The organism is Flavobacterium noncentrifugens, from assembly GCF_900100375.1.
Taxonomy (GTDB): domain Bacteria; phylum Bacteroidota; class Bacteroidia; order Flavobacteriales; family Flavobacteriaceae; genus Flavobacterium; species Flavobacterium noncentrifugens.
On sequence record NZ_FNEZ01000003.1, the window covers coordinates 1 to 181,789 of the forward strand.

At 41.6% G+C, this 181,789-nt stretch carries 162 protein-coding genes and 2 pseudogenes; 102 read left to right on the forward strand and 62 right to left on the reverse strand.

Annotated features, from left to right (window positions below):
• The 28 genes and pseudogenes from BLS32_RS09555 to BLS32_RS18860 all read left to right on the forward strand — a co-directional run.
• A partial coding sequence (locus BLS32_RS09555; RefSeq protein WP_217639561.1) for a hypothetical protein occupies positions 1 to 609 on the forward strand: 609 nt, incomplete at its 5' end.
• 246 nt (positions 610 to 855) lie between these two features.
• A complete protein-coding gene (locus tag BLS32_RS09560; protein ID WP_091394777.1) occupies positions 856 to 1,041 on the forward strand; it encodes a YodC family protein in 186 nt (61 codons plus the stop codon).
• 220 nt (positions 1,042 to 1,261) lie between these two features.
• Positions 1,262 to 2,014: a DUF2971 domain-containing protein gene (locus BLS32_RS09565; protein WP_091394780.1), complete on the forward strand. Its 753-nt coding sequence runs from the start codon at positions 1,262 to 1,264 to the stop codon at positions 2,012 to 2,014.
• A gap of 156 nt (positions 2,015 to 2,170) precedes the next feature.
• Positions 2,171 to 3,091 (forward strand): hypothetical protein, encoded by a 921-nt coding sequence (locus BLS32_RS09570; RefSeq protein ID WP_091394783.1) that lies wholly within the window; start codon positions 2,171 to 2,173, stop codon positions 3,089 to 3,091.
• 205 nt (positions 3,092 to 3,296) lie between these two features.
• Positions 3,297 to 4,262 (forward strand): Fic family protein, encoded by a 966-nt coding sequence (locus tag BLS32_RS09575; RefSeq protein WP_091394786.1) that lies wholly within the window; start codon positions 3,297 to 3,299, stop codon positions 4,260 to 4,262.
• A 213-nt stretch (positions 4,263 to 4,475) separates the two neighbouring features.
• Entirely contained in the window at positions 4,476 to 4,745 is a 270-nt protein-coding gene (locus BLS32_RS09580) for a DUF6364 family protein (RefSeq protein WP_091394789.1), read from the forward strand.
• Positions 4,726 to 5,136 carry a type II toxin-antitoxin system VapC family toxin gene (locus BLS32_RS09585; protein ID WP_091394792.1) on the forward strand — a complete coding sequence of 137 codons (411 nt, stop codon included), beginning with the start codon at positions 4,726 to 4,728 and terminating at the stop codon, positions 5,134 to 5,136. The genes BLS32_RS09580 and BLS32_RS09585 overlap by 20 nt, the downstream gene beginning before the upstream one ends.
• Before the next feature lie 779 nt (positions 5,137 to 5,915).
• A complete protein-coding gene (locus BLS32_RS09595) occupies positions 5,916 to 6,818 on the forward strand; it encodes a RasGAP domain-containing protein (RefSeq protein WP_091394798.1) in 903 nt (300 codons plus the stop codon).
• Between the two features lie 178 nt (positions 6,819 to 6,996).
• Positions 6,997 to 7,620 carry a hypothetical protein gene (locus BLS32_RS09600; RefSeq protein WP_091394801.1) on the forward strand — a complete coding sequence of 208 codons (624 nt, stop codon included), beginning with the start codon at positions 6,997 to 6,999 and terminating at the stop codon, positions 7,618 to 7,620.
• A gap of 159 nt (positions 7,621 to 7,779) precedes the next feature.
• A complete protein-coding gene (locus BLS32_RS09605; protein ID WP_091394803.1) occupies positions 7,780 to 8,403 on the forward strand; it encodes a hypothetical protein in 624 nt (207 codons plus the stop codon).
• A gap of 161 nt (positions 8,404 to 8,564) precedes the next feature.
• Positions 8,565 to 9,758, forward strand: a complete 1,194-nt coding sequence (locus BLS32_RS09610) for an HNH endonuclease (RefSeq protein WP_091394806.1) — start codon at positions 8,565 to 8,567, stop codon at positions 9,756 to 9,758.
• A gap of 171 nt (positions 9,759 to 9,929) precedes the next feature.
• Complete coding sequence (locus tag BLS32_RS09615) at positions 9,930 to 10,433, forward strand: hypothetical protein (RefSeq protein WP_139171729.1); 504 nt, start codon at positions 9,930 to 9,932, stop codon at positions 10,431 to 10,433.
• A 164-nt stretch (positions 10,434 to 10,597) separates the two neighbouring features.
• Positions 10,598 to 11,353, forward strand: a complete 756-nt coding sequence (locus BLS32_RS09620; protein WP_091394813.1) for a hypothetical protein — start codon at positions 10,598 to 10,600, stop codon at positions 11,351 to 11,353.
• Positions 11,354 to 11,515: 162 nt separating this feature from the next.
• On the forward strand, positions 11,516 to 12,478 hold the full coding sequence (locus BLS32_RS09625) for a hypothetical protein (RefSeq protein ID WP_139171730.1): 963 nt from the start codon (positions 11,516 to 11,518) through the stop codon (positions 12,476 to 12,478).
• A gap of 147 nt (positions 12,479 to 12,625) precedes the next feature.
• Positions 12,626 to 13,207, forward strand: a complete 582-nt coding sequence (locus BLS32_RS09630) for a hypothetical protein (RefSeq protein ID WP_091394819.1) — start codon at positions 12,626 to 12,628, stop codon at positions 13,205 to 13,207.
• A 166-nt stretch (positions 13,208 to 13,373) separates the two neighbouring features.
• Positions 13,374 to 14,054, forward strand: coding sequence for a hypothetical protein (locus BLS32_RS09635; RefSeq protein ID WP_091394824.1), 681 nt, complete (start codon positions 13,374 to 13,376; stop codon positions 14,052 to 14,054).
• A gap of 162 nt (positions 14,055 to 14,216) precedes the next feature.
• On the forward strand, positions 14,217 to 14,546 hold the full coding sequence (locus BLS32_RS09640; RefSeq protein ID WP_091394826.1) for a hypothetical protein: 330 nt from the start codon (positions 14,217 to 14,219) through the stop codon (positions 14,544 to 14,546).
• Positions 14,543 to 14,749: a hypothetical protein gene (locus BLS32_RS18290; RefSeq protein WP_139171731.1), complete on the forward strand. Its 207-nt coding sequence runs from the start codon at positions 14,543 to 14,545 to the stop codon at positions 14,747 to 14,749. Before BLS32_RS09640 ends, BLS32_RS18290 begins: the two co-directional genes overlap by 4 nt.
• A 66-nt stretch (positions 14,750 to 14,815) precedes the next feature.
• The gene (locus BLS32_RS09650) at positions 14,816 to 15,382 is read left to right on the forward strand and encodes a hypothetical protein (protein WP_139171732.1); all 567 of its coding nucleotides are present in this window, start codon (positions 14,816 to 14,818) and stop codon (positions 15,380 to 15,382) included.
• Between the two features lie 216 nt (positions 15,383 to 15,598).
• Entirely contained in the window at positions 15,599 to 15,838 is a 240-nt protein-coding gene (locus BLS32_RS09655; protein WP_245699390.1) for a hypothetical protein, read from the forward strand.
• Entirely contained in the window at positions 15,822 to 16,127 is a 306-nt protein-coding gene (locus tag BLS32_RS09660; RefSeq protein WP_091394833.1) for a type II toxin-antitoxin system RelE/ParE family toxin, read from the forward strand. The genes BLS32_RS09655 and BLS32_RS09660 overlap by 17 nt, the downstream gene beginning before the upstream one ends.
• Positions 16,128 to 16,344: 217 nt before the next feature.
• The gene (locus BLS32_RS09665; RefSeq protein WP_091394836.1) at positions 16,345 to 16,587 is read left to right on the forward strand and encodes a type II toxin-antitoxin system ParD family antitoxin; all 243 of its coding nucleotides are present in this window, start codon (positions 16,345 to 16,347) and stop codon (positions 16,585 to 16,587) included.
• An 88-nt stretch (positions 16,588 to 16,675) separates the two neighbouring features.
• Positions 16,676 to 16,873 (forward strand): annotated as a pseudogene (locus BLS32_RS18685) (type II toxin-antitoxin system RelE/ParE family toxin); the annotation flags it as partial.
• Positions 16,874 to 17,086: 213 nt separating this feature from the next.
• A pseudogene (locus BLS32_RS09680) lies at positions 17,087 to 18,109 on the forward strand (IS30 family transposase).
• 264 nt (positions 18,110 to 18,373) lie between these two features.
• Complete coding sequence (locus tag BLS32_RS09685) at positions 18,374 to 18,733, forward strand: heavy-metal-associated domain-containing protein (RefSeq protein WP_091394844.1); 360 nt, start codon at positions 18,374 to 18,376, stop codon at positions 18,731 to 18,733.
• A 53-nt stretch (positions 18,734 to 18,786) separates the two neighbouring features.
• On the forward strand, positions 18,787 to 19,902 hold the full coding sequence (locus BLS32_RS09690) for an acyltransferase family protein (protein ID WP_091394847.1): 1,116 nt from the start codon (positions 18,787 to 18,789) through the stop codon (positions 19,900 to 19,902).
• Positions 19,903 to 19,940: 38 nt separating this feature from the next.
• Complete coding sequence (locus BLS32_RS09695) at positions 19,941 to 20,258, forward strand: hypothetical protein (protein WP_091394850.1); 318 nt, start codon at positions 19,941 to 19,943, stop codon at positions 20,256 to 20,258.
• Entirely contained in the window at positions 20,233 to 20,466 is a 234-nt protein-coding gene (locus tag BLS32_RS18860) for a methyltransferase family protein (protein ID WP_091394853.1), read from the forward strand. Before BLS32_RS09695 ends, BLS32_RS18860 begins: the two co-directional genes overlap by 26 nt.
• Positions 20,467 to 20,580: 114 nt before the next feature.
• Here the strand turns inward: BLS32_RS18860 and BLS32_RS09705 are convergent, their stop codons facing one another.
• From BLS32_RS09705 to BLS32_RS09720, 4 genes are all read right to left on the reverse strand, one after another.
• On the reverse strand, positions 20,581 to 20,799 hold the full coding sequence (locus tag BLS32_RS09705; RefSeq protein WP_139171735.1) for a hypothetical protein: 219 nt from the start codon (positions 20,797 to 20,799) through the stop codon (positions 20,581 to 20,583).
• A gap of 148 nt (positions 20,800 to 20,947) precedes the next feature.
• Positions 20,948 to 22,033, reverse strand: coding sequence for a hypothetical protein (locus BLS32_RS09710; protein ID WP_091394860.1), 1,086 nt, complete (start codon positions 22,031 to 22,033; stop codon positions 20,948 to 20,950).
• Entirely contained in the window at positions 22,030 to 23,160 is a 1,131-nt protein-coding gene (locus tag BLS32_RS09715; protein ID WP_091394863.1) for a hypothetical protein, read from the reverse strand. Before BLS32_RS09715 ends, BLS32_RS09710 begins: the two co-directional genes overlap by 4 nt.
• Positions 23,160 to 23,501 (reverse strand): PadR family transcriptional regulator, encoded by a 342-nt coding sequence (locus BLS32_RS09720; RefSeq protein WP_307725636.1) that lies wholly within the window; start codon positions 23,499 to 23,501, stop codon positions 23,160 to 23,162. The genes BLS32_RS09715 and BLS32_RS09720 overlap by 1 nt, the downstream gene beginning before the upstream one ends.
• A 310-nt stretch (positions 23,502 to 23,811) precedes the next feature.
• Between BLS32_RS09720 and BLS32_RS09725 the strand changes: the two genes are divergently transcribed.
• Entirely contained in the window at positions 23,812 to 25,215 is a 1,404-nt protein-coding gene (locus BLS32_RS09725; protein WP_245699393.1) for an alpha-amylase family glycosyl hydrolase, read from the forward strand.
• 29 nt (positions 25,216 to 25,244) lie between these two features.
• Here the strand turns inward: BLS32_RS09725 and BLS32_RS09730 are convergent, their stop codons facing one another.
• Positions 25,245 to 26,369, reverse strand: coding sequence for a cysteine desulfurase family protein (locus BLS32_RS09730; RefSeq protein WP_091394866.1), 1,125 nt, complete (start codon positions 26,367 to 26,369; stop codon positions 25,245 to 25,247).
• A gap of 93 nt (positions 26,370 to 26,462) precedes the next feature.
• Between BLS32_RS09730 and BLS32_RS09735 the strand changes: the two genes are divergently transcribed.
• Entirely contained in the window at positions 26,463 to 27,416 is a 954-nt protein-coding gene (locus BLS32_RS09735; protein WP_091394867.1) for a hypothetical protein, read from the forward strand.
• Positions 27,417 to 27,424: 8 nt separating this feature from the next.
• Here BLS32_RS09735 and BLS32_RS09740 read toward each other — a convergent pair whose 3' ends face one another.
• Positions 27,425 to 27,976 carry a Smr/MutS family protein gene (locus BLS32_RS09740; protein WP_091396053.1) on the reverse strand — a complete coding sequence of 184 codons (552 nt, stop codon included), beginning with the start codon at positions 27,974 to 27,976 and terminating at the stop codon, positions 27,425 to 27,427.
• The gene (locus BLS32_RS09745; RefSeq protein WP_091396057.1) at positions 27,966 to 28,151 is read right to left on the reverse strand and encodes a hypothetical protein; all 186 of its coding nucleotides are present in this window, start codon (positions 28,149 to 28,151) and stop codon (positions 27,966 to 27,968) included. Before BLS32_RS09745 ends, BLS32_RS09740 begins: the two co-directional genes overlap by 11 nt.
• A 94-nt stretch (positions 28,152 to 28,245) precedes the next feature.
• Between BLS32_RS09745 and BLS32_RS09750 the strand changes: the two genes are divergently transcribed.
• Both BLS32_RS09750 and BLS32_RS09755 read left to right on the forward strand, forming a co-directional pair.
• The gene (locus BLS32_RS09750) at positions 28,246 to 28,530 is read left to right on the forward strand and encodes a DUF2752 domain-containing protein (protein ID WP_091396060.1); all 285 of its coding nucleotides are present in this window, start codon (positions 28,246 to 28,248) and stop codon (positions 28,528 to 28,530) included.
• Positions 28,531 to 28,539: 9 nt separating this feature from the next.
• Complete coding sequence (locus tag BLS32_RS09755) at positions 28,540 to 28,878, forward strand: CCC motif membrane protein (protein ID WP_091394870.1); 339 nt, start codon at positions 28,540 to 28,542, stop codon at positions 28,876 to 28,878.
• A 35-nt stretch (positions 28,879 to 28,913) separates the two neighbouring features.
• On the opposite strand, the gene BLS32_RS09760 is transcribed toward BLS32_RS09755, so the two are convergent.
• The 4 genes from BLS32_RS09760 to BLS32_RS09775 form a co-directional block, all read right to left on the reverse strand.
• The gene (locus BLS32_RS09760; protein ID WP_091394873.1) at positions 28,914 to 29,390 is read right to left on the reverse strand and encodes a hypothetical protein; all 477 of its coding nucleotides are present in this window, start codon (positions 29,388 to 29,390) and stop codon (positions 28,914 to 28,916) included.
• A gap of 87 nt (positions 29,391 to 29,477) precedes the next feature.
• Positions 29,478 to 30,722 carry an ornithine--oxo-acid transaminase gene (gene rocD / locus BLS32_RS09765; protein WP_091394875.1) on the reverse strand — a complete coding sequence of 415 codons (1,245 nt, stop codon included), beginning with the start codon at positions 30,720 to 30,722 and terminating at the stop codon, positions 29,478 to 29,480.
• A gap of 188 nt (positions 30,723 to 30,910) precedes the next feature.
• The gene (locus tag BLS32_RS09770) at positions 30,911 to 31,321 is read right to left on the reverse strand and encodes an OsmC family protein (RefSeq protein WP_091394877.1); all 411 of its coding nucleotides are present in this window, start codon (positions 31,319 to 31,321) and stop codon (positions 30,911 to 30,913) included.
• Between the two features lie 92 nt (positions 31,322 to 31,413).
• A complete protein-coding gene (locus tag BLS32_RS09775) occupies positions 31,414 to 32,202 on the reverse strand; it encodes a hypothetical protein (RefSeq protein WP_091394881.1) in 789 nt (262 codons plus the stop codon).
• A gap of 74 nt (positions 32,203 to 32,276) precedes the next feature.
• Between BLS32_RS09775 and BLS32_RS09780 the strand changes: the two genes are divergently transcribed.
• The 4 genes from BLS32_RS09780 (at position 32,277) to BLS32_RS09795 (ending at position 35,737) form a co-directional block, all read left to right on the forward strand.
• On the forward strand, positions 32,277 to 32,966 hold the full coding sequence (locus BLS32_RS09780; protein WP_091394884.1) for an outer membrane beta-barrel protein: 690 nt from the start codon (positions 32,277 to 32,279) through the stop codon (positions 32,964 to 32,966).
• An 86-nt stretch (positions 32,967 to 33,052) separates the two neighbouring features.
• On the forward strand, positions 33,053 to 34,465 hold the full coding sequence (gene rlmD / locus BLS32_RS09785) for a 23S rRNA (uracil(1939)-C(5))-methyltransferase RlmD (RefSeq protein WP_091394887.1): 1,413 nt from the start codon (positions 33,053 to 33,055) through the stop codon (positions 34,463 to 34,465).
• 8 nt (positions 34,466 to 34,473) lie between these two features.
• A complete protein-coding gene (locus BLS32_RS09790) occupies positions 34,474 to 35,028 on the forward strand; it encodes a DUF6452 family protein (RefSeq protein ID WP_091394889.1) in 555 nt (184 codons plus the stop codon).
• Entirely contained in the window at positions 35,000 to 35,737 is a 738-nt protein-coding gene (locus BLS32_RS09795) for a DUF6048 family protein (RefSeq protein ID WP_091396063.1), read from the forward strand. The genes BLS32_RS09790 and BLS32_RS09795 overlap by 29 nt, the downstream gene beginning before the upstream one ends.
• 6 nt (positions 35,738 to 35,743) lie before the next feature.
• Here the strand turns inward: BLS32_RS09795 and BLS32_RS09800 are convergent, their stop codons facing one another.
• Together BLS32_RS09800 and BLS32_RS09805 are read right to left on the reverse strand one after the other, a co-directional pair.
• Positions 35,744 to 35,977 carry a hypothetical protein gene (locus BLS32_RS09800; protein WP_091394892.1) on the reverse strand — a complete coding sequence of 78 codons (234 nt, stop codon included), beginning with the start codon at positions 35,975 to 35,977 and terminating at the stop codon, positions 35,744 to 35,746.
• Between the two features lies 1 nt (position 35,978).
• Positions 35,979 to 37,148, reverse strand: coding sequence for a THUMP domain-containing class I SAM-dependent RNA methyltransferase (locus BLS32_RS09805; protein ID WP_091394895.1), 1,170 nt, complete (start codon positions 37,146 to 37,148; stop codon positions 35,979 to 35,981).
• Positions 37,149 to 37,206: 58 nt separating this feature from the next.
• On the opposite strand from BLS32_RS09805, the gene BLS32_RS09810 reads away from it, so the two are divergent.
• The 5 genes from BLS32_RS09810 (at position 37,207) to BLS32_RS09830 (ending at position 40,620) form a co-directional block, all read left to right on the forward strand.
• Entirely contained in the window at positions 37,207 to 37,938 is a 732-nt protein-coding gene (locus BLS32_RS09810; RefSeq protein WP_091394897.1) for a class I SAM-dependent methyltransferase, read from the forward strand.
• 1 nt (position 37,939) lies between these two features.
• Positions 37,940 to 38,632, forward strand: a complete 693-nt coding sequence (locus BLS32_RS09815; RefSeq protein WP_091394900.1) for a ZIP family metal transporter — start codon at positions 37,940 to 37,942, stop codon at positions 38,630 to 38,632.
• Positions 38,633 to 38,756: 124 nt separating this feature from the next.
• Positions 38,757 to 39,695: a ring-cleaving dioxygenase gene (locus BLS32_RS09820; RefSeq protein WP_091394903.1), complete on the forward strand. Its 939-nt coding sequence runs from the start codon at positions 38,757 to 38,759 to the stop codon at positions 39,693 to 39,695.
• A 2-nt stretch (positions 39,696 to 39,697) separates the two neighbouring features.
• Positions 39,698 to 39,991, forward strand: coding sequence for a GNAT family N-acetyltransferase (locus tag BLS32_RS09825; RefSeq protein WP_091394906.1), 294 nt, complete (start codon positions 39,698 to 39,700; stop codon positions 39,989 to 39,991).
• Positions 39,992 to 40,011: 20 nt separating this feature from the next.
• Entirely contained in the window at positions 40,012 to 40,620 is a 609-nt protein-coding gene (locus tag BLS32_RS09830; protein ID WP_091394909.1) for an alpha/beta hydrolase, read from the forward strand.
• An 11-nt stretch (positions 40,621 to 40,631) separates the two neighbouring features.
• Here BLS32_RS09830 and BLS32_RS09835 read toward each other — a convergent pair whose 3' ends face one another.
• The 3 genes from BLS32_RS09835 to BLS32_RS09845 all read right to left on the reverse strand — a co-directional run bounded on the left by BLS32_RS09835 (position 40,632) and on the right by BLS32_RS09845 (position 43,584).
• Entirely contained in the window at positions 40,632 to 41,033 is a 402-nt protein-coding gene (locus BLS32_RS09835) for a response regulator (RefSeq protein WP_091394912.1), read from the reverse strand.
• Positions 41,034 to 41,149: 116 nt separating this feature from the next.
• Positions 41,150 to 42,124, reverse strand: a complete 975-nt coding sequence (locus tag BLS32_RS09840; RefSeq protein ID WP_091396065.1) for a polysaccharide deacetylase family protein — start codon at positions 42,122 to 42,124, stop codon at positions 41,150 to 41,152.
• Positions 42,125 to 42,171: 47 nt separating this feature from the next.
• Positions 42,172 to 43,584 (reverse strand): DUF2252 domain-containing protein, encoded by a 1,413-nt coding sequence (locus BLS32_RS09845; protein ID WP_091394915.1) that lies wholly within the window; start codon positions 43,582 to 43,584, stop codon positions 42,172 to 42,174.
• Positions 43,585 to 43,746: 162 nt separating this feature from the next.
• On the opposite strand from BLS32_RS09845, the gene BLS32_RS09850 reads away from it, so the two are divergent.
• Positions 43,747 to 44,166, forward strand: coding sequence for a response regulator (locus BLS32_RS09850; protein WP_091394918.1), 420 nt, complete (start codon positions 43,747 to 43,749; stop codon positions 44,164 to 44,166).
• Between the two features lie 2 nt (positions 44,167 to 44,168).
• Positions 44,169 to 44,339 carry a hypothetical protein gene (locus tag BLS32_RS18460; RefSeq protein ID WP_170227593.1) on the forward strand — a complete coding sequence of 57 codons (171 nt, stop codon included), beginning with the start codon at positions 44,169 to 44,171 and terminating at the stop codon, positions 44,337 to 44,339.
• On the opposite strand, the gene BLS32_RS09855 is transcribed toward BLS32_RS18460, so the two are convergent.
• Positions 44,340 to 44,996, reverse strand: coding sequence for a DUF6766 family protein (locus BLS32_RS09855; protein WP_091394921.1), 657 nt, complete (start codon positions 44,994 to 44,996; stop codon positions 44,340 to 44,342).
• A gap of 35 nt (positions 44,997 to 45,031) precedes the next feature.
• Positions 45,032 to 45,421 carry a hypothetical protein gene (locus BLS32_RS09860; protein WP_170227594.1) on the reverse strand — a complete coding sequence of 130 codons (390 nt, stop codon included), beginning with the start codon at positions 45,419 to 45,421 and terminating at the stop codon, positions 45,032 to 45,034.
• A gap of 280 nt (positions 45,422 to 45,701) precedes the next feature.
• Between BLS32_RS09860 and BLS32_RS09865 the strand changes: the two genes are divergently transcribed.
• The 3 genes from BLS32_RS09865 (at position 45,702) to BLS32_RS09875 (ending at position 55,932) form a co-directional block, all read left to right on the forward strand.
• Positions 45,702 to 53,378 carry an Ig-like domain-containing protein gene (locus BLS32_RS09865; RefSeq protein ID WP_139171737.1) on the forward strand — a complete coding sequence of 2,559 codons (7,677 nt, stop codon included), beginning with the start codon at positions 45,702 to 45,704 and terminating at the stop codon, positions 53,376 to 53,378.
• 97 nt (positions 53,379 to 53,475) lie between these two features.
• On the forward strand, positions 53,476 to 55,050 hold the full coding sequence (locus BLS32_RS09870) for a T9SS type A sorting domain-containing protein (RefSeq protein WP_091394928.1): 1,575 nt from the start codon (positions 53,476 to 53,478) through the stop codon (positions 55,048 to 55,050).
• 345 nt (positions 55,051 to 55,395) lie between these two features.
• Positions 55,396 to 55,932: an outer membrane beta-barrel protein gene (locus BLS32_RS09875; RefSeq protein ID WP_255314674.1), complete on the forward strand. Its 537-nt coding sequence runs from the start codon at positions 55,396 to 55,398 to the stop codon at positions 55,930 to 55,932.
• Between the two features lie 48 nt (positions 55,933 to 55,980).
• Here BLS32_RS09875 and BLS32_RS09880 read toward each other — a convergent pair whose 3' ends face one another.
• On the reverse strand, positions 55,981 to 56,277 hold the full coding sequence (locus tag BLS32_RS09880) for a hypothetical protein (protein WP_091394933.1): 297 nt from the start codon (positions 56,275 to 56,277) through the stop codon (positions 55,981 to 55,983).
• Positions 56,278 to 56,411: 134 nt separating this feature from the next.
• Here BLS32_RS09880 and BLS32_RS09885 point away from each other — a divergent pair, with 134 nt between their 5' ends.
• The 4 genes from BLS32_RS09885 to BLS32_RS09900 all read left to right on the forward strand — a co-directional run bounded on the left by BLS32_RS09885 (position 56,412) and on the right by BLS32_RS09900 (position 61,658).
• A complete protein-coding gene (locus BLS32_RS09885; RefSeq protein ID WP_091394936.1) occupies positions 56,412 to 57,350 on the forward strand; it encodes a helix-turn-helix domain-containing protein in 939 nt (312 codons plus the stop codon).
• Positions 57,351 to 57,451: 101 nt separating this feature from the next.
• Positions 57,452 to 58,216 carry an SDR family NAD(P)-dependent oxidoreductase gene (locus BLS32_RS09890; RefSeq protein WP_091394939.1) on the forward strand — a complete coding sequence of 255 codons (765 nt, stop codon included), beginning with the start codon at positions 57,452 to 57,454 and terminating at the stop codon, positions 58,214 to 58,216.
• 154 nt (positions 58,217 to 58,370) lie between these two features.
• Positions 58,371 to 61,193, forward strand: coding sequence for a PAS domain-containing sensor histidine kinase (locus tag BLS32_RS09895; RefSeq protein ID WP_091394942.1), 2,823 nt, complete (start codon positions 58,371 to 58,373; stop codon positions 61,191 to 61,193).
• 66 nt (positions 61,194 to 61,259) lie between these two features.
• Positions 61,260 to 61,658 carry a response regulator gene (locus BLS32_RS09900; protein WP_091394945.1) on the forward strand — a complete coding sequence of 133 codons (399 nt, stop codon included), beginning with the start codon at positions 61,260 to 61,262 and terminating at the stop codon, positions 61,656 to 61,658.
• A gap of 5 nt (positions 61,659 to 61,663) precedes the next feature.
• Here BLS32_RS09900 and BLS32_RS09905 read toward each other — a convergent pair whose 3' ends face one another.
• Both BLS32_RS09905 and BLS32_RS09910 read right to left on the reverse strand, forming a co-directional pair.
• On the reverse strand, positions 61,664 to 62,110 hold the full coding sequence (locus tag BLS32_RS09905; RefSeq protein WP_091394948.1) for a hypothetical protein: 447 nt from the start codon (positions 62,108 to 62,110) through the stop codon (positions 61,664 to 61,666).
• Between the two features lie 170 nt (positions 62,111 to 62,280).
• The gene (locus BLS32_RS09910) at positions 62,281 to 63,102 is read right to left on the reverse strand and encodes an alpha/beta fold hydrolase (RefSeq protein ID WP_091394950.1); all 822 of its coding nucleotides are present in this window, start codon (positions 63,100 to 63,102) and stop codon (positions 62,281 to 62,283) included.
• Between the two features lie 218 nt (positions 63,103 to 63,320).
• Between BLS32_RS09910 and BLS32_RS09915 the strand changes: the two genes are divergently transcribed.
• Both BLS32_RS09915 and BLS32_RS09920 read left to right on the forward strand, forming a co-directional pair.
• Positions 63,321 to 64,544, forward strand: a complete 1,224-nt coding sequence (locus tag BLS32_RS09915; protein WP_091394953.1) for a multidrug effflux MFS transporter — start codon at positions 63,321 to 63,323, stop codon at positions 64,542 to 64,544.
• An 89-nt stretch (positions 64,545 to 64,633) separates the two neighbouring features.
• On the forward strand, positions 64,634 to 66,886 hold the full coding sequence (locus BLS32_RS09920; RefSeq protein WP_170227595.1) for a patatin-like phospholipase family protein: 2,253 nt from the start codon (positions 64,634 to 64,636) through the stop codon (positions 66,884 to 66,886).
• A gap of 29 nt (positions 66,887 to 66,915) precedes the next feature.
• On the opposite strand, the gene BLS32_RS09925 is transcribed toward BLS32_RS09920, so the two are convergent.
• The 7 genes from BLS32_RS09925 to BLS32_RS18465 form a co-directional block, all read right to left on the reverse strand.
• Positions 66,916 to 67,359 (reverse strand): adenylyltransferase/cytidyltransferase family protein, encoded by a 444-nt coding sequence (locus tag BLS32_RS09925; RefSeq protein WP_091394958.1) that lies wholly within the window; start codon positions 67,357 to 67,359, stop codon positions 66,916 to 66,918.
• 4 nt (positions 67,360 to 67,363) lie between these two features.
• Positions 67,364 to 68,521, reverse strand: coding sequence for a hypothetical protein (locus BLS32_RS09930; RefSeq protein WP_091394961.1), 1,158 nt, complete (start codon positions 68,519 to 68,521; stop codon positions 67,364 to 67,366).
• Complete coding sequence (gene glf / locus BLS32_RS09935) at positions 68,521 to 69,654, reverse strand: UDP-galactopyranose mutase (protein WP_091394964.1); 1,134 nt, start codon at positions 69,652 to 69,654, stop codon at positions 68,521 to 68,523. The genes BLS32_RS09930 and glf overlap by 1 nt, the downstream gene beginning before the upstream one ends.
• On the reverse strand, positions 69,651 to 70,781 hold the full coding sequence (locus BLS32_RS09940) for a glycosyltransferase (protein ID WP_091394967.1): 1,131 nt from the start codon (positions 70,779 to 70,781) through the stop codon (positions 69,651 to 69,653). The genes glf and BLS32_RS09940 overlap by 4 nt, the downstream gene beginning before the upstream one ends.
• A 183-nt stretch (positions 70,782 to 70,964) precedes the next feature.
• A complete protein-coding gene (locus BLS32_RS09945; protein WP_091394970.1) occupies positions 70,965 to 71,546 on the reverse strand; it encodes a YciE/YciF ferroxidase family protein in 582 nt (193 codons plus the stop codon).
• A gap of 17 nt (positions 71,547 to 71,563) precedes the next feature.
• A complete protein-coding gene (locus BLS32_RS09950) occupies positions 71,564 to 73,717 on the reverse strand; it encodes a catalase (RefSeq protein ID WP_091394972.1) in 2,154 nt (717 codons plus the stop codon).
• 133 nt (positions 73,718 to 73,850) lie between these two features.
• Positions 73,851 to 74,009, reverse strand: a complete 159-nt coding sequence (locus BLS32_RS18465) for a hypothetical protein (protein WP_170227596.1) — start codon at positions 74,007 to 74,009, stop codon at positions 73,851 to 73,853.
• Positions 74,010 to 74,351: 342 nt separating this feature from the next.
• On the opposite strand from BLS32_RS18465, the gene BLS32_RS09955 reads away from it, so the two are divergent.
• The 9 genes from BLS32_RS09955 to BLS32_RS10000 all read left to right on the forward strand — a co-directional run bounded on the left by BLS32_RS09955 (position 74,352) and on the right by BLS32_RS10000 (position 85,184).
• A complete protein-coding gene (locus BLS32_RS09955) occupies positions 74,352 to 76,562 on the forward strand; it encodes a hypothetical protein (protein ID WP_091394974.1) in 2,211 nt (736 codons plus the stop codon).
• 5 nt (positions 76,563 to 76,567) lie between these two features.
• Positions 76,568 to 77,014, forward strand: coding sequence for a response regulator (locus BLS32_RS09960; RefSeq protein WP_170227597.1), 447 nt, complete (start codon positions 76,568 to 76,570; stop codon positions 77,012 to 77,014).
• A 116-nt stretch (positions 77,015 to 77,130) separates the two neighbouring features.
• A complete protein-coding gene (locus BLS32_RS09965) occupies positions 77,131 to 78,300 on the forward strand; it encodes a zinc-dependent alcohol dehydrogenase (RefSeq protein WP_091394977.1) in 1,170 nt (389 codons plus the stop codon).
• A gap of 334 nt (positions 78,301 to 78,634) precedes the next feature.
• Positions 78,635 to 79,468 (forward strand): lysophospholipid acyltransferase family protein, encoded by an 834-nt coding sequence (locus tag BLS32_RS09975; protein WP_139171738.1) that lies wholly within the window; start codon positions 78,635 to 78,637, stop codon positions 79,466 to 79,468.
• A 58-nt stretch (positions 79,469 to 79,526) separates the two neighbouring features.
• A complete protein-coding gene (locus tag BLS32_RS09980) occupies positions 79,527 to 80,120 on the forward strand; it encodes a hypothetical protein (protein WP_091394982.1) in 594 nt (197 codons plus the stop codon).
• A 343-nt stretch (positions 80,121 to 80,463) separates the two neighbouring features.
• The gene (locus BLS32_RS09985; protein WP_091396068.1) at positions 80,464 to 81,219 is read left to right on the forward strand and encodes an SDR family NAD(P)-dependent oxidoreductase; all 756 of its coding nucleotides are present in this window, start codon (positions 80,464 to 80,466) and stop codon (positions 81,217 to 81,219) included.
• Between the two features lie 411 nt (positions 81,220 to 81,630).
• Positions 81,631 to 83,181: an SDR family NAD(P)-dependent oxidoreductase gene (locus BLS32_RS09990; RefSeq protein WP_091396071.1), complete on the forward strand. Its 1,551-nt coding sequence runs from the start codon at positions 81,631 to 81,633 to the stop codon at positions 83,179 to 83,181.
• Between the two features lie 242 nt (positions 83,182 to 83,423).
• Positions 83,424 to 84,461, forward strand: a complete 1,038-nt coding sequence (locus BLS32_RS09995) for an aldo/keto reductase (RefSeq protein WP_091394984.1) — start codon at positions 83,424 to 83,426, stop codon at positions 84,459 to 84,461.
• A gap of 117 nt (positions 84,462 to 84,578) precedes the next feature.
• On the forward strand, positions 84,579 to 85,184 hold the full coding sequence (locus BLS32_RS10000) for a DNA-3-methyladenine glycosylase (RefSeq protein ID WP_091396073.1): 606 nt from the start codon (positions 84,579 to 84,581) through the stop codon (positions 85,182 to 85,184).
• A 76-nt stretch (positions 85,185 to 85,260) separates the two neighbouring features.
• On the opposite strand, the gene msrA is transcribed toward BLS32_RS10000, so the two are convergent.
• Positions 85,261 to 85,755 (reverse strand): peptide-methionine (S)-S-oxide reductase MsrA, encoded by a 495-nt coding sequence (msrA, locus tag BLS32_RS10005; protein WP_091396076.1) that lies wholly within the window; start codon positions 85,753 to 85,755, stop codon positions 85,261 to 85,263.
• A 182-nt stretch (positions 85,756 to 85,937) separates the two neighbouring features.
• Complete coding sequence (locus BLS32_RS10010) at positions 85,938 to 87,572, reverse strand: NADP-dependent glyceraldehyde-3-phosphate dehydrogenase (protein ID WP_091394986.1); 1,635 nt, start codon at positions 87,570 to 87,572, stop codon at positions 85,938 to 85,940.
• A 365-nt stretch (positions 87,573 to 87,937) separates the two neighbouring features.
• Here BLS32_RS10010 and hemN point away from each other — a divergent pair, with 365 nt between their 5' ends.
• Positions 87,938 to 89,299 carry an oxygen-independent coproporphyrinogen III oxidase gene (gene hemN / locus BLS32_RS10015; RefSeq protein WP_091394989.1) on the forward strand — a complete coding sequence of 454 codons (1,362 nt, stop codon included), beginning with the start codon at positions 87,938 to 87,940 and terminating at the stop codon, positions 89,297 to 89,299.
• Between the two features lie 55 nt (positions 89,300 to 89,354).
• Here the strand turns inward: hemN and BLS32_RS10020 are convergent, their stop codons facing one another.
• The 8 genes from BLS32_RS10020 to BLS32_RS10055 all read right to left on the reverse strand — a co-directional run bounded on the left by BLS32_RS10020 (position 89,355) and on the right by BLS32_RS10055 (position 97,924).
• A complete protein-coding gene (locus tag BLS32_RS10020; RefSeq protein WP_091394991.1) occupies positions 89,355 to 90,056 on the reverse strand; it encodes a sulfite exporter TauE/SafE family protein in 702 nt (233 codons plus the stop codon).
• Positions 90,056 to 90,505 carry a FixH family protein gene (locus tag BLS32_RS10025; protein WP_091394993.1) on the reverse strand — a complete coding sequence of 150 codons (450 nt, stop codon included), beginning with the start codon at positions 90,503 to 90,505 and terminating at the stop codon, positions 90,056 to 90,058. Before BLS32_RS10025 ends, BLS32_RS10020 begins: the two co-directional genes overlap by 1 nt.
• A gap of 63 nt (positions 90,506 to 90,568) precedes the next feature.
• On the reverse strand, positions 90,569 to 91,984 hold the full coding sequence (gene ccoG / locus BLS32_RS10030; RefSeq protein ID WP_091394995.1) for a cytochrome c oxidase accessory protein CcoG: 1,416 nt from the start codon (positions 91,982 to 91,984) through the stop codon (positions 90,569 to 90,571).
• Positions 91,985 to 91,991: 7 nt separating this feature from the next.
• Complete coding sequence (locus tag BLS32_RS10035; RefSeq protein WP_091394998.1) at positions 91,992 to 92,894, reverse strand: cbb3-type cytochrome c oxidase N-terminal domain-containing protein; 903 nt, start codon at positions 92,892 to 92,894, stop codon at positions 91,992 to 91,994.
• Between the two features lie 23 nt (positions 92,895 to 92,917).
• Positions 92,918 to 93,088: a CcoQ/FixQ family Cbb3-type cytochrome c oxidase assembly chaperone gene (locus BLS32_RS10040; protein WP_091395000.1), complete on the reverse strand. Its 171-nt coding sequence runs from the start codon at positions 93,086 to 93,088 to the stop codon at positions 92,918 to 92,920.
• 4 nt (positions 93,089 to 93,092) lie between these two features.
• On the reverse strand, positions 93,093 to 95,282 hold the full coding sequence (ccoN, locus tag BLS32_RS10045) for a cytochrome-c oxidase, cbb3-type subunit I (RefSeq protein WP_091395002.1): 2,190 nt from the start codon (positions 95,280 to 95,282) through the stop codon (positions 93,093 to 93,095).
• 3 nt (positions 95,283 to 95,285) lie between these two features.
• Positions 95,286 to 95,474: a cbb3-type cytochrome oxidase assembly protein CcoS gene (gene ccoS, locus BLS32_RS10050; protein ID WP_091395004.1), complete on the reverse strand. Its 189-nt coding sequence runs from the start codon at positions 95,472 to 95,474 to the stop codon at positions 95,286 to 95,288.
• Between the two features lie 56 nt (positions 95,475 to 95,530).
• Positions 95,531 to 97,924, reverse strand: coding sequence for a heavy metal translocating P-type ATPase (locus BLS32_RS10055; RefSeq protein ID WP_091395006.1), 2,394 nt, complete (start codon positions 97,922 to 97,924; stop codon positions 95,531 to 95,533).
• A gap of 108 nt (positions 97,925 to 98,032) precedes the next feature.
• Here BLS32_RS10055 and BLS32_RS10060 point away from each other — a divergent pair, with 108 nt between their 5' ends.
• Positions 98,033 to 98,716 (forward strand): Crp/Fnr family transcriptional regulator, encoded by a 684-nt coding sequence (locus BLS32_RS10060; RefSeq protein WP_091395008.1) that lies wholly within the window; start codon positions 98,033 to 98,035, stop codon positions 98,714 to 98,716.
• Here the strand turns inward: BLS32_RS10060 and BLS32_RS10065 are convergent.
• Positions 98,713 to 100,500, reverse strand: coding sequence for a hypothetical protein (locus BLS32_RS10065; RefSeq protein WP_091395010.1), 1,788 nt, complete (start codon positions 100,498 to 100,500; stop codon positions 98,713 to 98,715). The two genes, BLS32_RS10060 and BLS32_RS10065, sit on opposite strands and share 4 nt — an antisense overlap.
• Positions 100,501 to 100,607: 107 nt before the next feature.
• Complete coding sequence (locus tag BLS32_RS10070) at positions 100,608 to 100,922, reverse strand: hypothetical protein (RefSeq protein WP_091395012.1); 315 nt, start codon at positions 100,920 to 100,922, stop codon at positions 100,608 to 100,610.
• A gap of 328 nt (positions 100,923 to 101,250) precedes the next feature.
• Here BLS32_RS10070 and BLS32_RS10075 point away from each other — a divergent pair, with 328 nt between their 5' ends.
• From BLS32_RS10075 to BLS32_RS10105, 7 genes are all read left to right on the forward strand, one after another.
• A complete protein-coding gene (locus BLS32_RS10075) occupies positions 101,251 to 102,018 on the forward strand; it encodes a LytTR family DNA-binding domain-containing protein (protein WP_091395014.1) in 768 nt (255 codons plus the stop codon).
• A gap of 142 nt (positions 102,019 to 102,160) precedes the next feature.
• A complete protein-coding gene (locus BLS32_RS10080; RefSeq protein WP_170227598.1) occupies positions 102,161 to 103,510 on the forward strand; it encodes a S41 family peptidase in 1,350 nt (449 codons plus the stop codon).
• Between the two features lie 244 nt (positions 103,511 to 103,754).
• Entirely contained in the window at positions 103,755 to 104,753 is a 999-nt protein-coding gene (locus tag BLS32_RS10085) for a hypothetical protein (RefSeq protein ID WP_091395018.1), read from the forward strand.
• A 1-nt stretch (position 104,754) separates the two neighbouring features.
• Positions 104,755 to 105,237, forward strand: coding sequence for a hypothetical protein (locus BLS32_RS10090; RefSeq protein ID WP_091395020.1), 483 nt, complete (start codon positions 104,755 to 104,757; stop codon positions 105,235 to 105,237).
• A gap of 58 nt (positions 105,238 to 105,295) precedes the next feature.
• Entirely contained in the window at positions 105,296 to 106,870 is a 1,575-nt protein-coding gene (locus BLS32_RS10095; protein ID WP_217639562.1) for a sensor histidine kinase, read from the forward strand.
• A gap of 80 nt (positions 106,871 to 106,950) precedes the next feature.
• A complete protein-coding gene (locus BLS32_RS10100) occupies positions 106,951 to 107,328 on the forward strand; it encodes a response regulator (RefSeq protein WP_091395022.1) in 378 nt (125 codons plus the stop codon).
• Positions 107,328 to 108,371, forward strand: a complete 1,044-nt coding sequence (locus BLS32_RS10105; RefSeq protein ID WP_174799824.1) for an adenylate/guanylate cyclase domain-containing protein — start codon at positions 107,328 to 107,330, stop codon at positions 108,369 to 108,371. Before BLS32_RS10100 ends, BLS32_RS10105 begins: the two co-directional genes overlap by 1 nt.
• A 3-nt stretch (positions 108,372 to 108,374) precedes the next feature.
• Here BLS32_RS10105 and BLS32_RS10110 read toward each other — a convergent pair whose 3' ends face one another.
• Entirely contained in the window at positions 108,375 to 109,244 is an 870-nt protein-coding gene (locus BLS32_RS10110) for a YitT family protein (RefSeq protein WP_091395025.1), read from the reverse strand.
• 1 nt (position 109,245) lies between these two features.
• On the reverse strand, positions 109,246 to 109,827 hold the full coding sequence (locus BLS32_RS10115) for an HD domain-containing protein (RefSeq protein WP_091395028.1): 582 nt from the start codon (positions 109,825 to 109,827) through the stop codon (positions 109,246 to 109,248).
• A gap of 150 nt (positions 109,828 to 109,977) precedes the next feature.
• On the opposite strand from BLS32_RS10115, the gene BLS32_RS18625 reads away from it, so the two are divergent.
• Positions 109,978 to 110,118, forward strand: coding sequence for a hypothetical protein (locus BLS32_RS18625; protein WP_170227599.1), 141 nt, complete (start codon positions 109,978 to 109,980; stop codon positions 110,116 to 110,118).
• 177 nt (positions 110,119 to 110,295) lie between these two features.
• Here the strand turns inward: BLS32_RS18625 and BLS32_RS10120 are convergent, their stop codons facing one another.
• The 3 genes from BLS32_RS10120 to BLS32_RS10130 form a co-directional block, all read right to left on the reverse strand.
• Positions 110,296 to 110,859 carry a nuclear transport factor 2 family protein gene (locus BLS32_RS10120; protein ID WP_091395030.1) on the reverse strand — a complete coding sequence of 188 codons (564 nt, stop codon included), beginning with the start codon at positions 110,857 to 110,859 and terminating at the stop codon, positions 110,296 to 110,298.
• Between the two features lie 163 nt (positions 110,860 to 111,022).
• Entirely contained in the window at positions 111,023 to 111,649 is a 627-nt protein-coding gene (locus BLS32_RS10125; protein ID WP_170227600.1) for a DUF1579 family protein, read from the reverse strand.
• A gap of 272 nt (positions 111,650 to 111,921) precedes the next feature.
• Entirely contained in the window at positions 111,922 to 112,944 is a 1,023-nt protein-coding gene (locus BLS32_RS10130; RefSeq protein WP_091395036.1) for an LLM class flavin-dependent oxidoreductase, read from the reverse strand.
• 243 nt (positions 112,945 to 113,187) lie between these two features.
• On the opposite strand from BLS32_RS10130, the gene BLS32_RS10140 reads away from it, so the two are divergent.
• Entirely contained in the window at positions 113,188 to 114,852 is a 1,665-nt protein-coding gene (locus BLS32_RS10140; RefSeq protein ID WP_091395041.1) for a tetratricopeptide repeat protein, read from the forward strand.
• Between the two features lie 112 nt (positions 114,853 to 114,964).
• On the forward strand, positions 114,965 to 117,322 hold the full coding sequence (locus BLS32_RS10145; RefSeq protein ID WP_170227601.1) for a T9SS type A sorting domain-containing protein: 2,358 nt from the start codon (positions 114,965 to 114,967) through the stop codon (positions 117,320 to 117,322).
• A gap of 1 nt (position 117,323) precedes the next feature.
• Here the strand turns inward: BLS32_RS10145 and BLS32_RS10150 are convergent, their stop codons facing one another.
• The 3 genes from BLS32_RS10150 to BLS32_RS10160 all read right to left on the reverse strand — a co-directional run bounded on the left by BLS32_RS10150 (position 117,324) and on the right by BLS32_RS10160 (position 119,037).
• On the reverse strand, positions 117,324 to 117,518 hold the full coding sequence (locus BLS32_RS10150) for a hypothetical protein (RefSeq protein WP_091395045.1): 195 nt from the start codon (positions 117,516 to 117,518) through the stop codon (positions 117,324 to 117,326).
• A 123-nt stretch (positions 117,519 to 117,641) separates the two neighbouring features.
• The gene (locus tag BLS32_RS10155) at positions 117,642 to 117,941 is read right to left on the reverse strand and encodes a hypothetical protein (RefSeq protein ID WP_091395048.1); all 300 of its coding nucleotides are present in this window, start codon (positions 117,939 to 117,941) and stop codon (positions 117,642 to 117,644) included.
• A 343-nt stretch (positions 117,942 to 118,284) separates the two neighbouring features.
• Positions 118,285 to 119,037 carry an alpha/beta fold hydrolase gene (locus BLS32_RS10160; RefSeq protein WP_217639563.1) on the reverse strand — a complete coding sequence of 251 codons (753 nt, stop codon included), beginning with the start codon at positions 119,035 to 119,037 and terminating at the stop codon, positions 118,285 to 118,287.
• Here BLS32_RS10160 and BLS32_RS18295 point away from each other — a divergent pair.
• Complete coding sequence (locus BLS32_RS18295) at positions 119,024 to 119,317, forward strand: hypothetical protein (protein ID WP_139171739.1); 294 nt, start codon at positions 119,024 to 119,026, stop codon at positions 119,315 to 119,317. The two genes, BLS32_RS10160 and BLS32_RS18295, sit on opposite strands and share 14 nt — an antisense overlap.
• Positions 119,318 to 119,898: 581 nt before the next feature.
• Positions 119,899 to 122,256 (forward strand): PAS domain S-box protein, encoded by a 2,358-nt coding sequence (locus tag BLS32_RS10165; RefSeq protein WP_091395053.1) that lies wholly within the window; start codon positions 119,899 to 119,901, stop codon positions 122,254 to 122,256.
• Between the two features lie 393 nt (positions 122,257 to 122,649).
• Here the strand turns inward: BLS32_RS10165 and BLS32_RS10170 are convergent, their stop codons facing one another.
• The 5 genes from BLS32_RS10170 to BLS32_RS10195 form a co-directional block, all read right to left on the reverse strand.
• Complete coding sequence (locus tag BLS32_RS10170) at positions 122,650 to 122,874, reverse strand: hypothetical protein (protein ID WP_139171740.1); 225 nt, start codon at positions 122,872 to 122,874, stop codon at positions 122,650 to 122,652.
• Between the two features lie 21 nt (positions 122,875 to 122,895).
• The gene (locus tag BLS32_RS10175; protein ID WP_091395058.1) at positions 122,896 to 130,107 is read right to left on the reverse strand and encodes a hypothetical protein; all 7,212 of its coding nucleotides are present in this window, start codon (positions 130,105 to 130,107) and stop codon (positions 122,896 to 122,898) included.
• 1,085 nt (positions 130,108 to 131,192) lie between these two features.
• The gene (locus BLS32_RS10185) at positions 131,193 to 133,709 is read right to left on the reverse strand and encodes a S9 family peptidase (RefSeq protein WP_170227602.1); all 2,517 of its coding nucleotides are present in this window, start codon (positions 133,707 to 133,709) and stop codon (positions 131,193 to 131,195) included.
• A gap of 91 nt (positions 133,710 to 133,800) precedes the next feature.
• Entirely contained in the window at positions 133,801 to 135,177 is a 1,377-nt protein-coding gene (locus tag BLS32_RS10190; RefSeq protein WP_245699395.1) for a RagB/SusD family nutrient uptake outer membrane protein, read from the reverse strand.
• An 11-nt stretch (positions 135,178 to 135,188) separates the two neighbouring features.
• Entirely contained in the window at positions 135,189 to 138,203 is a 3,015-nt protein-coding gene (locus BLS32_RS10195) for a SusC/RagA family TonB-linked outer membrane protein (protein WP_091395067.1), read from the reverse strand.
• Positions 138,204 to 139,255: 1,052 nt separating this feature from the next.
• Here BLS32_RS10195 and BLS32_RS10200 point away from each other — a divergent pair.
• The 15 genes from BLS32_RS10200 to BLS32_RS10270 all read left to right on the forward strand — a co-directional run bounded on the left by BLS32_RS10200 (position 139,256) and on the right by BLS32_RS10270 (position 150,510).
• Positions 139,256 to 139,474: a helix-turn-helix transcriptional regulator gene (locus BLS32_RS10200; protein WP_245699397.1), complete on the forward strand. Its 219-nt coding sequence runs from the start codon at positions 139,256 to 139,258 to the stop codon at positions 139,472 to 139,474.
• Between the two features lie 90 nt (positions 139,475 to 139,564).
• Complete coding sequence (locus BLS32_RS10205) at positions 139,565 to 140,332, forward strand: HNH endonuclease (protein WP_091395070.1); 768 nt, start codon at positions 139,565 to 139,567, stop codon at positions 140,330 to 140,332.
• Between the two features lie 173 nt (positions 140,333 to 140,505).
• Complete coding sequence (locus BLS32_RS10210; protein ID WP_091395073.1) at positions 140,506 to 141,324, forward strand: DUF6602 domain-containing protein; 819 nt, start codon at positions 140,506 to 140,508, stop codon at positions 141,322 to 141,324.
• A 208-nt stretch (positions 141,325 to 141,532) separates the two neighbouring features.
• Positions 141,533 to 141,841 (forward strand): hypothetical protein, encoded by a 309-nt coding sequence (locus BLS32_RS10215; RefSeq protein ID WP_091395076.1) that lies wholly within the window; start codon positions 141,533 to 141,535, stop codon positions 141,839 to 141,841.
• Between the two features lie 155 nt (positions 141,842 to 141,996).
• Positions 141,997 to 142,437 (forward strand): hypothetical protein, encoded by a 441-nt coding sequence (locus tag BLS32_RS10220; RefSeq protein WP_139171741.1) that lies wholly within the window; start codon positions 141,997 to 141,999, stop codon positions 142,435 to 142,437.
• 1 nt (position 142,438) lies between these two features.
• Positions 142,439 to 142,762, forward strand: coding sequence for a hypothetical protein (locus BLS32_RS10225; RefSeq protein ID WP_091395081.1), 324 nt, complete (start codon positions 142,439 to 142,441; stop codon positions 142,760 to 142,762).
• A 298-nt stretch (positions 142,763 to 143,060) separates the two neighbouring features.
• Positions 143,061 to 143,615: a hypothetical protein gene (locus tag BLS32_RS10230; protein ID WP_217639564.1), complete on the forward strand. Its 555-nt coding sequence runs from the start codon at positions 143,061 to 143,063 to the stop codon at positions 143,613 to 143,615.
• A gap of 197 nt (positions 143,616 to 143,812) precedes the next feature.
• Positions 143,813 to 144,238, forward strand: a complete 426-nt coding sequence (locus BLS32_RS10235; RefSeq protein WP_091395084.1) for an RDD family protein — start codon at positions 143,813 to 143,815, stop codon at positions 144,236 to 144,238.
• Positions 144,239 to 144,439: 201 nt separating this feature from the next.
• The gene (locus tag BLS32_RS10240) at positions 144,440 to 144,736 is read left to right on the forward strand and encodes a hypothetical protein (RefSeq protein ID WP_091395087.1); all 297 of its coding nucleotides are present in this window, start codon (positions 144,440 to 144,442) and stop codon (positions 144,734 to 144,736) included.
• Positions 144,737 to 144,939: 203 nt separating this feature from the next.
• Positions 144,940 to 146,205, forward strand: a complete 1,266-nt coding sequence (locus BLS32_RS10245; protein ID WP_139171742.1) for a DUF6161 domain-containing protein — start codon at positions 144,940 to 144,942, stop codon at positions 146,203 to 146,205.
• Between the two features lie 282 nt (positions 146,206 to 146,487).
• Positions 146,488 to 147,345 carry a hypothetical protein gene (locus tag BLS32_RS10250; protein WP_091395092.1) on the forward strand — a complete coding sequence of 286 codons (858 nt, stop codon included), beginning with the start codon at positions 146,488 to 146,490 and terminating at the stop codon, positions 147,343 to 147,345.
• Positions 147,346 to 147,486: 141 nt separating this feature from the next.
• Positions 147,487 to 148,266 (forward strand): hypothetical protein, encoded by a 780-nt coding sequence (locus BLS32_RS10255; RefSeq protein ID WP_091395095.1) that lies wholly within the window; start codon positions 147,487 to 147,489, stop codon positions 148,264 to 148,266.
• A 283-nt stretch (positions 148,267 to 148,549) separates the two neighbouring features.
• The gene (locus tag BLS32_RS10260) at positions 148,550 to 149,560 is read left to right on the forward strand and encodes a hypothetical protein (protein ID WP_091395098.1); all 1,011 of its coding nucleotides are present in this window, start codon (positions 148,550 to 148,552) and stop codon (positions 149,558 to 149,560) included.
• Between the two features lie 4 nt (positions 149,561 to 149,564).
• The gene (locus BLS32_RS10265) at positions 149,565 to 149,924 is read left to right on the forward strand and encodes a DUF4325 domain-containing protein (protein ID WP_091395101.1); all 360 of its coding nucleotides are present in this window, start codon (positions 149,565 to 149,567) and stop codon (positions 149,922 to 149,924) included.
• A complete protein-coding gene (locus BLS32_RS10270) occupies positions 149,893 to 150,510 on the forward strand; it encodes a hypothetical protein (protein ID WP_139171743.1) in 618 nt (205 codons plus the stop codon). Before BLS32_RS10265 ends, BLS32_RS10270 begins: the two co-directional genes overlap by 32 nt.
• Positions 150,511 to 150,962: 452 nt before the next feature.
• Here BLS32_RS10270 and BLS32_RS10275 read toward each other — a convergent pair whose 3' ends face one another.
• From BLS32_RS10275 to BLS32_RS10285, 3 genes are all read right to left on the reverse strand, one after another.
• Positions 150,963 to 152,231 carry a hypothetical protein gene (locus tag BLS32_RS10275; RefSeq protein WP_091395105.1) on the reverse strand — a complete coding sequence of 423 codons (1,269 nt, stop codon included), beginning with the start codon at positions 152,229 to 152,231 and terminating at the stop codon, positions 150,963 to 150,965.
• 71 nt (positions 152,232 to 152,302) lie between these two features.
• The gene (locus BLS32_RS10280) at positions 152,303 to 154,414 is read right to left on the reverse strand and encodes a DUF262 domain-containing protein (protein WP_091395107.1); all 2,112 of its coding nucleotides are present in this window, start codon (positions 154,412 to 154,414) and stop codon (positions 152,303 to 152,305) included.
• Between the two features lie 70 nt (positions 154,415 to 154,484).
• Positions 154,485 to 155,057, reverse strand: a complete 573-nt coding sequence (locus BLS32_RS10285) for a hypothetical protein (RefSeq protein WP_091395109.1) — start codon at positions 155,055 to 155,057, stop codon at positions 154,485 to 154,487.
• Between the two features lie 378 nt (positions 155,058 to 155,435).
• On the opposite strand from BLS32_RS10285, the gene BLS32_RS10295 reads away from it, so the two are divergent.
• A complete protein-coding gene (locus BLS32_RS10295; RefSeq protein ID WP_139171744.1) occupies positions 155,436 to 155,777 on the forward strand; it encodes a DUF5763 domain-containing protein in 342 nt (113 codons plus the stop codon).
• A 15-nt stretch (positions 155,778 to 155,792) separates the two neighbouring features.
• On the opposite strand, the gene BLS32_RS10300 is transcribed toward BLS32_RS10295, so the two are convergent.
• The 3 genes from BLS32_RS10300 to BLS32_RS10315 all read right to left on the reverse strand — a co-directional run bounded on the left by BLS32_RS10300 (position 155,793) and on the right by BLS32_RS10315 (position 164,753).
• Positions 155,793 to 156,830 carry a PorP/SprF family type IX secretion system membrane protein gene (locus tag BLS32_RS10300; protein ID WP_091395117.1) on the reverse strand — a complete coding sequence of 346 codons (1,038 nt, stop codon included), beginning with the start codon at positions 156,828 to 156,830 and terminating at the stop codon, positions 155,793 to 155,795.
• A gap of 10 nt (positions 156,831 to 156,840) precedes the next feature.
• The gene (locus tag BLS32_RS10305) at positions 156,841 to 164,268 is read right to left on the reverse strand and encodes a PKD domain-containing protein (protein ID WP_139171745.1); all 7,428 of its coding nucleotides are present in this window, start codon (positions 164,266 to 164,268) and stop codon (positions 156,841 to 156,843) included.
• Between the two features lie 158 nt (positions 164,269 to 164,426).
• A complete protein-coding gene (locus tag BLS32_RS10315; protein WP_139171746.1) occupies positions 164,427 to 164,753 on the reverse strand; it encodes a hypothetical protein in 327 nt (108 codons plus the stop codon).
• Positions 164,754 to 166,016: 1,263 nt separating this feature from the next.
• Here BLS32_RS10315 and BLS32_RS10320 point away from each other — a divergent pair.
• Both BLS32_RS10320 and BLS32_RS18470 read left to right on the forward strand, forming a co-directional pair.
• A complete protein-coding gene (locus tag BLS32_RS10320) occupies positions 166,017 to 171,116 on the forward strand; it encodes a T9SS type A sorting domain-containing protein (protein ID WP_091395130.1) in 5,100 nt (1,699 codons plus the stop codon).
• A 61-nt stretch (positions 171,117 to 171,177) separates the two neighbouring features.
• Positions 171,178 to 171,351: a hypothetical protein gene (locus BLS32_RS18470; RefSeq protein WP_170227630.1), complete on the forward strand. Its 174-nt coding sequence runs from the start codon at positions 171,178 to 171,180 to the stop codon at positions 171,349 to 171,351.
• 31 nt (positions 171,352 to 171,382) lie between these two features.
• Here BLS32_RS18470 and BLS32_RS10325 read toward each other — a convergent pair whose 3' ends face one another.
• The gene (locus BLS32_RS10325) at positions 171,383 to 171,754 is read right to left on the reverse strand and encodes a winged helix-turn-helix transcriptional regulator (RefSeq protein WP_091395133.1); all 372 of its coding nucleotides are present in this window, start codon (positions 171,752 to 171,754) and stop codon (positions 171,383 to 171,385) included.
• A 108-nt stretch (positions 171,755 to 171,862) separates the two neighbouring features.
• Here BLS32_RS10325 and BLS32_RS10330 point away from each other — a divergent pair, with 108 nt between their 5' ends.
• The 8 genes from BLS32_RS10330 (at position 171,863) to BLS32_RS10365 (ending at position 178,960) form a co-directional block, all read left to right on the forward strand.
• Complete coding sequence (locus tag BLS32_RS10330; protein ID WP_091395135.1) at positions 171,863 to 172,615, forward strand: SDR family NAD(P)-dependent oxidoreductase; 753 nt, start codon at positions 171,863 to 171,865, stop codon at positions 172,613 to 172,615.
• Positions 172,616 to 172,681: 66 nt separating this feature from the next.
• Complete coding sequence (locus BLS32_RS10335; RefSeq protein WP_091395138.1) at positions 172,682 to 173,440, forward strand: SDR family NAD(P)-dependent oxidoreductase; 759 nt, start codon at positions 172,682 to 172,684, stop codon at positions 173,438 to 173,440.
• A gap of 462 nt (positions 173,441 to 173,902) precedes the next feature.
• On the forward strand, positions 173,903 to 174,757 hold the full coding sequence (locus tag BLS32_RS10340) for a hypothetical protein (protein WP_091395141.1): 855 nt from the start codon (positions 173,903 to 173,905) through the stop codon (positions 174,755 to 174,757).
• 162 nt (positions 174,758 to 174,919) lie between these two features.
• A complete protein-coding gene (locus tag BLS32_RS10345) occupies positions 174,920 to 175,129 on the forward strand; it encodes a hypothetical protein (protein WP_091395143.1) in 210 nt (69 codons plus the stop codon).
• A gap of 138 nt (positions 175,130 to 175,267) precedes the next feature.
• Positions 175,268 to 175,693: a hypothetical protein gene (locus tag BLS32_RS10350; protein ID WP_139171747.1), complete on the forward strand. Its 426-nt coding sequence runs from the start codon at positions 175,268 to 175,270 to the stop codon at positions 175,691 to 175,693.
• A 173-nt stretch (positions 175,694 to 175,866) separates the two neighbouring features.
• A complete protein-coding gene (locus tag BLS32_RS10355; protein ID WP_091396087.1) occupies positions 175,867 to 176,418 on the forward strand; it encodes a dihydrofolate reductase family protein in 552 nt (183 codons plus the stop codon).
• Between the two features lie 198 nt (positions 176,419 to 176,616).
• Positions 176,617 to 177,750: a helix-turn-helix domain-containing protein gene (locus BLS32_RS10360; protein WP_170227631.1), complete on the forward strand. Its 1,134-nt coding sequence runs from the start codon at positions 176,617 to 176,619 to the stop codon at positions 177,748 to 177,750.
• A 151-nt stretch (positions 177,751 to 177,901) separates the two neighbouring features.
• A complete protein-coding gene (locus BLS32_RS10365) occupies positions 177,902 to 178,960 on the forward strand; it encodes a serine hydrolase domain-containing protein (protein ID WP_091395152.1) in 1,059 nt (352 codons plus the stop codon).
• A gap of 53 nt (positions 178,961 to 179,013) precedes the next feature.
• On the opposite strand, the gene BLS32_RS10370 is transcribed toward BLS32_RS10365, so the two are convergent.
• On the reverse strand, positions 179,014 to 179,376 hold the full coding sequence (locus tag BLS32_RS10370; RefSeq protein WP_091395155.1) for a winged helix-turn-helix transcriptional regulator: 363 nt from the start codon (positions 179,374 to 179,376) through the stop codon (positions 179,014 to 179,016).
• Between the two features lie 109 nt (positions 179,377 to 179,485).
• Here BLS32_RS10370 and BLS32_RS10375 point away from each other — a divergent pair, with 109 nt between their 5' ends.
• Complete coding sequence (locus tag BLS32_RS10375) at positions 179,486 to 180,097, forward strand: FMN-dependent NADH-azoreductase (RefSeq protein ID WP_091395158.1); 612 nt, start codon at positions 179,486 to 179,488, stop codon at positions 180,095 to 180,097.
• A gap of 78 nt (positions 180,098 to 180,175) precedes the next feature.
• Here BLS32_RS10375 and BLS32_RS10380 read toward each other — a convergent pair.
• A partial coding sequence (locus BLS32_RS10380) for a T9SS type A sorting domain-containing protein (RefSeq protein ID WP_175453161.1) occupies positions 180,176 to 181,789 on the reverse strand: 1,614 nt, incomplete at its 5' end.

The window sequence follows — 181,789 nt, forward strand, 5'->3', positions numbered from 1 at the left end:
AACTCAGTCCGCTTGAACCGCAACTTCTCAAATGCGAGAAACGTTAACTGCAATTTTACCGAACCAAAATCGTTCATAACAAAAATAGAAAACCCAGGCATGAAAAAAATTCATTTATTATTTGCGCTATTTCTTCTCTGCTCAAATACGTATTCGCAAACAGATTTAAATATTCCTAGAAAATTTCCAACCGAAAATGGAACGTTTACTTTTCCGCTTGGCTCAAAGATCTTAATTGAAATCAAAGAAACAAGCAAAGGGAAATATGACTATCGAGTTTTAAGTGTTGAACCTATAAAAGAATATTATTCACTAGAGAAAGAGGAAAATTTATTTTCTGATGATCCCAAACAAAATACTATTGAATTGTTTATGGGAGCTTATTATAATGAAGGAAAAGATGATAAAGATTGGAAAACTGTTTTAGTTTTAAGAAATAATACCAAAGAGGCTTTAAATTACAAGGCGGATATTAAATATTACTATTCTGATAAGTTTGAAAATACGAGTATTGCTGGCACTTTCCCGAAAGTAAAATCGACTGAGATTTGGGCAAATAAAATTGATTATATCACACTTTACGGATTTGAAAATTTAAAAACAAATTAAAAAACTGCAGTTAACCGCCGCTAACCGCAATTGCTGATCTTAGGAAGCCAGAACTTTCATTTCCACGAAGAAACATTATCTTAGCAGAGAGAACTCGGTTCGCTTTCATCAGCAACTTCGGTTAGCGGCCAAGCGTTAGCTGAAAGCCATACGACGATGCGGAAAACCGATTAATACATATTTCAGCTAATCATACTTATTTTCAATACATTTGTAATACTATATTAATAATTAATAATTTCACTTATGAGTAATTTTAAAGTTGGCGACGTCGTACGTCTAAAATCTGGCGGTCCAAAAATGACAATCAGTAAAGTTTACAACGAAATGGTTGAAGCAACGTGGTTTTTAAATGATATTCCAAAAGTATACGACTTTTATGTTAACACGTTAGAAATTGACGATGAAGATGACGATGTAATTATCGATTAATTTCTATAATTTTTTAAAGTTGATTCCTGTGGCATAATTTCTTTAATAATTTGGCCATCAGCTAACAGCCGGTAAGCTAATTACGCTGGTTTTCGGTAAGTTGAATGTTTGTTTTTCACGAAGAATGTTTTATCTTGGCAGAGAAAACTCAGTCCGCTGGCATCGCGAATTCGCTTACCGGCGACACGTTGTGCGCAACTCTAAAAAACCGTAACTAAACATGATTTTATATAAGTATTATCCACCAACAATTAATTCATTCAAAAGTATTGTGAATGCAGGTTTGTGGTGTGATCAATATTTAAATATGAATGATCCTTTTGATTCTCTTGCAATAGCAAAAAGAAATTTCTCTGTAGAGGAGATTCAAGAATTTAGAACTCAGGCGAAAAAAAGCGATGACCCTGAATGGAACAAAATGGCAGAATTAAGCGATGAATTAATTTCAGAATATATAAATGGAACTAGAAGTGAAATTTTAAGTGAATCATATTTTTTTGCTTCGTTAAGCGAAAGAAAGGATAACATTTTACTTTGGTCACATTACGGACAATCTCATACAGGATTTGTTTTAGAAATTGAGTTAGATGAAAATGATCACCATCTTCAAAAAGTATCATACGAAAACTCACTTCCCTCTTTTGATACGAGTTGGTTTTTTAAATTCCTTGATGAGGAAAGTGACGATAAAAAAAATTCTCCAATGGTAGCTTATTTATTAAAAGATTTTGCAATTAAATCTAAACATTGGCAATATGAAGAGGAATGGCGTGTTTGCATAAAAAATAAAGGGTATTTTAGATACGATCCATCAAAAATTAAAGGTGTGTATTTTGGAATGAATAGCGATCCTGAGGTTGAGAAAATAGTAATTTTTCTAGGCTCAGTTCTCACTAAAGATGTTCCCGTCTATAAAATGCAATTAGATCCAGAACCGCTTGGATTAATTGCAGTTGATTATGTGGGTAATTGATCTAAGAGCTGCGCACAACACCGCATTTACTCACGCGCTGGTTTTCGGTAAGTTGAACGTTGCATTTTCACGAAGAAAGTTTATCTTCGGCAGAGAGAACTCAGTTCGCTTTTACGCGCATGCGCAAATGCAGGAAACGTTGGCAGCAATTTTATTATGAATCCGGTAAACTACAAAAATTTAGAAGAAACTGAACTTTCAATTAGCCGATTGAAGAAAGTCGTTTGGCCTGATATCAATAGTGCAATTGATCACAATAAATTCATTAAAGATGTAGAACAAATACTATTTAATGAATTTGATTATATTCCGCTATCAGTGAGGATAAATGACCGATTCGATCTTCCCCTATTTAGAGCGCGAGAGCTCAAAAGTTTTACCGACATTAATCTTTTTCACGAACATAGCTTGCCTCCAATACATTTGTCAGTCACTCAAAGATGCAATTTTGCTGGACATCCTGTCTTTTATTGTTCAATGAATCCATTGACTGCAGTTTTCGAAGTAGTACGGAATAACGATTATACTTCAAAGAAATATTGTATTTCAAAATGGGCAATTTCGGAAGGTTCTGAAATTGCAAACCAATCATTTTTGCAAGTTCCCTTACACAAAGAAAATTATCTTCAAAATCTGCGAAATGATGAGAAAGAAAAAGTTAGAAAAATATTTGGCCGCGAGCTGGAAGAATCTAAAGTGAATGGCATAATAAAATATTGGGAGTTTTTGCAGGAAATGTTTGTATCCGACAATTATACATTATCAGCAACGTTAGCTCACAAATCATTGTTCGGGAAAAACAATCCAATAAATCCTGATATAATAATCTATCCAAGTTTACAGAGTAATTCGGTCACAGCAAATTTTGCGATTCATCCGAATTTTGTTAATCAGCGACTAATCTTAAAAAGACTATACGTAGTTGAAATTGTTGGTTACAATAAAACTTCCATGCGTTGTGATGTAAATGTGACAAAATTTGGAAAAATAGAACGAAATAAAATTATTTGGGAAGATCCAATAACAGAAGGTTACTTAGAAGCATACGCACAGGACTTCAAACATATGGTTGAATAAATTAAAACTGCTGCCAACAGCGGCTAAGCGAGATTGCTGGTTTTCGGTAACCGGAAATTTTATTTTCACGAAGAATGTTTTATCTTGGCAGAGAAAACTCAGTCCGCTTGAATCGCAACCTCGCTTAAGCCGCGAAACGTTATGAGCTATAGCGTTGCACATTCAAATACAATTCATATCTTTGGTAGCATCAAATGATAGCATCATGAAACCGCCGTACGATATTACGCAAACGATCTTAAAGCTTATAACTTCTATTTCTGAGAAGATTGGAGAGGTTAATGCCAATTACTTAAATAAGCAATCTCCCACTCTACGCAAGCAAAACAAAATTAAGACAATTCATTCATCGCTTCAAATTGAGGGAAACACACTTTCGCAAGAACAAATTACTGCTTTAATTGAAAACAAAAGAGTTATTGGTCCAGAAAAAGATATTACAGAAGTTCTCAATGCAATTAAAGTATATGAAAACTTAGAAAGCTTTAAAGCGACTGATGAAAAATCATTTCTAACAGCGCATCAAATAATGATGAAAGGATTAATTGCTAAGCCAGGAAAATATCGAACTGAAAGTGTTGGAATTGTGAAAGGTTTGGAAGTTGCACATGTTGCGCCTCCTTTTGGTAATGTTCCCTTTTTGATGAAAGATCTATTTACATATCTTAAAAAATCTGACGAAATAGTTCTTATCAAAAGCTGCGTGTTTCATTACGAAACGGAATTTATACATCCATTTCTTGATGGGAATGGAAGGATTGGGCGATTATGGCAAACAATTATTCTAATGGAGAAATATCCGGTATTTGAATTCTTGCCTTTTGAAACTTTAATCAACAAAACACAGAATGAATATTATGAATCTTTATCATTAAGTGACAAATCTGGAAATTCAACAGTATTTATAGAATATATGTTGCAAGTAATTAATCAATCACTTGGGGAACTTTTAAATTTTAATAATCGTACACTTCGAGAAATCGACAGAATTGAATACTTTTTGAAAATTTCATCGAATCAATTTACTAGAAAAGATTATATGAATGTATTTAAAGATATATCAACGACAACGGCGTCTAGAGATTTGAAAAAAGCAACAGATTTGAAACTGATAACAATGCAAGGAAAAGATAATAGAACATTTTATACTATAAATAGCTACAGCTCATAACCGCCTGTAACCTCAATCGCGGAGTTTTTGGTAAAATGAAGTTTAGCTTTCACGAAGAAATTATATCTTAGCAGAGAAAACTCAGTTCGCTTGGATCCGCGACTGCGGTTACAGGCCAAACGTTAGTGGCAAGCTTTAAGCGACACGTGTAAAAAATAAAACACAAACACGTGCTGATTTAGAATTAATTCTTACCTTTGATAAAAAGAAATCATGAATACTAAATTGACATTAACAATAGAGCAAGATGTCATCCAAAAGGCAAAAGATTATGCGAGAAATAAAAATCGTAGCCTTTCTGACATCATTGAGAATTATTTAAAATCATTGACTAAAGAAGAAACAAAAGAAAAGAAGAAAAGTCTTTCGCCAATCGTAAAATCGTTAAAAGGATCATTTAAAATGCCTGCTAATTTCGATTATAAAGAAGAGCTTAGAAAAGGTCTAGAAGAAAAATATTTGTATGGAAAAAGTTCTCATTGACACAGACGTTATTCTTGATTTCTTTTTTGATCGTCAACCTTTTGCCGAGCACGCAACAGAAATATTTTTGATGTGTGAAAATCAGCAAATACAAGGCTTTACAACTCCAGTAATTATCAGTAATACTTATTATCTTTTAAGGAAAACTGCTAAACATGAAATTATAATCGAGAAGTTAAAACAACTTTTAAATATAATTGGGATTTTAGAGATGAATAATGAAGTAGTAATAGAAGCATTGAACTCAAAATTTAAGGATTTTGAAGATGCACTACAAAATTTCGCTGCTGTTAATCATGGAGAAATAAAAATTATTATTACTAGGAATGTAAGAGATTTTCAGAAAAGTGGATTAGCTGTTTCAACTCCGGAAATGTATCTAAGAAAATAAGCCAGCCACTAACAGCGGCTAAGCGAGATTGCTGGTTTTTGGTAACCGGAAATTTTATTTTCACGAAGAAAGTTTTATCTTGGCAGAGAAAACTCAGTCCGCTGGCATCGCAACCTCGCTTAAGCCGCGAAACGTTATGCGAATTAGAACTGCAGATTCAGAAAACTAACGCAACACAACTAACTGCGAACTATAAAAACCTCAAATGAATAGATTTCAAAACATCGGCTTTTTTATTTCCTTTATTTATATATGTTACGTTTATTGGTTTAATTACAAAGAAGAAAATTTCCATAATCGAAAGCGTTTAATAATAAATTTTGTAATATGTTTTTGTTGGGCATCGTTTGGAATGCTTATGGACAACACTCCGAAAAATAGTTCATTTTTAATGCCAATATTTCAAATTATACTTATACTTGTAATTGATTGGGTTTTTCGAAAAACTATAAAACGAAATTTCTATCCATGCAGCGGATACGGAATGTTACCTAAAAACTCAACAATATTTGATGCATTGATTACCTTGTTGATTTTATTAATAAATATATTTTTGCCAGTAATCTTATTAAATTTGATTGTTAATAGTAGAGCGTTTGATAATTAATTCGCATAACCGCCGCTTCAAGAACTTGCTGGTTTTTTGGTAATCGAATGCTTTGTTTTCACGAAGAATGTTTTATCTTGGCAGACAGAACTCAACTCGCTGGAATCGCAAATTCGTGAAGCGGCAAAACGTTAGGTGAAATTATTTGAAACTGCATAGAAATCTTGTCACAATGGAATTCATGACTGAAAATGGAGAAGAATATATTCTAATATCCGAACAAAGTCACTTGGACGAAATAATTAATCGAATTTATGAGCAAAAGCCATTTGCTAATCAATTCAAGTTTTCTAAAAGAGATTTTTTTATTGCCCTGCTTGAGTTATTAAAAGTCAATCATGCAGACTTCGAAAAAAAATATTTCTATTACGATTCATTAAGAAAAATCCATATTTCAGAAAGTGAATTTGGTTACGTTTGGATAAGTACTTATGGGTTAATTGCAAAAAATAAAGCGACTAAAAATCGTGCTGTCAATTCTTGTCTAAATCAGTATGAAGTAATATCACTACTTTTTAAACGAGCTATTGAAGTTATTGAAGATGAGCGAGTTTATAATATTGATTCCTATAGTTCAGGCCTTCTTAGCAAATTATCACCTGCAATATTTCATAACTTAACATTTTATATTGAAGTATTTTGCAAAGCTTACCTTTCATTAACTGGCACGCAAATTTCACACACGCACAGTCTATCTTTAATTTATCAGAAGACTGTTGAAACAATGGTCAGCAAGAAGCATAATGATTCGCTTTTCCAAATATTAGTATTAGATCCACTTTATAAATTTGTTGATCACCTGGGTAAAATTCCAGGAAACTTTAAAGAACAGTATATTAAATATGATGACAATCCATTGGATGATACAATCATTTTATTTGAACCAGAAGGTCTATCTGAAATGATAGTAATACTTGAACTATCTGTAGATTTTATAAATGATTATTTTTATATCGGTAACAAAACACATTACTTGAAAACAAATGTCTTTCAAAGAATGTTAGAAAAAGCAGATACAGAAGAAAAGAAGAAAAAAATCCGTGAAATGTATCCTCATTTAGACAATGGTGCGTAAATTATAACTTCACCTAACCGCCTGTAAGCTAATTGCACTTGTTTTGAGTTGCCGGAAAGTTGTTGTTTCACGAAGAATGTTTATATTTAGCAGAGAAAACTCAGCTCGCTTGCATCGCGAATTCGCTTACAAGCAAAACGTTGTGCGCTAGTTTTGGCCGAATCCATAAGACAACATAATGAAATTAATAAATCAGGTTTTAGAATTCTTAGGCTTAGCTACAATAGTTAGCTTCAGTACATTTGCGTTAATAAAATATTTTTCAAAACAAATTTTCGAAAACTATTTACAAAAAAGACTAGAATCACACAAGAGTGAATTAGAAAAACTAAATATATCACATCAAATTCAATTCTCTTCACTTCATGCGCAAAGAGCACAAATCATAAAAAATCTATATGACTATTTATATGATTATAAAACATCAGTTTTAAGTTTCTTTGATGAGGAATTAGATTCAAATAATCCAGAAGAAAATCTGAAATTTAAATTGCAACAATGGACAAATGCAGTATTAAACTTTAATAATGCTTACCATAAAAATAAAATTTTCTTTTCTTTTTCCGATTCAAATCTAATTAATGAAATACACAATGAAATGAGTAAGATTAACTATCACACGCAAAATTTTCTGATGTCTTACAAATACGTTCAAGAACAAATTAATGCAATTAATAATCAAACGCCAGAATACATAAAACTACAGGATGAAAGTGACGTTCTAATTGATAAGATTTTTGAACTAGAAGTGATATTAGAGAATCAATTTAGACTTTTGTTGGGTGTAGAATTAAAGAATTAAACCAGCGCACAACAGCCGGTAAGCTAATTACGCTGGTTTTCAGTAAAAATGAACATTGTTTTTCACGAAGAATGTTTTATCTTGGCAGAGAAAACTCAGTCCGCTGGCACCGCGAATTCGCTTACCGGCGACACGTTATAAGCAAGCACAAAACACGATATGAAAGCAGAAGCAATTAAGTTCATTTCAGAAATAGTTAAACCTTGGGAAACGCTAAATAGACAATTGTCAGCAGCATTTTCTATGAATCCAGCAATAAATGATTTTATAACTACTGCAAACTCGCTAACAGTTTCAATCAAACATTTACCGGAATCAATTTTAAAATTAAAACCAGAAGATTTATCGAAAGAATCTCGGCCATATGAAATTATTTCAGATTTAGCTGATTCACTAAAGCATGGTGAATTACGAAAACCAGAAAGGGAATGCAAACTTTCAGTAGCGTCAATGTTTGAACGAAATTCAGAAGCTGAAGTTCGTTTTTTGAGGAATCGCATTTCTATTGATCATAATAATTATGGTAAAATTGATTTTATGGAATGCGCTATGGAAAGTGCAGTATTTGTTGCTCAAAAACTAGATATTAGAACAAATTGGAATCCACAAATATTTAATAATACGGGAGAATTTTCAAATGAAATTAAAGTTCATGCTACACGACAACATCAAGTAGCTTGGACGGGAATGTCATTTGAGATTGTTCAACTAAATTCGGATGGAAAATATGAAAATGTCGATTTAAATGGAGAAGTGAAATTTACATTAACATCAGAATTCTAAGTGCCTGCTTATAACCGCCGCTAGCCTCCATTGCGGAGATTTTCGTCACCGGAAATCTCTATTTCACGAAGAAACATTATCTTCGGCAGAGAGAACTCAGTCCGCTTTGATCCGCAACGGCGGCTAGCGGCCAAACGTTAGGTGCAATATTATGACAACTCATGAGTAGAAAAGATACAGAATTCGACGAAAAGATTAAAATAATCATTGCCCAAAGATCTGGCTATAAATGTAACTTCCCTGGTTGTGGAAAAACCTTAATTGGACCTGGACAAACAAGTCTAGATTACATTAGCATCGGTGAAGTCGCTCACATTTATTCCGCAGCAAAAAATGGCCCTAGGTCAGATGGAGGATTGTCAATCGAAGATCTCAAACGGTCTGAAAATGGAATGCTTCTTTGTCGACCACACCATAAAATTGTTGATCGAAAATCAAAAAATTCGAAATATACTTCCGACATGCTTTCGAGGATGAAAAGCAAACATGAATTCTCAATTTCAGCGGAATTGGGCGAATATAACTATCCAATTAATTGGGTGAGTAGTATTAAAGTGATACAATCGTCAATATTTAAAAATACGTTGACGTTGGACCTTGGGAAAGTCACATTTGTTTATGGTGAAAACGGTGTTGGAAAAACTGTATTAGTGAATCTATTAAAATCTATATTCAGTCAAAAAATCATATCTTCTTGGAAACAAAATAGCATAAAATTTAACGTTGAATCTACCCTTGACAATCCAGTTCTATCGAAAATTGATGTCGAAATTGAGCACGGAAAAATGACATATCAAATTGGAAAATCCAAATTTCCATTTGTACCGTACGATTTTAATGTAATATATTTATATGGTAAACTTAAGCCTTTAAGAGACGATATTGAAACCATTGCACACTGTTTAGATATTTCTCGAGACTATTTAATCCAAATAATTTCGACAATCGGATTAAATTTTGCATTGCGAACGAAACACATTGAAATACGTCATGTTCGAAAAAAACCATATGTCGTTGATCGAATATATGTTGATATTGGAAATGGTTGGGTACAATCCTTTGGAAGTTGCTCATCAACCGAGCAGGCATCTGTTGTGCTGGATATTGTTTTTAGTCTCGCATCTGAAATGTCAAAATTTAAATCGGTATTAATGTTAATCGATTGGTTGCCTCTGCTTTGGTTCGATGATTCAAACATTCAAAAATATATTGACTTTCTACAAAGTCCAGAATGTCATTTTCAAACTGTTTTCGTTGCTCCCAATGCAAAACCGAAAGTAAAATGGACTGGTTGGACTCATGCTCATTTACTAAGAACGGAAAGTGGAGTGACAATTAAACAAACAAAAGAATAAATACTGCACCTAACCGCCGCTTCAAGAACTTGCTGGTTTTTTGGTAATCGAATGTTTTGTTTTCACGAAGAATGTTTATATTCGGCAGACGGAACTCAGCTCGCTTGAATCGCAAATTCGTGAAGCGGCAAAACGTTAGGCGAAACCGTCCGTAAGAACCTATAACAACAAATGAAACAAATAAATTTTAATAGATATCAATTCTTTGGAAAACTAATTATACAAATTGTTTTAGTTTGTCTTTTAATTTTATGCTTATATTGTTTCGTATTTCCAAGAACAAAAGACAACTTTTTTGCTTTATTATGTTTTGCCATTTTTATTGTACTGATGAATTTTTTTATTTTTGTTCAATTATATTACTTACCAATTGGTGTGATAATTGACCAGGAAACAAGTTCATTAGAAGTAAAATACTTATTTAGAAAGTCTTTTATAAAAAATTCAGATATTGACTCTTTTGCGCAAACTTCGATTTACACAAAATCAAGTCAATATGATGGAATATTAATAACTTTAAAGAGCAAAATGAAAGTGCTTTTTAGTGATTTTAATTTGAATGATTATAAAGCGATCGCTGATTATCTCAAAATGAATGAAATAAAAAATTCTGGAGAAGAAAAATTTAGATTTGTTTCATATTACCGGCAAAAAATATTGAATGGCATCGCCTAACCACCGGTAACCGCAATTGCTGATTTTAAGGTTACAGAACATTTTTCTTCACGAAGAAACATTATCTTGGCGGAGAAATCTCGGTCCGCTTTCATCAGCAACTGTCGGTTACCGGCCAAACGTTAGGTGCAATTTTTCACGAAACGAACAAATCATAATAAGTAATGGAACAAAATAAGGCTAAATTAGAAATTGATCTCAATAAATCAACTCGTGCATTTATAAATTTCACTGTAGAAATTGATCAATTTGAAATGTTACTTTCTTATATGCGCATTGGAAATAGTTTTATATCTGAAAATATCTCTGAAGCAAAAGAAAGATTGATTAAGCTATATGATAATTCCAGTGAGGAAACAGATTTTTTAAAAATTGATCCAGAGCGTTTTTTGACAATGAATTATTATGAAAGTCACTTAAGTCGAATGATGTATATTCGAGCAATCGATAATTTTATAACTTATTTTAAAGATGTTCTTGCAGAAATTGTTATCAAAAAGCCTCAAATACTAAAGTCAAAAGATCAAGAACGACTTGATTTTATATTAGAACATGATACAATGGAAAATTTATTAAAATCCATATCCGAGAAAAAAATTACAGAGCTTTTCTATAGTGGATTTACTGATATACAAAAATATTTCTATGACCGCCTTGGAATCAAAATGTTTGAAGATGAAATAAGGACAGCCGAAATAAATTTGCTAATTAAACAACGAAATTTGGCAGTTCATAATCGTGGCAAAATATCCAAAGAGTTTATTACTGAATTTCCAAATGAAGATTTTATTGAAGGATTGTTCTTATCTTTTAAATTTGATTACGTTTCAAAAATTAATGATGTTCTGTATAATATTATTAATAATTTGGATGCAAAACTCTCTATAAAATTCAATCTAGATCAAGTGAGTTATCAATAAAACTGCACCTAACCGCCGTTTCAAGAATTTGCTGGTTTTTGGTAAGTTGAAAGTTCAGTTTTCACGAAGAAAATCTTATCTTGGCAGAGAGAACTCTGTCCGCTTGAATCGCAAATTCGTGAAGCGGCAGAACGTTGGCTGCAATTTCAGAAAACCTCAAACATGAAACAACACTTTCTTCTTTTGTTAGTATTAGCTTTCCTTTCTTGTGAGAAGAAAAGGTCAATCAATATATCATCTGAAAATCTCAAAAAAGAGTTCCATGTTAAAATAGATACATTCAAGATTTCTCCAAAAGGAGATTTACGAGAAGTAGCGTTATTTAGAAATAATTTCTATACAATATTTGAATCTCAAAGGAAAAATACTTCTCAGTCATTTATAAAAATGATGGCCTTTAATCAGAAAGGGAAATTTATTGAAGATGTTTTTGTTCCAAGCGAGATTCAAGATATGCCACATTATCAAATTAATATTGAAAACGATAGCTTATACGTTAAGGAATCACAATTTGAAGAAAATAATTTTGTGCTTGGTGAATATGTTGCTGACTTATTGAAAGTTAAGAAGAAGAATTTTAGAATTTACCAAGATTCGATATATAATATTTACAAGGATTGCAACGGCGAATTTGGTGGCACAATCTATTTCGAAACCAGAAAATCAAGTAAAGTTTATGAAACTTATTCAAGTTGTCCAACTGTTGTCAATAAAATTGGAGAAACATACTTTATAACTAATGCTGAGGATTTTGGCAATATTTTAGAAATATCAAATCCATCAGAATTAGATCCTTCAAAATTAGATTTCGAGAGACGACAAGGAAGTAAATTCTCAAATGGATATAAAATATTATTGGAAACCAATTATGAAACCCGCATTTTTACATCGTTCGTTTCAAATAACAAACTATTAACTATTTATTGCGATAAAAAATCTACTTACATTGGCGAAATTGTAAATGGAAAACTGAAACCCTTGTATGATTTTGGATTTAGATTTTACGCGAATTTTCAACAACAGATTCAAAACAAACAAATTTTGAGTTGCTATTTAATTAAAAGTAAAAGCTATGCAATAATGATTATAAAAGAAAACGAAATTAAATTCCATGTAATCAAATGAAACTGCAGCCAACAGCCGCTTCAAGAACTTGCTGGTTTTTTGGTAATTGAATGTTCATCTTCACGAAGAAAGTTTTATCTTGGCAGACAGAACTCAGCTCGCTGGAATCGCAAATTCGTGAAGCGGCAAAACGTTAGGCGAAAATTTATGAAAACGATCGCAATTACGACATTATTCTTCCTTTTATTCACCTTTGGAAACGAGGACGATACACTTTGCGATATAATCGAAAAACTGAAACTTACTGAAAAACTAACTTACCATGTTGATATAAAAGATGGGTTTGACTCTTCTGGGATTATCAAAATGAACGAAAAACTCAATCTGGAACTTTTTGGGGAATCAGAAGAAAATAATCTAGGATTTGTAGTCAGCAAAATTAAGATTTCGAAAAAACGATGTGGCGTTATAACTTATATCGAAACTAAGGAAGGAGAATATCTTGTTAGATCGTATTATTTGCACATCCTTGAGAAATGTAAATCCATACAAAGATATAAAATTATGACTTCAGATAGCGACGTTATAATTTATGAAATTTCCAGTAATTTTAGTCCTGACTTTAAAAATATCACAATAAAAACAGAAAAGTCGAACGAAATAAATACCAATCCTAAATTAAGAGATACAATTTTTATTAATGAAGTCAAGATTGATTTGGAATCAAACAATTTAGATACAATTTCGAAAAAAAGTTCTTTCGTATTTTTAAATCCACCGCCAAAATAAAATCTTCGCCTAACAGCGGCTAAGCGAGATTGCTGGTTTTCGGTAACCGGAAATTTTGTTTTCACGAAGAAAGTTTTATCTTGGCAGAGAAAACTCTGTCCGCTTGATCGCAACCTCGCTTAAGCCGCGAAACGTTAGGCAACATATCTGAAAAAATCGTCATAAAATGAAAACCTTAAGTTTGTATTTTTTATTCTTTTCATTAACTGCAATTTGCCAAACCGTCGAAATGCAGCGGAATGAGAATATAATCGATGAAAAATATGTATCGGATTCAAAAATTCAAACTCAATTCATAATTCTCAATTTAAATACTCAAAAAGATTTCAGTGTTTTTGCAGAGAGTACAAGCGATTCGATTTTCTCAATATTTGTATCAAATAATTTAAAGGATTCGATTTCACTTTCAAAACAGGATTGGCATTTATATATAATTCAAGAAGCAAAAAATAAGGAAGGCGATTGGAAACCAATTGAGTATTGGAAAAATTCGTGGTGTGGTAACAGTTATTTGTCACAGACGCTAAAATCGAATGAAATAATAAAGACTGAGTCGAAAGCGTATAAGGGAATTTTCAAAACCGAAATTCGCTTTAAACTTTTACTAAATTCAAAAAATTATTATTCAAATGCAATTAAAGGCGAAATTGATCCAAATCAATTTGATTTTAATGATTCCATTAAAGATAAATCTGGATATGATAATTATTCGAAAAGAGCTGGAAACAAAACAGCCGAAAAAATGATTTTTTTGGAATCATCTGGAATGAGGGAATATACAGAAAAAAATAAAAAATATGTAGCGTGGCTTACTAAAAAGGCCAAAAAGAGAAATAAAGCCAAATGATACGTTGCCTAACAGCGGCTAAGTGAGATTGCTGGTTTTCGGTAACCGGAAATTTTGTTTTCACGGAGAAAGTTTTATCTTGGCAGAGAAAACTCAGTCCGCTTGAATCGCAACCTCGCTTAAGCCGCGAAACGTTATAACGCATTCAGAAACAAACCTCAAATGACCGACAACGATTGGAATGATTTTATAAATTCTGTTTTATTAGAAAGTAAACAGTTCGAGAAAATTTCATCTGAAATTCTTGGAAAAACATACGTTGAAAAGTTCAGTTTAAATAAAAATCCGCAAACAGAAATTGAAGTTGGTTATTACATCGCAGAAAACCTATTAATTTACTTTAATATCTTTAATCCAAACGTTCCAGGATACAATAAATATTGTGAATTTTATAAATATGATTTTGACGAAAAGGAAAGTTATGGAAATCCGGGATTGGAATTTACTGAAATTAATAGAACTGGAATTTTATCAATGCTTAAAATGGTTTGAAAGGTAGAGAAATTCAATTCCTTAAACATAACAAGATTGTAAAATCAGAAGTTTATTTATCAGAAAGTCAGCCTAATTTTCACTATTCATATTATTTTACAAAAAGAAGTTTGATTGAAAGGTTATTTGGAAAAAGTATTGACAAACAAAAAGGAATAGAAAAAGTTGAAATTAGTTTGAGTGAAACTTTTGGCGGAACATAAGAACGTGTTATAACAGCGGCTAAGCGAGATTGCTGGTTTTCGGTAACCGGAAATTTTGTTTTCACGATGAAAGTTTTATCTTGGCAGAGAAAACTCAGTTCGCTTGAATCGCGACCTCGCTTAAGCCGCGAAACGTTAGTGGCCATTTGTAACCGCCGTAGAAACAACATCATAAAAAACACTATGCCTTTTAAAATTATAACATTATTCATTTTCATATCCATTTCAGCTTTCTCACAAAAACTTCCTGAAAATCTTAGTCTACGAGACGATGCAATAACTATTAGCTATTTCAATTATTTAGATCAAAATAACTTGATTGCGAAAGAAGTATTTGTTGGCAAGAAGACGAAATTCAAATTACCGTTACATAACAATTTTGAAAGAGTGGACATTTCTAAGAATAAAGATGAGATAAAAGCTATTCAAGACTATCTTACCACAACTTTAATAGACGATATTTTAAAATGTTGTTACAAGAAAAAATGTCCAGACGTAATACATGGATATTTCATAATGGTAAAAAAAGGACGAGAATTTAAATATGCAACTATCGACTATGATTTTATTTCGTTAGATCTTTGCGGCAGTGAAAAACTCAACAAAATAATTGAAAATTTTAACCATCTCTGAAATCAAACGGCCACTAACCGCCTTTAACCGCAATTGCTGATTTTCGGTTTACAGAACGTTCAATTTCACGAAGAAAGTTTTATCTTGGCGGAGAAATCTCATCCCACTTACATCAGCAACTGCGGTTACAGGCCTAACGTTGTGCGAAAGTTTAATGAATCGCATAAAACGACATATCGAATATATTTGTACTTTTGAATTATAAATCTTTGTGTTATGAATATTGAATTGAACATACAAAATAAAAAGTTGGAATTAATCCAATGGCTTTCGACAATCGAAGATTCAACGATTATCGAAAAGATTATGGATTTAAGAAGACGTGAAAATAAAGATTGGTGGAATTCTATTTCTGAAAATGAAAAAAATTCTGTTGAGCAAGGTTTGAAAGACGCAGAATCTGGAAAGCTAAATTCATATTCAAACGCAAAAAAGCTATATGAAAAATGGCTATAAAATTCTTTGGACAGACAATGCGCTAAAAGAATTAGAAAATACAATTGAATATCTTGAAGAAAATTGGACCGACAGAGAATTACGAAATCTAGCTTTAAAGCTGGAAGAAACTTTAGCATATATTTCTCAAAATCCAAACCTTTTTCAGCCTTCTGATGTTAAGAAAGAAATACGTAGAGTTGTGATTTTGACTCACAATACTCTTTATTACAGAATTAATAATGATCAAATTGAAATTCTTTCTTTTTTCTCAAATCGCCAAAGTCCAAAGAAAAGAAAATTAAAGTAAAAAACCTTCGCACAACCGCCGTTTCAAGAATTTGCTGGTTTTCGGTAGGTTGAACTTCTATTTTCACGAAGAAAGTTTTATCTTGGCAGAGAAAACTCAGCCCGCTGGCATCGCAAACTCGTGAAGCGGCCTAACGTTATGAGCCATTTCTGTTAAAATCCGCATAAATTGACAAACATATACCAGAGTTTGGTATATTTGAAAAAATTATTTTACCATGTCAAAAAACACATCAATTTTACTTGGAGATCATTTTAATAAATTCATTAGCCATGAAGTTGAATCTGGTCGTTACAGTTCGGCAAGTGATGTTGTCAGGTCTGCCTTGAGATTATTAGAGATTGAAGAAAACAAAATAAAATGGCTCAGAAATGAACTTGAAATCGGAGAGAAAAGTGGATTTGTAGAAAACTACGATCCAAAAAAACATCTTCAAGAAATCAGGAAAAAATATTTATGAAATATAAAATAACGGAATCCGCTTATAGTGACTTGGATGATATTTGGCTTTATACTTTTGAGAAATGGTCTGAAATCAAGCTGACAAATATTTTGAATCCATAATTCAAGAAATTGAATTGATGAGCGAAAATCCAGAGAAAGCTAAGGAAATGTCAAAAGTCAAATCCAATTACTTTTATTTTCGAGCTTTATTTCACTATGTGTTTTTTAAATATGGAGATGACAAGATTGAAATCATAAGAATACTGCACAAAATGATGGATTTTTCGCAACATCTAGAATAGAAACGGCTCATAACCGCCTGTAACCGCAATCGCGGAGTTTTCAGTAAATTGAAAGTTCATTTTCACAAAGAAATTATATCTTAGCAGAGAATACTCAGCTCGCTTTGATCCGCGACTGCGGTTAGCTGCCAAACGTTACGCGAAAATTCAGAAAACAAACAGACAATTCAATAACTTAATGCAACAAATCAGAATCATTAAATTTGTTGTAATATGGAAAGATCACGTGCACGTTTTCGCTATGATGAAAGGGTAATAATTCAGACACTCTTGACTGAAAATAGATCCATTACATACATCGCAGATATTCTTAATAGACATCGCTCCTCTGTGTTCAGAGAAGTGAAAAAATGGATCGTAAAGCCAACAGATAAATACAATGCTGACCTAGCACAATTCATTGCTTAGGACAATTATTTAAACAAAAGAAACTTAGACAAGATCAATTCTAATCAACGCTTAAAAGACTTTGTTTACTATCAGCTGGAGAATAAACTTTCTCCCGAACAAATTGCAGGAAGACTCAATGAACTCTTTCCAAATGATAAAATTATGTCCATTTCACATGAAGCTATCTATCAACACATTTACAAAAAACGACAATCAAAGCTAGGGAAACATCTAATCTCACTTCTTCCCTATTCACATTCAAAAAGACGTCAGAAAAGGAAGGATTGTAAACATAAAAGCAGAATAAAAGATGCCTTAAGCATTGAACTTAGACCTGAACACGTAGAACTTAGAAAAGAAATCGGACATTGGGAAAGTGACCTTATTATAGGTTTAGGACAGAAAAGCGCAATAGCAACAGTCGTCGAACGAAAAAAAAGATTTGTATACATAATACCGGTAATAAGCAGGCATTCACATATCGTAACTAACGCAATAGCATATACAATGAAAGCACTAGAACCAGAGTTTCGGCGATCCATGACTCATGACAATGGGCTGGAGATGGCAAACCATAAATGGCTAACCGACAAAACAGGAATGGATATCTATTTTGCACATCCCTATTCATCTTGGGAACGTGGAACCAATGAAAATACGAATGGTCTTATTAGACGATTCTTTCCAAAAAGAACAGACTTTTCAAAAGTTACCGCAGAACAGCTTAAACAAGCTCAAGACAGCTTAAACAACAGGCCAAGAAAAGTCCTGAAATACAAAACGCCAAATGAAATGATGGAATTGGAAATGGCAAACTTAAAATATCAATCTTTTAAACTAAATTAGTAACTTAATTTTGGCCTTTGTTGCATTAAGGTCTTGAATCCACCATGCATAAAGAACTTTCAGATCTATCTCTTAAAGCTCATAAGTACTATGCTAAAAAAAATGAAATTGAAATAATTGACAAACGCCTAAACCAATTGGTGACAAAATTGAAATAAACAAAAAGCAACGAACGCCTAACCGCCATATTAACGGCATGTTTAACTGGGATATTGGGGAATGGTTAAACAAAAAATATATATTTGTAAAAAAAATCAAAGTCTAATGCAATTTTTAAAAACAATAACACTTTTGCTGGTCACGCTTATGTCTGCACAGCTTTCATTTTCCCAACAGCTAAAGAAAAACGAGAAAGCTGTTATCAAAACTCATATCTATTGTGATCACTGCAAGGAATGCGAGACTTGCGGGAAAAATTTCCAGTCTGGCCTACTGAAATTGAAAGGTGTAAAAATGTATGAGCTTGATCAGAATTATATGACGATCACTGTTTACTATAATGCTCAAAAAACAAATCTAACAACCATCAAAACCCGAATTACCGAATTGGGCTATGATGCTGATGAAATGAAAGCAGATTTCAGTTCCTATGAAAAACTTGACAACTGTTGTAAAAAAATTTAAGCTGTACAGCGACAAGGATGCTTTCCGAAATTTAATTAAACGCATAAGGAACTTTGAAAAAAATCTACTTTCCAAATCTGAACGGCTTACGATTTATTGCGGCGCTTTTAGTGATCATACATCATATTGAGCAAATAAAATCACTCTTAAATATTCAAAATATATGGAATTCGAGTCCATTCGTTGGCGTTATCGGCAAACTCGGAGTCGTATTGTTTTTTGTACTGAGCGGATTTTTAATCACCTACCTTCTTCTGGCAGAGGAAAAAAGCTTAAAGACCATAAATGTCAGGAATTTTTACTTCAGACGGATGCTCCGCATTTGGCCGCTTTATTTCCTGATCGTGGCGCTGGCTTTTTTCGTTTTACCAAATATTCCTTTATTTACGCTTCCCGGCTTTGGCAAAGAAGTCGTTTATAACAATTTATTCCTTAAATTATTTTTATACGTAATTTTTTTTCCAAACCTTGTGACAACGCTCGCCGGTATCGTACCTTATGTTTCTCATGCCTGGTCAATCGGCCCGGAAGAGCAGTTTTATCTCGTATGGCCGTTCATTCTAAGGCGCATCAGGAAATACCGAATCTATCTGATGTTGTTTATCATTTTCTTTTACCTGCTGATCAAAACGTTAATCCTGGAATTTTCACATCAGATAATAGGAGGCACACTTTTAAAAGCATTTTGGCTGGGCTTTAACATTGATTGCATGGCAATTGGCGGATTGTTTGCCGTACTTTTATTTCAAAAACACCGGCTTTTAAATTTTTTCATAAACAAATACCTGTTCTATTTTAGCTGCATTTTTATAATTGTGATGCTTGCTAACGGAGTCGAAATTCCCCACATCCACTATGAATTTTACGCCCTGTTTTTTGGCATTATCATCTTAAATTTTGCAGCAAATGATCAGATAAAAATCTCGTTTGAAAATCGGGTTTTCAACTATCTGGGAAATATATCATACGGATTGTACATGTACCACCCAATTGCTATTACCCTGGCAATCGTAACTGTAAAACACTTTGGTTCAAGCCTATGGATGATCTATCCGTTGACGGTTCTTTTGACAATATTGATTGCCGGATTATCGTATAAATATTACGAAACTTACTTTTTAAAGTTCAAAAATAAATTTACAGATATCGCAAGCGGTTCGAAAGTATAAATGCGAAACTTTGATTTCATGAACTCAAAATCAAATCCATGAGCCTCATCCCACTTACAATTTACACCTTCTGGTTTGCTTCAGAAATCCTGATCAACCGCTTGATGCGCTCAAAAATGCAAGACCAGTCGGGAAAAGATAAAAATTCCCTCGCTTTGATTTGGGCGACAATCATCATCGGGATGACTTTGTCCATCACCATTGCAATACGTTATCCGTTCTCAATTTCAACAAGTGTTTACGCCATCTATTTGGGCTTGTTTTTAATTTTGGCCGGAGTTATTTTCAGGGCAGTGATCGTAAAATCCTTAGGCGCATTTTTTACCGCCGATGTCACGATCAGGGGAAAACCATAAACTCAAAACGGATGGATTTTACAAATTTCTAAGGCATCCATCCTATTTTGCTTCCTTAGTTTCTTTTGTCGGATTCGGTATTTCACTCAACAACTGGATTGCTCTGGCCATCATAACTACAGCTATTTTCACCGCATTTGCATACCGCATTCAGGTCGAAGAAAAAGTGCTGGGTCGAATATTTCGGGCGACAATATGCCAATTATAAAAAATCCACCAAGCGAATTATTCCGTTTATTTATTAATAAAAAAGCGGAACTGCAACCAAGTCACAATTCCGCAAAATGTAATGATTCCCGAAAAATTTCCAATTGGAAACAGCTTAGTTATTCGAAGTATTTTTTCCTTCTAAATCTTTAGGAACACTTGTCGGAAGCGTATCTCCAGGCCTTTCAATACTGCTCGAATCAATTTCGGCAGCAGTTGGCCCATCCTGTTTCACGCCATCGGTTTCCTGGGTCGCATTCGGGTTTTTACACGATGCCATAACGAAAATTCCGAAAAGCAAAACGATCATTCTAGTGGAAAATATTGATTTCATAAGATTTTATTTTAGGATTAATAAGCATTTACAAATCTCAACAATAATCTGATTTTTAAGATTATACCACTTTCATTAAAAATTGCAATATTTGGCTGTAGCCAATGTGCCGCTCCTAAAAATATGTTCCTATACAATCGGATTTGAATTATTCAGATTTTGCTTCCGCCTGTTTTTGAACCAATACAGCAACCAAAGTATCGCGTCCCATAATACCCGAAAGCGTCAAGTTTCGTTGTTTGTCTTTAGCCGAAAGTGTTGCCCACAGCGTGTCGTGAAAACCTTTCGGATAACGCCAGATGACTTTCATCGATCGGTTTTGTTTGTTGTAACTGAAATGCCCTACACGCCATCTTTTCAAACTGTTGCGCTCAAAAACCACATCGTGGTTGTCATCAAAATACACTTTGGTCAGCATGCTGTCGCTACAGGATTTCAGGTCGATCTCACGATGGTTGATGTTTAATTTTGATACTTCATACCTTCCCGAGATTTCAGGGTGGCGGTTTGGATAATCATACAAAATAAAACAGATCACCATCGGAATGGCTACAGTCGAAAATCGCAACAATGCCAATCCAAATCGTACAAAACCCGAAACCTTTGCCTGCCGATTCCTGCTGAAAAAGAACTCGAAAATGTTTTTCCACTCCATGAAAAACAAATAAAGCAAAGCCAGGCCGATAACAATCGCCTGAATCAGCGCACCGGTTTCAACATCATAAAAAATATCGATCAGGATAATATTGGCCACAACCGGAAACAACACAAAAGCGCCCAGCAACCTGGTTCTCCTGAAAAGCAATAACAGGCTTCCGCAGATTTGCATCACAGCAATGATCAACCCGAATGCATACGAATGCGAAAAATACACAATCGTGAGCTGTTCGCCGCTCAGGCTGCTTGCCACTTTATCTGTCAAGCCTTCAGGTGCGTAAAATTGAAGGTGAAAAATCTTTCGGCTGGCAAACATGCACAAGTCGATTGCAACAAAATAACACAAACTTGCTTTCCAGAAATCGAGGATTTTCAAAGTATTCCATTTGCCTTTTTTTTCTGCAATCTGCCAAACCGGAATAAAAATAAGCGCCGCAAACAACACCGAAAAACTTACTTCAGAAACCACCGAATCATACGCTTTCAACAGCAGCCTGAAAGTTTCATGGATTCCAAATAAGCCGTTAAGTCCGGCAATGGCACAAACCGCTATTTTGCGGAAAAATCCAACATTCATCGTGACGCAATTGGCTTCTGCTGGTTCTGAAGCACGATCATCTGGATCTGCACAAAATCATTGAGTGCATCTGTCACCTTTTTTTCAGGGGCTTTAAGAATTGTTCTTGCAAGTGAAATTGGCTGCTGCCCGGATTTTATACCTTTATTATACACTTCGATATTGTCACACAATTCCGCTATTTCCTTTTCCATTTCAGTAGAAGAACTAAAATGCATTGCTGCAGAGGAATCGCCCAAAAGCTGGCCTTTACTTTCAAAATCAGCACTTATTTCATTGCTTCCGGTTTCTTTAAAAACCAAAAATCTTTTAATAGATTCGCAAAGGCTGAAAATATTTTTCTCCGTCGCATTTTGAAGCGGACTGCCCTGATTTCGCTCCGATTTCAAGATCATTTCATTCCTGAAAAAGTTCCCGCTGTTCATCGCATATTGTTCCCGCGTACCTGCCGGAGAGCGCACCAAAGTCAGCACCAATCCACAACCCGCAATGATCAAAATCGAAGAAACGATCGTGTTGGTCTTCGTTTCAGGATTTCGGATGCCCGTAAATAGATACACCGGCAAAAACACAAAAATCATGATCCCAATGGCAATCAGGCTCATCACATTGGCAAACGGCCAGTGCATGATCTTAAATAAAATCCAAAGGCAAATCAGGCTTGCAGCCAAGGCGCCAATGGCAACAACGGCTTTCTCCCGATTGCTTTTCTGCTCCTTGATCTTCAAGGTAAACACCAGTGGAAGAAACACAAAGCTCAAAATAAAAATCCCCAATACCAGGCAAACTGCCGCTCCGGGCCAATGTCCAAATTTCAATATCAATCCAACGGTAAGTAGAAAAGACGACACAGCGCCACTTCCAAGCATGACTTTTTTCATTGCATAATAGTTTTTATGGGTTAATAAATTGATGGCCTCCACTTCTATTTCCCTGAGTTCGCTTTTGTAAAACCGCGAAACAGTTTGCTGGTAAAAGTGCTCGAAGTCGCCATCTTCGTCGAGATCCTGTTCAATGATGCAACAAATATGATCCAACAGGTTCTGCTGCAGGCTAACCATCCCGATGCCACGTGCACTAATGTCACCAAGAATAAAATCTATTTGTTTGTCATTTAAGCAATACATTATAACGGCTGTGGTTTAATGTCGAGTAAAAATTTCATCGTGTTCATAAAGTCGGCGAGCTCGCTGATCTTTTCGTCAATTCGCGTTTTCCCATCCGGGCTCAGCGTGTAATATTTCCGGATGCGTTTGCCAATGTATTCGGTTTCTGTTGTCACCAAACCTTCGGCTTCAAGCGCGTGCAAAGTAGGATACAACGCACCTTCGGTAATCTGTATTCGGTCAGATGTCAGCACTTTAACGCGCTGCGTGATTTCGTAGCCATACATGCGCTTGTTGTTTTCGAGCTGTTTGAGCACAATGGTTTTTAAAGTTCCTTTTATGAGTTCAGATGAATAAATCATAATTCGCTTATTTGAAATGAATAACGCAAATATACATAAGAATATTATGCATTAATGAGCTTTGTATCAATTTTATTTACTATTTACAATATTTGATCTATGGCAGCGTCGTCGTAAATCTTAAATATTATAGCGAACGGCCGGGCTATCCGCTTTATCTTTATGGCAGCCGCTCGTACCTCTCAGCGGCAATAAAGGATGCCGCTTCCATCCCCGTCGCGCCTTCAATAAAAAGGATGATTTTTTTCAAAACTGCGATACAATCCCGATTGAAAAAATCCTTATCTTTAAAATCCTAAAAATCAATGCTATGACTTTATCCCATAAAATGGTTCTCGCTGCATCGTTCCTAACCCTGATTTCGTGCACCAAAAACGAAACAAAAACCACAGTTACCATTACCGGCGACGCGCGTTACCAACCCAAAGAATATGTCGAGCTCAAGCATCCCGACTGGAGCAAAAACGCCACAATCTATGAAGTCAACGTACGGCAATTCACGCCTGAAGGTACATTCAAAGCTTTCGAAGCGCACCTTCCACGCATCAAAGCCATGGGAATCGACATCATCTGGCTCATGCCGATCCATCCGATTGGAGTCGAAAAAAGAAAAGGCACGCTTGGCAGCGAATATTCGGTCAAGGATTATTATGGCGTGAATCCGGAATTCGGAACCAAAGAAGATTTTAAACATTTGGTCGACAAGATCCATTCGATGGGCATGCACGTCATTATTGACTGGGTCGCAAACCATTCTGCCTGGGACAATCCACTTGCTAAAGAACACCCGGATTGGTATTCGAAAACGCCTGAAGGAAATTTCCAGCCTACGCCGTGGTATGACTGGGACGACGTCATCGACTTCGATTATGAAAAACCCGAACTTCGAAAATACATGACGCAAGCACTCGTGTATTGGGTAAAAGATTTCAACATCGACGGCTACCGTTGCGATACTGCGGGATTTTTACCAACGGATTTCTGGGACAATGCCCGCGCCGAAATGGATGCCGTAAAACCGGTTTTCATGCTGGCCGAATGGGAATCGCGCGATTTGCACCAAAAAGCTTTTGACATGACCTATTCCTGGACGCTCTGGAACAATATGGCTGCCGTAACCCGCGACAAGAAAAGCATCGCCGGACTAGTGGAATATATGGCACATGACGTAAGTACTTTTCCGCGCAACGGTTACCGGATGACTTTCACAGACAATCACGATATGAATTCATGGAACGGCAACCAAATTGCAAATTTTGGCGACGGCCTTGAAGCGTCAATGGTATTGTGCGGAACGATTAACGGAATGCCTTTGGTTTATGGCGGGCAGGAAGCCGGGCTCGACCATTCCCTTAAATTCTTCGACAAAGACCTGATCGACTGGAGTAAAATGCCCTATGAAAGTTTATTCAAGAAATTATTTGAGCTCAAGCACAACAATCACGCGTTGTGGAATGGAAATCAAGGTGGCGTGATGATCCGGATTTTTAATGACAAACCTGAACAGGTACTTTCATTTTCGCGCAGTATGGAAGGCGATCAAGTGATTCCAGTAATCAATTACAGTGCGAAACCTGTCACTGTCAAACTGGATTCAAAATACCAGAAAGGCAAGTATCAAGAATTGTTTACCGGTAAAGAATATGAATTAAAAGGCGACGATGTTTTGAGCTTGGAACCTTGGAAATACCTGGTTTTAGTAAAACAGAAATAAATGAAAATCCGCTTGAACAGCGGATTTTTTTATATCGTTTTTAGCGCTTCAATCAAATAATCGATATCGGCTGTAGTGTTGTAATGGCTGAAAGAGATCCGCAACGATGGTTTTTTGATATCCGATTCATCTAAAATTTCTGCAAGCACATGCGATGGTTTAATGCTTCCCGATTGGCAGGCGCTGCCGCGAGATACTGCGATTCCCTTCATGTCAAGGTGAAATAGGATCATCGAAGTTTTTGCTTCATCAAACGGCAACAGAATATTTGCAATGTTGTAAAATCCGTCCTTTACACCATTGATCTTAAAGCCTGGAAAATTTGCTTCAAGTTGGACAAACAGGTAACTCTTTAATGAAAGGATATATGCTTTTTCACTTTCAAGGTTTTGACAGGACAGTTCCAATGCTTTTGCCATGCCTGAAATGTTGTGGATGGATTCGGTTCCGGCACGCAAACCTTTCTCCTGCTCGCCTCCAAACAGCATCGGATTAATCATTAAACCTTTCCTTACGAATAAAAAACCTATTCCTTTGGGTCCGTGAAATTTATGTGCGCTGGCATTAATGAAATCTATCGGCAATTCCTGCAAGTCAAAAGGTATTTTTCCGATGGACTGAACGGTATCGGAATGGAAAAAAGCATGATGCTGTTTGCAAATGCGCCCAATCAGATTAAGGTCTAAAACATTTCCAGTTTCGTTGTTTACATGTATTAAAGATACTAGTGTCGGAATATTATCGGATAGCAATTCGACCAAATGATTGACATCAATATTTCCATCCGGCTTAATATTTACAAAATCAACACGAATATTGTTATTTTTTTCTAAATATTCAACTACATGTAAAACAGCGTGATGCTCAATCCTACTTGAAATGATCCTTTCAATTTTTAAATCTTTGATCGCGTTTTGCAAAACCCAGTTGTTCGCTTCTGTTCCACCCGAAGTGAATATGATTTCCTGGGCTTTTGCATTCAGGTTTTTCGCAATGGTTTTTCTTGCAAGTTCGAGGATGCTTTTGGAATGCCTTCCAAAACTATGTGTTGATGACGGGTTTCCGAAATCCTCCGACATCACTTTCACCATTTCCTGTACAACCTCCGGACGTATTGCCGTTGTAGCCGCATTATCGAGATATACTTTTTTCATCGCCGCAAAGTTATGAATTTCGTATGTTAATCGGATACAAATTGATTGCCCGTTCTCAATTAAAATCCTATTTTTGTTACAAATTTTGTGATCATGAAAAAGTTGTTTGGGATATTTATCTTGGTTTTTTTATTGAATGGCTGTGATGACGGCGATGTGCTGGTTGAAAACATCAATTTCGACAACGTTTCAGCTGCAAAATGCGGAGATAAAGGGATTATTTATAAAATAAAAGACACTGAGGTGATCCAAATCATCCTCAGTCCAACCGTATATGATGCCAATTTCGTGAACGAACCTGGAGAAAAAACAATTGCAATTACTTCAGGCGATATGGTTCGTTACCGTTTTTACAACGGAACAGTGACCAGCGCCAGTGTTTGCGGTGATTTACAGCCAGCAACCCCAACAATTGACAGCGAATGGATTGCCACATCCGGAACAATAGTCATTACGACCTCGATCATTTATACAGAACCCGATGCCACAACCGGCGCTTATCAAGTAGCGCGCTACAACCATTATATCCAGCTTAAAAACATCACCTGGAATAAGCCGGAAGGCCAGCAAGTACAGGATTTTGTATTCGGCGATTATTCAACATTGCCAAACACATTAGGCCTGAGTTTCAATACAAACCTGCTTCAGATCTGCCCATCAAACACCACACTTTACAATGTAACCGATTCCGGAAACGCAGGATTGCAGGTAACAGGATTAGATCCCGCGTTATTGACTACAGACAGCGCAAACCTTGATGTTCCAAAAACAGGAACGATCGGGGCTACAACGAATAAGCTGACTTATAAATTGTTTGCAACGCCTTTGACTGAAGATGCTTATGAGAGTTATTTCTGTTCCGGGTCAGATACGCCTGCGGTTACCGAAGAATGGACCGCTGTAAGCGGCACGATTGAAGTCACCTCTACTTCTGCGGGAGTTGGAATATTCAGACATACCGTAAGGCTTAAAAACGCCACTTTTAAACGAGGCGAAAATACTTTTTATTACGGCAATGACATTTTATATGGAACGTTTGTAAGATAAGCAATTGCTTATTTTTGCGATTGCCGAATGTAAACTTCTGTAGCGCCAAGTCCGTATTTTTGATAATTGGCATCCTGAAAAGCGATTTGATCGAATCTTCCAAGCATGAAATCGAGTTCTGATTTGAGCACGCCTTCTCCTACGCCATGAATAAAAACAATCTTCGGAATACGGTTTTTGATCGCAAATTCAACATGCCTTTTTGCAGTTTCAGATTGTAAGGTCAGAATGTCATAATTGCTCATTCCCCTGAAATTTTTAACGAGTTTTTCAATGTGCAAATCGAATTCAGGAACTGGAATTTCATTCTTCGAACGCTTTTCTTTTACAAAACTTCTAGGTTTCGGAATCTCTTTTTGCTGTTTGATTTCGTTTAAATTATGACTTCCCCTAAAATTATCTAAATCACTGGAATTGTTTATTTTAATCAATTCATTGACTAAATAAGTCATCACGAAACCTTCGTCCGATTCGATAATAATTTCATTGTTTTTTACTTCGAGTACGATTCCGTTTACGGCTTCATCAAGCGCAGAAACGCGGTCACCTTTACTGAACATTATCTTCGTCATGATCCTGGTTTTTACTTGGAGTTTTCGAACTGTACCACATCACGCCCAACAGGAATAAGAGAATTCCCGCGACGGTAATGTAAATATCTGGCTGTGGTTTGCTTTGCTCGTAAAAAGCCATTCCGGCCGCTAGAAACATGATGGGCAATATTATTTTTCGCATAATTATTTTATCTGCAGCAAACTTAAAATAATAAAGCCCGGCAGCAAAATGATTGGTATTTTTTCGTAAAATTGTATGGAAATAAACCTTGATTTTGGAAATAGAAAAATACATGGTTCCGTGCCTCAGTAAAAAAATCTTCGGACTCGATTGTCCCGGCTGCGGCATGCAGCGAAGTTTGCTTTTGATTGCAAAAGGGGAATTTTCTGCTGCCTATCACCTGTATCCGGCAATTTATACTTCGATCCTTTTTGCGGTTTTTCTGGGCTTTCATCTGTTTGACAAAACCAGGAACTATAGTAAAATCGTTATTTTCCTTGCCATCACCAACGGCATTGTCATGATGGTTTCATATATTTATAAATTAACCAACTTTTAAACTATACTAATGGAAAAACAAAAATTACCCAATGCCAGTGCAGTCCTTATCCTTGGGATTTTATCAATCGTAACCTGCTGCTGCTACGGCGTAGTCGGGCTCATTTTTGGAATTGTAGCCCTGGTGCTTTACAAGAAAGACATGGCACTTTACAAACAGGAGCCTGAAAGATATACGGATTACAACAATCTTAACATCGGCCGCATTTGCGCCATTATCGGGATCGTGCTAAGTGGTGTTTACATTCTGATCAATATTTTTCTGTTTGCCACTTTAGGAACAGAAGGAATCAAGGACATGCAGGAAAACCTGATGGAGAAAATTAAATACGAACAGGAAAATAATTAAATAAAAAATCCGCTTTTTAGGCGGATTTTTTATTTTTAATGGCTTCCGCCAAATGCGACCGCGGCAACGACAACGCCAACCAAAATCAGCAAATAAACCACCATCAGTACAATCGCCATGATCCCGATGAACTTGTGGTGCGATTTCAAATAGCCTAAAGATGCCGTAAGCAAATTTTCATCCCTGACCAAAAGCGCTGTTTTGATTCCAGTCGAATATTTGTAAAGATAATATACCGGAAATGCATATAAAACCGCCAGTAATATGTAAACTCCCGAAAGAATTCCCGGCATGGCACTAAACATCGACAGTTCAGAATTTCCCAATCCGGAATTGGGATTTGCCATTCCCATAATGGATGATATAAAGACGGCTGCGAGCAGCATTAGCCCAATTCCTATGAATCCGAGGATTGATAAAAAAAACGACCATTTCGCACTCTGGCGCAAATAATCAATAGCAATTTCGTTGAGCCGCATGGCTGAATCCTGATGAGAAAACTGGTCTTCCATAATTGTAGTTTTTAGGTTGAACCCAAATATATAAATTCCAATTCGATTGGATCAAAAAAAAAGGCTCCGTTTCCGGAACCTCTTAACTTATTTTTCAAATTGCTTCAACGTCTTGATGATGATCGAAACACAAGCCAAAAGCTGTTCTTCATTCATCACCAATGGCGGTGCAAACCTGATGATATTTCCGTGGGTTGGCTTTGCGAGCAATCCGTTGTCGCGAAGTGCCATACAAATATCCCAGGCTGTCGAACTGTCTTCAGTATCATTGATTACAATCGCATTCAGCAGCCCTTTTCCCCTCACAAGTGTCGCGATGGTTGAATGCTGGATGTATTCTCCAATTTTTTTTCTGAAAATACTACCCAAATAAGCGGCATTTTCCGACAATTTTTCGTCTTTCACGACCTGAAGTGCCGCAACTGCAACTGCTGCTGCCAACGGGTTTCCTCCAAAGGTTGATCCGTGTTGTCCGGGCTTGATCACATTCATGATCGAATCATTTGCCAAAACCGCTGAAACAGGATAAACACCTCCGGAAATTGCCTTTCCAAGGATTAAAATATCTGGTTGCACATTTTCGTGGTTTACAGCCAATAGTTTTCCGGTTCTTGCGATTCCGGTTTGTACTTCGTCAGCAATGAACAATACATTGTGCTTTTCGCATAATGCTTTGGCTTGCGCCAGATAACCTTCTGAAGGCACATAAACCCCGGCTTCACCCTGAATCGGTTCAACCAAAAAAGCAGCTATATTATTTGAGGATTCAAGTGCGTTTTGAAGCGCCGCGAGATTGTCATATTCGATCATAATAAATCCTTCAGTGTAAGGACCGAAATTTTTTCTTGCATTTTCATCATTCGAAAAAGAAATGATGGTTGTCGTCCTTCCGTGGAAATTCCCTTCACAAACAATGATTTGCGCTTGTTGTTCGGCGATGCCTTTGACTTCATAAGCCCATTTCCTGGCCAGTTTCAAAGCAGTTTCAACGGCTTCTGCTCCGGTATTCATTGGCAAAACTTTGTCAAATCCGAAGTAATTCGTCAAAAATTCTTCGTATGGCCCTAATTTGTCATTGTAAAAAGCACGCGAAGTCAGCGTTAATATCTGCGCCTGGCTCACGAGCGCATCAATGATCTTAGGATGGCAATGTCCCTGATTTACCGCCGAATAAGCCGACAGGAAATCGTAATATTTCTTTCCTTCCACATCCCAAACAAAAACGCCTTCGCCTTTGCTTAAAACGACCGGAAGCGGATGGTAATTGTGTGCACCAAACTTGTTTTCCAAAGCGATAATCTCTTCGGAACTGATTTTTTCTAAAATTGACATTCTCACTATTTTTTAGATAAATATTTTTTATTCCTGCTTGCGGAGAGAAATCATCCATATTTTTTCAAAAATAGGGATTATTCTTTAATATGATCAAAATTTCAAAGGTTTAACGCCTCAAGATATCAACAATAAAAATCCCCATTATTGACAACGCAAAATGGGGAATATTGATAGGATCTTATTGCTTATGCTAATGTTGCTTCAGATGTAATGGCTGTATTGAGCAACTTTGAAATCGGGCAGTTCTTTTCGGCTTTGGTAACCAATTCCTGAAAGCTTTCATTTTCAAGACCGGGAATTTTTGCAGTCACCGTCAAATGAGATCCAACTATGCTTCCGTTTTGAAAATCGATGTCACATTTGGTTTCAATCGATTCGATTGTATGCCCTGCTTCGCCGATAAAAGCCGAAAGCTGCATCGTAAAACAACCGGCATGTGCTGCTGCAACAAGCTCTTCTGGATTTGTTCCTACGCCATCTTCAAAACGGGTTTTAAATGAATATTGGGCATTGTCCAATACTTTACTTTGGGTCGTGATTTTTCCGGCGCCTTCTTTAATCGAGCCGTTCCAGACTGCAGTTGCATTTCTTTTCATGGTGGATTGTATTTTTATGTTCTCTCAAATTTAACCTATTAAATGCAAAGAAAGTTTGACAGGTTTTATTTTAACGAAAATTTAAACCTATATTATTGTTCGTTCGAACGGCTGAATCTTCCATTAACCGTAAACCTTCCGATGGGCGTGTCACAAAAAATGAATGTGATTTTGCCATTTTCGTTTTTGACATAAAATTTTGTTCCCGGTACGGCCGAAGCGCTGGTCTGCTCCCAGCCATAATCATTAAATATCAGTCTTGCTTTTCCCTGCGAACGGTTTTCCATTCTGAATTCTTCATTCGTCACGGTATATTCGCCTGATAACGGAAACCGGCCGTTGATTTCATTGAACAGGATATTGATCGTGGTTCTTGATCCATAAGAATGCGACTGAAAACTTACATTCGCATCGGAATCGAAAAAATTATCTTCAGAAAAATCAACGCTCGTTACCGTTTGGTCATTCCAATTCTGGATGCGTAAATAATTATCCTGTGGCGGATTGCATGGCGCTTCAGCACTGGTCGTAAATTCGTATGTTTCTCCATACCCTGCACCCGCGCTGCTGATTCCGTAGGCACGCGTGTAATAAGTAGTTCCTGGTATAAATCCAATGTAAGTATCAAAAAATTTCCCCAACCTTGCTCCTGCTGCCGATTTATTGTCATTGATCGTAGGTTGTGGATTTGTACTCCAGACCACGCCATATTCAATAACATCTTTCCCACCTTCGCCAATAACTTCCCCGCCCAATGAAGCCGAGGATGACAATACATTTTCAGGTTCATAAGTAACCATCATCGGAGCCACATAATCGATGCGCTCAATGCTACAGCCACTTAACATCATTACAACAAGCAAAAGGCAGGCGTTTTTCATCTTGGGATATTTTTTTCAAAAGTAAGTAAATACATCTTATATTTGTTAAAAAAATCATAAAGACGAACACTCTGATGTCAAAAATTATTTCAAGCTTTTTCTTAATTACTTTCCTTAGTTTGTATTCTATTGCAGCAAACAGCCAAAAAAGCGTTGTTCGTTTTGGCGTAACGCTCGGCGCGACAAATTACATCACTGATACGAATTTACTGTTTTCAAAATCACAACCCGGATTTGAAACCGGAATTGTAGCTTCCCAAATTTACAACGACCATTTCGAACTGATGATCGGCATCAATTATGACCGCCATTACATGAAATTTGTTGGAAGGGAAACACCCGAAGCACCACCAGAAGACCTGAAATTCATGCTCGAAAACCTTAATATTCCCATTACGCTGAATTACAACTTCTGGGTGGTCAGCGATGATTTGCAGTTCGGGGTCAATACCGGGCCATCACTGAGTTTTTTCCACAATTACAAATTGCTTGACGAAAATAAAAGCGGCTATTACCTCGATCCGCTTTACGCCGATCCCGACGATTTGGCTTTCGATACCCAAAACAGCAAGGTTTCTTTTAATGTATTTTACAGCGTCGGGCTAAGCGCCGAATATAAGAAACTGATGCTGATGGCGCGGTATTACACCAGCCTTACCGACCCATACCGACAGGCATCAATCTATTCTACCGTTTCAGAAATTAAAGGAAGAGACTCATATTATACCCTGGCGCTTACCTATTTTTTCGATTTCCGAAATTAATGCTGACGATTTAAGTTCCCGCAAAATTTTTAAAAATATTTGCCAATTTAAATTCATAAAACTATCCAATCCCTTATTTTTGCCCCATGGCAAAGAAAAATACCGACAAACTTAGTTTTGAATATATAAAAGTCCTCGATGCAGGCGCAAAAGGCGTTTCAGTTGCGAAAGCTCCTGACGGAAAAGTAATTTTTATCCCCAATGTCGTTCCCGGAGATGTCGTGGATGTGCAGACTTTTAAAAAGCGCAAAGCATATTACGAAGGAAAAGCGACGCATTTCCATGAATTTTCAGAACACCGCATTGATGCGGTTTGCGAATATTTCGGAACCTGCGGTGGCTGCAAATGGCAGAACATGAAGTACAGCCAGCAGTTGTTTTACAAACAAAATGAGGTCAAAAATCATTTACAGCGCATCGGGAAAGTCGAACTTCCGGAATTCGAGCCCATTTTAGGTTCGGAAAAACAATTTTTCTACAGGAATAAAATGGAATTCTCGTTCTCGAATGCCCGTTGGCTCACCGAAGCCGAAATTGGCAGCGTGGGCGAACTCGACAATAAAAACGCACTTGGTTTCCACATCCCGAAAATGTGGGACAAAATCCTCGACATCCATAAATGTTACCTTCAGGAAGATCCGTCAAACGATATCAGAAATGCGGTGCGCCATTTTGCAAATGCAAACAACCTTACTTTTTTCAATCCGAGGCATCACGAAGGTTTGTTGCGGACTTTAATGATTAGAACCGCTTCAACTGGTGAAACCATGGTTTTGATCCAGTTTTTCGAAGACAATAAAGAAGCCCGCGAATTGCTGCTGAATTTCCTTGCGGATAAATTCCCGAACATTACGTCGCTTCAATATGTGATTAATGGCAAGCCGAACGATACGATTTACGATCAAGATGTCAAGCTTTTTAAAGGCCGCGATTACATCCTTGAGGAAATGGAAGGCCTACATTTTAGCATCAACGCCAAATCATTTTACCAGACCAATTCGGAACAGGCTTACGAATTGTATAAGATTACACGTGACTTTGCCGGATTGACCGGAAACGAACTCGTATACGATTTGTATACCGGAACGGGAACGATCGCACAATTCGTATCCAAACAAGCAAAAAAAGTCATCGGTGTCGAATCGGTGCCTGAAGCGATTTTAGATGCAAAAGCCAATGCCGAGAGAAACGGGATCACGAACTGCGAATTTTACGTAGGCGACATGAAAGTCGTCTTCAATGAAAATTTCATCGCACAACACGGCCATCCGGATGTCATCATTACAGATCCGCCACGCGACGGCATGCACAAAGATGTCATCGACCAGATCTTGAACATCGCCCCGGAAAAAATCGTTTATGTGAGCTGCAATTCGGCTACACAGGCGCGCGACCTGGCTTTGATGGACGCCGTTTACAAAGTAACACGCGTGCGTCCGGTGGATATGTTTCCGCAAACGCACCATGTTGAAAATGTTGTACTTTTGGAAAAAAGATAATCTGCCAAATGAAAAAAATTGCAGCAATACTGGCCATGGTTTTATTGGTAAACGGATTTTCGGCCTGTGAAAAGGACGATATCTGTGCCGATACGACGCCCACTACACCAAGGCTGATCATCGAATTTTACCTCAAAGGCTCGGCAGCAACGCTGAAACCGGTGACGAATTTAAAAGTTGTTGGCGACGGCATGGAAAACGGCATTGTTTTCAATCCAACAGCAACAGGAGAAGCCCAATATCTTACCAATGACAGTAAAGTTGCCATTCCGCTTGACCTTTCAAAAGATACGGTCGCTTACGATTTTACGCTAAATGCCAACGATACCATAACCAACAGAACAGACCGCCTGGTTTTTAATTACACCCGAAACCAATTTTATGTGTCACGCGCCTGCGGTTATAAAATGCTGTTTACGCTGAACAACCTTCCTGGGCTTCCATCGGCATACATCTTAAACAATACGCAACCTGCAGTAGCCGGAAACTGGATTTCAAGGGTATCGGTTCAAACTTATAACATCAATAATGAAGATGAAACGCACATTAAAATTTACTTTTAGCATTTGCCTGCTGCTTGCTGCGTTTCTTGTGAATGCCCAGGGCGAACAGAAGAAAGACAGCGTTGCACCTCCAAAAATCAGCAGGTACGGACTGCGTGTGGGCATCGATCTTTTTAAACTGTCAAGATCTTTTTACGAAAAAGATTATAAAGGACTGGAAATCGTCGGGGATTACCGTTTGACGAAAAGTTATTACCTCGCAGGTGAAATCGGAAATGAAAATAAAACTGTTAAAGACGATCATCTCGATTTTACGACTAAAGGCACTTATTTTAAAGCCGGTTTTAATTACAATACGTATGAAAACTGGCTCGATATGGAAAATGTAATTTACGTTGGGTTGCGTTACGGTGTAAGTACGTTTAGCCAGACTTTAAACAGCTATCAGATTTACAATGCGAATCCTTATTTTGCAGAGCCGCCGGCGATTCAAAGTGCTGAAAAATTCAGCGGATTGTCTGCGCAATGGGTTGAATTCGTAGCAGGTGTTAATGCTAAAGTCTTCAATAACATTTATGTTGGATTCAGCTTCAGGATCAATAAACTGGTAGCCAATAAAAAACCATCTGGATTTGACAACCTTTACATTCCGGGCTTTAATCGCACTTACGATGGTGACTTCGGCGTTGGGTTCAATTATACGGTATCATATTTTATTCCGTTGTACAAAACAAAATCGGCTGTAGCCAACAACAAAGTTAAAAAATAAACGCAGTTATTTGATTTCGCGGATTCCTTTTAGAAATAGCCATTTCATAAACATTTTATCGCCGTCCTTTGTACGTATCACCTGAAATTTCGGCGAAATCAACGTGCCTACTACAAACGCTGTAAACGGAACCCAGAGTCCGGTTAAATTCGTGTATTTCCCAATCAGGAAGCGAAATAAGATGAATAATGCGGCAAAACACATCAGTTGAAACAGGAATGCTTTTGTTCTTAAACTCATTTTAATCTTCGATTGGATTCATAAATTTTGCGCGCTTGCTGCCTTCATACATTTCGTATTTGACCAACCTCGCTTCTAAACTTCCGTTAAATAATTTAATTTTTCTTGATGGCTTTAAGCCGACAAACTTCAAAGCTTCGAGATTTGCGGTAATAAACCACGCATTTGTTCCCGGATAGCTTTTCTTTAAAGTGTCGCCGATAGTGGCATAAAAGCGCTCCATCTGAATGTCGATCCTTTCGCCATAAGGCGGATTAAAAGCCATGTGCAGCGGGCCTTTGGTTTCTTTTTCGGTATCAAAAAAATCGCGTTCTTCTATTTTGATGTATTCGTCGAGATTGGCATTTTTGATGTTGTCTTTCGCTTTTTGAACGGCCGAAGGCGCTTTGTCATATCCGGTAATGGTGTAATGAAATTCGCGGACTTTCTTCAAAAGCGAATCGGTCACCACATCAAATAACTGGTTGTCCCAGTCGCTCCATTTTTCAAATGCGAATTCTTTTCTGTTGATGTTTGCAGGAATGTTGCAGGCGATCATTGCGGCTTCGGCCAATAAGGTTCCGCTTCCGCACATCGGATCCAGGAAATCGCCTTGTCCGTCCCAGCCTGAAAGCAACAACATTCCGGCACCCAAAACTTCATTGATCGGAGCGATATTTGTCGCCGTACGATAACCCCTGTGGTGCAATGAAGCGCCAGAAGTATCTAACGCCACCGAACACTGGTCTTTGTCAATATGGATGTTGATGCGTACATCCGGATGGTCTTTATCCACGCTTGGCCGCTGCCCTGTCCTGGTACGAAACTGGTCGACAATGGCATCTTTGGTTTTTTGCGACACAAATTCGGTATGGTTGAATTTATCGGAATGCACCGTCGAATCGATCACAAAAGTCATATTCGAATTCATGTAATTCGCCCAATTGATGCCAGAAATCCCTTTATATAGGCTTTCTTCATTGGTTACCCGGAAATGATAGATCGGTTTCAGGATCTTCAAAGCGGTGCGCAGCGCGATGTTTGCTTTGTACATAAATCCTTTATCACCAATAAAACTGACCATTCTGATGCCCGGCGTTACGTCCTGAGCACCAAGTTGCAGCAATTCTTTTTCCAATATTTCTTCAAAACCAAAAAAGGTTTTGGCAATCATTCTAAAATTATTTTCCATTGTAAAATCAGGTATTCCGTGCAAAAATACACTAAATTTGCAGTCCTAATTACTGAATATGCAAAAAGAAGTCAATAACTGGTTTGCCTCTTGGTTTGACACGCCGTATTACCACATTTTATACAAGGATCGGAATTACCGTGAAGCCCAGCTTTTTATGGACAACCTGACACATTACCTGAACCTTCCCGAAAAAGCAAAAGTCCTTGATCTTGCCTGTGGAAAAGGCCGCCATTCGATTTACCTGAACCAGTTGGGCTATGATGTTTTAGGCGTCGACCTGTCTGAAAACAGCATTGAAGAAGCAAAAAAGAATACCAACGACCACCTGCATTTCAAGGTACACGACATGCGTGTGCCGTTCGATGAAAAATATGACGCGATTTTTAATCTTTTCACAAGTTTTGGATATTTCGAAAATGAAAGCGACAATCTAAAGACGCTCGTTGCTATTAAGGAAAGCCTTTCGGATTACGGATTTGCAGTAATTGATTTTATGAATGTACCGCACGTCATTGCAAACCTGGTTCCTGAAGAAACAAAAACGGTTGAAGGAATCGATTTCCAGATCAAACGTTTCCACATCGACGGTTATATTTACAAGGAAATTGATTTTGTAGATAAAGGCGAAAAGTTTCATTTTACCGAAAAAGTTAAAGCGCTGACTTTACAAGATTTTCAGCAATTGATGGAAGAAGCCGGAATTTACCTGCTGGATACTTTCGGGGATTACAAACTCAAGAAATTCCACAAAACGGAAAGCGAACGCCTGATCATGATTTTCAAATAATATGAATTACCTGTTGCCTTTATTATCGGTGCTTTTGGGTTACGGAATTGCTTTGGTGATCAAACCCGAGAAGAAAAAAAACCTCAAATTATTGCTGGCGTTCAGCGGTGCGTTCTTATTGTCTTTAACCGTGATGCATTTGCTTCCGGAAGTTTATGAAGCAGCGCATCACAACGAAAAAAACGGGCATACTGCCAATGTTGGCATCTTCATTATGGTTGGGATTTTATTCCAGATCATACTCGAATTTTTCTCTAAAGGCGCAGAACACGGGCATGTACACGGGCATGAAGAAATGCACCAAATGCCATGGTTGTTGTTCATCAGTCTTTGCATCCACGCGTTGCTTGAAGGTTTTCCGGTGAGCCACCACCACGATCTTGCGATTGGGATTGCGATCCATCATTTGCCGATCGCGATTATCCTGACTTCATTTTTTGTAAATGCCAAACTCAACAAAACCGTGATTTTTATCTTTATGGTTTCGTTTGCTTTTATGACGCCAATCGGGACTATGATTGCACAGTACTTACCGGCATTGAATATGTATTACACTGAAATTACAGCGGTAGTCATCGGAATTTTATTCCACATTTCATCGACGATCATCTTTGAAACCAGCGAAGGCCACAAATTCAACATTGCAAAAGTTTCGATGATCATACTTGGAATCATACTTGCTTGCTTCGTATAACTTTCAATAAAATCCTAATTATTCCGTGCTAAAAACGGATTAGATTTCACTTCTTGTTCCAGTTCAATGCACATGCTTTCCGTCTGTCATAAATTTGTACCATAAACCAATTACAATTTTAATCATGGAAAATCAAATATTAGGCATTCATCACATCACGGCCATTGCCGGAAATGCACAACGCAATTTCAACTTTTATTCAAAAATATTAGGACTGCGATTTATTAAAAAAACAGTCAACTTCGACGATCCCGGAACCTATCATTTTTATTTTGGTGATGAAATCGGAAGCGCCGGAACAATCCTAACATTTTTTCCTTGGGGCGACAGCATCCAGCAAGGCCGGAAAGGTTCGGGAATGGCTACTGAGATCGGGTATTCTGTACCAAAAGGAAGCCTGGATTTCTGGGTCAACCGATTTGAAAAATACAATGTCATTTACAACAAGCCGTCTGAAAAGTTCGGGGAAAAATACCTGACATTCCTTGATCCGGACGGACTCAAACTGGAGCTTATCGAATCCAAAACCGAAGACCACAGAAAAGCCTGGCAAACAGATGAAGTCACTGCCGACGTTGCCACCAAAGGTTTTCACAACATTACATTGACACTCAAAAATATCAAACCAACCGCAGCGGTTTTAACCGAAATTTTCGGATACAAACTCATCGAAAAAGAAGTCAACCGTTACCGTTATGCCACCGATGCCGTTGAAGGCGCAGCGATTGTTGATCTGGTTGAACTCGAAGATGAAAAACACGGCCATGTTGCAAATGGATCCGTACACCACGTTGCTTTCAGGGTAAAAAATGATGCCATGCTGATGCACTTCCGTGAAAAAATCGAAGCGTTCGGATTGAGCATTACCCCGCAAATCGACAGGCAGTATTTCCATTCGCTGTATTTCCGCGAACCAGGCGGCGTGTTGTTTGAAATCGCTACCGACAATCCCGGATTTACAATTGACGAAGCACTAGAAGATTTAGGTAAAGGCTTAAAACTGCCTGCGCAATACGAATCAAGGCGTACAGAAATCGAAAAAATCTTACCTCAAATCAACTAATTATGGCCACTGTAAAATTAGAACTGAACGAGAAAAACCATGGCGGTTTCAACCTTTATGAAAACGATCTCAAAATTGGGGAAATGGTCATCAGCATTTCAAATAACGAGCTAACTGTTTATCACACTGAAGTGGATGAAGCGTATGCCGGACAACGCCTGGCGAAAGTTTTGCTCGATGAAATGGTGAGTTACGTTCGGGCAAATGCACTCAAAGTGATTCCGCTTTGCCCTTACGTATTTGCCCAATTTAAAAGGCATCCGGACGAATTTACCGATATCTGGAAGAAAAACTGATTGCAAAAATCAAATAAATTATGGAAACAAAAATCATAAATTCAGGAAAATCAAATGCCTCAAAAGCTTTGATCCTTTTGCATGGGCGTGGCAGCAACGCATCGGATATTTTATCGCTGGCACATCATCTGAACGTGAAGGATTTTGCGCTTTATGCTCCCGAAGCGCTTAACGGAAGCTGGTATCCACAATCATTTCTGGCAAAACCCGAAGAAAATGAACCATGGCTTTCGGCTTCATTGAAACTGGTTTCCAAAACCGTAGCGCAAATTGTAAAAGACGGCATCTCCAAGGAAAACATTTATTTCGCCGGATTTTCGCAAGGCGCGTGTCTGGTTGCAGAATATACATCACGCCATGCAACGAAATACGGTGGCATAGCCATCTTTACAGGCGGATTGATCGGAAACCGCATTTACGAAGAAAATTATTCCGGGAATTTTGAAGGCACTCCGATTTTCATTGGCAGCAGCAATCCTGATTTTCACGTTCCGGTAGAACGCGTGTATGCCACGACAAATATCCTGAAAAACTTAGGCGCAACCGTTACTGAAAAAATCTATGACAACGTTGGACATACGATTATTGCTGATGAAATAGAACGTGCGAATGATCTTATATTTAATTGAACTTTAAAAATTTAGCTTAAATTCTGGTTCATTTTCTCAACGATCCGATCGGTAAGTATGCTGTAATCAATAATATTCACAGGTTTCAGGAAGAAATACACCGCGCCGAGTGCCATGGCTTTGTCACGTTCGAGATCACTGCCCTGCCCGGTTAAAATGACGACCGGAATGTGGTTCGTTCGTGGGTTGTTTTTCATCTGTTCGATGACATCGTTTCCGGAAAGCAGTGGCATCCGCATATCGGTCACCACAATATTCGGAAGCTTTTCTGAGGCATTCAGATAATCCAGGAATTCGGTTCCGCCTGAAAAAGATACAATTTCGATGTTGTCATAATTTTCGGTGAAAGCCGCATTAAAAATCTCCTGGTCATCGGGATCGTCATCTACAATGGCAATGAGGTATTTTTTCATTTGAGTTGCATTTGCGTAAAAGTAGCCTGCTTTAAAATGATACGGGTTACAGCATTTTCGATGACATTTACATAATCTTCAGGATTGCTTCAAATGATCTGGCGCATTTAAACATATCATTTGTCCCTAAATTCATCCGAAACCGTTTCGCGCAAATCATACAAAAGCCATTGTTTATTTAACACTTCGCTTTTTTCTGTTTGCAGCAACTTAATAAAATCCTTAACTCCTAAAGGCTCATTCCCATTTCCATGGATTAGGACAATAGTTCCGTTGTGTGCGGCCTGGCCTTTAGCGAGCCAGGCGTCGCTGCCAATAGGAATCAGTCCGAAACCTGTCACTTTTTCTATCAAATCATGATCTGAAATCAATCCTGGAAAGCGGAAAAAAGCAGAGAAAAGCAATCCTTTTTGAAGCAGTGCCATTTCGGTTCCGAGGATTTCAAAATTAAGGTCGGTTCCAGGTTCCAATAAAAAGTTTTCCCGAAGCGGGATTTTCGGATCGAAATGATGGTTGTACGTATGATTGACCCACGTAATTGCGATTTCGCCTGAATCATTCAGCTTCTGAAGCCATTGCAAATCTTCCGGATGGGTAAGCATAAAACTTCCCGTGATCGACAATGCGATCGGTACTGGCTGTTCAATCTTTTTAAATTCTGAAATCAGCGACGTAAAAACCACACGGTCGAGCGGCTTGTGCGACGGACATAAATCGATCGTAAGGGTAATGCCTTTTTCTTTCGGGTAACCATTTACAATTCCGGCATCCTGCAACGAAAACGACTGTTTTTGGGCCGTTTGTATCGCTTTTACGTAAGGCGAATTGGAATAAACAACCAAAATTTTTGGCCAATCTGCAACTGTGAGTCTGATTTCGGATACAGGAATATTAATTGTCTCCAATGAATTCACATCAACGCCGATATAAAAAACTTTTCCCGATTGTTCGTATTTTCGGATGGCCGCAATTTTTTTATTCGCATAACTGCCAAACCCAAAATACACTTTATAATTGCTGATGCCTTTTTCGAGTGCACTTGCATTCGATAAAGTCGAAAGAAAAAATACCAATAAAACCAGTTGTCGCATCGTTTTTTTCTGCAATTTAAACAAATCCTGAATTTTCCGAATTTAAATCAGGACGGAAATGAACTTCCGGATGACGGCTTGGCGCTGATCGTACCATCTTCAACCGCTTTAAAAAGCAAATTGTAATCGCTTTCATTTTGCTGCCTGTAGGCCAATGCAAATTTCGCAATCGCTTTTGCGAAAGTGTCGCTCTTTCCAATGTATCCGCTGATCGTGGCCGCTTCGCCTGTTCTCGCGTGGGCTTGTGCGAGCGCCCAGCCACAGGATTCGGCATAAGCCATGAAATTATTGCGATCCATTGCATCGAGGTCGGGTGTAATCTTGGCGTCTCGCATCTGGCGGATGTAGTAATCGCGGCCGGTATCGCCGGTAGTCCAACCCAGAAAAATATCTGATGCCGACTGCATGATTTTTTGTCCTTCGACCACACGTTGTCCCTGGTTTTGAAATTCGCAGGCATTCGTATAAGGCTCAAGTACGCTCGGATGCGCTTCCTTAAATTGTAAAAACAACGGATCGCCGGAATCTGACATCAGTAAAATAATGCCGCACCATTTGCCCACGCTTCCCACGCCCACGACTTTCATTGCAATGTCGATGATTTTGTATTGGTTAAGTAAAATCTGGCGGTCATGGCTCAGCGTGTTCAGGTAATTTTCATAGGCCTGTTCAACCTGCGCAAAAAATGTGGCCTGGTGTTCTTCTTTCACATGAAACAGCAATGGCGGCGCATCGATGATTTTTATTTTACCGCCTATTTCATGGGTCAGTTTTTCAAATTCGCGTTCGTGTGGTGTATTTTCGATCGCTTTTTCAAGTCGTTTGCGGTTGAATTTTTTCATGATCGCACCACCACTTTCAGCATTGATTAGGGCACTGAAACTAATATCGGCATACCAAACCTGCAAAGCCGACATTCCGGCATATTTTCGCATGTGCTTTTTATAACTTCTAACTGCAGCAAGCGCAGCATTTTTAGAGTCTTTCCGGGAAAATCCCTTAGAACAACCGGCGATAACAAAACTCGCAGCAAGCCTTTTGACATCCCATTCCCAGGGCGCAATCGTGGTTTCATCAAAATCATTGATGTCGAAAATGATTTTGCGTTCCGGAGTCGCAAACCCACCAAAATTCATCAGGTGGCAATCGCCGCAAATCTGCAAATGCAGGCCCGTTGCGTTGCAACGCGAAAGATCGGCAGCCATGACAGCAGCGGCACCACGGTAATAACCAAAAGGCGATTCGAGCATTCTTTCATAATAAATGGGCAGCAGCAACCCGATGCGGTTTTTGGTTTGTTCCTGATGAATGTCTAAAGTATCGGGGCGGTCGTCTGTACATAATATGGCGTGTGATTTTCTCGGACACCGCTTTCTGAGACGTTTTCCAGATTTGAATTTTTCTTTCTTTGCCGCTTTGAGTTCCGGGACACTGGTTTTTGGGTCGTTTTCCGTTTCCATGATTGTTTATTTGTAGGATAAATTTAGCTCGGAAACTGTTACATGATTTTCAACATTGCAGCTTATTGTTATGAAATTGTACAACTGTAACGATTACAAGTGTAACAATGACCGCTAAAAATTGTAGGATATTTGCTATATACCAAACTCTTAAACTGCACTATGGAACATTCCAAACCACTAAAAATTTTCGTTGCAGATGACGATCCTGACGACCGGGAATTCCTGAGATTTTTATTCCGAAAAAATGAGCATTTCGAGCTTATGGGCTGTTTTTCATCTTCGGCAGAAGTCATGGATGAAATTGTTGAAAAAGCCAACATTCCAGACATTTTGCTTTTGGATATGTACATGCCGATGATGACCGGAACCGAAGTTTTAGCCGAATTGATAGCACAAAATACCGCGCCAAAACTGTTCACCTTTATCATTTCAGGTACGATCAATGAAGCTGAAAAGGAAAAATTCAGCAATAACCCGAATGTGAAATTCCTGCTGAAACCCACAACACTTGAGGAAATTAATGACTTGCCAGGAATCATACTTGAAAATTTAAATCACAGAAACAATACAAAAGTGTAATTATGTTTAGCATCGGACAAAAAGTACAAAGGCAGTTCAGCAGCCAAATTATGGAAGTGGTGGGTTTCGAGCCCGACCTTATTGAAAACGTGCTGACGCAATGGGAAGATGAAGAAGGCAATATTGTCACTGCAAAATTCATGGAAACCGAACTGGAAATTGCAGAATCCTGATTATTCCCCGGTTTCACTATGCGGCGCATCGACAGGTTTTGATTGCGACGAGCCTTTTTCGCGAAGGTAAATCGACAGCACGATAATCGCAAAAACAGAGAGGAATTCGCTTTGCCAGTTTTGAAACGATTCAAACCAAAATCGCGAACTGCTTAAATATTCGACGTGACTGATGGTTTTTTCGCCTTTTAATTTATTGTGGATGTTTTCATCGGCCAGGCTTCCGCAGAAATGCAGCACAAACGACAACAGGAATAAAACCAACAGCGAAAGTGTGAGTGAGTGTTTGTAGACCGCAAGAAAAATCCCACCTTTTTTAACTGGCCAAGGTGCATCTTTTTTATTCGGATCGGGTTCACGGTCAACTTCTTCGGGATGGTCGCAACTTTTAGATTCGGACGAGCCTTTCTGGCGCAGGAAAATCGTCAGCCATACGAAAAGCCCCATTTGAAGGAATTCGCTTTCCCAGTTTTCGAAAGTCGATTCTACGAAATGCCCGCTGGTGAAATATTCGCTTAGCGAAACTTCAGTTCCGCCTTCTTCTTTCAGCGCTTTGTTGTATTCTTTAAGTCCGAAAAAAACCTGGCCTGCAATCGCGATCACAAACAGGATTATGAATACAATCGAAAGGCTGTTGTGCTTGATAAATTTTTTCATGATGGCTGCGTTTTATTGGCTGAAGCCAAGTGAAATCAATCGTTTAGTTTGTAATGGATTTTTATAATGATGAATTCTTCAGATTGACCGTATTCGATATTGAAAAAATCGGCAAACTCATTGTGGCCGATCGAAAGCTCGTTCTCAGGATTGATCTTAAATACGATTACCGTGATTCCCTGGGCATGAATGCCTGTAAATTGTTCCAGATCCAATTCTTCTGCATATTCAATGCCGATGCTGTTAAGATGACGGACATAAGCATTGTAATCTGACTGGTTTTTCTGTATCGACAATTCTCCCGTTTCCGGATCTTTTCCAAACCATAAAAATGGTTCATTCGCGGCCACTCCGTTTTCAAACAATGCCGTGCCTATTTCTTCTTTCGTAAGTATCATGTTTTTTTTAATAAAGGTAATTTTCATGGGAATAGTTGTTTTATAGTTTTTCATTCGATTCTTGTAAGTTTAAATACTCAATTCCTACACTAATAAAAATAATTGTAAGTAATTTCTTGTGTTTGAAGAAGATAGACTACAAAATTTAAAAAAAGTTAAATTTTATAATATCTTGATTATCAAAATATTATATGATTAAGCAAACTATATTATATGTAGGAAAAAAGAAATTAAAATTTCTAAAATTTGCACTTAATCGGATTTATTATACATTTGGTCGATGATTTTAACCAAAAAATCCAATTCGATGAAATCTATTCAAAAATGCAAACAAATTCTGATCGCCATTTTTTTACTACAATTGTTATTGACTGTAAAGAGCCATGCGCAATGTCCGACTGCTCCGGGTGACCAAATTACCGCAGGCAATGACACCTGGATTGGGTATGTTTATGCAAATACTGATGGTGCAAATCCGCCTTCAAACTGCTTTACGACCACTTATCGCGGTTATGTCACAGAATCTACACAATTTGACCATAATTTTGGATCGGGTGCCGTAAGTGGAAGCAATCTTTGCGGTTCCTATTCCGATCAATTCGCGATCAGATACAAAATGAAACACCACTTCGCAGCGGGTTATTACAGCTTCCAGGTTGGCGGCGACGGCGGTTACAGGCTGAGCTTCGACGGCGGAAATACGTTCCTGATCTCAAACTGGACCGATCATCCTTACACTACAAATGCTGCGACTTACCAATTGAATGGCGATGTAGAACTTGTCCTTGAATATTTTGAAAATACCGCAAACGCACGTGTTTCCGTGAGCTTTACGCCTTGCCCGGATCCGTCAACGGCACCAACGCAAATCATCGCCAGCGACGAAATCTGTACCGGAAGTTCGCTTGTTTTACAGGCAGCCGGAGGTTTTGCCGCAACTGGTGTTACGTATCAATGGGGAACCGGAAATACAATTGGACTCAATATTATATCAGCCGGAAATTCGGCCAACACCTTGACCGTCAATCCACCTGCCGATACCACGTATTGGGTGCGACGCATCGATAATGGAAGTTGCGGCGTGAATGCAACAGGCGGCGTTGTAAAAACAATTACGGTTTCACAACCTTCAACCGCGCCGACTTCGTTTACCGGATCGACCAGCATTTGTTACGGCACCCCGGCGCAATTGACAGCAGTAGGTTATGTAGGTTCTATCCAATGGCAAAAATCTTCAGACAATAGCAATTTTACAAACATCACAGGTGCAACCGGACCAGCATTGACTACAGAAAACCTGTTTGCCCAAATGTATTACCGCGTAAAAGTGACAAACAACAGTTGTGCAACGGCCACTTCGGCAACAGTTACGATTCAGGTAAAGCCTTTAAGCAGCGCTGGAACGGTGAGCGGATCTGCGGGAATTTGTGCGGGCACCAACAGTACAAACCTCAGCGTGACGACATCGGTGGGTTCCTTGCAATGGCAAAAAAGTTCAGATAATAGCACTTTTATAGATATTTCGGGAGCGACATCAAACACTTATACCGCTGTCAATTTAAATGCGACTACATACTTCAGGATCAAAGCATCCAGCAGTCCGTGTGAAGCTTCTTTTAGTAATGCTGTGAGCATAGTCGTAAACCCGACGCCGGTCGCAGGAAGCATTTCAGGCGCAGGAAATATTTGTGCTGGAGCCAACAGCATTATGTTATCGGCAAACGGCCAAACAGGCAGCATCCAATGGCAATCGTCAACTGACAATGCCGCATTTACCAACATTACAAATGCAACCTCAGCAACTTATACCGCCAACAACCTGACGCAAACCAGGTATTTTCGCGTGATGGTTTCAAGTGGAAACTGTACGGCAGTTTATAGTGCGTCAGCAACGGTAACGGTTACACCACAGCCGGTTGCAGGAACGCTCAATAGCGGATCAACAGTTTGCTCGGGAACAAACAGCACTGCTTTGGCAATTACGGGTTACACCGGAACTTTGCAATGGCAATCTTCTTCAGATAACAGTATTTTTTTAAATATTTTAGGAGCAACCTCAGCCAATTATACCGCAACAAACCTAACTGCAACGACTTATTACCGTGTGGTGGTTTCCAGTGGAAATTGCGCGCCGGTTTATACTGCAAGCAACAGTGTGATCGTAAGCAATGCCACGGTTGCAGGAACGGCTTCGGGCGCAGCAACGCTTTGTTCGCAGACGAATTCAACAACACTTACCTTAAGCGGGTACAACGGAAACATACAGTGGCAATTGTCAACTGACAACGTTACTTTCACCAATATCACAAATGCGACTTCGGCAAGCTATACCGCTACAAATATTGCAGCTACGACGTATTATAAAGCGCTGGTTTCAAACGGAAGCTGTCCGGCTGTTGCAGGAAATACAGTCATTTTAACTTTTTCAGCGCCAGTTGGCGGAACGATTTCTGGCGCGGGAACGGTTTGCTCGGGAAACAATTCAACCGTGCTTACGCTAAACGGATATTCCGGATCGATCCAATGGCAATCGTCTGCGGATAATACAACATTCACGGATATTGCATCGGCAACAGCCACGACTTATACGATTACAAATCTTACCTCAGCGACCTATTACCGAGTAAAAACCACAAACGGAACCTGCGGATCAGCATTTTCCCCATCGGTTTTAATGGCGGTAAATGCCACTACACAATCGGGAACGGTTGCCATTACAGGCGTTACGGGAACAAGCATTACCGTTCCGGCGAGTTACAATAGCAATGTACTGACCGTTTCAGGATACAACGGAACGACTTTCCAATGGCAAAACTCTGCTGACAATGTGACTTATACGAACATTTCAGGCGCGACTGCAACGAGTTATACGGTAACGAATATTGTTGCAAAGACATATTACAGGGTTGCTGTCGGTTCAGGAAGTTGTGTGGCTTATAGTGCGCCGATCACCTTTTCAATCTGTACGCCTGCCGGAGATCCTACCGTTTATGGAACAGGAACCACATGGCGGGTTTATTTTTATACGCAACATAATGGCACAGCTACGGTGGTACCTACAAATGCATTCACTACACATTACCAAGGATTTACAACAAGTGGATTTGTTTTTGACAATTACCTGTATGCGTCTAATTTGGGAGCCAACGTGTGTTCGGCATATTATTCTGCTTTTAAAGGCGCTTACCGTTACCGGCTGACAAAAAACTTTACGGCAGGTAGTTATAGTTTTATAGTGGGAAGCAACGGCGGATACCGTTTGAGCCTTGATGGCGGAGCAACCTGGATCATCAACAAATGGGATACTGCAACCGCTTACAATACGACTGATTCAGATGACATTACCCTGGCAGCGGGGAATTATAATATGGTCATTGAGTTTTTCAATATCAATACGCAAAATCCGCGGCACTTTTTCAATTATTGTAACGCTGCTACGGCCACTGTTACAGCGCCAACAGCCATACTTGGAAATACCAGCATGTGTGCAGGAACAAATACAACCATTTGGACAACCGGAGGAACCGGAAGCATTTACCAGTGGGGAACCGGAACTGTTGCAGGCTTAAACATCATCGCCGGCTCGACAGGAAATGCCGTTGTAGTAGGACCAACTTCTGATACAACATATTGGGTTCGCCGCTACAACTCTGCGTGCGATTCTTATACCGCCGCTTTGTATAGAACGGTTACGATCACACCGCTGACCGGCGCAACTCCGGCTGGTAATACAAACGATTATGGCAACAACTCATGGATTGGATATGTCTATGCTTCGACCAGTAGTGCAGGTACTCCGGCTGCGGCTTTTGTGAGTCCGTACAAATATGTGGGTTATATTACAACACCTTCGGATGCTTTTTCAATGTCTTCAAGCGGATACAATACGCCACTTACCGGACCAAACATTTGTTCAAGCTTTGTAACAAGATTTACTGTCAGATACAAAATGCAAAAAACTTTTGCCCCAGGTTATTATACCTTTAATATTTCTGCAGATGACGGAATGCGATTTAGTGTCGATGGCGGAGCAACATGGGCCATTACAAGATGGAGTTATCCTGCAGGATATACCGGTGATAGTTATTCTGTTTATTTGGATGGTACAAAAAGCCTCGTGATCGAATACCGACAGGATACCGGAAATTACCTGATCGCTTTCAGTTATACATCTTGTACCAATTTCTCTACAGCGCCTGCCAGCATCACAGGACAAACAGCAATTTGCAGCGGAAGCAGCACAACACTTACTGCTGCAGGTGGTAACAGTTCGCCAGGAAGCACATACCAATGGGGAATCGGGACAGTTGCCGGAGTGAACCCACTACCCAATACTACTGAATCGATTATCGTGACGCCATCGGTAAACACCACCTATTGGGTACGAAGAAAAAGTGCCGGGAATTGTATGGAAACCGTCGGTACTACAACAGATTATGCCTATACGCCAATAGTAACAGCTACTGTAACCTTATCTGCGCTATCGGTTGCCGGAAGCATTTCGGGTGGAAACAATACGGTTTGCGCCGGAACCAACAGCACCACTTTAACATTAAGTGGAAATACAGGAACTATACAATGGCAATCGTCTTCGGATAATACCAACTGGAACAACATCACATCCGCGACAAGCGCCACGTATACTGCGACAAACCTTAATGCGACTATTTATTTTAGGGCAATGGTAACCAATGGTGCGTGTAGTGGCGTCATTACCAATGTGATGAATGTTACCGTAATTGCTGCTTCTGTGGCCGGAACGGTAAGTGGCACAGCGACCGTTTGTTCCGGACAAAACAGCACATTACTATCTGTAAACGGTTACATTGGAACGATCCAATGGCAATCATCTGCAAATAACAGTACGTTTAACGACATCAGCGGCGCTACAGCAAGCACCTTTAATGCGACCAACCTTACCGCAACCACTTACTATCGCGTACGGGTCAGCAACGGAAATTGTACGCAGGCTTTGAGTACATCGGTGGCGATTACGGTGAACCAATTGTCGGTTGCCGGAACAATTTCGGGCAGCACCGTGGTGTGTTCGGGAACCAATAACACCACGATCACTTTAAGCGGCTATTCAGGAATTTTGCAATGGCAATCTTCTGCAGACAACAATACTTTTGTGAATATTACAGGTGCAAATGCGGCGACTTATACGGCTGCGAATTTAGCTGCAACAACTTATTTCCGCGCTTCTGCAACAAACGGAAGCTGTCCTGCGGTCCTTTCGGCGTCAGCCAGCATTACCGTAAATCCGTCTCCAAATCCGGGAACGATTTCAGGCGCAGGCGCAGTGTGCCGCGGAACGAACAGCACAACGCTTTCCATTAGCGGAAGCACCGGTTCGATCCAATGGCTGTCTTCTTCTAACAACAGCACATTTAACGACATTAGCGGCGCAACATCTGCAACTTATACCGCAACAAACCTTTTGGCGACCACTTATTATAAAATCCGTGTGACCAATGGCCCGTGTTCTACAATTTCTGCTTCAAGTAGTGCGATCACGGTAGATCCGATAGCGGTAGCCGGTGCTATTTCGGGCGCAGCTACCGTGTGTTCTGGAGTAAATTCGACCGTACTGACCTTGAGCGGACACACAGGAACTATCCAATGGAAATGGTCTACAGACAACAATACTTTTACGAATATTTCTGGTGCGACTTTGGCAACTTATACGGCAACAAACCTGGCGGTGACGACTTATTACAAAGCTTTTATCAGCAGTGGCGCGTGTACTTCGGTAAGCACGGCAGCGGTGATGGTTTTCGTAAGACCTGCGAGTGTGGCCGGAACGGCTTCGGGGAATGCGACGCTTTGCGTGGGCGTAAACCAGGCGACTTTAAGCCTGAGCGGCTACACCGGAAACATTCAGTGGCAGCAATCTTCAAATGGTACTGCTTTTACAGATATTTCAGGAGCAACATCTGATAATTACGCGACTTCGAATCTAAGTGCCACACGTTATTTCAGGGCTTCGGTGGCTACGACCGAATGTTCTTCTGCGGTAAGCAATGTGATAATTGTAACGGTTTTGCCTTATGCACAGGCTGGAAGCATCAAGATTTCGGGGACGACTTTGCCATCGACAAGCGTATGTTCGGGAACCAATTCGATTTTGTTAACGGCTATCGGAAGTGCCGGAGTGGTGCAATGGCAATCTTCTGCTGACAACCTCACTTTCTCTGATATTTCAGGCGCACAAGGATTAACTTACCAAGCTACAGGACTGACACAGACACTTTATTACCGTACGAAAGTATCGAGCGGTTCCTGTGGACAGACGCAATATTCAGAATCAGTATTGATCAACGTGCCAACGGCCGTGACTTACAATGGTTCGTGGAGCGGAACGCCAAATACTACAACGACAATTGTAGTTGGAAACAACCTTGCCTTAAATGCGCCGATCAATGTGTGTTCCTGCCAGGTTACCGGAACTGCAACAATGACGATTCCGGCCGGCATCACCATGACTGTACAGAAAAATGTGGTCGTAGCACCAACTGCGCAACTGATTATAGAGAACAATGCGAGTTTGCTTCAGGTAGATGACAGTGCGATCAACAGCGGTAATGTGATCGTTAAAAGAAATTCTGCCGCCATGAAAGGATTTGATTTTACCTATTGGTCTTCGCCTGTAAAAGACATGACGCTTTACAATCTGTCTCCAAATACCCGATTTGACAAATATTACTATTTTAGCCCTGCCCTTAACAGCTGGCAGACTGTAATGAATGGAAACGGTGCGATGGAAGCCGGAAAAGGATACATCATCCGCGCACCGGCAGACTGGTCGAATACCAACGCAACCAATGGTGTTTATGCAGGTACATTCACAGGTGTTCCAAACAATGGAATCATAGAAACCGATATTGTAAAAGGCACAGGAACATTCAACCTGATTGGAAATCCGTATCCGTCGGCTATTGATGTAGATGCTTTTATTACCGATGCCGCGAATACGAATATCGTTGAAGGAACGGTTTATTTATGGACACATAACACAGCGATTACAAGCGCCGGGCCGCAATCAAACCTCTATGTTTATGCAGCCGATGATTATGCGAAATACAACCTGACGGGCGGAATCAAAACGATGGCATCTGCAGTTTCTGGCGGTGGCACGCCAACTGGAAAAATTGCGGCTGGACAGGCCTTTTTCATTGAGGCAAATTCGGCTTTAGCCAATGGAAGTTACACCGCAACTTTCAAGAATTCGATGCGCCTGGCCAACAGCAACAACCAGTTTTTCAAAAATACGGGTACCAATCCGATAGATCCAACTGGAAATATAAAAAGTAGGGTTTGGCTGAGCATTTCAAACAATCAGGGTGCTTTTGGTGAAACGCTTGTAGGATTTATTCCCGGTGCAACCAATGGAAAAGACCCCAAATATGACGGCCTCACAATGGCTGCCGGAAACAGCGTGACACTCTACTCTATTCTCGACGATTCAAAACTGGCGATCCAGGGCCGCGCACTTCCTTTTGACAACCAACAAATAATTCCATTGGGTTATAGTGCAAATATGGCAGGAACTTTCTCGATTGCATTGGAACAGCTCGACGGACTTTTCTCTAACAATGACGCTGTCGTTTACCTTGTCGACAGAGCAGACAACAGCTACCACAATTTAAAAACAGGAAGTTATGCATTCTCTTCGGTTACAGGGATTTTTGATGCGCGCTTCGAGTTGCGTTTTGTAGATCCTGAAATTTTAGGAACCGCTGATGCGGATGTTTCAAATGCCTACATCATCGCAAAAGACCAACAAATTGAAGTGGGCACGGCAGGAACTTCCATACAGTCGGTTGCAGTTTTTGACATTAGTGGAAAACAGATTTTCACAGCACAGCGTTTAGATGTTAAACTGTTCAAAACAGTAAGGCTTGATGTTGCCACGCAAGTGCTGATCGTAAGAGTTCGATTGAAAAATGGAAATCAAGTGGTTCAGAAAGTGTTGATTAAATAATTTAGCCTAAGTAATTTTCCATTTAATTTAACATTTTTTTAGTAAGTTTGCAACGGTTAAAAACTGCATGTAGGTGGTATCATAAACAAACTTCAAAATGAAAAATAAAATATCCACGGGGCTTCTTATTGCTATGCTTTCGATCGCCGCTTCGGCATTTGCACAGCCGGGCACAATTGACACGACTTATGGCATCAACGGAAAAGTATCCAATAATCTTGGCGGCAATGCCGGTGCAAACGATTCTGTGTTGCAACCAGACGGCAAATTAGTTACTGTTGGGCAAACCTATTCGATTGCTCCAGGCTCCTCATTCTTGATTGCACGTTACCTTACAGATGGTAATCTTGATGCTTCTTTTGGTACAAACGGATCAGTAAGTGTTTTAGGAGGCGATCATTGCATGGCAGAAAGTGTAGCGTTACAGGCCGACGGTAAAATTGTGGTCGTAGGGACTGCTTTACCTGCTCAAAACAGTAACCTTAGCAGCAACATGATGATTGTCAGATACAATACTGATGGGACTTTAGACAATACGTTTGATGGAGACGGCATCAAAATCATTGAACTGGATTATTCCCAGAGCCTAAACGCTGTATTGATTCAGGAAGATGGAAAAATTATTGCAGGCGGCCTATTTACGATACTAAGCAACCCAAATATGGACACTCCGGGACTTATCAGGTTTAATTCTGACGGAAGTCTCGACACGACTTTTGGAGTCGATGGCTACGTGTACACCGCAGGAATTTACAGAGGCGAAATCACCGATATGCAATTTACTGACAACGGAGCTATCATTGCTGTTGGGCGTACTTTCATTATCAGCAAGTACCTAATCATAAAATATGACAGCAACGGGCAGTTGATCAATTCTTTTGGCTCAGACGGCACCGGATTTGTCGAAGTTGCCCTAAACCAAATTGCCGATTTGTTCAATTGTGCCATAGGAACTGATGGCTCCATTTATGCCAGCGGCGGTACTTTTAATGGAACAAAATACAATGCTTTCATGGTTAAATACCATTCTGACGGAACAATTGACCCTACTTTTGCAAACAACGGAACACTGATAAAAGATTTTGGTAATGTAAACGGTGTGCCTATTACAAGCTTTGCATACGGAATTGCCTTTGATAAAAACAACCAGCTCATTTTGGCTTTAACTTATGGAAAGCCTACGGATTATGATTTTGGTCTTCAAAGTTACTCTAAAGAGGGCATTCTGAACACTTCATTTGGAACAAACGGACTATTTTCAACAACCTTTGGAAGCGGTCATGAATACGTGAGGACCATGGTGATCCAGGAAGACAATAAAATCATCCTTGCCGGTGATAAAGGCGAACAGGTTTTAGTAAGGGTCAATAATGATCCCCTGTTATCGACAAATGAGGCTGTAGCCAATGACAATAAAATGTATGTAAGCCCAAATCCGATTACTGAAAATTCGGCTTTATTTTTTGAGCTTCAAAAACAATCAGTAATAACTGTCGATTTGTTTGATGCAAAAGGGTTAATGATTCGCAAATTACTCAGCAATCAAAACTTTCCGAAGGGGCAAAATATCGAAAAGAACACCGTACTGCAATTCAACCTTCAACAAGGCATTTACTTTTTGAAAATTTATGTGGACAACAAATATTTAAAAACACTAAAAATTGTGAAATAACATTCTTAGCAGTTCAATAAAATCCACAACGAAAAATCTAAAAAATAAAAGCCGGGAATCTCCTGGCTTTTATTTTATCCAATTTCAAATTTACGCTTCATTTACCCAAACCTACCATTGCCTTAGTTTCATTTCAAATCCTCCGGCATCATTTCTACATTGGCTTAAATTTAAAAAAACAAGCTCATGAAAAAAATGATCACAATCGCAGCCCTGATGGCATTCACATTGGCAACTGCACAGTAATCAAAAGAAAATCCTGTTTATGGATTTACAAAAAGCACTATTTTTATCGAAGGCCAGCTATCATTTTCCAGTGGCAAAACGACTGCTGAAGAAGAAGGAATAGACCGTGGCGAACAAAAATTAAGCAGCATTACTTTTAGCCCGAAAGCCGGTTATTTTTTTACAGATAAACTGGCAGCGGGAATCGGGTTTTCGATCCTCAGTGGCAAACAAACCACGACACGCTTTTCTAATGTTGTGGGCGAACCTGACGATGTTCAGGAAATGAAAGGAAATGGCTTTGCTGCCAATATTTTTGCCCGGTATTATTTCCTGAAACTCGGCAAGCGCTTCGATGCGTATACCGAACTCGGCGCCGGTTTCGGATCCATAAAAGAGAAAGAAACAAAAGACAATGAAACAGAATCTACGACTGTAAAAGGCGTTAGCACAGCCTTAGACTTGGGCATCAATTATTTTGTAACGTCCAAAATCGCGATCTCGTTTACGCTTGCCAACGTTTTAGAATACAGCAACATGAAAATCGAAAACGATCAGGATCATTCAAAGGCAACAATTTCAGGCTTTAGCGGCGATTTAAATGTATTTAAAAACTTTTTTGATACGCCAACTTTCGGATTGCAATATAAATTTTAAGCAGGTTGCATTTGGATATCCGAAATGAAACCTGCTTAAAATGCTTTTTTATTTGCAAAGGCTGATTTCTTTTCCACTGTCTGAATCAGAGAATTTTAGCAATAATTTGCCATCAACATACACTTCGTAACCGGCTTTTACCGGCACTTTTGTTTTGTCGTTGGCATTGTATTTTGATACCGATGAAGAACCATCTGCACGAACCGTGACTTCAACGGTTTTAGAGCAATTATTTTTGAGGTACACGTCAAAATAACCGCCGTCAATGCTGTGAAATGCTGGGGCAGCCTGTAAAGTTGAAAACGCGAATAATAAGAAAATGCCGAGTTGTTGGATTTTTTTCATTGGATGTAAATTGTTTTAATAGCTATTTAATGCTTTTCTTCTGAAAGCTTAGCTCACGAATATATGGATTTTTAGTTTGTCCGACGAAAAACAAATAAAACAATCGTATATTTGAATTTTACAAACTTCGCCTCATGAAAGACTTTGCCAGCACAACGCTCGATAAATTTTACCAGGAAGCGGCCGCATTTACCGGAAAAGACATCAGCACGATTTTGCCGCCCGGCATCAACAAAGAGATCGGGCATTTCAATGTATTCGATATTGCCGAAACCATCGCAGCGGTCAAACGCAAAGCTACGATGCCGTACAACCGCCGCGAGTATTACAAAATCAGCCTGATTCGTGGGAAAAACAGGACTGAATATGCCGATAAGGTTATCGATATTGAAAAGAATGCTTTGCTGTTTGCCACGCCAAAAGTGCCTTACCATTGGGTTCCGCAGGATTTAAACCAGTCGGGGAGTTTTTGCATTTTTACAGATGAATTCCTGATCCGGAATAAAAGCGGATTGGTACTCGACGAACTTCCAATATTTCGCTCCGGCGGCTATCCCGTATTCCAGATTACCGATGAAGAAGCCGATGAAATTGCAGTGATTTTCCAGAAAATGCAAAAGGAAATCAGTTCTGATTATGCTTATAAATACGACCTGTTGCGCAATTATGTAATCGAACTCATTCACCACGGCCAGAAGCTACAGCCGGTAACGACTTTATATTCGGGCAACAACGCTTCTTCACGCGTTGCTTCCTTGTTCATCGAATTGCTCGAACGCCAGTTCCCGATTGAATCACGCCACCAGAAACTCAGCCTGCGCACGGCTCGCGATTATGCAGAAAGGCTTGCGATACACGTCAATCATTTAAACAAAGTACTTAAAGAACATACCGGCCACACGACAACCGAAATTATCAACAACCGTGTGTTGCAGGAATCAAAAATCCTGTTGCGGCAAACCGACTGGAACATTTCTGAAATCGCCTATTCTTTAGGTTTTGAGGAAGTCGCGCATTTTTCAAACTTCTTTAAAAAACAGGCTACCGTTGCGCCTTTGGCTTTTCGTTCGTAATGTGATTTGAATTTTACAAAAAACGGATTGATGCTTGCAAACAACCGCACTGACTTTATGCCGACCTTTGCCTTATCAAATAATTAAATTCAAAATCAACGATGGAAGCAAAAACTAAAATTGCACTGGTTACCGGCGGAAGCCGCGGACTGGGCAAAAATATGGCAATCAGCATTGCAAAAAAAGGAATCGATGTGATCCTGACTTACAACAGCAATAAACAGGAAGCTGAAAATACCGTGGCTGAAATCCAGGCATTGGGCCAAAAAGCAATCGCATACCAACTCGACACTTCGAACATCAAATCTTTCGATGCCTTTTTCAAAGAAGCATCTGCTCATCTCGAAGAAAATACCGGAAGCCCAAAATTCGATTTCCTCATCAACAACGCAGGTACGGCTTTGTATGCGCCATTCGCAGAAACCACAGAAGAGCAGTTCGACGGCGTGATGAACATCCATTACAAAGGGGTATTTTTCTTCACCCAAAAAGCATTGCCTTACCTGAATGACGGCGGACGCATCGTTAACATTTCTTCGGGACTGGCGCGTTTTTCTTACCTGGGTTCGTCTGCTTACGGATCAATGAAAGGTGCTGTCGAAGTGCTCACAAGATACCTCGCCAAAGAATTGGGAAGCCGCGGCATTGCTGCCAATGTCGTCGCGCCGGGTGCCATCGAAACCGATTTTGGCGGCGGACATGTACGTGACGACAAAGAAGTCAACGACCAGATCGCAAGTTTCACGGCACTCGGACGTGTTGGTTTGCCTGGTGACATCGGCGGTGTCGTTGCCTTTTTATGTACCGATGAGGCCAAATGGATCAACGGCCAGCGCATTGAAGTTTCAGGCGGAATGAGCCTTTAATCTTTCCATCCAAAAATGAAGCCCTTTCTTTCGGAAGGGTTTTTTATTGTCATTATATCATACAAGAATTAATAGAAATTCGAATAAGCTCGTTTGCGAACTTTCATTAACTTAGTGCTGCAAAAAAGCAATTATAAAACAGAAACCTAACCTCTTGAAATCCGATAACGACAATAAAGATTATTTTTTTCTTCAGAACAATAGTGAATGCACCAAACTCATACGCAATTTTAACTGGGAAACTACGCCACTTGGAAGCCCGGAAAAATGGCCTGTAAGCTTGCGCAGTACATTGGCCATGATGCTGTCTTCGCAATTTCCGATGTTTGTCTGGTGGGGCGAAGAACTGATACAATTTTACAATGATGCGTACCGCCAAAGCCTTGGCGACAACGGAAAACATCCTTTAGCCATCGGGCAGCGCGGTGAAGATTGCTGGCCTGAAATATGGGATTTTGTGTATCCAAAGATCCGGAAAGTACTTGATGAAGGTGAAAGTTTCTGGTATGATGATTTGCTGCTGCCTATTTTCCGCAATGGCAAGCTTGAAGATGTATACTGGACGTTTAGTTACAGTCCGCTTTACGGCGACGACGGAGCCATCAGTGGTGTAATGGTCATCTGCAATGAAACCACTGAAAAAATCAGCGACAAACGCCGGCTCGGAGATGACAAGAACGAACTTGAATTCGCGGTTGAAGCGGCTGAACTCGGCACTTGGGATTTAAATCCGGAAACCGGTGCGTTTACCGCCAATGCACGTTTAAAAGAATGGTTCGGCTTAAAGCCTGAAGAAACCATTCCGCTTCCGCTTGCCACAAGTGTCATTGCAGAAAAAGATCGCGAACGGGTCAATTCGGCTATTTCCAAAGCATTACAATCCCAATCCGGCGGACATTACGACATCGAATACAAAATCATACATCCCATTACTGGAAACGAACGCATCGTAAAGGCCAAAGGAAAAGCCTTGTTCAATGACGAAGGAATTGCAAAACGTTTCAACGGAACGCTACAGGACATCAGTGAAGAACGTAAAAACCAGGAATTATTCCGATCGATTATCGAACAGGCACCGGTTGCGACAAGTTTGTTTGCAGGAAAAGACATGGTCATTGAGGTTGCGAACGATATCATGCTGGGGTATTGGGGTGTGGATGTTTCAGCGATCGGAAAACCATTGGCAGAAGCCATTCCCGAATTGATCGGGCAGCCGTTTTTACAGATATTGGATGATGTCTATACGACAGGAATTACTTATACCGATAAAGCGGCGCCAGTCAGATTGGTATTGAATGAATCCCCATCCACTTATTATTTTGATTTTACATACAAAGCGTTAAAGGATGCGCGCGGAAAAATTTACGGCGTCATGAACATGTCTGTAGATGTGACTGAACAAGTGCTGCTGCAAAAACACGCCGAAGAAATCCAAAGGCAGGTTTTGGAATCGTTCGAACAATCACCTGTTGGCATTGCAACGATGGATTCGGACAACCTGGTTTACCGCACGGCAAATCCTTTTTACGGCCAACTGGTGGGGCGATCGCCTGAAGCACTCATCGGCAAGCCTATGTTTGAAGCGATACCCGAAATTAACGGGCAGGGTTTTGACATTCTGATCAACGATGTCATTGCAACCGGAATTCCATTTATAGCAAAAGAAGTCGTGGTTTCGATCAGAAGAAACGAACAATCTGAAAAAATATACGTTGACCTTACCTATCAGCCCCGGCGCAACGCCTCGGGAAAAATCACAGGCATCCTGATCGTTGCGATTGATGTGACACAGCAGGTTTTGAGCAGGCATGTCATTGAAGACGCACAACTGGCGCTGAAATCGACTGTTGACCTCGCCAAACTCGCCACTTGGAACCTTGATTTGCCTTCGGGGATTTTTAGTTATTCAGACCGTTTCCGGAACTGGCTCGGACTTCCCAATGAAATTTCTTCTATAGAAGCTTTTTACCAAATCCTTTCCAAAAAAGACAGTGAAAACCTTAAGCATGCCATTGCCTCCATATTAAATCCGGAATCCGAAAGCCTGAGTGTTTTTGAATATGAAATTACAAACCAAACGACCGGGCAAAAACGCATCGTATCTGCAAATGCACAAATATTTTATGATGCCGACGGCGAGCCCGAACACATCAGCGGAACAGCGCAAAATGTAACCAAAGAACGCAAACTCCAGGAAGAATTGAAATTCCTGGTCAAAGAACGCACACTCGAACTGGAATCTGTCAACCACAACCTGGAGCTTAGCAACCACGAACTCCAGCAATTCGCGTATGTCGCTTCGCATGATCTGCAGGAGCCGGTACGCAAAATCAGTGTGTTTATCGAAATGCTTGAAGCTACTTTAAATTCGGTTGATCCAAAAGCAAAAAATTACATTGACAAAATTAAATCCTCCTCGGGGCGCATGAGCAACCTGATCCGTGATGTATTGAGCCTTTCGCAATTGTCTAATGTGATTCCGGTTTTTGAGCGTGTCGATCTCGGGCAAATTACAAATGAAACACTGACAGAACTTGAACTTGTCATTGAACAAAAAGGCGCGACTGTAAACGTTTCCGGACTTGTACCAATTGATGCCATTCCGTTGCAGATGTCACAATTGTTTGGAAATTTAATTTCGAATGCGCTAAAATATTCGCGAACGGGAATTGCCCCTGAGATTTCGATAACTGGTAAAATCCTGTCGGCAAAAGAAATCAAATTTTCGCCCGGAAATCATTCCAACTGGCTTCAGGTCGAATTTAAGGACAACGGAATCGGGTTTGACCAGCAGTATGCCGAGAAGATTTTCAATATTTTCCAAAGGCTGCATGCGAAGCAGGACTTTGCAGGAACCGGGATTGGTCTTGCCATTTGCAGGAAAATCGTACAAAACCACAATGGTTTCATCAATGCCCAATCGGTTGAAAATGAAGGCGCGGTTTTTACGGTCACGCTTCCGATGCACCAGTTGTAAGCAATTTGAAAATGGCATTTGATTTTTATTGGAAATCGGTATATTTGCGTTACCAAACAATAGCTTGTGAAAACCATATTTCTAATCGATGATGATGCCGATGACCGGGAAATTTTCCAGGAAGCCCTGTCTGTCATTGAATCGGACACTTCGATCAACTTTCAGGAAGCTGAAAATGGTGCAGATGCTTTTGTCAAACTTAATGATCCCGATACACAAAAACCCGACGTGATCTTCGTCGACCTCAACATGCCAAAAATGGACGGAAAGGAATTTCTGATGGAAATCAAGAAACAACCTTCTTTTAAAGATATTCCTGTCATTATTTACAGCACTTCTGCAAATAAATCGGATATTGATTTTACGTTGCAGCACCATGCAGAAAAGTTCATGACAAAACCCCATTCCATATTCGATTTAAAAAAAGAATTGGAAAGTACCCTAAGGCAACTCCTCGGAATTTAATCCGGTTATTTGCCAGTTCTGTTTGCAGCTTCGAGAATGCAGGCTGTAACCAAAGCGCCAAAAAGATAATAACCCACAGTCATAGCGCTCACCTTATCATTTTTAGCGACAGGTTTGGGATTCAGTCCCATCGGTTTGGGCAAAGCGATCGCTCCGGTTCCTGCCGTGAGTCCGAGTGCAATTGCCTTTGGCCAGATGCGTTTTGGATTTCCCGCACCGATCATACTATAATACAACGCATTGCTAATCAAATCTGCTCCAAGCGTAGGCAAATACAATTTCTCTTTTTTAATGTGGCTGCCGCCCGCATATTCAATGCCTTTTTGCAGCGCTTCTTCTCCTAAAATGTCGATCCGTGGCGTGTCATTACGGAATTTTTTCATGGTTTCATGAAGTATGTTCAGTGCAACGGCGCCGCCAAGCCCGGCAAGCATGTTTTTTAAAGTGCCCATCTTTTTATTTTTTATGGATTACAGAATCCTTTCTTATAAATTTAAGGCATTCAGAACTATTTTAGTTTCAATAAAGGCGTTCAGAATTGTATGTTTAAAACATTTATTGGGTAAATCAAAAAAAAAGCTGTAACCTTGAAGTTACAGCTTTCGTTATGCGTGATTTGTATTTAAGATTTTATAAATTCCAATAAATCTTTATTGATCGTTGCCGCTTCGGTTGTTGGCATGCCGTGCGGAAATCCCGGATACGAAATCAGTTTTCCGTTTTTCAGCAGCTTAACCGCTTTTGCGCCCGTAAGCGGAAATGGAACAATCTGGTCGTCTTCACCGTGCAACACAAGAACCGGAATATCAACGCTTTTCAGGTCTTCTGTAAAATCGGTTTCAGAAAATGCTTTGATACAGTCATAATGCGCTTTTACGCCGCCCATCATGCCCTGGCGCCACCAATTGTCGCGCACGCCTTGTGATATTTTTGCGCCCTCGCGGTTGTATCCGTAAAAAGGCATCGTGAAATCCTGGAAATACTGAGGCCTGTTGAATGCCGTGCCTTCGCGGATCTCATCAAAAACCGACATCGGAATGCCATCGGGATTGCTTTCAGATTGCGCCATTGTCGGGGTTACGGCACTAATTAATACGGCTTTTGCGACGCGGCCTTTTACGTACTTCGCCACATAACGGATCACTTCACCTCCACCAGTCGAATGCCCGATATGGATCGCGTCTTTAAGGTCGAGTGCTTCTACGAGTTCAGCTACATCAGCAGCATACGTATCCATGTCGTTTCCGTTTGCGGTTTGCGTAGACCTGCCATGTCCCCTTCGGTCGTGTGCGATGACACGAAACCCGTGGTTTAGGAAGAACATCATCTGCCCATCCCAGTCATCGCCCGAAAGTGGCCACCCGTGATGGAAAACCAATGGCTGTCCTGTTCCCCAGTCTTTGTAATAAATTTCGGTACCATCTTTTACTGTAATCTTTCCCATTTTATAAAAGTTATGTTGTTGATAAGGACTTAAAGATAGTTATTTTTTAAATCGGAACGACGCGATAAAAGTTACGATGCTGTTATGATTTGTACTGAAACATCTTAAATCCTGCACCTCAATCCTTTCTGATATCTGCAAAAACCCGAACCTAAAAACATGCAATTAAATGCCCGCAAACCAAATGCAAGGGCTACTTTTGCAAAAAAAATAAAACCATGGGTACCTATAAAAAACACAACCTGATCCTGATTCTTGGCGCCCTGACAGCACTTGGCCCATTTTCGATCGACATGTACCTTCCGGGTTTTACGGCGATTGCCGCAGATCTTGGAACAACTGTAAATAAAGTATCACTGTCTTTGTCGAGTTATTTTATCGGGATTTCTGCCGGGCAATTGTTATATGGCCCGCTGCTGGATCGTTTTGGCAGAAAGCGACCACTGTATATTGGATTGGCTGTTTACATTTTAGCCTCACTGGGATGTGCTTTGACCAATGATATTGATGTATTGATCGGTTTGCGTTTCATACAGGCCGTTGGAAGTTGTGCCGCAGCGGTTGCTTCGATGACCATGGTGCGCGACCTTTTTCCGGTTGAAGACAGTCCGAAAATCTTCTCGCTGCTGATGCTTGTCGTTGGGCTTTCGCCGATGCTTGCGCCAACAATCGGCAGCTATGTCATTGCCGGATTGGGCTGGCATGTCGTTTTCCTTATCCTGATGTGTATGGGAATTGCGGTGCTGCTCGCGTCGCGCTTCGGGTTGCCGCATACGAGAAAGCCCGATCCTTCAATTTCATTAAGCCCAAAACCGATCTTATCTAATTTTGCTTTGGTGCTGAGAAACCCACAATTTTATACCTATGCATTTTCAGGTGCGATCGCATTTTCGGGATTGTTTACGTATGTTGCCGGTTCGCCATTGCTGTTCATGGACATCTTTCATGTTTCTGAAAAAACATACGGATGGATCTTTGCATTCATGTCGGTGAGTTTCATTGGCTCGAGCCAACTCAACTCTGTGCTGCTCAAAAAATACACCAGCCAGCAGCTCGTTTTCATTTCGCTGTCGCTCCAATGCTTGATCAGTCTGGTTTTCCTTTTGGCCGCGATGAACGGATGGCTCAATTTATACGGAACCATTGCGATGCTGTTCCTGTATCTTGGCTGCCTTGGCTTGTCAAACCCGAATACTGCAGGTTTATCGCTTGCCCCATTTTCTGAAAATGCCGGGAGCGCATCTGCCCTATTGGGCGCGTTGCAACTCGGGCTTGGTGCTTTGGCATCGGTGGCCGTTGGTATTTTTGTAAAAGAAACCATGGTGCCGATGGTTGTGATCATGGCTTGCAGCACCGCATTGGCTTTGATCGTTCTGCTTTTCGGAAGAGGAAAAATAAAATTACCCGCAGCAGCAGAAAGCAGCACAGGTTTCATGCATTAATTCGCAAGGAATTTTCAGATTATCATTCCACGCTAACGCAACGCAATGCTAAAATGTTTAACTTTAGAATCCGGCAAAGAATCACGAATATGATAGCACTATTGCGTAAAACAGCCTTTATCCTGCTTCTGGCCTTCGGAATCCAATCGGCATTGGCGCAGTTAGAACGCCCGAAAATCGGCCTCACGCTCAGTGGCGGTGGCGCAAAAGGCATTGCACATGTTGGGTTGCTGAAAGCGATCGATTCGGCCGGGATCAGGATTGATTACGTTACCGGAACAAGCATGGGTGCCATTGTGGGCGGACTTTATGCGGTAGGTTACAGCGGCGATGACATCCTGCAAATCGCAAAGAAGCTTGACTGGGCGTCTTTACTTTCAAATGACCCGCAGCTGGCTACCATTAACTTAAAGGAAAAAGAAGATTCCGGACATTACATTGAGCTGCCTTTAATCAAGGGCAAACTGGCTTTCAAGCGCGGTTTTATTGAATCCAATGAACTGTGGCTGCAGCTTGCCGAATTGTATTATCCCTTTTATAAAGTCACAGATTTCAGCCAGTTTGAAAAAGGATTCCAATGCATTGCCACCGATGTCGTCAATGGGCAAATGGTCGTTTTAAAAAAAGGGAACATTGCAAATGCCGTACGCGCCAGCATGGCGATCCCATCGGTATTTACGCCCGTTGAGATTGACGGAAAAGTACTTGTTGATGGCGGGATCGTGCGGAATTTCCCGGTTTCGAATGTTCGTGACATGGGCGCGTCGATTGTCATCGGAAGTGACGTTTCCGGAAAATTGGATCCGGTCGAAAAGCTGCAATCGCCTTTGGACGTGATGAGCAGGCTTCCATTTTTTAATGCGGTTGCTGATCTTGAACAACAAAAAAAAGGGGTCGACTTTTATACGGATTATCCGCTTACGGAATACGGCTCGGCAAGTTTTTCATCGGCAGCACAAATTATGAAAATCGGCCTTGAAAAAGGAAAGCAGCTTTATCCTGCGCTCAAAAGATTGAAAGATTCGCTTGACAATATTTACGGAAAACAGCCCATGCTTCCAGTTGCCACAACAACAGATTCCATTTTTATTTCCGATTACGACGTGCGCGGATTGCCTGCTGAAGAAGCGGTTTCTTTTACACAGCTCATCGGCTTTTCGCCAAAATCCTATTATACGGCAAAAGAATTGGGTTCCGGAATCCGGGAAGCCTTTTCAACACGCGCCTACACGAAGATCAATTATTCACTTTTGCCTTTGCAAGATGGAAGTGCCAAAATTGTATTTGCCGTCGATAAAGCGCCGACGACATTTACGCGGTTTGGCATTCATTACAACACGACAACCGGCATTGCGCTTAAAACAGGATTTGTCAAGAAGGGTTTTTTAACCCCATTTTCAACGGCTTCATTCGATTTTTCAATCGGGGAAAACCCAAGAGCCAAAGCCGGATTTTCAAATTATCTGACCAGAAACAGAAAATTCCTTGCACAGCTGGAAGCCACGATTGAAACCATCGATATCAACACTTACAATCCTGAATTTTCAAGAACCGGGCTTTACAACCAGGGCAGCCAGAACACCGATTTGCAAATCCTGTGGCAGCCTAAAAACAACTGGGCAATTGGCATTGGAACGGGGCTGACTTATGTCGCATACGAACCTAAAATCGTGTCGCAGATTGAGGCCAATGGAAACCTGCACTACTTCATTTCTTATTTCACGCTGAACCACAACACGTTAAATACCCAGATTTATCCGTTTCGCGGCCGTCAGTTTTTCATGAAGGCTGGCGTTATTTACGGACAAAAACTCGATTTTACGATTTATCAGGATGGCAATGTTTTGGCAACCGACAAGGCTTTATTCTTCAATTCTAATCCTTATACCCAATTAAAAATTTCCTTTGACCAATACTTTCCTGTCGGCAAAAATGCGTTTTTCATCCAATTGCAATCGGGCATGAATTTCAATTACAAGCAGGCGGTCATGAATGATTTCGTTATCGGCGGCTTAACGGATGTCATCAGGAACCAGGTGACTTTTTCGGGCCTTCCGGAAGCTTCGATCTTTACTGCGAGCGCAGCCAGCCTAAAGTTGGGTTATCAGCAGGCCATCATCAACAATTTATTCCTGATCGCAAAAGTAAACGGTTTGTATTATGATTTTGTTGAAAGCAGCTTCCGGTTCAATACGGGCGAAAAACACGGCATTGGCTACTCGCTAACTGCCGGTTACCGCACCTTTTTAGGGCCAATTGAGGCGAGTTTAATGTATAGTGACTTCAATAAAAAAGTGCTTCCGTATTTTAACCTGGGTTATATTTTAAGCCTCGATAAATAATAAACGCGGGTATCAGTTGATCATTTGTATTATAATACCTTCATCATCGCTTCCCTTTCATATACTTCTTTACGCAAGCCGCTGCTCGAAAAACGGTGGTTTCTTTCATTATACAACAGTTTGATCTTTTTACTTTCGCAATAGGAACGCCCGGTAAAATCTTTTTCCTGGTATTCGATGCCGATGATGCGCATGTCAATGTGGTAGGCGCGCAAAATGTCCTCAAGATCCTGTTCTGTCGTATACGGAATAATTTCATCGACAAATTTACAGGCTTTAAGCTGGATGTAACGCTCAACCACCGATTGTGTGGGCTTGTTTTTCTCAGGGCGGTCGATCGTCGGATCGGTTTGCAGGCCGACAATCAGGTAATCGCAGGCCGATTTTGCTTCTTCAAGCATTTTGACATGTCCGGCATGAAGCAGGTCGAATGCGCTAAAGGTAATGCCGACAGTGGGTTTTATGGTTTTCATAATCTTAAATCAATTGTTTGAAATTCTCGATGATAAAATCGAAAAATCCGGGTTTCTTTTTGTCAAATAAAGTCTGTGCCTGAACGATGGCGTCAATATATTCCGGATGTGGGATCCGGTTTCCGTGTTCGTCTAAATCCCAGATGCCGCAGTTGCTGTAACTTGTCAGGTCATCCCAATCCGGGCGGTCTGTAACCGGATAAATGCAAACGCCTTGCAAGTCGACACCGTTTGCTTTTGCAATCACGCATTCTTGCGAAATCTCGTCGAGCCATTCGACACGTCCAATTCCGAAATGCCCGGTTTCAGACAGGAAAATTGGTCTTTGGTAACGTTCATACGCCACAGCGAGCAAATCTGAAAGCGGCATCCGTTTTTTATCGATTTCCGGCCACGGCAGCGATTCGGATGCAAAATCCCATTGGCAATTCCAATAATAATTGAATCCCAACAAGTCTAAAAAGGCTTCGCTTCCGCCAAGTTCCGGGCACATCCGCCCCGCAATAATATCCATTGCCTGGAATTGATGGTCATTGTGTTGCGCCACTTCATGCAAATCTTCATGCAAACCCTGATGGATTTTGACCAATGGTTCGACAAGCACAATTGTACAATTTGGATCTGTCGCTTTCAACGCTTTAATTCCTAAAATCGCCGCTTTGCACAGATGGTATTTGATGTCCCAGCCGCTGTTTACCGCAAAAGGAACCGTACCGCGCACATCGCCAGAATGCCATGAAAGAAAGCTGATCTCATTGATCGGCACAACAAATAAGGGCTGCGAAGTCGTTTGTTTGTAAAAAATCACAAAGGCTTCACACAGTTTTACAAACCGGTCGCAAAACAACGGATGCGTTGGGTAAATGCCGTCGGGATAGCCGAAATGGATCAGGTCCCAGATTTGCTGGATTCCAAAAGTTTCAGCCGCTTTCATTCTGTTGTATACTTCCGAAAAATCAAATTCGCCAGCTGTTTTTTCGACATCACTCCAGCAAATGCCTTCCCGCACGGTTTTGATCCCGATAGCCGAAAGTGCTTGATAATCTTCAAACGCTCGAATGTCGTGTTGCGTTTCTTTCAGCAGGTTGATGCGCTCGCCCGATCGGTTGATGTGGTCGGCGCATTCGTAGCCGCCAATGAAAAAAGTGTTAAAAGTTGCCATTATGCGGAAGTTAAAGCAGCGGCAGATTGTTCCAATGAAGCAAACAATTCCAATGCATTTTTAAACGCCTGGTCCATATTGAAATATTTGTAATTTGCAAGCCGACCGACGAAATAGACATCGGTAAGCTTGTCCGCTTCGGCTTTGTACAGCGCGTAAATTTCCTGGTTTCTCGGATTTGGCACCGGATAATACGGCTCGCCTTCATCAATCGTAAACTCTTTTACAACAGTGGTTTTATCTGATTTCTGGTTTCCGAAATGCTTGTATTCGATAATGCGCGTAAAATCGACTTCCGTTCCCGGATAATTGACAACCGAGTTTTCCTGGAAAAATTCTGTTTCATGCGTTTCACTGACGAAATTAATCGAACGGTATTCAAGCTTCTCGATCAGGCTGTGCTTAAACTCAAAATAGCGGTCGACCGGGCCGGTGTAAAACAATTTTTCGTAGCTGCATAATTCATCTTTCACATCAAAAAAATCAGTGTTAAGCATTATTTCAATATTTGGGTTTGACAGGATTTTTTCAAACAATTGCGTGTAGCCACCTTTTGGCAATGCCTGATGCTTATCTGAAAAATAACGGTCGTCGTAATTTTGGCGCACAGGAATCCGCTCCAAAACCGAAGCATCCAATTCTGCCGGAAATTTATCCCATTGTTTTTTGGTGTAATGCTTGAACATTTTTTCATAGAGTTCAATCCCAACACGATTTAGCACGGCTTCTTCCCCATTTGCCGGTTTTTCAAAATTGATGCGGTTGTTTTCGAGCCACGCGCCCATTTCAGATTCGGTCGCGATCTGCTCATCAAAAAGCGTATTTACGGTGGTAATGTTCACCGGAATAGGAACGGTTTTTCCATCAACACGTGCAATAACCTTGTGCTCCCAATCATACCAATCTGAAAAAGCGTTTACATATTCCCATACTTCTTCGTCGTTTGTATGAAACAAATGCGCGCCGTATTTGGATACAAGAATGCCGTTTTCATCCATATAATCAAAGCAGTTTCCTGCAATGTGGTTTCGTTTTTCGATGATCAGGACTTTTTTGCCAATCGAGGCATATCGCTCTGCCAGTACGGCTCCGGAAATGCCTGCCCCTATTATTAAAATGTCGTATTGCTTCATTTGGCGTTGGTTTTAATGATTGATTTCATACGGCTAGCGGTCGCGTCCCAGGATGTTTTGTCTAAGATGTCACGGTATTGGCTTTGCAGCGTCAGGCCATAATTTTTTTCGAGCAATGATTCAATTTCGGTGGCGAATTCGGTGGCGGTTGAAATCAATTTTACGCAATGGCTGTAGTCGCTCACGACATCTGTAATTTTGGTCGAAATAATCGGTTTGCCGGCCGCCATGTATTCCAAAGTTTTCGTCGGGCTGATGTATTTGGTCGCATCGTTTAAGGCAAATGGCATCATTGCAATGTCAAATCCGCGAAGGTAATTTGGCAATTCCGCATAGTTTTTCATCCCGAGGTAATGGATGTTTTCGGCTCTTGGCAAATCGCGTTCTTCTACTTTTGCAAACGGCCCGATCATGACAAAGTTGACTTTTGGAAGCAAACTTGCCGTTTCGCGGATCAGGTCGTAATCAATACGTTCATCAATGACGCCGAAATAACCCACGATCGGAGCGTCAATTCTGCGCATGTCATTCGGAACTTCTTCTTCTAAAAGACTTTGCGAGAAATGGTCTTCATCGACAGAACTCGGGAAACAATAAACATTCGAATGCATTTGCTTTTTGGATTCGTATAATGATTTTCCGCCAGTAAATACAATATCTGCATTCGAAAGCAGGAATTTTTCCTGGTCGATCAGATGCTGCGGCGCACCTTTGAACAGCGACAATTCGTCCATGCAATCGTAAACGATAACGTCAAAGTTGATACTTTGCAACAGCGGACTAAAAGCTGCTGAATAAAACCAGCCGGTTGCCACATTTTTGTTTTTGACATATTGCGGAATGATCGTACCAATTGCTTCGATCGAATCGACCATTGGTTGCAATATGTGCAGGTTTTTACTGATGATTGTTAAGTTTGCCGAATCGCCATTTTCATTTTTAGCAACTGGTTCCTCGATTAGTAAAATTTTGAGGTCTTTCGACATCCTGCTGATCAGGTGCTGCGGGCGTTGGTAAACAAAATCCCAGCGCAGGTGGCAAAAAACGATCATGTCATAATATTGCGCCCCTGAATTTTGAGTAGTATTTTCTATAGTGTGGTTGTAGGCAGTTTTTAAATTTTCCATTTTGTGTGTTTATTTTTTGAAATAAGAATCTCGCACCCGGGATTTCCGGGCGTTTAGGTTTGGATATTTTGAATGGTAAGATTGGCTTTGCCGAATATTAAATTCCGATGAAAGCCAAACAGAAAGGCAAAAAAACCTGCCCATCCTGAGATAAAGCAGGTCTAACAAGAAACAAAATAACCTTTATCCTTCTATTGCTTCAGCTGCTGGGTTGATTTTAGCCGAAGCGACGTCGCTTAACAACATGTCAGCTTCCTTTTCTTCTGCTAAGGTTTTCATCAGCAATTGTCCGGCTTCGCTTTCACCAAGTGTTTTCGCAAAGGCGCATAAAGTGCCGTAAGTGGCGATCTCATAATGCTCAATTTTTTGGGAAGCGGCGATGATTCCTGCATCGCGTACTGCGCCCGGAACGGTTTCCTCTAGGATGCTGTCGCCTTCTTTTAGCAAACCTGCCATGGCTTCGCATTTTTTGCCTTCGGATTTTTCACCTAGCAGTTCGAAAACCATCTGAAGCCTTAAAACCTGGTTTTGGGTGACCATCAAATGATCTTTAATTGCTGACGAAAGTGCGGCTGATGTGGCATTTTCTGCCATTTTTGGCAAAGCGCCAACCAAAGCATTTTCTGCCCAATAAATATCTTTTAAAGAATCGATAAAAAAGCTTCGAAGATCATTGGCTGCATCAGATGCCGGTACAACGAAGTTTTTGGCCGCATTCGGAGCGCTGTCTTTTTGTCCTTTTGACGGACTGTCTGTATTTTTCATAATCGTTGTTTTGTATGTTATAGTTGTGGTTCGCGTTCCCAGAAACGGTGTTGGGCCATTGCTGCAATAAAGTCGGTTGTAAATTGTGCATTTCCTGATTTTTGTCCGAGGACAAGGCCACCATCATCAGGATTTGTAGCTTTGTTTGCAAAATTGCTGCCCGAAAGCAGGTCGATTCCTTCCCCTTCAGCGCCGATGACTTTGCAATGTTTGTAGGCATCGTTGATCCAATCCATCACATCTGGATCTTCCGATAAGGCGTTTAATCCAAGCCCGCCCGGAATGTACAACGCATCAAAAAGCACCGAATGTCCGGTCAGGAAAGTAAAATCTACAGGGATTTGCCCGTTTGCATCTGTAGTCACAAAACCATTATACGGCGCGACAATACACGCTTTTGCATTTTCTTTCAGTAAAGCGAGTTTCATGTTCATTACCGATGTTTCAGAAACGCCGTCTGCACAGATAATGGCTACTTTTCGCGACTCGATCGTTGGCGTCACCGTTGGATTTTTGAGCATGCTTAAGGCGTCAGATGACGATACTTCTGAAAGAACTGACTTTGGTTCGTGCTTGTCTTTATCCGCATCAGGTGAAACACCGTGATTGATTGGTTTTTCAAGTATTTCAGGAATGGAAAGCCTTAATCCTTCGGCTACTTTTTCGGCAAGCGTCGCATCAACTTGTGATAAAAGTCCGAGCATTCGTACGCGGATCGCAATGGTTTCTACTTTCCCCAGTTCGAAACGCAAGGCTTTGATGATGTGGTTTTTCTCGACATCCGTCTGGCTGTTGAAAAACATTGTGGCCTGCCCGAAATGGTCTGAAAAGCTTTCGCTTCTTTCGCGGATTTTCACCGCATCGATGCGTTCGTTAAAGCTTGCAAAGCCACCTTCAGCAATTTTTGCCTGATACGGACAACCGCCACCAAGCGAATTCGGGTGGTAACTTACGCGGCCTTTGTTAATTTCCTGACGCATGTGACCGTCGCGCTGGTTGTTGTGCGTTGGTGAAATCGATCGGTTGATTGGGATTTCGTGAAAGTTTGGGCTGCCAAGTCGCGACAATTGGGTATCGGTATAAGAGAATAATCTTCCCTGCAACAACGGATCGTTGCTGAAATCGATTCCCGGCACAACATGTCCGGGATGAAACGCCACCTGCTCTGTTTCTGCAAAGAAATTATCTGGATTTCTATTGAGTACCATTTTTCCGATGATCGTTACCGGAACCAATTCTTCCGGAATCAGTTTTGTCGGATCTAAAATATCAAAATCGTATTTGTGTTCATCGGCTTCAGGAATGACTTGTACGCCCATTTCCCATTCGGGAAAATTTCCGCAGTCAATCGCTTCCCACAAATCTTCCCGGTGAAAATCGGGATTTTTTCCTGAAAGCTTTTGGGCTTCGTCCCACGCCAAAGCATGTGTTCCCAATTTCGGTTTCCAATGGATCTTGACAAAATGCGATTCGTTCTGTTCGTTTATAAAACGAAACGTATGCACGCCAAATCCTTCGATCATCCGGTAACTTCTCGGAATTGCACGATCAGACATCGTCCACATGATCATGTGCATCGATTCGGGCATCAGCGAAATGAAATCCCAAAAAGTATCGTGTGCCGAAGCGGCTTGCGGAATCTCATTGTGCGGCTCTGGTTTTACGGCATGAATCAAATCAGGGAATTTCGTAGCGTCCTGGATAAAGAAAACCGGAATGTTGTTTCCCACGAAATCGTAAATGCCTGCTTCGGTATAAAATTTTACTGAAAATCCGCGAACATCACGCGCCAGATCAGTAGAGCCACGCGAACCTGCAACGGTTGAAAACCGCGTAAAAACGGGCGTGCGCTGTCCCACTTCCTGTAAAAAACCAGCTTTGGTAAATTGCGGGATCGGGTTGGTGACTTCAAAATAACCGTGAGCCGCCGAACCTCTTGCATGCACAATCCTTTCCGGAATGCGTTCGTGGTCGAAGTGTGTGATCTTTTCGCGCAGGATGAAATCTTCAAGTAATGACGGGCCTCTTTCGCCTGCTTTTAGCGAATTGTTGTCGTCATTAATTTTGACGCCCTGATTGGTCGTCAGGAATTTATTTGTGCCATCTGATTTGTTTGGGATCAGGTCGGCCTGTTTGTCTTCCTGGCGGTTTGGTGGAGTATTTTGTTTCATGGTTTTATTGGAATTTATTTAGGTCAAAGTTATTTTAGACGTTCATCGGGAAATTACATCATTGCTTTTTTTTCTTGCACTATTATGCATCGCCTCAAATGCAAAAGGCTGATTTTCTTTGTTTTGAGAAAAATCAATTGCGCGTCAGTCTAGATTCCATATAATTCTGAATCTTTAAAAAACTCCTGCTTCCAATTTTTTCAATGACACTTCTGAGCTGTCCGATCGTAATGTTCCAATAAGCTGCCCAAAATTCTAAATGCGAATCGTCTTGTGGTTCATGATTTTTCATAGCATTCCTATTTTTAAGTTGATAGAACAAATTTCTTTTTAAGTTGATAGAACAAATTTCATCACGATACCTACCTAAAAATTACATCATTAGCAAATAATCTTATACGAAAAACACACTATAAAGTCGGTTTTTATAATCTTATAAATCTTAATTAAAATCGTATAAAAAATTTTCAGGAAAATGACAAAAATTTGTCTTGTCAAAAGTGATTCATTTTGCTTTGGCCGTTCTGATCATTCCCGTTTTAAGAATACCGGTTACGCATTCCATTAATCAGAATTTTTTGGATTTAGATAATGCTTTTACGATTGAATTAACTATTAACTTAAAATTTTTGCCATGAATACCATTACGCCCTGGACGGCGACCGTTCCTGCTGATTTGGCCGACAGCGAAGTACTCTTAGAAAAAACAGTTTCGGGCTTCGTTTATACTTTATACAATACCGGTGATTCGATCTGGATTGTCGGGCGGTTTCCTTCCGGTGGAAAAATGGCATTTCGCGCTGCGTTCGGGTTGAATAGTTTTTTTGAAATCGGTAATTTAACTGACCATGGAAACCTCATTTTGCTTCAGCTTTCAACAAAAATCGGAGTCTATGAAGTGCGGTTGGAATTCCCTGATTTGGAGAAAACCGTTTTTCATTACACCACTACTTTTCATCCTAATTTTCCTGTCCTGATTCCGTTTTGGCCACGCGACATCGTACCATTAGCGCAAAGCGGACATGTAGAAAATACTTCGGGAAAAATACATTTCAGCCAGGTTGGCACACGGTCGGGATTGTTATTTGCAAGTTTCACCAAACCGAAAACAGGATCTTTTTTGTACTTTCAGAATTTAACAAGCCTATCTCCGTATTGCGATGCGACCAAAACTTCATTGGGCGAAACCGTTGGCGGACAATGGCCTGAAATTGGTTTTCAGCTTCCGATGGCCAATGAAATTCCATTACCGGCTGAAAAATTCGTGGTTTCTGATGCTTATGTTTTGCTTAACGATGAAATTTACAGTGACGACACCAAAATTGCTGCAAAATTCATCGATGCCCTTGCGGATATTTATCAGATCATTCCAAAACCCGAAACCAAATATGCTGATTGGCCCGACATTTCCAAAAAAGCAGTTTCAGATTTAACGAACAGCAAAGGCTGCTGGAGCTATGCCGATGGAAATTCTTACCTCAACGCCTACTTGTGCGACTATGACACGCCACCCGAAATCATGGTGCAGCTCGCGGTATTGTATGCTGTAAAAGAATATTCGGGATGGACTTCAGAAAAAATGCCAGTACTCAAAACAATTAAAGATGGCCTCGAATCTTTTTACGACGCTGATTTGCAAATGCTTTCGAGATGGCTGCCTTCAAAGCGCGGCGATCTCGATGAATCGGAAGAACAAAAAAGCCCGATGACGATGGATTCCTGGTATTTGCACCATCCGCTGATCAATTTATCCAAACTTGCGCTGGAAGGTGACAAAGATGCAGAAACTCTGCTGATGAAATCATTGGATTATGCGATAAAAATCGCCCATCAATTCGATTACCAATGGCCGGTATTCTACAAAATGGATACCTTTGAAATTCTTAAAGCCGAAACCGAACCTGGCAAAGGCGGCGAAAAAGATGTGGCCGGCGGCTATGCATTATTGATGCTCAATGTCTGGAAGCTCTCCAATGAAAAAAAATACCTGACCGAAGCCATCAAAGCAGCGAAAAAATTACGCGAAAACGGTCTGGATATTTTTTACCAGGCAAATATCACGGCGTTCTCTGCGCTGGCGCTGCTGCGGTTGTATAACAAAACTAATGAGTCCGATTATCTTGAAACGAGTTACCTGTGCCTTGCCGGAATCCTGAAAAATGTGCAATTGTGGGAATGCGGTTATGGAAACGCCAAAAATTTCAATAACTTCTTCGGGGTATTTCCTTTGAACAATGCGCCTTACAAAGCGGCCTATGAAGAAATGGAAGTTTATGCGACACTCAACGATTACATCTGCGAAGCGGCAGCAATGAACGCACCCATATTGCAATCGTTATATGTCTTATTGCCTGAATTTGTAAAATACAGCGTCAACAGGCTGACTTCTTACTATCCGCCGTTGCTGCCATCCGATATTTTATCCGATGAAGTCAAAACTGGCGAAATCGACCCAAAGCTATGGATTCCGCTTGAAGATTTGTATGACGGATGGGAAAAAAATGGGCAGGTTGGCCAGGAAGTATACGGTGCCGGCGTTGGTTTTGGCGTTGTTCCAAGACAGTACCACAAGATCAAAGGAGAGCGCTTTGTGGTGTATTGCGATTATCCGATCTGCAATTTTAAAAGCAACAATTACAAAACGGCCATGTTTAAAACGCTTGGCGATCCTAATTTAAACTGTAGGCTGCTGATCCTGTCGGAAACCAGACTGAAGCAGGCTGATTTTACAATTTCTGTCACATCCGGAAAAAATGAGCAAGTCATTCAGGCTGATGCTTCTAGTGCGAAAATTATGGAGTTCTACATTCCCGGAGGAACCGGGATCAAAATCAAATGGAAATAACTGCTATGAAAACCACTACCACGAAACCCAAAATTTTTATAGCTGACGACGATCCAGATGAGATGTTCCTGTTTAGAAGCGCCTTGTCCCATTGCAACATTGCGCACGAGCTGACCTGGTTTAAAAACGGCAAATTGCTGTTCGACTTCCTTCAAACCGATAATTGTGTATATCCGGATATTATTTTCCTTGACCTGAACATGCCTGTAATGTCTGGGCTTGAATGCCTGCATGCGATAAGATCATTAGAAAAGCTTCGTGGTTTAACGATTGTCATTTACTCTACATCTGCACATCCGTCAGACATTAAAAATACTTTTGAGGCTGGAGCCAATTGCTATCTGATCAAGCCTGCCAGTTATGTACAGCTTCAAAAAATACTGTGCGATATTTTCATCGAAGGGATTTTATTGAAACCATCCCCTTATGACATCCATCACTACGTACTTTAATTTTAAAAATCCAGAGCAGTTGATTGTACAAGCCTGGTTTTTAATAATGTAAAATGTTGTTGATTGTCCAACCTAATTTTAATCCACATCACTAATCATTTTAAAACAACACCAATATGAAAGCAGCAGTAATACATGCCCCAGGCAAAATCACCTATGATGAGGTTGATGACCCAACGATCAAAGCCCAGGACGACATCATCCTGAAAGTCACTTCTACCGCAATTTGCGGTTCTGACCTCCACATCTTTTCCGGCGGGATTCCGCAGCCACGGCCAATGGTTCTAGGTCATGAATTTATGGGGATTGTTGAAGAAGTCGGCAAAGGCGTCACCAGGCTCAAACGCGGCGATCGTGTCATCGTTCCATTCCCGATCGCCTGTGGCGGCTGTTTCTTCTGCAACCACGATTTGCCGGGACATTGCGAAAACAGCAATCCGGAACATTATGGCCCTGAAGGCGGCGTACTGACCGAAAAAGGCGGTGCATTATTTGGCTACACGGATCTTTACGGAGGCTATGATGGCGGGCAATCGCAATATGTGCGCGTGCCTTATGCGAATTACGGTCCAAGAGTAGTTCCAGACAATCTTACAGACGAACAGGTTTTGTTCCTGACCGACATCTTCCCTACCGGCTACACCGGAATTGATTGGGGCGAAGTCAAAGGCGGCGAAAGCGTGGCAATCTTTGGTTCAGGCCCAGTTGGTTTGATGGCAGCAAAAAGTGCCTGGCTTCGCGGTGCCGGACGTGTTTTCGTAATCGATACGCTGCAATATCGGCTTGACCGTGCAAAAGCCACTACCAATTGTGAAACCATTTTATGGGATGACGATGCAAAAGATGTGGTCGCACAGATCCGTGCCTTGACCGGAGGACGCGGTGCCGATGTTTGCGTTGATGCCGTTGGGTTTGAACCGGACAGAAGTTTATTGGATCGGGCGAAAGCCGTCATCAACTTTGAAAAAGGTTCTGTAAAAGTCATGGAAGCCTGTATGAGCGCGGTAAGGCGTGGCGGAATTGTTTCGGTATTGGGTGTTTATCCTTACCTGTATGACAATTTCCCTGTAGGGCAGTTTTTTGATAAAGGGATTATATTAAAAGGCGGACAGGCGCCGGCGCACAAGCATATCGACAAATTACTGGAATATGTCGTTCAGGGAAAAGTGAAATTGGATGATATTATTTCACATCGTTTGCCGTTGTCTCAGATTGCGCATGCCTACGACATTTTCAAAAACAAGAAGGAAGATTGTGTCAAAGTAGTTCTGGATCCCTGGAGTTGATATTTTAAATTATATATCTAAAAAGGCAAAAATCCTCTTTTTTACATATCGTAATGAAGGGGATTTTTTTATGATGCAATGCATTATTAATTTGTTGTCATGCCGCAACTTCACTGCATTAATCCTCAGTGCCATTCTATTTTCTATTGTCTTGAATTTGTGCTATTTATACACAATATTAAATTTATAATTCTTAACATTGCTGATTCCTCAATGTTCAATACTATTTTACAAAGAAGTAAGAGAATGATTCGGATTAAAAAATATCTTCGGTACAATTGTACTACATTTGACCGGCTTGTGCAGATCCGTACCAGTTGATAAAACAGCATTCATGACATTGATCTCCAAAGAAAATTTTTCAAAAATTTCCGGGCTTTCCAAATTTCCCGTTCCCGGCTTGACTTCCTGCCTCATGGAACTTCTTAAAATCAACAGTTTAAATTCGGTTGTAAAAGAAGCAGGCGACATTGAAGGTGCAGCTTTCGCAAGCCATATCCTCGAAAGCATAGGCGTAAAAGTGGTCGTTGACGCATCTGATTTACAAAATATTCCAACCAACGGTGCATTCATTGCATTGGCCAATCATCCTTATGGCGGTATCGAATCTCTTGCATTGTTGCAGACTCTTGCCAAAGTACGGCCTGAAACGCTTTACATGGGAAACTTTTTATTGAAGAAAATTCCCAACCTAGCAAAATGTATCATTGGTGTAAATCCGTTTGAAAATGTTCAGAATTCATCGAGCATCAGCGGATTGAAGCTGACCTTCAAAACCTTGAAAGACGGCATTCCCGTTGCCATTTTTCCTGCAGGTGAAGTATCATCTTATGACTTTAAAACCCATTCGATCACCGACCGGGAATGGCATCCGATCGTTGGAAAAATCATCTCCAAAGCAGGCGTTCCCATTTTGCCCATTTATTTTCACGGCAACAACGGAAGGTTCTTTAGTTTGCTGAAATCGATCCATCCGATGCTGCAGACTTCGAAACTAATTTCTGAGCTGTTTAACAAACAAGGGCATGTCTTAAAAATTACCATTGGAAAACCGATAATACTGAGTGAAGCCAACGGTGATCTCAATCCTTCGTTGCTGGCTGATCTGCGAAAAAAACTTTATGCTTTAGAAAATGAATCCAACGTAAATCCTGTATCAACGCAATAAATTTGGCTATTCATGTGTTTTAATTATGATACAACCCGTATCAATTAAAATTTTGAATATGAAAAAGAGCTTGTTTTTAATAATTGCGATTGGTGTTTTCCAATGCGGATTCGCCCAGGACGAACTGAACAATAAATTTAAAGCCATTCCGCCGAAAGACCTCAAAGTGAAAGAGGTTATTCCGCCGAAAGAAACACCAAAACCTGAACCGCCCATTGTCCCAGCGCAACCGGATCTTTTAAAATTGGCTGAAGCCGGGCTTTTTAAAAACTCCAATCTGTACAAAAAAGAAGCGAATACCGAAGGCATTTTTTACAGGCGAAACCAATACCTGGGCGGATTTAAAACACAATCTTTTACTGCAACCGTGCGTTATCGCGATGCCGCTTTTGTTGATGGCGATAAGATCAAAGTGTACCTGAATGACCAGGTTATCGAACCCGAAGTAGTTATGGACGGGGAATTTAAAGGCTTCAAAATAAATCTGATCAATGGCATCAATAAAATTGATTTTGAAGCACTCAACGAAGGTTTTGCATCTCCGAATACTGCTGAATTCCAGGTTTATGATGACAAAGGAACCGTAATTGAATCCAGCCAATGGAATGTGGGTACAGGGTATAAAGCAGCCATTATATTGCTTAAAGAATAAATATCAGTCTTTTTTTGACTTCAAAAAATACAGCCTGTCACACCACAAACTATAATGATTGACTAGTCGTCATTTTTGTCTGCATTGTATTTTGTGATATAATCTTTGGCTCGCAAGCCTGTAAAGCGCATGAAAATATTGCTGAAGGCAGTCGAGCTTTCGTAGCCTACATGCGAAGAAACTAAAATTAACGTTCATATTTTTGCCCGCTAACAGTTCCATCGATCTAATGAACCTGATAGCCTGCAGATATTCGACAAAACTGATTCCTCGGAAAAAAAGGCATCAAAAAATCAATTCGTTTTGAATGAAAATCCAGCCTCCGAAATTTAAAATCAACAACATGAAAACATTAGAAAGTAAAGTAGCCCTTGTAACGGGCAGTGGTTCAGGAATTGGAAAAAGCATTGCGATTTTATTTGCAGAGAACGGTGCGAAAATCGTAGTGACCGATGTCAATGAAGCAAACGGCAATGCGGTCGTAAAAGAAATTACCGACCAAGGCGGCGAGGCTGTTTTTATCAAATCCGACAGTTCAAAACCAGAGGACAATGAAGCTGCCGTAAACAAAGCCATAGAAGCGTTCGGCAAATTGGATATAGCGGTCAACAATGCGGGGATTGGCGGTGCCAGTGTTCCTGTGGGTGAATATCCAATAGATTCCTGGAACAAGGTAATCGCAGTAAACCTGAACGGCGTATTCTATGGCTTGCATTACCAGATTCCTGCTATAGAAAAAACCTCCGGAGGCAAAGGTTCGATTATAAATATGGCATCAATTCTGGGTCAGGTAGGTTTTGCGAACAGTTCTGCTTATGTGGCCGCCAAACATGGCGTAGTAGGCCTTACAAAAAATGCTGCGGTAGAATATGCAACCAGAGGCGTCCGGGTGAATGCAGTTGGCCCGGCGTTTATCCGCACCCCTTTGTTAGCGTCTATGAATAAAGATGATTATGATGCATTGGCCGCCAAACATCCTATGAAACGTCTTGGCGAAGCAGAAGAAGTAGCCGAATTGTGCCTGTGGCTGGCAAGTGATAAAGCTTCGTTTGTAACCGGAAGTTATTATGCCGTCGACGGTGGTTATCTGTCTGTTTAACGCATTTGGCCTTAATGCATTTGACAAATGAGCCTCAGCAAATGGTTTAATGCAAATGATAAAACGAAGTTAATATACTGAAATCCAGACATTAAGTTCGTTTTTTTTTAAAATCAATCGCATCCGCTATCACGCTTACAAACATTTCCTTGTTGAATTTGCAAATGAGAAGGATTATCGAAATTGTATTGGCGTTGGCCATCGGAAAAAATAATCGGTTGGCCCAATGCATCACAATTTGAACAGCATCGCACCAGATTTATCTCCATCCAATCATGTAGTTATTTGGCTTGTATCTAAAAGAATCCGGGCAAAAGCATTCTTTAAAACAGCTAAAATGAATTGTCACAGAAATTTTAAAAACTATCTTTGCCGCCTGAAAGATTTCCCAGAACAATATCTATTTTTATGATGATGAAGGATGAAACCACAACTGCAAATTCGATAACCGCGGAAGAAATAGACAAATGCATCGCCTTATTGACGCAATTGAATACTGACACCGACCAGATTTTTGATATCCCGAAAGACCAGCGAACAGCCCTGATCAAAGCAGCCGGACAATTTTCAAGGCCCGGCCATGACGAGCTTTCCCGAAGGAAAAAAGACGGAAAATCGGCACTTAAACGCAAAATGGAAAAGAAGGACAAAACCGCCCGCAGGGAAACTGGAATCCGATCTGCACGCGAAGCCAGCATTTTTATTGCTCCAAAATTACTGGCTTTCAACGATTTGGCACACAAAGAACAACTGGAACTGAAAACGCCCAGAAATTGTTATGTCTGCAAAACACCGTTTACCAAAATGCATCATTTTTACGATACAATGTGCAGTGATTGCGGCGATTTTAATTATACCAAACGTTTCCAGACTGCAGATGTCAACGGCCAAATCGCAGTAGTTACAGGATCGCGATTAAAAATTGGTTATCATATTACACTGATGCTTTTGCGCGGTGGCGCAACGGTGATTGCCACAACCCGCTTTCCGGTTGACTCGGCATTGCGGTTTGCAAAGGAAGATGATTTTGCCGATTGGGGCGATCGGCTGAAGATTCACGGACTCGATTTAAGGCACATTCCAAGTGTGGAAATTTTCTGTAATTTCATCGAACAAAAATATGGCCGCCTCGATATCCTGATCAATAATGCTGCGCAAACCGTGCGACGCCCAGCCGGATTTTATTCCCATCTGATGGAAAACGAAACTTTGATGGTTTCGGATTTGCCAATGAAAGTTCAGGGTTTACTGTCCGGCCATACCGATTGCCTGACAGAACTCAAAGTACTCACCATCGGCGCTTCCTCAAACCAGAATATGCCGGTGACCTGGCATGGCCCGGAACCTGGAATCGGATTGCGCGCTTCTGCCCAACTGTCGCAGATTCCATACTCATTCGATAATACACTCGTGGCAAATGAAGTTTTTCCCGAAGGACAGCTTGACGCCGATCTGCAACAAGTCGATTTGCGGAAGACCAACAGCTGGAGACTCAAACTCGGACAGATCGAAACTACGGAAATGATCGAAGTGCAGTTGGTGAATTCGGTAGCACCGTTCGTATTGTGCAACCGCCTCGCCGAAGTCATGAAAAAAGATGCGACTGGAAAAAAGCACATTATCAATGTTTCTGCTATGGAAGGAAAATTCTATTATGGTTATAAAGACGACAGGCATCCGCATACGAATATGGCGAAAGCAGCCCTGAACATGCTGACACACACCGCCGCAGGTTCTTTGGCGAAAGACGGCATATTTATGAACGCTGTCGATACGGGCTGGGTTACTGATGAAGATCCGGCAGAACTGGCGAAAAGGAAACAGGAAGAAGAAGATTTCCAGCCGCCCTTAGACATTGTTGATGGCGCTGCAAGGGTAATGGATCCGTTGTTCGACGGCATCAATACCGGCAAGCATTGGTGCGGGAAATTTTTAAAAGATTACCAGCCGATTTCGTGGTAATAAATTTATCGAATGTTTTCTGAAATTCATAAAGTGCAAATAGTGCTTCGCTAATATCTGTCCAGACAAATAGCAGAAATCTACATGAATTTACATCATTTATACAACTATATTCCTGGGTTGTTTACGAACTTTGTATGATAACAATGAGGCTTGCAGTGTGTCAAAAGGCATTTATTTTCTTTTGTTGCAGCACGTTTATTGCGTTTAGATCGATACAAAAATCAATAAAATAAATAAAAATGGAATATAGATTTTTAGGGGCATCGGGACTTAAAGTACCGGTACTGAGTTTTGGAACGGCAACCTTTGGCGGAGGCAATGAATTTTTTAAAGCCTGGGCAAGCACACAGGCAGTTGAGGCCACAAGGCTTATCGATATTTGCCTTGAGGCCGGGGTAAACATGTTTGATACGGCCGATATTTACTCTGATGGCAAATCGGAAGAAGTACTTGGGCAGGCCATTGCAGGAAGACAAAGAGACCAGCTTATCCTTTCGACCAAAGCGACTTTCACATTTGGCGATGGTCCTAACAATCAAGGCTCTTCGCGTACCCATTTGTTAAAGCAAATTGAAGGGAGTTTAAAAAGGCTTGGCACGGATTATATTGACATTTACCACATGCACGGCTTTGACGGAAACACCCCCGTAGAGGAAACACTTCGAACGCTTGACGACCTGGTTCAGAGTGGTAAAGTGCGTTATATCGCCGCATCTAATTTTTCAGGCTGGCAACTTATGAAATCACAGGCGCTTTCGGAAAAGTATGGCTGGAACCGGTATGTGGGCCACCAGGTATATTATTCACTGGCCAATCGCGAATACGAATGGGAATTGATGCCTTTAGGACTTGACCAAAAAGTAGGTGCCATTATTTGGTCGCCACTTTCATCGGGAAGGCTTGGCGGCAAATACGGACGAAACAAACCCATTCCGCAAGAAGGACGTGTCGCGCAAGGCGGCAGCCCTGTTCCTGAAATGGCCGTAAACGAAGAAGTTTTTTACAACACCGTAGATGTGTTAGAAGAAATAGCCGGTGAAACTGCTAAAAGTGTCGCGCAGGTAGCGCTCAACTGGCTCTTGCAGCGTCCAACGGTATCGAGCATTATTGTAGGTGCACGTAATGAAGAACAGCTCAGGCAAAATCTGGGTGCTGTGGGTTGGAACCTTACTTCAGAGCAGGTACAAAGGCTTGATCAGGCGAGTACCGTTCCAACAATTTATCCTTATTGGCACCAATGGCAAAACAAGTCCCTCAACCCTACTCCGGTTTTCTGATAAATTGGCATAAAAAAAATTATTTTGGGGCAATTGTTTTAAAAATCCGATGAAATGATTTTGTGGCATTTCCTTAGTAGTTTTGGCAGAAATGAATCATTAACAATAACAAACGACGTGAAATTATCCTTTTCCTATTACCTCAATGAAGATGTCATTTTTCTGGCCCACGACCTTTTGGGAAAAGTGCTTTTTACTGAAATTGATGGCAACATAACTGCGGGCATTATCGTAGAAACCGAGGCATATTTTGGCGTACAGGACAAAGCTTCTCATGCCTATGGCGGCCGACGCTCAGACAGAACCGATACTTTATACCACCAGGGCGGCATTGCCTACGTGTATTTGTGTTACGGCATTCACCACCTTTTCAACGTGGTAACTGGTATTAAAGATGCGCCTCATGCCGTACTTATAAGGGCTATTGAACCGTTGATCGGTAAAGAAATAATAGAAGTCAGGAGAAATATGCCTGTCGCCAAAGCGGCGGTTTCATCCGGTCCGGGTTCTGCTGCCAAAGCTCTAGGGATCGATCGATCGTTTAATAAAAAAGACCTCACAGGCGAAGAAGTCTGGATTGAAGATCATGGCATCCGGTATGCCGCTGATGCAATTGCTGCCACACCACGTGTTGGAGTCGCCTATGCCCAGGAAGATGCGCTTTTGCCCTGGCGTTTTTTTGTCAAAGGCAATAAATATGTGAGCAAACCGAATAAGGTTTAAGAGCGTGATGGCCATTAAAAATTAGCGCGCCGTGTAATAATAAAGGCGCGCTAAGAAAAATTTATTTCAACAAAAATTATAAAAAAGTACCAAACCGTTCAAAATGGCAGGTATAGCCATTCGGGTTTTTTACAAGATAATCCTGGTGGTAGGTTTCTGCCGGCCAGAATTTCGTAAAAGGCTCAAAGGTTGTGACTACAGTTCCCGGCCATCTTTTGGAGGCATTTACAATTTCGATCACTTCTTTAGCCTCGGCTATTTCGGTTTCATCCTGGAAGAAAATAGCCGAACGGTAGCTTGAACCCCGGTCATTTCCCTGCTTGTCAACAGTCGTTGGGTCATGCACCCTGAAAAAGTAATCGAGGAGTTCTTTATATGATATGATCTCAGGATTATAACTGATTTCCAGTCCTTCGGCATGGCCGGGATGGTTTTGATACGTCGGGTTTTCATTTTCTCCGCCTAAATAACCTACTTCGGTATCGGTAATTCCGGGAAGCACCCTAAAAAGGTCTTCCATACCCCAAAAACAACCGCCTGCTATGTATGCTTTTTTTATTTGATCTGACATTTTCATTTGATTTAATTATGCTGGCGAATCCCGCTGCAAATTTTCCAGCATAAAATTACGAAATGAAGACTGACGATGCTAAAAAAATCCTGCATCTTAACATAGAATTCTGATGTTTCAGATATTGCAATTGAGCTGCTTGATTTATAGCTGATGTACTTCCTTAATTTTAGAAAATTCTTTTAAAAGATGTAATCCGTACTCAGGAAATTCGAATCATGATCCCTAACAATGGTGTTCAGCAACTGCTTGTTGGCATCAGTTGCTTTTGTAGCGACAAGCGACCTGATCGAGAACGACCGTAGCGCATCCGATACCGATAAAGTTCCTTCGGCACTGTCTTTTCTTCCTGTAAAAGGAAATACATCTGGCCCGCGCTGCGACTGGCAATTGATATTGACGCGGCTCACCAGGTTCACAAAAGGATCGATCAGGCTTGACACTTCCCTTGCATCATTGCTAAAAATGCTCACCTGCATGCCGTGCGGTGCGTTGATCTGGTAGTCTATCGGCTCTTCTATGGATTCAAATGGCACTATGGGTATGATTGGGCCAAACTGCTCTTCATGATACAGTCTCATCTGGTCGTTTACCGGAAAAACAACTGCCGGAAAGACAAAAGAGTTGTTGGTATAACCGCCATTTTCATTGATGATCTTCGCTCCGTTGGCAACAGCATCATCAAGACAGGCTTTCAGGTATGCAGGTTTATCAAACTCCGGCAACGGCGTAATTTTTACCTCTTTGTCCCACGGAAGTCCGGGCTTTAAAGCAGCAACGGCATCACTTAGTTTTTTAACGAAATTTTCGGCTATGCCTTTTTGTACAAAAATAAGTTTTAAAGCCGTGCAGCGCTGTCCGTTAAAGGAAAGCGCGCCAAGCAGGCATTCGTTGACTGCGACATCAATATCGGCATTGTTGGTTACGATAGCCGCATTCTTTGCATCGAGGCTTAAAATCGAGCGCAGCCTGTTGACTTTTGGATGCAGTTTTTTAAGGCCATTGGCCACTTTGCTCGAACCGATAAACGCCAGTACGCTGACTTTTCCACTTTCCATCAATGGTGTCACGATCTCAGATCCTTTTCCGTAAAGCGTATTCACGGTTCCAGCCGGAAAGGCTTCTTTAAACGCTTGCAGCAACGGATAATGTGCCAGGACACCGTATTTGGGCAGCTTGAATAAAATGGTGTTGCCCATGATCAGCGCGGGAATCAAAGTGGTAAAAATTTCATTTAAAGGATAATTGAACGGTCCCATGCTAAGTACGACCCCAAGCGGCGAACGCCTGATTTGTGCCAAAACACCTTCGGCCTCTTCAAACCGCGACGATTGCCTGTCGAGGTCTTTAAGGGCGTCGATCGTGTCATTAATATATTCTACGGTACGGTCAAATTCTTTGGCCGCATCCGGGTTGCTCTTTCCTATTTCCCACATCAGGAGCTTGATCACCAATTCGCGCTGCCCGATCATCAGGTACACGAATTTCTGCATGCATTTAATGCGCCCGTCGACACTCATTGTAGGCCATTCGCCCTGCCCTTCATCATATGCTGCAACTGCCGCATCAAGTGCTTCCATTGCTTCTTTTGGTGAGGTATGCGGAATGGTTCCAAGCAATTTGCGCTGAAGCCCATTGGCACCCGGAATACAAACCGGCGAGAACACCTCACTGACAGCACCATTCCATGGCACGAGTTTTCCATTGAGCAGGTATTCGCGTTGGTGAATTTCTTCCAGTTTATATTGGTCGGGGATTTGGCTTTCGGCTACAAAAAGATTGTCAATCGTGGTTTGTGAGGCATTTAAATTTTCCATAAGTCAGGTCGCGTTATTGGTTTACCCAAATATAAAACCTATTGCTTAAAAAATAGGGATCCATTTATAAAAACAGTAAAAATGTTTTAGCTGCTGCCATTTCACAAAAAAACTTGTATATTTTTTTTTTCAGAGTTAAAATTCACAAAAAAAATGTGTGAAAATTTCTTTTACGATTAAAATTCACACAAGAATTTTTGGATCTTTTCTGGGTTCCTTCTTCCACTAAAAGAATTGGATATTTGAAATTTTTTTATTGGCAAACTTCCTACAGTTGTTTATAGTCTAGGAATAACCAAACATGATATTTATCATTTTACATGTTTAGTCACAATGGTATTTTTGATGCTTAAAATCATGTGATTATGAATACTTCTATCATTGCCAAATACAACGTTCCCGGCCCCAGGTATACCAGTTATCCTACGGTTCCTTATTGGGACGACCATACTTTTGATGCTGATGCCTGGCTCGCGTCACTCCGGAACTCATTTGAAGAAAGCAGCACCGGCGGAATCAGCCTCTACATTCATCTGCCTTTTTGCGAAAGCATGTGCACATTTTGCGGCTGCAACAAACGCATTACAAAAAATCATGCTGTTGAAAGTCCGTACATCCAGGCTGTTTTAAAAGAATGGCAATTGTATTGCAGGCTGTTGAAAAAACGCCCATTAATTAGGGAATTGCATATCGGTGGCGGAACACCCACCTTTTTTTCATCCAAAAACCTTGAAGATTTAATTAACGGAATCTTTTCTTGTGCCAATAAAACGCCAGACTGCGACATGAGTTTTGAAGGCCATCCGAACAATACCACCCGCGAACATTTGCAAAAATTATACGATCTCGGTTTTCGCCGCGTGAGTTTTGGCGTACAGGATTATTCCGAAAAAGTGCAAAAAGCGATCAATCGCGTACAGCCTTTGCAGAATGTCGCAAAAGTGACTTTGTGGGCGCGGGAAATCGGATATGAATCGGTTGGGCACGACCTGATTTTCGGCTTGCCGTTCCAGAAAATTGAGGATGTTGTCGATACGATCGAAAAAACAAAATCACTCCAACCCGACCGGCTGGCTTTTTACAGTTACGCACACGTCCCATGGATCAAAGGAAACGGCCAGCGCGGATTTAAAGACGACGACCTCCCTACAGCCGATGAAAAACGGACTTTATATGAAATCGGGAAGCAATTGCTGCAAAAAAACGGTTACCATGAAATTGGCATGGACCATTTTGCATTGGCTTCAGACCGTTTGTACAACGCTTTTCAAACCGGAAATTTACACCGCAATTTCATGGGTTACAATGCATCCAAAACCCAGCTGATGATTGGCCTAGGCGTTTCTGCCATTGGTGACAGCTGGTACGGATTTGCGCAAAATGTCAAAGATCTGGATGATTATTACCAAATTATCGAATGGGGACAATTGCCTGTTTTTAAAGGGCATATCCTGACAAATGAAGATCTCATTATCCGAAAACACATCCTGAATTTAATGTGCCGGTTCGAAACTTCGTGGAAAAATGAAGCCCTGTTTGTTGAAGAAATTCCCGCAATTTTATCCGCTTTAAGCGAAATGGAACAGGATGGTTTGCTTTTGATTTCAGAAAAATCGATCGTCATTACCGAAGCTGGGAAACCATTTTTGCGCAACATCTGCATGGCATTCGACCTGCGTTTGAAACGAAAAATCCCGCAAACGCAATTGTTTTCGATGACTATTTAAAATTTACCTTTAATTTTTTTTACAATTAAGTTATTAAGGTTTGAATTGGACAACATCATTTGCAATTCGGTGCGGCCATTACAAACAAACTCGTTTCTGAAGGCGACACATACGGAATGCCAAGTCCCAATCCACGAAGAATAAACAAAATCCCGATGCAGGCAACTGTATACGGGATTATTTTGTGAATTTTATTCCGAAAAGGCATCGACAGCACCGAATGAAAATAAACCACGGCCGACATTAAAGGAATGGTTCCAAGTCCGAAAGCAACCATATATAATGTGCCGGAAAAAGGATTCTGCATCGCAACCGCACCGAATAACGCCGCATAAACCATTCCGCAAGGCAAAAATCCATTCAGCAATCCGATCAGGAAAATCGAAGAAAGATTCTTGTTTTTGAGTCGTTTTCCAAGTGCCGAACGAACCACTGCAATGGTTTTAAAAACCGGTTTTGAAAAATTGTATTTTGAAAAGCTTTTCTCCGGAACCAAAACGACCGCAAGTATCGCAATGCCCATAAAAATTGATAGCCGCTGCTGGATTCCGGCGAGATAAAACCCTTTTCCGATGCAGCCAAAAAGCAAGCCAATCGAAGCATAAGTCAAAATCCGCCCGGAATGATACGTAAAAATCTGTAACGCTTTTTTAACCGGATTGTTTCGTTCTAACGGCAGCATCATTGCAATCGGGCCGCACATGCCGATGCAATGCAAACTGCTCAACAATCCCAGTATGAATGCGGCATACAGCATTATTGGATGTAAATGGTTTTCTTAATGATATAGTCTTTTTCGTCATATTTCCATGACAAAGTAATGTCCCAAAGGCCGCCAGCAAAATCACTTTTAGGTATGAGCAGTGTGGATTTTGCCATTATGAGCGGTTTCTCAAAATCCATTTTTTTGGCTGACGGCCGATACAGGGACACTTTTCCTGTTATTTTTTGAGGCTCAAGGGTTTCGGGAAAATGAATTTCGATGCCTTCAACCGTATTTTCAATTGTGGGTTCTTCAGTCAAATCGGCCGCATTCTGGATCTTCAGCATTTCATCCCCGAATTTCGCATCGTGCTTGTAATATTCTTCGACAACCAATTCATTGTCGTATTTCGAATTGCTTTGCACTTTGAAGACAAACGTAAGTATGAATGCCATGAACAATGCAAATGCTATGATGATTGATGTTCCCCAATTGAGTTTCATGTTGTTATTTTTTAGTCGAATGTCAAAAGTCTAAAGTCGAACGGTGACAATCTTTGATAAATCTTATTCGAAAGTGCGCGGCCCAAGGAAATTTGTCTTGGCTTTTCCCAACAATATTTTGCCGTTGTAGACGCCGATTTCGAGTTTGGTTTTGTCGCTTTCCAGCAGATATTGATTGATTTCGATGAACAATGTGCCCTGCGAAATTTGTTGTTTGCCGAGGCTAAAATGGATGTTTCCTACTTTTTTAATTTGGCCGATATGTGAAATCAATTCAAAATGAACATCATTGTAATCCGATGCCGTTTTATTGACAATTTTGTACGTATAAACGTTGCTGATATTTTTGTCTTTGTGTTCGAATAATTGCCCGGGCAGTCGCAAAACCGAAACTTCAACATCATTGCGAAGCAACAGCAAACCTGCAAAAATCCCGATTAAAATTCCCAAAACAGCAGTGTAGCCTTTCATGCGGGAAGTAAACCGGAACTTTCCTTGCTTCTCAATTTCATCTTCAGTCGCATAACGGATCAGGCCTTTCGGCAAGTTGACGCTTTCCATGATCGCGTTGCATTCATCAATACAAGCAGTGCAATTTGTGCATTCGAGCTGCGTGCCGTTTCTAATGTCAATGCCCATCGGACACACGTTGACGCATTGTTTACAATCGATGCAATCGCCTTTTCCTGTTTGTTCGCGGTCTTCTTTTTTGCTGAATTTGGCGCGTCCGGCTACTTTTTCACCACGCACAAAATCATACGCCACATTGATCGATTTGTTGTCGAGCAAAACGCCCTGCAACCTGCCATACGGACACGCGATAATGCATACCTGCTCTCGAAACCAGACAAATACAAAATAAAATACGCCCGTAAAAATCAGCAGTGAAATGAAATTTCCGGATTGTGCCAACGGGCCTTGTTCGACCATCTGAAACAAAGCATCGCTTCCTATTACATAAGCCAGGAATACATTCGCTATCAAAAACGAAATGACAAAGAACAACGCCCATTTTAAAAGCCGTTTCCGGATTTTTTCGCCATCCCATTTTTGTTTGCTCAAGCGTTGCTGCGCGCCTCGGTCGCCGTCGATCCAGAATTCAATGCGACGGAAAACCATTTCGAGAAAGATCGTCTGCGGACAAATCCATCCGCAAAAAATCCGCCCGAAAACAACCGTAAATAAAATCACGAATACGACTCCGATGATCATCGACAACACAAAAAGATAAAAATCCTGCGGCCAAAACGGAAACCCGAAAATATTAAACCGGCGTTCCATCACATTAAACAGCATAAATTGGTTGCCATTGATTTTGATGAACGGATTCGCAACCAATACCGCCAGCAAAAAATAACTGACGTATTTTCGGTAGTCGTAAAATTTGCCTTTGGGCTTTTTCGGAAAAATGAATTTGCGTTTTCCACTTTCGTCCAAAGTGCCAATGGTATCGCGGAACGTTTCTTCTGGTTCAGACATTTTTTTGCTATTTGGCAATTGGTTTTGCACCAGCCGGATCTACCCAGATTTCGCCATCGGGTGCTTTCGGGTCTTTCGGATGGCTGCCCTGCAAGGACAAAACATAACTTGCTACATGTTGGATTTCAGTTGGTTTCAGCGTTCCGCCCCAGGCCACCATTCCTTTTCCGTCGCGGCCACCATTGGTCACTGTATGAAATACATTTTTGATGCCGCCGCCTAAAATCCAATGGTCGTCGGTTAGGTTTGGGCCAATTTGTCCTCCGGCATCGGCACGGTGACAGGCAATACAATTGGTTTGGAAAATCGTTTTTCCGATGGCAAGATCGGCGGCTTCGGTCAGTAAGGTGACTTTGTTTTCATCCATTAAATCGGGTGCGGTTTTTTTGTATGCTTCTACATCGATTTTTGCCTGCGCCATTTCTTTAGAAAATTCCATTTCCTGGTTGTCGCCGCCCATGATTTCAAAACGGATCAGGTAAATCGCAGCAAAAGCAATACAACCGTAAAATAAATACACCCACCACGGCGGCAAATTGTTGTCGAGTTCTCTGATGCCATCATAATCGTGGCTTAGTAACAACGACGCTTCATTTTCGATCGGTTCAGATTTGGTTAATTTATGGATCAGATTTTTATACCATTGTTGGTTTTTCAAAGAGAAATCAGTCACTTCATCAAGCTGTTTTTTCTGTTCGTCGTTCATCATCTGGTACGTAATATTGTCTACCGCAGCCGAAACGATTTCAATCGCAACCAGCATGAAAAGGAAGACAAACAAGAACACACTCACCATTGGATATTTCAGGAACGCAGGCCGGTCACCCGAATCGATAAAATATTCCATCGCGGCAAAAACGGTAAAGAAAATCACTGGAATGCGCACATAAACCGGAACTATTTTTTTCATAATATTGTTGTTAGGGTTAATGTTTATTGGTCTTTTAACGGAATGTTGCTAAGCTCGTTAATGGTATCTTTCTTATACGAAAAGACCCAAAGGCCAAGCCCGACGAAGAATAAAAAGAAGATCAGCAACGACAGTATCGGATAAATTTGCACGCCGGCAATGGTTTCGAGATTGTGTTTGATGGGTTCGAACATGGCTTTATTTTTTAGAGTGGTCTTTGACTTTAATATCGGTTCCGAGGCGTTGGATGTAGGCAATCAGTGCGACGATTTCACGCTCGTTCATCGGTACGAATTTTTCCCCTTTGGCTTCCGCCGATTTTTTGCTGTTTTCATAACTTTTGACAAAATCGGGATCGGCATGGAGGTTGTTCTCGATGGTTTTAGCCTGTTTGCGCAGGTTATTTTTCGCCTCGGCAATGTCTTTTTCCGTATATGGAACACCGAGTTTCTGCATCACGCGCATTTTATTTTCAAGGTTTGAAATGTCCATCGGTTTATTCGCAAACAGCCATTTGTAACCCGGCATGATCGATCCGGCAGAAATACTTTGCGGATCCCAGAAATGGTTGAAATGCCAGTTGTCATTGTATTTTTGCCCTACACGAAGCAAATCTGGGCCGGTTCTTTTTGATCCCCATAAAAACGGATGGTCGTAAACGAATTCTCCTGCTTTCGATTGCGGCCCGTAACGTTCGACTTCGCTCCTGAACGGGCGCACCATTTGAGAATGACAGCCTACGCAACCTTCCCGGATGTACAAATCACGGCCTTCAAGTTCCAGCGGAGAATACGGTTTCACACTTGCAATCGTCGGGATGTTCGATTTGACCATGATCGTTGGAACAATCTGGATGATGCCGCCAATTAAAATCGCAACAGTTGCCAAAATGGTCAGTTGAATTGGTTTTCTTTCGAGCCACGGATGGAATTTTTCGCCTTTGATTCTGCTTTTGCTGATCTTTTGCAATTCGGGCGCTTCTGCGAGTTCATCAGCAATTGCAGCATTTGCACGTACGGTTTTGATGACGTTATAAACCAGAATAAACATTCCGATGATGTACATCGTTCCGCCAATCATCCGCATCCAATACATTGGGATAATCTGTTGAACGGTTTCGAGGAAATTCCCGTAAGTCAGCGTGCCGTCAGGGTTGAACTGTTTCCACATCGAAGCCTGAACAAATCCGGCGACATACATCGGAAGCGTGTAAATAATAATTCCCAAAGTCCCGATCCAGAAATGCAGGTTTGCGAGTTTTGTCGAATACAATTGGCCTTTCGTCATGCGCGGAATCAGCCAGTAAATCATCCCAAAAGCCATGAAACCGTTCCAGCCAAGTGCGCCAACATGCACGTGTGCAATAATCCAATCGGTAAAGTGTGCAATGGCATTGACGTTTTTAAGCGACAGCATCGGACCTTCAAAAGTAGCCATTCCGTAAGCCGTAATTGCCACAACGAAAAATTTCAAAACCGGATCAACGCGCACTTTATCCCAAACACCACGGAGCGTTAACAATCCGTTGATCATTCCGCCCCAAGATGGCGCGATCAGCATAATTGAAAATACGACGCCTAAATTTTGCGCCCACGTTGGCAAAGCCGAATACAGCAAATGGTGCGGTCCTGCCCAGATGTAAATAAAAATCAGCGACCAGAAGTGAATAATAGACAAACGGTAAGAATACACCGGACGGTTTGCGGCTTTGGGAACAAAATAATACATCAATCCCAGAAATGGCGTCGTTAAGAAAAAAGCCACCGCATTGTGTCCGTACCACCATTGCACCAGCGCATCCTGGACTCCGGCATAAACCGAATAACTTTTCATTGCCGACACCGGCAATTCGATGCTGTTGAAAATATGCAATACGGCAACGGTCACAAAAGTCGCGAGGTAAAACCAGATTGCAACGTACAAATGGCGTTCGCGGCGGCGCAAAATCGTTCCGATCATATTGATTCCGAAAACCACCCAAATCAGGGCAATCGCAATGTCGATCGGCCATTCGAGTTCGGCGTATTCTTTTGACGAAGTGTAACCCATTGGCAACGAAATTGCGGCAGCAACAATGATCAACTGCCAGCCCCAAAAGTGCAGGTTGCTAAGGAAATCACTGAACATTCTGGCTTTAAGCAAACGCTGCAGCGAATAATAAATCCCGGCAAACATCGAGTTTCCTACAAATGCAAAAATGACCGCATTGGTATGCAACGGGCGCAACCGACCAAAACTCAGCCACGGAATGCCGTCGGTGATGTTCGGGAACAAGAACATGATAGCCAGCAAGAGCCCAACCGTCATTCCGACGACGCCGAAAACGATGGTTGCGTAAAGGAATTTCTTTACGATTTTGTTGTCATAATAAAACTGCTGCATTTCCATAAATTAAATCTGTTTTTGTTTGGTTTCTACTGGGTTTTCGGGTTTGGTGCGGAGCTCGTCGTCAAACAGCATCCGCACCGACGGCGTGTAATCATCATCGTATTGCCCGCTGCGCACCGCCCGGATGAAAGCGATGAAAAAGCCGATGGCGACACAGATGCTGATCGAGATCAAAAGATAAATGACACTCATGGTTTTATTTCTTTAACAAAGTTAGGGGTGCGGTTTTTCATAAAATATGATATTTATCATGCTTCAGATTTTGTTTGAATTTTTAGCTTTCTTGCATAAAAATTGCTCATGATCGTTACGAAACTTACAATCGAAACCGTGCTTAAAGGCATGATGATCGCGGCAACCAAAGGCTGTAAATTTCCGCTCAGGGCAAATGACAATCCGACGACATTATACAGCAATGACAATCCGAAACTCATTTTAATGACCAGCATCGCATTTTTCGAAAGCTGTAAAAAACTATTGATTTTCCGGAACTCCCCGGCATCGAGGATCGCATCGCAGGCCGGTGAAAAAACATTGACGTTTTCTGCTAATGAAATCCCGACGTTGCTTTGCGCCAACGCGCCGGCATCATTTAATCCGTCGCCGATCATCAGGACATTTTTGCCTTGCTTTTGCAGGTTTTCGATGAATTGCAGTTTCTGTTCGGGCATTTGGTTGAAAACCATTTGTGTTCCGGCGGGAAGCATTTTTTGAAGCAAGGGACGTTCGCCATCGTTATCGCCCGAAAGCAATTTGAGTTCGTAATTTTTTTTCAGTTCAGCAAACAATTCGCGCAGGCCGTTTCGGTATTCGTTGTTGAAAGTAAAATGCCCAAAATAATTTCCGTTGATGTCAATGTGAACCGAAGTTTTCAATGAATCTTTGCGCAACGGTTTCCCGATAAAATCGGCTGAGCCAATTGAAATGCTGTCACCATTGATTTTTGCTTCGATGCCTTTGCCCGAAATTTCGGCAAAAAATGCAACACGAAGCCTTTCTGCTTCCGGTAAAAAATCATACAACATGCGGCTCAGTGGATGGTTAGAACCTGAAAGCGTACTTTTAACCATCTCATTTTCAGACGCTGAAAAAGTTTTCCCTTCATAAGTGATATTTGACCTGCTACTGGTAGTAATCGTTCCGGTTTTGTCAAAAACGATCGTGTCTACTTTTGCCAGTTGTTCGATCACACAGGCATTTTTGAGGTAGCATTTTTGCCTGCCGAGTATCCGCAAAATATTACCCAATGTAAACGGTGCGGTCAACGCCAAAGCACACGGACAAGCCACTATCAATACGGCTGTGAATACATTAAAAGCAATGTTGATGTCAATTAAAATCCAATAGCCCAAACCTGAAAAAGCGATCAGCAGCAATGCCGGGGTGAAGTAGCGGCTGATGGTATCGGTAATCGATTTATAGTTGGCTGAAGTTTTTTTCTCGAAGATTTCATTGCTCCACAATTGCGTCAGGTAGCTTTGTGAAACGGGTTGCAGCACTTCCATTTCGATGGCATTTCCGAGTTGTTTTCCGCCAGCAAACAATTTATCACCTGATTTTTTGGAAACCGGGATCGCTTCGCCGGTGACGAAACTATAATCGATTGAAGCGTTTGAAGCAATCAAAATGCTGTCGGCCGGGATTAATTCCTGGTTTCTGATCAATAAACGGTCGCCTTTTTGGATTTCGTAAATCGGCACACTTTCTTCCAAACCATCCGTTTTTAATCGGGTCACAGCAACTGGGAAATACGATTTGTAGTCGCGTTCGAAACTTAAAAAACTGTAAGTTTTGATCTGGAACATTTTTCCAAGCAGCATGAAAAACACCAATCCGGTCAGGCTGTCGAAAAATCCGGAACCGTAATTGAAAAGCATGTCGATCGAGCTTCTGACAAACATCACCACAATTCCCAATGCAATCGGGATTTCGATATTGAGCATTTTCGCACGGATGCTTTTCCACGCGGCGACATAATAACCGCTTGCAGAATAGAAAAAACTCGGCAACGCCAACAGGAAAATCAGGCCGCGGAAAAAGTTTTTGTATTGGTCTAACCAGAATTCATTCACCTCGAAATATTCTGGAAAAGACAGCAGCATAATATTTCCGAAGCAAAAAAAAGCTACGCCAAGTTTGTACGTCAGGCTGCGGTTTGTTTTTATTTTTTGTGTGCCGTAATCGTCGAGGCTGATATACGGTTCGTATCCGATAGCGCACAACAAATCCACGATTTCCTTCAATGAAACAGACGAACTGTTGTAGGTGATCCTGACTTTTTTCTGATGAAAATCGACCTGCGAACTGACGATGTCTTTTTGCAACCGGTTTAAATTTTCGAGTATCCAAATGCAAGAACTGCAATGGATGTGCGGAATTTGCAACGAAATGATCTGTGTGTCGCCTTCATTGAAATCCAATAATTTTTCGACAATCTGCTCGTTTTCGAGAAAGTTGTATTTGCTTCCGCCCGATGGCGTTGCTCCAGGTGCATTTTCAAAATCGTAATAAGACATCAATCCGTTTTCGCTGAAAATCGCATACACCGTTTTACAGCCGTTGCAGCAAAAATGCCGCGCTTCAAATATGATTTCGTCTTTTACAATATCCAATCCACAATGGAAACAGTTGTTTGTATCCATAATCTGCTCATTTTACCTGGAGCAAAGTTGCGTTGGCTTAGCCAATAATAATATGATATTTATCATATAAAGTCCGTAAATTTGCCCCAGCAACAAAAGCTTTCGGCTATGAGTAAATGTGAACAATGCATCGTAAGGGAATTCAGCGCGCTTAAAGCATTGAATAAAGACGAACTCATCAGGATGTCGGAATGCAAAACTGCGAAAACCATTAAAAAAGGGGCGGTTATTTTTGAAGAAGGCCAGCATGTAAACGGTGTTTTTTGTATAAAAGATGGTGTTTGCAAAATGACCAAACTCAGTCCGAACGGGAAAGAGCAGATCGTGAAATTGGTAAAAAAAGGCGAATTGCTCGGGCAGCGCTCGATGATCAGTGACGAACCGGCCAATCTTTCTGCGGTGGCACTCGAAGACATGCAGGTGTGTTTTGTACCGAAAAGTGACCTCATCGGGTTTTTTAACCAGAACAATAAGTTCTCGATGAACATGATGAAAAGCATTTGCGGCGACCTTAAAGATGCCGACGATCTGATGGTTGACATGGCGCTTAAAACCGTCAAAGAAAGGCTGGCGCATACGTTGATTTACTTAGCCGATACTTTAGGGACGAATCCAGACCAAACCCTGAAACTGCAGCTGTCGCGTGAAGAACTGGCCAGCATGATCGGAACGGCGACGGAAAGCTGCATCCGGTTGTTGTCCGAATTTAAAAAACTCGGCTACATTGAATTGTCGGGTAAAAACATCAGCATTTCCAATAAAAAAGCGCTTCAGGCGGTTGCGAATCATTAACCCGGAATTTCTATTATCATCAAGGCGTTTCTATACTCGCGAAATGCCTGAAATATATCTTTTTTGATGTTGTGGAAGAACGCGGTTGGCGACAATATTTCTTCATAATAGGCAATTCCGTTTTCGAGGTTGCCCTTAAAATTTTTCCATTTCTTGATTTGTTGTGCGGTCGGAAAATCTGCGGAAGCGATCTCTTTTTTAAGGTAACCTACATACAAACCCAATTCTTTTACAAACACGTTTGGCCTCGAAGTTTTTCCAAGAATCGATTCATAGCCGTAAATGTGCCGCAGCATTTCTGATAGTGTCACTTCGCGGTTAAAATAAGCCATGTTTGGCCCTGGGCAAATGACAATGCCTTGCGCCTCGCCTTTGATTTCGATGTTGTTTTCGAGGTAGGAAGCGTTTGCCAAACCAACACAAAGACAGGCTTTATCGGTAATTTTTTGCTTCATTTCCTGAAATTGGATTGTTGTAAGATCACTTTTTTTAGATTCAAGTTCCCTGATCATCACCGACTGGTATTTTCGCGACGCCGTACAAATCCCTTTTGGATCAACTGCTGTATTGAGCGCCAGCAGTTTTTTAGGGCATGAGCTTCCGGCTTTATTGTGGCTGATCCGGCTTTGTTTCAACCCTTCATTTGTCGTGCCTTTAACCGTGTTGAACGGAACGCCCAATGGGGAAATGTTGCTGGTATAGAAATCGTTTTCTGTGGCTTCGGCCAATAATTTCCGGGTTTGTTGGTCTGTGGACGTAGCTTCGGGAACCAACAGAAACGGCGAACCCCAGCCGACGGAATCCATCTGGTAATAATCAATCAAAAAACGATGCTCTTCAGATGTCCCGATTCCGCCCTGAGCGGTGATTTTCAATTCAAATGGTTGTGGCGGAATTGGCCATTCTTTTTGCTGAAACGCCCTGCAAAGCAGATCAAATCCTATTGCGATCAGTTCGCTTTTGCGCTGCCTGAATTCTTCGAGCACCGGGCCGAGCAGCAAACCTTCGGTTGCGAAAGCATGCCCGCCGCAATTGAGCCCGGATTCAATGCGGTATTCAGAAATCCAGATGCCTTTTTTTGCCAGGAAACTGCCCTGGATCATTGCCGAACGGAAATCGCTGACTTTAAGGATTATCTTTTTTCTGATTTGCCCGGATCCATCCGGAAAAAAATCAGGAAATTCTGTAATGTAATTGTAAAGCGACGGATTCATTCCGGCTGATAAAACTACCGAAGATTGCAAATTGCTATTCGCAAATCCGCGCAAAGCGGCATGTGCGTCATTAAATTCAATAGGCAAAGGCGTGTTTTTGGCGTAATTTGTTTTGTCGACTTTGGTCATGATGTTGACATCGATCGCACCGGGTTTCAGGTTTTCTAAAATCAGCTGCCGGAAAGTTTCTTTGCAAGTATTTTCATCCGATAACAACTGCCGGAATTTTTGCCGGATCGCAGATTTTGGCAGCATGTATACAAATTGAGACAGGGTTTTGTGATTGCTCCCGGCTTCTTTACAGAAATCATCAAACTTCCGGGTAACGATATTTTGTACGAGATTCAGGTAAGCCGTAATGCGTTTGGCGCGGCAATCAAAGCTGTTTTGTGAAATTTCCGAGTAATCGAATTCGAATTTACGGGAGTAGAATGCCCGCATTTTTTCGGCGAGTTCGTCATCTACAATGGAAATGACCGAATCAATTCCGAATTGTGCAACCCGAATCGGGGAATCGATCGTATAAGCCAATCCCATGACCGGAATGTGAAAATTGTGCAGCTTGCTCATTTATGAAAGTATTAAGCTGCAAATTTTGGAAAATTGGCGCACTTAAAACCTGATAAATGTCATGTTGGGCAAAGAACTTTGTTTTTTAATGCACCGTACTGAAAATTTTAAAAGAGGCTTTCAGGAAATTCCGGATGCTGGTAAAAACTAAGGCTTTCGTTGATTTCGTCTGCATGGCGGTATATGTCTGTTAAATTTTCAATACGGTTGCGGGACTCCACCTTATTTTTCGTCACGATTCCGAGGTACTGCCTTCTCTTATTGTTCAGGTAAAGCCTGCAAATGGTTTGGTAGCGGTCGCCGTTAAGCAATACCGCCAGGTAGCCTTTCATTCGCTTGTAACTTATTTTTTCGGGTTCCAGTCGTGGTGCCAGGATGTCCCGCACGATGTTGGTGGCTACTTCGGCTTCAAGTTCTTCCATGATATTGCAGGGTTAATCGTATAGCGTTGTGTCGTTACGACAATGGTAAAGGTATGCGCTGTCGAAGCGCGTATTTTATAGGATTCTTTCAAAATGTTTCCGGATCTCCGATAAATGACAGTTTAGTAAATAATTGACTTCGCCCAATTGCATACAAAACGAAACATGCTGATCTGAGTGTTTAAAGTTGGATTTGAAGCAGAAAAAAATATTTGATAGTGGTAAATTTGAAAAATAAAACTGTTATTTTACGTTGCAAAAACAAGGCTTCCAATAAATTTTAAACGCAACCTATCAATTGGCATTTTTAAAAAGACAAATACATTTTGTGGCATCATTAAAAAGAAAAGTATTCCTTGGCCTTGTCTTATTTATTTTTTTGGATTTTATCATTATCGTACTTGAACCTTTTGATACTGATCAATTCGAGGCGGATCACAGGTTTTTGCTCCTTTCTGGTTATGGCTTCTTTGTTTTTGTTGTGTTTGTCATCCAAAGCTGTATTGAAAACCGCTGGTATTCAAAGGCTGGTAAAGTCTGGCTGGTTTCCCATGAATTTATTTCTACTATAATCTTTTGCCTGTTCTCAGGTACGGTGCTTTATTTATACAATACTTTGATTGTCAATCTGGCAAGCTGTTCCATAGGAACATATTCTCGTTTTTTATGCGTTACTGTCGCCGGAATGGTTCCTGTTTTTGTACCCTCAATGCTTTATCTGAGACAGAAACTCGGTGAACGGATTGTTCCGTCCTCAAGCAATTCGATCCGGTTGACTGGAGAAAACAAGAATGAGGTGCTAAGCCTCGAAAAAGAAGACTTGTTATACATCAAGGCTGTCGAAAATTACATTGAGATTTGTTATGTGGATCAGGGCAAAAGCATCAGATCCAAAACATTCAGGCAAACACTTTCAAACGTATGTGAACAATTGCCTTTTTTGGAAAAATGCCACCGATCTTATTTGGTCAATACAAACGCTATTGTATTTATTTCAGGCAATTCACAAAGCGCCAGGATTTCTTTTAGGGTTGGTGAAAAAGAAATTCCGCTATCAAAGACCTATTATAAGCATATCAAAGACCGCGTATTTTAGTTTTTAAGAAAAAGGGCGCAAGAAGCCTATCTACTTGTCAAAAAAACAAATCGTTTCGTCAAAATTACTTGAATGGCAAAGGATTTCGCATTTACTTTGACAACTCATTTAAATCATTCCATGTATGAACCACTGCAAAAAAATGAAATCCACCATCCTGAATTTCGCGCTGATTTTACTTTTTAATGTTTCTTTTGCCCAAAACAATCCAACTCATTTTAAAAGCGACATCGATTTTGGAAACGGAACCGTATTTTCAACTTTTCTGGATGTTACTATTGGCCAGGACCAGTTTGTTATAACCTCTCCTAAAAATGCCGATGTCCGCGTCATGGGTGGCAAAGCCAAACTGGGAAGGATCTTAGGAAAATCACCTAAAAAAGGAATTATCATCACTATTAAAGGGCAGCAAAAAAAGGACAGTTTGTTTGGCGAGACCAAGATACCCATGGTTGGCAAATTAAAGTTTAAAGGAATTGTAAAAAACACAACCCTGAGTGGTGAATTTCTGAATGGTGACGGTATATCCATTGGAACACTGCATGGCGTAAATTCTTCGGAGGACAAGATCAGTTATCAAAACCTTTATCCGCTGCTGATGAAGACCGTACAGGAAAATATTTACGCTAAAGCCGCGCTGCAAAATAAAGACTGGCAAAAATTCGAAAAGCAAATTAAAGCCCTGTGTAATGATGCCCACGACGATATTGAATTGTATTTAGGCTTTAACATATTGGCGCAAAAACTTCCGTTTACCCATTTGACTTTAGCGATTTTGCAGGAAGCTGCTGGCGATGAGAATGCGCCGGGCATACAGAAATCGGTTGTTTTTGAAGAAAAAAACAGCACTACTGCCTATCTGCAGGTTAAGAATTTTAGCACCTCTGGAACCGAACTGGAGGAAATTTTACCTAAGATAGTAGCCAATCCGGCTTATAAAAACCTCATCATTGATTTGCGGAACAATGGCGGTGGCGGGATCAGCCCTGCATTTGCACTCGCAAAATACGTTACAACTGAAGATCTGGAAGTGGGTTATTTCCTCACAAATAAGTTATCCTATTCCGGTTACCAGCCCGAATTATTTAAAACGCTTCCTGAACTACAGCCCAAAGGCACTAAAGAGTTTGGTGATGAATTAAGAAGATCGCCCGGCGTGAAGCTTATATTTAAAAAACCGGCCAATCCTGTATTCACCGGAAACCTCTATGTTTTGGAAAACGGCAGGACCGGGAGTACCTGCGAGCCGATCGTTTATTTGCTTAAAAACCGCAAAAAAGCCACGATCATAGGGGAAAGAAGCTATGGCGGCATGCTCGCTGCATCTCCTTTTACTGTTTCCGGAAAATACATGCTTATGGTACCCATTGCCGATTTCTACACTTATGACGGTATTCGTTTGGATAAGGTTGGTGTAGAGCCGGATATTGCCGTTAAATCGGATGACGCTTTGAATAAGGCGCTGGAAATTATAAATAGCGGTAAAAAATAATGTAGGAAGTTTTGAGATCGCCGACATTTTTATACAAAATGGCCAGCCGTGAAAGTGTCCCAACCCACCTGTCATGATAATTTATATTTATTTTAATCAATGCATTTGATCGCATCCTATGGATATATAACTCACTGAATTGCAAAAGGCCATAAATTTTATTAACATTTATTTAGTATTTGTACAAACTATAAAAAAAAAGCATATTTTTACCCGACTTAAAACCAGACAAAGGCGTTTTTAAATGAAAATAAAACTACTTTTTACCCCTTTTTTATACTTGTTTATTGCGGCTGCATCATACGGCCAGACTACGCAGATCAGGGGCTTTTTAGATGTGACAGGAGCTTATAACAAAAAGGCTACCTTTGGGTTTGGCGAGCAGGATTTATACATTACTTCTGCGATCAGTGACCGGATTTCATTCCTTGGGGAAACGGTTTTTAAATACGATTCAGAAGCGCATTCCGAATTTGCGATCAGCATTGAAAGGGTGATTATTACCTACAACCTCAAAGACAACCACAACCTTGTGCTGGGTAAAATCCATACCCCGCTGAATTATTGGAACGATACTTACCACCACGGTAGGGTTTTATTCCCTACGATCGACCGACCACTGCTTTTTTCACAGAATATCATTCCGCTGCACACCCTTGGTGCCGGTTTTGAAGGCCGCAACCTGGGAAGAATGAAATTTGGCTACAACCTGTTTGTGGGCAACGGGCTGGGTTCTTCAGAAGTTGAGGACAACGATAGGGCCAAATCGGTTACTGCGGCTGTTCACATCAAACCTGCTGACAGGCTAAGGCTCGGACTGTCTTACTATTACGACGTCATTTCTGCCGGTGCCGACGTGCACGGGATGGATGTCGACCACCGCGTCAACCAGCATTTAATTTCGGCATCAGTTGCCCGGTTCGGAAAAAAGTTTGAATTGCTTACGGAAGCGACTACTGCACTAAACCATACGGATACGACGGGTACAAAGACCACACTCGCCGGATACATTTATGCCGGGTATAAAATAAAAGAAAAATATGTTCCGTACGTACGCTACGACAACATCCAGTATCAAAATGGGGAAATGTACTATAATAAAAATAACAAACAGTCTTTTGTGGCCGGGTTTCGTTATGAAATCAATTACCTGGCTGTAGTCAAGCTCGAATACCAGCACATCGACAATGAATTTGGCGTTAATGTAGATAAAGTAACCGCTCAATTCGCTATTGGTTTTTAATATGAAAAGGACAACACTCATATCCGTATTCACAGGCAAAAACGCTTTTATCCAATACAGCTTCCTGATCGCATGCCTACTTTTTACATTGGCAGGCAATGCCCAGCAGGCGACACTGACTGCCATCGGGAATGTTTCGGGCGCACCTGCCGAGATGAAACAATCGGAACTCAAGTCGGTTTTAATGGGCGAAACACAACGCTGGAAAAATGGCAAACGTGTGGTGATCGCGCTGATGAAAACAAACACCCCATTGGGCAAAACCACTTCGTCAAAGATTTACGACATGACCGGTGATGAGCTCAATAAATACTGGCTGTCATTGGTTTTTCAGGGAAAATCACAAGCACCTGTCTTTTTTACATCGGTCAGTGAACTCCAGAATTTTGTTGCGCAAAACCCAGGTGCAATCGGTATTATCGACAAACCAATGGCAGTTAATGATGTCCGGTCGGTGATGATTGACGGAAAACCTTCTTTCTAGAGGGCGTTCCTGATTCGTCATTGGTTCTCTGAATATTGCTCATTATAATAAATTACAGATGCTCTTCAACCTCAAAACCAAGATTTGGCTTACGATCTGCTCCATTGTACTGATCTACTCGTTCTTTACACTATATTACTTTCCACAGCAGCAAGGCACCTTATTGGTTAATAATTATGAAAATGAAGTCCAGAACCTGGCCAATACCGTTGCGCTCGGCGTCAAAATCGCAATCAACGAGCAAAACTTTGAAGGCGTGCAAACGGCCATGGAATTTGTAAAAGGAGATCCGCGGCTGCAATTTATCAGCATGGTACAATCCGATACCGTGTGGAATGCAAGTCGTGACAAATTCAAAATCAAGCAAACCGTATTCAAGACTTTCCCCGAAAAAGAGCACCTGAGCCCCAACATTTCTTCAAATGATTCCCTGATCGTTAAAAAGGCGCCGTTCTCGACGGGCATGCTGTCGGGTTCGATCATGCTCGGTTTCAATACCAAAGGCATCGAGGCCAGTAAAGCACGAATTAAAATTACGTCGGTCATTGTCAGTGGCATCGTGCTGCTCTTCGGAATTCTGCTCGGCTTCTGGCTTGCCAAAAATATTTCGGTACCCGTGCTTGCGCTACGCGATGCAGCTCGAAAAGTGGGCGAAGGCGACTTAAACCAAAAAATCAAACGCATCCACCGGGATGAAATTGGCCAGCTTGAAAAAGCATTCAACAAAATGATTGACGACCTGGATAAGACCAGAAGTGACCTCAACGAAAAAAATGTTGTGCTGTCTGCCACGAATGAAACCCTTAGCGACACATTGGTCCAATTAAAAACAACGCATGCACAGCTGATCCAATCGGAAAAAATGGCATCTTTGGGAGAACTCACTGCCGGCATCGCGCATGAGATCCAGAACCCATTGAACTTTGTCAACAATTTTTCGGAAGTCAGCATCGAGCTTATCGCAGAAATCCTTGAAGAAAAAGCCAAAGCCCCAACAGCACGCGATGAAGCGCTCGAAGCGGAGCTTTTGGAAGACATTTCAAACAATCTTGAAAAAATAGCACACCACGGCAAGCGCGCCGATGGCATTGTCAAAGGCATGCTCCAGCATTCGCGCAGCAGCTCGGGCATAAAGGAGCCGTTTGATGTCAATGCCTTGGCAGATGAATACCTGCGCCTCGCCTACCACGGTTTGCGGGCAAAAGACAAAAGCTTCAACGCCGATCTGAAGACCAATTTCGAAGCGGCACTTCCAAAGGCCATGATGATCCCGCAGGACGTAGGCCGGGTATTGCTGAATTTGTTTACCAATGCCTTTTATGCCACACGGCAAAAGCAGCTTTCCGACAGCAACTTCAGGCCCGTACTCGAAGTCACTACGCGGCAAATCCCAAATGCAGTTGAAATTGTCGTAAAAGACAATGGTACTGGCATTCCCGATGCGATCAAAGACAAGATCCTACAGCCATTCTTTACAACCAAACCAACAGGCGAAGGTACCGGATTGGGTTTAAGCCTCAGTTACGATATCGTGGTCAAAGAGCACGGAGGGACGATTGCCATTGACAGCAAAGAAGGCGAATACAGCATCTTTACGATCACGCTTCCAAACGGGCAGAAAAGTAATTCATAACTATTTTTAAAACAGGCAGGAATCACTACATTAGCAAAACGCAAAAATCAGGAACCAACACAGTAAAGCCAGCGAAGCACATGAAAATATTGGTAGTAGATGACGAAGCCGACGTAGAATCCTTGTTTTTACAGCGCTTCCGCAAAGAAATCAGGAGTGGGGAAATTGAATTTGATTTTGCCCTTTCCGGGGAAGCAGCGCTTTCGTATTTGGGCGCACACCATTCGGAAGTAATCCTGATCCTGTCGGATATCAACATGCCCGGCATGAGTGGCATCGAACTGCTTTCAAAAATCCGGACCGCTTTTAGTGCACCACCACCCATGGTGATGATGGTTACGGCTTATGGTGATGAAGAAAACCACCGGCAGGCCATTGCCAATGGCGCGAACGACTTCCTGACCAAACCGCTCGATTTTGCATTGTTAAAAGACAAACTTAAACACCTTTCCCTATAATGGCCAAGATATTGGTAGTTGATGATGAACCGGATTTGGAAATCCTGATGAAGCAAAAATTCCGTAAAAAAATACGCGAAGGCGCTTACGAATTCGTTTTCGCACAGAATGGCGAAGAAGCGCTGCAAAAAGTGATGGAGCACCCGGATCTCGACCTGATCCTGAGTGATATCAACATGCCGGTGATGGACGGGCTCACGCTGCTCACACGCCTTCCTGAAGCCAATCCTGCATTGAAAGCGGTCGTGGTTTCGGCTTATGGCGACATGCAGAACATCCGCTCGGCGATGAACAAAGGCGCTTTCGACTTTGTATGCAAGCCTGTAGATTTCGACGATCTTGACCTTACAATAGAGAAAACCATTTTATACGTACAACAGATCCAGCAAACCATACAGGCCATCAAGGAAAACAACATCCTCAAAATGTATGTCGATGAGAATGTGCTGAACTTTATGGCGCATAAGGAGTTTGAAACCAGCCTTTTAAAGAATGAAATGCTTGATGCAACGGTAATTTTTCTGGACGTATGCGGATTTACGGCAATCACCGAAAAGATTCCCGCCAATACGGTAGTCACGTTGCTAAATTCGATATTTGATACGATCGTTGCCGAGATCATCCTGCAAAATGGTCATGTCGATAAGTTCATGGGCGATGCCGTGATGGCCGTGTTCCGTGGCGAATTCCACCTCGACCGTGCCATTGATGCGGCACTTGCGATCCGCGATAAGCTTTCCCGTGCCGAAGAATTGGTTTTCGGAGACATTACTTTTAAACCTGAAATATCTATCGGCATCAATTCGGGCGAAATGGTTTCGGGAAATATCGGATCGGAATCATTGAAACGGCTCGATTATACCGTCATTGGCGATGTGGTCAACCTGTCTCAAAGGCTGCAATCGGTTGCTAAACCCGGACAGATCCTTATTACCGAGGAAACCTTCCATAAGGCAAAAGAATCTTTCAGCTGTTTGCCCGCGGGTGAATTTACGCTGAAGAACAAAGCGAAGGTTGTCGTAACTTATGAAGTAACCGAATAAATTTTAATGACGTGCTTTCCTGCTTAATACGCCGCCTGCGGTTTCCTTGATCACATTCGTGAATACGAATGCTTTCGGGTCAAGGTCGTGAACAATATTCTTGAGTTTCCGCAATTCGAGGCGGGTAACCACAGTAAAAACAATGTCGCAAGGTGCGCTGATGTTGAAACTGTCTTTTAAGAAACCGCGTTCGCCTTTGTAAACGGTGATGCCACGTCCAAGCCGCATCACGAGCTCTTCCTTGATCAGTTCACTTTGGCCAGAGATAATGGTTACCCCAGTAAATTCTTCAATCCCTTCAACAACGAAATTGATCGCGCGTGATGCGCTGTAATAGGTCAGTATGGAATATAATGCCGTTGGCAATCCCAGCTTCACCGCGGCAATCAGGAAAATGACAATGTTGATGCCCAGGATGATCTCGCTGATCGTAAAACTCACGCGTTTTCCGGTGTACAAGGCCAGTACTTCTACTCCATCAAGCGCATATCCGCCGCGCATGGCCATTCCGATCCCGATTCCCATAAAGGCACCGCCAAAGATAGACACCAGCAATTTATCGGAAGTGATTTGCGGATAAGGGACAAACAGCAGGCACAGGGCCAGCCCGACAATCCCTAGAAGCGTTTTGAAAGCAAACTTTTTATTGACCTGAAAGGCGGCCATCAGCACCAACGGCATATTGACCACCACAATGACATAACCAATATTCCAATGGTAAAGTTCGTGCAGTAACAGCGAAACCCCCGTGACACCGCCATCAAAGAAATGATTCGGGATCAGGAAACCTTTGAGCGCAAATCCGCAAAAAAGGATCCCGATAGTCACATACATCACATCGATGAGGCCGTATTTGATCAGCTGTTCTTTCATTTTATATTTTGTTATTGGACAACAATTGGTTTAAATGCGACTGTTTTTTCTCATTCCTCAAACTTTGGGCGGTGGCCGTAAAATAATGGTGGTTTTGGAGAAATTGTACCTGTAATGCATCCCAGTCGATTTCATTGGCAATAATCCCGGCCGCCTGCAATTCCCGGTAGAGCCTGTTCCCGATCTCGAAAAAATCATCCCTTCCCAGGTAATCCAGATCGGCATCACAAATGATCTGCTCCAATAAAGAATGCGGCTGTTGCGGCAATTTGGTCGCCATAATAATCCCGCAAATGGTGTCGATATCCGCCTCAGCATAATTAAATCCAGGCAAAGTCGCGCGAACGATGTTGCAAGAGATGTCCTCATGATTTTCCCGCTGGTGCAGGTAGCCAGAATCGTGGTATAGTGCAGCTAAGAGTAGCAACCTGGTATCGGCTGTGGTAACGCTTTCTTTTTCTGCAAGGAATTTTGATGTGTCGTATACATCCATGGTATGGTCAATGGAATGATAATACAGATCGGGCGCTAAATCACGCTTCAGCATTTTTAAGATAAATTGTGATTCCGGTAGTTGGAGCATAAAGCAAATATTACCGGCTAAAATAGTAATTTTTAGGTAATTGTAGCGGCTATGAACTGATTTGACCGTATTTTTTTATTTGCACCTGCACAAGCCGGCAGAAAGCTTGCTTTGTCTGTGCCCAATAATTGTATGGAATAGCGTTGCAATTTGACTCATAAAACCCAAAACCACACCCTCTATACAGAAGTACTGACAGACAGCACCGGGCAGCGTGTTTTTATCGACCGCTACGCAGCAGAAAATACTGCCAAACCGATTGCTAACAATAGCCGCGAACCCATTCATTAAATTATTCCATCAATAAAACTTTGGGCTATATCTTCGGTACAGCCCGAAGTATGACTGAAAGGCCAATGCATCGCATTGGTCAACAAAAGACCCTGCCAATGCGTTCTTCACCATGGCCGGAAAATAGCAACCGCGCCATCGAGGCCTTTTTGGGAAGCACCGCGTGACGGCCCTCCATCAATGCAGGCTCACCACGCGGTGGATCTGCCAAATGCCATCTTTCAAACGCCAGAAAATCATAAATTTACTGGGATGGCTTTCGCCCTGCTCTGCTGTATTTACAAAACTGTGGTAACCAATCTCAACAGCCCCATAATTGGGAATGGAATATACTTCGATGCTGCCTTTGGTTAATTTCCGGGTCACCTTTCCACAGATGTTTTTATGGATGGATTCAATGAGTTCCTTTTTTGATGTGGTGAGTCCGCCGCGGTCGTGGTAAAACTCGATATCATCGGCAGTGAGTTCGGTCATTTTGTCGAGCTTGCAATGGTTGTAGGTATCAAAATACAGGCTGTCTAAAGTTGTGATGGTCTTGTAGAGCGGTTCATCTGCGGGTACATACGGCTTCGGAGTGTAGCGTTCAGCGGATGCCTGTGCCTGTCCGGCTGTTCCAAATAAAAGCAGGCTGCCGAAAATAAACGTGAAGATTGATTTTTTACACCCGCTTGGACAATTGTTGTTTTGGAAGTCATGACCCGGGCCAGAAAGGTGAACGGATGAAATAATCTTTGATTTCATGATGATTGATTTATGTGTTAGTACAGCAGAAACACCTTTTGTTACAATCCGGCTGAAGCCAAAATACCTATACTAAAGAATCCGGGATTTGCCTGAATAAAAAAATCCCCTTTGCATGCAGCAACAGGGGATTTTTAAGCTTTTTATTCAACCGGGATGACCGCTAGACTTTTACGGCTTCAATAGTGCAATGCAGTTTCCAAGTTTCATTATCTGTCGAGATTTCGCGTCTTTCGGTATAGCTTTGATTATCGGACGCGAAATGAATGTTGATGCGTTCCCGATTTCCGGTGATTTGCCAGTCGTTTCCGCAAACTTTCACTTTGTAATGGCGCACATAACCGGCATCGTCAAAATTGGTCAGGTACAGGTGCTTTTTTACGGCATGATAGCCCATAATGCATACCCCTTTAGACGTTTCAGCGCCAAACAGCATGTTCCAATCCCCTGAAAGGAAATGCCCACCGGGAACCCAGTCATACCTTTCAGTACCGTTGATCCTGCATCGGTCGCTGCCGGAATCAGCGCTGTCGGCACCACACAGTTCCCATTGTCCTGCAAGCATCGACAGCAGTTTCATTTCTTCCTGCGGAAGCGTTTCGGGGCACTTATGAAGTTTTTCATTTGCTGCATTGGTAACGAGCTGCATGCGGCGGACTTCTATCTTTTCTGACAATGTGGGCGTTTTGACTAGCCTGTGTACAACCGTCATTTCTTCTTTGTCAGGCATTGTAAAAGTTGTAGTTTGAAAATTTTTCGTGTGGCTGTAACTTGTTTTCAGGAATTCCATAAGTAGGTTTATAATAGGTTGGGACTGTAAAGGTATCTGAAGCCTGCCAGCCGATGTTACATCCATAACCTTTAATGTTGCAGCATTAGATTAAAATGCTGTTATTATGCAATTTAGCATTTGCCTCTTTAATATTCCTGACGTTTTTTGGTGCCGTTCGACATTAAAAGACCTGAACTTGCAAATTTCAAAACATAAGAAATATGACTACCTATTGAAACAACAAAGCCCCTTCTAAAAAGCGGGGCTTTGCAGTATTATTTTCAAAAAGATTAACGCCAACCCAGTGCCGGTGCGATGTATTTCAATATTGCCGAAAGCACATGGACATTGTAGTCAACGCCCAAAGTGTTGGGTATGGTCAGCAGCAGCGTATCGGCTTCCCGGATCGCTTCGTCCTGAGCCAGTTCTGCGATGAGCTTATCGGGTTCGGCTGCATAACTCTTTCCGAAGATGGCCCGTTTATCACTTTCAATATAACCAAAACTGTCGGCTCCTCTGCCCTGCTGTCCAAAGTATTGCCTGTCCTGATCGGTGACCAGCGGAAAGATCGAGCGGCTTACAGAAACCCTTGCTTCACGCTGGTGCCCTGCCTTTTTCCATGCTTCTTTATACAGCCTGATTTGCTCGGCCTGCTGGATGTGGAAAGGTTTGCCATTCTCGTCATATTTCAGTGTAGAACTTTGCAGGTACATCCCTTTTTCGGCTGCCCAGACAGCGGTAGCATTTGATGCTGCACCCCACCAGATCCGCTCCCTCAGTCCTTTGGAATGCGGTTCGAGGCGCAACAGGCCTGGCGGATTTGGAAACATCGGGTTCGGGTTTGGCTGTGCAAATCCGACACCATTCAGCCTTTCGAGAAACTCCAAAGCTTTGTTGCGTCCCATGTCTGCATCTGTTTCACCTGCTTTAGGTTCGTAACCAAAATGGCGCCACCCTTCAATGACCTGTTCCGGTGATCCCCTGCTGATCCCCAATTGCAAACGCCCGCCCGAGATCAGGTCGGCCGCACCTGCATCTTCCACCATATATAGTGGGTTTTCATACCGCATATCGATGACTCCCGTTCCAATCTCTATTTTGTTTGTCTTGGCGCCAATAGCCGAAAGCAAAGGAAATGGTGACGCCAGTTGACTCGCAAAATGGTGTACGCGGAAATACGCGCCATTCAAACCGATTTCCTCGGCAGCAACGGCCAGATCTATTGACTGGAGCAGCGTATCGCCTGCCGTACGCGCCTGATAGGAAGGATGGTCAGCCCAATGCCCAAAAGATAAAAATCCTATTTTCTTCATAGTTTCGCTATATTAATACAATTCAAAGATACGCATCATTATCGATTGCCTTTCCATAGAAACTGTTTCTCTTTTGTTAAGATTTTCCATATCTTGACGTTGCGGAGAAAGCCTGAAAGCATAAGGCAGATAGGCTGTAACACTGGCATTTATTGTAGAAATGAGGCCGGCCAGTGCAACATGTATTGTTGTAGCATTTCTTTTGATATCTTTATACATTTGAAGAAAACAGCGAATCCTTAGATGCATCCGAAATATCATTTACAAAAAATCCTGCTGTTTATTTTTTTGCTGCTTGCCCATCACGCTGTCAAGGCTCAGGATCATGTAAAATCAACCTGCGACAGCCTGATCAGATCGGGAATCGACGCGCTTGAAAAAAACAACCATACCCAATCCCTGGAATTGCTTTTCAAGGCGCATACGCTTGCTAAAAAAAATGCGCTCGACAGCCAGGAATTTCTTGCATTGAACAATATCGGAACCAATTATTTACGGCTTTCCGAAAATGGTGAAGCCCTGAATTACTTTTTAGAGGCCTACAATATTGCTGTTAGAAAACTGGCGCCAGGCGAGGAGATCAAGGCTTTGAACAATATCGCTATCATTTACTTCAAAGAAAAAAAATACAACCAGGCCAAAAGTTATTTCACAAGAGTCTACAACACCGCAAAAAAAATCAAGGACAACAATACCGCCACCACCGCTGCAATCAATTTGGGTACACTTGCCGTGGAAACTAAAAATATCGGACTTGCCAAGACCTATTACAATGAAGCAATACTTCTCGCCATTAACAAGCCGGAATATGCAAATCTTGCGAAGGGCGGGCTTGCCAACTGCTATTTGCTGGAAGGCCACACAAAAGCTGCACGTCAATTGGCGCAACACATTTTGGAAATTACGGGTAATCCCGAATATTATAATATTGAAACTGAGTTGCTGCTGATTATTGCAAAATCATACGTTAAGGAAAACAATCCAGATATGGCATTGGTTTATGTCAACAAAGTATTCGACAAAAAACCGAACCTCGAAACAAAAACGACACTTTTCACGCAGCTTTCAGAAATCAGTTTAAAGAAAAACCGACCGGACCTTGCCCTGATGTACAAAGATTCGCTTTACAATACCACGGCCAGATTCAATGAAATCAACGACAAAAGGCTGTTTGAAAACAGCAAAGTCAAATTTGAACTCCAGAAATACAAAAACCAATATGCGCTGAATGAAACGAAACTGGCCAATGAACGGAAAATATTTTATTATATGCTGCTGTTCGTCATCATCATCATCGGTTTTATATTATGGACCGCCAGGAACTTGTCGCTGAAACTCAAACAAAAAAAGCTGATCGCCGAACGCAACGAACACATTCTCGCCCTGGAACTCGAAAAAGAAAAAAGCGAATCGTTGCTGCTCGAAAAGCAATTCAACGAAGAAAAAGCCATTTCAGACCTCGTGCAGGAGAAATTAAAAAATGAAGTGGAACTCAAAAACCGGAAATTGTCTGCAAAAGCATTGTATTTAACCGGAAGAAATGAAATCATCGAGGAAATCCTGTCTGAACTGCAAGCCTTGCCACAAGTCGCAAATGACAAACCGCTGAAAGCACAAATGAAGTCCCTAAAAAACCAGTTGAAATCTGACAAAGAATGGGATCGTTTCATCACGCATTTCGAAGAAGTCAACCAGGGATTTTTAACCGTCTTAAAAATGAAGCACACCAACCTGACGGTAAATGACATCCGGTACATCTCTTATATTTACATGAATTTGAGCACGAAAGAGATCGCTTCGATGCTGAACATTACCCCGGAGTCGTGCAGAAAACGCAAAGAACGCATTTTGGCGAAACTCGGACTTTCAAAAGAGACTAATGTCTATCATTACCTGGCGTCGCTTTAAAATCAGGCGCCTGCAACATTTATTTTATGGTTTTGTCACGTTTTGTCACGCCCGATTTTCAGGTTTGGGTTTGGCTTGGCCTACATTTGAAGAAATATTAAACCACAAAACCATGAAAAAAACTATTTTGTTATTGTTGCTTCTTTTCGGATTTGTTTTCAGTTCATCCGGACAGGCGAGTTTGTGTGAAGATGCAGTGCCTGTTTCCCTGCCCTATTCAACCACAGACGATACCGCCAATTATGGAAACGAATACCACGGAACGCCCGGCGATTTTTCAAGCTGCGGCACGCCAAATACTTTCCTGAACGGCAATGATGTCGTTTATGCGTATACAGCAGACTTCGATGGAGCCATCCATTTGGATTTGTCAACCGAATCTTCTTTTGTAGGGTTGTTTGTTTATGGCAGTTGTTCTGATATCGGGCAAAACTGCCTCGCAGCCGCTGTTATGGAAGACATCAACAGTGCAGGCTACCTTTCTATTGAAGCGTTTCCGGTGACCACTGGCCAGACGTATTATTTCGTCATTTCCTCATGGCCTGCACCGCAAACAGTCGCGTATCATTTAAACATTGCCGCAAACACCTGTACCAATGCAACGGCGACCTATACCGTACATTCAGATTGTGGCCTTGCAGACCAATTTTTGGTAGCGGTAGCTGTGGTAGACCTGGGCTCTGCCACCTCGTTGACAATCACGAACAGTGTTGATACGAACAGCCAAAGCATTGCGGCTCCCGGCATCGTTACTTTTGGTCCGTATGCCAATGGAACGCCCGTAAGTTTTACAATTGCCAATGACCAGGATGCCAATTGTTTTATTACCAGTGCCCCGCAAAACCAAACCATTTGTGCACCAGCGAACAATTTTTGCTCCGATGCGGTCGATCTGGCACTTGAAACGTCGCCTTTGAATGGAACCACCATCGGGGCCACCAACCAGAACAATACGAGCTGCGCCACAAACCGCGCAGCCGGAGATGTGTATTATTCGATGCTGGTTCCGAATACGTATACGCTTACCATCGGCATGACCGCCACCGATTATGATGCAATGGCAACATTGTTTTTCGGAAGCTGCGACAACCAGATTGAACTGACATGTTTCGATGACGAAAGCACCGTGTACAATTATGTGAACAATACCGGAACCGACCAGACCTTCTATTGGGTGCAGGACGGATTTAACGGAAACAGTGGCAATTTTACATTGGCATGGAATTTAAGCAGCTGCGTGACTCCGGACGCGATTTACACGGTCGTTCCTGACTGCGCCAATGGCGAACAGTTTCTGGTCACCGCCGATGTTTTTAGTTTGGGCTCTGCCGCTTCGGTGACCGTTACAGACGACCAGGAAAGTACGCCTCAAAACCTAACCGCGACAGGACAGGTGCAGTTTGGCCCTTATCCAAACAATACTTTAGTGACTTTCACCGTGACCAATGATGATGAAACAAGTTGTTTTTTAGTTGGCCAGCCTGTGACGCAGGAAGTTTGCCCGCCGACTTGTACGAATGCGGCTGTAAATTTCAATCCCTTTTTTAACTGCCCAAACACAAATGGCTATTATGTAAATGCCGAAGTAACCGATCTGGGCACGGCAACCAGCATTGCTTTGTCTGACGATCAGGGAAGTGCTTCGCAGAGCATCACAGCGACAGGTACGTACCAATTTGGCCCTTACGCAGATTATACGCCGGTTTTGTTTACCGTTTCGGATGAAGGAGATGGGGATTGTGTCATGACTTACAACATCCAATCTTTTAGCAACTGCCCGTCGGCAAATGACGACTGTGCTGCTGCAATCACACTGATTCCGGGAAATGATATGGACGCCGGTTCACTGCTGACTACAAACCATGGCGCAAGCCCAAGCCCTGAATTGCCACGACCGACTTGTGCGTATGCCTTTTTCGGAAATTTCGGTAAAGATGTCTGGTATACCGTGGCAGTACCTGCTTCCGGAAATCTTACGATCGGAACCGGCCCGGCAAATGCAGAAACATTGAATTTATCAGACACCGCCCTGCAATTGTATTCCGGGGATTGCGCTGCCCTCACTCCGATTGAATGCAGCGGAAGTGGCAGTGACAATATGAATACGTTTGCATCTGTAACGCTAACAGGAAGAACACCGGGAGAAATACTTTACATCAGGGCTTATGGAACCTGGGGCACGCAAGGTGCGTTTGTCATTTCGGCTTATGATGCCAGCCTGGCCAGTACCGATTTTGACTATGCGGGGCTTGTTTCTTATCCAAATCCGGTGAAAGACATCCTGAACCTGTCGTATTTCAAAACCATTACTACCGTCAGGGTTTTCAATTTATTAGGGCAGGAAGTCATGGCAAAAGCTGTGAATGAAAAACAGTCCGGAATTGACATGTCCACTTTGCCGGAAGGCACTTACCTGGTTAAAATTTTTGCTGGCAGCCAGACAAAAACAATCAAGGTTATCAAAGCTTAAATCAGTTATTCTTATTTAAAAGCTGTCCGGTTGGGCAGCTTTTTTTGTTTTGTGAAGAGCTATCTGTCATCTCTAGGCCAGCATCAGTAAATGACCGCTGCGCCGGTAAAATTGATTTCCATTTGCCTGTCATGCCACTGCGCCAATAGACACCATTTGTTTTACTTTCCTTTTGGTATTTTTTACTGTTGTTCACAAAAAAGCCGTTTTTGCAAACGAAACCAAAACAACTCCAAAACAAATGCCTTAATCTGCCATGTCGCAGATCAGATATTTTATACGCGTTTTTCAGCGGCTAATTCTTGTAAGCCACTTTGATTCAAAGTAAAATCAGCGTAATTTCATTTTTTGTGCCTTTGATAGTGCCTACCAGATCTTTGTTCAACAACTGCTTCACTTTTTTGAGCAGCCTCGGGCGCATGTCTTTGATCGGATGTGTCACCTTAATAAAAATCAGCCTGTGGTGCAGGACGGCAGCTAAACTTTTGAGATTGGCGGCGGTCTGGAAATTTGAAGGATTTTCAGGACGGCTGATGAGTTGTTCGAGATGGTGTTCCAGCTCGGACTGAAATGGGATTTTGCAATCGCATTTTACTTCTACGGTAGGCGTAATTTTCATGGTTGTCAAGTTTTGGGTAGTATAAAGTTATGGCTACTACTGCTCAAAAACTTTACAATATTCGCATTTTGCGATGTATTCTTTCCATTTTTCCACCTGAAATCACTTTTTTCGCTGTTTTAGAGAAGCGTCAATAGGCTATCCCAAAGCCGCAGTATTCGGTATAGATTGCTGTGGATTACTATGGCGATAAAACATCAGGTAAAACTGCGTTTGCAATAGTCCGTTTGTGACGGCAATGGATTTTCGGGAAAATTTGTGAATTTTAAAAGTAAATAGATAGTTATCCGAAACTACGAATACCCGCTTTATGATTTCATTAGGAAGCCGCTTTACATATACCCTATTTTTCGCGGCTGGGCTTGGACGAGCCATCCTGACTGTTGGTTGCAAGCTGGAAGATCAGCTGCGACAGCGACATAGGATCTGACCATTGCACATTATGGTCGGTTCCAAGGCTGAAAACAGGCCATCCTTTATTTGCCGCGCGTCCGGCCATTTCTTTCCATCCGCAAGAGATGAAATATCCGGGCAATGTTTGTGCCCGCCTGTTTTTAAGGACCAGCGTATCGGTAAATGTTTTTATAGGCTGCGGAACGTCTTTTGGCGGCAGCTTTCCTGCAGGTACCCATGTTGCCAACTGGTAACCGTTTGTTGTGCTTTTTTCCATTTCTTTATCGGTTTTTCCCCAGATCATCGCAATGCTTTCGCCGTTTTCAGGTATTGCAGCATCGACATATATGAGTTTCTGTATTCTTTCCGGAATGCTGTCGGCCACGCCTGTGATCACCATCCCGCCATAACTGTGACCGACCAATACCACATCATGCAGGTCTTCATACAGTATGGTGTTTACCACATCGAGAATGTGCGTATGCAATCCTATTCCTGGAGAAGACAGGTGTACCCTTTCACCCAATCCTGTCAAAGATGGGCGGTATACGTTGCAGCCTTTTGCGGTAAGCAAGGAATCAACTTTGCGATAACCCCAACTGCCTCCGAATGCGCCCTGGACAATTACAACTGTCGGCCTGCGCGATTGCGCAGACACCTGTTGGCAAACAGATAAAAACACCAACATTATGAGTACGTACATTGAATATTTCATTACCTATTTTATTTGTGGAAAGACTCCAATAAAGCAGTTTATATTTTTTGTTTTATGGGCTTCAGTTGCCCATGATGTATCAGTAAAGCCAATAAACATTCTTATTTCTGCATGCCCTGCGGCCAGATTTACCATTTATGCTGCGGTTAAAAAGATCTCCGTACGTCTATGCAACGGATTGCAAATTTGTTCAGTAAGAGGCATTCAAAATTTTTTGCGTAAAAATAGTCAAAATGTTGCAGAGTACCCCAAACCAACATTTCAATAACGCCACTTTGAATCGATACCGTCCGGATATCTTTTGCTTTTTAACTTCCGATTGATGACCTTTTAACTATATCAGTGGGAACTGGCATAAAACAATTTGTGAGGATAATCAAAATGGTTGTTATAATCTTATTCATTGCACTTTTTTAAGAAAGACTATAAAACAGCTAAAAATGTCACATTATTGTCAGAAGTATTTGATCTTTTTGATAAAGCTCTGAAGAAATACCCGAGATTGACAGGACGACTCACTGATGCCAAAACAGGTCTTGTATTTGTGCTTTGCATTGGTATTTTTTTCTAACCGAGGTAATTTCGAAAACTTATGTAAACCCATCCAAGACCATGCCCCGAATGTTTTTTATTGCCGATATGCGGCCTGCCTCGTGAGCCGATATCCGCTAGTAAGTGCCATAGCAAAAGCCGGCCAGGCTTCAGCACTTTTGCAACGCAACCAATCCTATAGATTGAGTCACCATATAGCCACCCGCGTAAGTTGCAACCTATTCGCGTAATCATGTAAATTGTCAGTATCTGGTAGTCCTACCTTTACCAACTGGGTTTTCACCAGCGCACCATTTTATGGAAATTTACAACAACCCTACTGCAGAACTCATATCCGTACCAGATTGCATCATTGAAGGTTCCATACTCATTTCGAAGCAGGGGCCTGTCCTTTATGCATCTACGGGAGCTACCTGCCTGCTTGGTTACAGCGAGAAAGATTTATTGGACATATCCGATTCACAGGAACTGGTATATGCCCCGGACCGTTTTGTTTATGCTTTATGGCTTTCGGAAACCCGCCATGCCATTGAAAACAACAATCAGGGTGTAGAGATGCGGCTGTTGCACTATAACGGCAGTGTACTAACCTTTTTTTGCACGTTCCGCAAAATTGCGGACGGGAATGCAATCTGCCTGAATTTTAAAAGTGAACACCCTGCGCAGTTGGACGATGCTGCAAAACTTGTAGGCTTATACGATTGTGCCCGGGACATCATTAAAGGCCTCCGCCTCCGGAAGGACCGTTCGGGGATGCTTAAGGAAGCTGTCACCGTGGCTGCAGGTTGCGGCATTTTTGAAATGGTTTGGATCAGTGCGGCTGAAGCCGACACTACCGATTTCGGTTTGTTTCCTCCGGCCCTATTTTCTAAGATCACAGAAGAACAAGCAGAATATGCGTATGTCCGTGATGCACAGGCAAAAGCAATCCGTACCTTGAAGCCGGCCGCTACCCATGAAATCCCGCTGACGCTTTTTGCCCCGGATGCTTTTACAGACCTAAAAGGTTCTTTCGCAGCGTTGCCTTTTTCAGTCGACGGGGTGGTTTACGGGCTTTTAAATTTGTACCAGGGGTCGGAACAGTTTTTTTCTCCCAAAGCCCTGCAAATTTGCGCCGGCATTGCTGACGATATTTCTTATGCACTCCAACTCGAAAGCAATCAGCTGGACTTCATAGATGATGCACAGAAACTGCGCAGCAGCGAAATCAGGCTCAGGAATGCACAGGCGATCGGCAATACCGGAAATTTTGAGATCAATTTCAGGACCGGCAACGCCGTTTGGTCGGATGAGGCACTGCGCATTTACGGGTTGTCTTCGGATGAAAAAGAGCAGTCGTATGAGAACTGGCTGTCTTTCGTACACCCCGAAGATCTGGATGCCGTAAAAAAAATCTCGTTTAACCGGGCCGATCCATACGATACGACATTCAGTTACCGCATTGTGCGCCGCGATGGCAGCATCAGGCATATCGCCATCCATTACGAATATGAGTTGAATGACAAAGGTCGCGTGCTGGCCCTGTTTGGCACCGTACACGACATCACCGACATGAAAGCGGCCGAAACTGCACTGCTGCAATCTGAGCGCAACCTCCGACACATCGTGGACTGCATCCCACAGCTCATTTATGGCCTTGATGAGCAGGGCTTGTTTATATTTGTCAATAAAAGCTTTGCTTTTTTCTATGGCAAAAAACCGGCCGACCTCATTGGGAAAGCCGTTACGGATGTGGTAAGCAATCTTAGTGAAAGCAACTCACTGCTCGACCTGGATCCGCGCATCATGACCACAGGTCGCACTGGGGTACGCGAACTCGGACTTACGAATTTCAAAGACGAGCACAAAACCTTTACCACCATCCGTGTGCCGTATGCCCGGACAGCAAAAGGGCAAAAAGCGATCCTGGGCGTGGCCTACGACATCAGCAGCCAGAAAAAAGCAGAAGCGGAGCGCACGATGATGATCCAGGATATCAGCAGCCGCAACCGCGACCTGGAGCAGTTCAGCTACATTGTTTCCCATAACCTGCGCTCCCCGGTTGCGAATATCATAGGGCTGTCGGAAGAATTGCGCTCCGACGGATACGATGCCGAAACCAAAGCACTCATCTTGGACAAGCTCCTGTTTTCGGTACAACTGCTGGACCAGATCATCAGTGACCTCAATACCATACTCGAGATCAAGGACAATCATTCTGAGAAAAAAGAAATTGTGTTGTTCAGCGAAGTGACCGATAATATCAACACGGCCATTCAGGACATTATCACTGCTGAAGATGTACATATTACCACTGATTTTGACAGGGCTCCCGAAATTTACACGCTTAAAGGCTACCTTTACAGCATCTTCCAAAACCTGATCTCGAACAGTATCAAATACAAGCTGCACCATGCGGCACCGGTCATCCACATCCAGTCCGAAATTGTTGGCAACACTGTTGTCATCACCTATTCCGACAATGGCTTAGGCATTGACCTGAAAAAAAGAAGCCACGATGTATTTGGACTTTACAAACGCTTCCACAACCACAAACCCGGCAAAGGCCTCGGTCTGTTTATGGTGAAGACGCAGGTGGAAGCTTTGGATGGGCATATTGGCATTGAAAGCAGCCCTGGAAAGGGCACGCGGTTTACCATAGTGTTTCCTGTGTAGTTAACTGTGTTGCTACACAGCGAAAGGAAGGCTTTTCCAAGGGCGAGTCGCTTCGCTCTCAATGACAGGGCTTTTGAATTTGCTGTGTTGTTGGCCGTGTGGGTTGCTTTGATGTCGTTAGCAATGACGTTGCTGTACATGCGCATTGCGATTGTGAGTATGATCTTTAGTGCAGACTCAGCACGCGGTGTATTTGCCAGGCGTTGTCTTTGAGGCGCCAGAAAATCATGAATTTTACAATTTTTACCCGGAAGTAAAAACGCAACGTGGCCGGTTGGGATGCCGTTAATCCGCTGTTAGGTATCATGCAATATGGCTCACCTATGTTCATATTACACCTTAATTTCTTTAAATGAAACGAGCCTGGTATTTCTCCAGGCTCGTTATCTTTATTTACTGGGATGGTTTTCTGCCACCTGCATCGCCCTTAAAACGATAGAAAACAAAGAGAATCCCGGCAACCGCCAGCCATACCACTTTCCTGTTAATTGTCGCGGCAGGCGTATCATCACCCTGCAAATCGCCGTCTTCGTCTTCAGTTGGAAATTGTGCAAACATGATAAAATCGGAAAGCATTGCGAAACAAAAGATATAGGCTTTAAATAATGAAGTCTTCATGTAGATTTTGTTTACGAAATTTTAATTGATTATTTTTTTTGTAACGGTAGTGCCGTTTTCCATCGCAATGCGCAGGATAAGTACCTGCAGTGGGCCTGCTGCATCAAGCCGCTCTTCGGCATCATGGATTCCGGATTTCTGAAACAACAGCCTTCCGCGGATATCAAACACTTTAACAGCATCCATCAATGCTTTGCCGCTGTTGATCACGATAGCGCCATTTTGCCTGTATGCGATTATACCGCCATTGCCCGCAACCGGATCATTAACAGCCAATGTATTGTCATAAAATATTTCAAAACGGTCGTTAAAATTTCCAGCTTCCGAGGCAAATGTGTAGGCGCCAACCTTTAAATTTTGGGTGGCAGCTGTTCGTTTGTCACGCAGGAAAATGTCCTGTTGTCCAGTAAAAATGCCGTCGGTATGGTCTATGGCAATGGTGTAATTGCCGTCGGACGGCGTTTTAAAATTCATCGCCACGACATCCGATGCTACAAATGGCGCGCGGCCCTGAATGATGTATTCCGTCCCATCAAGGTATGACGAGAATGAAAGCGTCCCATCGTTCATATATTTGCCGTCGGTGCGGTCTACCCCATTTTCAGCGCCCTCCATGTAAGCCAGTAGCGTTTGGCCAAAAGCACCATCGGAATTTGTGAGATTGAGCCAGATCCTGCTGCGCTGCGGCGTGTCCTGAAGTTTAAAAAACTGGCCCTCATTGGTGGCGTCGCTTCTCATTTCGTTGCCAAAAGACAAAGTACCGGTTGCGGGTGCAGCCAATGCTTTGACCAGGAATCCCTGCCCTATTTGTATCAACCCGTTTGGAATTTCACTCGTATCTGATGCGGTCGCAATGGGTTCAACTCCAATCCCGCCTGCCTTGGTATAGGTTGCGTAGTACGCACTGGTAAGTTCGCCTGCCACTGGTGCATTGTTGCGTCGCCTCCAGAAATAAACCGTCCCTTCAATATTCTCCTGGTTGCCGTCAAGGAAAGCATCTGCGTCAAGCAGCGAAGGATATGGATTGGAAACCAAATTGAAGCGCTGGCCTGAAATGTCAAGCGGCAATGCAACCGGGCCGTTTACAGGTATCCCGACAAATTGACCCATCCACGGTAAAGCGGTTGCCGTTGCAGTATAAGCGATATGGTTGTTTGGCATCCGGATCAGGTAACCGGCACCTTTCCCGAACGTTGTGGCAAATGGGTCGGTAGCCGCGAATAAGCCGGTTCCCGTATTCAAAATATAAAAGCGGTTGTCTGTCGTTTGTGGAGAAAAGTTGTGCAGGTTTTCACTTCCGGTAACCGGCGAGCCCCACATCGTATAATCGAGCCTGAAGAGTGGTGTGCTGCTGCGCTGCACCACGATATTTCCAAAGTTTGATTCATTGGTCAGCTGGGTCAGGTTGGCATTATTCGCGAAAGTCAGGCTGCCGCCATTGACAATTACCGCACCGTTCAGGGTTACATGCGCCTCAGACGGGATGGTAACGACAGCGCCATTGACAACAGTAAGGCTGCAGGCATGAATGGCTGCCGGCATGTTATAATTTGCCGTGATGACTGCGCTGGTCGAACTGTCAGGCGCGCCATTACTCCAGGAAGAACCGTTCCAGATTGTTGATTTTACAATTATTTCAACCGCGTTTGAAAATACCACAGGACACACGCCACTTGAAATGGCAGCCCTGAAATACGTATTTGTTGTCACTGCGCCTGCATCAGCCCCGGTTAAAGTTCCCACTATCGTATTGATCGTGATCGGATTCGTAAAATCAGGATTGTCCGATCTTTGCCAATAAGCAATCTGGCCGGTATATCCTGAAATTGTAATATCAGAAGGCGCGTATCCAAAACAAACCGTCTGGTTTGCCGAACTCACTCCGGTTGCTGCTGCCGGCGTAATCGTCACATTGGCGTTGGCAGTAGCCGAAATGCCATTGGCATCTTTTACCGTCACAGTATATGGAGTTGTCCCAACAACAGTGGTTGGCGGCGTGGCCGAAGCCTCAGTGCCAAGCCCGGCAGACCAGTTGTATGTGTAAGGCGCATCGCCACCCGTAACAGAAGCGGTAAGTTTCACCTCCTCGTTCCCGCAAAATGTGCCTGCCCCTGCGACCTGTGCCGTAAAATCACCCCCTTTGATGCCGGTGAAGAACGAAGGCTGGTTGGTTAATGGGGCATTTGCTGCTGTCAGCGTGAGCCCGCTCAAAGCCTGGTATTTCATCCATGGATTGGTTTGCACGTCAAAAATTCCTGTCAGCTGTGCCGCCACCATAGACGATGCCGGTGTAAGCAATTCGGGCGTGATGTAATTTGCCGTGATGGTCGCTATAGCGCCTGTAATCCCGGTTTCCCTGACCGTCCAGTAACGGCTGATGTAATTTTGCAGGCTGTGGTTGTCAGGATGTATCGCATCGGTCACCGAAACGCTGACAAAGGCATTTGAGAACGTCCCCGATGTCACGGCCACCGTAATTGGGCTGTATGCCGGGTTGCTTGTTTTTTCGCCTATCGGAAATAAATAAGATCCGGTGGCTGTAAAAGGCCTTTTGACTACCCCTGCACCATCGGCTACAATCATTTTTGTAACCCCGAAGGTTCCTGTTACTGCATTTGCGCCAAGGGTCAGGTCATTGTTTCCAATCACAAGATTTCCGGCAAGCAGGTTTAATGTGCCGCTAACGGTTGTATTTTTAGCAAGAGCAATCTCTCCACCGGTATTGTTGATCGTAAGGTTGTTGAATACCGGTGCCGTGTTCCCTCCTATAGTCTGCAAATCGGAACCATTCATTACCAGTGTCTTATTGGCAAAATCGACTGCGCTGTCGAGCACCAGGTTCCCTGCAACATTTAAAGATGTTGGAAAAACGGCGCCGCTACCCGTGATGGTCAGGTTGTGGTAGGCCGCTAAAGTCCCTGTCGGGATCGCAATGGCCTGGCCGGTTCCCGAATATACGACCGTATTATCTATTGATCCTGCCGGAAAACTGCCCAGCAGGCTAAAATTCCCTGCGATGCGCATGACATTCCCGGTCAGCGGCCTTACGCTGGCACCTGAATTGATCGTGATGTTGTTAAAATTAGTAGCTCCTGCCATGGTAGCATCGGCATTGGTGAATATGACCCTGCTGCTTCCGGCACCGGTGTTGAATGTTCCGGTATTGATCCACGCTCCGGGGCCCAGGTTGATTGTAAGCTGGGAATTGTCGGGCGCATTCAGGATCCCGTCCTGCTCAATGTGGAGTGATCCCAATAAGTTTGCGGGATTCAGTAAAGGATCGTTAGGTGTCGTTGCAGCATCCGGTACCACCACCGCAGTATTGTCTGACGGTGTCGCATTTGGCGTCCAGTTTGCTGCCGTGGTCCAACTGTCACTTACAGATCCGTTCCACGTTAACGAGCCCGCCATGGATTCATCAAAAGTAAGGTTGACTGCGCCGAAAGATCCCACAAAATAAACCCCGACATTGACGTTGGTCAGTTCGATCCAGTTTTCATCCGTATTGAAATTTGACCTGCCCTGCTCCAATGTCGTATTCGATGAAAAAATATGCGCGTAGTCCACGAGCCTGTTTTCATCATTTCCGTTTAGTTCGCTGTCCAGGTAATGCGATTTGATCACCGCTTTTGTACCCGAACCGCCTGTCTGGGTAAAATCGTAGATGCGGTTTACCGCTCCGCTTCGCCACGATGGTGCCGTGCCAATGGCGGTCTTCAGGCTCATTGTAGTGGGTAGCGTACCCACATTCGGAAATAATATTGAAACATTCGGATGGCCGAAAGTATATAAAGTGTTTGCAGCGATCGTTGTGCGGGTTGTGATGCCAGTCACATCGCCGACACCTGTATTTGCGGCATTTGCACCCATCGTAAGCACATAACTGCCCATTGACAAACTCCCCATTGATGCCGACGGATTGTTCTGGGGCAAATCCAAATTGCCATTTACCGAAATTGCACCTCCGGCCACTGCGCCACCGGTTGAAGCAACCGTCAGGTTGTTGTATGTTCCCGATACGGCAGTCTGCACGGCCGACAAAGCATCATAAACCACAGTTCCGTTGCCGGCCCAGGATTTGCCTGACGGAATAGCCAATGCGGTGGTATTTTGTGTACGCAGCGTTCCGTTTATTGAAATTGTGGCCAGGCTGCCTGTCAGGGCATTCGCACCCATGTTCAATATCTGGTCGAGCGCTACTGAAAGTGCGCCGTTCACCACTACCGGATTGAGCAGCGAAACGGTTTTGGGGGCAGCAAAACTGACCGTAAAGTTGTTGACAAGATTGGTCGTCCCGATAGTGGTCTGGTCAAAACTCAGGGATGGGCTGCTGCTGCCGTTGATCGTAATATTCGACACAGCACTTCCTTTAAGTCCGCCAGCAATTGTATTGGTGACCGTTCCACCCAATGTAAGGGTATTGCTGCCAATGGCCAATTTGCCGCTGCTGACCGTAAGATTGGTCTGCACCGTCGTATCGCCTGATAAACTGGTATTGCCATGCAACACAAAATCATCTGCAATGCCATTAAAAGCGGCATAATTCGTTGACGGATTGGCGGAAAGCATGATATCATCAAGCGCAAATTCGTCAAAGTCGGCAGTTCCGGAAACTACCGCACCCGACCACCTGAGGTAGTAATAATTGTTGGCAGCGATATTTAAGCCGGTAATCGTGACCACCCTGTAGCTCGCTTTCCAGCCCGGTGCGGCATCCGCGGCTTCGGCAGAAATGACATTGAGCTGCGGGATATTCGTATAGGCCGCATTGTCTGCGGAATGGCTGAAATTGAAGCTGCTCGAAGCGGCCTGGTCGTTGTATATGTAAACTTTATAACCGATGCTCAGCGATGTGATGGCAGCTCCGGTCTGGTTCTGGAAACGAAGCGATACCGACCCGGGACCAAAATCACCGGTGGCAGGCTGGATTCCCAATGCTGCATTGTTCGCCGAGGTGCTGAATGCGTAGATCCCGCCATCAGACACGCCTCCGGCAGATGCGCCACGGCCGAATCCGCCATTGTCATTGGTTCCGCTAAACGGAATTGTGCCGTCAACAAAACCTGTGGCCGACCAGCCATTGGAGTCAAGCATGCCCGAAGCAGGCACTGCCGAAATCCCGCTGCCCTGGAACACACCAGTATTTACGCCGGCCACCGTCGCATCAAACGTAATGGTATTTACAGTATTCTGGCTGGTGATCTGCCAACCGTAAGAAGCGTTGAGGGTCGTCCTGTTGCCTGTGGCCGCGGTGGTTGTCAGGTAATTTTCGGTCCCTGCCGCGCCATTGAATTCGTAGACCGCAACATGGTAAACTGTTGCAGCAGCCAATCCGGTTGCGATGACCGAATTCCCGGTTCCTGAATAGACTACATAATTACCGGTTCCGATCTGTGATCCGTTTCCGAATGCCGCGGCTGCATTGTAACTGATCCCGTCAACCGGCGGCGCATTTACGGCGCTGCCACTGCGGATTAAAAGCAACCGTTTGGCGCCATTTCCATTGGTCCAGTTTACCGTAAAACCTGAATCGGTTGTATTCGTGAAATTTACCGCAGATGCCTGTGTTGCAGGCTGCGCGGCCAATACCGGGGCAACGAAAAATTCATCTGCGCCCATATCCGGCTGGGTGGTGCTTCTCGTACTGCCATCAATATCGGTCGTGATTGCTGCTAAAGGCGTTCCGAGGTTGTCGAGTGTTGTATTGGAAGCGGCTGGCAGGTGCAGGTCGGTTGCTGACGTAAAAACGGGCAGGATATAGACTGAATTGGCGTCTTTTCCGGTAGCGGTTTTCCAATTCGCAAGCGATGCCCTGTCGCTGCCCAAAAACCCTACAGGCTGAGAATAATAATCGTTATAATCGATAAAAGTGTATGCTGAGGCAGCTACCGCCGAATACAATGCATAACGTGTACCGGTGTGGCTGCTGTTCAGGAAAATGTTGTTGCGCACATCCAGTTCGCTTCCGCCGTTCACATACAATGCCGCTGAAGCACCGGTCTGGGCCGCAGCCATTGAAACCGTATTGAAGTACACCCTGATGTTTCTCCCGCTGCCGATATAAATCCCATGGGCGGTATTTGTCGTTGTGCCGTTTGACGCGATGTCACTCAGGAAATTGTTGGCCAGCAGCATGCCCGAAGCATTGGCTGCGTCCATTTCAAGGCTCAATGCCCTCATGATGCCGTAGCCTGTATTTTTAACATTGCTGACCTTATTTTCTGAAATGACCCCGTTGCTGTTGGTGCCTTTGATCCACATGGCATATCCCACCATCGCGTTGGTGGTCAGTCTGATGTCACTTAACGTGTTTCTTTTTATGGTGTATCCCGCTGCATTTTCAATTTCTATCGCACTGAGGTTCGGGTTCGAGTAATTGTTGTTCAGAACGCCCGAGATGGTGTTGTCTGTAATATTAAAAAGGCTGATGTTTGAAAGGTATATCGCACGTGAAGGTTTCTCATTGTCGGTAGTGCTTCCGAGCACATTTGCCACAACCTGCACATCAGTGGTTTGCAACGCTGCCGCGCTGTTGCCATTGATGTAAATTCCCTGCCGCACATTTATAAATTCATTATTCGTTACTGCAAGCTGGGCGTTTGGCGCAGTCGCTGCCGCCACGTTAATGGTATTGTTGGTTCCCAGGCTGTTGCTTCCCGAATAGATCCCTGAAAACAGGAGCTGCTCCTGGTTCCGGTTCGCCATCCGGATTTTCGTGTTGCTGATGCTGATGTTGGTAGCGCCATTGCTGCCGTTTGAGCCGATCCATACTGCGGTGCGCGCCAGGTAACTGATGTTGTCGTTGTTGGTTATGGTCAGGTTCCTGGTGGTACCGCCGGTGGTATTGCTGCCGTCGATGACAATATTGTCGGCCCCGTCGAGCTGGATTGCTGCCGGGACGCCCAGATAGCCACTTCCATTAGGATTTGATATGATCGTAACGTTTTTCCCTGTGTTGGGTTTTATCCGCAGGGTATTGACGGTGCCAGTCCCGGAAAACTGTGAAATTTTTATTGGAAAAACCTCTCCGGAGGCATTGCTGTACTCGGTGTTGTCCAACAGGAACAGCACCGGTCCGGATACGCCAACCGTATTGATCCTGGTGACTGCATTTGTCAGGGTATTGAAAGGGAAAGCCTGGGACGCGCCCACGACATAAGTTCCCGATAGGGCTTGTGAAAAGCCCGTTACAGGCAACGAAAGCATGCAAAGGAAAAGTAGGATTTTTTTCATTCTTGAAGTTTTTGTGTGTGAATGGACAAGGCCGCCAAAGAAATCTGGCACGCAATTTTGGATGTGTCGATAGGGCCAATGCTGATTTGTTTATGAATAACAAACCGGCTTTGGCCATTTTATAAAAACTCCGGGAAACTAAATAATAAGGAAATGAAGTGAGTAGGTTTTCATAGCAGTGAATTTGTGGGGGATTACTTCTTTTTTTTACAAAAATATGTTTTTTACCGATTTTATTCGCCGTTAACCTGTTAAATTCCTTTAACTTACCAAAAATAAAACCGCGCTTCCTTTAAACTTTTAGTACGAAATAGCGCCAAATGCCTTGCAGTTCCTGCACGCATCAGATTTCGATACGAAAATTGCGATATATGCAAATTTTAAGGCTGTTTTTTAAATTGTAAGATGCGTATTACAAATAAATACAATAAATCAACATTTTGTGTGCATGATACGCATGGCAGGAACGAAGCATTGTCAAAAAGCAGTTTGCCTTCAGAAATAGGAGGTTCCGACTAAAAATTAGTATACGCTCTTAAAAATGATACCATGGCAAACATCACTGTTGATCGCAAGCAGTTTTTCGTCATACAATTTGTGCCGGCTTTTGATTTAGAAAGACAGTCCGGATCCTGTTTAAAACCGATCGCGCCGGTATGGGGCTGCGGATGCAAATTTCTTTGGTTTCCTTTTACCCTTCGCAAAACCGCTTTTTTTGCAAAGCACACCAAACCAACATAAAAACTTTTACGAATGCCCAATGTTTACCATCGATAATGATTTTCGACAGCCAGGATTTCCAATCCGCGCCTGCCTTTAAATAACTAACGGTTTCAGGTCTTTTGTTTTACAGTTGTTTTGGTGTTGTTTTACTGTTGTTCGCAAAAACGCCCTTTTTGCAAAGGAAACCAAAACAACAGTAAAACAACACTAAAAGAAATCCGTTTTGGAGTGTGCTGTTTTTATCCGCGCTTTGTTCCAGATGAAAAGGGGCTGAAGCTTAATGATGTCTATAATTACATTCAACAGTTTGGGATTGACTATCATTAAAAAAAAACCGGATGCTTTTTGAGCATCCGGCTTTTTTATTTTGCTGTTGTCCACTCGGGCTTCTTTTCTCCTTTAAGGTAATACCCAAACCATTCCAGCATTTTTTTGCTGAGGTCATGCTGGCTTTCCTTCAATTCCAGGGAATGGTCCTGCCCGGGATAAACCAACAAAGTATTTGGCTTCTGCAGCCTCCTGAGTGCCAGATGAAACTCGATGCTTTGCAAGGCGCTGATTTGCCCGTCTTTTTCGCCTGTCCAGGATAGCAGCGGTGTTTCCAGTTTATCCGCGTCCAGCACCGGGGAGTTTTCTAAGTAACGCGCCGGGTCTTCAAATAATGTTTTCCCCATCCTGATCTGGTCGTGTTCCATCCTGAAATATTCCGTATCCTGATAATTTTTGCTGACCGAAAGATAGAGGCTTAGCAAATCTGTCCAGCCGGAACCGGCTACGCCGCAGGCGAAACGGTTGGTATGGGTCAGGATGCAATAGGTTTCATAACCTCCGAAAGAATGCCCTTGAAGCGCAACCTTTTTCGGGTCAACTGCACCCTGTGAAATAACTTCATCCACCGCCGCAAGCACACAATCGGTTGCCGACTGCCCGGTTTTACCGGTTTCATAAACGATGTCGGGGTACAATACGAAATAACCTTCATTTACCAGGTTGGTCACATTAAAGCCATCGCGGATATACATCGAAGGATTTTCGTAATCATGGATGTAACGAAGCTGCTGCTGGTAAATGTGCACAACCATCGGATATTTAATTCCGGGTTTATAACCCGAAGGATAAAACAACACACCACTTACTTTTTTACCGTGTACGTCATAACTAATTTGTCTGGCTGTGCCCCAATAATAACCTTTTTGCTGCGGATTGCTTTGGACAACAGTTGTGCCCTTTTGTCCTTCATAGTTGTTAACGGCCAATTTAGGCGCGCTATCGAAGCGCTGGCTCACATAAGCAAATGTGTTGCCCGAAGCCGATGGCATGAAATTGTCGATTCGGCTGTGCTCCCACACCAGCGGTTTTTCCCCTGCTTTTTCTTCCCATCGGAAATAACCGTTGTAAGACGTATCGTGGTTGTGCGCCTGCAACACCAATCCCTTTGCAAGGTTAAAACTTCCATTACTGTTATCGATACCGTCAGTATTAAACTTTTGGGTTTCAGTCAAAGGCTCAATCCTGAAACGGATTCCTTTTTCACGGCCATGGGTCAGCCTGCGGCTTATTTTGCCATCGGGTGAAATCTCCCAGATATCGAACTTATCATACACAAGCACCGATTTGTCATTTTCCGTCCAACCGGGATTTCCATAAAGGCCGGGCTTATCGGGCTGGTCGTTTTCGGTGTCGCAAACAGGCACACCTAAATCTTTGGTAATGTTTACATGTGTTCCTATGGCAATGTCATAGACCCACCAGTTGCAGTCTTTCACATACGTGATGTATTTCACGCTCGGTGATAAGAGGATTTCGCGGTTGCCGCCGCCAAGCTTTTCAGCCACAAGCTTTTTGCTGCCTGTTTCCAGGTCCACCAGCCAAAGGTCGCGCGGCCCGAAAGCCTCAAACTGTGGCTCATACCTAAAACGGTCATACAGCACGGCATAATGCTGGCCGGGCAAAACCGAACCATTTGGGAATTTTTTATCTGTCAGCTGCACAAAGCGCCCGGATTGGGGTTGCCAGAACGCCAGTTTATTGCCAAGTGTCCCATCGCCAAAGCGTTTTACTTTGGGATAAATACGCCGGTCGGCAGTATTCCATATTTCGACAATGGCATCCTGAGGGTCTGCCTGTTTTCTCGGCTCGGTAATGTAGAAAAACACTTTCGAATGGTCGTCACTAATATACAGGCGGTCATATACCTGGGCAGCTATTGACAAGTCCTTTGGAAAATCTCCACGTCCTGACGGACTGAAAACTTTGGGCGGCATTGTTCCGTCATAAAACCACAACCGGTTTTCAGTTGTTGTTTGCTGGCTGAAAGAAATGGCTTTTGCATCTTTAGAAAACGTCAGGTTTGTAAAAAGGCCATCAGGTGATGCGGCAATTATTTTTTCGGTAATGGAATTACCGAGCCCAATCAGCATCACTTTAAATTGATCCCCATCTTTAAGTGAACATAGCAATGCGTTGCTATCGGCACTGGCTTGCCATGAGGAAACATTTGAAAGTGTATGAGTGCCTTTCCCCTGCATGTCGGCAATCTCTAAAACAGCATTGCCTTCGTTCCCTTTGAGCATCGCGACGTATTTGCCGTTTCCGGAAAAAGCATATTCTGAAACATCGGTAGCGATGCGCTCATTTCCGAGTTTAAGGTTGTGCAATACCAAAGTGTCATTTTTAAGGCAGGCAAATCCCTTTTCGTTATTAAAAGATTCATTGCGTCCTGCTGCAAAAGAATACGCCCGCTTTCCTTTTTTAGCCTTTAAAAACAAGGTGTCTTTGCCGGATTCATATTGCAAATGGTACGAAGCCCAGTTGCCGTTTTGAGAAATGGCAGGACTTGCCAGGGTACTCCAAAGCGCAAAATCCTTTTCGGTAAGCATCTTTTTATTTTGGCTATTTGCCTCGGCAGATACCAATGCCATCAGGCACAGCAACAGCCGCAGCGGCCTTTTTATATTGGAATACATAGTCTTAATAACCCGCATTCTGCGGGGCTAGGTTTCGGTTCCTCAGGATTTCAGTAGCCGGAATCGGAAAAAGCCTGTCGCTGCTGTCCCAGCCCGGCTTTGTTAACGGAAGCACCGCGTCAAGTTTATCTGCTCTTTTCAGGTCAAAAAAACGGTGCCCGTATTCTGTAAATAACTCCACGCGTCTTTCTGCAAGTATAGCGTTTAAGATATCGGTTTGTGTTACGGCAGTTGTCGGTGAAAGCCCTGCGGCACTTCTTATTATGTCAAGGTCTTCCTTAGCATCGATAAGTTCGCCCTGCTGCGCCCTTGCTTCCGCGCGGATCAGGTACAGTTCGCCAATCCGCAGCACCACGGAATATTCTTTTGAGCTTCCGGTGCTGCTGTCTTCTTTGTATTTATAGGCATGGTAAAAGGCTTCCCCGTTCTCGCCTGTAACTTCTTTTGTCCAGTGCGCTTTCCTCTGGTCGCCGGGTTCAAAAGCCGCCATCAGGTTTGGTGTCAAGGCCGACACCGTTGGCGGCCCGCTGAAAAAGATAAAGGTTTGCGCCTCGTAAGTGTTCCCGCCCGCCGAGTTCGCCATCAGCTGCCAGATCGTCGACTTGCTGGCGATCACAAATGTTCTGTCAAGGTCGGTTTCAACACCATACAATCCGGTTTGGTTCAGTACTGCCGAAGCGGCATTCGAGGCTTCTGCCCAAAGGCCTTCATACAGATATACCCTTGACAGCAGCGCAGTGGCCGCCCACTTGTTCGGGCGTACGCGGTTCGCTCCGTTATAATCCTCCGGCAGAAATGAAACAGCCTGCTCAAGGTCAGCCATCAAAAGCCCGTAAACAATCGATTCAGGTTGCCTTGATACGCTGCGGTTGACATTGTAATCGGTGGTGGTAACATACGGAATATCGCCAAAGCACTGCAACAAATAAAAATGCACCAGTGCCCGCACAAAAAGCACTTCTCCTGTCAGCCTGTCTTTATCGGCCTGGGCAAGGCTTGCTGATTTCGCGACACCTTCAATGACCGCATTGGCGGCATAAATCTGGTTGTAACTGTTGTTCCACATATCGGCAACTTCGGTTGAAGAGGCCAACAGCGCATTGTTGTAAAAAGCAAGCGAGCCGTCAAGCGGATTGCCGTAAAAGTCCAGTTCGTCGCCGTAAAGCCCCAGCTGGTTCGAAATCCCCCAGGAGTTTCCTGTAAGCAGCCCGTTGTCACGGATTTTCGTATAAATATCTGCCATGGCAGCATCAGCGGTAGCCTTGTCCTCAAACACCGCATCACTGGTGAGTTGTGAATTCGGGAGTTCCACTTCAGTAAAGCTGTCGCAGCCTGAAAGGCAAAGCAGTAAAAAGCAGGTGGTAAAAAATATATTTTTCATGGTCGTAAGGTTTAAAAAGTGAGTTGAAGGCTTGTAGTGATGGTCTTGAGCGGTGGCAGGTAGCCCAGTGATTTAAACTCCGGGTCTGCACCTTTAAACGAAGTGACCGTCAGCATGTTTTGCCCCTGTACCGACAGGCGGCAGCTAATGCCGCGCGTCCATTTTACAGGCAGGTCATACGACAATGAAATGTTTTTGAGCCTGATGTAAGACCCGTCGCTGATGGCGGCATCGCTCGACCCAAACTGGCTGTTTGTCGTAATGGCGGCATCGTTTAAATCGGTCGCATAAACCTGGTACGGGCCGGTATCACCTGCCTGCTGCCAGTGCGAAACCGCAGATGCTGGCTGGTTCATCATGTTGCCCGGGGCTGCCGTGCCGTAATACTCGTTGTAATTCAATTGCTTTACAAACTGGAATAAAAAGTCAAGCTGCAAATTGCCATACCGGAACTGGTTCTGCACGCCTCCGAAATACTGCGGGTTCAGGTTTTTAATGGCCGTCTTGTCTTCCGGTTCAGAAATCCTTCCGTCGCCATTGACGTCTTCAAAAGTATAAAGCCCGGTCTGCGGGTCAAGGCCTGTGTAGTGGTAGGATTTTACAATATTCAGCGGCTGCCCGATTACCAGCTGGTTGGCATACGAAGAACTTTCAAGGTCGGGAAATGACAGCAATTTGTTTTTTGCAGTAGTATAATTTATACTGGTAATCCAGCTGAAGCTTTCGGTCTTGATGTTGACCGTCCGCAGCGTCACTTCCCAGCCGCTGTTTTCTACCTCAGCATCAAGGTTGGCCTGTAATTCTGAAAACCCGGTAGTGCCCGGGAGCGGGATGCCCACCAGCTGGTTTGAGGAGCGGTTCCTGTACCACGCCACACTAGTAGAAATGCGGTCATTTAAAAATCCCAACTCCAAAGCTGCCTCAAGTTTTTTATTCGATTCCCACGCAAAGTCAGGGTTAAACAGCCTTGTGGGCTGCAGGCCACTTACGCCATACGAATAGCCCGAAGTGCTGTACGTGTCCAGGTACTGGTAATCCCCAATCTGGTCATTACCTGAAGTCCCGTAGCTTGCGCGGAGTTTCCCCATGCTCAGGAATGGCAGCTTTTCCGAAACAAGCTTTTCGTTCGAAAACACCCACGCAGCACCCACCGCCCCGAAATTGGCAAAGCGGTTACCAGGGCCAAAGCGGCTCGATCCGTCGCGCCTTCCGGTAAGGTTCACGATGTATCTCTGTGCAAAATTAAAATTTACGCGTCCGAAGAATGCCTGGTATTTATACACCGATTCCCCCGACGAAAGCGTCGTGATCCGCGAAGCAGAACCAGGATTGTACAGCAGTGCATTGCTCGCAAAGCCATAAAACTGCTGGGTCATCTGGCTGGCATCCTGCTGCTGGAACGTCGCCCCGGCAAGCGCCTGCAATTTTGCCTTTCCAATTGCAATGTTATAATCCAGCTGTGGCTCGATGATCCACGACTGGCGGTTGGCTGTGGTGGCAAACAACGAAGAGGAACTAGGTGTATGCCCTGTTGACGGTGCAAACATTGTCGATGGCAACGCGCTGGTTTCCTTATGCCGCAAATCGGTAAATCCAAATGATGAGCGCAGCTGTAAATTCTCAAGGATACTGTAACCAAGCTGTGCATTGGCCAGCAAATCATACGTTTTTGCGCCAGCCTCAGTTTGCAGGTAACGCAACGGGTTGTTAAACGTATTGTCCTGCCAGTTCAGGTTTCCGTCATCGTCATACAGCGCAGGGGCGTTTGGTGCAAGCCCCACGGCTTCCTGCATAAAATCGATCGACGGCTGTTTGTTATCCCTGGCAGTATATCCGGCAGTAAAGCCAAGCGTAAATTTTTTGTTTTCCGATTTGTGGCTGATGGTCGAAAGGACGTTGGCTTTGGTATACCTGAAATCTCCGGGGAACACCGTCGTTTCGCGGCTGTAATTTCCGCTTACTAAAAACTGGGTGTTGTCTGAACCTCCCGAAACAGAACCCTGCACAGTTGTAAACCCGGCGTTGCCTCCGGCCAGTGTTTCCTGCCAGTCGGTATCGCGGTCCAGAGGCCACGCGCCATTGATGTCGGTTGCCCATGACGGGTATTCGGTGATGCCTTCATTAGCAAAAGCTTCTTTTCGCATCTGCAGATACTGCTGCGTGTCCATCAGCTTGCGGAAGCGCGTGACCTGCCCGAATCCACTCGACACGTTTGCGGTAAACTTTGTTTTCCCGGCCTTGCCTTTTTTGGTCGTGACCAGCACCACGCCGTTTGCCCCACGCGACCCGTAAATGGCTGTCGCATCGGCATCGCGCAGCACCTCTATGCTTTCGATATCACCCGGGTTTAAGCTGTTCAGTGGGCTGGTGGGCATCGGCATTTCAGGGGAAGTGACACGCGAGCCGATTAAGTCTGAGGCATACGGCACGCCATCGATCACATACAGCGGGTTGTTCCCACCGCTCCGCAAACTGTTCTGCCCGCGGATTTCAATATCGAAACCGCCTCCGGCAATTCCGGTGTTTTGGGTAATATTGACCCCTGCCATCCTGCCCTGCATCGCCGCAAGCAAGTTCGTAACCGGCTGTTTTTCTATGTCTTTTGCGGTGATCTTTGAAATGCTTCCGGTGCGCTCGGTTTCTTTGACGGTGTAGTATCCGGCGTTTACGGTCACTTCTTTGAGATCGTTGACGTCTTCCTCAAGCTCTATGGTAAGGTTCGTTTTGTTGTTTATTGCAAAGATTTGCGTTTTGAAGCCTAGGTATTCGAAAATTAAAGTATCGGTGCCGTTTGCGGCGACAGAGAATTTTCCGTCTTCGCCGGAAAGGACAGTCGTGTTTTTGCTTTTGACGGTAATGGTGACGCCCGTCATGGGCATGTTGTTGTAGGTTACGGTTCCTGTGATTGTTTGTTGTTGCTGCGTACTGAATGCTGTATGGCTTGTAGCAAAGGCCTGGTTGAATAAAAAGCATGATAACACGCAATATAAAATCAGCCAAACCCGAAATAATGAAAGGTTTTTCATAATTTTGGTTGTGTAAAATGAAACGAAAGTTTTGTTTGTACTCCAGTCCTCTGTGTTAGTTTGCCGACGAAGCAGAGGGCTTTTTTTTGTCCGGTAGTTTTATATTATCATAGTCGAATATTTAAGAGTTAAACATTACCTTCTTTTTTTCATCGATAAAAAAAGAAGCAAAAAAATCTAGCCCTGACTGTTCGGCGACCTGCTAATTCTCAATTTCGAAATGAAACAAACTCGCTGACGCTCAAACAGCGTTTCATTTTTTCGAAATTTTCGAATTGCAGGGGCCCGCCTGCCACAGTCTAAGGGCGGAACATCCGTCTTTGCAATTTTGTTTATTCCATTAGTGATCAAACATTAATTATTAATTGTTCATTAATCAATTAAGATGCTGTCCCCGGCCTAACTAACCCAAAACCAATTTTACGGCCGGGTAACAGGCATCAACGTGGTATTTAAATCGTCACGCAAGCAGCGCAATATTATTTATCCACAAAGCAGCTACGCGCAAACTGCGTGCGGGATGATCCGTTTTGATTTTCTAAGCGCAAAACGCGCATTATAACCCGAGGCGCAGCCGAACTAGGCGTAGCCAATTATTCATTGTTCATTATTAATTCGTCCTCGAAAGTTTAATCCAGCAACGATCACCCGGCACAAAAACTGCCAAATACCATAAACTATAGCTTCCCGCCGTTATGCAAGCAAAAAAAACATCGAAATCGATTGCGAAACTTTAATGAAGATTGCCCTGAATGTGAAGTTTACACTGGATTTTTTGGCCATAAAAAAAGCGTGGAACTCATCTTATTGCATCAAGGTACTGGCGGCACCCAACCACAAATAAGTGAGCCCACGCCTAGGTCGTGAGCATCTTACTTATCCTCTCGTGGTTTTAAAAACGCCAGTTTTTGATGCGAGATTCAAAGCGAATACTTCTAATATTTTATGTGAAGAATCGCAAATTTAAAATAATCATCCAAATATAAACTATTTATTTTAAAAGACACAAATTTGTGTCCTATTTTTTTTATGATATATGACATCTTTATGATGTGAAAACAAATGAAAAAATATTTTTAAAAAGACTTGGTTCTGCCATTAGAATGGAAAGAGAAAAACTTAATATTTCGCAAGAAGCGTTAGGTTTAGAAATTGGTATTTCTAAGAATCAAGTTGGTCGAATTGAAAGAGCGGAACATGCTACATCTATAACTATTCTATATAAATTAGCTATATTTTTTCAAATTGAGATCAAGTCTTTTTTTGATTAGCGCATTAATTACAAATTAATGTTGTAAGGAAAATAAATATTTTGGAATGTATGTTCACAAATATTTAAGTTAGCCATAACCATTTCAAACATGACGATAAAAGATAAAACTAGAAAGATTATTTGGTCTAAATCAGGAAATAGATGTGCAATTTGCAAAACTTTATTAGTTCATAAAATTGATGAAGCAAATTCTGACTTCATTGTCGGAGAGGAATGTCATATTTTATCATCAAAAGAAAATGGTCCACGTGGAAAAATCGAAAGTTTGCCTGACTTCAATATTCCAGAAAATTTAATTCTTCTTTGTGCCAATCATCATAAAATGATTGACGATTTTCCAGAAACGTTTACGTTGGAAATTTTAACCGACTTAAAAAGGAATCACGAAAAATGGGTGGAAAACGCAATCGAAAAAGATTTACGTTCATTTCTTGAAAGTGTAAATAATGTACAGGTGTTAGACGAAATTACAACTCACAACGAGCTGCGAAATATTATACCTAACTCACACTTTTATTTCTTTGATTTGTCATCAATCACAGATCAAGATTTGTCCATTAATATTAGTGAGTTTTTTGATGATGTTAGAGATTTGATTGACATATATTCCGATATTGAAATTAGCAATTACCAACGTTATCTAATTCGTTGCGAAAATCAAATTAAAGAGTTTAATAAAAAAGGAATAAAAATTTTCGGAAAAGGATTAATCCGAAAGTATACATTTTTAAATATCCCTGAAAGTGATTATAAAATTGCTATGTTTGTAGCTTTTGATCCAAGCATCAATCCACAATCTATACAAGAAAATAAATTGACAGTTAAATTACCGGAAGATTTTAATCCAATGGGATAGTATGGCTACGGCTAAAAGCCGGTAAGCGAATTACGCTGGCTTTCAACAAATAGAACATTTGTTGTTCACGAAGAAAGTTTTATCTTGGCAGAGAGAACTCAGTTCGCTGGCATCGCAAATTTGCTTAAGCAGCGACACGTTATGTGACATTTAATTAAAACCATCCAACCAATATGTCAAATGAAATTTTCGAAAAAATACTAAATCGTAAAATTGAAACTTTTAAATCTGTTTTTTTAGAAGATAGTGAAGGCATATTTAAAGTAAATGGAAAACTTTTTCATGCACAAGAATTCGGAGTTTACCGCGAAAGAGTTTTATCAGAAATAATTAAAAGTGTTATTCCAGAAAGTATCCAAGTAAAGGATGGTTTTGTGATAACTTCGAAAAATAAGTTAAGTACACAATGCGATATAATTCTTTATGATAGCGAAAATACTCCAGTTATCAATGACGGTGTTTTGCGCTTTTTTCCAATTGAATCTGTGTTAGCTATCTGCGAAGTCAAATCCATTATCAGAACAAAAGCCGAGTTAAAAGAAATTCTTCAAAAACTCGCTGCGCAAAAAAAATTAGATCATGATGTAATAAGTTTAAGAAAAGAGGGCGAAATGATTACCACTTTTTTAGTTTGCAAAAAAATAGATTTTGATTTTCAAACTGATTTCAGTGATCTATATGAAGGTATTGAAAATGAATTACGTCATAATTTTATCTTAAGTTTAGAAGATGGAATAATATCATATCAGATTGAACGTGAATATTTTAACGAAGCCAACAAAGAAGCTTTTGATAATGTATTTAAGGGAAAAAGTAAATTATGTGAATATCCTGTCGTTAGAGGCGATTTGATGCCAAATGTAATTACTAAAGCTACTGACAAATACCCAAATATTCACATAAAAATGTTTCTTCACGCAATTGGAAGTTCACTGGAGCATGTTAGAAAACCAAGAATTGAATTGCAAAATTATTATACGGATGAGTTATAAACGTCACATAACAGCCTGTAACCTCAATCGCGGAGTTTTCGGTAAAATGAAGTTTCCTTTTCACGAAGAAATTATATCTTAGCAGAGAGAACTCGGCTAGCTTTCATTCGCAACTGTGCGAAAGCGGCGAAACTTTAGCAGTAAGCGGCACTCGAACCGTATTTATTATAAAAAATCAATAAATATATTAACACTTAAAATTTAAATTATGAGTTTTGTAAGCGGTACTTTTTCAGTCGTTTGTAACCAATGTGGTGTGCAGACAGATTTTAATTCAGATGAAGCAGATTTCGAATCAACAGGTGGTAGTGAAAGACAAATGGGACCAGAAAATGGTTATAGTTGGGAATCTTCATTCAACTGTGATTGTGGAAATGAAATTGAGTTTGATTATAATGTTCATGAATATCCGCAAGGTGCATTTAATCATGAAGATGTCAGGATTACAGGCGCAACAGTAAATGATATGTTTACTTATGATTTTAATGATGAACCGGAACAAGAAGATTTTGAGTAATGCCTACTGCTAACTGCAACCGCAGTCCCGGAGTTTTTAGCGGGCTTCACGCTTTTTCTCCACGAAGAAAGTTTTATCTTGATAGAGAAAAGTCAGTCCGCTGGCATCGCGAATTCGGTTAGCGAGATAACGTTGGCAACCTTAAAAAAAGCATTATGCAAAATAACCAAATAATCTTTGCTGTAGCCATCCTTATTGGGATATCACCCATTATTATGGAACTAATAATATTTAGGAAATTTCGTCTATTTACTCTGTTCAATCACTTCTCTATTGGCTCAATGCCTTTACGAGATTTAGCTATACTCGCAATATCAAATGAAGACAGGACAACCTACATAAAGGATTTTTTTGATTTTCGGTATCAAAACATTTCATCAATTATAAAAGGAATTAGTGCGGTAATAGTCGTAAATGTTGGAGTTTTTCTCGAAGTACTGTATGGAAAGGATGGCAATTTCACATTTTGGAATCATTGGCCTTTAATTGCTTCAATATTGGCGCTATCACTTTGCAATCTTTGGTATTTCAACAAACTTAAACTTTGTGTAAAAGATTTTAGAAAAGCAATTATCTTATACGAAATTATTAAATGATATGGAAAACTTTGCAACAATCGCCCTTGGAATTTCTGTTTTGATAATCCTATATGTTTTACTCTCTATTATTTCCGACTACCATCGTCGTAAAGTGGCGAGAAGAATAATCAACAATCAATTCACCAGAATGAATGGACATTATCTTGAAGAAAATGAGTCTTTCGATGTCTCTAACAAAGTGTTTTATCACAACCAACAATATCTCGCGCATGACTTGGATTTAATATCAATCTCTGATATCGAAATTGATTTTAAAGTTGAGTTTGTGATCTCTCAGTACAAAAAAATTGAAAAAGAATTTCAAAAAACGACAAGGCAATAAAGGCAGCTCATAACAGAGAACCGTGCTGAAAACAAACATTTTGATTAGTTTTATCATTGGTAAAACGCTTCGATAACCCGCAGTATTTATTTGCAGCTTTTGCAATTGCAAAAGCTTTTTTCCATAATCTATTAAACACTGCTATTAATGTTTCTTGTTTTTACCTTGATTATTTATATTGCATATATTTATATGCGACAACAAACATTTAATTTTAAAGTGAGTTGCACATATATTTAAATTATGGGCAAGACCATAACACGACAACCAGAATTGACCATAAAAAAACTGCTTCAAAATGAATGACAGGTTTCAATACAAATTATCAGCTAGTCAAAAAAACGAAATAGCTCAAAATCTAATTGATATTTTGCAAAAAGATATAGATATTACAGACCAAACTAGAGGTTTCATTGGCAATTGGATATTGACAGTTTCAGACGAGAAAAGGAAAGCTTTTTTTGATGTGTGGAATATAGTTTTGAAGAACTATTTACCAATGAAAAGACCAATTTTATTTCGAGCATGCAAAAGAATTAATAGAAATGACAAAATAACAAGTTTCACTGGAAGCTTAGATTGTGCAAAAGGATTTAGTAATGGCAAAGGTTTATTGATAATTTGTGATACTAAAGAAACACTCAAGTTTGAAGAAGAACTCTATAAAATTGGAGACTATCGACATACATTTTATCCGCTTGTAGATGTTTTGGTAAAAGCCAGAGATTCGGGAGGCTGGGGATTCTCTGAAAGAATACTGAGAGAGTACATTGGCGAAGATGAATATATAATGAGAATTAACTTAGATAATGTCAATAGTTTTAAATGGCATGAAATTAATTCTAGAACATAGCACCTGCCCATAATCGCCTGTAAAACAGCCTGTAACTGCAATCGCGGAGATTTCGGTAAAATGAAATTTTATTTTCACGAAGAAAGTTTTATCTTGGCAGAGAGAAATCAATCCGCTGTGATCAGCAACCTCCGCCTAAGCTGCGAAAAGTTGCAGGCAATATTTCAATATTCAAACTATTTGACGATACCAAAATTATGGACAACACTACGAACGAAAATATCATCCTTGAAGAAGTAAAATTAGACATTGCATCTAATAACTCAAGAGTTACAAATATGATAGCTGATTCAATCATATTCTACATTATTTACTACGCGTTAATCTCCTATTCATATGAAATGTACGGAGCAGATACAGAAAGTGACCCTTTGCTCGATCTTACTTTTTTATTGGTCTCTTTCCTATTAGTTTATACTGTCACAGAATACTTTTTTTCTAAAACAATCGGTAAATTTATAAGCAGAACAAATGTTGTAAATTTGGATGGAACCAAACCTGGACTTAGAAGTATTTTAAGCCGAACTCTTTGCAGATTGATTCCTTGCGAAGCATTTTCTTTTATGTTTTTACAAAATGGGCTGCATGATAAATTTTCCAAAACGCGTGTCGTAAATGATTAAACTAATACTGCCTAACCACCGGTGAAAAAACTTGCTTGTTTTCAATAAGTTGAACGTTTAGTTTTCACTAAGAAAGTTTTATCTTGGCAGAGAGAACTAAGCTTGTTTTCATCGGCAACTGTGGTTAAGCGGCCTAACGTTATAAGCAACCCGCTTCAACACGAAATAATATTTAATAATAGTCTAATCACTTTTTAAAATATGCAATTTATTACAATCAAAGATTTAAAATTAGAGTTAGCAAATAACTACAATGAATTAGGACAAATTAGAATTACTCATGTAGATGGAAAGCCAGAATTTATCGGTTACAGAGAATCCATGAATGAGGATACCTTAGATTTTGTTATGATGTCTATGGCGGTAGAATATGAAAAAGATAGATACCAAACTTTAGACTTTAACAATGTAGATATCATTTCCATCCAATATCAGAGATCTAATGATAATTTGAAAAAATTTAAAGTCATTCACAAACCAAATTCGGACAGCTTATAACAACTCGGAACCGCAATTGCTAAACGTATAGTTTTGTTACGTTGGTTTTATGGATGAAGGTTACACTTCGTATACAGTTATTTACATATCGAACTATCTTAGGTTTAGATTGAATATATTTAAACGACAACAATATTTAAAGTGAATTGTGAATATATTTAAGTTAGTAGCAATTCACAATGTCGCATCGAAATACACAACATATGAAAAATTCTGATTTTAGGAAATTGGTAAATTCAATACCTAATGAAAGTATATTGCGAAATCATGTATATAATTTAGTTATTCCTTCTGAAGAATATGAAGCTGGATATGATTTGATTGGCTTACATAAATTTGTACTTGAAAAAAGTACAAAATGGCAACATAGTGATGCTAGTCCTGAGTTTGCTCAGTCGTTAAGTTATTTCAATAACCTTCTTGATGCGATAGAAAAATCTGTTGACACAAATATTAATTTATCAGATGGAACAAGACATCACAGTATCATTACCAGCTTAAACCGCGTTAATAATAATATCTTTTTACCTGATTCTGCTAGAATTCTGTTCCTTCGACATATTTACTCTAACTCTAGAAAGTATTTTAAAGGTGCATTAGCGGTTGTAGCAAAATCCTTAGAATATGGTCAAATGAGTAATGTTGACTATTTTAACGGTGCGTTCTTAGCTTCAAAGTTTGAGACTCAGGAAGTGGATTCTTTGTCGAGAGAAGAAGCCGAAGAAAAATCGCTTTCACAAATAAAAACAGAATTTGATATTGAGCGAACTGAAAAACTAAGTGAATTTGAAAGTATAGTTACATCAACCGAAGAGAAAGCAAATTTAGAAATTGAAAATTTAAAAGGTCTATTTGACGCCTGGAATGTAGAGTATGGTTCACAAATGGAAGACTTGAAAACAGCAGCCAATTCCGAGATCAATAAAAGTAACGCCTTGGGAAAAAAGCTTCTGAAAAAATCACTAACTAAGAAAATGCAACTTGAGCAAACATATCGTGAAAACATGCGTTTTCAGGCGCCAGCTGAATATTGGAGAGAAAGAGCGACTACACTAAATGCAGAAGGCAAAAGCTTTATGTTATGGCTTATCGCACTTGTAGGTGTGGGTGTGTTAATACTATTTTGGTTACTGTGGCTGACACCGGAAAATATGCTTGAAAGTATATTTTCAGGAAGTCCTGCAAAAGCAATTCGTTGGTCGATAATATTTATAACACTTATCTCCTTACTATTTGTCGGAGTACAAGCCGTAAAAAAAGCGATGTTTTCGAGTTATCACTTAGCACGGGATGCTGAGGAGAGAGAAAAGCTAACTGTATTCTATTTATCATTAATTAAGGATAGTACAATAACCCAAGAAGATCGTAGTTTAATCTTACAAGCCCTTTTCAGTAGAGCGGACACAGGAATGCTGAAAGATGATTCAAGTCCTACGATGCCCGGAATATTTGACAAGTTTAAAGGATGAATTGCTGCTAACCGAGAACTGTGCTGAATACAAATAATTTTATTTATTTTTTATCTATCTATCGGAAATATACTACGGTAGTCTGCATCAAACTCAATTCCTGATTTTGCAATTGCAAAAGCTTGTTTCGATAATTTTTTATACACTGTTATTAACGCGGGTTTCTTGATTTTGCTTTGCTTGTTTTAGATTTTATATATTTATAAGAGACAAACATTTAATTTTAAAGTGGCTTGCGCATATATTTAATTAGTGGCAAGCTTACAAAAAAACTCAACAATCATGATTGGAAATTGTGCATTATATGATATTGAAACTGATTTAAAATTAAGTCATATCATTCCAAAATTTGCTTTTGACTATTTAAAAAAAACAGGAGGAAAATATCTAAGAACATTTGAAAATCCTGATCAAAGAGTTCAAGATGGACCAAAAGAATATCTTTTGAGCGAACGGGCAGAACAGGATTTTAGTAAAAGAGAAAGATGGTTCTCTAATCATGTATTTCTTCCCTATTTAAAAGAAGGTAAAACGTCTTTTTATTATGATGAAAATTTCGGTTATTTCACCGTATCCGTTTTATGGAGAGTACTTTTAGATCAAACAAATCACCATTCAGTAAAAGCTGAACCAAGATTAGATTTTCTAAATGATGTAAAAGAAGAATGGAAGTTATTTCTGCGAGATTCCAAATTTCCATACAATTTCAACGATTTAAATATTTTTTTAACTGATAGAGTTAGTTCACATAACACTAATGGAATTAATGTTGATTTATATATGTCGAGAACTATTGATGCTACAATTATTCATAATGAAGACTACTCAACGGTAGCTGTCTATGTAAAATTTCTTCGTTTTATGATTTGGAGTGTTGTAAAAGGTAATCCAAACGATTGCGAGGATATAAAAATTAAGTTTACGAGCGGCAATCTTAAAACTCCCCAAAATCTTAGAGATGATTTTTTTGGTGGTTTTTTATTGAATAGGATTCAAGAAATCGACAACAAACCAAAGGCTAATAAGATCCAGCAACAGAAAATTATGAATGAAGTTATAAAGGGCGAGCAGGACTTTTGGCTAACCGATGCGGGAAAAGCTATGGTAAGTGATTACAAAAACAGCAAAGCCAGCCACTAAGCGAATTTGCGGGTTTTCTGTCGCCGGAAATCATTTATTCACGAAGAAATATTATCTTGGCAGAGAATACTCGGATCGCTTGCATCAGCAACTGACGGTTAGCGGCCACACGTTATTGGTAAGTTTTAAAACAATAATATCATGAAGGAAAAATTCATTTCAGAATTTATATATATAGACGAAAGGCGATTAAATTCATATGTTGAACAAATAAATCCTAGTTCTATGAAATATGAAAAAATCCCAGAATGGACGGCAGATTTAAGTTTAATTTCACCAAAGATAACATCATCACGTAAAACATATCCAAGGAATTTAACTACTTATGAAAAATTAGAAATACTAATTGATTTTTTAGACAAAAATAATTTTGTAAACAAAGATGTAACTGATCTAATTTACAGTTTTTCAAATGATTATACGGTAGATTACGTTCCTTTTGCTTGGCATAAAATAACTGCTACAAGACTGATTATACAACCAGAAAATGAAAGTTCACCTTGTATATATATTTGGGTATACTCAAATTATAATAAAGATTCAGAAAAGAGAATTAATATATGCTTAATGGAAGATTTCATTCATGATGATATAAGTTTACCTCGCATACCAATATCAGTTTATTCGTCTCTAATTGGAATGTTAATTAATCAATATGATATTTTTAAACAAACAACTATATTAAACAATGAAGAGTTTTCAGCTATAAAAAAGTTAAATAACTATCATGAATATTCAAAAAAATATAGTGTTTTAATGTCAAAATTTATCGGTCAAAATGTAATTGATGTATTAGTAAATGCTGGTGCTAAAATAATTTCACCAAACAGAGATATTGAAGTACTTTATAGATTTCGAGAATGTCAATGTCTAAATAGTGGTACACAAATATTTGGTTACCCTCTTGTAATTAAGGTATAATGTAAACTTACCCCTAACCGCAAACTGAAGTTCGAGATTCCATCGGCGGTAATTGGAAACTCGAAGAAAATATTGATCAATAACCCACGGCATCAGCTAACCACCGCTTCAAGAAATTGCCGGTTTTTAGGTTATTGAATGTTTTGTTTTCACGAAGAAAGTTTTATCTTGGCGGAAAGTACACAGTTCACTTTGATCCGCGACTGCGGTAACAGGCCAAACGTTAGCTGAAATAGCAAGAGGAATTTTGCGTTCTGAAAGTAAAATTTACTACATTGGCTCCATGGAAATATACTCAACCAAATTCCACCAAATCAGAAGTCGTTACCAAACAAAGAGGCTTAGTAAAAAGTGGAAAAAACATAAATTAGTAAATAAGGCCCTTCGGAGAAAAGGTATTCTTCAACAACGAGAGTATGCTAAAAAGGATTATTTAAATTATGAGGCTCCACAAAAATTTTCTTTTATCAATAATACGGATGAAGTTTTAAAGTACTTCAATGATATTAGTCAGTTTATCTCACGAAAGCAATCTGTTAATTTAGATATTGAAGAAATAAGCGAATTAACTCCAGACACTATAACTTTGTTAATGGCTAAGTTAAACGAAAAAGCAAGTAGAAAAGTCGGCTTGAGTGGAAACGCTCCAAAGAATCCAAAATTAAAAAAAATGTTTACCGAATCTGGCTTGTATGACTTTGTCAACAGTCACGGAAAAAAAATTGCATCCTCTGATAATAAATTATGGAGGCATTCAACGGATTCATTAGTTAAAGGCGAAATGGCAGGGTTAGCTACAGCAGTTTGTAGAAACCTTTTCGCAGAGCATGGAATTGCTTACGACACAGATAGTTTATATAACCTTTTGGTGGAAGCAATGTCAAATACGCTTCATCATGCTCACAAAGTCTCAAATATAAATTGGTGGCTTTATTATTACTTAGATAAAGAAACTAAAACTCTAAAATTCAGTTTTATTGATTTAGGAGTTGGAATTTTTAAAAGCGCTAGTTTTGATAGTTACCGTAATTTAATTAAGTCTTTCACGCCAGGAAATCAAATTTTGGTTAAGCCATTTTTAGAAGGCAAAATCATCTCTTCGCGTGAGACTGATAAGGCCATTAGTGGAAAAGGTGTTAAACAAATTATGGATTGCGCTAAGCTTGCTGAGTTTGCAAAATTTATAATAATAACAAATGATGTAAAAATTGATGTTAAAACACAACAAAGTGAACAATTAAGTGATAACTTTGCGGGCACATTTATTTATTTTGAAATATCTGTAACTAATTGAAAATATGGAAGTTAAATATAAGATTAACGTTGCAAAAGATTTTTCCGCTTATCCTGCTGGTCGGTTTAGGACTGAGGGTAAGGCATCTGGTGAAGCATTTTTATTAGATCACATTCTAGGTAAATTATTGTTGGCATTCAGTGAAAAATGTATTTTAGAAATTGATTTAACAGGGATGAATGGTTATCCATCTTCTTTTATTTCGGGATCTTTTGGTAAAATTAGTTATGAAATGGGTAAATTGATTGGACAAGACAAAGCGTCTGCTCTATTCATGAAGCATCTGTCATTAAAATGTGAAGATAGCGCCGCTCGAATAAAAGCTGTTCAAGATGAAATCAATACGCCTGTGGCTATCAAATAGAAAAATTCCCTGGAATACAATAATAATTGTCGCCTTATTTTGCGTTACCGTTTTAATCGGGATGAATTTGGCAATCATTTTTCAGGCCGCTCATGTTCCAGAAATAGATCATAAAATTAGATATTCAGAGTTGCTAAATTGGTCAACGACTTTAGTCGTCGGCTTTTTTGTAGGATATGTTTTGAAAAACCAATCCGATAATGATAAAGTAGTTAAAGGATACTTGCTTGACGATGTTAAAACAATTTCGAAACTTGTTGAAGATTTGAAAGACTATTGCTACTCATTTAAACCTAATCATTCATTCACAGACGAACAAAGAAAAGACATTGATGCGAAAATTAATGTTCTCGATAAAAAGATAACGCTATTCTGTAATTTTCTGAAAGATTGTTACACCACAAAGCATAATGCGGTTAACGATATTCTTGTTACTCAACATAATTCTCTTAACAGAATAATTACTGGTATAGGATACTATGATAAAGATTGTGAAGATGAATATTTCGACAAGATCGTAGCTGAAGCTTCCAAATTTGAAAGTGAGCTGCGTAGGCTGTATCTTAGAATAATAAAAGAAATGTAAGCCACTTCAGCCAACCGCCGGTAACCGCAATCGCGGAGGTTTTGGTAGCCGGAAGTTGTCATTTCACGAAGAAAGTTTATCTTTGGTGAAAAGAGCTCATTCGGCTCAAGCACCTAATGCTACCGAAGGTTTTAGTTCTCCTGTTTCTATTTCTCTAACGGAACACATAAGCACGTTGTTGACGTCCGGATTGCTTTGTCGTAATGGTTAAAATTAATTCTTATTTTTAATTTAACCAATGGTCTTATTCTAGGGGAGTGCTACATAGTGAGTTGAGCGTTATGTTTAAAGAAGAAGGTCTATCTTAGCAGAACTCAGTTTTCTTGAAATTCGGATCCGATTACCGGCGAAAGTTAACTACAATAACAGCTCCGATTCAGAAACTACGAATCAGCAAACAACCTCTCGACGACGAACTGATCAAGCTTCGCTAAAGTTAGAAATCGTTCAATTTAGTATTTGTTCGAATTATATAATAAAACATTTGAAATCAAGTATCTTAACCTGAATTTTAAATCATATTCCATTTCAATTGAATCTGATTCAGCGCATATTCTAAGCAACGTTTCTAAATTTTCTATATGGCCTGTTTTTTCTCTCGAAAACAAATCTTTCAATTTTGTGACGTTTTTGAACGGACTATTGTTAGTAACCAATTTATGTTCAATCTTGCTTCTTAATTCGTCATAGTCTTTTGAACCGTTGTAGAAATGAAAATCATTTTTCATTACTTCCCCCAAATTAAATAATTCACTAACACTAGAAAAGGTTTCAAAGAATTTCTCACTCGAGACCGTATGTTTAGAGACGACTGAGTTTTTTATTTTATTTTCGTCCTGGTTTGGAAACAGATAAATTTTCTTAGTGCTACTTGAACTAGGAAAAAATTCAAGAGCGTTGTAGACACCAAATGAAGTATTTCCCTGATCTTCATTACGTATGGATATGGACGATCTCAAAAAGCCAATGTCTCCCAATTTAATTGCCTTTTTTTGAGAAATGATTAAATCCAATTTAGATTCGCTTATTGATACTGAGGAAATAAAGAATTCAGTTTCAGGGTTTGAAGTTTTAAATTTGTTTAGCTCCAATAGTGCCATGACGAAAGATTCCGCGATACCGTATTCCTTATATGATGACGAGTTGATACTTTTCAAATAGTAATCATCGCCATGACTTAAAATTCGAAACAATTTAGTTTTCGCCGAATCTTTATTGTTACTATAGTAAGCAGACCACGAGTTATTCAGATCATTTAATAATCTCTTTTTGTTCGGCTTTTTCCCTAATGACTTAACGTATTGCGATAAACTTTTATCGTTATAAAATAGATTTATTGAATCATAAATGGCTTCAGCTTCCAATGAGTCGTAAACGATTTCACTTTCACCCTCGTTCTCGACTCCATTTTTGATCGTGAAAATGTACACAGGCTTTTGGCTTTCGCTGTCAAATTTCAATTCAGAACTTACATCGCTTTCTTTTGCTTCTAAGCGAATTAATTTAAACCTCCTAGAATATAAACGTATCAAATTGTAAAGGAATTCAACCTTTTCAATTTCAATTTGGTAATTTTTGTCTAGATTATATTTATTTATAATCAATTCTCTGAGTTCTTCGTTATCGATTAACCCTAATAAATCTTCAGTGTAAATAAAATCTTCTGATTTTTGATCGTTTAAAGGATATCTCTTGGCCCTAAAATAGTCTGTATTGTTCATAGTTTAGTTTTTTGTAATTTGTTAACTTTATTTAATGAAGCAGCTCGTTGTAATTTTTAAGTTAGTTTTAATTATTCCTCCATGAATTTTAGAAAGAGTAAATCTGCCTTGGCTGTGTTATCTTCAAATTTTAAATTCCATCTTCTTTCCATAAAGTTCAAAAGAAAAAACCCTCTCTCATATATATTTTCCGGATTCCAATTTTCATATTGAGCGACTTCAATTTCTGAATGCGACCCATCCGAGTATCCCAGTCTGACCTTTTCGCTTTTCTCATTAAATTTTGCTGCTTTTTTGTTTGGAAAAGAATCATTTTGCAGACTTGAATTAATGCTTTGCGACAAAGGGAGTAAATTCCCTAATGTTCCTTGCAAGAATTTTTGTTGTTTTTTAAAGTTTTTAAAATTTTCTTTCCAATATTTATTATCTGGTGTTTGCGGATAAATATGTTCAATAGAAACTTTATCCTTCTCTCCTCTTACAAACAAGCTCCAATCAATTTTTTGATTTCCTCTTTGCCTCACTTTGTCCATTTCGTACTCGTATAAAAAATATCTTAACCCATTCCAAGAATAAAATCCACCACCGCTTTTGAATTTGCGATCTAAATGCTTTTGAAAAAAGCCATAGTCAAAAAAGGTGTTACCTGTTGTTTCATTATGGGTAAAGCAATAATCCATTCTCTCGTTAAGTCTACTAATAATCTGTGAGACATTTAATTCTCCTTGCCTAAGTTGCCTTGCTGCTTTATAAAATTCGCTATTGCGATATGTAGAAAATGCCCTACTCAATCGAAATGTTATGAAAATAAATCTTTCAATTGCTTCGAATAGTTTAACTCTTTCATGAGCATCAATTTTCTTCGATAAGAATGATGCTGTAATTAGAGGCCTAAAATAAATGATTCCTATACGATTGAGACGGTCAATCCACATACTTTCATCTGTAGTTAGGTTTTTATTATTCTTTGGATTGTGAATATCATACCAGTGAACAGCAGCAGATTTAAGGCTATTTACGTATTCTTCGATTTCTTTTGGAGTCAGCTTTGATTTCAAAACAACGGTTGGTACTGAAATTTCAATATCTTCATCTTCATCATCAATATCATTTTCTTCATACTCTCTTACTTCTCTAAACTGTTTAACAGCGTCTAGTTTAACTTCGGTTTTTGCGTAAACATTTTGCGGTGTAAATTTTTGCTCCAAAAGAAATCTTATATAATCATCCCCTTTTTCCCTTGTGTATTGGAAATACATAATCCAATGCGCGACTAAAAAATCATCATCATTTAAGGGATTACGTTTATTCCTTCCAAGTTGATGATACACTTCCTTCCAAGAATCGTTTATTTTTTCCCTCAGCGAGAACCTTTCGTCAGATTTCAGTTCATCTTCATTGTATAATGTGGTTAAATAGATTAGTCTATTTTTAAGTAATTCAAGATTTGACAGTTTTTTTCCACGGTTGTTCATTGTTTCAAACGCCACAAACACGTCGAAATCATCACTTATTTCATAGACATTAAACATTAAATTTTGAGTCAATTTCTTGAATAGCATTTGAATTTCTTCTATGCCATACTTTTCAAAATAATTTGTCAAATTTTCTATAAAAAATGCTTTAGCATTTTCCAAATTCAATGTGTAAAAGGTTTCTTGAATAGATCCGCCATCCGGCTCATTAAATATCCTGTGCTTTAAAAATTTGAAACTGGGATTATCGGTCTCATATCCAAATTTATATGTTTGAATAATGAACTGCGGCGGCTTTCTTACTAGCAAATAATCTTCTTTGATTGTTTTAAGACTAAATGAGCCAAGATAGATTTCATCATCTGATTTATCTTTATTGGTGGGCAGTTGTTTAAGCAATTCGCTTATTGACTGTATGAAGATAATAAAAGTGGTAAGCCTTTGCTGCCCATCAACAATGTAAAATGGTTTGAAACTTCGTTCCTCTATCAACCATCTTTCATCATTCCAGTTGCTCCACACATTATTCTCAACTCTTTTTAAAGAAAGCATTCCTGTGTAATGAAAACGATCGTTTGGAAGATTTACGACATCTTCCCAAAAATCTTTCAAATGTTTTGACGAGGTCCACGCATAACCTCTCTGATAATCAGGAATCTTGAAAATTTTATCTTTGAATATACTTTGTAGAGATTGAAGTTCGTTCATTTTATAATTGTATTTTTAATCATTTATTTTTTTAGATTTTCTAATTGAATTAGTAATTAATTTCATTTTGCTACAATTTCCTCTTCCCCTGCAAATACCGCAAGGCACTCACCACTTTCGGAATATCCTTTACTTTCGCTTCTGTCCAAAAGTATTTATCCGGAAAGAACGAATTGTTTAAAATGACGGAAAACACCTGGCGGCTGTCATAGACTTCAAACTTCAGCGTGAGTTCTTCGCAATTGAAAATATATTTGACGGTTTTCTTTTTTCCGGCAGCTACATCGAGGTTTGGGATGACATATTTTTCAAACCAAATAACCAGGTCGTCAATCTCTTCGACGCCAACCCAGGCTGTTTCTTTTGCAGTTGTAGTCGTCATTCCCTGAGTTTCGGTGATGTATGTAGATTCTACCTGCAAGCCGAGCATGGTGGTGTTTAGTTTCAGGTCAATAATCTCTGAAGGATAAAAGCTTACGGTTTCTCCGAGGCCGGATTTAAAAGTGGCTTTTTCATTTTCGTCCATATTGATCTGGACGTATGATGATCGGTTAATGAACTGTGATGCCGTCGATAAGGTTTTGTCTTGTGCTGAAGTATAAAGTGCCGCAAGCAGCATGAAGAAAGTGAGGTTACTTTTCATATTTTTTTGTTTTGGTTCATTTTTTTATTTCCATACGACAGGGCGGCAAATGATTCGAACAATGCACAAGCAAACATACCTTTGAAAAGGCATATTGTTTTACGGTTTTCCGTAATGGAAAACAGGGTATGGAAATTTTGTTTTGCCTTGCGGCGGCTTTTAAAGTGGATCGGGGAATCCGGTAACTGGCGTTTAATGATGCGGATGAAGTGGTATTTGCCGCTAATGTTTGACAAGGATAGGAAATTAATTGATTATTGGCAATGGATAGTTGTAATTTTTTAATTAGTGGTTGATAATTTTAGAAATAAGGTGAAGGAAAATGTCGGGCATTCGATTATAAAGTTCGATATTGTAGAAGTTTAAATTTCAATTCACATGAAATACCTTAGGATACTCGGTTTGCTATTTTTTACAATGGCTGTACATAGCCAGTCCGTCTACAAAACGCCATCCGGTGAAAAATACCATCTAGCTACTTGCCGTATGGTCAATAACGTATCTGAAGAAATTACTTTGACCCATGCTGTTGAATTGGGGCTGGATGCCTGTAAAATCTGCCATCCTCCTACCGCTGCAAGTTTAAATATCCTGCCGCAAAAAAAGGCAAAAGGAGAATCGAACACCGTGCAATGCAAAGGAACGACAAAGGCCGGAAACAGATGCAAGCACATGACCAGTATTGCAAACGGCTATTGTTTCCAGCACAATCCGGATTAGTTACGAAGTTTCAATTTAACGCCTTTGATATCCTGCCCTACCATCGCTTCTCAACTCCACCTGATAATTCGGACAGCCCCAGCATTTGTGGTTAAAATCAAGCTGCCAGGTTAGCGACAGCTCGTAAACACCGCGTGTCGGACCCAACTTTGAAGTATTGAAATCATACGAGTAGCCAAATACAAAGTGCCCGGCCTGTAGCGAACCGAACGCATTTATCGAAGTCAGCAAGTGGCTGTTGTCGCTTTTGCCTTCCGGGTTGAGCACAGCCGTACCCCCAAAGGTGAATGCTTTAAAAATCAACGCACTTCCGATGTCCAGCCGGTTGTACTGCGTCTGGCGCATGTAATTGGCGGTCAGCAGCAACTTGGTGTCTTCGGGCATCCACATCGTGCGTGTGTCGTAAATATTAAAGGCATAGCCTCCGTGAACAGACAGGAACAAGTCTAAAGGCACATTGCCATTTTCCGTAAATGAAATGTCCGGTTTATTTAAATGCTTGAGGGTTGCTCCAAACCATACATCCTCTTTGTCAAAAAGAAATCCTGCCGATATGTCGAAAAAATTAATCCTGTTGGTTGCGCGCATCACATTGGGATCAATGCTCCCGGCGCTGATCTCTCCTGTATTGATGTTTACCTGGTCCTCCAAAAGCAATCCTCCAAAGCCAAAATTCTTGGTGCCATACCCTGCTTCGATTCCCGGTCGGAAATTCCATTCGTCACCAATACTGACCCTATAAGAATATACACCGTTGAATTGGAAAAAATTGTAGCCGGTAAATTTTTCAGAATGGTTCATGACCGTAACCCCAATTCCTGCGTTGGCACCAACCGCCGCATTGACAAAGGCAAATTCAGTATCCATGCGCCGATTGCCGTCCGGCCATTGGGTGCGGTGCAGGATACCTGCATGCCAGGTGTCCATTAAACCCGTAAATCCGGGGTTGATGGTTTCGGGAACGAGAAAATATTGTGTGAATACCGGATCCTGGGCGACTGCCCTTCCAAACATCCCAAATACCAACAGGGTAAATAGTGCTTTTAATTTCATTTGATGGCTTTTATTTGATGAGTACGAATGGATGTTCCTCTTTGACAATGAATCCGTAGAAAGTCTCTGCCCTTACTTTCGCAAAATAATTCCCGTTTTCTGCTTCAAAACCTTTGATTTTCGCATCCCAGCCTTTGAGGTTTTCACCCGATTCAGAATAAATCAATGATCCCCAGGTATCGTAAATATCAAGTCGTACATTCTTTAATGCCTTGGTTACCGGCCTGAAATAATCGTTCAGCGAATCGCCGTTGGGAGTAAATGCCGTTGGAACAACCAACAAATAGCCTTTCTCAACAAGCAATGATATTTTGTGGATGTAAATGCAGCCGAATGGATAAGTCACCGTTTGCGTTACAATATAATCCGCAGGATTCGTATACCCATGCGACGGACTCAGTTCTGTTGAAAAAGTACCATCCCCAAAATCCCATGAAATGCCAATATAATCGCCGGTTACATCGCTGTGGAATTGCACAGGGTCAACAACGGAATAAATCCCATAAGTTGAATACGCATAAGACGCTGTATCAAAGGTATTATAGCCCAGCACCGGTGTCTCTACATTTACGGTGTGATTGGCAGTGCAGCCATGGCTGTCAGTAACAGTCAAAACTACAGCACCGTTGGTAGTAGTTTGCATAATTTCGTTGTTGGCCCCGTTGATGGTTCCGCTCGACCAACTCAGTACATACGGAGGAATTCCTCCGGAGACCGCAGCTATAAAACGCTGTACCACGGTATGGGCATCGCAGTCCGGCGTGGTTTCTGTGTTTATATTAATGACAATAGGCGGCTGGCGGCTAATGCTATAAGTTTCAGATTTGATACAGCCGCGGGCATCGGTTACCGTAACCTGGTAATTTCCTGCCGAAATGTTGTTGAGGTCTTCAGTAACCGCACCGTTGGACCAGGCGTATGAAAATGGCGGAATGCCTCCCGAAACCAGCAGGTTGATGGCGCCACTGTTAGCATCGTTGCAATCAAAAGCATTGGTTGTATTTGCAGTAAGCGCCAATGGCTGCGGCTCAACGATGATAAAGGTGCGGTTGATCGTGCAAGGTGTGCCGTCAACGATATTGACAGTATAAGTTCCAGGCCCTAAGTTGTTGCGTACCGTTCCGGAGGTACTGCCGTCATTCCAGGTTAGTGCGATCGGGGTTATTCCACCTACAAAATTCAGGTTGATGGAAGCATCATGGGCGCCGTAACATGAAATCTCTTTTACTACGGGCGTAATTAAAAACAGCGGTGCTTCGGGGATGATGACGTTTATGATTTTCGGGCAGTTTGTTGCATCTGTTACCGTAATAATGTAAGTACCTGCTGCAAGATTGTTCTGGTATGTTCCTGTAGCAAAATTACTCCAGGCAGTAACGTAAGGCGCTACGCCTCCGCTAATCGCAAGGCTGATGCTGGCATTGTTGGCGCCATAACAGGTGATTGGTGTAGTAGTTGCCGTTATTACAATTTCCGCAGGCTGTGTAAGCGTGACGCTGAGGTTTTGCGAGCAGTTATGCGCATCTGTCACGGTAAGGTTGTAAGTCCCTGCAATCACATTTGAAAGGTTTTGTGTGGTTGCCGTAAAAGTTCCCGGCCCGGTCCACGCATAAGTGTAATCAAAAACGCCCGGAGCCAGTGCTATAGGTGTTCCGCCTGCCACATTGATGCCAATCATTCCTGTTGCATAACCGTAACACAAAACATTTGTTTGCGATGCCAGAGCAACGGTCAGTAGCGGCGGCTCAGTAATCGTAAAGATCGCAGTAGCCGGGCCACAATTGTTGGCATCTGTAACCGAGACAGAATACACGCCAGGTGCAAGATTTGCAATGTCTTCTGTAGTCGCAAAAGGAAAGGTATCTTTCAGCCATGTGTAGCGATAAGGCAAAGTTCCTCCGGTAACGGAAATTGTTACGGCTCCATCCGCATCATTGAAGCAGGTAACGTCTTTTTCGAAATCGGTCATAATGATGATTTCTGCGGGCTCAGTTACCGTATAGGTTTGGGTAAACGGACAGCCTCCGGCATCAGTTACCGTGAGTGTGTAAGCACCAGGTGCGAGGTTTGCAATGTCGTCTGACGAAGCATTAAAACCACCCGGACCTGTCCAGCTTACGAGGTAAGACGGTCCTGTCGGAAACGGAATTCCTCCGGTAATATTGGTATCTATGGCACCGTTATTGGCCAGATAACATTTACTGTCTGTTACCGCAACTCCTGGACTAATCGAAGGGTTTACCGTGACAGTAATTGTAAAATCAGCCCCTATACATATACCTGAAAGTGGCGTTATTATATAGGTTACTGTAGCAGGGTTTAAAGTAGTGTTGGTCAATGTTTGGCTTATGGAAACCTGGGGTGATGCTTCTGCGGCAAAACCTGCAACCGATCCGGGCGGATTTACTATCGGTGTGAGCCAGGTATAAGTCGTTCCAACGGGCACCGTGTTACCTGCAATAGTATCCGGCGCTATTATAAATGCATTGCCGCTGCAAATCACCGGTGCTGCCGCAGCAATTACAGCAATTGGATCAACTGTGATTTCTGCTGTATCAGAAATAATCGCCGAACACCCTCCTACAGGAAGTGTAACAATGCAATAGTAAAAAGTCGTGCCAATATTGGAAACCGGCGGATTGAAAACAGCTGCGGTTTCCCCGACAATCAGCGTTCCACTTGTCGTATTATTAACCGCATTTGCATACCACTGGTATTGCGGGACACCTACGCCATTGGCGTAAGCAACGCTGAGCGGCGGCGTAGACTGGCCTAGGCACAAAGTATTTGAAAGCGGTTGCATCGTAAATGCAGGTGCCAGATTCACAAGCACTTCGGCAGTGGCACTAATAGTTTCACACCCTTGTGCCGTTGGCTGTGTCACGATGCAATAATACCAAATTGTACCGGTACTTGCAGTATTTGGAATATAGGTATCGCTCGTAGCGCCTGTTATAAGAGTTCCTGTCGTATTGTTGTTCGCCGTATTGGAATACCATTGATAATTGTATGCTGCTCCGGTTACACCTCCCGATGCGACCACTCCTAATGTCTGCGGCGTGGCATTTTGACAGAGGGTTTGAGATGCCAATGGCTGAGTCGTTATTACCGGATCAGAAACCACATTTACGACAGCGGGATCCGTTGCTACCGCGCCACAACCATTACCAGTTAATGTAACTGCTGCATAAAAGTAAAAAGTTCCTGTAGCATTAAAAGCCGGCGGTGTGTAGCTGTCCGTCGTAGCACCGGATATTAATGTCCCCCCTGTATTTGACAAACTGGTATTGGTGTACCATTGCCATGAAGGTGTTCCGGTACCACCGGTGTAAGCGGCAGTCAGGGCGGCTGGGATTGTTGCACCTACACAAAGGCTTTGGCTTGGCAGCGGTTGTGTGCTTATGGTTGCAGCCGCCGTAGCTGTAACGGCTGCCGTTTGTGACGTGATTGCAGAGCAGCCTCCAGACGAAGCCAATGTGATGATCACATAATAAAAAGTAGTGCCGACGGTATTGCCTGGCGGCGCATAGGAAGCATTTCCTGCACCTGCTATCGCAGTGCCTGAACTGGTGTTGTCAACTGCATTTGAGTACCATTGGTATGCGGGTATGCCTGTGCCATTTGCATACGTGACAGAAAGTATATCGGGCGTGCCCCCCACGCATACCGTGCTTCCTAATGGCTGATTGACTATTGCAGGAGCTGCAATGACAACGACTTCTGCGGTATTGCTGGTCGTTCCACAGCCAAGTCCGGTTTGTGAGACTACACAGTAATAGTATGTTGTCGCTACTGCAATTGTTGGTGGTGTTAATGTGGCGGAAATTTCGCCGGTTAATGCTGTTCCTCCCGTGTTGTTGTTTGACAGATTGCTGTACCATTGGTACGAAAAAGTCCCAACCCCACCAGCAGCGGTTACAGTCAATGCAGCCGGTAAGGCACTTTGGCATAATGTCTGAGTAACCATTGGTTGTATGGAAATAACCGGATCGGCAAAAACATTAATCGTTGCCACATCACTGGCTACTGCGCCGCAGCCGTTTCCGCTTAAAGTCAGCACCAGATAATAATAAAATGTGCCGGCGGCTGAAAAAGCCGGGGGCGTATAAGTGACAGCTGTTTCGCCTGTTAGTGACGTCCCACCCGTATTTGAAGTGGTAGTGTTGCTGTACCATTGGTAAGTTGCCGTTCCGGTACCACCTGTAAAAGCAATCGTCAACGGTATTGGTATTGCAGCACCTACACAGAGATCCTGCGATGGCAATGGCTGGGAAGTAATGGAAATACCTGAGGTAATGATTATCTCTGCGGAATTTGATACAATTGCAGAACAACCACCCGATGGCGGCAAGGTGATGATACAATAATAATACAATGTTCCAACAGTAGCTGCCGTTGGGATAAAAGTGGCTGCTGTTGCTCCGGTTACCGGAATGCCTGTTGTATTGTTATTTGCCGTATTGGAATACCATTGATAGCTGGGTGTTCCAACGCCGTTAGTGTAAGCTACTGTTAGAGCCGGAACAGTTCCGCCCTGGCAAACCGTTTGATTTTGGGGCTGGGTAGTTATGACTGGTGATGCCTTAACAATCACTTCCGCTGTCGCGCTTACCACCGTACAACCGGCAGCAGATTGAGATACGAGGCAGTAGTAGTATAATGTTCCTGTAATGGTTACCGGCGGTGAAAAAGTATTTGAAGTGGCTCCGGAAATTGCCGTTCCCGAAGTTGAGTTGTTTGCAATGTTGCTGTACCATTGATAGTTCAGCGTCCCTACGCCACCCGTTGCTGTTACAGTAAGAAGTGTCGGCGTGACACCCTGGCAAAGGGTTTGGGTTACTATGGGCTGTGCGCTTATTACAGGGTCGGCTGAAACCAACACTTCAGCAGTTGTCGTGGCTACCGTTCCACAGTTGCTTCCCGTTAGTGTTACTTCTGCATAATAATAAAAGCTTCCGGCAGCGGAAAAGACTGGTGGCGTGTAAGCATTTGCTGTAGCCCCAGCAATTGCGGTGCCTCCGGTATTGCTGTTGGTGTTGTTTAAAAACCACTGGTATGAAACCGTCCCAGTTCCACCGGAATAACTCAATGTCAGCGCTGCAATTGAACCGCCTGCACAAATGTTCTGGGTGGCCGTCGGTTGCAAGCTGATAATTACAGGTACTGTAATATCTACTTGTGCAACATTTGAAATGATGTTGGCGCATCCACCTGAAGAAAGTGTTACCACACAATAGTAATATAATGTCCCGACAGCAGTTGAAGGCGGAGCATAAGTTGCACTGGTAGCGCCCGGAATAAGTGTGCCTCCTGATGTGTTGTTTGATGGATTGCTGTACCATTGGTATTGCGGCGCTGCCGCGTTGGAAAGGGCCACTGTTAAGGCTGTCGGTGTTCCGCCCTGGCAAACTGCACTCGATGCAGGCTGGCTTGTAAAATTTGGCGCGGGATTGACTACGATTGTATAACTTACAACAGTACCCGGACAAGTGCCCGCTATAGGTGTGATTTGATACGTTACTGTTCCAGCGGTAGCCGCTGTGGTTGTAATAGTCTGGATTGGAATATTTCCACTCCCTGAATTGATGAAGCCCGTAACACCGGGAGTGGCTGTTGCCGTCCATGTAAAGGTCGCCGAGGCGGGTGTGGCTGTGAGCACTACCAGAGCGGTTTGCATTCCTGAACAAATGGCCTGTGTTAACGGTGTGTTTGTAATTGTGGGAGCGACGTTAATGGTAAAGGCTTTTGTTGAAACAACAGAGCTACCGCAATCATTGCTTACAGTAAGCGATACGGTAAATGTACCCGTCGTGTTATAAATGATCGTTCCCGGATTCGCGGTATTTGCAGTGGCAGGCAGACCTCCGGGAAAACTCCACGCATAAGTAAGACTGGTTCCTGCCGGTGCGCATCCGTCTATTGCCGCTGAAGGCGTAATGCTCCCGACTCCGCAAAAATCGTTAATGGGATTGATGATAGCGGTTGGTGGCTTTTTGACTACAACCGTTTGGGATGCAGAAGTGACACTTCCGCAGGAATTCGTTGCGGTTAATGATATGGTGTAGTTTCCTGGCGTCGTAAAATTAAATGTAGGATTTGTAGAGGTTGCCGTAGAACCCACAGCATAAAACGGAGGTGTAGCGCCTGAGCCGCAATTGGCACTTGCATAAGTGACAGTCCATTGGTAAGTGGCAGGTGTGCAGGCATTCGCCACTGTGGTAGTGTTGTTTGCAGTTATAGTTTGAGGCGTGCAACCATTTGTGGAATTTAATGTAAATGAGGGTGTGGCGGGGCCTTCGATGCAGATAGTATTTGTAAACGTATCCGGTCCACATGGATTATTAGTTGTTAAACTTACCATGTAAATACCGGGACCTGAAAAAGTATGGCACGCCGCAATAGGTGTCGCGGAAGTCTGATTTATTATATTGGTTGGGCTGGCAGGGTCGCCAAAGTTCCAAACATATGTGGCTAAAGTGCTACATGTAGAACCTGAATTTCCGCCTATGGTGGTGTTTGTGAAACAGACGTTATCAGATATGCAGGCATTAGGGGGATTTGTAAAAGAGGCTTTAGGCTTAATCCGAACTTGTATATTTCCCGCCGTATATGGTGTTGTGTCACAAGCGTTAATTACATTTAGTACGGCAGTAAAACTCGGAGCAGGACATGATGATATAAGGTATGTATGTGAAATGGTACTGGAAGCTAATGGGTGTGTCAATGTTACCGATTGCCCATCACCAAAATCCAATTCATAAGTTGTCCCGGGTGAATTAAGCTCCCAGTTTGTAATTGTAAATGGTACTGTGGCAGGCGCACACAAACCTGTCGTAGAGCCCAAAGTACCCAAACTTCCGGCAGGATTGCTTTGATTTGCTACAACATACGTCTTTACATTATTGCAACCATTTGAGGCATTCGCAGTAATAGATAAGTTGAAAGATCCAAGCTGGGTATATGTATGCGTTAAAGGAAAATCAGTAAACTGTAAATTATTTTGAATTGTGGCATCCCCCCAATTAAGAGTATAAGAAGTTGTGCAAGAACTGCTTGTTGAAATGTTATTAACAGTTAATGTATAATTCGGCGTTGCGGCAGTCGGATTATTATGACAATTACTAAATGGAAAAAAAACATCAACATCAGCTAAACCAACGTCTACCTTCCTTTTTACCGTGACCACTTTGGTTTTGGTCGTGACGGCGTTATTGATGTCTGTGACTGTTAACACAACACTATAAGGTTGGTTACCACAACCAATAGCATTATTAAATGTATGGTTCGCGGAAACAGTCGTTACTAAAGGTGTCCCATCTCCAAAATCCCAAGAATAAGTAAATGGTCCAGTGCCAGTCAATGTCGACGTAAATTGAATATTTGTACCTGAACAAGTATTGTCGTTTGTAAAAGTAAAATCCACAACTGGCGGTGCCAATTGCAAACTGTTTTGAGCGTTGGTATAAAAGGAAAATAAAACTAATAGAAAAATGTAAAGCTGCTTCACTAAGTGGTGTATTTAAATTTAGAAAATCCGATGGTAGTAGATGTGTAACAATCTTAATTCAAGGCATTTGTAATGGATTACCATGCGAATTATTTTTCATAGCCGCACATGGTTAAACCTATGTTTTCGGCATCGCCAACACTGGATTGCTCAATTTTATGCTTGCATCGTTTTAACGCTTGGCAGTTGCTGTTAAAATGATACCGTTTCGCTCCCGCGCTTTTACACACGTAAATCACAGCATCATCCGCTGCAGTATTTTCGGCAGCATGGCTGTTCATCACAGGCATCAACATATTAGAAGTGGATAATGCAGGCGTGTGAACCGAAAGATTCTCGGTTTTTTCCTGACAGCCGGCCATACCACAAAGCCAAAGCAAGATGAGCGCCTTGCGGCACCACATTGTTTTTTTCATTATTTGTTTGTTTTAGGTTCTGGCGGGTAACTTATGACCGAAAGGCCTGGTTTTGGCGGGTATTTTATTAAGTGTGGTATTTACTTGGCGTAATTTTAACAAATAAATAGGGACTATTGCGTTCGTAACTGTAATATTCGATGAAACACTTAAAAAAACGCTTAAATACATGAAAGTACCGCATCGTTGTTAAGATGTTTCAAACTTAGTTAGTTAAAAGGAATTTATTTTACGGTTTTCCGTAATGGAAACCAGCGTATGGAAATTTTGTTTTGCCTTGCGGCGGTGTGTAAAGTGGATCGGGGAATCCGGTAACTGGCGTTTAATGATGCGGATGAAGTGGTATTTGCCGCTAATGTTTGACAAGGATAGGGATTAATTGATAATTGACAATGGATAATGGATAATTATTTTAATAAGTCGATGGTTAAAGCTACTGCGTATCCATTTTGGTTGTGCACTAACGCTTTGGATATCTGAATACGATACACGGCATTGATAGCACCAAATGACCGGAGCAACGAAACCACCTCATAAGATTATGCAGGCCATTTAGAGTCACTTTAATTCTGAAAAGATTGGAGAAGTAAGAAAAGCCACCTGAAGCTACCATGCCTGCCTAAAAAAAATGCATCTCCTCGAAAATTAACTAAATTTTCACATCTCTTATCATTTTTTTCGTATGTTTGCGACCTGAAATCCCCATTTCATTTTTATAAACTTAACGACATCAACTATTTATGGAATACTTAATTTAGACAATTGTCTTGCTTTATTTCAGAAATCAAGCAAGCACGACACCCCGATCTTCTATTTTTTTTAGCGGCTTCAATTTTACCAAGCCGATCCCATTAAACACCAGGTAGAAAATTTCAACTGATTCTTACGATTTATTTTTTGACAGGCCGTCACAGTAAATGCTGTGTCGTCTTTGAAGTGCTTCTGTTTCAAAGTTTCTGCTGTGAAATAGTTTACACATCTTATCTGGTCTCAAAGAAAATTTAATCCATGTTCCGAATCGTTGCTTCTGCCGCATCACGCTTATATGTTTTTTTTTAAACGTTTTATTGGCTGGATCGACAAGGTAAGAACAGTGAAAAAATGAGCAATCATTACTGTTATGCCGGGAGAAAATACGCCGTTTATAAAACAAAACATGATACGAAACTTGCTGCATAACAAGTGATTCACTGAGACTATCCATTGCAGTGTTTGTGTACCTGAACAACAATTTTACCTTTTTTTAACTAATATATTTTTGCTATGAAACAACTTTACCCCAAATTTAAAAGTTTTGCAACGGTCTCCTTTATTCTGGGGATACTTTTGCAGAGTTACTTAGGTAACGCTCAAACGACATTGTCCGCCGGAGATATCATCTTCACGGGATACGATTCCAATCCCGCTCCGGCTGCGGGTGATGTTTATTCCATTGTGCTGCTTACCAATATCTCCGCAGGTACAACAATTAATTTTACAGACCGTGGTTATTTTGGCAGTGGTGTCTGGCAAGCGGCCGGTTCTACAGAAGCTACTGTTACCTGGACCTCAGGAACCGCTATTCCCCTGGGAACAGAGATAGTAATAAAAGGTCTTTCAGCTTCCGTTTACAACACAGGTACCGGTGTACTAACCGCGAATGGTACGGTTACTTTAAGAGAAGGCACTCCTGCAAACGGATTGTCATTATCGAACGTAGGGGATCAGGTTACGGCCTTTCAGGGAGGTACTGGTATTCCTGAAAGTAGTGGTGTCACTTTTATCTCGGGACTGCATTATTTTTATTGTAATGCCGGTGTCGGAACCACTCAAACAAGTTGGGACGCTCCGGCTTGTGCAGATGGGCCAAACTCTTCTGTTTTACCATCAGGCCTTACAGGCGGGACGAGCGCTTTCTATACCGGAACGGTAACAGGAAATACCGTAGCTACATCGGGTAAATTTAGTGGAACTGGCGCGCCATTTAGTAATGCTGCCGCAATAAGAGCTGGAGTTATGAATCAGGCAAACTGGACACTTTCCAATTCTGCTACATCGCTCACGATGCCTTCAGGCGCTACCTTTATCGGGTCATCGCCAACCATTACCGGCAATCCGCCGAATAGGACAATTTGTGTTGGAGGTAATACCACCTTTGCAATTACGGCGAGCAATGCTACCGGTTACCAATGGCAACTTAATAGCGGTTCCGGATTTACAAATATTTCTAATGGCGCACCTTATTCAGGTGCAACTACTGCAACTTTGACTATCACAGCAGCCACGGCCGGAATGAGTGGCTATTTATATCGCTGTGTGGCCACTAATTCAGGTTCTGTTAATTCAAATGCAGGAACACTAACAGTGCCGAATACAATTGTCACTACTACTTCTCAGACTAATGTTTCCTGTAAGGGAAGCAGCAATGGCTCAGCAACGTTATCAGCCTCCGGAGGGATCGGACCTTATTTCTACTCATGGTCTCCTTATGGCGGAACAGCAGCCACTGCCAGTGGCCTTAGTGCGCAAACGTATACGGTTACGGTTACAGATAATATTTCCTGTACAAAAACCCACACCGTGACCATAACAGAGCCTGCAAATGCGGTTGCGGTAACGCCTGCTTCACAAACCAATATTGCCTGTTTCGGCGGCTCTAATGGTGCTGCGGCAATCAATACACCAACCGGAGGAACACCTGGATACACGTACAACTGGACTCCGGGAAACCCAACTGGTGACGGGACCACTTCGGTTACCGGCTTAACCGCAGGTACATGGACGTGCACGGTCACCGATGCTAACGGATGCACCGCTACTCAAAGTTTTACAGTAACGCAACCAACTGCTTTTTCAGTGACGGCTGCCTCACAAACCAACATATCCTGCTTCGGCGGTTCCAATGGTACAGCTTCAGTTACCGCAACAGGAGGTACTGCTGGCTATACCTACTCATGGTCTCCTTCGGGTGGAACAGCCGCTACTGCGTCCGGTTTATCAGCTGGCACTTATACCGTAACGGTAACCGATGCCAACTCTTGTACAGCGACACAATTATTTACAATCACCCAGCCTGCAACGGCGGTATCAGGAACAACGGTAATTACAAACATTGCCTGCAACGGAGGCTCAAACGGGTCGATCAACCTGACGCCATCCGGGGGATCCGCACCTTACACATTTAACTGGGGCGGTGGCATTACCACTGAAGACAGGACAGGGCTAGCCGCAGGCAGCTACTCCGTGACAATCACAGACGTTAACGGATGCACAGGAACTGTAAATGCTACGGTAACACAGCCTGCAACGGCGGTATCGGGAACAACGGTAATTACAAACATTGCCTGCAACGGAGGCTCGAACGGGTCGATCAACCTGACGCCATCCGGAGGATCCGCACCTTACACATTTAACTGGGGCGGTGGCATTACCACTGAAGACAGGACAGGGCTTGCCGCAGGCAGCTACTCCGTGACAATTACAGACGTCAACGGATGCACAGGAACTGTAAATGCTACGGTAACACAGCCTGCAACTGCAGTATCAGCAACAACAGTAATCACAAATATTGCCTGTAACGGAGGCTCGAACGGGACGATCAACCTGACGCCATCCGGAGGAACCGCACCTTACACTTTCAACTGGGGCGGCGGCATTACTACTGAAGACAGGACAGGGCTTGCCGCAGGCAGCTATTCCGTGACAATCACAGACGCTAACGGATGCACGGGAACTGTAAATGCTGCGGTAACACAGCCTTCGACGCTCGTTGTAAACCCTTTATCGCAAACAAATATTGCATGCTTTGGGGGCTCTGGCGGAGAAGCTACGGTTACTGCCAGCGGCGGTGCCGGCGCATATACTTATTCATGGTCGCCAAGTGGCGGAACAGCTGCTACGGCCACGGGCTTAACGACTGGTACTTATACCGTAACGGTAACCGATGCCAATTCCTGTACGAAAACACAGTCATTTACCATTACACAGCCTGCAACTGCTGTATCAGGCACAACGGTCATTACAAACATTGCCTGCAACGGAGGCTCAAACGGGACCATCAACCTGACGCCATCCGGAGGAACCGCACCTTACACCTTCAACTGGGGCGGTGGCATTACCACTGAAGACAGAACAGGGCTTGCCGCAGGCAGCTATTCCGTGACAATCACAGACGCTAACGGATGCACAGGAACCGTAAATGCTGCGGTAACCCAGCCTGCAACTGCGGTATCAGGAACAACGGTAATTACAAATATTGCCTGCAACGGAGGCTCAAACGGGACCATCAACCTGACACCATCGGGAGGAACCGCACCTTACACTTTCAACTGGGGCGGTAGCATTACTACTGAAGACAGAACAGGGCTTGCCGCAGGCAGCTACTCTGTTACAATCACAGACGCTAACGGATGTACAGGAACCGTAAATGCTACGGTAACACAGCCTTCGGTGCTCGTTGTAAACCCTTTATCGCAAACAAATATTGCCTGCTTTGGAGGTTTTGGCGGAGAAGCTACGGTTACTGCCAGCGGCGGTGCCGGCGCATATACCTATTCATGGTCGCCAAGTGGTGGAACAGCTGCTACGGCAACCGGCCTAGCGGCAGGTACTTATACCGTAACGGTCACTGACGCAAACAGCTGTACGGCTACACTTTCGTTTACCATTACCCAGCCAGATGCCATTACCACTACTGACGCACAAACTAATGTTTCCTGCAACGGCGGAACAAACGGTTCGGCATCGGTAACCGCAATTGGCGGAGCCGGGGATTATACCTATTCATGGGCGCCAACTGGCGGAACTGCTGCTACGGCAACCGGCCTAACGGCAGGTACTTATACCGTAACGGTCACAGACGCAAACAGCTGTACGGCTACACGCTCGTTTACCATCACCCAGCCGGATGCCATTACCACTACTGACGCACAAACCAATGTTTCCTGCAACGGCGGAACCAACGGTTCGGCATCGGTAACCGCAATTGGCGGAGCCGGAAGCTATACCTATTCATGGTCGCCTTCCGGTGGCACAGCTGCTATGGCAACCGGCCTAACGGCAGGTACTTATACCGTAACGGTCACTGACGCAAATAGCTGTACGGCTACACGCTCGTTTACCATCACCCAGCCGGATGCCATTACCACTACTGACGCACAAACCAATGTTTCCTGCAACGGCGGAACCAACGGTTCGGCATCGGTAACCGCAATTGGCGGAGCCGGGGATTATACCTATTCATGGGCGCCAACTGGCGGAACTGCTGCTACGGCAACCGGCCTTGCTGCCGGTACTTATACCGTAACGGTCACTGACGCAAATAGCTGTACGGCTACACGTTCTTTTACCATTACCCAGCCGGATGCCATTACCACTACTGAAGCACAAACTAATGTTTCCTGCAACGGCGGAACAAACGGTTCGGCATCGGTAACCTCAGTTGGCGGAGCCGGAGATTATACGTATTCATGGGCGCCAAGTGGCGGAACTGCTGCTACGGCAACCGGCCTAGCGGCAGGTACTTATACCGTAACGGTCACTGACGCAAACAGCTGTACGGCTACACTTTCGTTTACCATTACCCAGCCGGATGCCATTACCGCCACTACTTCGCAAATTGATATTTTATGCAATGGTGCTGCCACCGGTACTGCAAGCGTAACGGCAACCGGGGGAACAGGTGCATACACTTATTCCTGGTCACCGTCTGGTGGAAATGCTGCGACTGCAACTGGACTTGTTGCCGGGACATATAATGTGACTGTTACAGATGCGAATGCATGCGCAATTGTTAAGACCATCACGATAACAGAAGCTGCGCCAATAAACCTCACTTTACAGCCAGTGGCTATTTCTGTTACAGAAGGAGCCAATGCTACTTTTAGCATAGCAGCTTCAAATGCTACAAGTTACCAGTGGCAGGTTAGCATCGATGGAACTTCATGGACAGATGTTGCGGATGGAGGCACGAACCCTGTATATTCCGGGGCTGCTACCACAACACTGACCTTGACAAATGTACCTGAAACTTTTGATGGTTATTTGTACAGGGTAAGCGTGTCAAACGGTTCGACTTGTTCAGTGAATTCCAATTCCGCCGAACTGACCGTTACCCCAGATTTGAAAATGGAAGATTTCAGCAGTATCGGTGTAACCATCTACCCCAACCCGGCTTCATCTCAGGTAGCAATCAAGATCCCGGAGATTTCAACCCACAGCAATTGCTCAGTCGCGGTATATGATTTAAATGGAAGGGTAATCATGCAGAAAAGACTTACGGCTGAATCTGAAAAAATCGATATTGCGCACTTGAAATCAGGAGTTTATATTTTCAATATTACATCTGATCGTGCAAAAACTACAAAAAGAGTAGTTAAATATTAAAAACCAAAATACTGCCGGTGCTTCTAACAATACCCACCGGCATTTCTTTTTGCTTTAAAAAATGCCAATAAAAACACTGCTTTCATCAAACGATGTGGGCAGTGTTTTTTATTTTACAGAAGTGTCTTGTCCTGAAATAGAGATGCACAAACACTATCATTATGGAAAAAGGTTTACGGTTTTCCGTGATGGAACAGGGTATGGAAATTTCGGTTTGCTTTGCAGGGGCTTTTAAAGCGGGTCCGGGGGAATCCGTTAAACGGCGTTTATTGATGCGGAATTAGATCTCCCACGTCAGCTAAGTTGCCTGCACCTTCAATTGCCTCAAAATCACGTTGCCATACCTTGATGGCTTCCAATATGGGCAGGAACGCCAATCCTTTTTCGGATAACTTATATTCTACCCTTGGTGGCAATTCCTTGTAAGCGATCCTTTCCAGTATGCCGTCTTCTTCCAATTCTTTCAGCTGTTCCGTTAGCACCTTCCTTGAAATGAAAGGGATGATGGCATCTAACTGGCCGAAGCGAATACTCCGGGTTCCCATAACGTTAATAATCATCGGTTTCCATTTGTTGCCGATCGTACCGATTGCCCTTGTAAACGGACAATTCGAACTGCAAAATTTTTCGTCTCTCATATTTTCTAAAAATTAGTGGTTACCCGCCGGTAACCAGAACCTACGGTAATGGTTACAAATATAAACTATTGATAGTATCTTTGCGTAACAAATTTAAAAGAATTAAAAATGAATAGATTAAAGGACAAAGTAGCGGTAATTACCGGTGGTAATAGCGGCATTGGTTTGGGTATTGCCCAGGAATTTAAAACTGAGGGCGCAGTAGGAACTATCGTGGGAAGGAATCCCGAAACCCTGGCTAATGCCGCCGCACAGTTCGCCGGTAGTTTTATAGCGGTAAATGCCGATGTGACCAAAATTTCCGACCTCGAAAACGTGTTTAAGAAAACATCCGGAAAATTTGGCAAAATAGACATACTTGTAGTCAACGCGGGTGGCGGAGCCGTTGGAACGGTTGAACATCTTGGCGAAGCCGACTATGACAAAACAATGGACCTGAACCTGAAAAGCGTCTATTTCACCGTCAATAAAGCACTGCCGTATATGAATGACGGCAGCTCCATTATTCTCATCGGATCAAATGCGGCACATCGCGCCTATCCGTCTTTTGGGCTTTATGGTGCTGCAAAAGCAGCTGTTATCTTTTTCGCGAAAGCATTTTCAAATGACCTTTTAGCCAGAAAGATCAGGGTTAATGTAATCACACCCGGTACTACGGATACGCCAGCCTTTGAAAAGTTCGTGCCCGCAGACCAACTCGAAGGGTTGAAAAAACACTTTGCAAGTGAAATGCCGATCGGCCGGATTGGCCAGCCAGCTGATATTGGCAAAACAGCCGTTTTCCTGGCCTCGGATGATTCCTCTTTTATGCTTGGCGCCGAATTGATCGTCGATGGCGGCATGACTTATCTGTCTAAATAATTGGCCATACCCGGATCTGAATAGTCCATGCATCGCAAACACACACTAATAATTAAAAAAACAACAATGAGTGCATTAAAAAACAAGGTGGCAGTAGTTACAGGTTCTTCACAAGGAATAGGCGCATCAATTGCCAGGCATTTTGCGGCGGCTGGCGCTAAGGTGGTCGTAAATTATGCTTCAAGTCAAGAAGCCGCAGAACAGGTTGTAAAATCGATAACCGATAATGGAGGCACTGCCATCGCGGTGCAGGCCGATGTATCAAAAGAAGCCGATGTATTGAATCTTTTTGAAGAAACAAAAAAAGCTTTCGGCACATTGGACATTCTGGTGAACAACGCCGTTTCTCAAGGATATGCGCCTATCGAACAAATATCGATTGAAGCTTTCCATCAGAGTTTCAACGTCAATGTACTGGGGCCAGTATTGACCATCCAGTCTGCGTTGAAATTGTTCGGAGATAAAGGCGGCAATATCATCAACATCAGTTCGGGTGCCAGCAAATACCCGCTTCCAAATGCTTCATTGTATTCCTCAACCAAGGCCGCATTGGATGCTTTTACCATTGCGTTATCAAAAGAATTGGGTGCGAAAAACGTTCGCATTAATTCCATCTTGCCTGGGGCTACTGAAACAGAAGGTGCCACAAGTGCAGGCGTCACGAAAGGAAGTGATTACGAAAAAATGTTCATTTCCAATACGCCGCTTGGCCGCAGGGGACAACCTGAAGATATTGCGAAAGCTGCCGTGTTCCTTGCTTCAGATGATGCCGCCTGGATTACAGGTGAACAAATTTCAGTTTCCGGTGGCATGTATGGCTTTTAATGGATAAGCCAAACCTCAACAAATTTATAACATGCACAAGCAAACATACCTTTCAAAAGGCATATTGTTTTACGGTTTTCCGTAATGGAGAACAGGCTATGGAAATTTTGTTTTGCCTTGCAGCGGCTTGTAAAGTGGATCGGGGAATCCGGTAACTGGCGTTTAATGATGTGGATGAAGTGGTATTTGCCGCTAATGTTTGACAAGGATAAACAATTTAAATTAATAATTAATAATTTTTAGTATGAATCGTTATAAATTAATGGATAATAGATAATTTCCTATTAATAACTTAAATACCGATTGTGCTTCGTTTGGCTAACCTCGGTCGAAGATTAAAAATGCGAAAAGGCATGCTATTATTTCCTGACAGTTAAAAATTTGTCAATTGGATTTAAACATTTTTAGTTATCTTTCACTTATACCCCGAGTTGTGCGATAGTTTGCGAAACCGCTTAAAATATGATAACGAAAATAAAAGACTTTATAAAAAACCAAATTCATAAGAAAAATAACTTGTTTCCTATGACAGAAAATTGTGATGGCTTCTTATTCTTTTTAGGAAATTCAGAAAATGATAAGCAACTTATAATTAATCCGAAAAAAATATCTAAAATTGTTAAATACATAAATGAAAACAAAATTTTATGTATTACAGTTAATGATGCTTATTTTGATAAAATCGAAAATTTAGATTTTTTGAAAGAAATACCTAATGTTGAAGAAATTTCAATTTTGCAAAATAATTTGAACTTAAAACCAATCGAAAACTTAAAAAGTTTAAAATCATTATCATTCAGCGAAACTACTGAAAAATTAAACTTAAATAAATTTCATAATTTAGAGATATTAGGTTGTGATTATCGAAAAGTTGAAAATTTAAAAGAATGTAAAAATTTAAAATCTGTTTCATTACATTTTTACAACAAAGAAAACCTGGTTGAATTCGAAAATTTTGACAATCTAGAAATACTTTTTCTTGTACAAACTAGTATCAAAAATTTTAATGGAATTGAGAAACTTAAAAATATAAACAAAATAGAATTACACAATTCGCCGAAATTGGAAAGTTTAAATGGTTTGCCTCGTAATTCAGAAAAATTAAGAACTTTATTCATTTATAACGCAAAGAACCTAATTGATTATGGAAAATTGGATACTTTAAAAAATTTAAAGAAATTACAATTAGTTTCAGGCGGAGAAATTGAAAATCTTGAAATATTTGAAAAAATGAATAATCTAGAATATTTGCAACTAGGAATGAATATAAAAAATGGTGACAAAATAGAATTAATGAATAAAATAAATAAAAAATAAAACCATCGCACAACAGCGGCTAAGCGAGATTGCTGGTTCTGAGTAAATTGAACCACTATTTTTCACAACTTCGTCTGCGGTCACAGAGAATACTCAGCTTCGGTCGCCGCAACCTCTGTCAGCTGCGAAACGTTAACAGCAAGCTCCAAAAAATCGTGCACAATGGATGAAGGTATTAGAAATATGCAGAATGCTATAATAAAAATTAGCGAAGAAAGATTAGGGGAACCACTTACAGATAAAATGATACATGACATCAGATTATTTCAAGGCTATATGGGTTTAGAATTCATAATTGATACTGTTAAAACGTCTGAAGGAAACGAATTGCGGGAATATTTAAAAAATTTGAGGAATGGCCTAAGTCATTAAATGCCTATACGTCCGAAATTTAAACCAGAAATGAAAAAACTTTCAATATTTATATTCGCCGTTTTTCTTATTTCCTGCAATAGCGGGAAAAATATGCAAGTGGTCAATTATAAAATTATAACTACGGAAAATGAAAATATGGAAATCGATTCCATTGAAATTTCAAAATTGCCAAAACATTTAAAAGCTGTAGCCGCTTTTTACGCTGCGATGGGCGGAACAAATTGTACAAACGAAACGTGCGAGTTGACAACTGCACTCGGATTGGGCAATCAGGGTTCTCAAAGTCAAATTGATTTGATTAAAACCTATTTTCCCAATGATAAAGTTGCAGAAACCCTGATTAAACAGGATTGTTATTTACGTCCAAGTGGCGCGTCTGCATTTTCAGATTTTGAATTTTTAAATATTATCGATTTGGGACAAATTGTCAAAGTTGAATATACCCTTATGACCTACGATCATGGAGAAGTAAAATATATAAAGGGGCCAGATTATTATTCATACAACCAAAATGTGTTTGCGAAAACAAAACGCAATTTATGGAAGCATCTTGACAGGTAAATGTCGCACAACAGCGGTTAAATGAATCGGCTGGTTTTGTATCAATTGAAACCGTTTTTTTTCATAACTTCGTTTTCGTTCAGCATAAAATACGCTGCTCCCCGCCGAATTTGGTTGGCCGAGTGGCGGTTGTTTTAAGCGCGAGCCGAATAAAAGACTATAAAAACCAGAACATGAGAAAAGTAATTGCCGCAATCAATATGACGCTTGATGGTGTTTTTGATCATACAGCGGGAATACCTGATACAGAAATACACCACCATTACACGGAGTTACTGAATCAATCAGGAGTGATCCTTTATGGCAGCACTACGTATCAGTTGATGGAATTCTGGAAAACATTTTTAGAAAAGCCTTCTGCTGAAAAGGCGATGAATGAATTTGCTGCTGCAATCGATAAAATTCCAAAAATTGTGTTTTCAAATAGCCTCAAAAATCTTGACTGGAACACTGCGACATTGGCCAATATTGATCTGAAAGAAACAGTCTTAGCACTCAAAAAGAACACTGGAAAAGATATTCTTATTGGTAGCCGCAGCCTGATCATGCAACTTACCGAACTTAACCTGATTGATGAATATCAGATCTGTGTGTATCCCGTCATCCAGGGAAACGGATCAACTTTGTTTGAAAATTTAAATCAAAGCGTCATCCTGAAATTGATAAAAACCAAAATATTCACGGGTGGTTCGATTATTCTTTATTACCAACCTGCAGTCGAATAAAAATGACGACCTCCAACCGTCTGAAACCACAATCGTGGCGTTCGGTAAATGACGTTTCATTTTCACGAAGAAAGTTTTATCTTGGCAGAGCGAACCCAGTCGCTTTGATCCGCGACTGCACGAAGCGGTAAACATGAGCTGCATAGCCAGAAAACCCGCTTGTCCTCAAATAAACTGACTAAAAATTAAAAATGATTAATGGATAAAATTAATTTATTGGTTACGATAACTGTAATAACAATGTTCATTTCATTATTTCTAGCGTTGTTTTTGACCACAGTAAAAACAGCGCATAAAGTAAGCAATCGCCTGTTTGCTTTTTTTCTGGTTTTAACTGCAATTGATATCAGCATCAATCTAGGCGATGTATTTGAAATTCCTTTGAATACAAGGATTTTTATCAGCTCTTTTGTTTTCTTACAACTTCCCACTTTTTATCTGTATGTTTTATCTGTCTGCTATTCTGATTTCAAGCTAAAACCAAAATATTTAATCCACAGTATTCCGTTTTTTGTTGTAAACCTGGTTTTTGTACCCCGCTTTTATGCTGTGAACCTCGCTTCTAAAATTAGTTTTCTTGAAAAAAGTACCAGCATGCCGGAAATACAGTTCAATCATATTTTAGTACACATTCAAATTGTTTTGTACCTCATTGCGGCTTTTATGCTATTAAGAAAAGCAAAAAAAATATATCTTGAAAATTATGCCGGGGCAAGTGTGGAATCGCTTCATTGGTTATTTCAGTTTACGTTGGCACTATCAATCTTTTATTTCATTGCGCTAATAAAAAACATCTTTAAATTTACTGATTACCGTAACATTTCCGAATGGGTCAAAATGGGACTTTTCTTATTCGAACTGGTCATCATTTTTTGGTATTTATACAAGGCGTTAAATAATCCAGGCCTGTTTAGAAGTATTGATTCAAAATTAAAACTTGTGGAATATATAATTTCCGAAGAGAAAAACGACTCATTAGCTGAAAATGAAAAGGCGTACAATGAAGATATATTGAAATTGCAACAGTATATGATTGAAGAAAAGCCATTTTTGAATCCTTCGTTAACCATACAGGATATTGCTGCCGCTATTCAAATTCCTGTTCGCGATTTATCGCTTTTAATAAATCATAAATTAGACCAGCATTTTTATGATTTCGTCAATAGCCATCGGATAGAAAATGCCAAGGCTATTTTAAAAGATGTTACAAAAAGCAAAGTAACTGTTTTAGAAATTCTGTACGAAGTAGGGTTTAATTCAAAATCTTCTTTTAATACGGCTTTTAAAAAACACACTGGCATCACACCAACTGGTTACCGCAAAAGCTTATAAAACAATGCTTTGCAATTACCCGTACCTGTTCTTACATTACTCGTACTTATTTTTTGACACAAATGCGTTCGAATACTTATATTCGGTCGCCCAGCCTTGATTTCATCCACATCTTTGTATCGAAATAAATTCATAACCTAAAAACGATACCATGAAATCTTACTTACAATTCTTAGCGACTTTATTATTAGTGAGCCACTTTTCTTTTGGACAAGACGTCTTCAAAAAGATAGATTCCCTGATACACGATAATTATAAAAAAAATCCAGACGTAGGGATTAGCGTTGGTTTTATCAAAAACAATGAAGGATTCTATACCGCATATGGCAAGTTGAGCAAAGAAAGCCAAATTGAAATCAATAAAAATTCCATATTTGAAATTGCTTCTATCACCAAAATTATAACTACAAATTTAATCGCACAGGCCGCTATCGAACATCGATTAAAGTTGGATGATTACATCGATAACTACCTTCCTGCAATTTTTGTATTACAAAAAGAACTTAAAAACAAAATAAAAATATCAGACCTGGCATCTCACCAATCAGGTTTACCGGATATCGATTTCGGAAAGCTAATAGCGTTAAATCCGCAACAACCTATAAGTAATGTAACTGAAAAAACATTGTCCGATATGATCAATGATTGTACAGCATTAAAAGATTACGGTCAATATCGTTATTCTACAATCGGCATTACCTTGCTCGGACAAATTTTAGAAAAGGTGTATGGCAAGAGTTATGAGGCAGTACTTCGTGAAAAAATACTACAGCCGTTACAAATGACACATACATTAACCAAAGATTTTAAGGTAGAAGACAGGACGACGGGTTACAATCCCGATGGTGGCATGCAGGAATTTTTTGAATGGAATATTACCGCACCGGCTGGATTAATAAAATCCAATGCTTCCGATATGATTGCCTATTTAAAAGCGGTATTGAATGTACAGACTCCGGTAGGTAAAGCTGCGCTAATTACCGAAAAAATCTACTATAAGGACGAAAAGAGGGAAATGGGATTGGCAACAAACATCGTAACAGATGATAAAAATACACTTTATCAAAAATCTGGAGATTCTATGGGTCAGTCCTCGATTTTATGTTACAACAGGGCTCAAAATTGGGGTATCATTATACTGCTAAACCAAAGAAACTCGAAAATGAGACAAAATTTACTGAATGTAATTTATGACACCGTACTGCAATAATTAAAGCCAGGCAGGGAAATACGACCAGGACTGCAATCGTGAAAGTGTATATTTCAGTGCCCGGTAATCTTCTTTCTATGGCCTGCACCCCATTCACTCAACGTTCTTAAAACATCTTTTAAGGTTTCGCTATATGGCGATGCTTCATAAATAATGCTTACAGGTGTGGTGGCAAAAACCTTCCTGACAACCAGTTCGTTTTGTTCCAAATGTTTGAGTTCCTGGGCTAAAATTTTGGGCGAGATGCCTGCTACGTCCTTCATGATTTCATTAAAACGCTTGGGTGCCTGTACCAGGCTGAGTACGATGGGCAATTTCCATTTTCCGTTCAACACATACAAGGCATCGATCACGTTCCTCAAATTGCCTGAGCATTCCGCTTTAGAAATTGGTGCTGTTTCTTTTGTTTCTGTCATGTTGCAAAGGTAACCACTTTCCAAAATGTAACCGCTTTCCTTTAGGAAATCACTCACTATTCGATAGTCATAATGCCTAGTTTTGTGCTATAATTTTAAAAAAAATAAAATGAGCCCAAAAAGAATATTACAGATAAACTCAAGCATGATGGGTGATCAATCGTACAGTAAAAAGCTGGGAAATGCCATTGTCACGAAAATTATGGAAAAATATCCGAACAGTACAACTGAGCAACTGGATCTGGTCGAAATGCACATGCCACACCTCACGCCCGAAACCTTACAAGCCATGTTTACGCCAGCGGAACATCAAACAGATGAAGCGAGGGCGCTGCTTGGTTTGTCCGACAAATTGGTGAAGCAATTGTTCGAATCAGACATCCTGGTCATTGGCGCACCCCTGATCAACCGCACCATCCATACCTCGCTGAAGACATGGATAGACCACATTACCAGGAGAGGCGTAACATTTGGGTATGGTACGGATGGCCTTCCTATGGGCTTGGTATCGGGCAAAAAAGTGTATGTTGCCATGAGTTCTGGTGGCGTTTACACTGATGCACAAGGTGAAGCCAATGATTTTGTGGCCCCTTACCTAAGGAATTTTCTAGGCTTCCTGGGTATGGCCGACGTTACGGTATTCAGGGCGGAAGGTGTTCATGTTCCTGTACTGCAGGATACGGCATTGCAAAACGGAATCAATAGTATTGTTATTGATTAACAACCGATAAACCGTATCATAAAAAAAATCCCAAACTCTCATCAGAATTTGGGATTTTTAATATCAAAGCAATTGTTTTTACCTTTTTATGATTTTTATCGTTTTCACTGAACCACCACTGGTTACCTTGACATAGTAACTTCCTGACGGTAAATTTGAAAATTCTACAACGCCATCTTTTGCATTTATCGACTTGACAGCTACTTCCTGACCCAATACATTATTTACACTTATCGTATTTATTGTACGGCCATATTTGATGAACACCACGTTTGAAGTTGGATTTGGATAAAAGCTAAATGGTACATCATCAAAAGAGTTTGTAGCCAATGCAACTGAAACCGTTACCGGAAATGGAGCACTGCTACAGCCCTGGCTGGTCGTATTGACTGCATAATAGGTAGTGCCGTTCGCTAAAGTCGTAGTGCTGTCGAGCGGATTGGTCTGCGATATTGCATTCGGTTCAGAAGCATACCAGACAACAGTTGACGGACTGATCACAATATCAGAGATTGTCGGATCGCCGGAAATAGCACCGGTTATTATCTGGGACGATTCCCCAACTGGAGATTCCGATTGATTTATAGTTAAATTTAATACCGCTGTATTTGTACATCCTGCAGCATTTGTAGTGACATTGGTGTATGTTCCACTCGTTGTGTAAGTCGTTCCGTTGTCAGCCCAGGTATAACTGTTGCAAGCCGTCTCAGTAACGCTTGATGTCGTACGGTTATTAATTGTCAGGTTCAACGTTGCTGTGTTCGTGCATCCTGAAACGTTGTTGGTAACATAGGTATACGTTCCGCTCGTTGTGTAAGTTGTTCCGTTGTCAGCCCAGGTATAACTGTCACAAGCCGTTTCAGTAACACTAGTTGTCGTACTGTTATTAATTGTCAGGTTCAGCGTTGCTGTGTTCGTACAACCGGAAGCGTTAGTGGTAACATGGGTATACGTTCCGCCCGTTGTGTAAGTCGTTGCATTGTCAGCCCAGGTATAACTGTCACAAGCCGTTTCAGTAACACTAGTTGTCGTACTGTTATTAATTGTCAGGTTCAGCGTTGCTGTGTTCGTACAACCGGAAGCGTTAGTGGTAACATGGGTATACGTTCCGCCCGTTGTGTAAGTCGTTGCATTGTCAGCCCAGGTATAACTGTCACAAGCCGTTTCAGTAACACTAGTTGTCGTACTGTTATTAATTGTCAGGTTCAACGTTGCTGTGTTTGTGCATCCGGAAGCGTTAGTAGTAACATTGGTATACATACCGCTTGTTGTGTAAGTCGTTCCATTATCCGCCCAGGTGTAACTGTCACAAGCCGTTTCAGTAACACTGGATGTCGTACTGTTATTAATTGTCAAGTTCAGGGTTGCCGTGTTCGTACATCCTGAAACGTTGGTTGTAATATTGGTGTACGTTCCACTAGTAGTGTAAGTCGTTCCATTATCCGCCCAGGTGTAACTGTCACAAGCCGTTTCAGTAACAATTGATGTCGTACTGTTATTAATTGTCAGGTTCAAGGTAGCGGTGTTTGTGCATCCCGAAGCGTTAGTGTTAACATGGGTATACGTTCCGCTTGTTGTGTAAGTCGTTGCGTTTTCGGCCCAGGTATAACTGTCACAAGCCGTTTCAGCAACACTGGATGTTGTACTGTTATTAATTGTCAGGTTCAGCGTTGCCGTGTTTGTGCATCCGGA

Bases quoted from the DNA above. Each gene is read 5' to 3' on its own strand.
- BLS32_RS09560 (WP_091394777.1), top strand. From the start codon at position 856: ATGAGTAATTTTAAAGTTGGCGACGTCGTACGTCTAAAATCTGGCGGT.
- BLS32_RS09565 (WP_091394780.1), top strand. From the start codon at position 1,262: ATGATTTTATATAAGTATTATCCACCAACAATTAATTCATTCAAAAGT.
- BLS32_RS09570 (WP_091394783.1), top strand. From the start codon at position 2,171: ATGAATCCGGTAAACTACAAAAATTTAGAAGAAACTGAACTTTCAATT.
- BLS32_RS09575 (WP_091394786.1), top strand. From the start codon at position 3,297: ATGAAACCGCCGTACGATATTACGCAAACGATCTTAAAGCTTATAACT.
- BLS32_RS09580 (WP_091394789.1), top strand. From the start codon at position 4,476: ATGAATACTAAATTGACATTAACAATAGAGCAAGATGTCATCCAAAAG.
- BLS32_RS09585 (WP_091394792.1), top strand. From the start codon at position 4,726: ATGGAAAAAGTTCTCATTGACACAGACGTTATTCTTGATTTCTTTTTT.
- BLS32_RS09595 (WP_091394798.1), top strand. From the start codon at position 5,916: ATGGAATTCATGACTGAAAATGGAGAAGAATATATTCTAATATCCGAA.
- BLS32_RS09600 (WP_091394801.1), top strand. From the start codon at position 6,997: ATGAAATTAATAAATCAGGTTTTAGAATTCTTAGGCTTAGCTACAATA.
- BLS32_RS09605 (WP_091394803.1), top strand. From the start codon at position 7,780: ATGAAAGCAGAAGCAATTAAGTTCATTTCAGAAATAGTTAAACCTTGG.
- BLS32_RS09610 (WP_091394806.1), top strand. From the start codon at position 8,565: ATGAGTAGAAAAGATACAGAATTCGACGAAAAGATTAAAATAATCATT.
- BLS32_RS09615 (WP_139171729.1), top strand. From the start codon at position 9,930: ATGAAACAAATAAATTTTAATAGATATCAATTCTTTGGAAAACTAATT.
- BLS32_RS09620 (WP_091394813.1), top strand. From the start codon at position 10,598: ATGGAACAAAATAAGGCTAAATTAGAAATTGATCTCAATAAATCAACT.
- BLS32_RS09625 (WP_139171730.1), top strand. From the start codon at position 11,516: ATGAAACAACACTTTCTTCTTTTGTTAGTATTAGCTTTCCTTTCTTGT.
- BLS32_RS09630 (WP_091394819.1), top strand. From the start codon at position 12,626: ATGAAAACGATCGCAATTACGACATTATTCTTCCTTTTATTCACCTTT.
- BLS32_RS09635 (WP_091394824.1), top strand. From the start codon at position 13,374: ATGAAAACCTTAAGTTTGTATTTTTTATTCTTTTCATTAACTGCAATT.
- BLS32_RS09640 (WP_091394826.1), top strand. From the start codon at position 14,217: ATGACCGACAACGATTGGAATGATTTTATAAATTCTGTTTTATTAGAA.
- BLS32_RS09650 (WP_139171732.1), top strand. From the start codon at position 14,816: ATGAAAGTTTTATCTTGGCAGAGAAAACTCAGTTCGCTTGAATCGCGA.
- BLS32_RS09655 (WP_245699390.1), top strand. From the start codon at position 15,599: ATGAATATTGAATTGAACATACAAAATAAAAAGTTGGAATTAATCCAA.
- BLS32_RS09660 (WP_091394833.1), top strand. From the start codon at position 15,822: ATGAAAAATGGCTATAAAATTCTTTGGACAGACAATGCGCTAAAAGAA.
- BLS32_RS09665 (WP_091394836.1), top strand. From the start codon at position 16,345: ATGTCAAAAAACACATCAATTTTACTTGGAGATCATTTTAATAAATTC.
- BLS32_RS09685 (WP_091394844.1), top strand. From the start codon at position 18,374: ATGCAATTTTTAAAAACAATAACACTTTTGCTGGTCACGCTTATGTCT.
- BLS32_RS09695 (WP_091394850.1), top strand. From the start codon at position 19,941: ATGAGCCTCATCCCACTTACAATTTACACCTTCTGGTTTGCTTCAGAA.
- BLS32_RS18860 (WP_091394853.1), top strand. From the start codon at position 20,233: ATGTCACGATCAGGGGAAAACCATAAACTCAAAACGGATGGATTTTAC.
- BLS32_RS09705 (WP_139171735.1), bottom strand. From the start codon at position 20,799: ATGAAATCAATATTTTCCACTAGAATGATCGTTTTGCTTTTCGGAATT.
- BLS32_RS09710 (WP_091394860.1), bottom strand. From the start codon at position 22,033: ATGAATGTTGGATTTTTCCGCAAAATAGCGGTTTGTGCCATTGCCGGA.
- BLS32_RS09715 (WP_091394863.1), bottom strand. From the start codon at position 23,160: ATGTATTGCTTAAATGACAAACAAATAGATTTTATTCTTGGTGACATT.
- BLS32_RS09720 (WP_307725636.1), bottom strand. From the start codon at position 23,501: ATGATTTATTCATCTGAACTCATAAAAGGAACTTTAAAAACCATTGTG.
- BLS32_RS09725 (WP_245699393.1), top strand. From the start codon at position 23,812: ATGACTTTATCCCATAAAATGGTTCTCGCTGCATCGTTCCTAACCCTG.
- BLS32_RS09730 (WP_091394866.1), bottom strand. From the start codon at position 26,369: ATGAAAAAAGTATATCTCGATAATGCGGCTACAACGGCAATACGTCCG.
- BLS32_RS09735 (WP_091394867.1), top strand. From the start codon at position 26,463: ATGAAAAAGTTGTTTGGGATATTTATCTTGGTTTTTTTATTGAATGGC.
- BLS32_RS09740 (WP_091396053.1), bottom strand. From the start codon at position 27,976: ATGTTCAGTAAAGGTGACCGCGTTTCTGCGCTTGATGAAGCCGTAAAC.
- BLS32_RS09745 (WP_091396057.1), bottom strand. From the start codon at position 28,151: ATGCGAAAAATAATATTGCCCATCATGTTTCTAGCGGCCGGAATGGCT.
- BLS32_RS09755 (WP_091394870.1), top strand. From the start codon at position 28,540: ATGGAAAAACAAAAATTACCCAATGCCAGTGCAGTCCTTATCCTTGGG.
- BLS32_RS09760 (WP_091394873.1), bottom strand. From the start codon at position 29,390: ATGGAAGACCAGTTTTCTCATCAGGATTCAGCCATGCGGCTCAACGAA.
- rocD (WP_091394875.1), bottom strand. From the start codon at position 30,722: ATGTCAATTTTAGAAAAAATCAGTTCCGAAGAGATTATCGCTTTGGAA.
- BLS32_RS09770 (WP_091394877.1), bottom strand. From the start codon at position 31,321: ATGAAAAGAAATGCAACTGCAGTCTGGAACGGCTCGATTAAAGAAGGC.
- BLS32_RS09775 (WP_091394881.1), bottom strand. From the start codon at position 32,202: ATGAAAAACGCCTGCCTTTTGCTTGTTGTAATGATGTTAAGTGGCTGT.
- BLS32_RS09780 (WP_091394884.1), top strand. From the start codon at position 32,277: ATGTCAAAAATTATTTCAAGCTTTTTCTTAATTACTTTCCTTAGTTTG.
- rlmD (WP_091394887.1), top strand. From the start codon at position 33,053: ATGGCAAAGAAAAATACCGACAAACTTAGTTTTGAATATATAAAAGTC.
- BLS32_RS09790 (WP_091394889.1), top strand. From the start codon at position 34,474: ATGAAAAAAATTGCAGCAATACTGGCCATGGTTTTATTGGTAAACGGA.
- BLS32_RS09795 (WP_091396063.1), top strand. From the start codon at position 35,000: ATGAAACGCACATTAAAATTTACTTTTAGCATTTGCCTGCTGCTTGCT.
- BLS32_RS09800 (WP_091394892.1), bottom strand. From the start codon at position 35,977: ATGAGTTTAAGAACAAAAGCATTCCTGTTTCAACTGATGTGTTTTGCC.
- BLS32_RS09805 (WP_091394895.1), bottom strand. From the start codon at position 37,148: ATGGAAAATAATTTTAGAATGATTGCCAAAACCTTTTTTGGTTTTGAA.
- BLS32_RS09810 (WP_091394897.1), top strand. From the start codon at position 37,207: ATGCAAAAAGAAGTCAATAACTGGTTTGCCTCTTGGTTTGACACGCCG.
- BLS32_RS09815 (WP_091394900.1), top strand. From the start codon at position 37,940: ATGAATTACCTGTTGCCTTTATTATCGGTGCTTTTGGGTTACGGAATT.
- BLS32_RS09820 (WP_091394903.1), top strand. From the start codon at position 38,757: ATGGAAAATCAAATATTAGGCATTCATCACATCACGGCCATTGCCGGA.
- BLS32_RS09825 (WP_091394906.1), top strand. From the start codon at position 39,698: ATGGCCACTGTAAAATTAGAACTGAACGAGAAAAACCATGGCGGTTTC.
- BLS32_RS09830 (WP_091394909.1), top strand. From the start codon at position 40,012: ATGGAAACAAAAATCATAAATTCAGGAAAATCAAATGCCTCAAAAGCT.
- BLS32_RS09835 (WP_091394912.1), bottom strand. From the start codon at position 41,033: ATGAAAAAATACCTCATTGCCATTGTAGATGACGATCCCGATGACCAG.
- BLS32_RS09840 (WP_091396065.1), bottom strand. From the start codon at position 42,124: ATGCGACAACTGGTTTTATTGGTATTTTTTCTTTCGACTTTATCGAAT.
- BLS32_RS09845 (WP_091394915.1), bottom strand. From the start codon at position 43,584: ATGGAAACGGAAAACGACCCAAAAACCAGTGTCCCGGAACTCAAAGCG.
- BLS32_RS09850 (WP_091394918.1), top strand. From the start codon at position 43,747: ATGGAACATTCCAAACCACTAAAAATTTTCGTTGCAGATGACGATCCT.
- BLS32_RS18460 (WP_170227593.1), top strand. From the start codon at position 44,169: ATGTTTAGCATCGGACAAAAAGTACAAAGGCAGTTCAGCAGCCAAATT.
- BLS32_RS09855 (WP_091394921.1), bottom strand. From the start codon at position 44,996: ATGAAAAAATTTATCAAGCACAACAGCCTTTCGATTGTATTCATAATC.
- BLS32_RS09860 (WP_170227594.1), bottom strand. From the start codon at position 45,421: ATGAAAATTACCTTTATTAAAAAAAACATGATACTTACGAAAGAAGAA.
- BLS32_RS09865 (WP_139171737.1), top strand. From the start codon at position 45,702: ATGAAATCTATTCAAAAATGCAAACAAATTCTGATCGCCATTTTTTTA.
- BLS32_RS09870 (WP_091394928.1), top strand. From the start codon at position 53,476: ATGAAAAATAAAATATCCACGGGGCTTCTTATTGCTATGCTTTCGATC.
- BLS32_RS09880 (WP_091394933.1), bottom strand. From the start codon at position 56,277: ATGAAAAAAATCCAACAACTCGGCATTTTCTTATTATTCGCGTTTTCA.
- BLS32_RS09885 (WP_091394936.1), top strand. From the start codon at position 56,412: ATGAAAGACTTTGCCAGCACAACGCTCGATAAATTTTACCAGGAAGCG.
- BLS32_RS09890 (WP_091394939.1), top strand. From the start codon at position 57,452: ATGGAAGCAAAAACTAAAATTGCACTGGTTACCGGCGGAAGCCGCGGA.
- BLS32_RS09905 (WP_091394948.1), bottom strand. From the start codon at position 62,110: ATGGGCACTTTAAAAAACATGCTTGCCGGGCTTGGCGGCGCCGTTGCA.
- BLS32_RS09910 (WP_091394950.1), bottom strand. From the start codon at position 63,102: ATGGGAAAGATTACAGTAAAAGATGGTACCGAAATTTATTACAAAGAC.
- BLS32_RS09915 (WP_091394953.1), top strand. From the start codon at position 63,321: ATGGGTACCTATAAAAAACACAACCTGATCCTGATTCTTGGCGCCCTG.
- BLS32_RS09920 (WP_170227595.1), top strand. From the start codon at position 64,634: ATGATAGCACTATTGCGTAAAACAGCCTTTATCCTGCTTCTGGCCTTC.
- BLS32_RS09925 (WP_091394958.1), bottom strand. From the start codon at position 67,359: ATGAAAACCATAAAACCCACTGTCGGCATTACCTTTAGCGCATTCGAC.
- BLS32_RS09930 (WP_091394961.1), bottom strand. From the start codon at position 68,521: ATGGCAACTTTTAACACTTTTTTCATTGGCGGCTACGAATGCGCCGAC.
- glf (WP_091394964.1), bottom strand. From the start codon at position 69,654: ATGAAGCAATACGACATTTTAATAATAGGGGCAGGCATTTCCGGAGCC.
- BLS32_RS09940 (WP_091394967.1), bottom strand. From the start codon at position 70,781: ATGGAAAATTTAAAAACTGCCTACAACCACACTATAGAAAATACTACT.
- BLS32_RS09945 (WP_091394970.1), bottom strand. From the start codon at position 71,546: ATGAAAAATACAGACAGTCCGTCAAAAGGACAAAAAGACAGCGCTCCG.
- BLS32_RS09950 (WP_091394972.1), bottom strand. From the start codon at position 73,717: ATGAAACAAAATACTCCACCAAACCGCCAGGAAGACAAACAGGCCGAC.
- BLS32_RS18465 (WP_170227596.1), bottom strand. From the start codon at position 74,009: ATGAAAAATCATGAACCACAAGACGATTCGCATTTAGAATTTTGGGCA.
- BLS32_RS09955 (WP_091394974.1), top strand. From the start codon at position 74,352: ATGAATACCATTACGCCCTGGACGGCGACCGTTCCTGCTGATTTGGCC.
- BLS32_RS09960 (WP_170227597.1), top strand. From the start codon at position 76,568: ATGAAAACCACTACCACGAAACCCAAAATTTTTATAGCTGACGACGAT.
- BLS32_RS09965 (WP_091394977.1), top strand. From the start codon at position 77,131: ATGAAAGCAGCAGTAATACATGCCCCAGGCAAAATCACCTATGATGAG.
- BLS32_RS09975 (WP_139171738.1), top strand. From the start codon at position 78,635: ATGACATTGATCTCCAAAGAAAATTTTTCAAAAATTTCCGGGCTTTCC.
- BLS32_RS09980 (WP_091394982.1), top strand. From the start codon at position 79,527: ATGAAAAAGAGCTTGTTTTTAATAATTGCGATTGGTGTTTTCCAATGC.
- BLS32_RS09985 (WP_091396068.1), top strand. From the start codon at position 80,464: ATGAAAACATTAGAAAGTAAAGTAGCCCTTGTAACGGGCAGTGGTTCA.
- BLS32_RS09990 (WP_091396071.1), top strand. From the start codon at position 81,631: ATGATGAAGGATGAAACCACAACTGCAAATTCGATAACCGCGGAAGAA.
- BLS32_RS09995 (WP_091394984.1), top strand. From the start codon at position 83,424: ATGGAATATAGATTTTTAGGGGCATCGGGACTTAAAGTACCGGTACTG.
- msrA (WP_091396076.1), bottom strand. From the start codon at position 85,755: ATGTCAGATCAAATAAAAAAAGCATACATAGCAGGCGGTTGTTTTTGG.
- BLS32_RS10010 (WP_091394986.1), bottom strand. From the start codon at position 87,572: ATGGAAAATTTAAATGCCTCACAAACCACGATTGACAATCTTTTTGTA.
- hemN (WP_091394989.1), top strand. From the start codon at position 87,938: ATGAATACTTCTATCATTGCCAAATACAACGTTCCCGGCCCCAGGTAT.
- BLS32_RS10020 (WP_091394991.1), bottom strand. From the start codon at position 90,056: ATGCTGTATGCCGCATTCATACTGGGATTGTTGAGCAGTTTGCATTGC.
- BLS32_RS10025 (WP_091394993.1), bottom strand. From the start codon at position 90,505: ATGAAACTCAATTGGGGAACATCAATCATCATAGCATTTGCATTGTTC.
- ccoG (WP_091394995.1), bottom strand. From the start codon at position 91,984: ATGTCTGAACCAGAAGAAACGTTCCGCGATACCATTGGCACTTTGGAC.
- BLS32_RS10035 (WP_091394998.1), bottom strand. From the start codon at position 92,894: ATGAAAAAAATAGTTCCGGTTTATGTGCGCATTCCAGTGATTTTCTTT.
- BLS32_RS10040 (WP_091395000.1), bottom strand. From the start codon at position 93,088: ATGTTCGAACCCATCAAACACAATCTCGAAACCATTGCCGGCGTGCAA.
- ccoN (WP_091395002.1), bottom strand. From the start codon at position 95,282: ATGGAAATGCAGCAGTTTTATTATGACAACAAAATCGTAAAGAAATTC.
- ccoS (WP_091395004.1), bottom strand. From the start codon at position 95,474: ATGAGTGTCATTTATCTTTTGATCTCGATCAGCATCTGTGTCGCCATC.
- BLS32_RS10055 (WP_091395006.1), bottom strand. From the start codon at position 97,924: ATGGATACAAACAACTGTTTCCATTGTGGATTGGATATTGTAAAAGAC.
- BLS32_RS10060 (WP_091395008.1), top strand. From the start codon at position 98,033: ATGAGTAAATGTGAACAATGCATCGTAAGGGAATTCAGCGCGCTTAAA.
- BLS32_RS10065 (WP_091395010.1), bottom strand. From the start codon at position 100,500: ATGAGCAAGCTGCACAATTTTCACATTCCGGTCATGGGATTGGCTTAT.
- BLS32_RS10070 (WP_091395012.1), bottom strand. From the start codon at position 100,922: ATGGAAGAACTTGAAGCCGAAGTAGCCACCAACATCGTGCGGGACATC.
- BLS32_RS10080 (WP_170227598.1), top strand. From the start codon at position 102,161: ATGAAATCCACCATCCTGAATTTCGCGCTGATTTTACTTTTTAATGTT.
- BLS32_RS10085 (WP_091395018.1), top strand. From the start codon at position 103,755: ATGAAAATAAAACTACTTTTTACCCCTTTTTTATACTTGTTTATTGCG.
- BLS32_RS10090 (WP_091395020.1), top strand. From the start codon at position 104,755: ATGAAAAGGACAACACTCATATCCGTATTCACAGGCAAAAACGCTTTT.
- BLS32_RS10095 (WP_217639562.1), top strand. From the start codon at position 105,296: ATGCTCTTCAACCTCAAAACCAAGATTTGGCTTACGATCTGCTCCATT.
- BLS32_RS10100 (WP_091395022.1), top strand. From the start codon at position 106,951: ATGAAAATATTGGTAGTAGATGACGAAGCCGACGTAGAATCCTTGTTT.
- BLS32_RS10105 (WP_174799824.1), top strand. From the start codon at position 107,328: ATGGCCAAGATATTGGTAGTTGATGATGAACCGGATTTGGAAATCCTG.
- BLS32_RS10110 (WP_091395025.1), bottom strand. From the start codon at position 109,244: ATGAAAGAACAGCTGATCAAATACGGCCTCATCGATGTGATGTATGTG.
- BLS32_RS10115 (WP_091395028.1), bottom strand. From the start codon at position 109,827: ATGCTCCAACTACCGGAATCACAATTTATCTTAAAAATGCTGAAGCGT.
- BLS32_RS10120 (WP_091395030.1), bottom strand. From the start codon at position 110,859: ATGAAATCAAAGATTATTTCATCCGTTCACCTTTCTGGCCCGGGTCAT.
- BLS32_RS10125 (WP_170227600.1), bottom strand. From the start codon at position 111,649: ATGGAATTCCTGAAAACAAGTTACAGCCACACGAAAAATTTTCAAACT.
- BLS32_RS10130 (WP_091395036.1), bottom strand. From the start codon at position 112,944: ATGAAGAAAATAGGATTTTTATCTTTTGGGCATTGGGCTGACCATCCT.
- BLS32_RS10140 (WP_091395041.1), top strand. From the start codon at position 113,188: ATGCATCCGAAATATCATTTACAAAAAATCCTGCTGTTTATTTTTTTG.
- BLS32_RS10145 (WP_170227601.1), top strand. From the start codon at position 114,965: ATGAAAAAAACTATTTTGTTATTGTTGCTTCTTTTCGGATTTGTTTTC.
- BLS32_RS10155 (WP_091395048.1), bottom strand. From the start codon at position 117,941: ATGAAAATTACGCCTACCGTAGAAGTAAAATGCGATTGCAAAATCCCA.
- BLS32_RS18295 (WP_139171739.1), top strand. From the start codon at position 119,024: ATGAGTACGTACATTGAATATTTCATTACCTATTTTATTTGTGGAAAG.
- BLS32_RS10160 (WP_217639563.1), bottom strand. From the start codon at position 119,037: ATGTACGTACTCATAATGTTGGTGTTTTTATCTGTTTGCCAACAGGTG.
- BLS32_RS10165 (WP_091395053.1), top strand. From the start codon at position 119,899: ATGGAAATTTACAACAACCCTACTGCAGAACTCATATCCGTACCAGAT.
- BLS32_RS10170 (WP_139171740.1), bottom strand. From the start codon at position 122,874: ATGAAGACTTCATTATTTAAAGCCTATATCTTTTGTTTCGCAATGCTT.
- BLS32_RS10175 (WP_091395058.1), bottom strand. From the start codon at position 130,107: ATGAAAAAAATCCTACTTTTCCTTTGCATGCTTTCGTTGCCTGTAACG.
- BLS32_RS10185 (WP_170227602.1), bottom strand. From the start codon at position 133,709: ATGCTTACCGAAAAGGATTTTGCGCTTTGGAGTACCCTGGCAAGTCCT.
- BLS32_RS10190 (WP_245699395.1), bottom strand. From the start codon at position 135,177: ATGAAAAATATATTTTTTACCACCTGCTTTTTACTGCTTTGCCTTTCA.
- BLS32_RS10195 (WP_091395067.1), bottom strand. From the start codon at position 138,203: ATGAAAAACCTTTCATTATTTCGGGTTTGGCTGATTTTATATTGCGTG.
- BLS32_RS10205 (WP_091395070.1), top strand. From the start codon at position 139,565: ATGACGATAAAAGATAAAACTAGAAAGATTATTTGGTCTAAATCAGGA.
- BLS32_RS10210 (WP_091395073.1), top strand. From the start codon at position 140,506: ATGTCAAATGAAATTTTCGAAAAAATACTAAATCGTAAAATTGAAACT.
- BLS32_RS10215 (WP_091395076.1), top strand. From the start codon at position 141,533: ATGAGTTTTGTAAGCGGTACTTTTTCAGTCGTTTGTAACCAATGTGGT.
- BLS32_RS10220 (WP_139171741.1), top strand. From the start codon at position 141,997: ATGCAAAATAACCAAATAATCTTTGCTGTAGCCATCCTTATTGGGATA.
- BLS32_RS10225 (WP_091395081.1), top strand. From the start codon at position 142,439: ATGGAAAACTTTGCAACAATCGCCCTTGGAATTTCTGTTTTGATAATC.
- BLS32_RS10230 (WP_217639564.1), top strand. From the start codon at position 143,061: ATGAATGACAGGTTTCAATACAAATTATCAGCTAGTCAAAAAAACGAA.
- BLS32_RS10235 (WP_091395084.1), top strand. From the start codon at position 143,813: ATGGACAACACTACGAACGAAAATATCATCCTTGAAGAAGTAAAATTA.
- BLS32_RS10240 (WP_091395087.1), top strand. From the start codon at position 144,440: ATGCAATTTATTACAATCAAAGATTTAAAATTAGAGTTAGCAAATAAC.
- BLS32_RS10245 (WP_139171742.1), top strand. From the start codon at position 144,940: ATGAAAAATTCTGATTTTAGGAAATTGGTAAATTCAATACCTAATGAA.
- BLS32_RS10250 (WP_091395092.1), top strand. From the start codon at position 146,488: ATGATTGGAAATTGTGCATTATATGATATTGAAACTGATTTAAAATTA.
- BLS32_RS10255 (WP_091395095.1), top strand. From the start codon at position 147,487: ATGAAGGAAAAATTCATTTCAGAATTTATATATATAGACGAAAGGCGA.
- BLS32_RS10260 (WP_091395098.1), top strand. From the start codon at position 148,550: ATGGAAATATACTCAACCAAATTCCACCAAATCAGAAGTCGTTACCAA.
- BLS32_RS10265 (WP_091395101.1), top strand. From the start codon at position 149,565: ATGGAAGTTAAATATAAGATTAACGTTGCAAAAGATTTTTCCGCTTAT.
- BLS32_RS10270 (WP_139171743.1), top strand. From the start codon at position 149,893: ATGAAATCAATACGCCTGTGGCTATCAAATAGAAAAATTCCCTGGAAT.
- BLS32_RS10275 (WP_091395105.1), bottom strand. From the start codon at position 152,231: ATGAACAATACAGACTATTTTAGGGCCAAGAGATATCCTTTAAACGAT.
- BLS32_RS10280 (WP_091395107.1), bottom strand. From the start codon at position 154,414: ATGAACGAACTTCAATCTCTACAAAGTATATTCAAAGATAAAATTTTC.
- BLS32_RS10285 (WP_091395109.1), bottom strand. From the start codon at position 155,057: ATGAAAAGTAACCTCACTTTCTTCATGCTGCTTGCGGCACTTTATACT.
- BLS32_RS10295 (WP_139171744.1), top strand. From the start codon at position 155,436: ATGAAATACCTTAGGATACTCGGTTTGCTATTTTTTACAATGGCTGTA.
- BLS32_RS10300 (WP_091395117.1), bottom strand. From the start codon at position 156,830: ATGAAATTAAAAGCACTATTTACCCTGTTGGTATTTGGGATGTTTGGA.
- BLS32_RS10315 (WP_139171746.1), bottom strand. From the start codon at position 164,753: ATGAAAAAAACAATGTGGTGCCGCAAGGCGCTCATCTTGCTTTGGCTT.
- BLS32_RS10320 (WP_091395130.1), top strand. From the start codon at position 166,017: ATGAAACAACTTTACCCCAAATTTAAAAGTTTTGCAACGGTCTCCTTT.
- BLS32_RS18470 (WP_170227630.1), top strand. From the start codon at position 171,178: ATGCCAATAAAAACACTGCTTTCATCAAACGATGTGGGCAGTGTTTTT.
- BLS32_RS10325 (WP_091395133.1), bottom strand. From the start codon at position 171,754: ATGAGAGACGAAAAATTTTGCAGTTCGAATTGTCCGTTTACAAGGGCA.
- BLS32_RS10330 (WP_091395135.1), top strand. From the start codon at position 171,863: ATGAATAGATTAAAGGACAAAGTAGCGGTAATTACCGGTGGTAATAGC.
- BLS32_RS10335 (WP_091395138.1), top strand. From the start codon at position 172,682: ATGAGTGCATTAAAAAACAAGGTGGCAGTAGTTACAGGTTCTTCACAA.
- BLS32_RS10340 (WP_091395141.1), top strand. From the start codon at position 173,903: ATGATAACGAAAATAAAAGACTTTATAAAAAACCAAATTCATAAGAAA.
- BLS32_RS10345 (WP_091395143.1), top strand. From the start codon at position 174,920: ATGGATGAAGGTATTAGAAATATGCAGAATGCTATAATAAAAATTAGC.
- BLS32_RS10350 (WP_139171747.1), top strand. From the start codon at position 175,268: ATGGAAATCGATTCCATTGAAATTTCAAAATTGCCAAAACATTTAAAA.
- BLS32_RS10355 (WP_091396087.1), top strand. From the start codon at position 175,867: ATGAGAAAAGTAATTGCCGCAATCAATATGACGCTTGATGGTGTTTTT.
- BLS32_RS10360 (WP_170227631.1), top strand. From the start codon at position 176,617: ATGGATAAAATTAATTTATTGGTTACGATAACTGTAATAACAATGTTC.
- BLS32_RS10365 (WP_091395152.1), top strand. From the start codon at position 177,902: ATGAAATCTTACTTACAATTCTTAGCGACTTTATTATTAGTGAGCCAC.
- BLS32_RS10370 (WP_091395155.1), bottom strand. From the start codon at position 179,376: ATGACAGAAACAAAAGAAACAGCACCAATTTCTAAAGCGGAATGCTCA.
- BLS32_RS10375 (WP_091395158.1), top strand. From the start codon at position 179,486: ATGAGCCCAAAAAGAATATTACAGATAAACTCAAGCATGATGGGTGAT.